217 protein-coding genes, 5 tRNA genes and 2 pseudogenes (2 of these 224 only partly in view) are annotated in these 230686 nt (G+C 41.4%); 125 read left to right on the top strand and 99 right to left on the bottom strand.

Going from position 1 to position 230686, the window contains the following annotated elements:
* The 5 genes from hemE to FTT71_RS01825 form a co-directional block, all read left to right on the top strand.
* Nucleotides 1–712: the 3' portion of a uroporphyrinogen decarboxylase gene (gene hemE, locus FTT71_RS01845; RefSeq protein ID WP_104853196.1), read on the top strand. 359 nt of this gene lie to the left of the window's left edge; 712 of the gene's 1071 nt are visible here — the last part of the coding sequence; its start codon lies off the left edge, out of view; it ends in the stop codon at nucleotides 710–712.
* Between the two features lie 72 nt (nucleotides 713–784).
* Entirely contained in the window at nucleotides 785–1606 is an 822-nt protein-coding gene (locus FTT71_RS01840) for a DUF817 family protein (protein WP_154320930.1), read from the top strand.
* Between the two features lie 237 nt (nucleotides 1607–1843).
* A complete protein-coding gene (locus FTT71_RS01835; RefSeq protein ID WP_104853198.1) occupies nucleotides 1844–2314 on the top strand; it encodes a DUF3015 family protein in 471 nt (156 codons plus the stop codon).
* Nucleotides 2315–2407: 93 nt separating this feature from the next.
* Nucleotides 2408–4357: a DUF4105 domain-containing protein gene (locus tag FTT71_RS01830; RefSeq protein ID WP_179990135.1), complete on the top strand. Its 1950-nt coding sequence runs from the start codon at nucleotides 2408–2410 to the stop codon at nucleotides 4355–4357.
* Nucleotides 4358–4462: 105 nt separating this feature from the next.
* Nucleotides 4463–5818, top strand: a complete 1356-nt coding sequence (locus FTT71_RS01825; protein WP_104853199.1) for a diguanylate cyclase — start codon at nucleotides 4463–4465, stop codon at nucleotides 5816–5818.
* 98 nt (nucleotides 5819–5916) lie between these two features.
* Here FTT71_RS01825 and folE read toward each other — a convergent pair whose 3' ends face one another.
* The 5 genes from folE to FTT71_RS01800 all read right to left on the bottom strand — a co-directional run bounded on the left by folE (nucleotide 5917) and on the right by FTT71_RS01800 (nucleotide 9741).
* Nucleotides 5917–6465, bottom strand: coding sequence for a GTP cyclohydrolase I FolE (gene folE, locus FTT71_RS01820; protein WP_171458226.1), 549 nt, complete (start codon nucleotides 6463–6465; stop codon nucleotides 5917–5919).
* Nucleotides 6466–6558: 93 nt separating this feature from the next.
* A complete protein-coding gene (locus FTT71_RS01815; RefSeq protein WP_180160672.1) occupies nucleotides 6559–7248 on the bottom strand; it encodes a Smr/MutS family protein in 690 nt (229 codons plus the stop codon).
* A 16-nt stretch (nucleotides 7249–7264) separates the two neighbouring features.
* On the bottom strand, nucleotides 7265–8071 hold the full coding sequence (gene trpC / locus FTT71_RS01810) for an indole-3-glycerol phosphate synthase TrpC (RefSeq protein WP_104853201.1): 807 nt from the start codon (nucleotides 8069–8071) through the stop codon (nucleotides 7265–7267).
* A gap of 21 nt (nucleotides 8072–8092) precedes the next feature.
* Complete coding sequence (trpD, locus tag FTT71_RS01805) at nucleotides 8093–9139, bottom strand: anthranilate phosphoribosyltransferase (RefSeq protein WP_104853302.1); 1047 nt, start codon at nucleotides 9137–9139, stop codon at nucleotides 8093–8095.
* 17 nt (nucleotides 9140–9156) lie between these two features.
* Entirely contained in the window at nucleotides 9157–9741 is a 585-nt protein-coding gene (locus FTT71_RS01800; protein ID WP_004971915.1) for an aminodeoxychorismate/anthranilate synthase component II, read from the bottom strand.
* Nucleotides 9742–10616: 875 nt separating this feature from the next.
* Here FTT71_RS01800 and glnA point away from each other — a divergent pair.
* The 4 genes from glnA (at nucleotide 10617) to FTT71_RS01780 (ending at nucleotide 14077) form a co-directional block, all read left to right on the top strand.
* Entirely contained in the window at nucleotides 10617–12032 is a 1416-nt protein-coding gene (gene glnA, locus FTT71_RS01795) for a type I glutamate--ammonia ligase (RefSeq protein WP_171287402.1), read from the top strand.
* 207 nt (nucleotides 12033–12239) lie between these two features.
* Entirely contained in the window at nucleotides 12240–12728 is a 489-nt protein-coding gene (locus FTT71_RS01790; protein WP_004971911.1) for a chorismate lyase, read from the top strand.
* Nucleotides 12729–12742: 14 nt separating this feature from the next.
* Nucleotides 12743–13621, top strand: coding sequence for a 4-hydroxybenzoate octaprenyltransferase (ubiA, locus tag FTT71_RS01785; RefSeq protein WP_131261595.1), 879 nt, complete (start codon nucleotides 12743–12745; stop codon nucleotides 13619–13621).
* A gap of 198 nt (nucleotides 13622–13819) precedes the next feature.
* On the top strand, nucleotides 13820–14077 hold the full coding sequence (locus FTT71_RS01780; RefSeq protein WP_096900950.1) for a hypothetical protein: 258 nt from the start codon (nucleotides 13820–13822) through the stop codon (nucleotides 14075–14077).
* A 16-nt stretch (nucleotides 14078–14093) separates the two neighbouring features.
* Here the strand turns inward: FTT71_RS01780 and FTT71_RS01775 are convergent, their stop codons facing one another.
* The 7 genes from FTT71_RS01775 to FTT71_RS01745 all read right to left on the bottom strand — a co-directional run bounded on the left by FTT71_RS01775 (nucleotide 14094) and on the right by FTT71_RS01745 (nucleotide 17199).
* Nucleotides 14094–14537 (bottom strand): DUF2726 domain-containing protein, encoded by a 444-nt coding sequence (locus tag FTT71_RS01775; protein ID WP_004971902.1) that lies wholly within the window; start codon nucleotides 14535–14537, stop codon nucleotides 14094–14096.
* Nucleotides 14538–14615: 78 nt separating this feature from the next.
* Nucleotides 14616–14691 (bottom strand) — tRNA-Asn (locus tag FTT71_RS01770).
* Nucleotides 14692–14808: 117 nt separating this feature from the next.
* The gene (locus FTT71_RS01765; RefSeq protein WP_004971899.1) at nucleotides 14809–15111 is read right to left on the bottom strand and encodes a hypothetical protein; all 303 of its coding nucleotides are present in this window, start codon (nucleotides 15109–15111) and stop codon (nucleotides 14809–14811) included.
* A 217-nt stretch (nucleotides 15112–15328) separates the two neighbouring features.
* Nucleotides 15329–15404, bottom strand: a tRNA-Asn gene (locus tag FTT71_RS01760).
* A gap of 6 nt (nucleotides 15405–15410) precedes the next feature.
* Nucleotides 15411–15486 (bottom strand) — tRNA-Asn (locus FTT71_RS01755).
* 146 nt (nucleotides 15487–15632) lie between these two features.
* A complete protein-coding gene (locus tag FTT71_RS01750) occupies nucleotides 15633–16259 on the bottom strand; it encodes a superoxide dismutase (protein ID WP_026438302.1) in 627 nt (208 codons plus the stop codon).
* Nucleotides 16260–16440: 181 nt separating this feature from the next.
* Nucleotides 16441–17199, bottom strand: coding sequence for a Nif3-like dinuclear metal center hexameric protein (locus FTT71_RS01745; protein WP_004971895.1), 759 nt, complete (start codon nucleotides 17197–17199; stop codon nucleotides 16441–16443).
* A gap of 167 nt (nucleotides 17200–17366) precedes the next feature.
* Between FTT71_RS01745 and FTT71_RS01740 the strand changes: the two genes are divergently transcribed.
* Complete coding sequence (locus FTT71_RS01740; RefSeq protein ID WP_004971893.1) at nucleotides 17367–18545, top strand: trypsin-like peptidase domain-containing protein; 1179 nt, start codon at nucleotides 17367–17369, stop codon at nucleotides 18543–18545.
* Nucleotides 18546–18895: 350 nt separating this feature from the next.
* Here the strand turns inward: FTT71_RS01740 and FTT71_RS01735 are convergent, their stop codons facing one another.
* The 3 genes from FTT71_RS01735 to FTT71_RS01725 all read right to left on the bottom strand — a co-directional run bounded on the left by FTT71_RS01735 (nucleotide 18896) and on the right by FTT71_RS01725 (nucleotide 22901).
* On the bottom strand, nucleotides 18896–19882 hold the full coding sequence (locus tag FTT71_RS01735) for a Tim44 domain-containing protein (protein WP_004971891.1): 987 nt from the start codon (nucleotides 19880–19882) through the stop codon (nucleotides 18896–18898).
* Between the two features lie 115 nt (nucleotides 19883–19997).
* Nucleotides 19998–21389, bottom strand: coding sequence for a DNA repair protein RadA (gene radA, locus FTT71_RS01730; RefSeq protein ID WP_104853204.1), 1392 nt, complete (start codon nucleotides 21387–21389; stop codon nucleotides 19998–20000).
* A 156-nt stretch (nucleotides 21390–21545) separates the two neighbouring features.
* Nucleotides 21546–22901 carry a sodium:alanine symporter family protein gene (locus FTT71_RS01725; RefSeq protein ID WP_096900947.1) on the bottom strand — a complete coding sequence of 452 codons (1356 nt, stop codon included), beginning with the start codon at nucleotides 22899–22901 and terminating at the stop codon, nucleotides 21546–21548.
* Nucleotides 22902–23260: 359 nt separating this feature from the next.
* Here FTT71_RS01725 and FTT71_RS01720 point away from each other — a divergent pair, with 359 nt between their 5' ends.
* The 10 genes from FTT71_RS01720 (at nucleotide 23261) to FTT71_RS01675 (ending at nucleotide 34086) form a co-directional block, all read left to right on the top strand.
* Nucleotides 23261–23500, top strand: coding sequence for a lipoprotein (locus FTT71_RS01720; RefSeq protein ID WP_004971884.1), 240 nt, complete (start codon nucleotides 23261–23263; stop codon nucleotides 23498–23500).
* Nucleotides 23501–23525: 25 nt separating this feature from the next.
* Nucleotides 23526–24770, top strand: coding sequence for a diaminopimelate decarboxylase (gene lysA, locus FTT71_RS01715; RefSeq protein WP_004971882.1), 1245 nt, complete (start codon nucleotides 23526–23528; stop codon nucleotides 24768–24770).
* A gap of 12 nt (nucleotides 24771–24782) precedes the next feature.
* The gene (dapF, locus tag FTT71_RS01710) at nucleotides 24783–25628 is read left to right on the top strand and encodes a diaminopimelate epimerase (RefSeq protein WP_004971880.1); all 846 of its coding nucleotides are present in this window, start codon (nucleotides 24783–24785) and stop codon (nucleotides 25626–25628) included.
* A 131-nt stretch (nucleotides 25629–25759) separates the two neighbouring features.
* Nucleotides 25760–26398: an alpha/beta fold hydrolase gene (locus FTT71_RS01705; RefSeq protein WP_096900946.1), complete on the top strand. Its 639-nt coding sequence runs from the start codon at nucleotides 25760–25762 to the stop codon at nucleotides 26396–26398.
* A complete protein-coding gene (gene xerA / locus FTT71_RS01700) occupies nucleotides 26398–27312 on the top strand; it encodes a site-specific tyrosine recombinase/integron integrase (RefSeq protein ID WP_004971874.1) in 915 nt (304 codons plus the stop codon). The genes FTT71_RS01705 and xerA overlap by 1 nt, the downstream gene beginning before the upstream one ends.
* A 282-nt stretch (nucleotides 27313–27594) precedes the next feature.
* Nucleotides 27595–27966, top strand: coding sequence for a hypothetical protein (locus tag FTT71_RS01695; RefSeq protein WP_096901040.1), 372 nt, complete (start codon nucleotides 27595–27597; stop codon nucleotides 27964–27966).
* Between the two features lie 546 nt (nucleotides 27967–28512).
* On the top strand, nucleotides 28513–29262 hold the full coding sequence (locus tag FTT71_RS01690; protein WP_004971869.1) for an electron transfer flavoprotein subunit beta/FixA family protein: 750 nt from the start codon (nucleotides 28513–28515) through the stop codon (nucleotides 29260–29262).
* An 18-nt stretch (nucleotides 29263–29280) separates the two neighbouring features.
* Entirely contained in the window at nucleotides 29281–30213 is a 933-nt protein-coding gene (locus FTT71_RS01685; protein WP_004971866.1) for an electron transfer flavoprotein subunit alpha/FixB family protein, read from the top strand.
* Between the two features lie 403 nt (nucleotides 30214–30616).
* Nucleotides 30617–33592 (top strand): DNA gyrase subunit A, encoded by a 2976-nt coding sequence (gyrA, locus tag FTT71_RS01680; protein WP_180160671.1) that lies wholly within the window; start codon nucleotides 30617–30619, stop codon nucleotides 33590–33592.
* A 68-nt stretch (nucleotides 33593–33660) separates the two neighbouring features.
* On the top strand, nucleotides 33661–34086 hold the full coding sequence (locus FTT71_RS01675; protein ID WP_180160670.1) for a DUF3887 domain-containing protein: 426 nt from the start codon (nucleotides 33661–33663) through the stop codon (nucleotides 34084–34086).
* A 27-nt stretch (nucleotides 34087–34113) separates the two neighbouring features.
* Here FTT71_RS01675 and FTT71_RS01670 read toward each other — a convergent pair whose 3' ends face one another.
* From FTT71_RS01670 to FTT71_RS01640, 7 genes are all read right to left on the bottom strand, one after another.
* Nucleotides 34114–35214 (bottom strand): ABC transporter permease, encoded by a 1101-nt coding sequence (locus FTT71_RS01670; protein WP_096901141.1) that lies wholly within the window; start codon nucleotides 35212–35214, stop codon nucleotides 34114–34116.
* Nucleotides 35211–36341 carry an ABC transporter permease gene (locus tag FTT71_RS01665; protein ID WP_004971855.1) on the bottom strand — a complete coding sequence of 377 codons (1131 nt, stop codon included), beginning with the start codon at nucleotides 36339–36341 and terminating at the stop codon, nucleotides 35211–35213. Before FTT71_RS01665 ends, FTT71_RS01670 begins: the two co-directional genes overlap by 4 nt.
* Complete coding sequence (locus tag FTT71_RS01660) at nucleotides 36341–37471, bottom strand: HlyD family secretion protein (protein ID WP_180160669.1); 1131 nt, start codon at nucleotides 37469–37471, stop codon at nucleotides 36341–36343. The genes FTT71_RS01665 and FTT71_RS01660 overlap by 1 nt, the downstream gene beginning before the upstream one ends.
* Nucleotides 37472–37482: 11 nt before the next feature.
* Nucleotides 37483–38964, bottom strand: a complete 1482-nt coding sequence (locus FTT71_RS01655; protein WP_168370507.1) for a TolC family protein — start codon at nucleotides 38962–38964, stop codon at nucleotides 37483–37485.
* Between the two features lie 397 nt (nucleotides 38965–39361).
* Nucleotides 39362–40175, bottom strand: a protein-coding gene (locus tag FTT71_RS01650) for an IS5 family transposase (protein ID WP_178318858.1) whose coding sequence is annotated in 2 segments (ribosomal slippage) — nucleotides 39362–39787 and nucleotides 39789–40175 — 813 coding nt in all. Because the reading frame shifts where the segments join, the coding sequence is not laid out codon by codon here.
* Nucleotides 40165–40479: a hypothetical protein gene (locus tag FTT71_RS01645; RefSeq protein ID WP_035310653.1), complete on the bottom strand. Its 315-nt coding sequence runs from the start codon at nucleotides 40477–40479 to the stop codon at nucleotides 40165–40167. Before FTT71_RS01645 ends, FTT71_RS01650 begins: the two co-directional genes overlap by 11 nt.
* A gap of 255 nt (nucleotides 40480–40734) precedes the next feature.
* The gene (locus FTT71_RS01640; RefSeq protein WP_004971845.1) at nucleotides 40735–41178 is read right to left on the bottom strand and encodes a hypothetical protein; all 444 of its coding nucleotides are present in this window, start codon (nucleotides 41176–41178) and stop codon (nucleotides 40735–40737) included.
* A gap of 255 nt (nucleotides 41179–41433) precedes the next feature.
* Here FTT71_RS01640 and serC point away from each other — a divergent pair, with 255 nt between their 5' ends.
* A complete protein-coding gene (gene serC, locus FTT71_RS01635) occupies nucleotides 41434–42513 on the top strand; it encodes a 3-phosphoserine/phosphohydroxythreonine transaminase (RefSeq protein WP_004971842.1) in 1080 nt (359 codons plus the stop codon).
* A gap of 96 nt (nucleotides 42514–42609) precedes the next feature.
* Here the strand turns inward: serC and FTT71_RS01630 are convergent, their stop codons facing one another.
* Nucleotides 42610–42750 (bottom strand): hypothetical protein, encoded by a 141-nt coding sequence (locus FTT71_RS01630; RefSeq protein WP_004971840.1) that lies wholly within the window; start codon nucleotides 42748–42750, stop codon nucleotides 42610–42612.
* Between the two features lie 489 nt (nucleotides 42751–43239).
* Nucleotides 43240–44172: a hypothetical protein gene (locus FTT71_RS01625; RefSeq protein WP_019837949.1), complete on the bottom strand. Its 933-nt coding sequence runs from the start codon at nucleotides 44170–44172 to the stop codon at nucleotides 43240–43242.
* Nucleotides 44173–44411: 239 nt separating this feature from the next.
* On the opposite strand from FTT71_RS01625, the gene FTT71_RS01620 reads away from it, so the two are divergent.
* Both FTT71_RS01620 and FTT71_RS01615 read left to right on the top strand, forming a co-directional pair.
* Nucleotides 44412–44879 (top strand): YaiI/YqxD family protein, encoded by a 468-nt coding sequence (locus FTT71_RS01620; RefSeq protein WP_004971836.1) that lies wholly within the window; start codon nucleotides 44412–44414, stop codon nucleotides 44877–44879.
* Nucleotides 44880–44891: 12 nt separating this feature from the next.
* Complete coding sequence (locus tag FTT71_RS01615) at nucleotides 44892–45803, top strand: DMT family transporter (RefSeq protein ID WP_179989282.1); 912 nt, start codon at nucleotides 44892–44894, stop codon at nucleotides 45801–45803.
* Between the two features lie 76 nt (nucleotides 45804–45879).
* Here FTT71_RS01615 and FTT71_RS01610 read toward each other — a convergent pair whose 3' ends face one another.
* A complete protein-coding gene (locus FTT71_RS01610) occupies nucleotides 45880–46443 on the bottom strand; it encodes a PilZ domain-containing protein (RefSeq protein WP_004971830.1) in 564 nt (187 codons plus the stop codon).
* A gap of 25 nt (nucleotides 46444–46468) precedes the next feature.
* On the opposite strand from FTT71_RS01610, the gene FTT71_RS01605 reads away from it, so the two are divergent.
* Together FTT71_RS01605 and lolD are read left to right on the top strand one after the other, a co-directional pair.
* Nucleotides 46469–47704, top strand: a complete 1236-nt coding sequence (locus FTT71_RS01605; RefSeq protein ID WP_104853304.1) for a lipoprotein-releasing ABC transporter permease subunit — start codon at nucleotides 46469–46471, stop codon at nucleotides 47702–47704.
* Nucleotides 47697–48380 (top strand): lipoprotein-releasing ABC transporter ATP-binding protein LolD, encoded by a 684-nt coding sequence (gene lolD, locus FTT71_RS01600; protein WP_180008355.1) that lies wholly within the window; start codon nucleotides 47697–47699, stop codon nucleotides 48378–48380. Before FTT71_RS01605 ends, lolD begins: the two co-directional genes overlap by 8 nt.
* Here the strand turns inward: lolD and FTT71_RS01595 are convergent.
* The gene (locus FTT71_RS01595) at nucleotides 48377–48604 is read right to left on the bottom strand and encodes a hypothetical protein (protein ID WP_180043280.1); all 228 of its coding nucleotides are present in this window, start codon (nucleotides 48602–48604) and stop codon (nucleotides 48377–48379) included. The two genes, lolD and FTT71_RS01595, sit on opposite strands and share 4 nt — an antisense overlap.
* Between FTT71_RS01595 and FTT71_RS01590 the strand changes: the two genes are divergently transcribed.
* Nucleotides 48513–50948: a DNA internalization-related competence protein ComEC/Rec2 gene (locus tag FTT71_RS01590; protein WP_180160668.1), complete on the top strand. Its 2436-nt coding sequence runs from the start codon at nucleotides 48513–48515 to the stop codon at nucleotides 50946–50948. The genes FTT71_RS01595 and FTT71_RS01590 overlap by 92 nt on opposite strands.
* Here FTT71_RS01590 and FTT71_RS01585 read toward each other — a convergent pair.
* Nucleotides 50905–51894, bottom strand: a complete 990-nt coding sequence (locus FTT71_RS01585; RefSeq protein WP_168541743.1) for a lysophospholipid acyltransferase family protein — start codon at nucleotides 51892–51894, stop codon at nucleotides 50905–50907. The genes FTT71_RS01590 and FTT71_RS01585 overlap by 44 nt on opposite strands.
* Before the next feature lie 127 nt (nucleotides 51895–52021).
* Between FTT71_RS01585 and sppA the strand changes: the two genes are divergently transcribed.
* Nucleotides 52022–53044, top strand: a complete 1023-nt coding sequence (gene sppA / locus FTT71_RS01580; protein WP_180160667.1) for a signal peptide peptidase SppA — start codon at nucleotides 52022–52024, stop codon at nucleotides 53042–53044.
* Entirely contained in the window at nucleotides 53041–53859 is an 819-nt protein-coding gene (locus FTT71_RS01575; RefSeq protein WP_004971819.1) for an alpha/beta fold hydrolase, read from the top strand. The genes sppA and FTT71_RS01575 overlap by 4 nt, the downstream gene beginning before the upstream one ends.
* A gap of 89 nt (nucleotides 53860–53948) precedes the next feature.
* On the opposite strand, the gene purN is transcribed toward FTT71_RS01575, so the two are convergent.
* On the bottom strand, nucleotides 53949–54578 hold the full coding sequence (gene purN, locus FTT71_RS01570) for a phosphoribosylglycinamide formyltransferase (RefSeq protein WP_104853305.1): 630 nt from the start codon (nucleotides 54576–54578) through the stop codon (nucleotides 53949–53951).
* Between the two features lie 10 nt (nucleotides 54579–54588).
* On the bottom strand, nucleotides 54589–55659 hold the full coding sequence (gene purM, locus FTT71_RS01565) for a phosphoribosylformylglycinamidine cyclo-ligase (RefSeq protein ID WP_104853216.1): 1071 nt from the start codon (nucleotides 55657–55659) through the stop codon (nucleotides 54589–54591).
* Between the two features lie 134 nt (nucleotides 55660–55793).
* Between purM and cxpE the strand changes: the two genes are divergently transcribed.
* The 4 genes from cxpE to FTT71_RS01545 all read left to right on the top strand — a co-directional run bounded on the left by cxpE (nucleotide 55794) and on the right by FTT71_RS01545 (nucleotide 62145).
* Nucleotides 55794–57014 (top strand): chloramphenicol efflux transporter CxpE, encoded by a 1221-nt coding sequence (gene cxpE, locus FTT71_RS01560; RefSeq protein ID WP_167845886.1) that lies wholly within the window; start codon nucleotides 55794–55796, stop codon nucleotides 57012–57014.
* A 14-nt stretch (nucleotides 57015–57028) separates the two neighbouring features.
* Complete coding sequence (gene hda, locus FTT71_RS01555; RefSeq protein WP_004971812.1) at nucleotides 57029–57733, top strand: DnaA regulatory inactivator Hda; 705 nt, start codon at nucleotides 57029–57031, stop codon at nucleotides 57731–57733.
* Nucleotides 57734–57855: 122 nt separating this feature from the next.
* A complete protein-coding gene (gene rbtA, locus FTT71_RS01550) occupies nucleotides 57856–59673 on the top strand; it encodes a rhombotarget A (RefSeq protein ID WP_167845887.1) in 1818 nt (605 codons plus the stop codon).
* A 57-nt stretch (nucleotides 59674–59730) separates the two neighbouring features.
* Nucleotides 59731–62145 (top strand): CSLREA domain-containing protein, encoded by a 2415-nt coding sequence (locus FTT71_RS01545; RefSeq protein WP_228153770.1) that lies wholly within the window; start codon nucleotides 59731–59733, stop codon nucleotides 62143–62145.
* Nucleotides 62146–62245: 100 nt separating this feature from the next.
* On the opposite strand, the gene FTT71_RS01540 is transcribed toward FTT71_RS01545, so the two are convergent.
* The 5 genes from FTT71_RS01540 to FTT71_RS01520 all read right to left on the bottom strand — a co-directional run bounded on the left by FTT71_RS01540 (nucleotide 62246) and on the right by FTT71_RS01520 (nucleotide 65526).
* A complete protein-coding gene (locus tag FTT71_RS01540) occupies nucleotides 62246–62647 on the bottom strand; it encodes a DUF3106 domain-containing protein (protein ID WP_004971806.1) in 402 nt (133 codons plus the stop codon).
* Nucleotides 62637–62957: a hypothetical protein gene (locus FTT71_RS01535; protein WP_004971804.1), complete on the bottom strand. Its 321-nt coding sequence runs from the start codon at nucleotides 62955–62957 to the stop codon at nucleotides 62637–62639. Before FTT71_RS01535 ends, FTT71_RS01540 begins: the two co-directional genes overlap by 11 nt.
* The gene (locus tag FTT71_RS01530; protein WP_180043365.1) at nucleotides 62954–63568 is read right to left on the bottom strand and encodes an RNA polymerase sigma factor; all 615 of its coding nucleotides are present in this window, start codon (nucleotides 63566–63568) and stop codon (nucleotides 62954–62956) included. The genes FTT71_RS01535 and FTT71_RS01530 overlap by 4 nt, the downstream gene beginning before the upstream one ends.
* Before the next feature lie 156 nt (nucleotides 63569–63724).
* A complete protein-coding gene (locus FTT71_RS01525) occupies nucleotides 63725–64501 on the bottom strand; it encodes an RNA methyltransferase (protein ID WP_004971802.1) in 777 nt (258 codons plus the stop codon).
* A 50-nt stretch (nucleotides 64502–64551) separates the two neighbouring features.
* Complete coding sequence (locus tag FTT71_RS01520; RefSeq protein WP_096901127.1) at nucleotides 64552–65526, bottom strand: class 1 fructose-bisphosphatase; 975 nt, start codon at nucleotides 65524–65526, stop codon at nucleotides 64552–64554.
* Nucleotides 65527–65703: 177 nt separating this feature from the next.
* Between FTT71_RS01520 and FTT71_RS01515 the strand changes: the two genes are divergently transcribed.
* Complete coding sequence (locus FTT71_RS01515) at nucleotides 65704–65889, top strand: NF038105 family protein (protein WP_004971800.1); 186 nt, start codon at nucleotides 65704–65706, stop codon at nucleotides 65887–65889.
* Nucleotides 65890–66045: 156 nt separating this feature from the next.
* Here FTT71_RS01515 and pal read toward each other — a convergent pair whose 3' ends face one another.
* From pal to ybgC, 6 genes are all read right to left on the bottom strand, one after another.
* Nucleotides 66046–66615: a peptidoglycan-associated lipoprotein Pal gene (gene pal, locus FTT71_RS01510; RefSeq protein ID WP_004971799.1), complete on the bottom strand. Its 570-nt coding sequence runs from the start codon at nucleotides 66613–66615 to the stop codon at nucleotides 66046–66048.
* A gap of 70 nt (nucleotides 66616–66685) precedes the next feature.
* Complete coding sequence (tolB, locus tag FTT71_RS01505; protein WP_026438303.1) at nucleotides 66686–67969, bottom strand: Tol-Pal system beta propeller repeat protein TolB; 1284 nt, start codon at nucleotides 67967–67969, stop codon at nucleotides 66686–66688.
* Between the two features lie 193 nt (nucleotides 67970–68162).
* Nucleotides 68163–69350: a cell envelope integrity protein TolA gene (tolA, locus tag FTT71_RS01500; RefSeq protein ID WP_180043336.1), complete on the bottom strand. Its 1188-nt coding sequence runs from the start codon at nucleotides 69348–69350 to the stop codon at nucleotides 68163–68165.
* Between the two features lie 3 nt (nucleotides 69351–69353).
* Complete coding sequence (tolR, locus tag FTT71_RS01495; RefSeq protein ID WP_070154130.1) at nucleotides 69354–69803, bottom strand: protein TolR; 450 nt, start codon at nucleotides 69801–69803, stop codon at nucleotides 69354–69356.
* On the bottom strand, nucleotides 69803–70501 hold the full coding sequence (gene tolQ, locus FTT71_RS01490) for a protein TolQ (protein ID WP_104851739.1): 699 nt from the start codon (nucleotides 70499–70501) through the stop codon (nucleotides 69803–69805). Before tolQ ends, tolR begins: the two co-directional genes overlap by 1 nt.
* Nucleotides 70502–70528: 27 nt before the next feature.
* Nucleotides 70529–70936 (bottom strand): tol-pal system-associated acyl-CoA thioesterase, encoded by a 408-nt coding sequence (ybgC, locus tag FTT71_RS01485; RefSeq protein WP_004971791.1) that lies wholly within the window; start codon nucleotides 70934–70936, stop codon nucleotides 70529–70531.
* Nucleotides 70937–71164: 228 nt separating this feature from the next.
* Between ybgC and FTT71_RS01480 the strand changes: the two genes are divergently transcribed.
* A complete protein-coding gene (locus FTT71_RS01480; protein ID WP_004971789.1) occupies nucleotides 71165–71743 on the top strand; it encodes a hypothetical protein in 579 nt (192 codons plus the stop codon).
* An 82-nt stretch (nucleotides 71744–71825) separates the two neighbouring features.
* On the opposite strand, the gene ruvB is transcribed toward FTT71_RS01480, so the two are convergent.
* From ruvB to FTT71_RS01465, 3 genes are all read right to left on the bottom strand, one after another.
* Nucleotides 71826–72833, bottom strand: a complete 1008-nt coding sequence (gene ruvB / locus FTT71_RS01475; protein WP_004971787.1) for a Holliday junction branch migration DNA helicase RuvB — start codon at nucleotides 72831–72833, stop codon at nucleotides 71826–71828.
* Nucleotides 72834–73075: 242 nt separating this feature from the next.
* Entirely contained in the window at nucleotides 73076–73678 is a 603-nt protein-coding gene (gene ruvA / locus FTT71_RS01470) for a Holliday junction branch migration protein RuvA (RefSeq protein WP_179993882.1), read from the bottom strand.
* A 129-nt stretch (nucleotides 73679–73807) separates the two neighbouring features.
* Nucleotides 73808–75148, bottom strand: coding sequence for a deoxyguanosinetriphosphate triphosphohydrolase (locus FTT71_RS01465; RefSeq protein ID WP_104851741.1), 1341 nt, complete (start codon nucleotides 75146–75148; stop codon nucleotides 73808–73810).
* 261 nt (nucleotides 75149–75409) lie between these two features.
* Here FTT71_RS01465 and FTT71_RS01460 point away from each other — a divergent pair, with 261 nt between their 5' ends.
* The gene (locus tag FTT71_RS01460; protein WP_104851742.1) at nucleotides 75410–75727 is read left to right on the top strand and encodes a YqfO family protein; all 318 of its coding nucleotides are present in this window, start codon (nucleotides 75410–75412) and stop codon (nucleotides 75725–75727) included.
* A gap of 541 nt (nucleotides 75728–76268) precedes the next feature.
* On the opposite strand, the gene FTT71_RS01455 is transcribed toward FTT71_RS01460, so the two are convergent.
* Nucleotides 76269–77045 carry a nitroreductase family protein gene (locus FTT71_RS01455; protein WP_096901117.1) on the bottom strand — a complete coding sequence of 259 codons (777 nt, stop codon included), beginning with the start codon at nucleotides 77043–77045 and terminating at the stop codon, nucleotides 76269–76271.
* Between the two features lie 149 nt (nucleotides 77046–77194).
* On the bottom strand, nucleotides 77195–77995 hold the full coding sequence (locus FTT71_RS01450; protein WP_167845895.1) for an enoyl-CoA hydratase-related protein: 801 nt from the start codon (nucleotides 77993–77995) through the stop codon (nucleotides 77195–77197).
* A gap of 411 nt (nucleotides 77996–78406) precedes the next feature.
* Here FTT71_RS01450 and FTT71_RS01445 point away from each other — a divergent pair, with 411 nt between their 5' ends.
* On the top strand, nucleotides 78407–78979 hold the full coding sequence (locus FTT71_RS01445) for a nicotinate-nicotinamide nucleotide adenylyltransferase (protein ID WP_096901115.1): 573 nt from the start codon (nucleotides 78407–78409) through the stop codon (nucleotides 78977–78979).
* 78 nt (nucleotides 78980–79057) lie between these two features.
* Here the strand turns inward: FTT71_RS01445 and FTT71_RS01440 are convergent, their stop codons facing one another.
* The 5 genes from FTT71_RS01440 to dapD all read right to left on the bottom strand — a co-directional run bounded on the left by FTT71_RS01440 (nucleotide 79058) and on the right by dapD (nucleotide 82378).
* Nucleotides 79058–79516: a peroxiredoxin gene (locus tag FTT71_RS01440; protein WP_096901114.1), complete on the bottom strand. Its 459-nt coding sequence runs from the start codon at nucleotides 79514–79516 to the stop codon at nucleotides 79058–79060.
* Nucleotides 79517–79586: 70 nt separating this feature from the next.
* Nucleotides 79587–79991 carry a hypothetical protein gene (locus tag FTT71_RS01435; protein WP_004971768.1) on the bottom strand — a complete coding sequence of 135 codons (405 nt, stop codon included), beginning with the start codon at nucleotides 79989–79991 and terminating at the stop codon, nucleotides 79587–79589.
* 13 nt (nucleotides 79992–80004) lie between these two features.
* A complete protein-coding gene (gene queC / locus FTT71_RS01430; RefSeq protein WP_136144778.1) occupies nucleotides 80005–80676 on the bottom strand; it encodes a 7-cyano-7-deazaguanine synthase QueC in 672 nt (223 codons plus the stop codon).
* A gap of 89 nt (nucleotides 80677–80765) precedes the next feature.
* Nucleotides 80766–81476 carry a 7-carboxy-7-deazaguanine synthase QueE gene (queE, locus tag FTT71_RS01425; RefSeq protein ID WP_180060803.1) on the bottom strand — a complete coding sequence of 237 codons (711 nt, stop codon included), beginning with the start codon at nucleotides 81474–81476 and terminating at the stop codon, nucleotides 80766–80768.
* 80 nt (nucleotides 81477–81556) lie between these two features.
* Nucleotides 81557–82378, bottom strand: a complete 822-nt coding sequence (dapD, locus tag FTT71_RS01420; RefSeq protein WP_131261166.1) for a 2,3,4,5-tetrahydropyridine-2,6-dicarboxylate N-succinyltransferase — start codon at nucleotides 82376–82378, stop codon at nucleotides 81557–81559.
* Nucleotides 82379–82680: 302 nt separating this feature from the next.
* Between dapD and carO the strand changes: the two genes are divergently transcribed.
* Nucleotides 82681–83412 (top strand): ornithine uptake porin CarO type 4, encoded by a 732-nt coding sequence (gene carO / locus FTT71_RS01415; RefSeq protein WP_180060804.1) that lies wholly within the window; start codon nucleotides 82681–82683, stop codon nucleotides 83410–83412.
* A 54-nt stretch (nucleotides 83413–83466) separates the two neighbouring features.
* Here carO and FTT71_RS01410 read toward each other — a convergent pair whose 3' ends face one another.
* From FTT71_RS01410 to FTT71_RS01380, 7 genes are all read right to left on the bottom strand, one after another.
* A complete protein-coding gene (locus FTT71_RS01410) occupies nucleotides 83467–84663 on the bottom strand; it encodes an outer membrane protein transport protein (protein WP_180060805.1) in 1197 nt (398 codons plus the stop codon).
* A gap of 187 nt (nucleotides 84664–84850) precedes the next feature.
* Nucleotides 84851–85774 (bottom strand): CysB family HTH-type transcriptional regulator, encoded by a 924-nt coding sequence (locus FTT71_RS01405; protein ID WP_180160666.1) that lies wholly within the window; start codon nucleotides 85772–85774, stop codon nucleotides 84851–84853.
* Between the two features lie 52 nt (nucleotides 85775–85826).
* On the bottom strand, nucleotides 85827–86888 hold the full coding sequence (locus FTT71_RS01400) for a sulfate/molybdate ABC transporter ATP-binding protein (protein WP_179990088.1): 1062 nt from the start codon (nucleotides 86886–86888) through the stop codon (nucleotides 85827–85829).
* 11 nt (nucleotides 86889–86899) lie between these two features.
* A complete protein-coding gene (cysW, locus tag FTT71_RS01395) occupies nucleotides 86900–87793 on the bottom strand; it encodes a sulfate ABC transporter permease subunit CysW (protein WP_104851751.1) in 894 nt (297 codons plus the stop codon).
* Complete coding sequence (gene cysT, locus FTT71_RS01390; RefSeq protein WP_180061936.1) at nucleotides 87790–88623, bottom strand: sulfate ABC transporter permease subunit CysT; 834 nt, start codon at nucleotides 88621–88623, stop codon at nucleotides 87790–87792. The genes cysW and cysT overlap by 4 nt, the downstream gene beginning before the upstream one ends.
* A gap of 87 nt (nucleotides 88624–88710) precedes the next feature.
* Nucleotides 88711–89316 carry an alpha/beta hydrolase gene (locus tag FTT71_RS01385; RefSeq protein ID WP_096901106.1) on the bottom strand — a complete coding sequence of 202 codons (606 nt, stop codon included), beginning with the start codon at nucleotides 89314–89316 and terminating at the stop codon, nucleotides 88711–88713.
* 319 nt (nucleotides 89317–89635) lie between these two features.
* The gene (locus FTT71_RS01380) at nucleotides 89636–90643 is read right to left on the bottom strand and encodes a sulfate ABC transporter substrate-binding protein (RefSeq protein WP_178318838.1); all 1008 of its coding nucleotides are present in this window, start codon (nucleotides 90641–90643) and stop codon (nucleotides 89636–89638) included.
* A 160-nt stretch (nucleotides 90644–90803) separates the two neighbouring features.
* Here FTT71_RS01380 and pabC point away from each other — a divergent pair, with 160 nt between their 5' ends.
* The 5 genes from pabC (at nucleotide 90804) to mtlD (ending at nucleotide 96158) form a co-directional block, all read left to right on the top strand.
* Nucleotides 90804–91637: an aminodeoxychorismate lyase gene (gene pabC / locus FTT71_RS01375; RefSeq protein ID WP_154320893.1), complete on the top strand. Its 834-nt coding sequence runs from the start codon at nucleotides 90804–90806 to the stop codon at nucleotides 91635–91637.
* On the top strand, nucleotides 91630–92694 hold the full coding sequence (gene mltG / locus FTT71_RS01370; RefSeq protein ID WP_131261158.1) for an endolytic transglycosylase MltG: 1065 nt from the start codon (nucleotides 91630–91632) through the stop codon (nucleotides 92692–92694). The genes pabC and mltG overlap by 8 nt, the downstream gene beginning before the upstream one ends.
* A gap of 2 nt (nucleotides 92695–92696) precedes the next feature.
* Nucleotides 92697–93305: a dTMP kinase gene (gene tmk / locus FTT71_RS01365; RefSeq protein ID WP_131261157.1), complete on the top strand. Its 609-nt coding sequence runs from the start codon at nucleotides 92697–92699 to the stop codon at nucleotides 93303–93305.
* Nucleotides 93306–93423: 118 nt separating this feature from the next.
* Nucleotides 93424–93834 carry a PaaI family thioesterase gene (locus FTT71_RS01360; protein WP_096901103.1) on the top strand — a complete coding sequence of 137 codons (411 nt, stop codon included), beginning with the start codon at nucleotides 93424–93426 and terminating at the stop codon, nucleotides 93832–93834.
* Nucleotides 93835–94028: 194 nt separating this feature from the next.
* Nucleotides 94029–96158 (top strand): bifunctional mannitol-1-phosphate dehydrogenase/phosphatase, encoded by a 2130-nt coding sequence (gene mtlD, locus FTT71_RS01355; RefSeq protein WP_131261156.1) that lies wholly within the window; start codon nucleotides 94029–94031, stop codon nucleotides 96156–96158.
* Between the two features lie 178 nt (nucleotides 96159–96336).
* Here mtlD and nadB read toward each other — a convergent pair whose 3' ends face one another.
* Nucleotides 96337–97971 carry an L-aspartate oxidase gene (nadB, locus tag FTT71_RS01350; RefSeq protein ID WP_154320890.1) on the bottom strand — a complete coding sequence of 545 codons (1635 nt, stop codon included), beginning with the start codon at nucleotides 97969–97971 and terminating at the stop codon, nucleotides 96337–96339.
* A gap of 331 nt (nucleotides 97972–98302) precedes the next feature.
* Between nadB and FTT71_RS01345 the strand changes: the two genes are divergently transcribed.
* The 11 genes from FTT71_RS01345 (at nucleotide 98303) to FTT71_RS01295 (ending at nucleotide 107753) form a co-directional block, all read left to right on the top strand.
* Entirely contained in the window at nucleotides 98303–99685 is a 1383-nt protein-coding gene (locus FTT71_RS01345; RefSeq protein ID WP_131261155.1) for a Do family serine endopeptidase, read from the top strand.
* Between the two features lie 167 nt (nucleotides 99686–99852).
* Nucleotides 99853–100308: a thioesterase family protein gene (locus FTT71_RS01340; RefSeq protein WP_004971726.1), complete on the top strand. Its 456-nt coding sequence runs from the start codon at nucleotides 99853–99855 to the stop codon at nucleotides 100306–100308.
* Between the two features lie 309 nt (nucleotides 100309–100617).
* Nucleotides 100618–102435 (top strand): translation elongation factor 4, encoded by a 1818-nt coding sequence (lepA, locus tag FTT71_RS01335; RefSeq protein WP_004971725.1) that lies wholly within the window; start codon nucleotides 100618–100620, stop codon nucleotides 102433–102435.
* A gap of 21 nt (nucleotides 102436–102456) precedes the next feature.
* The gene (lepB, locus tag FTT71_RS01330; protein ID WP_004971724.1) at nucleotides 102457–103284 is read left to right on the top strand and encodes a signal peptidase I; all 828 of its coding nucleotides are present in this window, start codon (nucleotides 102457–102459) and stop codon (nucleotides 103282–103284) included.
* A 24-nt stretch (nucleotides 103285–103308) separates the two neighbouring features.
* Nucleotides 103309–103680: a DUF4845 domain-containing protein gene (locus FTT71_RS01325; RefSeq protein WP_004971723.1), complete on the top strand. Its 372-nt coding sequence runs from the start codon at nucleotides 103309–103311 to the stop codon at nucleotides 103678–103680.
* Nucleotides 103652–104353: a ribonuclease III gene (gene rnc / locus FTT71_RS01320; RefSeq protein ID WP_004971722.1), complete on the top strand. Its 702-nt coding sequence runs from the start codon at nucleotides 103652–103654 to the stop codon at nucleotides 104351–104353. The genes FTT71_RS01325 and rnc overlap by 29 nt, the downstream gene beginning before the upstream one ends.
* On the top strand, nucleotides 104350–105378 hold the full coding sequence (gene era / locus FTT71_RS01315; protein WP_218618915.1) for a GTPase Era: 1029 nt from the start codon (nucleotides 104350–104352) through the stop codon (nucleotides 105376–105378). Before rnc ends, era begins: the two co-directional genes overlap by 4 nt.
* 22 nt (nucleotides 105379–105400) lie before the next feature.
* On the top strand, nucleotides 105401–105595 hold the full coding sequence (locus tag FTT71_RS01310; RefSeq protein WP_154320888.1) for an NF038104 family lipoprotein: 195 nt from the start codon (nucleotides 105401–105403) through the stop codon (nucleotides 105593–105595).
* Between the two features lie 14 nt (nucleotides 105596–105609).
* Complete coding sequence (locus tag FTT71_RS01305; RefSeq protein WP_180060816.1) at nucleotides 105610–106323, top strand: DNA repair protein RecO; 714 nt, start codon at nucleotides 105610–105612, stop codon at nucleotides 106321–106323.
* Between the two features lie 11 nt (nucleotides 106324–106334).
* Nucleotides 106335–107060 (top strand): pyridoxine 5'-phosphate synthase, encoded by a 726-nt coding sequence (gene pdxJ, locus FTT71_RS01300; RefSeq protein WP_026438307.1) that lies wholly within the window; start codon nucleotides 106335–106337, stop codon nucleotides 107058–107060.
* A 39-nt stretch (nucleotides 107061–107099) separates the two neighbouring features.
* The gene (locus tag FTT71_RS01295; protein WP_004971715.1) at nucleotides 107100–107753 is read left to right on the top strand and encodes a tRNA-(ms[2]io[6]A)-hydroxylase; all 654 of its coding nucleotides are present in this window, start codon (nucleotides 107100–107102) and stop codon (nucleotides 107751–107753) included.
* A 281-nt stretch (nucleotides 107754–108034) separates the two neighbouring features.
* Here FTT71_RS01295 and FTT71_RS01290 read toward each other — a convergent pair.
* Nucleotides 108035–108110, bottom strand: a tRNA-Asn gene (locus FTT71_RS01290).
* Nucleotides 108111–108360: 250 nt separating this feature from the next.
* On the opposite strand from FTT71_RS01290, the gene FTT71_RS01285 reads away from it, so the two are divergent.
* Together FTT71_RS01285 and FTT71_RS01280 are read left to right on the top strand one after the other, a co-directional pair.
* A complete protein-coding gene (locus FTT71_RS01285) occupies nucleotides 108361–108819 on the top strand; it encodes a hypothetical protein (protein WP_179990066.1) in 459 nt (152 codons plus the stop codon).
* A 124-nt stretch (nucleotides 108820–108943) separates the two neighbouring features.
* The gene (locus tag FTT71_RS01280) at nucleotides 108944–109771 is read left to right on the top strand and encodes a DMT family transporter (RefSeq protein WP_180051606.1); all 828 of its coding nucleotides are present in this window, start codon (nucleotides 108944–108946) and stop codon (nucleotides 109769–109771) included.
* A gap of 195 nt (nucleotides 109772–109966) precedes the next feature.
* Here the strand turns inward: FTT71_RS01280 and FTT71_RS01275 are convergent, their stop codons facing one another.
* Nucleotides 109967–111202 (bottom strand): pyridoxal phosphate-dependent aminotransferase, encoded by a 1236-nt coding sequence (locus FTT71_RS01275; RefSeq protein WP_004971708.1) that lies wholly within the window; start codon nucleotides 111200–111202, stop codon nucleotides 109967–109969.
* Between the two features lie 218 nt (nucleotides 111203–111420).
* Between FTT71_RS01275 and FTT71_RS01270 the strand changes: the two genes are divergently transcribed.
* Complete coding sequence (locus tag FTT71_RS01270) at nucleotides 111421–111600, top strand: hypothetical protein (protein WP_004971707.1); 180 nt, start codon at nucleotides 111421–111423, stop codon at nucleotides 111598–111600.
* Nucleotides 111601–111657: 57 nt separating this feature from the next.
* On the opposite strand, the gene FTT71_RS01265 is transcribed toward FTT71_RS01270, so the two are convergent.
* Nucleotides 111658–112446, bottom strand: a complete 789-nt coding sequence (locus FTT71_RS01265; RefSeq protein ID WP_004971705.1) for a hypothetical protein — start codon at nucleotides 112444–112446, stop codon at nucleotides 111658–111660.
* A 252-nt stretch (nucleotides 112447–112698) separates the two neighbouring features.
* Here FTT71_RS01265 and uvrB point away from each other — a divergent pair, with 252 nt between their 5' ends.
* The 5 genes from uvrB (at nucleotide 112699) to FTT71_RS01240 (ending at nucleotide 118900) form a co-directional block, all read left to right on the top strand.
* Nucleotides 112699–114726, top strand: a complete 2028-nt coding sequence (uvrB, locus tag FTT71_RS01260; protein WP_104851763.1) for an excinuclease ABC subunit UvrB — start codon at nucleotides 112699–112701, stop codon at nucleotides 114724–114726.
* A gap of 170 nt (nucleotides 114727–114896) precedes the next feature.
* On the top strand, nucleotides 114897–115496 hold the full coding sequence (locus tag FTT71_RS01255) for a lipocalin family protein (RefSeq protein WP_004971700.1): 600 nt from the start codon (nucleotides 114897–114899) through the stop codon (nucleotides 115494–115496).
* 177 nt (nucleotides 115497–115673) lie between these two features.
* Complete coding sequence (rarD, locus tag FTT71_RS01250) at nucleotides 115674–116597, top strand: EamA family transporter RarD (protein ID WP_154320882.1); 924 nt, start codon at nucleotides 115674–115676, stop codon at nucleotides 116595–116597.
* Nucleotides 116598–116862: 265 nt separating this feature from the next.
* A complete protein-coding gene (locus FTT71_RS01245; protein WP_004971695.1) occupies nucleotides 116863–118320 on the top strand; it encodes a glyceraldehyde-3-phosphate dehydrogenase in 1458 nt (485 codons plus the stop codon).
* 217 nt (nucleotides 118321–118537) lie between these two features.
* Nucleotides 118538–118900 (top strand): helix-turn-helix domain-containing protein, encoded by a 363-nt coding sequence (locus FTT71_RS01240; RefSeq protein WP_004971692.1) that lies wholly within the window; start codon nucleotides 118538–118540, stop codon nucleotides 118898–118900.
* 64 nt (nucleotides 118901–118964) lie between these two features.
* Here FTT71_RS01240 and FTT71_RS01235 read toward each other — a convergent pair whose 3' ends face one another.
* Nucleotides 118965–120161: an MFS transporter gene (locus FTT71_RS01235; RefSeq protein WP_180160665.1), complete on the bottom strand. Its 1197-nt coding sequence runs from the start codon at nucleotides 120159–120161 to the stop codon at nucleotides 118965–118967.
* A 216-nt stretch (nucleotides 120162–120377) separates the two neighbouring features.
* Between FTT71_RS01235 and cgtA the strand changes: the two genes are divergently transcribed.
* A complete protein-coding gene (gene cgtA / locus FTT71_RS01230) occupies nucleotides 120378–121592 on the top strand; it encodes an Obg family GTPase CgtA (RefSeq protein WP_180160664.1) in 1215 nt (404 codons plus the stop codon).
* Nucleotides 121593–121619: 27 nt separating this feature from the next.
* Nucleotides 121620–122753 carry a glutamate 5-kinase gene (proB, locus tag FTT71_RS01225; protein ID WP_004971685.1) on the top strand — a complete coding sequence of 378 codons (1134 nt, stop codon included), beginning with the start codon at nucleotides 121620–121622 and terminating at the stop codon, nucleotides 122751–122753.
* 101 nt (nucleotides 122754–122854) lie between these two features.
* Here proB and FTT71_RS01220 read toward each other — a convergent pair whose 3' ends face one another.
* Complete coding sequence (locus FTT71_RS01220; RefSeq protein ID WP_096901090.1) at nucleotides 122855–123559, bottom strand: SIMPL domain-containing protein; 705 nt, start codon at nucleotides 123557–123559, stop codon at nucleotides 122855–122857.
* Between the two features lie 494 nt (nucleotides 123560–124053).
* On the opposite strand from FTT71_RS01220, the gene FTT71_RS01215 reads away from it, so the two are divergent.
* The 9 genes from FTT71_RS01215 to FTT71_RS01175 all read left to right on the top strand — a co-directional run bounded on the left by FTT71_RS01215 (nucleotide 124054) and on the right by FTT71_RS01175 (nucleotide 134847).
* The gene (locus tag FTT71_RS01215; RefSeq protein WP_004971681.1) at nucleotides 124054–125427 is read left to right on the top strand and encodes a diaminobutyrate--2-oxoglutarate transaminase; all 1374 of its coding nucleotides are present in this window, start codon (nucleotides 124054–124056) and stop codon (nucleotides 125425–125427) included.
* A 4-nt stretch (nucleotides 125428–125431) separates the two neighbouring features.
* Nucleotides 125432–126964 (top strand): aspartate aminotransferase family protein, encoded by a 1533-nt coding sequence (locus tag FTT71_RS01210; RefSeq protein ID WP_004971679.1) that lies wholly within the window; start codon nucleotides 125432–125434, stop codon nucleotides 126962–126964.
* A 475-nt stretch (nucleotides 126965–127439) separates the two neighbouring features.
* Entirely contained in the window at nucleotides 127440–128462 is a 1023-nt protein-coding gene (locus tag FTT71_RS01205) for a substrate-binding domain-containing protein (RefSeq protein WP_096901088.1), read from the top strand.
* Nucleotides 128463–128562: 100 nt separating this feature from the next.
* The gene (gene pstC, locus FTT71_RS01200; protein ID WP_004971674.1) at nucleotides 128563–129942 is read left to right on the top strand and encodes a phosphate ABC transporter permease subunit PstC; all 1380 of its coding nucleotides are present in this window, start codon (nucleotides 128563–128565) and stop codon (nucleotides 129940–129942) included.
* Nucleotides 129942–131330, top strand: a complete 1389-nt coding sequence (gene pstA / locus FTT71_RS01195; protein ID WP_167845916.1) for a phosphate ABC transporter permease PstA — start codon at nucleotides 129942–129944, stop codon at nucleotides 131328–131330. The genes pstC and pstA overlap by 1 nt, the downstream gene beginning before the upstream one ends.
* A gap of 15 nt (nucleotides 131331–131345) precedes the next feature.
* Complete coding sequence (gene pstB / locus FTT71_RS01190; RefSeq protein ID WP_154320875.1) at nucleotides 131346–132272, top strand: phosphate ABC transporter ATP-binding protein PstB; 927 nt, start codon at nucleotides 131346–131348, stop codon at nucleotides 132270–132272.
* 95 nt (nucleotides 132273–132367) lie between these two features.
* Complete coding sequence (locus FTT71_RS01185; protein WP_004971669.1) at nucleotides 132368–133012, top strand: hypothetical protein; 645 nt, start codon at nucleotides 132368–132370, stop codon at nucleotides 133010–133012.
* A gap of 73 nt (nucleotides 133013–133085) precedes the next feature.
* Nucleotides 133086–134048, top strand: coding sequence for a protease SohB (gene sohB, locus FTT71_RS01180; RefSeq protein WP_004971667.1), 963 nt, complete (start codon nucleotides 133086–133088; stop codon nucleotides 134046–134048).
* Between the two features lie 172 nt (nucleotides 134049–134220).
* Nucleotides 134221–134847 (top strand): cytochrome b/b6 domain-containing protein, encoded by a 627-nt coding sequence (locus tag FTT71_RS01175; RefSeq protein WP_180160663.1) that lies wholly within the window; start codon nucleotides 134221–134223, stop codon nucleotides 134845–134847.
* A gap of 30 nt (nucleotides 134848–134877) precedes the next feature.
* Here the strand turns inward: FTT71_RS01175 and FTT71_RS01170 are convergent, their stop codons facing one another.
* The 5 genes from FTT71_RS01170 to FTT71_RS01150 form a co-directional block, all read right to left on the bottom strand.
* Nucleotides 134878–135498: a DUF2238 domain-containing protein gene (locus FTT71_RS01170; protein ID WP_180160662.1), complete on the bottom strand. Its 621-nt coding sequence runs from the start codon at nucleotides 135496–135498 to the stop codon at nucleotides 134878–134880.
* A 90-nt stretch (nucleotides 135499–135588) separates the two neighbouring features.
* Nucleotides 135589–136977 carry an adenylosuccinate lyase gene (purB, locus tag FTT71_RS01165; protein WP_180160661.1) on the bottom strand — a complete coding sequence of 463 codons (1389 nt, stop codon included), beginning with the start codon at nucleotides 136975–136977 and terminating at the stop codon, nucleotides 135589–135591.
* Nucleotides 136978–137032: 55 nt separating this feature from the next.
* The gene (gene hflD, locus FTT71_RS01160; protein WP_004971659.1) at nucleotides 137033–137764 is read right to left on the bottom strand and encodes a high frequency lysogenization protein HflD; all 732 of its coding nucleotides are present in this window, start codon (nucleotides 137762–137764) and stop codon (nucleotides 137033–137035) included.
* Nucleotides 137765–137776: 12 nt separating this feature from the next.
* Nucleotides 137777–138910, bottom strand: a complete 1134-nt coding sequence (gene mnmA, locus FTT71_RS01155; RefSeq protein WP_004971657.1) for a tRNA 2-thiouridine(34) synthase MnmA — start codon at nucleotides 138908–138910, stop codon at nucleotides 137777–137779.
* 4 nt (nucleotides 138911–138914) lie between these two features.
* Nucleotides 138915–139400: an NUDIX hydrolase gene (locus FTT71_RS01150; protein ID WP_096901080.1), complete on the bottom strand. Its 486-nt coding sequence runs from the start codon at nucleotides 139398–139400 to the stop codon at nucleotides 138915–138917.
* A gap of 133 nt (nucleotides 139401–139533) precedes the next feature.
* On the opposite strand from FTT71_RS01150, the gene FTT71_RS01145 reads away from it, so the two are divergent.
* Nucleotides 139534–139740: a DNA-binding protein gene (locus tag FTT71_RS01145; protein WP_104851773.1), complete on the top strand. Its 207-nt coding sequence runs from the start codon at nucleotides 139534–139536 to the stop codon at nucleotides 139738–139740.
* A 42-nt stretch (nucleotides 139741–139782) separates the two neighbouring features.
* Here FTT71_RS01145 and FTT71_RS01140 read toward each other — a convergent pair whose 3' ends face one another.
* The 4 genes from FTT71_RS01140 to FTT71_RS01125 all read right to left on the bottom strand — a co-directional run bounded on the left by FTT71_RS01140 (nucleotide 139783) and on the right by FTT71_RS01125 (nucleotide 142767).
* A complete protein-coding gene (locus FTT71_RS01140; RefSeq protein ID WP_004971648.1) occupies nucleotides 139783–140313 on the bottom strand; it encodes a gamma carbonic anhydrase family protein in 531 nt (176 codons plus the stop codon).
* Between the two features lie 106 nt (nucleotides 140314–140419).
* A complete protein-coding gene (dacC, locus tag FTT71_RS01135) occupies nucleotides 140420–141568 on the bottom strand; it encodes a D-alanyl-D-alanine carboxypeptidase PBP5/6 (RefSeq protein ID WP_004971646.1) in 1149 nt (382 codons plus the stop codon).
* A gap of 117 nt (nucleotides 141569–141685) precedes the next feature.
* A complete protein-coding gene (locus FTT71_RS01130; RefSeq protein ID WP_004971644.1) occupies nucleotides 141686–142078 on the bottom strand; it encodes an MCR_0457 family protein in 393 nt (130 codons plus the stop codon).
* Nucleotides 142079–142395: 317 nt separating this feature from the next.
* Complete coding sequence (locus FTT71_RS01125; protein ID WP_026438310.1) at nucleotides 142396–142767, bottom strand: MCR_0457 family protein; 372 nt, start codon at nucleotides 142765–142767, stop codon at nucleotides 142396–142398.
* 211 nt (nucleotides 142768–142978) lie between these two features.
* Between FTT71_RS01125 and surE the strand changes: the two genes are divergently transcribed.
* The 3 genes from surE to FTT71_RS01110 all read left to right on the top strand — a co-directional run bounded on the left by surE (nucleotide 142979) and on the right by FTT71_RS01110 (nucleotide 145714).
* Nucleotides 142979–143755, top strand: a complete 777-nt coding sequence (gene surE, locus FTT71_RS01120; protein WP_179993900.1) for a 5'/3'-nucleotidase SurE — start codon at nucleotides 142979–142981, stop codon at nucleotides 143753–143755.
* Between the two features lie 106 nt (nucleotides 143756–143861).
* On the top strand, nucleotides 143862–144689 hold the full coding sequence (locus FTT71_RS01115; RefSeq protein WP_096901076.1) for a peptidoglycan DD-metalloendopeptidase family protein: 828 nt from the start codon (nucleotides 143862–143864) through the stop codon (nucleotides 144687–144689).
* A 95-nt stretch (nucleotides 144690–144784) separates the two neighbouring features.
* Complete coding sequence (locus FTT71_RS01110; protein WP_180160660.1) at nucleotides 144785–145714, top strand: LysR family transcriptional regulator; 930 nt, start codon at nucleotides 144785–144787, stop codon at nucleotides 145712–145714.
* An 82-nt stretch (nucleotides 145715–145796) separates the two neighbouring features.
* On the opposite strand, the gene FTT71_RS01105 is transcribed toward FTT71_RS01110, so the two are convergent.
* Nucleotides 145797–147008: an aspartate aminotransferase family protein gene (locus FTT71_RS01105; RefSeq protein ID WP_131261143.1), complete on the bottom strand. Its 1212-nt coding sequence runs from the start codon at nucleotides 147006–147008 to the stop codon at nucleotides 145797–145799.
* 161 nt (nucleotides 147009–147169) lie between these two features.
* Here FTT71_RS01105 and grxD point away from each other — a divergent pair, with 161 nt between their 5' ends.
* Nucleotides 147170–147511, top strand: a complete 342-nt coding sequence (grxD, locus tag FTT71_RS01100; protein ID WP_019837647.1) for a Grx4 family monothiol glutaredoxin — start codon at nucleotides 147170–147172, stop codon at nucleotides 147509–147511.
* 123 nt (nucleotides 147512–147634) lie between these two features.
* On the opposite strand, the gene FTT71_RS01095 is transcribed toward grxD, so the two are convergent.
* Nucleotides 147635–150328, bottom strand: a complete 2694-nt coding sequence (locus FTT71_RS01095) for an ATP-binding protein (protein ID WP_180160659.1) — start codon at nucleotides 150326–150328, stop codon at nucleotides 147635–147637.
* Between the two features lie 194 nt (nucleotides 150329–150522).
* On the opposite strand from FTT71_RS01095, the gene FTT71_RS01090 reads away from it, so the two are divergent.
* From FTT71_RS01090 to rpmE, 4 genes are all read left to right on the top strand, one after another.
* The gene (locus FTT71_RS01090; protein ID WP_096901072.1) at nucleotides 150523–152721 is read left to right on the top strand and encodes an MFS transporter; all 2199 of its coding nucleotides are present in this window, start codon (nucleotides 150523–150525) and stop codon (nucleotides 152719–152721) included.
* Between the two features lies 1 nt (nucleotide 152722).
* A complete protein-coding gene (gloA, locus tag FTT71_RS01085) occupies nucleotides 152723–153124 on the top strand; it encodes a lactoylglutathione lyase (RefSeq protein WP_213064880.1) in 402 nt (133 codons plus the stop codon).
* Nucleotides 153125–153287: 163 nt separating this feature from the next.
* Nucleotides 153288–154286 (top strand): bile acid:sodium symporter family protein, encoded by a 999-nt coding sequence (locus FTT71_RS01080; RefSeq protein WP_171525018.1) that lies wholly within the window; start codon nucleotides 153288–153290, stop codon nucleotides 154284–154286.
* 203 nt (nucleotides 154287–154489) lie between these two features.
* Complete coding sequence (gene rpmE / locus FTT71_RS01075; RefSeq protein ID WP_004971624.1) at nucleotides 154490–154714, top strand: 50S ribosomal protein L31; 225 nt, start codon at nucleotides 154490–154492, stop codon at nucleotides 154712–154714.
* Between the two features lie 86 nt (nucleotides 154715–154800).
* On the opposite strand, the gene FTT71_RS01070 is transcribed toward rpmE, so the two are convergent.
* The 3 genes from FTT71_RS01070 to epmB are packed head-to-tail and all read right to left on the bottom strand — an operon-like array spanning nucleotide 154801 to nucleotide 159682.
* Nucleotides 154801–156924: an EAL domain-containing protein gene (locus FTT71_RS01070; protein ID WP_154320867.1), complete on the bottom strand. Its 2124-nt coding sequence runs from the start codon at nucleotides 156922–156924 to the stop codon at nucleotides 154801–154803.
* Nucleotides 156906–158651 (bottom strand): GTPase, encoded by a 1746-nt coding sequence (locus FTT71_RS01065; protein ID WP_096901069.1) that lies wholly within the window; start codon nucleotides 158649–158651, stop codon nucleotides 156906–156908. Before FTT71_RS01065 ends, FTT71_RS01070 begins: the two co-directional genes overlap by 19 nt.
* Before the next feature lie 14 nt (nucleotides 158652–158665).
* Nucleotides 158666–159682, bottom strand: a complete 1017-nt coding sequence (gene epmB / locus FTT71_RS01060; RefSeq protein ID WP_096901068.1) for an EF-P beta-lysylation protein EpmB — start codon at nucleotides 159680–159682, stop codon at nucleotides 158666–158668.
* Nucleotides 159683–159994: 312 nt separating this feature from the next.
* Here epmB and efp point away from each other — a divergent pair, with 312 nt between their 5' ends.
* The 11 genes and pseudogenes from efp to FTT71_RS01005 all read left to right on the top strand — a co-directional run bounded on the left by efp (nucleotide 159995) and on the right by FTT71_RS01005 (nucleotide 171287).
* Nucleotides 159995–160564 carry an elongation factor P gene (gene efp / locus FTT71_RS01055; RefSeq protein ID WP_004971615.1) on the top strand — a complete coding sequence of 190 codons (570 nt, stop codon included), beginning with the start codon at nucleotides 159995–159997 and terminating at the stop codon, nucleotides 160562–160564.
* A 266-nt stretch (nucleotides 160565–160830) separates the two neighbouring features.
* Entirely contained in the window at nucleotides 160831–162930 is a 2100-nt protein-coding gene (locus FTT71_RS01050) for a carbon starvation CstA family protein (RefSeq protein ID WP_004971612.1), read from the top strand.
* Between the two features lie 10 nt (nucleotides 162931–162940).
* Complete coding sequence (locus tag FTT71_RS01045; protein WP_004971610.1) at nucleotides 162941–163246, top strand: YbdD/YjiX family protein; 306 nt, start codon at nucleotides 162941–162943, stop codon at nucleotides 163244–163246.
* Between the two features lie 157 nt (nucleotides 163247–163403).
* Nucleotides 163404–164363, top strand: coding sequence for a MoxR family ATPase (locus FTT71_RS01040; protein WP_096901148.1), 960 nt, complete (start codon nucleotides 163404–163406; stop codon nucleotides 164361–164363).
* Nucleotides 164364–164370: 7 nt separating this feature from the next.
* The gene (locus tag FTT71_RS01035; protein WP_179988350.1) at nucleotides 164371–165279 is read left to right on the top strand and encodes a DUF58 domain-containing protein; all 909 of its coding nucleotides are present in this window, start codon (nucleotides 164371–164373) and stop codon (nucleotides 165277–165279) included.
* A 5-nt stretch (nucleotides 165280–165284) separates the two neighbouring features.
* Entirely contained in the window at nucleotides 165285–167312 is a 2028-nt protein-coding gene (locus FTT71_RS01030) for a DUF3488 and transglutaminase-like domain-containing protein (protein ID WP_180160658.1), read from the top strand.
* Nucleotides 167313–167344: 32 nt separating this feature from the next.
* Nucleotides 167345–167421: transfer RNA gene (locus FTT71_RS01025), tRNA-Val, on the top strand.
* A gap of 204 nt (nucleotides 167422–167625) precedes the next feature.
* Nucleotides 167626–168150, top strand: a pseudogene (locus FTT71_RS01020) (ABC transporter permease); the annotation flags it as partial.
* Nucleotides 168151–168266: 116 nt separating this feature from the next.
* On the top strand, nucleotides 168267–168446 hold the full coding sequence (locus tag FTT71_RS01015; RefSeq protein WP_180064512.1) for a hypothetical protein: 180 nt from the start codon (nucleotides 168267–168269) through the stop codon (nucleotides 168444–168446).
* A gap of 417 nt (nucleotides 168447–168863) precedes the next feature.
* A complete protein-coding gene (locus FTT71_RS01010) occupies nucleotides 168864–170186 on the top strand; it encodes an NCS2 family permease (RefSeq protein ID WP_179988410.1) in 1323 nt (440 codons plus the stop codon).
* 99 nt (nucleotides 170187–170285) lie between these two features.
* On the top strand, nucleotides 170286–171287 hold the full coding sequence (locus tag FTT71_RS01005; RefSeq protein ID WP_096901064.1) for an adenosine deaminase: 1002 nt from the start codon (nucleotides 170286–170288) through the stop codon (nucleotides 171285–171287).
* Between the two features lie 105 nt (nucleotides 171288–171392).
* On the opposite strand, the pseudogene FTT71_RS01000 reads toward FTT71_RS01005, so the two are convergent.
* Nucleotides 171393–171828, bottom strand: a pseudogene (locus FTT71_RS01000) (cytochrome b).
* Nucleotides 171829–172210: 382 nt separating this feature from the next.
* Here FTT71_RS01000 and FTT71_RS00995 point away from each other — a divergent pair.
* Nucleotides 172211–172597, top strand: a complete 387-nt coding sequence (locus tag FTT71_RS00995) for a hypothetical protein (protein ID WP_004971594.1) — start codon at nucleotides 172211–172213, stop codon at nucleotides 172595–172597.
* A 93-nt stretch (nucleotides 172598–172690) separates the two neighbouring features.
* Nucleotides 172691–173272, top strand: coding sequence for a ribonuclease HII (rnhB, locus tag FTT71_RS00990; RefSeq protein WP_004971591.1), 582 nt, complete (start codon nucleotides 172691–172693; stop codon nucleotides 173270–173272).
* Between the two features lie 156 nt (nucleotides 173273–173428).
* On the opposite strand, the gene csrA is transcribed toward rnhB, so the two are convergent.
* The 3 genes from csrA to alaS all read right to left on the bottom strand — a co-directional run bounded on the left by csrA (nucleotide 173429) and on the right by alaS (nucleotide 177973).
* Nucleotides 173429–173683 (bottom strand): carbon storage regulator CsrA, encoded by a 255-nt coding sequence (gene csrA / locus FTT71_RS00985; RefSeq protein ID WP_004971589.1) that lies wholly within the window; start codon nucleotides 173681–173683, stop codon nucleotides 173429–173431.
* 250 nt (nucleotides 173684–173933) lie between these two features.
* Nucleotides 173934–175214, bottom strand: coding sequence for an aspartate kinase (locus FTT71_RS00980; protein WP_004971586.1), 1281 nt, complete (start codon nucleotides 175212–175214; stop codon nucleotides 173934–173936).
* A gap of 65 nt (nucleotides 175215–175279) precedes the next feature.
* The gene (gene alaS / locus FTT71_RS00975; protein WP_179989323.1) at nucleotides 175280–177973 is read right to left on the bottom strand and encodes an alanine--tRNA ligase; all 2694 of its coding nucleotides are present in this window, start codon (nucleotides 177971–177973) and stop codon (nucleotides 175280–175282) included.
* 462 nt (nucleotides 177974–178435) lie between these two features.
* On the opposite strand from alaS, the gene FTT71_RS00970 reads away from it, so the two are divergent.
* From FTT71_RS00970 to FTT71_RS00945, 6 genes are all read left to right on the top strand, one after another.
* On the top strand, nucleotides 178436–179470 hold the full coding sequence (locus FTT71_RS00970) for a type I glyceraldehyde-3-phosphate dehydrogenase (RefSeq protein ID WP_096901062.1): 1035 nt from the start codon (nucleotides 178436–178438) through the stop codon (nucleotides 179468–179470).
* Nucleotides 179471–179605: 135 nt separating this feature from the next.
* Entirely contained in the window at nucleotides 179606–179920 is a 315-nt protein-coding gene (locus FTT71_RS00965; protein WP_004971580.1) for a hypothetical protein, read from the top strand.
* 165 nt (nucleotides 179921–180085) lie between these two features.
* The gene (locus FTT71_RS00960) at nucleotides 180086–181252 is read left to right on the top strand and encodes an ATP phosphoribosyltransferase regulatory subunit (protein ID WP_096901061.1); all 1167 of its coding nucleotides are present in this window, start codon (nucleotides 180086–180088) and stop codon (nucleotides 181250–181252) included.
* A gap of 69 nt (nucleotides 181253–181321) precedes the next feature.
* Nucleotides 181322–182641, top strand: a complete 1320-nt coding sequence (locus FTT71_RS00955; protein WP_004971574.1) for an adenylosuccinate synthase — start codon at nucleotides 181322–181324, stop codon at nucleotides 182639–182641.
* Nucleotides 182642–182879: 238 nt separating this feature from the next.
* Nucleotides 182880–183188, top strand: coding sequence for a hypothetical protein (locus FTT71_RS00950; protein ID WP_168542510.1), 309 nt, complete (start codon nucleotides 182880–182882; stop codon nucleotides 183186–183188).
* A gap of 156 nt (nucleotides 183189–183344) precedes the next feature.
* On the top strand, nucleotides 183345–184127 hold the full coding sequence (locus FTT71_RS00945) for a M48 family metallopeptidase (protein ID WP_004971571.1): 783 nt from the start codon (nucleotides 183345–183347) through the stop codon (nucleotides 184125–184127).
* Between the two features lie 169 nt (nucleotides 184128–184296).
* Here FTT71_RS00945 and FTT71_RS00940 read toward each other — a convergent pair whose 3' ends face one another.
* Both FTT71_RS00940 and crp read right to left on the bottom strand, forming a co-directional pair.
* Entirely contained in the window at nucleotides 184297–185346 is a 1050-nt protein-coding gene (locus tag FTT71_RS00940; protein ID WP_179989325.1) for an NADP(H)-dependent aldo-keto reductase, read from the bottom strand.
* A gap of 204 nt (nucleotides 185347–185550) precedes the next feature.
* Complete coding sequence (crp, locus tag FTT71_RS00935) at nucleotides 185551–186255, bottom strand: cAMP-activated global transcriptional regulator CRP (RefSeq protein WP_167845925.1); 705 nt, start codon at nucleotides 186253–186255, stop codon at nucleotides 185551–185553.
* A gap of 148 nt (nucleotides 186256–186403) precedes the next feature.
* On the opposite strand from crp, the gene FTT71_RS00930 reads away from it, so the two are divergent.
* The 3 genes from FTT71_RS00930 to FTT71_RS00920 all read left to right on the top strand — a co-directional run bounded on the left by FTT71_RS00930 (nucleotide 186404) and on the right by FTT71_RS00920 (nucleotide 191230).
* Entirely contained in the window at nucleotides 186404–186826 is a 423-nt protein-coding gene (locus FTT71_RS00930) for an OsmC family protein (RefSeq protein ID WP_004971563.1), read from the top strand.
* A 312-nt stretch (nucleotides 186827–187138) separates the two neighbouring features.
* The gene (gene clpB, locus FTT71_RS00925; protein ID WP_004971561.1) at nucleotides 187139–189718 is read left to right on the top strand and encodes an ATP-dependent chaperone ClpB; all 2580 of its coding nucleotides are present in this window, start codon (nucleotides 187139–187141) and stop codon (nucleotides 189716–189718) included.
* A gap of 228 nt (nucleotides 189719–189946) precedes the next feature.
* Nucleotides 189947–191230: a DUF945 family protein gene (locus FTT71_RS00920; protein ID WP_180160657.1), complete on the top strand. Its 1284-nt coding sequence runs from the start codon at nucleotides 189947–189949 to the stop codon at nucleotides 191228–191230.
* Between the two features lie 73 nt (nucleotides 191231–191303).
* Here FTT71_RS00920 and rlmKL read toward each other — a convergent pair whose 3' ends face one another.
* Nucleotides 191304–193508 (bottom strand): bifunctional 23S rRNA (guanine(2069)-N(7))-methyltransferase RlmK/23S rRNA (guanine(2445)-N(2))-methyltransferase RlmL, encoded by a 2205-nt coding sequence (gene rlmKL, locus FTT71_RS00915; protein WP_004971555.1) that lies wholly within the window; start codon nucleotides 193506–193508, stop codon nucleotides 191304–191306.
* A gap of 327 nt (nucleotides 193509–193835) precedes the next feature.
* Here rlmKL and FTT71_RS00910 point away from each other — a divergent pair, with 327 nt between their 5' ends.
* The 4 genes from FTT71_RS00910 (at nucleotide 193836) to FTT71_RS00895 (ending at nucleotide 198509) form a co-directional block, all read left to right on the top strand.
* Nucleotides 193836–194225 carry a hypothetical protein gene (locus FTT71_RS00910; RefSeq protein ID WP_104851793.1) on the top strand — a complete coding sequence of 130 codons (390 nt, stop codon included), beginning with the start codon at nucleotides 193836–193838 and terminating at the stop codon, nucleotides 194223–194225.
* A 305-nt stretch (nucleotides 194226–194530) separates the two neighbouring features.
* Nucleotides 194531–195547 (top strand): aspartate carbamoyltransferase catalytic subunit, encoded by a 1017-nt coding sequence (locus FTT71_RS00905; RefSeq protein WP_004971550.1) that lies wholly within the window; start codon nucleotides 194531–194533, stop codon nucleotides 195545–195547.
* A 10-nt stretch (nucleotides 195548–195557) separates the two neighbouring features.
* Nucleotides 195558–196793, top strand: coding sequence for a dihydroorotase (locus FTT71_RS00900; RefSeq protein WP_004971548.1), 1236 nt, complete (start codon nucleotides 195558–195560; stop codon nucleotides 196791–196793).
* A gap of 231 nt (nucleotides 196794–197024) precedes the next feature.
* Nucleotides 197025–198509 (top strand): OmpA family protein, encoded by a 1485-nt coding sequence (locus tag FTT71_RS00895; RefSeq protein WP_180059811.1) that lies wholly within the window; start codon nucleotides 197025–197027, stop codon nucleotides 198507–198509.
* A gap of 294 nt (nucleotides 198510–198803) precedes the next feature.
* On the opposite strand, the gene FTT71_RS00890 is transcribed toward FTT71_RS00895, so the two are convergent.
* The 7 genes from FTT71_RS00890 to FTT71_RS00860 all read right to left on the bottom strand — a co-directional run bounded on the left by FTT71_RS00890 (nucleotide 198804) and on the right by FTT71_RS00860 (nucleotide 206775).
* Nucleotides 198804–199442, bottom strand: a complete 639-nt coding sequence (locus FTT71_RS00890; protein ID WP_004971544.1) for a CoA transferase subunit B — start codon at nucleotides 199440–199442, stop codon at nucleotides 198804–198806.
* 3 nt (nucleotides 199443–199445) lie between these two features.
* Nucleotides 199446–200150 (bottom strand): CoA transferase subunit A, encoded by a 705-nt coding sequence (locus tag FTT71_RS00885; protein ID WP_004971542.1) that lies wholly within the window; start codon nucleotides 200148–200150, stop codon nucleotides 199446–199448.
* A gap of 99 nt (nucleotides 200151–200249) precedes the next feature.
* A complete protein-coding gene (locus tag FTT71_RS00880; RefSeq protein ID WP_096901054.1) occupies nucleotides 200250–201152 on the bottom strand; it encodes a hydroxymethylglutaryl-CoA lyase in 903 nt (300 codons plus the stop codon).
* The gene (locus FTT71_RS00875; RefSeq protein WP_131261350.1) at nucleotides 201149–203143 is read right to left on the bottom strand and encodes an acetyl/propionyl/methylcrotonyl-CoA carboxylase subunit alpha; all 1995 of its coding nucleotides are present in this window, start codon (nucleotides 203141–203143) and stop codon (nucleotides 201149–201151) included. The genes FTT71_RS00880 and FTT71_RS00875 overlap by 4 nt, the downstream gene beginning before the upstream one ends.
* Nucleotides 203144–203158: 15 nt before the next feature.
* Nucleotides 203159–203956 (bottom strand): enoyl-CoA hydratase/isomerase family protein, encoded by a 798-nt coding sequence (locus FTT71_RS00870; RefSeq protein WP_131261349.1) that lies wholly within the window; start codon nucleotides 203954–203956, stop codon nucleotides 203159–203161.
* Between the two features lie 11 nt (nucleotides 203957–203967).
* Nucleotides 203968–205569 (bottom strand): carboxyl transferase domain-containing protein, encoded by a 1602-nt coding sequence (locus FTT71_RS00865; protein ID WP_131261348.1) that lies wholly within the window; start codon nucleotides 205567–205569, stop codon nucleotides 203968–203970.
* A gap of 33 nt (nucleotides 205570–205602) precedes the next feature.
* Nucleotides 205603–206775, bottom strand: a complete 1173-nt coding sequence (locus tag FTT71_RS00860) for an isovaleryl-CoA dehydrogenase (protein WP_004971528.1) — start codon at nucleotides 206773–206775, stop codon at nucleotides 205603–205605.
* Between the two features lie 148 nt (nucleotides 206776–206923).
* Between FTT71_RS00860 and FTT71_RS00855 the strand changes: the two genes are divergently transcribed.
* The 6 genes from FTT71_RS00855 (at nucleotide 206924) to FTT71_RS00830 (ending at nucleotide 213014) form a co-directional block, all read left to right on the top strand.
* Entirely contained in the window at nucleotides 206924–207550 is a 627-nt protein-coding gene (locus FTT71_RS00855) for a TetR/AcrR family transcriptional regulator (protein ID WP_004971526.1), read from the top strand.
* Between the two features lie 83 nt (nucleotides 207551–207633).
* Nucleotides 207634–209322, top strand: coding sequence for an AMP-binding protein (locus FTT71_RS00850; protein WP_180043296.1), 1689 nt, complete (start codon nucleotides 207634–207636; stop codon nucleotides 209320–209322).
* Nucleotides 209323–209513: 191 nt separating this feature from the next.
* Nucleotides 209514–210506, top strand: a complete 993-nt coding sequence (gene bioB, locus FTT71_RS00845) for a biotin synthase BioB (protein ID WP_180160656.1) — start codon at nucleotides 209514–209516, stop codon at nucleotides 210504–210506.
* 60 nt (nucleotides 210507–210566) lie between these two features.
* Nucleotides 210567–211253, top strand: coding sequence for a class I SAM-dependent methyltransferase (locus tag FTT71_RS00840; RefSeq protein ID WP_004971520.1), 687 nt, complete (start codon nucleotides 210567–210569; stop codon nucleotides 211251–211253).
* An 82-nt stretch (nucleotides 211254–211335) separates the two neighbouring features.
* Nucleotides 211336–212133, top strand: coding sequence for a thioesterase family protein (locus tag FTT71_RS00835; RefSeq protein WP_104851802.1), 798 nt, complete (start codon nucleotides 211336–211338; stop codon nucleotides 212131–212133).
* A gap of 104 nt (nucleotides 212134–212237) precedes the next feature.
* A complete protein-coding gene (locus FTT71_RS00830; RefSeq protein ID WP_096902536.1) occupies nucleotides 212238–213014 on the top strand; it encodes a Rossmann-like and DUF2520 domain-containing protein in 777 nt (258 codons plus the stop codon).
* A 69-nt stretch (nucleotides 213015–213083) separates the two neighbouring features.
* Here FTT71_RS00830 and trmB read toward each other — a convergent pair whose 3' ends face one another.
* Nucleotides 213084–213800 (bottom strand): tRNA (guanosine(46)-N7)-methyltransferase TrmB, encoded by a 717-nt coding sequence (gene trmB, locus FTT71_RS00825; RefSeq protein WP_004971514.1) that lies wholly within the window; start codon nucleotides 213798–213800, stop codon nucleotides 213084–213086.
* A gap of 185 nt (nucleotides 213801–213985) precedes the next feature.
* Complete coding sequence (locus FTT71_RS00820) at nucleotides 213986–215437, bottom strand: SulP family inorganic anion transporter (protein WP_180160655.1); 1452 nt, start codon at nucleotides 215435–215437, stop codon at nucleotides 213986–213988.
* A 218-nt stretch (nucleotides 215438–215655) separates the two neighbouring features.
* Between FTT71_RS00820 and FTT71_RS00815 the strand changes: the two genes are divergently transcribed.
* Nucleotides 215656–216267 carry a glutathione binding-like protein gene (locus tag FTT71_RS00815; protein ID WP_096902535.1) on the top strand — a complete coding sequence of 204 codons (612 nt, stop codon included), beginning with the start codon at nucleotides 215656–215658 and terminating at the stop codon, nucleotides 216265–216267.
* 99 nt (nucleotides 216268–216366) lie between these two features.
* Here FTT71_RS00815 and FTT71_RS00810 read toward each other — a convergent pair whose 3' ends face one another.
* From FTT71_RS00810 to FTT71_RS00790, 5 genes are all read right to left on the bottom strand, one after another.
* Nucleotides 216367–217149, bottom strand: a complete 783-nt coding sequence (locus tag FTT71_RS00810) for a thiazole synthase (protein WP_004971502.1) — start codon at nucleotides 217147–217149, stop codon at nucleotides 216367–216369.
* Nucleotides 217150–217162: 13 nt separating this feature from the next.
* Nucleotides 217163–217360, bottom strand: a complete 198-nt coding sequence (gene thiS, locus FTT71_RS00805) for a sulfur carrier protein ThiS (RefSeq protein WP_104851805.1) — start codon at nucleotides 217358–217360, stop codon at nucleotides 217163–217165.
* A gap of 42 nt (nucleotides 217361–217402) precedes the next feature.
* Entirely contained in the window at nucleotides 217403–217768 is a 366-nt protein-coding gene (locus tag FTT71_RS00800) for a DUF423 domain-containing protein (RefSeq protein WP_096902534.1), read from the bottom strand.
* A gap of 170 nt (nucleotides 217769–217938) precedes the next feature.
* The gene (rpoH, locus tag FTT71_RS00795; RefSeq protein WP_004971496.1) at nucleotides 217939–218808 is read right to left on the bottom strand and encodes an RNA polymerase sigma factor RpoH; all 870 of its coding nucleotides are present in this window, start codon (nucleotides 218806–218808) and stop codon (nucleotides 217939–217941) included.
* 162 nt (nucleotides 218809–218970) lie between these two features.
* Nucleotides 218971–219228: a sulfurtransferase TusA family protein gene (locus FTT71_RS00790; RefSeq protein WP_179994075.1), complete on the bottom strand. Its 258-nt coding sequence runs from the start codon at nucleotides 219226–219228 to the stop codon at nucleotides 218971–218973.
* A 477-nt stretch (nucleotides 219229–219705) separates the two neighbouring features.
* Between FTT71_RS00790 and FTT71_RS00785 the strand changes: the two genes are divergently transcribed.
* Both FTT71_RS00785 and rhlB read left to right on the top strand, forming a co-directional pair.
* A complete protein-coding gene (locus FTT71_RS00785; RefSeq protein WP_004648643.1) occupies nucleotides 219706–219918 on the top strand; it encodes a cold-shock protein in 213 nt (70 codons plus the stop codon).
* A 110-nt stretch (nucleotides 219919–220028) separates the two neighbouring features.
* Entirely contained in the window at nucleotides 220029–221180 is a 1152-nt protein-coding gene (gene rhlB, locus FTT71_RS00780) for an ATP-dependent RNA helicase RhlB (RefSeq protein WP_004971493.1), read from the top strand.
* Between the two features lie 109 nt (nucleotides 221181–221289).
* Here rhlB and FTT71_RS00775 read toward each other — a convergent pair whose 3' ends face one another.
* Complete coding sequence (locus FTT71_RS00775; protein ID WP_004971490.1) at nucleotides 221290–221667, bottom strand: hypothetical protein; 378 nt, start codon at nucleotides 221665–221667, stop codon at nucleotides 221290–221292.
* A 380-nt stretch (nucleotides 221668–222047) separates the two neighbouring features.
* Between FTT71_RS00775 and FTT71_RS00770 the strand changes: the two genes are divergently transcribed.
* The 9 genes from FTT71_RS00770 to FTT71_RS00730 form a co-directional block, all read left to right on the top strand.
* A complete protein-coding gene (locus tag FTT71_RS00770) occupies nucleotides 222048–222623 on the top strand; it encodes a nitroreductase (protein ID WP_104851808.1) in 576 nt (191 codons plus the stop codon).
* 27 nt (nucleotides 222624–222650) lie between these two features.
* On the top strand, nucleotides 222651–223724 hold the full coding sequence (locus FTT71_RS00765; RefSeq protein ID WP_178318507.1) for an NAD(P)H-dependent glycerol-3-phosphate dehydrogenase: 1074 nt from the start codon (nucleotides 222651–222653) through the stop codon (nucleotides 223722–223724).
* A 154-nt stretch (nucleotides 223725–223878) separates the two neighbouring features.
* A complete protein-coding gene (locus FTT71_RS00760) occupies nucleotides 223879–224334 on the top strand; it encodes a histidine phosphatase family protein (RefSeq protein ID WP_004971483.1) in 456 nt (151 codons plus the stop codon).
* Nucleotides 224335–224380: 46 nt separating this feature from the next.
* Entirely contained in the window at nucleotides 224381–225520 is a 1140-nt protein-coding gene (gene gspL, locus FTT71_RS00755; protein ID WP_179989334.1) for a type II secretion system protein GspL, read from the top strand.
* Complete coding sequence (gene gspM, locus FTT71_RS00750; protein ID WP_179988424.1) at nucleotides 225520–225999, top strand: type II secretion system protein GspM; 480 nt, start codon at nucleotides 225520–225522, stop codon at nucleotides 225997–225999. The genes gspL and gspM overlap by 1 nt, the downstream gene beginning before the upstream one ends.
* A gap of 111 nt (nucleotides 226000–226110) precedes the next feature.
* On the top strand, nucleotides 226111–227112 hold the full coding sequence (locus FTT71_RS00745) for a quinone-dependent dihydroorotate dehydrogenase (protein ID WP_179989335.1): 1002 nt from the start codon (nucleotides 226111–226113) through the stop codon (nucleotides 227110–227112).
* Nucleotides 227113–227115: 3 nt separating this feature from the next.
* A complete protein-coding gene (locus tag FTT71_RS00740; RefSeq protein ID WP_004971476.1) occupies nucleotides 227116–227697 on the top strand; it encodes a CvpA family protein in 582 nt (193 codons plus the stop codon).
* A gap of 25 nt (nucleotides 227698–227722) precedes the next feature.
* Nucleotides 227723–229261 carry an amidophosphoribosyltransferase gene (purF, locus tag FTT71_RS00735; RefSeq protein ID WP_096902526.1) on the top strand — a complete coding sequence of 513 codons (1539 nt, stop codon included), beginning with the start codon at nucleotides 227723–227725 and terminating at the stop codon, nucleotides 229259–229261.
* A 96-nt stretch (nucleotides 229262–229357) separates the two neighbouring features.
* Nucleotides 229358–230686, top strand: the 5' portion of a protein-coding gene (locus FTT71_RS00730; protein WP_180160654.1) for a M48 family metallopeptidase. Its footprint extends 561 nt past the window's final position; only the first 1329 of its 1890 coding nucleotides appear in the window; its start codon is at nucleotides 229358–229360; its stop codon lies off the right edge, out of view.

Here is a 230686-nt window from a genome sequence, read left to right as displayed (position 1 = left end):
CTTAGACTATGTCATGAATGCAGTATCGACCATTCGTTCTGCTTTGGGCGGACAAGTGCCTTTAATTGGTTTTTCAGGTAGTCCATGGACTTTGGCAACGTATATGGTTGAAGGTGGTTCAAGCAAAGATTTCCGTTTCACCAAAAACATGATGTACGCACAGCCTGAAGTTTTACATGCACTATTAGACTGTCTGGCCGATGCAGTGACCGAATACTTAAATGCACAAATTGATGCAGGTGCACAGGCAGTACAAATTTTTGACAGTTGGGGCGGTGCATTGGCCCATCGTGAATATCTTGAATTTTCACTCCACTATATGCAGAAAATTGTGTCAGGTCTGCAACGTGAAAAAGATGGACGTAAAATCCCTGTTATTTTATTTACCAAAGGTGGCGGTCAATGGCTGGAGCCAATGATTGCAACAGGTGCAGATGCTTTTGGTCTGGACTGGACAACACCGTTAAATGTCGCACGTCAAACGGTGAGTGGTCGTGCCGCATTGCAAGGTAACTTAGACCCAGCCACTTTGTACGGTTCACCTGAAGCAATTGCCAAAGCAACACGTGCGATGCTAGATGATGCCTATGCCAATGGTGAAAAAACAGGTTATGTAGCCAACTTAGGGCATGGTATTACCCAGTGGGTAGACCCTGAACGTCCTAAAGTATTTATCGACACGGTTCATGAATACAGTGCCAAATATCTATAATCGCACAATGATATAGATGGATCATTTGTAGATGTATCGGTGTAATCTCAGCTTCAGTCAGGTTGTCACATCATGTGGATAACATGGCTAAAGTCAGGAGTTGAGTTTTCGACTAAGGCAGCTTCGGCTGCCTTATTTGGAATTTTATTGCTGATTGCATTTGCCCTGACTGCTTCAATGGGCAGTCAGGAATATTTCGGATTTTTCCGTTACGACTATTTATTATTCTATGCCTTAATTATTCAAGTTTGTCTTTTATATTTAAAACTGGAATCTTGGGCAGAAGCCAAAGTCATCGCTTTGTTTCATATTTTAGCGATGATCATGGAAATTTTTTTAACTCATCCACAAATTGCATCGTGGCAATATCCTCAACCTGCTGTCTTTAAAATTATGACCGTACCGCTTTTTGCAGGCTTTATGTATTCTGCAGTTGGCAGTTTCTTTGCGCGTTCTTTGCGTTTGTATCGGGTATCTTTACGGAATTTGCCGACTTTTAGCAATATGATGGCCTTGGCAGTGTTGTCGTACATCAACTTCATGAGCAAGTTTTTTATCCCCGATATTCGTTATGGCTTGTTTGCGTGGAGCGTTGTGATTTTCTGGAAAACCAAAATTCGTTTTCAATTACAACGGTCTCAATTACAACTGCCAATGTTGCCTGTATTGATGCTTTTGGCTTTTATTATTTGGGTCGCAGAAAACATTAGCACCTTTTATCAAATATGGTTGTATCCAAGTCAGGTCGATGCGTGGCACATGGTCGGCTGGGGCAAACTCGGTTCTTGGTATTTATTGCTGTTACTGAGTCTGGTTCTGGTCATGAAAATTTTGGGTTATCGCGATGCAGAAGGGCAGTGGACACTGAAAACTGAGGATCAACAGCAGCTGTAAATCTAAATGCTATCTTCAACACTAAAATCTATTTTCAAATTTAAGACCAATCTTTAAGCTAAAAACCAATCGACGCTACAAAAATGCACAAAAATAATGCCTGATTTTGTGATAAATGTTTTGCCTTCTGAGTGACATCTCGCTATCTTAAAATAGTGTAATAAAAATTACACATAGCAATAAAGAATAACGATTCGAAGCATAATTTTTCGAATAATAAATCTCTGGAGTAAGGCGATGATTAAAAAATTAGCATTGGCTGCTGTCTTGGCAGTGGGTTCTACAGCAGCATTTGCAGACCGTGATGCAGGTTGTGGTATCGGTTCTCAAGTTTGGGCAGGTCAGTCTGGCAAAGTTGCAAAAATTTTAGCAGCAACTACAAACGGTATTTTTGCAAACCAATTGTTTGGTATCACATTTGGTACTTTAGGTTGTAGCGGTACAGGTACAGTAACTGCACAAGTTGTGACATTTACCAATGAAAATGCTGAAACATTGGCACGCGATATGGCAGTTGGTGAAGGCGAAAGCTTGAACGTATTGGCTGAATTATTAAGCATTAAAGCAGAAGATAAAGCACATTTCTTTGCGGTTTCTAAGCAAAACTTTGCATCTATTTATTCTGCAGAAAACCAGACTTCTTTAGAAGTATTGGCATCTTTACAGAGCGTGATGGCGAATGATGACGTTTTAAAAGCATACGTTTAAGTTTGAATAAAGCCCTGCATTATTCGCAGGGCTTTTTTATAGCACAAGAATACGTTTAAGCCTGAATATGTATATAAAATTTATAAAATGTCCATGAAATCCATTATTTTAAGTAGTTTAGTTTTTTTATCTCCTACGGTTTTTGCGTTATCTCCTGAAATATCTCCAATACAGATTCAGCCACTTACAGCCACTTCTACAGTACAAAATACAAATAAATTAGCAATATCTTCCGCACATTATGTGCAAAAAGCCAAAGACCTACACTTGGCAGAACAGGTGACTTGGCAGCGTTTAATGTATGCGCAGCAAGGCAAAAGTGAAGTGCAATATGCAGGCTATTTTGTGTCGGAACAAGGCGGAAGCAATTTAAACCAAGAGTTACTTCGCAATGTGCAGGCATTATTTGAAACAGCGCCTGCCAATCAATCGGTGCAGTGTAAATTTCCTGCACGTAGCCGCTGGTTAATTGAACAATTACAAATTCCTCAACAAGATTTGGCACAGGTGCAATGTCCTGAATTGGACGAATGGATTGGACAAATTAAACCTTATAAAGCAGTGCTGATTTATGCCACAGACTTTATGGGCAATCCAAGTTCTATGTTTGGGCATACTTTATTGCGCTTAGACCCAAAAGATCAAAAACAACTGAATTTAATTTCTTATGCTGTCAATTATGCAGCAACGGTAACGGGCAGCGAAGGTTGGTCTTATGCATGGAAAGGACTTACAGGGCAATATCCGGGTGAATATTCACTGATGCCGTATTACCGCAAAGTAAAAGAATATGGCGATTTAGAAAGCCGAGATTTGTGGGAATATGAACTGGCACTGAATGAGCAGGAAACCACATTTTTAGTGCAGCACATTTGGGAAATGAAGCATGTGCAATTTCCGTATTATTTTATCAGTGATAATTGTGCCTATCGCTTATTGGGTTTAATGGATTTGGTGCGCCCTGAGCTGAATTTACAGCAGCAGTTTAGAGTCGCATCTATTCCAATTGAAACACTAAAAGCTGTAGAGCAGGAAAATTTAGTGGCAGATGTTGTCTATCGTCCTGCTTTGGAAACTCAGTTATTGGCGCAAGCTAGACAACATGGCACAGCGTTGGCAAAAACTGCCCATCAAGTGGCCGAAGCAGAACCTGAAAATGTGGCGGCAGTTTTGCAAAATCACAGCCAAATCGATCAAGCTAAAATTCTGGAAATGGCTTATGACGATTTGTATCTGAAACTGATTGGACGCAAAATTGAAGCCAAAATTGCACAACCGCGACTGAGACAAATTTTAAGTTTAAGAAGTCAGATCAATTTAGAAAAACAACGTCAGGATGTCGCACGCCCTCAGGTCGATCCTGTGCAGGGGCATCATGCACGAAGCTTTGCTGTGCGTACTGGCGAGGTGCAAGGCGAGCATTTTGTAGAGTTGAGTCATCGACAGGCTTACCATGACTTACTTGATCCGCAAGGTGGTTTTCGTACAGGGACGCAACTCAACTTTTTAGAAGCTTCTGTGCAATATCGTGAAGACCGCTTAAAACTGAATCAGTTAGATTTACTCTCGGTGAACTCTTATAACCCAATGACCGCATTTAAAACACCACTTAGTTGGGGCTTTAATTTGGGTTGGCAGCAAGAAGCCCTGAATTCGCACGGGGCTTTTAGCGAAACGGAACAGCATGGTGTTTTAAGTTTAAAAACACAGTTTGGTTATAGCGTGGCTAATCAAGCGCGTGAACATTTGTGTTATGTGCAAATTCAAAATCATGTGCAAGCGGGTAAGGCTTTAGACAAAGGCTGGCGTGTTGGAATTGGCCCAACACTGGGTTGTCAAAATATTTGGTCAGCACGCATGAATAGTTTGGTTCAGCTTGAATTACCGTATTGGGAAGATCGTCACCAATGGCAATTTAAGCTGAACAGCCAGTTGCAATATGTACTCAACCCGCAGCATGTGTTGCGATTGGGTTGGGAATATCAACAACAGGACAAACAGGACTGGAACAAGACCAGTTTAGGCTATGTGCATTTTTTTTAAAGAGCTGTTGAATTTATACTGAATTGTAAAAAACCAGCTAAACAAGTTGAGTTGCTGGTGAAACCCGTTAAAATTTAGCAGTTTCTTTTGGCTGGGTTGTTGTGGATGTATCAAGAGTGTACGCATGAGCTTGCAGAGCAATGGAAGTCAATTTGCGAGCAATTTAAGCCAGAAGATTTGCAAGCGACATTCCAGTTTATTCAAGCACATGCAGAAGATTTTGTGATCGAGTTCTATCAGCAAATGTTGCTTGAAGAACATGCGACAGAATTTTTGTCTGCAGAGATGGTGAAGAATCGCTTAAAAAACTCTTTATATCAGTGGCTAATTTCCAGTTTTGAAGTTCCGTTTCAACACAATTATAACGAGATTGTAGAAAAGCAATTTAAAGTGGGCGATGTGCATGCACGTGTACAAATTCCATCTTGGCTGATTATTCGTGGTGTGCGCGTTATTATAAAAAAGGCTTTTGAGTTTTTTGCAACAGAAGCCAATAGCAACTTAAATCAGTTTAATTATTTAAGCCAAATTTTATGCTTTGCCACAGAAATTATGTGCCGATCTTATGAAATGAAGGTCGAAGTACATAATGATATGAAACATACCTATCGCTTATTTTCTGCCATGCAAGATGTTGCCGTGCACAAAGATCGACAACGCGGAACTTTGCTGGATTGGGAAAATGAACTGATGTTTCAGGTGGTGTCCGATCACACCAAAATGACGCAACCGATTTTATCTAAAACAGAATTTGGTTTATGGTTTATTCATAAAGCGGCTTATGCATTTTCAAGTTCGGAACAAGTACAAACTATTACTGAATTTATTTATCAGGTGGATGAATTAATTCAGAAAATTGGTCAATGTGAAAGTCAGGCACAGGCAATTGAAATGATTCAATCCATTCGTGCCAAGAATCGTGAAATTTTGCATTTAGTCGATCAAATTTTTCAGGTGTCTGAATATATCAATTCAGGCAATGATGCCTTAACTCAACTGCTCAACCGCCGTTATTTAAATACCATCGTGTCCCGTGAAATTAATTTTTCACGAAAAAATAATTCGCCTTTAACATTGTTGGCGATAGATGCCGATCATTTTAAATCAATCAATGACCGTTATGGACATGCAGCAGGAGATGATGCATTACAGTTTTTAGCTGATGTGATTTTGCAATATGCAAAAGGCAGTGACTATGCCTTCCGAATTGGCGGCGAAGAATTTTTACTGTTACAGATTGATACCACCATTGATCGTGCCTTGGTAGTCGCTGAAAATATTCGTAAACGTGTCGAAAAAGCCACATTAAAAACATCAACAGGTGAAGAATTTAACTTTACCATTAGTATAGGTGTGCATGAATATGATGGGCATCCAGACTATCAACGTTTTTTTGAAGAAGTGGATAAAGCCTTGTATATGGCAAAAAATAATGGACGCAACAATGTGTCTGTAGGTTGAATCTGAAGATGTATCAAGCTAATTTTTTAATCTAAAACCCAAAAATCCCGAACATAAATTTCGGGATTTTTTATTTGATTGAGGAACTTAGCCACAATTTAAAAACTCTCAGGCACCGCACTTAAAAATTCACGACGGGCTTCTTTATCTGTTTTAAAGTCACCTACAAAAGATACGGTACGTGTGGTCGATTCCTGTTTGCCTACACCGCGCATCATCATGCACATATGGGCTGAATCAATTACTACTGCCACACCACGTGCTTGGGTCACTTCAGCCACAGCTTCCGCAATTTGTTGAGTCAGATTTTCCTGAATTTGCAAACGACGTGCAAACATTTCGGTAATACGGGCAAATTTAGACAAGCCTAAAACATTACCTTCAGGTAAATAGGCGATATGCACGCGACCATAAAATGGCAATAAATGATGTTCACACAGTGAGTAGAACTCAATATTTTTCACCAAGACCATTTCACGGTTGTCGGATGGAAATACGGCATTATTGGTCACTTCGGCTAAGGTTTGGCTATAGCCCGAAGTTAAATACGAAAAAGCTTTAGCAGCACGCATCGGCGTATCTTTTAGACCTGGACGATTAAGATCTTCACCAACGGCGGTTAGGATGTTTGCGTAGGATTGCTGCATAGACATAAGACGTGTTCACTTACACTGATATTGAACAAGGTCGGCATTGTAACAGAAAACTATTGCAATGCCTTGTTTAAAAGATGAAACCGATTACTGTTTAAACTTTGGGTTCTTTTCGCTGCGTTTAAGCAACACTAAAACTGCACCAGTGCCACCTTGTTTTTCAGGCGCACTCACAAAAGCCAAAACATCACGATGCTGACGCAGCCAGCCATTTACATAAGTTTTTAAAATGGCTTCAGGGCCTTTGCCATGCACAATTTTAATCACGTTCTGGTTTTCATCTTTAGCCATTTGAATGATTTGCAAAACGGCTACCCGCGCTTCTTCTACCGTACAACCGTGCAAATCAACAGCTTCAAACCAGCGTAAGTTGCCTGCTTTTAAATCTTCAAAGACTTTATGTTGCAAAGTTGCAATGCGATAGCTCAGCGAAGCTTGGCTGCCCACAGGGTTAAGCATGGCTTGCGTATCGGACAGCAAGGTATCATCGGTTTCCATAGGGCCTATGGCTGCTGCACGTTTGGCCAGCGTTTGGGCATCTGGTTTTTTCTTGGCAGTGTGTTCGATTTTTGCAATATTGCCTGCGTCCATTTTTTGAACGCCTTGCATTTGCTGACGAAACAATGCGAGATCATCTTCCTGTTGTTGCTCAGGCGTCTGAACTTTGGGTTCAGACGGCTTGGCAATGCTTGAAGTATGAGGCTGAGTGATTTGCTTTTTAAAAGATTTTAGTAAATTGTAATGTTCTTTAGAAAGCGAAGAATCATGTTTACTCATGGTATTTCAAATTGGATTATAGATTTTCAGGCTGACCAAACAGTGCCGTAAAGGCATGGTCAGGACGTGCTTGTTTCATAAAACTTTCACCGACCAAGAAACTGTGAATCTCATGGTCTTGCATCATGCGGACATCTTCTGGTGTGGCGATACCACTTTCAGTGACCAATAAACGCGCAGGCGGCAACAAGTTTTTTAAACGCAATGAGGTGTTTAAATCGACTTCAAAGGTTTTTAAATTTCGGTTATTGACCCCTAAAATACAACGCTCTGAAAGATTCAAAGCACGTTCCAATTCATTTTCATCATGCACTTCAACCAACACATCTAAGTGATGTTCAAAAGCCGTTTCCGACATTTCTTCCAACTGTTGGTCAGATAAGCAAGACACAATCAATAACACACAGTCTGCATGTAAGGCACGTGCTTCCACCACACCATACGGATCAATCAAGAAATCTTTACGCAGAGCAGGCAAGTTACAGTGTGAACGGGCAATCTGAATATTTTCATCTGCACCCTGAAAGAAATCGACATCAGTCAGCACAGATAAACAGGCTGCGCCTGCGGCTTCATATTGCTGTGCAATTTCGGCAGGGTCAAAGTTTTCACGAATAATGCCTTTAGATGGTGATGCTTTTTTAATTTCCGCAATCACCGCTGGGCGTTTGTTATGCAAGGCTTGTGCAAAGCCACGTGCAGGTGTTGCTGCACGTGCCAATTGTTCTAGGTCTGCATAACTGCGTTGTTTTAAACGCTCGGCAAACTCTTCTTTTTTACGTTCTACAATTTTACCTAAAATGGTATTGCTAATATCCACCATGATGCACCTTCCTGATTTGCTTTATGCTTCGTACTGTTTGAGCGTTTTGGTAAATTCAGACAACACGCCCATTTTTTCCAAAGCTTGTCCACCATAAATAATGTCATGTGCCAAAGCGACACCTTGTTTGTAACTTGTAGTTAGACCCGAAACATAGATACCCGCACCCGCATTGAGTGCAATCATATTGGCCGCTTTTTCGCCTTTGTCTGATTTGTTTTTGCCTAAAGCATCTTTAATCAAACTCAAGCTTTCAGCAGAGTTTTCTACAATCAGTCCTGTTAAAGTTTGAGATTCAATTCCCACGCTTTCAGGGGTAAGTTCCCATTCGGTAATTTCACCATCTTTGAGTTCTGCAACATAAGTGCTCGAAGCAAGGCTAATTTCATCTAAACCATCTTTAGAATGCACCACCATGACATGCTCAGCACCGAGCTGTTTCATCACTTCTGCAATCGGGCGGCATAATTCATTGCTAAACACCCCAATGACAAAACGCTTTACACCCGCAGGGTTAGTCAATGGCCCAAGCAAGTTGAAAATACTGCGAATACCCAACTCTTTACGCGGGGTAACCGCATATTTCATGGCTTTGTGATGATTCGGTGCAAACAAGAAACCTACGCCCATTTCACGAATACAGCGTTCAGTTTGTTGCATGTTTAAGTCAAGATTAATGCCTGCTTGCTCAAGTAAGTCAGATGAGCCTGATTTGGTTGAAACCCCACGGTTACCGTGTTTGGCAATGGTTGCACCTGCAGCTGCAATGACAAAGGAAGAGGCGGTAGATACGTTAAATAGGTTTTGACCATCGCCACCTGTACCAACAATATCTACGAGAAAAGGAATATCGCTGACATCAATTTTGATGGCAAATTCACGCATTACACGTGCAGCAGCAGTAATTTCATCAATGCTTTCGCCTTTTAAGCGTAAGCCCATCATCAATGCACCAATTTGAGCGTCTGTTGCTTCGCCCGACATAATCGCGCGCATCACATCTTCCATTTGAGGCTGAGTCAGGTGAATTTGTTTTGTAATATGGTTGAGTGCTTGTTGAATATTCATGTGATTTGACTCGCTCATTATGCGTAAATTTCCAAAAAGTTTTTAAAGATTTGATGACCGTGTTGGCTCAGGATCGATTCGGGGTGAAATTGCACGCCTTCAACAGGCAAAGTTTTGTGCTTCACGCCCATAATTTCTTCCATCGAACCATCTGCTTCTTTGGTCCAGCATGTCACTTCCAGACAATCTGGCAAGGTTGCTTGATCAATCACCAAAGAGTGGTAACGGGTTGCAGAAAATGGTGAAGGCAGATTGCTAAAAATACCTGTGTTGCTGTGGTACATATCCGATAAACGACCATGCATCACGGTTTTAGCGCGCACAATGTTTCCACCAAAGGCTTGTCCGATACTTTGGTGTCCTAAACACACACCCAGTAACGGAATTTTGCCTGCAAAATGCTGAATTGCAGGAATAGAAATCCCTGCTTCAGATGGAGAACAAGGGCCTGGGCCAATCACCAAATACTTGGGTTGCCATCGCTCAATATCTTCTAATGTCACGGCATCATTACGAACGACTTTTACTTCCTGATTTAACTCGCCAAAATACTGGACGATGTTGTAGGTAAAAGAGTCATAGTTGTCGATCATTAAAAGCATGAGCTAACCTATTGAAAATTGAACACTTTAAGTGCTAAAGAGTCTGAGATAATTTGCTTTATTCCTGCGCCTATAACGAGAAAGGACTTTATTTTTCTTGTCGAAAAGAAGGTGGAATAAGGAAGCGCTTATCATCATAGCAAAAAATAAGCATTTTCTGCGGACTATTTATATGATAATCCCTGTTAAAGCTTATCAGCGCATTCACCAATTTATAGATTTTCAAAGCTTGCTGCGCAATGTTCAGGTTTGATCTGAAAGAAATGAACACATGATCAAACAGGGTCATTCACCAGTCATATTTCAGCTTCACACTTATAGATAACGTAAAAAATGCGCTAAAAAGTAGCATCATGGCGCATGTTATTAGCGGTTCACGTCAGGTAGTTTGAGTGCAGCGTTTCGATAGAAAATACAAATCTGCAGTATAGATATTTTCAATCAGTTTGATCGAAAATAATACAGGTTTAGGATTTTTAAACGATCTTATTATTTTTGCTCAATAAAAAATAAAGTGTTGTTTAAGATTGGTCGGATAATTTGCATTGCTTAATACAACCATGGCACAGCAAAATGCTTGCATAGATACTGTTTGAGCTATTTTTTGATCTACAATTCAACAGAAATAAAACATAAATGCACTAAAATGGTGCTATGTTTTGCAGTTTTAAATCAAATCAAATGAACAGTGTTTGAATATGGTGCAAATCGTATTTCTGACAGTATAATAGAGACAAAGTAATTTTTTTAAATGATGTATTCTCATACGGAATTCATGGTTTTAGCTTTGCTTTTAAAAGTTGGTACGCTAATTGCTTAATAACTGCCAACTACTAACACGCACTTTCGGGTGCAACAAAAAACATCGGAGCAAAATGAGCATGGCGAACAAGGTCCTTCAACTCATCCAAGAAAGTGGTGCAAAATGGGTCGATTTCCGCTTTACAGATACTAAGGGTAAAGAGCAGCACGTAACTTATCCTGCAGACAGTATCGATGAAGATACCTTTGAAGACGGTAAAATGTTTGATGGTTCTTCAATTGAAGGCTGGAAAGGAATCGAAGCATCAGACATGATCTTACGCCCAGATGCCAACACAGGTTTTATTGACCCGTTCTTTGCAGAACCAACAGTGGTTGTAACGTGTGATGTTATCGAACCATCGACAGGTCAAGGCTATGACCGCGATCCACGCTCTATTGCTCGCCGTGCTGAAGAATATTTAAAATCGACAGGTATTGGTGATACTGCTTTCTTTGGCCCAGAACCAGAATTCTTTGTATTTGACGAAGTAAAATGGGACATCGATATGTCTGGCGCGCGCCACACATTAATCGCTGAAGAAGCTGCATGGTCTACAGGTAAAGACTACGAAGCTGGTAACTCAGGTCACCGTCCACGTGTGAAAGGCGGTTATTTCCCAGTACCACCAGTAGATTCTTCTCAAGATATGCGTGCAGATATGTGTGCAAAAATTGAAGAAATCATGGGGCCTGGTCGTGTAGAAGTACATCACCATGAAGTTGCATCTTGCCAGTTAGAAATTGGTGTGAGCTTCAATACTATGGTGCGTAAGGCTGACGAAGTGCAACAGTTCAAATATGCAGTTTGGAACGTTGCGCATCAATATGCAAAAACTGCAACCTTTATGCCTAAACCAATGGTAGGCGATAACGGTTCAGGTATGCACGTACACATGTCTATCTCTAAAGATGGCAAAAACTTATTCGCAGGCGATGAATACGCAGGTTTGTCAGAAATGGCGTTGTACTTCATTGGCGGTATTATCAAACATGCCCGCTCTTTGAACGCGTTGACTAACCCATCGACCAACTCATATAAGCGTTTAGTACCGCACTTTGAAGCACCAATTATGTTGGCTTACTCAGCGCGTAACCGTTCTGCATCTATTCGTATTCCTTACGTGTCTAGCCCGAAAGGCAAACGTATTGAAGCGCGTTTCCCTGATCCAATGATGAACCCGTACTTAGGTTTTGCGGCATTGTTGATGGCGGGTCTTGACGGTATTCAAAACAAGATTCACCCAGGTGAAGCTGCAGATAAAAACTTGTATGACCTTCCGCCTGAAGAAGAAGCAAAAATCCCAACTGTGGCACACAACCTAGAAATGGCGCTTGATGCTTTGAAAGAAGATCACGACTATTTATTAAAAGGTGGTGTATTCACCAAAGACATGCTTGATGCTTATATCGAGTTGAAAACTGAAGATGTACGTCGTTTGAACACGACCACTCACCCAGTTGAATTTGATATGTACTACAGCTTGTAATACATCAAAAATCTTAAATTTGAAAAACCCGCTTCGGCGGGTTTTTTGTTTTAGATGGTGCAATCATGGTTTTGAATTGGCATGGATTTTATCAAAATATAAGAATTCGCTTAATTTTTTTGGATAATTGCAGGGAATTGCGCCATCGGTCACAAAACTTTGCCTAAATTTGGGCTACACTAGGCTATCTTGTTAAGGTGGCGGAACATGCGAACACAGCCTATTTTTCCCAAGCAGGCAAATCTGCCTTCTGAATTAAAAACATGGCTATATGCAGCAGGTTCTTTGACCCAACAACTGACTCAGCTCGCAGGCGGACAATTTAAAGTTGAACCACTGCAGCAATCTTTTCAGCGTTTAAATTTACAAGATGCCCAGTGGATGCAAATGCCACATTGGCACACTTCATGGGTGCGTGAAAGCTATTTATATGGGTGTGATGAACAGCCATGGGTCAAAGCCAAAAGTATTTTTCCGATTCTAAGTTTGCAAAGCAAAGCCCGTTTATTTCAGCATATTGGCAATAAACCCATTGGCTGGTTTTTATTTCAGCGTACCAATCCGTTGTGTCAAAGGCGTGTGGTTTTGCTCGATGAAGGCTGGACACGACAGAGTTGCTATACTTGGCATGGCTGTAAATTTATTGTGCAAGAAACTTTTTTACCGCGTTTTGAGCAATTTATTCAACAACATTAAGATACGAGATTGGTATGGCATTGGCACAGCAGATCACGTGGCGTGAGCGTTTAGAAGCATATTATTATTTGTGTCGTTTCGATAAACCGATTGGCACAGAACTGGTGTTTTGGCCAACCATGTGGGCCTTGTGGATTGCTAATCAGGGCATGCCGTCTATCGGGATATTAATCCCTATGATTCTGGGCACAATTTTTATGCGCGCTGCAGGCTGTGCCATTAATGACTTTGCTGACCGTAAGGTGGATGGTCATGTGGAGCGTACCAAAACACGTCCTTTAGCCACGGGTGTGATTAGTGCCAAAGAAGCCATTTATGTATTCTTGGGTTTGGTTGCACTTAGCGCAGCCATGTTGTTGTTCTTACCGATTGAAACTTTTTATTGGTCATTTGGGGCATTATTTTTAGCGTTTATTTATCCGTTTATGAAACGCTACACTCATTTGCCGCAAGTGTTCTTGGGAGCTGCATTTTCATGGTCTATCCCGATGGCTTATACCGCTGTAGGTGCAACGCCTGATCTTACTTGTTGGTTATTGTATTTTGGCAATTTGGCGTGGACTGTGGCTTATGACACCCAATATGCAATTACTGACCGTGAATATGATTTGAAAATTGGGGTGAAATCTACCGCAATTTTATTTGGTCGCTATGACATTCAGATTATTTCATTGTTGCAAGCGGGCAGTGTGCTTTTGATTGGTACGGCATTGTGGTTAGAAAATTTATTGATTCCGTTTGGTTTAGCGGCGTTATTGGTGGTGGTTGCAGACTTTATATATCAATGGAGTAAAACTAAAGATAAAGATCCGCAACGTTGTTTTTGGGCATTTCGTCATAACCGTTGGGTAGGGCTGATTATTTTTTCAGGAATCGTATTGGCTTTAATGTAAATATTTCTGTGCGATAAAAAACTGAGCAAAGCATCTGATGGTAGTTTGGTCAGGTGCTTTTTTATTCGATCGCTGATCAATTTTTGCTGTTAAAAATTAAACTGAGCATTAGAACGTGCGTACTTATGCACAAAGCACAATCAGCATTATTCTGATATATTGAGCTTCATTTTGATGCGTTTGAAATAGGAATATATGATGTCACAGTCTGAGCAGCAAAGTCCTGAAAAAAAGCCAAGTCTAAAAAAGATGATTATCTTGGCAAGCTTAGGTTTGTTGATTCCTATCTTTTTGGTCAGCATGGCATTTTTAGCAGTCAATAGTGATGCCAAAAATCAGGAAAAATATAAACAACAGCAGGCAGAAATTATTGCGCGTATTGAAGCGCGTGAAGCTGCAGCACAGCAAGCGAAGCAGGCGGGTCAGACACAAGCTGCTTCAGAAGCTACACCTTAATATCGAGTTGATGATCTCAACTCAAATCTGATTGTAGTTGTCTGATACTTGGAATCTCGGTGTATCGGACAACGCGATAACCTGCCTCGTGAAACATTGCATCCCGTTCTGCATCTTCCTGTTCTTTGCCAATATGTGAGGGGTCATCTAACTCTATAATTGCAATGACCTGCATTTCTGCATTTAAGATCACAAAATCAGTCACTTTACGATTAAACAGCGCACGAATTTTATAGTGGTTGTTGGTGATTAATGCGCTAAACGCCACTTGTGCCAAGATGTGATGCTCAGGAAAAGCTTGTTTTAAACGCATAAACATTCTGCGTTCAAAAGCAGTCATCATCGGTTTAGGATAAAAGTTTTTCTTGGGGAAAAATAATTGCTTAAAAATTAAGATAAACAGGGCAAGGCTAGCCAAGCTGCCAATAAGCAAGAAAGTCGATTGACTGGATTCAAACATAGATGATGCGGTGTCGTTAGACCCTAAACAGCAGGAATAAAAAACCCACGTCATAATGCGTGGGTTTTTTAAGAATTTTGGCTCTCCCACCTGGGCTCGAACCAGGGACCTGCGGATTAACAGTCCGTCGCTCTACCGACTGAGCTATGGGAGAATCTGACACGCATTCTATGTGGGTATCTGTTTTTGGTCAAGCTGGAATTGAAAAAAAACCGTAATTATAGATTAACTGCTTTAAAAATAATCATCTAGCTTTGTTTCAACGCAGTTTTTAGAGTGCTTGAATGGCTTTTATATAATCTTCGCGTGTCTGTGGTGGGTTGGTTTTACGACATAAGTTAATTAATTGCAGCATCTCTTGCTGAGTCATTTCTGTTTTCACTTGGCTTTGAATTTGTTTTAAGGTGGCTTGTTGTTGTGCGTTCAGATCACGACTGCATTGATACAGACGTTCATACATGAGTGTCGCAGCAGTTTTATTGCTTTCAGATTTTTGCGTACATTGAAAAATTGCAAAAATCACCACAATCAGAATTGTCCAAAAAATCAGGGATTTTAACCAAGGCGCTTGCATGGGCTTTCAAGTTTTATTGTTGTTGATGAACCTAAGTTAGCGAAAAAATAGAGTCATCACAAGAGGGGATAGCCCGATCTTCACTGTATGGTTTTAATTTTGATTTAAGGGGAGAGTGAGGCCTGTTCCATTCGTTTAGAACATCATATCCACTATAAAAACAATAAAAATTGCAAAAAAAAATCCCACGTCATACTGCGTGGGATTTTTAGAATCTTGGCTCTCCCACCTGGGCTCGAACCAGGGACCTGCGGATTAACAGTCCGTCGCTCTACCGACTGAGCTATGGGAGAATAGATTGGCTCTCCAACCTGGGCTCGAACCAGGGACCTGCGGATTAACAGTCCGTCGCTCTACCGACTGAGCTATTGGAGAATCTGTGGGGCATTTTAGGGATGAAAGTTTAAGTCGTCAACACGTTCATCATCAGAAATGTATTGTTTGCTTTATAAATATTCATTTCATCTGCAAAAATAAAAAAACTGCCCATAAAGAGCAGTTTTTCTACAGAAAAATAGAAATTATTTTTCTACACCAGCATCTTGACCTGCGTATTTCGCATTTGCGTAATCCCAGTTTACAAGGCTTTCTAAGAAAGTTTTGATGTAAACAGGACGTGCATTACGGAAGTCGATGTAGTAAGCGTGTTCCCAAACGTCAATCGTCAATACTGCAACTTTGCCGTGCGCCATTGGTGTGTCAGCATTTGAAGTTTTCATAATAGAAAGTTTGCCATTCACTTCGTCAGCTACTAACCAAGCCCAACCTGAACCGAATTGAGTTGTTGCAGCAGCAGCAAATTCTTCAGCAAATTTTTCGTAAGAACCGAAAGCTTCATCAATTTTAGCAGCCAAAGCACCAGTAGCTTTACCACCACCGTTTTTCGCCATACAGTTCCAGTAGAACGTGTGGTTCCAAACTTGCGCTGCGTTGTTGAATACACCAGCTTTAGCTGCATCGCCTGCAGTTGCTTTGATGATTTCGTCTAAAGTTTTACCTTCAAGCTCCGTACCCGCGATCAAGTTGTTCAGGTTCACAACATAAGTGTTGTGGTGTTTGTCGTGGTGGAATTCTAAAGTTTCTTTGCTGATGTGTGGAGCAAGATCTTCGTAACCGTATGGTAAAGCCGGTAAAGTAATGGTTGTCATGTTTTCAATTCCTTGCATTTTGCTGGGTTTTAACATTAAGTGGCTCTATTGTAATAGATTTCGAGATCAAATTGCGCATTAGGTATAAATAACCATACAGAATAAGACTCGAATGTATACATCTAAAGACTATGTTAAACACAGATGTCATTTGAGTGAAATCGTTGGGTGAAACGGTGTATTAAATTGGGTTATTTAATTCAAAATAACTATACTCAATATTAAACTGTTCTGAAATAGCTTTTGCGAGTCGTTGTACACCATAGCGCTCAGTCGCGTGATGTCCGCAGGCATAATAATGCACGCCTAGTTCTTTGGCTTCATAATAGGTGCGTTCACTGACTTCGCCCGAAATAAAGGCATCACAACCTTGTTCTGCCGCTTTGCCAATAAAATCTTGTGCTGCACCCGTGCAGAACCCTACTTTTTGAATCTGACTTTTTTCGGCAGGAAGATGAATGGTTTTAAAGCCTAAACGCGCTGTGAGATAGTCACGAAATTCGGTTGCGCTCATGGCTTGCTTTAAAAAACCAATATTACCAATAGGATGACGTTCACTCGGGTCTAGGGCTTGCAAATTTTCTAATGCCAAACATTCAGCAATGGCAGCATTATTGCCTAGACTTGGGTGTGAATCGAGCGGTAAGTGATAACCCACCAAAGAAATATCATGCTGGATTAAACTTTTGATGCGTTTACCGCGCATGCCTGTAATTGGGTAAGGTTCGCCTTTCCAAAAATAGCCATGATGTACCAACAGTAAGTCTGCATTTTGGGCAATAGCAGCATCAATAGCCTCTTGAGAGGCAGTCACTGCACATAAAATTTTTTGAACTTCAGACTTACCTTCAATTTGTAAACCGTTGGGCGCGTAATCTTTAAATTCATGTGTATTTAAAGTTTGATCACACCATTGAATAATTTCTTTTAATTGCGCCATAACTCTCTCAAATTGCACATATTTAGCCAATATCAAAACATATTTTGTATTGTAACTAAAGCAAGACAAAACTCTTGGGCTTTTTTATGTTTCTATTTGTGTTTCGTTTTACAATAGCTCATTCAATGACTTAATCATCAAAAAAAATTTACTTAGAGGTACAAAACGTGCGCCGGACCTTTACCTGGTTACCTTGGGTGTTACTCATTCTGGTTATTATTGGCTTTGTGACTTGGCAACAACTGCAAAAACCGAAAGCGCCTGTGGCTGCCGATGGGGTCAAAATGCCTGCCGAGAAAGTTGAACCATTAATTGATACAACACGGACAGGTGGGGTGGTGTCGTATAGCGCTGCGGTTAAAGTGGCAGCGCCTGCGGTGGTAAATATTTTTACCACACAAAAAGTGAAACAAATGGATCATCCATTGTTAAATGACCCTGCATTTCGTGAATTTTTTGGCAATCAGTTACCCGATCAATTTAAGCAAGGCCCAAATGAAAACAGTTTGGGGTCTGGGGTCATTGTTCGTCCAGATGGTTATATTTTAACGAATAATCATGTGATCGCGCAGGCTGAACAAATTGTCGTGGCTTTGCACGATGGACGCCGTGCGGTTGCAAAAGTTGTTGGAACTGACCCAGACACAGACTTAGCGGTCATTAAAATTGATCTAGAAAAACTGCCTGTATTGCCATTTAAACTGAGTGGCAATGAAGTGGGCGATGTCGTACTTGCGATTGGTAACCCATTTGGTGTGGGACAAACCGTGACTCAAGGGATTATTTCTGCGACAGGACGTTCTGACTTGGGTATTAATACCTATGAAGATTTCATTCAAACCGATGCAGCAATTAATCCAGGTAACTCAGGTGGTGCATTGATTGATGTGGCAGGGAATTTGATTGGGGTAAATACGGCAATTTTCTCGCAATCAGGTGGTTCATTGGGCATCGGCTTTGCAATTCCTGCACAAGTCTGTCAGCAGGTTTTAAACTCGATTTTAAAAGATGGACGTGTGGTTCGTGGTTGGTTAGGTATTAGTTTGTTGCCTGTGCAACAAGACAACATTTTAGAACCTGCACAAGGCGGTGTAGTGGTTGCTGATGTACTGCGCGGTGGCCCTGCAGCAGAAGCAGGTTTAAAACGTGGTGACAAAATTTTAAAAGTGAATGATGAAGCGATTACTTCAACCTCGCATTTAATTAATTATGTTGCTGCACAAGCACCGCATACGACGGTGACTGTTTCAGTTGAACGTGGTGAAGAAGCCTTAGATTTGGAAGTCGCAGTCGGTGAGCGCAAAGTTCAAAATACCGATAAGCAATTTATTCCATTGCCTGAATAATGGATTTAACAGTAACAATTTAGCCTTGCCCGTTTGCAGGGCTTTTTTGTTGGCTAAGTAAATGGAGATCGACTGGAAATAACCAAAGTGATACGGATAACGTGATTTGATTTATCTCTGGGTAGATACAAAGAGAAGGTGGGCTAAATAAACTGTATTGATGAATGATGATACTTTTTGATAGATCTAATCAATCGAGGGTTTGGTTTTGTGTGGCAAGTGTGGATGTATTCGGTGTTGATGTCTTAGAAGATTTAAACGTGCTGTTTAAACATGATGGGTCTCAACTTAGATAAAGAAAGGCATAAAAAACAGCAACCGAAGTCGCTGTTTTTCTAGATCCATTGAAATTATTGCTCTTGCTGAATACCTGCCACTAACCAGTCTTGATTAGAGCCTGCAGGTTTTACAAAGTGCCAAATTTCTGTAAATGGTTGCGGTAAGCTGTTCAGGTCTTCGCTGACTGTACCTGTAAAGCGTACACTTATGACATATTGACCATTTTCAGTTGCAGAATCGACCACCATGGCATTCAAGTTAGAAAACTCTGCTACATCTTGGTCTTGGTTTGCCATAATGTCCTGATACATCGACTGATATAAATCAGGAGTTAAATAACGCTGAATTTCTGCGATATTACTGGCTGTGTTCATAGACTGAATATGGTTAAAACGCTGACGCGCTACACGTAAAAAGGTTGCAGGCTCTGAACCATCAGGCAATTGATTGCCACTGTTGGTATAAGCTGCACCAAATGGCGCGTTATTATTGGCAGCTTGACCAAAAGGCGCTTGGGTAGAAGCGGCAGAACCCCCAACAGATTGACCAAAAATATTGGTATTGTCGTTACGTGGCGCTGCAGCAGGTGGTGTTTGCGCAAACGGTGCCTGATTGGCACCGCTATTTGGCGCATACGGATTAGGCGTTAGTTTTTTTTTTGCGCCCATCTTACGGAAAATGAAGAAGGCAACAGCAGCAGCGAGTAAAATCCAAATCCAGCTTGGAATACCGCCTTTTTCCTCTTGAGCTTCGGCAGCACTTGCAGCTTGATCATCGGCCAAGGCATTGGCAGCAACCGCACCAATTGCCGCACCTGCAACACCTGCAGCAACCATACCACCTACGCCTGGACCAGATTTTTGCTGTGCTGGTGCAGTTGTTGGTTGTTGTGCTGGCGTTGTTTGACGAGGTTGTTGGTAAGACTGAGTTGGAGCAGCCGAACGACTCATGCCATGGCTTTTACCGCCACCTGCACGTTTTGCTTCTGCTGCTAACGGAGCTACCAATAAAGTCGCTGTGAGCATTGCTGCGATCAAACCACGCTGTCGAACTTCCATCAAATTTTCCTATATTAAAATAAAGTTAAGCTGTGTATTTATGCAGGCATTTGCTGCGAATTTCAATATAAATATGATATTTTTTCTTGAAACTGAAAAAATATCATCCAAGGATTTAACCTAAGTTTTCACTTAAATTCATGGCTTCAGTTAAGGCTTCATGCAAACGCGCCACCGCAATAATTTGCACACCTGCAATGGCTTTTTGTGGGGCATTGCCACGCGGCACAATAATATATTTAAATCCGTGTTTAATAGCTTCTTTTAAGCGTTCCTGACCATTTGGTACTGGGCGGATTTCACCCGATAAACCGACCTCACCAAATACTGCCAATTGTTGTGGCAGGGCTTTGCCACGCAAGCTAGAAGCACAGGCAAGTAGTACAGCAAGGTCTGAACCTGTTTCGGTAATTTTTAAGCCGCCGACCACATTCACATACACATCTTGCCCTGAAGTTTGTACGCCGCCATGCCGATGCATCACCGCCAATAGCATATTCAGACGGTTTTGTTCCAGACCTAAAGCCACACGTCTAGGCTGACCATGTGCATCATCCACCAAAGCTTGTACTTCAACTAAAAGTGGTCGCGTTCCTTCGCGGCTAATCATGACAATAGAACCTGGAATTGCCTCATCATAACGGCTCAAAAATATCGCAGATGGATTGGCAACCTCGCGTAAGCCTTTATCGGTCATGCCAAAAACGCCCAGTTCATTCACTGCACCGAAACGGTTTTTGACTGCTCGAATCATACGGTAGCGTGAGTCTGACTGTCCTTCAAAATACAAGACGCAATCGACCATGTGTTCAAGGACGCGCGGCCCCGCTAAAGCCCCTTCTTTGGTCACATGACCGACAATAAACAGCGCAGTGCCACTATTTTTAGCAAAACGAGTCAGCAAGGCAGCTGATTCACGAATTTGTGAAACACCACCTGGAGCAGACTGCAACGTTTCGGTATATAAAGTTTGAATCGAGTCCAGAATGGCTACCGCAGGGCGTTCATGCGCCAAAACTTCACAAATCCGTTCGACACAGGTTTCTGCCATGACTTTCAGTTGATCGGTGGGTAAGTCTAAGCGTTGAGCGCGTAACGCCACTTGCGAAAGAGATTCCTCACCTGTGATATATAAAGCGGTGTTATTGGCAGCCGCCATGTGAGTCGCAGTTTGTAGCAAAATGGTCGATTTCCCGATACCAGGATCTCCACCAATCAGTACCACAGAGCCCGTAACCAAACCGCCACCCAAAACACGGTCAAATTCCCCAATGCCTGTTGTTAAACGGGTTTCGTGCGATACAGACACTTTATTAAGCGTGGTAATGGCGGCCGCTTGTCCTGCATAGCCACCGCCCATTTTAGGTTGGGCACGATGCGTCACCGCAGGGGCAATACTGACCTCATGAAGTGAGTTCCATTCCCCACATTCTGAACATTGACCTGCCCATTTAGGATGATCTGCACCACATTGTTCACAGCGATAGACACTTTTTACTTTTGCCATAACCCAGTCATTGCATCAATTAAAAACTGACTACAGCATACAGAGGAATGTTCGCGAAATGAATGTTATCTGGATTTTTCATGGAAAATCATACAACCACGTGGGTGATTGTATGATTTATGATTTGAACGGAATAATTCAATGAATTGGGCTTATTTAATACAACTCGCCAGATTTGCGCTTCGCAATAAAGTCTTTGGATTCTTTGGCAATCACACCAGACAGTAACAACAAGGCAATTAAGTTTGGTACAGCCATTAAACCATTAAAGGTATCGGCAAATAACCAGACTAAATCTAGGGTGGCGATGGTGCCAATGAACACTGAAGCAATATAAATTAAGCGGTAAATCAACACGTATTTTTCGCCGAATAAATAAGTACAGCATTTTTCACCATAATAGCTCCAACCGAGAATGGTGGAATAGGCGAAGAAGATGATCCCGAAAGTGACGACCCAACCACCAAAGCCTGGCAATAACTGGTCAAAAACCTGTGTGGTGAGTACAGCACCTGTTGCACCACCAAAGCTATTACCTGCCATAATGAAGCCCATTACCAAAACAATCCCCGTGATGCTACAGACAATAATGGTATCAATGAAGGTACCTGTCATAGACACTAAACCTTGACGCGCAGGGTGGTCGGTTTTTGCAGCCGCAGCAGCAATTGGGGCAGAACCCATCCCTGCTTCGTTGGAGAATACGCCACGTGCAACCCCGTAACGAATTACTGCACCAATTGCACCGCCCGCAACTGCTTCACCAGTAAAGGCATCACGGAAAATTAGCTCAAATGCAGGCACGACAAGGTGTAAATTATTCAGGATAATAATTAAACCGCCTGTAACATACAGAATGGCCATAATCGGAACAATCACCGAAGATGCTTTGGAAATCGAGCTAATTCCGCCCAAAATCACCAATGCAGAAAATACGGTAATTACCACGCCAGTAATCCAAGTTTCTACACCTAAGCTATTTTCAACTGCTAAAGCTACGGTGTTGGATTGTACTGAACTACCAATTCCAAACGAGGCGACTGTGCCAAAAAAGGCAAAGATAATCGCGAGCCATTTCCATTTTAGTCCGCGTTCAATGTAGTACATTGGGCCGCCTGACATTTGCCCTTTTTCGTTTTTAATACGGTATTTAACCGCCAAAACACCTTCACCATATTTGGTCGCCATACCAAACAGGGCAGTCATCCACATCCAAAACACTGCACCCGGGCCACCGAGGACGCAAGCCGTTGCAACACCTGCAATATTTCCCGTACCAATGGTGGCAGAGAGTGCAGTCATCAGTGATGCGAAATGTGAAATATCGCCCGGTTCTTTTTGCGCTTTGTCGTGTTTGCAAAAGACTTGTTTAAAAGCCAGTGGCAGCATGCGGAATTGCCAGAACAATAAGCGGAAGGTGAGGAAGACGCCCGTTCCCACAATGAGAACCAGCATGTATGGACCCCAGACCCAACCGCTTAGGGTTTCCATCATCGATTGTAAATTTTGCATAAATTTCTTCTTATAAACGCAGTGTATAAATGCTTAGTTTGTGACTGTAGTTGAACAGTTGTAAAAATTAAGCAAGTGATATGCCAGTCTTTAAAACTTCCTGTTAAAAGAACTTGGTTTTAAGCACGTTATATTTTTTGCATAGTTTTTAGATTTTGACAATTGATGCCTTGAAATAAAATTGACTTTATCTGTGTCAGAAGTCGCAATTTTTCAGACCTGATAAGGTCAATCTATGCCAGCAGAATAGTAAGTAAGCTAGAATTTTTACTAAGCTCAATATAATCTCTCTGCATTAGCACTTTGGTCGCGGCAGTGATCGCGTTATACTTCATCGAAAATATTTTATAGGTGGTCAGATGCGTACCGTCATTTGCTGCATGAGTGTTTTGCTTACAACAGTGGTTTTGGTCGGTTGTGGTCAGTCAGGTACATTACAGTTACCCAATGACCCAAATTACGACAAACGCGCAAAATATTTGTTATATCCAGATGCTGCGCCTAAACGTGCAACGCAATCGGCAACATCGTCAGACACAGCCGTACCTGTGCAACAGCAGTTTGCTGCACCTGCTGCATCTACATCGACTACACCTTAACGCTTTCTAGATAAAGGATACATTCATGAGTTTTACCCGCATTCAAGGGGTTTTGCACGCCGAGCAATGTTCGCTACAACAACTCGCACAGCAATTTGGCACACCACTCTATGTTTATTCAAAAGCGACTTTTGAAAAGCATTATTTAGATATGGATCGTGCTTTCCACTTTATCGATCATCAAATTTGTTTTGCGGTAAAGTCAAACTCGAATCTTGCGGTATTGAATGTATTGGCTAAGTTGGGTGCAGGTTTTGATATTGTGACAGGCGGTGAATTGGCGCGTGTTCTCAAAGCAGGTGGTGATGCATCGAAAATTGTTTTTTCAGGTTTAGGTAAAACTGAAGCCGATATTCAAAAAGCGTTGGAAGTTGGGATTGCCTGCTTTAACGTAGAATCGCATGCAGAATTAGACCGTATTCAAAAAGTTGCGGCAAGCATGAATGTCAAAGCACCAATTTCATTACGGGTTAACCCAGATGTCGATGCCAAAACCCATCCTTATATTTCTACAGGCTTAAAAGAAAACAAGTTCGGGATTCCGTCTGATTCGGTATATAGCACTTATGAATATGCGGCTTCTTTAGCAAACTTAGATATCGTTGGAATTGACTGTCACATCGGTTCACAATTGACCGAAACACAACCGTTTGTCGATGCTTTAGATCGCGTGATTGTGATGATTGATACCTTAAAAGAAATGGGTATTCAGCTAAAACACATTGATATTGGCGGTGGTTTAGGGGTGACTTATAAAGATGAAACTCCACCAACGGTTGAAGAATATGCCAATGCTTTACGTCCCGCTTTAGAAAAGTTAGGTCTTAAAGTGTATATGGAACCGGGTCGTAGTATCTCTGCCAATGCGGGCGTGCTGCTAACAAAAGTTGATTTACTCAAACCGACCAATCATCGTAACTTTGCGATTATTGACGCTGCCATGAATGACTTAATCCGTCCTGCGTTATATGAAGCATGGATGGACATTCAGCCCGTAACCCCACGTACTGATGTTGAAACGCTAGAGTGGGATGTGGTTGGTGCAATTTGTGAAACAGGTGATTTCTTGGGTAAAGAACGTCAGCTTGCGATCAAAGAAAATGATGTTTTAGCTGTAATGGGTGCGGGCGCATACGGTTTTGTGATGAGTTCTAACTACAACAGCCGTGGTCGTGCAGCTGAAGTCATGGTCGATGCAGATCAAGCACATTTAATTCGTGAACGTGAAAGCATTGAATCGCTGTGGGAAAGAGAGCGTTTATTGCCATAAGGGGAATTCGAGATGTTATTAGAATTTACCAAAATGCATGGTCTGGGCAATGACTTCATGGTGGTTGATCTCATCAGCCAGCGTGCGTATTTGGATGCGCTGACTATTCAACGCCTTGCAGACCGCCACTTCGGGATTGGCTTTGACCAACTCCTGATTGTGGAACCGCCCGATTTACCAAATGTCGATTTTAAATATCGCATTTTCAATGCCGATGGTTCTGAAGTGGAGCAGTGCGGCAATGGTGTGCGTTGTTTTGCACGTTTTGTGCATGAACGTCAGCTTACGACCAAAACCAAAATCAAGGTGCAAACCAAGGCAGGCATTGTAGAGCCTGAATTGGGGCAAAACGGTTGGGTGCGGGTGAATATGGGCTATCCAAAATTCTTGCCGCATGAGATTCCATTCATTGCCGATGAGCCTGATAACTTATATGACATTGCGCTGAAAGATGGTGCTGCATTGACCATTGATGTGGTGAACATAGGCAATCCTCATGCTGTGACCATTGTGCCTGATGTATTGACTGCCGATGTTGCAGGTATTGGCCCACAAGTGGAATCACACGAGCGTTTTCCACAGCGCGTCAATGCAGGTTTTATGCAAATCATTGACGAAAAACATGCGCGTTTGCGTGTGTTTGAACGTGGCGTAGGTGAAACCTTGGCTTGTGGTACAGGTGCATGTGCTGCAGCCGTTTCGGGTATGCGCCGTGGCTTATTGTCTAATTCAGTTGAAATTGAACTGGCAGGTGGTAAGTTGCAAATCGAATGGCGTGAAGGCGATGTGGTGTGGATGACAGGGCCAACTGCTAATGTCTATCACGGTCGTTTGGATTTAAATTATTTTCAGGGCTGATGTTTCGTTCTAACATGAACAGCTCTTATCTTACTTAAAAGCACTTTTCAAAACGAATGGTGCTTTTTTGTATCTTGCAGCACGGATTAGGTATGCTGTACTGAATGTCACTCTAAAAACTTCTACTCATTATGCCGCAACTGATTTTTTTACCTGGCGCTTCAGGCAATACCGCATTTTTTCATCCGCTAATCGAAAAAATTGAAAAATTGCCGTGGCAGAATGCTGTAAAAATTGTGGCTTATCCTGAATTTAATCATCAACCTGCACATTCACAGGTACATGATTTTGCAAGTTTGCAGGCTTATGTGTTGGCGAATATCCCAGATGATTGCATTATCATTGCACAGTCGATGGGTGGTATTTTTGCAGTTGCTGCCGCGTTGCAATATCCAGAAAAAGTCAAAGGATTAGTATTGGTTGCAACATCTGGTGGCATGGATTTAAGCAGTTTTCAGGTGCAAGATTGGCGACAAGACTATCAAGCAAGTGATTTAAATTATCCTGACTGGTTTGTAGAGGCAAAGGCCGATTACACGGTAGACTTTGCTAAAATCAACATGCCTATTTTGTTGTTATGGGGTGATCAAGACCCGATAAGTCCACTGGCGGTAGGTGAGTTTTTACAACAACAATTTCCACAAGCCGTATTAAAAATTGTGCATGATGGTGATCATTTGTTTTTAGAAACACATGCAGATCAGGCGGCTGAACACATTGCTGCTTATTTATCTCAGTTTGCCGCAGTTCAGCAATCGGAGCGTGACTAATGTACGATCCGCAGCAACTATTAAAGATGTGGCTCAAAGAACGAGAAATACAACAGCAGTCACCGCATACGTTAAAAGCCTACGCACGCGATTTAAACGATTTTTTTAGCTTTTGTGAGCAACAACAACTTGCCTTATATGATGTAGAGGCTGCAGATTTGCGCCATTATTTAGCGCAAAAAGTAGAACAGCAACAGTTAAATAGCAGCAGTTTACAGCGCATGTTGTCAGCGATTCGTCAGTTTATGAAATGGGCCGAGCAAGGGCAGTATTTACAATTTAATCCAATTGATAATTTTCAGCTAAAACGTCAGCCACGACCTTTGCCAGGTTTGATTGATATTGAAACGATTCATCAAATTTTGGATCAGCCTGAACCTGAAACTGAAGTACAACAACAAATGTGGCGACGCGATAAAGCGATTTTAGAATTGCTCTATTCGAGTGGTTTGCGCCTAGCAGAGGTACAAAGTTTACGTATCCGCGATTTAGATTTTAACCGTCAATTGCTGCGCATTACGGGTAAAGGCAATAAAACCCGTATAGTGCCTTTTGGTCGCAAAGCCAAAGATGCGGTGATGCAATGGCTGCAGATTTACCCTTTATGGCAGGGCGATTTTGTACCCGATGCAGCATTGTTTATTACTCAAAAAGGTGAACCTTTAAAAGCACGCCAAATTGAAAATCGGGTGAAGTTTCAGGCGCAGCGTGCGGGCGTTAATGTCGATTTGCATCCGCACTTATTGCGACATTGTTTTGCAAGTCACATGCTGTCGAATAGTGGGGATATACGTGCAGTCCAAGAAATGCTTGGGCATAGCAATTTAAGCACCACGCAAATTTATACCCATGTCGATTTTGATCAGTTAGCGCGAGTTTATGATCAGGCACATCCACGTGCGAGTAAAAAGTAAAGCTTTACCTAAAGTCGGCATTATTTTTGCAAGTTAAAATATAGCTATTTCATACTGCAAATATTTTTCTCACAGTCAGTTGTAAAGCCTTTGTGCTGTACTTAATACTTTAAGTAAAAGCGCTTTCACCAAGATGTCATTGCAACTATTGTAGAATAATAAAAAAGTGCGTTATGCAGTATAAAGAAGCAGAAAGAGTGGGTCACACGAATAATAGACATGGATGACATTATTTTTTGTTCCACTGCATAACACTTTGGATATCAAATGATAGGCAAAACCATGATTTCGAATCTTCAAGAAAAATATGAACAATTAAGCCCAAGCCAAAAAGAAATTTTTGCAGGTTATGGCTTGCGTCAAGTGAAACATTTTGTCGAAATAAGCTTGCCGATGATCGAGCAAGAACTACCTGCCGATTGTTTGGTGCAGGGTATTAATGCTGAAGGTAAAATGCAGGCGATTCATCCGCAAACGCAACAAAGCTATTTATGGATTTCAGATCAGCAGTGGCAAGCACGCCCAAATGCAAGCAGTAAAATAGATGTAAAAGAAGATTTTATTGCAGTTTGGGAAATTTTTAATTTACAGGCCTATGAATTGATAGATTTAAGTCATATCCACCGTGACTTTTTAGAAACTCAGCAAGTTTAAGCTGAGTTTTTTTATGTCCTTTATCTGGGAGGTGGCGTGGTGAAAGCGCATAAATATCCATCAAAATAAAACAGATTGTTTATTTCATACCCAATAAACTGCTGAATACAGTTTTGTGAACCAGCAGTCACATTTTAAAAGAGCATTTATATCTGAAAAAATACTGCAAAAAATAAAGTTTTCTATCTTTAATGACAGTCAGATTATGGGGTTTTATGTAAGGAACTTTGCTTAAATTGTAGGCGGAACTCAATTTGAATTGCATTTCAATCAATCTTGTTGATGAGGGAAATAAATAAAAAACATAATATAAATCAAAGCTTAAAATTGCTTATATAATCGTCGCTTGGTTTGTTAATTTTTAGAAATAAAAAAGTATGAACGCATCGTTCAGTTAATTTTCGGCATTTTTAGCCTTGTTTAGACAATTCTGACTTGACCGAAATGCCGATCACATAGCAAGATAGGACACCTAAAAAATTTAAAGCGAAGAGTTATTATTAACTTTTCTCAATATTTACTTTTGCTAAAACAGCCGAGGATTACATGAAGGCTCTTGTTGCTGTAAAACGTGTGGTAGATGCCAACGTTAAAGTTCGCGTTAAGCCGGATAATAGTGGAGTTGACCTAACTAACGTTAAGATGTCAATTAACCCATTCTGTGAAATCGCAGTGGAAGAAGCGGTTCGTTTAAAAGAAAAAGGAACTGTTTCAGAAATCGTAGTGGTATCCATTGGTCCTAAAGAAGCGCAGGAACAAATTCGTTCTGCAATGGCGCTTGGTGCAGACCGTGGTATTTTGGTTGAAACAGCCGATGAGATTGGTGCACTTGAAGTGGCTAAAATCTTAAAAGGTGTTGTTGAACAAGAACAACCACAACTTATTTTATTGGGTAAGCAAGCTATTGATGACGACTCTAACCAAGTTGGTCAAATGCTAGGCGCTTTACTTGGTGCAGGTCAGGGTACTTTTGCTTCAGAAGTAAAAGTAGATGGCGACAAAGTTCAGGTAACACGTGAAATTGACGGTGGTTTACAAACTGTTGAGCTTGCACTTCCTGCAATCATCACCACTGACTTACGTTTGAATGAGCCACGTTATGCGGCACTTCCAAACATCATGAAAGCACGTAAAAAACCGCTAGACACCAAATCTCCTGCAGATTATGGCGTTGCAACAGGTTCTAAGCTGAAAACTGTAAAAGTTGAAGCACCTGCTGAGCGTAAAGCGGGCGTACAAGTGAAATCTGTAGACGAACTTGTAGATAAATTGAAAAACGAAGCGAAAGTGATCTAATACAGAAGGATAAAAATCATGAGTATTTTAGTTATCGCTGAGCACGACAATAAAGCACTAAATGGTGCAACATTAAACGTTGTTGCTGCAGCTCAAAAAATCGGTGGTGATATCACTGTATTGGTTGCGGGTTCTGGTGCACAAGCAGTTGCAGACCAAGCAGCTAAAGTTGCAGGCGTAAGCAAAGTATTACTTGCTGACGATGCGGCTTATGCAAACCAATTGGCTGAAAACGTAGCAAAACTTGTTGCAGAATTAGGCAAAGGTTATAGCCATATCCTTGCTGCTTCTACAACAACAGGTAAAAACATTTTACCGCGTGCAGCTGCGCTTCTTGATGTCAGCATGATCACAGACATCGTCGCTGTAGATTCTGCAAAGACATTCAAGCGTCCAATTTATGCAGGTAACGCGATTGCAACTGTAGAATCTTCAGAGGCGATTGTGGTGGGTACTGTACGTGGTACAGCATTTGACCCAGTGGCTGCAGAAGGTGGTTCGGCTGCGGTTGAAGCTGCTACTGTGACAGGTGATGCTGGTATTTCTAAGTTCGTCTCTGAAGAAATTGTGAAATCAGAGCGTCCAGAATTAACTGCAGCACGTATTGTAGTTTCTGGTGGTCGTGGTGTAGGTTCTGGTGAGAACTATCACAAAGTACTTGATCCATTAGCAGACAAACTTGGTGCAGCACAAGGTGCTTCACGTGCAGCAGTAGATGCAGGCTTCGTACCAAACGACATGCAAGTAGGTCAAACAGGTAAAATCGTTGCACCTGATTTGTATATCGCTGTAGGTATCTCTGGTGCGATTCAGCACTTGGCAGGTATGAAAGACTCTAAAGTGATCGTTGCGATCAACAAAGACGAAGAAGCACCAATTAATGCAGTAGCAGACTACTGGTTAGTGGGTGATTTGAACACTGTTGTTCCAGAGTTAGTATCTAAAATCTAATTACTGAACACAGTCAAAAACGCCTCTATGTGAATAGCATAGGGGCGTTTTTTATTGTCTTTTTTAATTTAGATGCAGTGATTGGTTTTAAGTACATTATGTGAACTTAGCGTATATGTGGGTACATATCGAGCAAGTATATGTTGAAGATATTTTGACGTGACTCTTAAAAATATGAAGCACTTTTGTTTCTTGGGTGTGAATATTTTTTTGCCTAAAAAATCACCGTTAAATTTAAGTAAATTAACAAGATTAAGATCATCTCTAAAGCACAAAAACACAGGCGTATATGCTATAATTTTTCGCTAGTTTTTATTTTTAGCCTGCATTTCAGGCTAATCATTTGCAAGTTTTACGACATATAAAATGCAAGCAAAATTTGTTTGCAGAATAAGGAGTATGCATGAGCGTATCGGAAATTAGACCGATTGCCATTGAGGATGAACTCAAGCACTCGTATTTAGACTATGCGATGAGCGTGATTGTGTCACGTGCGCTGCCAGATGTACGAGATGGTCTAAAACCTGTGCATCGTCGTGTGCTATTCGCAATGCACGAATTGGGCAATGACTACAACAAAGCTTACAAAAAGTCTGCCCGTGTAGTCGGTGACGTCATCGGTAAATATCACCCTCACGGTGATTATGCAGTTTACGAAACAATTGTTCGTATGGCGCAAGATTTCAGTTTGCGTTATCAATTGGTCGATGGTCAGGGTAACTTCGGTTCGATTGATGGCGATAGTGCAGCAGCCATGCGTTATACCGAAGTCCGTATGCGCAAACTTACTCATGAACTGTTGGCCGATTTAGAAAAGGACACTGTCGATTGGGAAGATAACTACGACGGCTCTGAGCGTATTCCTCAAGTGATGCCTACTCGTATTCCAAACCTATTGGTCAATGGTGCTGCAGGTATTGCTGTAGGTATGGCGACCAATATGGCACCGCACAACATGACTGAAGTGGTGCATGCATGTTTGGCTTATGCAGACAACCCAAATATTTCAATTGAAGGGTTGATGGAACATATCACAGGTCCAGACTTCCCTACAGGCGGTATTATTTACGGTAAATCAGGCATTGTTGATGCTTACCGTACAGGTAAAGGCCGTTTGCATATTCGTGGTAAGTACCATTTTGAAGAAGATCAAAAATCTGGTCGTACCACCATCGTCTTTACTGAAATCCCTTATCAGGTCAACAAAGCCAAAACCATTGAGCGTATTGCTGAACTGGTGAAAGAGAAGAAACTCGAAGGTATTTCAGAATTACGTGATGAGTCTGATAAAGAAGGGATGCGTATTGCAATTGATCTGAAGCGTGGTGAAAACGCTGAAGTGATTGTGAATAACCTGTTCTTAAATACGCAGTTAGAAAACTCATTCAGCATCAACATGGTCTGCCTAGACAATGGTCAGCCAAAATTGATGAACCTGAAAGATATTATTGCGGCATTTATTCGTCACCGCCAAGAAGTAGTAACCCGCCGTACCATGTTCGAGTTGCGTAAAGCGCGTGAACGTGGACACATCTTAGAAGGCTTAACCGTTGCGTTGGCCAATATTGATGCCATCATCGAAACGATTAAATCTTCTGCCAACCCAGCCGAAGCGCGTGAGCGTTTACAGGCAGGCGAGTGGGCAGCAGGTGGTGTAGTTGCGTTATTGGAAAAAGCAGGTTCAGTTTCTGTACGTCCAGATGAAATTGAAGGCGAAGACCCTAACCGCCCGTTTGGTTTAGATGGTCAGGTCTATCGTTTATCACCTGCGCAAGTGACTGCAATTTTAGAATTACGTCTGCATCGTTTAACAGGTCTGGAACAAGACAAATTACATGCAGAATATTCTGAAATTTTGGCACAGATTGCTGAATTGACCGCAATTTTGAATGACTTTAATTTGTTGATGGGTGTGATTCGTGAAGAATTGGCACAGGTTTTACAACAGTATGGTGATGCGCGCCGTACTGAAATTGTAGAATCACGCATTGATTTCTCTCGTGAAGATTTAATCCCTGAAGAACAAGTGGTACTGACTGTTTCTCAAACAGGTTATGCGAAAACTCAGCCATTGTCTGATTATGCTGCGCAGCGTCGTGGTGGTCGTGGTAAATCTGCAACGTCAATGAAAGAAGACGATTATGTGCAGCATTTAATTGTGACTTCTAATCACGCAACGGTGCTGTGCTTTACTGATGTGGGTAAAGTTTACCGTCTGAAAGTGTTTGAAGTGCCGCAAGCATCGCGTGGTGCGAAAGGTCGTCCAATGGTGAACTTGTTGCCGTTAGATGCGAACGAAACCATCACCGCGATTTTACCTGTCATTGATGCACCGAAGAAATTTACCGAGCGTTTGGCAGACTTCCGTAGCTATGTGAAAGCCAATGCGGCACATCTGCAAACTAACGCGATCATTGCCGCTCAATATGCAGAATTAGAAGCTGCCTTTACTGAATTAGCAGATGGTGATGATTTATCTGACGCATTACGTGTGCAATTGAAACAATTGGGTGTAGAGCTTTCTGCAACCGATTTAGATGATGAGATTATTGCGGAATTTGCATCACAAGCAGAAGCCTTGCGTAAAAACTTTTATGTCTTTATGGCAACGGCATCAGGTACAGTGAAACGTGTTGAATTGGAACAATTCAGTAACGTACGTTCGAATGGTTTACGTGCCATTGAATTGAATGAAGAAGACACTTTAATTGGTGTTGCAATTACCGATGGCGAACAGCAAATTATGTTGTTCTCCAATGAAGGTAAAGCGATTCGTTTTGCTGAAACCGATGTACGTTCAATGGGTCGTGCGGCCAAAGGCGTACGTGGTATGCGTGTCAGCTTCGGTTCAGCACAAGTTGAAGATGTAGAAGATGTAGAAGTCGATGGCGATGATGAAGACAGTTCAGATTCAGCACTCATCAGCCGTATCGTATCGCTAGTCGTAGTACCAGAAACAGGCGAAGTTTTGTGTGCTTCGGCGAATGGTTATGGTAAGCGTACACCTGTAGACGACTTCCCAACCAAAAAACGTGGTGGTAAAGGTGTGATTGCCATTAAGACCTCTGAACGTAATGGTGAATTGGTCGGTGCAGTTGCTATTGATGAAAGCAAAGAACTGATGCTGATTTCTGATGGCGGTACATTAGTGCGTACTCGCGCTTCTGAAGTGGCGCAAACAGGTCGTAATGCACAAGGTGTACGTTTAATCCGCTTGGGTGAAAACGAAACACTGGTGGGTGTAGAAGCGATTGAAGCTGTTGAAGAAGACGAGTTTGTTGAAGCGATTGAAGGTGCAGAATCTTTAGTGGCTGAAACGGATGCAGTTGCTGAAACTGAGCAAGTGGAAAAAGACGGTGAAAATTCAGTAGAAGAATAAGTTTTTTACTGATAAAAAGGGCGCTTCGGCGTCCTTTTTTATAAACGTTGACTGCATAAGGGTAAGCGATGAAAACCAAATTAATGTTGTTGGCAGCAGCGGTTGCATTGAATGGCTGTAATTCAATGGACAATATTCCAGATCCGAGTCCTGAACAGGAAAAGGCGGCACAGCTAGCCTATGAGGATTTGCGTGATGGGAAGTATGACGAGTTTTTGGATCAGTTAGAGCCGCAGTTGCAAACCCAGTTTAAGGACAATGAAAAGCTGATGAAACGCTTTTCACGTTCAATTCCTCAAGGTGAATACAAGTCTAAGACTTTAATGACCAAAGAGATTGAAGAAGCAACCAATCAGCTTGGGCAATATAAGGTCAGCTATGAAATTGCCTATCCGGAAAATCTGGTTCAGTATGATGTTAGTTTTGACAAGCCGAATGGTAGCAACAAGATTCGTAATTTCAATATTCAAGTCTTTGGCGAATCGGGTAAATAAGTGGAATAGGAGCATTGCTATAATGCTCTATCTGCTTTGATGACCAGAAATTAAACGTCGATAAGCCAAAAAAAAGCACAAGCTACCGATCATTCCAAGATAGAGCAATTTAGGCAAGATCAGTGTTGTAGGCACACCCATCTGATTGAGTTGAATAAACATCTGCACAATTTGGGTAGAGGGCAGGATTTCGCCAACGACTTGCATCCAGGTGGGCATGGCAGCATGCGGCCAGGCCGCACCAGATAAAAAGAACAGTGGAATAGAAGTGAATACAATGACATGCCCCGCACGTTCCGGCAGATCCAGAAAACTAGCAAATAAGCAGGTCATGCCAATTATCGTGTAAATAAAAACCGCAACAGCCAGCAGCATCCCGAGCAGGTTGCCACCGCGCGGATAATCAAATAGCCAGAAGCTAAAGCCGAATAAATAGAAACATCCCAGACAACCAATGGTGAAGACCGCTAAACACATCCCAATCAATGCATTTGTGTTTAATTCTATTTTTCTTTCCCGATATACCAAAATCAGCATACTCAAACCCAAAAGAATGGTTTGGTGGATAATTAAAGGTGCAACCGCAGGAAAGACATAGCTGCCATAGCCGGACAGCGGATTAAATAAAGGAATTTGATGCACAGAAAGGGCAGGTGAAAAATCCGAGACCTTGCCAAAGCGTTCAGTATAATCTGCCAAAGTTTGCTCAACTGATGTGGCTAAGCCCAGACCAATTTGTTTGGTTACTAAAAAGTTGGCTGTACTTAAATACAGGCCAATGCCACCTGTTTCACCATGCCTTAAGCTTTGCGATAAATTGTCTGGCAGAAGTAAAATACCATCGGCTTTTTGTGATTCCACCCATTGTTTGGCCTCGGAAAAATTGCCGGTAATCGCCTCAATCTCCACATTGGGGCTTTGTGCCACTTGACCAATAATACGGGTGCTTAAGTTACTTTGTTCTTCATCGACAATAATAATCGGTAAGGCTTCAGCCTGCTGTGCCTGATAAGCGGTTGGATAAAAAAAGCTGTAAAACAAGACGGATAGAATAAGCGTGGTAAAGATCGTGCCGTGACTGACAATATCCTTAAAGCTTTGCAGATAGTAAAACCAGAGGGATTTCATTGGACTGCTCCTTTAACTATTTTTTTAAGAAACAGATAAGCCAGCAGAGCGTAAACTAGGGCATAGATCAGCAGCATGAATCCAGCTTGCAGTGAAATATGCAATGGACTACCAATCACCCATTGTTCAGTTTGTAATTTGGCATAGGGCGTAAACGGAATAATATTGGACCAGAACTGGGTGAATAGGGGCGCATTATTTAAAGGTAAAGTCACACCGGCAAAACTTAAAGATGAACCACCATAGACCGCAATGATGCCAAAAGATTTACTTAAATCTTTGGTTGCCAGAACCACTGCACTGCTTAAAAATGCATAAGCGCTATATAGCAGAAATTGTGCCGATAGAATCAGAGCGAGCGAGCCGGCAACAAACCAGCCGCGAATTTCAATCAGCCAGAACATCCAGATCCAGGTCCATAGACTAAAAATAGCCACATAGATCAGGTTCTTAGACAGCAATGCCATCCAGATGGATGAGTTGCTAATCCAGCTTGTTAAGGTCTGCCGCTTCAGTTCCTGACCGACGGAAAATGCCACACAACAACACAGCAGTAAATGCAGAATTGCCGGAATGACATAGGGTTCCAGATAGAATTCATAATTCAGCTGCGGATTATACAGCGGAGATATTTTAATATGCGGTGACGGTGCTTCGAGAGAGGGGAGTCGGTTGCCCAGATATTGCTGTCCGCTAAATTCAGCGAGTGCTTGTAGGGTACTGACCAGCATGGCCGAGGAAATGGTATTTCCAATACTGAAATAACTCTGGTTAAAAGCAATACTGATGTCAGCATCCTGGGCACGAACCAGACGTTGCTCGGCACCGCTTGGAATATGGATATAACCCCAAATTTTATTTTGATTTAACAGGCGCTCAATTTCAGCTGTTTGTTCCGACACCGTAGCAATTTTAAGAGTATGATTCAGCGCCACATGTTGATAAATGCTTTGACTCAGCGCACTCTGGTCTTGATCAATAATCGCAATCGGTAAATGATCCGATTTCCCTTGAGCAAACATGCTGCTGAATAAAATAATCACCAGTGCAGGTGCCAGCGTGACCAGACACAGATCCCATTTTTCGCTGAGCAAATAGCGCAGTTCGCGCCATATACCCGTCCACATTATCGGGTCTCTTTCAGTTTAAATAACACGCTCATCCCGACTTTCAGTTCAGAAATCGCTGGTGTGGGTACAAGATGCAGCTTAAAACTGCGCACATCATAACCGCCGGTTTGACGTGTGGTCTTAATGGTGGCAAATTCACCTTCAGCACTGATCTGTCTAATTTGAAAAGTGGCGGTTTTATCTAGGGCGGGAATATAACCTTCAATACTGCTCATTTTCTGAAATGGGGCATATTGGTCTTCACGAATATTCAGGCTCACCCACATTTGATCTTCAATCAGGCTGACCACAGGGACTGCGGTGGCTACCAGCTCCGAGACTTTGCCATAGGTTTTAGACACCGTTCCGTTTACAGGTGCTACTAATTGGGTTTCTGCTTCTAAAGCATTGGCTTCATCCAGCGCAGCCTGGGCAATATCTACTTGTGCATCGGCAGAACTTTTTTGCTGCGAGGTGCTGCCACGTTTGGCACGTGCGTATTGCTGATACGCTGCTTCTGTCATTTGCGCCGCTGATTGACTGGCTGCATACAATTCATCACGGCGCTGGCGTGAAATCACACCTTCCTTCAATAAATTTGCACCACGCTCATAAGAAACTTTGGCTAAATTTTGCTGTGCTTTCAGCGATTGCCAGTTGGCATACAGACTGGCGATATTTTCTTCCTGTGAGCCACGTTCAGCAGTCGATTGTAAGGCCAGCGCAGATTGTAAAGCCGCTGCGGCTTGCTGTTTTTTGGCCTGAATTTCCGGGCTGTTTAAGCGCACCAGTACATCGCCTTTTTTGACCCGCTGACCTTCTTCTACATAGATTTCTTCAATACGGCTTGGCACTTTGGTCGCCACCTGAACTGTTTCAGCTTCTACACGACCCTGCAATTCAAGCGGAGCCAGTTGGTAGCTTTTCCACAATCCAAAAGCGATGACTGCCAGCAGAACTGGAATCAGGGCGAGCAATAAATATTTTTTCTTTTTAGCGATTTCAGGAGCTTGTTGTTGCTCGGTCGAAGTAGTCGCGTTGTTTTCTATTTCAGTTTTTGTTTCTACCTGTTGCGCAGGCGATTTTTCTGTATCGCTGGATGAAGCCGCTTCATTCACAGGATCATTGGGTTTTTGATCTTCGTTCATGTTCGGCTCCATTAGCGAATATAGTGAGTGTTGGTATGTTGGATGTAGTTCGGAAATTCTGCAATCGAGCCATGGCTTTGTAATAGTGTGGCCAGTGACATCACATATTTGTAAGCATTCAAGGCAGTTTCGGCTCGTAGTCCGCTCAGCATATTTTGTGCATCGATGACCTGTATGGCGGTGCCCATATCTTCTTTAAAGGACAATTCTTGGATGCGTAAATTTTCCTGTGCGGCTTTCAAGTTTTGTGCCAGAAGCGCATCACTTTGCTGTGCACTGAGTGCTTCGCTATAAGATTTATAAATCAGATTTTCAATTTCCTGCTGGGTGCGTGCAGTGAGCAGTTCTGTGGCAGAGCGTTTGAGTTCGGCAGCCTGAATATTTTTGTTTTTATCGATCCCAGAAAACAGGTTATAGCGTGCGGCAACTCCGACAATCCAGTTTTCATTTTGATCCAGACTATATTCGCCAAAAGCAAAAACATTCGGTTTTTTCGCTGCTTGCTGGGCTTTCACATTGGCTTGGGCCAATTGGGTATCCAGCTGCATTTTTTGAATCAGCGCAGAGTTCTGACTAAAAGTTTTTAGCAGATGATTTAAGGCCTGTGGCTCGGTTTTATTGACAAATAAAGGCGTCGAAAGCTCAGTGATGCTACTTTCCTGAAGCAGATTATTCAGCTGGAACAGCGCAGCATTCAAATTGGCCTGCGTATTTTGCTGGCTGCGCTCGGCATTATTACGTGCCACTTCAAATTGCATACGCTGGCCTTTACTGATAAAACCTTGCTGTTCCATTTTTAAGGCATTGCGATAATGCTGCTGCATGGCATTCAGATTAAACAGCGCAGCTGCATGCAATTGCTTTTGGAGCTGCACATTAAAATAACTTTGAATCAGTTCAAAACGCTGCGTATCTTGCTGCTGTTTGTTGCTGAGCTGACTACGACCGACCTGAATATTGGCAATTTCTTTGGCACTACGGGTGAGGCCTCCAGTATATATTGGCATAATCACGGAAACAGTGGGGCGAATCACCTGATCTTCAAGGATGACATTAGACGTATCCGGAATCAGACCAACTCCGCTATGAATAGTATTGTTAAGTCCATCACGCAGTGGATCAGTAATACCTGCAGGTAGATCCACGCCATTACTGGCCTCCCACTCATTAAGCCGGCCATTCACGCCTTGAGAGAGTGAATTCTCCAGATTATTTTTAAATTGCTTTAATGGAATATCGACTTCACTGTGAAAGGCATAGGCACGAACATTCAGGTCGACACGTGGCAGACCTACGCCTTTTACTGCTTCAGCTTCAAGTTTTGAAGCCTGTTCCAGACTTTGATAGGCTTGGCTGCTATAAGAATTTTGCAACAACTGACGTTCAGCATCCTGAAAGCTGATGCTCTGTGCATGAGCAAAGCTGCCATACATCATAGATGCAAGCAGATTTAAACCCCAGACAAGCTGTCTTTTATTTTTCTTTAAGTTCATAAAGTCGCTAAACTGATATAAAGCCGGTAATGTTATCCCGCTAGTATAAATCAAAGGTTCGCAGATAGAACTAGTGTAAAGTTATAGTATTGTTTCTTGTACATTTGTCTATAAAAAGCACGCTTATGCGTCCTCTAATCTTCTTTTTTTACCTTTTCTTTTTAAATAGCGTTTTTTAGCTACTTTTTCTCTATATTCTTTTAAAAGTCTTGGATTTTTTGCGATTAATTCATCCATATTGCTTTTTCCCCCCTCGAAATTCAGGATGTTGCTCTCGCATTTTTTTACATTCACTCTTTTCTCGCCAGATTTTAAAGAATAAATAAAGCTTGCTGAAGCATCTCTACGTAAAACTTCTTCTTTAAATAAAGGGGTGGCAATAGATCTCTTGCGAAAGTTAATTTAAGAGCATCCAATTCACCATTCCAGCAATTAAATTCATTCTTAGACCAAATCGTTTCCGTCTATTTCTATGGCGTTCTGTTAATATCCGAAAATGTTTAAGTTTGCCGTTGATATGTTCAATTGTGATCCTACGCCGACTGATTTCTTGGTTGATCTGTTTTGCTATTTGGGGTAATGATAAATTGTTAGGTTTCTTGATTGGAATGAGTAACTTACTCTTAATCTGATGAAATCCTTTATAGGCTAAATCTGCCATGATATAAGGATAAATAATCATCTCCTTCAAATGCTTACGCGCAATGTTCAGATCGTGTTTTCTGCCATCTTCAATCTGTATACTTACAATTTGCTTTAATTGGGGGTTAAAAATGACCTGTGTTTTTAGCGTATGTTTCTTCTTTTTACCACTATAGAATTTTCTTTGTTTTTTTGGGACGCTCAATCTGTGACTCAGTAACATCAACGATTACATAATCCCCCTCATTAAACTTTTGATTCCTTTTCGGCAATGCGAAAATCCGTGATTGAATCAGAGCATTTTCAACTTTCTGAATCGTACGATTCACATTACTTTCAGCTAGGTTATAGTCGGCGGATAACTCAATTTGAGTTCTATAACAGCGTAAGTAATTTAAAGTTAACAACAATTGATACTCTAAACACAACGAATGAGGTCTTCCAGATTTTTTCTTGGCAAGTTCAGCATGTTGTAACACTGATACCATTTTTAAGAATAATGGACGAGGAACTCCAACAAGTCGTTTAAATTCTTCATCATTAAATCTTGTTAAATTTTCATATTTCATGAGATGAGTATAAACAATTTTTTACTTTCGCAAGAGGTCTAATATTAGTGAAAAAATAATTAGTTTTATAGCTAATCATAGATTCCAAGATATTTTGAGGTAACAAAATTACAGGTCCAACAACTTTATTAGGCCCCCAAGGAGCGTGAGGAAGTGAAAATTTTGATTTTTTCCATTCGTTATCGATTGCACAAAAGAAATGAATAGCCTCTTTTGTTTCAGTCGTTTCTATACCTAATTTTTCACATTGTTCTAATGTATATTCTGCAAAATGTTTAAAGCAAATATTAGGGTTTGTTGACAATTCGTCTATGTTTGCGGCATGAGAGATATATCTCGCAAGGTTTTTTAGCTGCTATAAGGCATGGGACAGGAAATTTAGTCATTTTAAATGACTGGCACATAACGCAATAGCAGCAAAAAATATGCTCGCCCTGAAAGGCTGTGGCTAAAACTTTCTCAGATTGCGTTATGAAACTTAGCAATAATCTCGCTATTCCTTGCGTTTCATGCCTGATCTGCTCAGTTTTAGCCTACAGCACAAGCCATTTATGAAATGTCAACAGACCCTAGTCGTTATATCTGAAATAGTGTCCGGACCTATACCATCTGCAACTAATATTAATTCTTCAAGATCTTCTAATAAGCCTGTCTGAGCTGCCTGAGAAGACTTTAAGCATGTGAGTATATATTCAACTTTAATATCGTGTGATCCTTTGCCATTTACTCCTTCTTTAGTTGCACCAATGCCAGTATATTTGGGCTCAGGAAAATGGGAGCATAATTTTCTTGCTTTAATTTCATCTTTTTCTTTAAGAGCTTCCATTAAACATTTCATAAAATTTTGCTGAGTAGTCAGAGCAGACTTGGAATGTATGTTCTCACAACGAGTTAAATAATAACTATCAATGTATAAGCGAGTATCTGTTTCCAGATTAGGGTCAAAGAAGTCAACTTCAAGTAAATTTTTATCTACCTTAAAGTGATTGAGGAATGTTGTCATTGTTTATTTTTCCTTTAATATTTATTTAAAATATCATTTAATTAGGAGTAGTGGGTGGTTTTTTTGATCAATTTGCGACAGATATTGTCGCACACATTTCAACCTCTTTTTTTGATTTAGTAAATTTATCCCTCGAATCTACATTGATTTTTTGACTCTATCTTGGCTCATAGATTGAAATAATTTTGTGCAAGACCCTGCCAGATATGGTTAAATGCCATCATTTTATTGTGTTTCACTCTGAAAGGAAAAATCATGCGCGCGTACAACTTCTGTGCTGGTCCTGCAGCATTACCGACTGCCGTACTTGAAAAAGCTCAAGCTGAAATGCTTGACTGGCATGGCAAAGGTCTTTCGATCATGGAAATGAGCCACCGTAGTGCCGACTATGTTGCCATGGCTGAAAAAGCGGAAGCAGACCTGCGCAAACTCATGAATATTCCTGAGAACTACAAAGTATTGTTCTTGCAGGGTGGTGCATCGCTACAATTCTCTGCGATTCCATTGAATTTGTTGGGTAAAAACAACAAGGCAGATTATATCCACACGGGTATTTGGTCTGAAAAAGCCTTAAAAGAAGCGCAGCGCTATGGCGATATTCATGTCGTTGAAGCGGGTATTCAGATTGAAGGTAAGCATGCCATTAGCGAACAAAGCCAATGGAACTTATCTGCCGATGCTGCCTATGTGCATTATGCAGATAACGAAACAATTGGTGGTTTGCAGTTTGCCAATATTCCAGAAACAGACAAACCGTTGGTATGTGATTTCTCATCAAGCATTTTATCTGCACCTTTAGATGTATCTAAATTTGGTCTGATTTATGCAGGTGCGCAAAAAAATATTGGCCCAGCAGGCTTAACCATTGTGATTGTACGTGAAGATTTGCTTGATCAAGCCAAGCCTGAAATTCCAAGCATTTTGAAATATTCAGCACAGGCAAAAAATGATTCCATGGTGAATACACCTGCAACTTATGCATGGTATTTGTCTGGTTTAGTGTTTGAGTGGTTATTGCAAAACGGTGGTGTAGATGCGATTCATCAAGCTAACCTAGAAAAAGCGAAATTATTATACGGTTATATCGATTCAAGCGATTTCTACGCGAATCCAATTTATAGCGCAAACCGTTCAATTATGAACGTTCCGTTTACTTTGGCTGATGCCGCACTGGAAAAACAATTCTTGCAAGAAGCTGAAGAAAACCGTTTGTTGAACTTGGCAGGTCACCGTTCTGTAGGTGGTATGCGCGCAAGTATTTATAATGCAGTGCCATTAGATGGCGTACAAGCTTTGGTTAACTTTATGGATGACTTTGCAAAACGTCACGGTTAATTGATAGTAGTAAAAAGCAAAAACCCAGCTGAATTAGCTGGGTTTTTTTTTATAGAAATAGGTGAAAAGTCATAGAGGCTTGTTGATGAGTGAAACTCAGAACACAAAATAGTGTAAGCCGTAGGCGGAGAGCAGCATGCCTAATGCAAAAAATAGGCAAGACATCGGGTCGAGCTGATAGCGTTGCTCAAGTTGATGTTCTACATGCTGTAAGTTTTCTTCTTGCACGATTTTCATAGATATTATTTTCCGATGATCTATTTATCGTTAAATATTTAAATACGGCTATATTTTTAGCATAAAAAATTGATTAAATAAAGTACTAATTTTATTTTAAATATAATATCTGCCAATAATGAATTAATTCTGTGTTGATTTTTAAAATCCGCACCACTCAAGGCTTTCAGATTATCTACGGTGCTTGGTGCAGATGTTTGGGTTTTAAAATAACTTATCCACATATTCGATTTAAAATATGGCTGATTTTGAATTTATAATAAATTTAAAGCTGTGGATAACTGCGTTTTTTTGAATTTAAAATGCTTAAATAAGCATCAATATATTCATACTATCAATAGCACGCTTTTAACAATCAAAAATTGATTATAAGCCATCAGTGAAATAAGTATTGAAAGTTCCTTCTCCCTGAGGAGAAGGCGAGGATGGGGGGATGATGAATATGAATTTATTATTTAGACAGCTACTTTGAGGTTTATTTTTAATAAACTACTGTTTTATATTGTGAATATTGGCTTGAATCCAAATATTGCCACGAATGTATTGTCCAATTTCAAAGTTTTGGTGCGCAGGATTTTTAGTTGCAAGACGAATTAAAATCGCAGGCTGATTTTCATCATGAATTAGAGTGACATCATAAACAGTATAGGCTTGATTCATGAATTCAAAACTGGTTTTACCAACAACATTGCCCTGAAACCAAGCTTCATCTTCCTGACCGATATTTTCGCCATATAAATATGCGACCATTTTAGAAAAATCCACCGTTACAGGTGCTTTGTCATCTTCGGACTTAGGTTGCCATGCGTCAATTTGTTCTTGCAGATTGGCAGGTGCAACACCATCATTGGCTGCTAAAATATCATTCAGCGCACGATGGTGTTTAATTGACGCAGGATCATCGACCACCAATTGTTCGCCTTCAGCAACAGCTTCAAGTTCATACGCCCATGCGTTTAAATGCACCCAGTAGGTTTGATCTTTTTGGTATTGTTGATGGTTGACGCTGTATAAACTGTCAAAAGCATAGACAATACTGTTGTTGCCTAAATTGAGTCGAAGCACCGCTTGAGTGTTAGATTTGCAGCTAATGATACGTTCAATTTTAGCTTCAACTTTGTAAGGACTTTCAAAGCAAGGGAAAGCCGTTTTTACAGCTTGTGGTTTGTTATTTTCAACCGCAATCACTTGTGTCAATTGAATTGCCTCTTTGCTTGGGCCTTGAATCAGCCATGTGCTTTGATCCATTTCTGCTTCTTGGCGGCATAAACCCATTGGCATAATTGGTGCATCTAGAGCCAGTCCTAACCATTTTGGAACTTCGGTGCAGGGTTCATCCGTGAGTAAATTCCAATGTTCAACATGGCTGCCGAAGTTCTGATCTTCAATGCGGATGATTTCTGGTCTATTTTGATTGTTCATAAGCACTTTGAGATGTTGGGTTCTTTTCTTTACTCTTAGATCGAGGGTTATTTCGATTTTTCAAGTCTTTGGCTGAAATTTCATGTAATGCCACTGCATTTGTACAGATTGTGGACAGCGATGCAGCAGAAACAAAATCACATCCATCTACACTTTAGCATGCAATTCTGAGCATTTTAAACATACTGCAATGTAATGAGTTTGATACACTAGTCGCATATTATTATCAGGGTTGCACAGTGCTGCCATTTAAACTTTGGGTTGATGCAGATGCATTACCTAAAATTCTAAGAGAAGTCATTTTACGTGCTTCAGATCGTTACCAACTTGAAGTCACTTTTGTTGCCAATCAATCGGTCGGGATTACGCCTTCGGTACGGATTAACTCTATTCAAGTGATGCATGGTGCCGATGCCGCCGATCAGGAAATTGTAGATCGCATGAAGGAACACGACATTGTGATCACGCAGGATATTCCACTAGCGGCACAAGTGATTGAAAAGGGCGGAATAGCGATTCATCCACGTGGTGAAATTTATACTGTTGCCAATGTGAAAGCGCGTCTGCATTTGCGTGATTTTATGGATACTTTGCGTGGTGCAGGCGTACAAACAGGTGGGCCAGCACCTATTTCAGAACGTGATAAACGTGAGTTTTCAAGTAGTCTAGATCAAACCATCCAAAAGCAAAAACGTAAAACTGCTTAATACGAGTCACGCATGCCTTCTAAAACCAATATTATGATGACCTATGCCTTATTGGTTTTCATTTGGGCAACAACGCCTTTGGCAATTGTCTGGAGTGTGTCAGATTTACACATGCTTTGGGCTTTGGTGCTACGTTTTTTCATTGCTTTGCCCTTAGCTATTATTTTATTGCTGCTGTTAAAAGTGAAATTTCCACATCATCTACAAGCGTGGCATAGTTATTTGGCAGGTTCGTTTAGTCTGATCGGTTCACAAATTTTCACCTACATTGCCACCGCTTATTTAAGCTCAGGCATTATCGCCCTGATGTTTGGTCTGACCCCCATCATAGCAGGTTTGATTGGTCGTTTTGTGTTTCAGTTGCATTTGGCACGTATTCAATGGATCGGAATGACAGTGTCCATTTTAGGGCTTGGCATCATCTGCTTTGGCGGCGAAACACAGCATGTGCATCCTCTGGGTATTGTTTTAATGCTGTTTAGTGTATTGACCTACACCATGTCTATTTTCTGGGTGAAAAAAGTTAATGCGCAAGTTGAACCTGTAGCACAGGCAACTGGCTCGATTTTGGTATCAACCATTGCGGCTTTATGTATTGTGCCGTTTATTTGGCAATATGTACCGACTAGTTTGCCGAGTCTTAAATCTATCGCAGCTTTACTTTATACCGTGATCATGGCTTCTTTGATTGCAATGTTCTGTTATTTTAAATTGGTGCAGAATATTCAGGCGACCACCTTATCTTTAACCACCGTCATGACGCCAATGATTGCTTTGTTGATTGGTGCTTTACTCAATCAAGAAGCTTTATCGGTCATGGTATTTTTGGGCGCTTTGGTTTTATTGTCAGGCTTAGTGCTGTATTTTTATCGTGATCTTAAAGCAAGTCGGGCATTGGCTCAGAAAATCAAAACACCATCCTAACGATATGCAAAGATGGCGTTATCCACGTGATTTTATATACGCGAACATGCAGAAATGATTTATTTTATTTCTTAGATTATGCTTGTTTTAAAGCAACGGCTTCTGCAAGTTTGACGCGATCTTGAGGGTGTAGAGTAATAAAATACGCCCCAGTACGATATTGTCCATTTTCTTCTTCACGGCTGTAAACCACTTGCGCGGTTGCGGCTATATGGAAAAAGTTTTCAGGATGGCTGAGCGTGACATGAATATAACTGCCCGTGTTTAATTCACGTTCACTATAAAAACTGAAACCACTTTCTGAAAAATTGACCTGTTCAGGGATAGGTAACATGCTTTGTACAATTGCATCGTATAAAGACCCTGTAATAAGGTTTAATTTTTGGTTGAATAAGGATAAGATTCGAGCAATTTGTTGATCTTTTTCAGTTAATTGTTCTAATTCGTAGTTTAATGCATGATCAAATTGATCTAATTCTGCGAGTAGTAGAAAATAACGCGGTAAAACAAAATTAGCATCGTAAGGGTCGTTCAGCGCAACATCGTCAGAAATGATCTGGTAATTGATTCTCAGGGCAGCATCAATTCGTGACATGACACGACGTTCAGACGCGACGCTTTGATGCTGTAAATTTTCCATAATGTATTACCTCGGACTTGATGGTATGTTTAAACCAATCTCGCTATATATAGGGTTGAGATATACGCGCGCTCGGCGCAGTAACCACTTTATTTCTTTTATTGCCTTAGTTTCGATGATCGGTCTAACTTTGGGTGTTGCCGTGCTCATTACCGTACTTTCGGTCATGAATGGTTTTGATCGTGAATTAAAAAATCGTGTCTTGGGCATGATACCTCAAGCCACTGTTTCATCAACACAAATTTTAACAAATTGGCCAGAACTTGCAACGAAAGTTGAGCAACATAAGCATGTTGTTGGTGCTGCACCATTTACGCAATTGCAAGGCATGTTGACTGCACAAGGGCAAGTGTCGGGCATTATGGTCACGGGAATTGAACCCGAATACGAAAAGAAAGTATCCATCATTCAAAACCACATGGTTGCAGGCAGTATCGACAATCTGAAAAAGGGTGAGTTCGGTATTGTTTTGGGCAAACAAATGACTGATGCCTTGGGTTTGGGTTTAAACGACAGCATCACCTTGGTTTTACCTGAAGCAACGCCATCCCCTGCAGGGGTTGTACCGCGTTTTAAACGCTTCAAAGTGGTTGGTATTTTTAGTATTGGTGCAGAAGTCGATTCGATGATGGGATATATCGCCCTGAATGATGCTTCGACTTTGCTGCGTTTACCCGATGGTGCGCAAGGTGTACGTTTAAAACTGGATGATATTTTTGCTGCACCACAAGTATCTCGAGATATTGTGCAAGAGCTACCTGCCAATTTTTATGCTTCGGACTGGACTTATACGCACGGCAACTTGTTTAGCGCCATTCAAATGGAAAAGGCGATGGTGAGCCTATTGTTATTCCTAATTGTTTTGGTGGCTGCATTTAATATCGTGTCTTCTTTGGTGATGGTTGTGACCGATAAAAAATCGGATATTGCGATTTTAAGAACTTTGGGTGCATCACCAAGCACGATTACCAAAATTTTTATGGTGCAAGGTACGGTCATTGGGGTTATTGGTACGGTTTCAGGTGCAATCTTGGGGATTATTTTCGCGTCTAGTATCAGTGGTTTTATTGCATGGTTGAATAATGTATTAGGGCTAAATTTATTTGATGCTTACTTTATCAACTACTTACCTTCATATTTAAGATGGCAAGATGTGGTGGTGATTGTGAGCTTGTCGTTAATTTTAAGTTTCTTGGCGACGATTTACCCTGCGTTACGTGCCGCGAAAATTCAACCAGCAGAGGCATTGCGTTATGAGTAAGATTGTTCTGGAAGCCAAGCAAGTTTCTAAACACTTTACCGATGGCAAAACCACTGTTGAAGTGATTCGTGGTCTAGATTTACAAGTTCAGCAAGGGCAGTTTGTGTCGATTGTCGGAGCGAGTGGTTCGGGCAAAAGTACCTTATTGCATGTGTTGGGTGGTTTAGACCGTCCAAGCACAGGCGAAGTATTTTTACATGGGCAGCGTTTTGACAATTTAGGCGAAGCTGAACGCGGCTATTTGCGTAATCGATACCTCGGTTTTGTTTATCAGTTTCACCATTTATTGCCTGAGTTTAGTGCGCTTGAAAATGTGGCGATGCCGTTAATGTTACGCGCAGGCACGAACTATAAAGAGGTGAAGGCACAGGCAGAGTATCTGCTTGAGCGTGTCGGTTTGTCGCATCGTTTAACCCACAAACCGGGTGAGCTTTCTGGAGGGGAACGTCAGCGTGTTGCATTGGCACGTGCGTTGGTGGCGAAACCCGCACTCATGCTTGCCGATGAGCCTACTGGAAACTTAGACCGCAAAACTGCAGTTAAAATTTTTGAATTGCTGCGTGAATTACGCAGTGAATTTAACATGGCGATGCTGATTGTGACCCATGATGAAGAACTGGCAAAATCTGCCGATACCATTCTGCACATGCAAGATGGTGTTTGGGTAGATGCTTAGGGGCATAGCTCGTAAAGCCGCTCAAAAGCGATTGCGTTTAAAATAGCAATTGCTGGAATAAGATTGTTTTGTTGAAGCCCACTTCGGTGGGCTTTATGATGCATGCCAATAAAAATAATAAGTTTAATATTCATGCTGCAATTGATGGGACTAGCTTGGGTGATTGGGATCGCCTGTGTCGGAATACGTTCTTCTTCTTTTCCAATACATTCATTGACTTCCATGCCTAGTGCAATGGTTTTACTGATTTTATGCAGTATCGTTGTGCAATACTTGTTGCAAGCTCGCTTATCTTCAATCTATTGGAAATGTTTGAATGTAGGAGTGGCAGGTGTTTTGAGTCTTGTTTTCGGTTTGATCTATGCGGATACGCAGATGCAGCAGCGTTTGCAATGGCGTGAACTACAACCTGAATTTGCTGAAGTCGTGGTTTATGTCAGACAGTTAAATCAGCTAAATGACAACAGCATTTCACAAAGGGTTGAGGTGTTAAACCGACATCCTCAAACAGTGACATGGTTAGCAACTTTAGCACAAACTCAGGTAGATCAAGAGCAAAATTTAGAACTTGGACACTATTACAAATTAAGTGGAAAAATTCGCCCTGCGCATAGTTATGCCACAGCAGGTGCATTTGATGTAGAGCGGTGGTATTTACAGCAAAATATTATGAGTGGTTTTCGGGTTGAGCAGATTCAGCCTATCTCGGCTGAACAAATTTATGCCATGGGGTTTACACAACATTGGCGTGCCCAACAGACGCTATGGGCAAAATTTCGATTATGGATTGAACAGCAGCGTTATCAAATTCGACTGTTTATTCAGCAGCAACCTTTGCATCATCAAGGTTTAATTCTTGCATTACTCACAGGAGATAAAAGCCTATTAGATGCAGAAACTGAAGCACAGTTTCAGCGTTTTGGAATTAGCCACTTATTGGCTATTTCAGGGCCACATGTGCTGATTTTTGCAGGCATGCTATGTTGGGCATTACGTCAGCTGATTAGGTATTACCGTCCGCATTGGTATTTGTGGATGCCTAAACAATACTTGCTCATGTTGCCATTTTTAAGTTGTGTATTGCTGTACACCGCCTTTGTCGGTTTTGAAATTCCTGCATTAAGAACCTTGCTGATGTGCAGTCTAGTGACAGTAATGTTAGTGCTGAAGCAGAAGCTTCAAGGCTTTGCCTTGCTGATTTATAGTGCTGCCTTATTATTATGGTTTGATCCTTTAAGTGTACTGTCTGCTGCTTTTTGGCTGTCTTACGGGGCCTGTTTTATTCTACTGCGTATTTATCAGAGCTTGAGTGCGCAACCACGTATAGAGCTGAATCGTTGGCAGCAACTGAAACATGCCAGCAAAATTCTAATCGAGTCGCAATGGAAAATTTTTATTGCCTTATTTCCTTTGGTGATTGTGTTTTTTAAACAAGTGGCGTGGATTGCACCGCTTATTAATATCATCGCAATTCCATTGATTGGTATGCTGATCGTGCCTTTAGATGTTTTGGCAGGAATTTGCTTTTTTATTTTTGAACCCTTGGCGTCAATACTGTTTCAATTGAATGATCTAGCTATGGCTTTGTTGCGCTTGATTTTTCAGGGGATGGAAACCATTTTTGCACCACAGTTGCATACTTTGTCGATGTCTGTGGTGGTATATGTCTGTCTTTGTCTAGGCTTATTTCTGCTATTTTTACCACAATCGGTATTACCTAAAACTTGGGCAATCTTGTGTTTTGTTCCGTTGGTTGTAGTAGATAGCCAGCGGCAACCATTTGAATTAACAGTACTCGATGTGGGGCAGGGACAAGCTTTATTTTTACGTTCAGGTCATTACAATATGATGATTGATGTGGGCGGTTCTTATGATGAAAGTAAGTTTAGTATTGGACAGCAAATTTTACGTCCATTTTTAGCGGTACATGGCGTCAAGCAACTGGATTTGGTGATTTTAAGCCATTTAGATCAAGACCATAGCGGTGCATTTTCTTATTTGCAAAATGAAGTCAATATTCAGCATGTCTTTGCCAATCAGACCGTAGATGTGGCAGTAAATAGCAAGTTTAATTTGTGTCAGCAAGGGCAACAGTGGTCTTTACCACATCAGGTACAGATACAAGTTTTATCTCCTAAACCGAGTCAATTACCTTATGCCGCACAGCAACAAAATGAGTTGTCATGTGTGTTGTATATTTCAGTGCCATCCGCACAGCCATATCAGCATTTTTTAGTGATGGCCGATACAGGCTGGGCAACTGAATATCAAATTTTACAGGATTATCCTGATTTAAACGTGGATGTTTTAATTTTGGGGCATCATGGCAGTAAACACAGCTCTGCTTATGATTTTTTAGCACATTTTCGGCCTAAACTGGCTGTGGCATCGGCAGGTTTTGACAATCGTTATGGGCATCCTAGCCCTATCGTTGAGCAACGTTTAGCCGATCTGAATATTCCATTCATGCATACGGCTCAGCATGGAAGTTTACGTTTTTATTTAGATGCGCCACAACGCATGCTTATACAGCCGTATCGGCAACAGAAGTTGTGGCTGCAGCGTTAACTTGATTCTGAGCTTGCATGCGCACAGCCTGAACATCAGCCAAGGCTTCATGCGCAGGCTTGTGATAAACCCCGCGTAAATCTGGATGGGCTTTGTATCGTTTATAACTCCAATGATAATGCGCAGGATAACGACGAATTAGGTCTTCAATTTCACGGTGAATAATTGCTGTACCAGCATTGGCATTACTTTCATAAATTTGTTCGTCAATCGCTTCGATATGAATATCAAAACCCTGATTTTCATTTCTCAATGCATATAAAAGTAGGGCGCTGGCTTTAGTTTTTTGAATTAGTTTGGCACTTAAGTTGCTCGATTCCAAAGGGATGCCAAAAAATGGAATCATTTCACCGCCCACATTGGGAGTATGATCAGGCAGAATCACCGTAGTACCGCCTTGTTTCAGGGCTTTAAAAATCTGACGCACGCCAGACTCATCAGTTGGAACTAAATTCGCCTGTTCACGGCTACGTGCCTGACGAACAAAGTCATCTGCAGCAGGATTTTTCACTGGCTTATACATAATGGTCATTGGGGTAAATTGTGCAATCCATGCATTCATAATTTCCCAAGTGCCAAAATGCGGCACAATCAACACCACGCCTTTTTGTTGGGCAAGTGCTTCTTGTAATAAATCTAAACCGTGTACTTGATGAATTCTTTGAATATTCTTTTGATTGCTTGAGCCCCAAATATGAAAAAACTCAAAATAAGAGGTGAGTTCGTTACGAATCGCTTGTTGGGTAACGAGTTTACGTTGCTGAACGTCTAATTCAGGAAGTGCAATTTGTAAATTCAGTTCAATGGTTTGTGAGGTTTTACTTAAACGTAGACGATTGACCAAAAAAGCCAACGATTTGGCAAAAATACGCGCAACAGACAAAGGCTGACGACTGACAAAATGCAGCAAGCGCGATAAAGACGTTGTAGGTGCAGGTTGGGTCATAATGACAGCGTCAATTGGTCAAAAGAATAAAGATGCGAAATATTATAGGAGAAAATACAGGCTTTAGACAGTTTTTGCCAATTCCGTGTATATAATGGAGCAAATTTACTATTTTTTGGATTGTTTCATGTCCGATTGGCCACCAAAACCACAAAATGAATCGCAGCAAATCCCACCACATGCACAGCAGCCAACAGGCAATGAGTGGAAACTATTAGAAAAAGCAGTTTTAGCCTCAGTTGAAGAACAACGTCGTGCACGCCGTTGGGGAATTTTCTTTAAGTTTTTAACTTTTGCCTATATTTTTTTGCTCTTGGTCATTATGGGCAAAGGCTGTAGTACCACGACGACGAATCCATCTGCCGCGAGTCCGCACATAGCGGTGGTTGATATTGTTGGAACGATTGCATCAGATAAGCAAAGTGTGAACAGCAACGACACCATTAAGTCGCTGAAAAAAGCCTATGAAAATAGCAACAGTAAAGCCGTAGTGCTGAACATCAATTCACCTGGCGGTTCACCTGTACAATCCGATGAAATTTGGCAAGAAATTCAATATCTGAAAAAACAGCATCAGGATAAAAAACTGTATGCTGTCATTGGCGATACTGGTGCCTCAGGTGCCTATTATATTGCCTCTGCTGCCGATGAAATTATTGTCAATCCATCTAGTTTGGTGGGTTCAATTGGTGTAATTATGCCAAATTACGGCCTGAGTGGTTTAATGCAAAAAATGGGTGTGGAAGATCGCACTATGACTTCGGGTGAAAATAAAGCCTTGTTGTCGATGACGCAACCTGTCGATCCTGCACAGAAAAAGCATGTGCAAGCAGTATTGGATAATGTGCATGGTCATTTTATTCAAGCGGTGAAAAATGGACGTGGTGCGAAACTGAAATCACAAGATCCTGCGATTTTCTCAGGTCTGTTCTGGACAGGTGAGCAAGCCGTGACTTTAGGCATTGCCGATAAGATTGGCAGTTTAAATAGCCTGAAGCGTGATTTAAACCTAGATAAAACAGTGAACTATACCATTGAACATAGTCCTTTAGACTCTGTGTTGGGTCGTATGGGTGCAGCAGTGGGAGAGGGCTTTGCCACTTCTTTATCTCAACATATTCAGACTGAGCAAAACGCGAAATTACAATGAAACCACTGATTCATTTTGCGCATGCCAATGGCGTGCCATCGAAGGTTTATCAAAAACTGTTTGATTTACTTAAAGATGATTACGATGTGATTTACGTCCCTTTGTTGGGGCCAGATAAGCGTTATCCGATTGATAATCATTGGCAAAGCTTAACCCAACAAGTGATTGATAGTGTTGTACGTCAAGCTCAGGGACGTAAAGTGATTGCGTTGGGGCATTCTTTAGGTGCAGTGTTGTCGTTTCAAGCCTCTTTACAACGCCCTGAATTATTTGAACAAGTGATCATGCTTGATCCACCTTTAATTATGGGTAAAGCATCGGTGTTTTTACATTTTGCCAAAATGTTTAAGCTTAAAGCAGTAGATCAACTGTCGCCTGCATCTTTGTCTTTGCGCCGTCGTGATCATTGGGAAAGTCGTGAGCAAGCAGCAGACTTATTGCGTCCGAAAGGTTTTTATCAAGATTTCGATGCCGATTGTTTTCAGGCTTATATCGAGCATGCTTTGACTGATGACCATGTGCGAGGCGGAGTACAATTGACCATTCCAAAAATGGACGAGGTCAATATTTTTAGAACCAATCCATCACTGTGGTGGTTACCGCAAGCAAAACTGCAAGTGCCGACAGAATTGGTGATTGCAAAAAAAGGGCCGTTCTTAAAAGCAGGTTTCCCACAAATTACCGCCAAGAAATTCAACATTGCTTATCAGGTGGTTGAAGGTGGACATATGTTCCCTTTAGAAAAACCTGAAGCGACGGTGCAGTTGATTAAAGATTTGATTCAAGCACAGCAGAGTAAAGCTGCTTCTGTTTAATTCAGTCTGAACCAAATACGAACCATAAAAAACGCCTGATCAACAGGCGTTTTTTCGTATATATCAAAAGCTACATACTTAAAGAATATTTAAAAATTGCAAAACTGCACAGGTTGTTGTATCAGTTGTTGGCGATACATCACACCTTGCGCAGTGTGCTGAATGGTTCCGTTACAAATCCATTCAACCACTTGCGGATAAATCAAATGCTCCAACACATGCACACGGTTCGCCAAGCTTTCGGCATCATCGTGGATGTTTACTTGCAACACACCTTGTGCCAGTGCTTGACCTGCATCTAATTCAGCAGTGACATAATGCACGGTACAACCATGTAAAGTATCGCCTGTATTGAGTACACGTTGATGGGTGTGCATGCCTTTATAATGCGGCAAGAGTGAAGGATGAATGTTGAGCATTTTACCTTCCCAAGCGTGCACAAATTTGGCACTTAAAATACGCATAAAGCCCGCAAGCACCACCAAATCAACATCCCATGCAAGTAATTGTTGATGCATGACATCATCAAATAATTCACGACTCGGATATTGTTTGTGCTCAATCACTGCAGTTTGAATCCCTGCTTGTTGAGCGCGTTGTAAAGCATAAGCATCAGGCTTATTGGAAATAACCCCAACAATTTGCCCTGAAAGATTGGCATCTATCAGGGCTTGTAAGTTACTTCCGCTGCCTGAAACGAGGACAGCTATTTTGATCATCTGAGTCAAATCACGCAAAAATTACGCGAATTTTTTCATCTGCGCCTTCAACGGATTCGGCGTTGTCTTGAATATGACCCATCACCCAAGCTTTTTCGCCAAGGCTGTTGAGAAGTTCAACTGTTTTGTCTGCATCGTTGGCATCTACAACAACAACCATACCTACACCACAGTTAAAGGTGCGATACATTTCAAACTGTTCTACACCGCCTTCACGTTGTAACAATTTGAACAGTTCTGGCCATTCCCAAGATGATTCGTCAATCACTGCTTGCGCACCATTTGGCAATACACGTGGTAAGTTACCTGGTAAACCGCCACCCGTAATGTGCGCCATAGCATGCACATCAACTTGTTTGCACAGTTCAAGCATTGATTTGACATAAATGCGTGTTGGTTCCATGGCAACGTCAGCCAGTGGACGACCATCAACCAGTTGAGTTAAATCAACATTTTTTACGTCTAAAATTTTACGAAGTAAAGAGTAACCGTTTGAGTGTGCACCTGAAGAAGCGACACCAATCAGAACGTCACCAGCTTTTACTTTAGAGCCATCAATAATTTTGCTTTGCTCAACCACGCCCACACAGAAGCCTGCAAGATCGTAATCTTCACCTTCATACATGCCTGGCATTTCAGCAGTTTCACCACCTACAAGCGCACAGCCTGCAAGCTCACAGCCTTTACCAATTCCTGTAACAACATTGGCTGCAACGTCTACATTTAAGTGACCTGTTGCATAGTAGTCTAAGAAGAATAAAGGTTCAGCACCGCACACCAGTAAGTCATTTACACACATTGCCACCAAATCTTGACCAATTGTGTCATGGCGGTTTAGGTTCAACGCTAAACGTAATTTAGTTCCTACACCATCTGTGCCAGATACGAGCACAGGTTCTTCATAACCTTTCGGAATTTTACAAAGTGCGCCAAAGCCGCCTAATCCACCCATCACTTCAGGACGAGTCGTGCGCTTAGCGACAGATTTGATACGATCGACTAACGCGTCGCCCGCTTCAATATCGACACCAGCATCTTTATAGCTTAAACCAGTGGTTGGGTTAGAAGTTGAGTTGCTCATAATGAAGTCTCCGCATTCGCGGGGCGATTATACCTGAATATACGAAACTCTTATGTTATTTATGCGCTAAAATGCTATCTTTATTCAAATATTTTAACTTCTATAACGAATAAACTGAAAAAAGGCGAATTTCTATGGTCGATCGTACCTTGCGTCGCATTTTTATCCTGTCTGGGATAGTTCTGCTCCTTTGGGTGCTGTACTTATTAAAACCGGTTGTCATTCCTTTTGTTGTTGCATTTTTCATGGCTTATTTATTTAGCCCATTGGTTGAACAATTTTGCAAAGTCGGTTTGCCACGTTGGCTATCTATCAGTTTGGTTTTTATTGGGATTGGCATCGCGCTGACTTTGGCAGTTTGGTACATCATTCCTTTGGTTTGGAAGCAGTTGATGATTGCGCGTGACAGTATTCCTGTCGGTATTAACTGGATCAATTCGACCTTCTTGCCGTGGGTGTCTTCGACTTTTCATATTGAAGAAATGGAAATTGATACCTCGCACATGAGCAGCATCGTCATGGATTATGTGCAAACCAATTATAGTGCCGATAGTATTCAGGCCATGTTATTGAGTGTTGCACAGTCTGGTCTGAATTTTATTCAAATTGGTGGTACCGTAGTGCTGATTCCAATTATTGCTTTCTATTTTCTACTCGACTGGCAGCGTATGCTCGACAGCCTGCGTCGCTTAATTCCGCGTCCTTATGAGCAAAGCACTTTAGCTGTGGTGCAAGAATGTCACAGTGTATTAGGTGCTTTCGTTAAAGGTCAGTTTTTGGTGATGATCTTGTTGGGCGTCGTTTATGCGACTGGATTGCAACTGATTGGTTTAGAAGTCGGTTTGATTATTGGGATGGTTGCGGGACTTGCTAGTATTATTCCGTATTTAGGTTTCGCTGTAGGGATTGTTGCAGCCATTATTGCCACTTTCCTACAATTTGGCATTGACTGGATGCAATTGGTTTTAGTCCTTGTGGTCTTTATGATTGGACAGGCGGTGGAAGGCTATATTCTACAACCGTTTTTATTGGGTGATAAAATCGGGCTTTCGCCAGTCGCGGTGGTGTTTGCTGTTTTAGCAGGTGCACAACTGGCTGGATTCATGGGTATGTTGATTGCTTTACCAGTAGCAGCAGTGATTGTGGTTTTACTGCGTCATTTACGTGATTTTTACGAAAAAAGTTATTTGTATGGGCAACCTGTGGTGGTGTCGGAAGATGGTGCATCGGGTGACATCAGCATTGATACAGCACAAGTTCATATTGATATTGAGCTTGATCCTCAGTCAGCAAATTCACTGCAACAGACTGAAAAATCAAGTAAGATAAAGCCCTCAGATCAGCAAAACTCCTAGGTGATTACAATTCTATGCGTCAACTGCAGTTAGATATCGAGCCTCAATTAGATGCACGGATCAGTGATTTTTCTGGTCCGGGTTGGGGGCATGTGATTGATGCAGTTCGACAGCTTCATGCAGGATTGGTCAATCGCTTTTATGTCTATGGTGGTGCGGGCACAGGCAAAAGTCATTTATTGTCTGCAATTTGCGATTCCTATTTAGAAATTGGCAAATCAGCTATTAAAGTATCCTTACTTGAATTATTGGATGCCCCAACAGAAGCAATTACCTCTTTAGACCGTTATGATTTGGTTGCTTTAGACGATATTGAAGCGATTAGTGGTGTACCACATTGGCAACGTGCGGTGTTTCACTTAATCAATTACAGCAATGAGGTTGGTGGTCAGTTGGTGTTTTCATCACGTTTTGCACCGATTGAATTAAAGCTTGAATTGCCCGATTTGCAATCACGTTTGACGCAGGCAGTGAGTGTTAAAGTGCCTTCAGGCAGTTTGTATGCAGACCGACAAGCTTTAGTGAGTTCCGTGTTAGAGCGTCGCGGGATTATCATCGACCCACAAATTATTGATTATTTGTTGTTACATGGCCCACAGCAGACCTCGATTTTGCTGCAAAGCCTTGAACAGTTGGTGCAATTACTTAAAGGAGAGAAAACGAAATTAAGTGGAGCAAACCTGCGTCAGATTTATGCTTTAATTGACGAATATCGGTAAAAATTAAAATTACTTGAGAATTTGCGCAAGCTATGCCAAATTATTCGGAAAATAATTCGAAGTTGCAGGGAATTTGCAACTAAAGAAGAAAAAAAACAAAGAAAATTACAAGGAGTACGCTTATGCTCAAGCAGAGCATCGGCATTGGTATGCTGTTTATCGCAGGTCATGCATATAGTAGTAATATCATTGTCACCACCACTGCTGACACCAAAGCAGATGATCAACAATGTTCTTTGCGTGAAGCCATTGAGTATATTAATTTAGGCATGCCCGAAGAAGGCTATTTGGGCTGTGGCGGCAAAAATGCCTCAAGTGTGATTTTATTAGAAAAGAAAGCCGTCTATCAAATTGATACTCAACTTAAAATTACAGAAAACCTTGAAATTAAAACCACCTATGACAGTAGTCTGAATGATAAAACTGCCCCAGGTTTGAATAATGCCACGATTCAGATGCGCGGCAATGAGCGAATTTTCCACATTGAAGATAGCAAGGATCGTTTCTTAAAAGTTTCTTTAAAAGAATTAACTTTACAGGGCTGCGGTGAGGAACGCTGTCGTCAGCAACAAGGTGGTCTGATTTATAATAATGAACATTTAATTTTAGACTATGTGAAACTGAGTCAGGGTGTAGCCAATCAAGGTGGGGCAATTTATAACCTCGCACAAATGACTGACGAGAAGATCCCTGCAGGTTTTATTGAGATCAAAAATAGCTTGCTTGAAGCTAACCAAGCGCAGGAAGGTGGCGTCATTTATACGCAATTCCCACGCTTTGTGATTACAACTTCAGTATTTAAAGGCAACAAAACCATATCAGTTGCTTCAGCCAATCTCTATTCTGCAGCAAGTTTGGCAGATGAAGAAATCAAAGCCTTTCCTAGTATGGGGAATATGATCGTGAGCAGTACTTTTACTGCAAATGAAGGCTATGTCATGAATGTGCTGGATGATATTGGTGTCAATAACATTAGCTTGATTGGTAACAGCCGTGGTGTGTATCTCAACGCACCTTTGGGTAAAGCCTATATTGCCAATAGTGTGATTTTGGGTAATCCACATCCTGTGAGTGTGAATACTGCAGCAAACTGTGTGCAAGCAGGTTCAGATGCAACAAGATTGCAAAATAATTTAGTCGGCGCAGGCTGTGGAGCAGGCGATAGCAACTATCCAAATACGCTATGGACTGCAAATTCGGTGCTTGCAGGTAATCTGCTTGAAGGTGCATGCCAAACCCTCAGTCAAGATAAAACGGCACTCTTTTGTCCATATCAAGTTCCTGAAAACTCATTCTTGGGCTTTATGCGCCCACGCGTATTGCTCAATTATAACAGCCTGAAAGATTCTGTGGTGTTGAATCAGGGGCAATTACAACTGGGGGATAATACGGTAGTCGGTTGTGCTGCTTCAGATCAGCGCGGTAAAAACCGTCAGTCAGATATTACCTTATGTGACCGTGGTGCAATAGAGGTGATGGTTCCTGAAACTATGGGGCTTATAGGTCAAGATATTTTGGCGGGTCAAATTGCTAAAATGTCGGTGAGTGATTTGTTGGGTGATAGTGATTTGGTGCCTAAAGAATTTTGTGATCAAGTCTATCCAAACAATCCGACAGGCCAAGCATGGCAAGCAGGTTGTGTGCAAATTGAGCAACTCGATACACGTTCTAAAGGAAAATTGACCGTAGATGAGTTGGGGAATTTGGTATATACCCCAGATTCTGCTTGGCATGGTGCAGATGTTTTTAAAATTAAATTAGTCACCAGTACCACACGTTTTAACAGCACAACACCTTATATGGAAGTGAAAGTCCAAGTTATTCAAGAACATGAAAATCGTATGGAAAGCGATAAAATAAAAGTTTCTGGCGGTGCATGGAGCGCTTACGGATTAATGGCTTTATTGGGCTTGTTGGGTTTACGCCGTAGAAAAGCATAAAGGATGAATATGAAAAATAATAAAAAAACACTATTAGGGATAATGGTGCTGTCTGCTATGTCGCTTATGGCAGCAGATAATCGTGTGATTCAGGTCACGACCTTTGAAGATCAAAATGGTGAAGACTTAAGCAAATGTTCATTACGTGAAGCGTTAGTTGCGGCCAAGCAGAATATTGCGTTCGGTGGATGTAGCGCAGGCAATACCAACCGTGGTGCAACCGATATGATTCAGTTGCAGGCTGGGGAATATATCTTAAACTCAGAATTACGCCCGCAATCTATGGTGCGTATTTATGGGGCGACAGCGGTCGACTATAACCAAGTAGATCCAATTACACATCGTTATCCTTCAATTGCACCGTTAAAAACCACTATTAATGCACATGGCAATAGCCGCATTATCAATACTTCAGATACCCAAGCCAGCGTGGCGCTATACGATGTCATTCTAAAAAATGGGAATGCCCATGGTGGTGGTAATGCAAACCCTGCAGATGCAGGCAAGGGTGGTGCATTATTTGTGGCAGGCCCATTAGCTGCGAACAATGTCGAAATTCAAAATTCGCATGCAGAACAAGGTGGTGCAATTTACGTTGTTGCTCATCAAGCGGAGCGTCAAGTCAATTTAGAAAATGCTTATATCCATGCGAACCAAGCCAAAGTAGGTAGTGTGTTGGCAATGGATTGTAGTGCCAACTTGGTCAATACACGCTCTATGGTGAAAATTGACCGCAGCAGTATTGTGAAAAATGGTGCTGCAAATAGTCTTAGTACTTTTGATCTTTGCGGCCAACCAGATCTTGCGTTGACTGCCAGTACGATTGCACAAAACCAAGCTGATACCAGCAAAGGTCATATCTTTAACTTAAGTAATGCAGAAAATCATCCGCTTAGCACTTTGTCACAGGTGTATTTGCAAAGTAATACCATTGTTGAAAATAAAGCATTGAGTACTTTGTTTTATGACAATTATCCACGTATTGTCCTCTCTTTTAATATGTTGGCCTTTAACCAAGGTAAATCTTGTCGTTATGCATTCCCTGCGAGCTTAGAGCAGGCGCGCAACATCAACACAATTCGCAATGCCTTATTCGCAATGGGATCAGCGACAGAGCAAGGCGAGTGTGATTTGCCTGAAACAGCAAATAGTTCTTATGATGGTGCTAAAAATTTGGATTTGACAGGGCTTAGCTTTGATCAAGTATTGCAGCCCTTGCAAGAACCATCTGCTTATAATTTATTCCTGCCGTTGTATTATCCAAAACTTGGTTCAGACCCTGCGAAAGATTTGATTGATGTAAACAGCATGGGGTGTAGTGATTATGAACAACGTGGTTTAGCGCGGGTGAGTAATGCAACTTTAACTTTAAATCCTGATGCAAAAAATACCTGTGAAATTGGCTCTGTAGAAGTGATGCGCTTAAATGCAGCCGATATTCAAAGCTTGCGTAATGTCTCTTATGAAAGTTTATTTGCCAATTATCAGCAACAAATTGACCGTATTCAGTCTGCGATAGATCAAAGTAAAGATGCTGCATCTTCGGTCGTTTCTCAATCGCGTACTGATTTGAAAACGATGCAGGATTTGTTGGCGAATACCAAAGCTAAGCAGCAATATCGTGCCATTTATGTTGATCCATTTGCGATGGCATTAAAGCAAGATGAACCAACTGCAGATGGGAAATTTGTTCAGTTAAGACAGCTTAATTCTGACAACTTTAGCATTAGCACTGAAGTATTGGGGATTGGTGCAATTTCGGGTTCAGGTACCACATTTAGTACCGATAAATTGACCCAAGATCCACTATTCAAATGTGAATGGGATGCACAGTTGCAACGGATTGTGATGTATCGACTGAATGATAAAGTCACAGAAGCAACCGATTCAGCGTATTGTAAATACACCATTACCTCAAAATTGGACAGTAATTTGCATTCTTCGGGCTTACTTGAAGGTAAATTTAGCAATATTGCCCCAATTGCAAAAGATGATCGTGTACGACTTGAATATGGTACAGACCTCAAAGTGAGTTTTAATCCATTGCTGAATGATAGCGATGCAGGCGATGGTTCTATCAGCACTTTGAAAGAAAATACCAATAAGCCTGCATTCTATAAAGATAGTACAGGACAAGAACTGGCAATTCGTTTTACACAAGTACCTTCAGGTGTGGTACTTACGGCAGATCGTCAAGCACCTTGTCCTGGGGATTATGCACGTGAAATTTGTTATGGTGGCAATATTCAGGTTCAAGTACGAAATAGCTTTAGCCCATTTGATTATGAGCTGAAATACACGATTTTCGATCATGAACTGGAATTATCGCCTGAAGCGACCATTACTTTAGAAAATACAGCGAAAAATACCAATTATGAAGCCAGTGGTGGCGGTGGGGGAAGCTTAGGTTTCTGGGGTATGTTTGGTTTAATCGGATTGGCGTTCTATCGTCAACGTCCAAGAAAATCGTAATCTACCGACTCTTTATTGCAAAAGCCTCATCTGTTTTACACGATGAGGCTTTTGTTATTGGTGACTTCAAGTACTTTCTATTATCCATGAACAGATAAAATTAGTGACTCATTGCAGGCTGCTGATATTTAAGAATGTATTCCTGACGAATTAAAGGTCGTTGTTCAGGTGTTGCTTGTTGCAAGCGTTGTCCTAATTCACGACGTTCTTGCGTGCTCATTTTTTGCCAAGTTTCACGCATTTTTTGTTTTTCGCTATCAGGCAGTTGAGTAAACCAATCCATCCGCTGCTGTAAAGCTACGCTTTTTTCTGCAGGAATTTCTTTTAAGTTTTGATAGCGCTTAATTAAGGCCAATTGTTCTTCTTCAGAAAGAGTTTCCCAGGTTTCTGAAATTTGCGTATCTGCATCTTTGGAAAAAATCCAAAAACGCTCAAACCCTGCAAAACTGGTTTGTAAAAAACTGAGCGCACAACACGCAATCACAATTCGTTTAGCTGCCATGTGGAACTTTGTCCTCACCCAACACCATTAACATTTCTAAATCTTCCACCATTTGTGGAGAAAGTTTAGGAACAGATACAGCTTGATTCTGCGGCTGTGTGGTCATTTCCATTGAATTTGGCAAGACCACAAAACCTGCAATTGCCGCAGCCAATGCAAAACCTGACATTTTCCAAAGCCCATAGCGCGATGTTTTCTTGTCTTGAATATTGTCCAAGACATGATTCATGACCGCGGCTTTGTCTTGATGGTGGCGAGCCAATCCATCAAGTTTAGATGTCACTTGTTTTAAGAAATCATCTTGTTTCATTCTGATGATCCTCCCAGATACGGATTCATATGTGCCAAACTGTTGCGTAAAGCTTGAATAGCACGGTGATAATGCGTTTTTACACTGCCTTCAGTGCAGTTCATAATTTGTGCGGTGGTTTGCGTATCAAAACCTTCCCAAGCACGTAACATAAAAGCTTGTTGTTGCCGCACAGGAAGCCCCGCAATTGCTGCCTGAATTTCTTCTACAGTCACAGCTTGATCTAAAAACTCTGCAGGATTGAGTGCTTGCTCATCGACAATATCAAGTTGTTCAACATCGTCATCATCTAAACTGATTTTTTTGAACCATGAAAACGGTTGAGCGCGGCGAGCTTCTTTACGACGCCAATCTTGTAATTTGTTATTTAAAATGGTGTAAAACAGGGGATACCATTCCTCTGTGGCTTTGTCAGCATAAGATTTATGCAAGGAAATAAAGGCTTCTTGCACCAAATCCATAGCAATGCCGTGCTGTCCTTGCGTTGCACTTTCCATCATCACTAAGGCACGCCCCGTTACTTCTTGCATAAAATTCTTCAGACGTTGCTCAGCCGTACTCTTAAGAGCACTCAAATTTTCCGAGTGTGACGACTTCGGGTTTAAATCCATAGAGATGGAAAATCCTGTCATTGGATACCCACGATTATTTTTAACATCATATTTTTATAACGCTAAAAACAATGGTTTGGTTGACATTGCAAGTTATTATTTTCAGTCTAATCTATTTTTTTTGCAGGGCTAGTCTTTTTAAAATAAATTAACCATTTACAGACGTTGGCGTACCATTTCAAAGAAACAGATTGAGCCTGCAATTGCCACATTCAAAGATTCCTGTCCACCTGGTTGTGGAATACTTACCGCTTCTGCATGCTGTAAGGCATAATCGGACACACCTTGACCTTCATTGCCTAGAATCCAGACGCAAGCCTTACGCAGATTTTTGGAATAGAGACTTTCTGCATGGTGTGAACTGGTCACATATACAGGAATCTGAAATTGTGCTAAGACATCTTCGAGTTCAATATTTTCAAAGGTATGCAAGCTAAAGTGTGCGCCCATGCCTGCACGTAACACCCGTGGCGACCAAAGTGAGGCAGAGCCTTTGGTACAAATAATTTGTTCAATACCTGCTGCTGCTGCAGAGCGCAATAAGGTGCCGACATTACCCGGATCTTGCACATTTTCTAAAATCAGTGTGTCTGCTTTAAAGTCTAAAGCTTGGCTTGAACTTGGCACGTCGACAATGGCTAAACAGGCAAGGGAAGTGCCTAAAGTGCTTAAATCTTTATATAAAGATTCGCCAATGACAAAGACCACGCCTGTGTATTTAGCCAAAATACGCTCATAGTCAGGATGGCTTAGTGCATGTTCGGTGGTAAAAATCGAATTGATTTTTTTATTTTCATGTAACCACGCCAGACACAAATGTGTACCTTCAAGTACCGTTTGTCCCTGTTTTTTGCGATAGTTATTTTGTTCAATTAAACCACGTAAGTGTTTAATTTTCGGGTTATCTTTTGATTCTAAAAAAATCGTAGGCATGCGATAAAATCCACAGCAGTCAGCGAATGGCCGACTGCTGTTGTTAAAAATTATTGATGGTAGCTGCTGACCAAATCGACTTCATTTTTTGAGCCAATGATGACAGGCACACGTTGATGTAGGTCTGTGGGTTGGATGTCTAAAATACGCACACGACCTGTGGTTGCCGCACCGCCTGCTTGTTCCATGAGCATACTCATTGGATTGGCTTCATACATTAAACGTAAACGACCTGCTTTTTTCGGGTCTTTTAAGTCGTATGGATACATGAAAACCCCGCTACGGCAAAGGATACGGTGAATATCGCCTACCATACATGCAACCCAACGCATGTTAAAGTCTTTTTCGCGTGGCCCAGTTTTACCAGCCAAAAGCTCATCAATATAGCGTTTTACAGGTGCTTCCCAATGGCGTTGGTTTGAAGCATTGATCGCGTATTCTTTTGTATCGGCAGCAACTTGAATGTTGTCTGCAGTCACCAAAAACTCTTGGCTTTCTGGGTCAAAGGTAAAGAATACCACGCCTGCACCAACAGTGAGCGCCATCATGGTAGATGGGCCATACAGGACATAACCTGCAGCAACTTGTTGTGTACCTGCTTGCATAAAGTCTGCAGCTTGGGTCACGGCATGTTTTGCAGGTAAAATTGAGAAAATAGTACCCACACACATATTGATGTCGATGTTGCTTGAACCATCCAGTGGGTCAAATAACACTAAATATTGACCATTTTCCTGAGCAGGAGTGAATTCGTCTAATTCTTCCGACGCCAAACCACCCACATTAGGATGTTTTTGTAACGCATCAATTAAATAATCATTTGAAATAACATCTAATTTCTTTTGTTCTTCGCCTTGTACGTTTTCATTTTGCGCACTGCCTAATACGCCCGCCAACGCACCTTTTTGTAATGTTTGGTCAATTGTTTTGCAAGTATTGGCTATAGTTTCAATTACTTGAGCAAGTTCGGGTGTTAAATTTCCAGTTTGTTGTTGTAGAAATTGGGAAAGGGTGCGGTATGACATGACTGGAAAACTCCGAATGACTGCAAAAATGAGGATAACAATATGCTGCAATAGTTTAGATGAGAACGCGTTAAAAGAAAAATTAAACTCGACTATTTGCTGTGATTTTACCCTTGCAAGTCCTGCAGAAAGTGCTATGTTGATGTGAAGGATTTAATTTGAGATAGGAGCACAGATATGACAACGTTAAAGTTTGATGCGACTCCAACGCCAAGCGAAGGGATTAGTTTAGACGATATTTCTGAGGACAAGATGAAAGCCGCTTGGAAAGATTACGAGTCTAAACCTGAATATAAAAAGTTTAACAAGCATGATTTGATTGAATCTATGCAAACTGCAAAAGCTGATGCCGAGTCGGAATAACTGAAGCAAAGCTGTATTTCTGCACTTATCTGTTAGTTTTTAAAATATTCGTTTGCCCAGTTTTTTATGTCATAAAAAAGCGCCCTTGTAATAAAGAGCGCTTTTTTCGTATTGGGGAAACACGTTCTAAACGAGTTTTTCCCAAACAGCAAATTATTATTTCAATAATGGTGGAACAGCTTCGTAGTTAATTTCTACGCGACGGTTTTCTTTCCATGCATTTTCATCATGTCCAGGGTTGACTGGCATTTCTTTACCATAGCTCACTGCTTCAAGCTGACCTGCGTTAACGCCGCTGGTGATTAAGAAGCTCTCAACCGCTTTGGCACGACGCTCGCCTAAAGCCATGTTGTATTCGCGTGTACCGCGTTCATCGGTATGACCTGTAAGCGCTACTTTAGAGTTGGCATTCGCCATTAGAAACTGTGCATGTGCTTGTAGGGTCTGGTAATCATCATTAGATAATTCGCTGCTGTCGTAGTCAAAATGCACCACGCGCTTTGCCAAGAAAGCTTTGTTGGCTTCGGTTACACCTTTGGCAGATGCACCTGCAAGGTTTTGTGCATTTAAAGCTGCATCTTCACTCAAACCTTGGGTGTTGACTGTAGTTGCACCACTTGGTGTTTGACCTGCTTGTGAGTCAGTCGTTGGTTTGCGGTTTGCACAACCTGTCATCACTAAAGCCGATGCCAAAACAGGGAGTACCAATAATTTAACTGCGTTCATCCTCATCTCCATGAAGCTTGATTTTTGGTTTTAAAACAGAACTGAAAAGTGTTTACCTTGCGGGTACTCATTATTTTGGTGCCCACGCAGGTTCACGCACTTCACCTTGTTCACTAGGTAAGTTCATGCGGAAGCGACCGTCTAAAGACATAATTGACAATAAGCCACGTGCGCCTTCGCGCGTTGCATACACCACCATTTGCCCATTTGGTGAGAAGCTTGGCGACTCATCCAAACTGGTTGGGGTTAAAATATTGGTGATATTGGTGTTGATGTCTTGAATTGCGACTTTGTAATTACTGCCACTTGGGCGATGCACCAATGCCAGTTTACGACCATCGGCACTGAGCGTACCACGTGCGTTAAATGCACCGCGGAAGGTTAGGCGTTTGCTGCTGCCTGTGGCAAAGTCATAACGATAAATTTGTGCGGAACCACCACGATCTGAAGTGTAAATAAATGATTTACCATCTGGTGCATAACGTGCTTCGGTATCAATCGCACTGTCATTGGTCATGCGTCGCAGTTCACGGGTGCTTAAATTCATTTGATAAATTTCTGGATTGCCATGCATGGATGCGGTAAACAACATACTTTGACCATCTGGTGAGAAGCTTGGAGCACCATTTAAACCACGGAAACTGGCTAATTTTTCACGCTGACCTGTCGCCAAATCTTGCACATAAATAGCAGGGCGTTTGGTTTCAAACGACACATAGGCAATTTTTTTGGCATCTGGTGTCCATGCAGGCGATAAAATAGGATCACGCGAAGTCAAAATGGTTTTAGGCTGTTCACCATCAGTATCGGCAATTTGCAGGGTATAGCGTTGTTCAGGTGTTGCAGGGTTGCGCAGTACATAAGCAATGCGTCCGCTAAAGTCACCTTTAATGCCCGTGAGTGCTTCATAAATGGCATCACTGATCATGTGTGCAGCAGAACGTACGCGTGACGCAGGCACGCTTAATAATTCATTCAATAAGTATTGCTGTTTTTGCACATCATAAAGTTGGTAATGAACTTCATAACCGCCTTCTGCAGTGGCTTTGACATTTCCCGTCACCACATAAGGTACACCTGCGGCTTGCCATGCAGCTGCATTTGGATTGTTCATGCTTGCAGTTGCAGCAAGGTTTTTAGATGAACTGGTGAATTTGCCTGAACGGTTTAAATCGTTTTCTACAATAGGATAAATACTTTGATCATTGCCAAACGGCACAATCGCAATTTTAGGTGCTTCTTCTGGTGCTTTGGCAATTTCTAAATGCAGTTGTGCAAAAGATTGTGTGCTTAAAACTGGGCTAAGCGCAGTTAAAATAGCAAGACAAAGTAGGTGTTTACGCGTTGTTTCCATCATTCGCTATTTTCTCAAATCAACATAACTTTTTTGGATGTAATTGTGGTACATAATGGCATGCTTTGGTAGGAATGAAAGCATGAATTTATAATAAAACTGTTATAACACTGTGAAAATTTAAATTTATTTATACTCGTAAATATTTTGAGAAGGAGTTAGCCAAATAGATGTTATTCGGCTAACTGGTAACTTATTGCGCTGTAAAGGTAGAGGTGAAGCTACGTGCTTCGCGTCGTGCATCTGGGTCTGATGGCATCGGATAAGGTGCGGCAGCACGAACAGCAGCTTCTACACTGGCTTTCATGTCAGGGTCGCTAGAATTAACCACGACAGACTGAACTGCGCCACTGTCACTTAAAGTCACGCGGGCAGTTGCACGTTGACCCGAAGAACCAGCTGGGGTATCCCACGCTCGTCTGATTTTATTTTCGAAATCGCGTTTAGCAGTGGATGCAATGCGTCGTACTTCAGCCTTTTTCTGAGCAGCTTCTTCTGCAGCTTGTTTGGCAGCTGAGGCTTTGGCTTCAGTATCGGCACGTGCCTTCGCTTCGGCATCAGCTTTGGCTTTTGCATCTGCGTCAGCCTTACGTTTTGCGTCGGCATCAGCTTTGGCTTTTGCATCTGCAGCAGCTTTACGTTTTGCGTCGGCATCAGCTTTGGCTTTTGCATCTGCTGCAGCTTTACGTTTTGCATCGGCATCTGCTTTGGCTTTTGCATCTGCGTCAGCTTTACGTTTTGCCTCAGCATCTGCCTTGGCTTTTGCATCTGCTTCAGCTTTGCGTTTTGCTGCTGCATTGGCTTCGAGTTGACGTCTTTCTGCCGCTTCTGCTTTTTTCAGGGCTTCGGCTTCTTTACGACGTACAGCATCTGCTTCAGCACGTGCTTTGGCATCGGCTTGAGCTTTTGCTTTGGCGTCAGCTTCTCGTTGAGCACGTTCTTCGGCGCGTGCTTGTTGAGCTTTTAAGCGTTCAGCTTCTAGTTTTTGTCGCTCTGCAATTTGTTTGGCTTCAGCAGCTTGTCGTTCTGCACGTGCTTGAGCCTCTGCTGCTTGTGCAGTTTTTTGTGTATCAACTTGAGGAGCGGGTGGCGTAGGAGCCGCTGCAGGTGTTGGAATGACAGGGGCAGGTTCAAGAGCAGGCTCGGCTGTTTGAGTAATTTGCTCTGCTACATTTTCATGTGTGGTTTCAGCAGATTTAGTTTCTAATAAGGGTTTTAAATCTTCTGGTTTTATTAATACCGTTTTAATGGGTTTAGGCGGCTCAGGTGCTTTACTCATGCCCAAATAAAGCAAGCCAACCACTGCGATAAGGTGGACACCTACGGTGAACCCAATCGCGATGGCTTTTTGTTGAAAAGGTGGCTTTTTAAAATCTTTCATAAATTACTTTAAAGGCTCGGTCAGCAATCCAACTTGGGTTAAACCCGCATCTTGTAAGTCAGACATTAACGCAATCACATCACCATAAGGGCGTGTATTATGACCGCGAATAACAACCTGAAACTCTTTGTTTTCAGCTTTGGCTTGAATTTGAGCATCGGTCAAAATTTGTTTCAGTTGGGCTAATTCCAAAGGTTCGGCTTTGTGTTCTTTGTATTCTAAAAAATATTGCCCATCTTTATTTAAAGTCACCAAAGCAGGGGCATCTTTCGATTCAATTGGATTACCATTGGCTTGAGGTAAATCGACTTGAATCCCACTGGTAATCATCGGTGCAGTAACCATAAAAATCACCAATAACACCAACATGACATCAATATAGGGCACTACATTCATGTCACTTTTGAGTGGTTTCTTAATGCGCTCGAAGCGTCCTGAGCGTTGAATGGCCATTAGTCGTGATCCTTAGTATTGCCTAAAGATTGACGTTGTAATAAAGCCACCATTTCTTCGGCAAATAAAGCACGATCAGAATAAATCGCTTCGCCTTTGGCGGTGTAATGGTTAAAGGCAAGTACCGCAGGAATGGCGGCAAATAAACCAATGGCTGTGGCAATGAGGGCTTCGGCAATCCCTGGTGCGACTGTTGCCAATGTGACTTGATCGACATCTGCCAGTCCAATAAAGGCATTCATAATGCCCCAGACGGTACCAAATAAACCAACGTATGGCGCAACCGAACCAATGCTGGCTAATGCACCTAAGCCTTGTTCAAGTTGAGCTTGGTCGCGGCTTAAACCGACACGTAAAATACGTTCTGTGCCTTCAATGGTTTGTGTTGCAGGCGCTTGGCGCTTTTTGAGTTTTAAAAACTCACCTAAGCCTTGATAGAAAATATCTTCCAAACCGACACGTTTTGAATTGAGCTGTGCGTTGTTGTAAAGCGTATTTAATTCTGCACCAGACCAGAAGATTTTTTGGAAATGCTGATCATCTGCCTGTGCTTTTTTATAGCTCATGTGTAACTTGGCAATCAGATACCAACTGTATAATGATGCTAAAAGCAGCGAGAGCATTACCAGCTGAACAACAGGACTTGCTTGTAAAATAAGATCTGATACTTGAAGAGATGATTCGAGTTGTGTTGCCATAGTTACTACATGTGCCAATTCATTTTTTTAATCTTGTCCTAATTCTTTCAGAATAAGGCTACGAATTTCATCTGGCAGACGACGTGGTTTCATATCTGAACCAAGACAGGCCAATTCAACCTCGCCAGATGCAAGCATGATTTCACCACGATAAATATTTTGTTGCAATACAAATGATGACGCTTTACACGAAACTACACTTGCTGTAACAGTAATTAGGTCATCCATTAAGATTGGACGTGAATATTTCACGTTAATTTTATGCACGACAAAGTTGTAATCTTGTTGATGCCAATAATGATCAACACCCGATGCACGAAGCCATTCGGTACGGGTACGTTCCATAAAGCGAATATGGTTGGCGTGGTAAACAATGCCGCCTGCATCAGTATCTTCCATATAGATACGAATTTTAAATTCAAATTTATTCGCCATGATGATGTTCCGCTTCAATGTTGCAAAGTTGTTTGATAAGCAATACTTATAGCTTACGCCGTGTCTGTGAAATTGACGTGAATCGGGGCTATAAGTCAAGCTGTGTATAGCGTGGCAGTTTATCATTCTCAACGCTTCGTCCAATGGCACAAGATTTCAAACATGCTTTTAAGTTAAAATTAGCTGCCTGCCTGATACATGCAGATGATCCACCCCAATGAGCAGCACATGAGCCGTTTAGTTAAATTTTTTGTGGTAATTGCCATATTGTATTTGTTGTGGATGACGCTGTTCCAGCCAGATGGAGGAATTGCGGATAGCACAACCTATCAGTCATCGCAGCAAGTGCATCAATTTAAAGACTATACCATTCAAGCTTTGGAAACCTATGAAGGTGAGTTTCGGGTATTGTCACGTGAAAATTATAATTTTGGACGTGAAGCCGAACTTAGCCCTGTCGATTTTGCTTTGGGATGGGGCGAAATGGCCAAGCCTGAAGTGTATAAACAGTTGTCTATTCGTCAAAGCAACCGTTGGTATCATTGGCGTTATGAACAAGCACCACCGATTCCTGTGCAAGAGATTGCAAGTTTGAGCGCTAATACGCATTTAATTCCTGCCACACCCGCGATTGCGACACAGTTAAAACAGATTGATGAAGATGATTTGATTTATTTGAAAGGTAAATTGGTTGAAGTTACTGCCGCAGATGGGTGGCAGTGGCGCAGTTCTTTAAGCCGTCATGATACAGGGGCGGGCGCGTGTGAATTAATGCTTGTTGAAGATGTGCGTATTATTGAAAATTAGGGTCTATCTACAGACCCAATTGACCTAAATATTTAATAGCTTAAAGGGAGATAGCTCCCTTCAAGCTATTTTTTCCTTTGAGCTATTTTTCTTTTGGCTCTGGCGGTGTCATCCCAAATTGTAAATACGCCATATTGGTCGCAATACGCCCGCGAGCGGTTCGCATTACATAACCTTGTTGAATTAGGTATGGTTCAATTACATCTTCCAAAGTGCCAGAGTCTTCAGCCATAGCAGCGGCCAAAGCTTCCACACCTGCAGGCCCACCATCAAAACGCTCTAATAACATTGATAAATAACGACGGTCTAAGGTATCTAAACCATCTTTATCGACATTCAGCATATCTAGCGCACGTTGTGCCATCTCTTGCGTGACTTCACCTGTGCCTTTGACCTGCGCATAGTCACGAACGCGACGCAATAATCGGTTGGCAATACGTGGTGTACCGCGCGAACGACGAGCGACTTCATTGGCTCCTGCATCGGTCATTGGCACATCCATTAAACTCGCCGAGCGTTTGACAATATGGGTCAAATCTTCAACCGAATAAAATTCCAAACGCTGCACAATACCAAAACGGTCACGTAACGGTGAGGTGAGTAAGCCTGCACGTGTGGTAGCGGCGACAAGGGTAAATGGTGGCAAGTCCAGTTTAATGGAGCGTGCTGCAGGCCCTTCACCAATCATGATGTCCAGTTGATAATCTTCCATCGCTGGATACAAAATCTCTTCAATCACAGGTGAAAGACGATGGATTTCATCAATAAATAACACATCGCCTTCTTCAAGATTGGTCAGCATGGCGGCTAAATCACCTGCGCGTTCCAAGACAGGCCCTGAAGTGGATTTAAGATTGCCGCCCATTTCACGGGCAATAATATTGGCGAGTGTGGTTTTACCTAAACCTGGTGGTCCAAAAATCAGGGTGTGGTCCAGTGCTTCTGCGCGTCCACGGGCTGCACCAATGAAAATTTCCATTTGTTCACGCACTACAGGTTGCCCAATATAGTCATCGAGTGAAGTGGGGCGAATGGCGCGATCAATTTGATCTTCGGGTTTTTCAGAACCACTGATTAGACGGTCTTGCATATCGTGTTAACTAATCTCTTGAGCTGGGCATTTTGATGCTGCATGCACAGCCTCAAAGTATGAGTTGCGTTTAAATGCCTTTGCGAAGGCATGATTTTACTTTTGAAAGATCAAAAGTAACAAAAATCTTATGTTGAGTTGAGGGTATATCCCTATACCCCAACTCAACGGGCGACATCCATGTCGCCAGTCATGTATCCAATATTGGAAAGATGAACTTACGCTAGGTTTGTTGGCATCTTTTATTTATTCATCGACTTTAATGCTGCACGGATAATATCACTGGCTTCAGTAAAATCGGCCTTAACTGCATTAATCAGTTTTTGTGCTTCGGCAGGTTTATAACCTAAAGACTGTAAAGCGGCTTCGGCTTCGGCAACAGCAGAATTGCCCGTAAAATGGATTTGAGTCGCAGTGGAATTGCTGCTGCTGACTTCGTTGGACATGGCTTTAAAGCGATCACGCAATTCAATCATCAGGCGTTCAGCGGTTTTTTTGCCCACACCTGGCACTTTAATCAGGGTGTTAATATCTTCATGTTCTACGGTGTGAATCAGTAACTCGACACTCAAGGTCGATAAAATACCCAGTGCCATTTTCGGGCCGACACCATTGACTTTGAGTAAGGTACGGAAAATGGTTTTTTCTTGGGCTTCTAAAAAGCCATATAACAATTGAGCATCTTCACGCACAGCTAAATGCGTCCACAGGGTAATTTTCTGCCCCTTTTGTAACTGGCAAAATGTGGTGAGTGGCGTGTCAATTTCATAGCCCACACCATTTACATTCAGCAACACGGTTGGTGCTTCTAAAGCCAATACTTCGCCAATAAGACATCCGATCATATTTGTGGTTCACTGATTAATTTAAAATAAGTTGCTGTTCGCATAGTAGAGCGCATTTTCACAAAAGGCAAAATCTGCGCTTAAATCCTACTTCTATTTAGATACAAGTATTGATATGCAAATTACTCATTATAGCAAGCCGACCTTATTGCCTTGTAATTCTTGCGATAAGTTATAGGCTTGGTGATCTGAAAACTTAGAGATAATATCCAAGACTTGCATAATATTGTCATAGTGATTATGCGCAAAATCTGCCCCTGAGCGTTGCAAGATTGACATTAAACGCTGCTCTTTAAAACTTAGGGTTTTATGTGGCGTGGTGAGTGGAATAAACGCATCCAAAATGTTTTGTAAACTTTGATGCGCAATAATTTCCAGCCCTGCCTTTTGTGGATGCTCGAAAATTTTCTCACGGGCTAAGTCTTTGGCGCGATTAATACCAATTTCAATATCTGCCGAGCAATATTGTAAAAGACTGCCTTTGAGCTGTCCCATCAGAATTTCCAAATGGTGTTTGGCAAATGCTGTAGTGACTTCATCGACCAAACGCTTCATGACCCGACCACGCAAAGCGGCAATTTTTTGTTGCCATGTGGTACGTGCCATCGCCAGTTCTGCTGGAATACCGTAGTCACCAATCAAGTTTAAAAAGATCGGTTCAACTTCTTCATAGCTGAGCATGTTTAAGATAATGCCATCTTCCAAATCAATTAAGGCATAGCAAATATCATCTGCTGCTTCCAATAAATATGTCAGTGGATGACGGCAATAGTGATAATCGCCCAATTGAATCAGACCAAGCTGTTCTGCAATTTGTTTGAGAATTTCTTTTTCGGCTTGGTAACAACCAAACTTATCACGTTGATTGGCAGGGCGGTTGCCTTGTTCGGCAATGGTTTTGGAGAGCCATGGATATTTTAAATAAGCGCCTAAAGTGGCATAGGTTAAACGCATGCCGCCATCATTTGGATGATAGTCAATTTTGGTGAGTAGACGTAAACCTTGTGCATTGCCTTCAAACTGACGGACATCAGCTTCTTCTTCATCGCTGAGTTTGGCGAGGAAATTGCCGTGTGAAGCATCATCAAACCATTCACGAATGGCATATTCGCCTGCATGCCCGAAAGGTGGATTACCAATATCATGTGCCAAGCAAGCAGCTTGAATAATCGCACCGACATCGGCAGGGGAAATCCACATAGGCAAGTGATCTTTAATTTTTTCTGCAGCCAACATTCCCAATGAACGTCCAATACAAGACACTTCTAAAGAATGGGTTAGGCGAGTGTGAATGCCATCGTGTTGAGTCAGTGGATGGACTTGGGTTTTACGGTTTAGCTGTCTAAAACTTTGCGAAAAAATAATACGGTCATAATCTTTATGAAAAGGGCTGCGCGCCTGTTCTGTACTTTGTTTTTTACTACCAATTCGAACTGTGGAAAGCAGTTCTAACCAACGCATTTGAGTCATTTATCATTATTCACTATGTGCTTGTTTTGCATCATGCCAAAAAAATGACAAAAGCTCTAGGGGCGTGCGACATGGCTTGTCTTTTTAAATCTAAAATCATACAAAATGGGGGATAAGTTTGTGGCGAAGCGTACTTTAAATTTTTTGGGAATTGTATAAATTGAGGATTGGATGATGCGTATAGGTTGCCAAAATAGCAACGATGCCCAATTTTTTATGCTAATTTCTAATTAATTGTGAAATGGATAGCGAAGTTTAAATATGCTCAAACTGATTTACTATGTGCCTGAATCTCATCTTGAAGAAACTAAACTGGCGGTTTTTGCAGCGGGTGCAGGTGGAATTGGCAATTATGAACATTGTGCATGGCAGGTTTTAGGCACAGGGCAATTTAAGCCTGTCAAAGGAGCAAATCCGTTTATTGGTGAGTTAGATGCTTTGGAACACGTTGCCGAATGGCGCGTGGAAACCATTGTACCTGAGCAAAATGCTCAGGCAGTCGCAAAAGCACTCAAGGCAAGCCATCCTTACGAAGAGCCTGCCTTTGAGTTTATGCAACTTTTAGATATTAATTTTTAAAGACTTAAATACCAATTTTTAAAGAAAAATAGAATTGCACTATCACTCATATATGGATTGGGGCAAATATAAGTTGCGTAGATAGAGTTTACTTTTCACGGGCGAAAAGTAACAAAAGCCCTCTGTTAGACTGATGGTACGTCCTGTACCACAGTCTAACGGGCGACATCCTTGTCGCCTTGTCACGAGTCGAAATGTGGCTAGGTTTTAAAAGTACAGTTGAAATATTAGGGTCAGTTGACACTTCATCTATGTTTGCGACGTGAGAGATATATCTCGCAAGGTTTTTTTAGCTGCTATAAGGCATGGGGCAGGAAATTTAGTTATTCTAAATGACTGACTCATAACGCAATAGCAGCAAAAAATATGCTCGTCCCCTTGCGCAGCAAACAAAGCAGCGCTTTGTTCTTGCTCATGTGGCTAAAACTTTCTCAGATTACGTTATGAAACTTGGCAATAGTCTCGCTATTCCTTGCGTTTCATGCCTAATCTGCTCAGTTTTAGCCTACAGCGCAAGCCATTTATGAAATGTTAACAGCCCCTAGACTTTCTGAATAAACAGGTCACGGTCAAAACGGTATTGCGGGAAAAAGACACCATCTTCGGCACGTTCACCTGCAGCAATCACCATCACTGGAAATTGTTGATCATTCAGTTTTAAGAGTTTGCGTACCATCGGCTCATCAAAACCTTCCATCATGCAGCTATCAAAACCGTGTGCGCGAAGGGCCAAGACCATATTTTCACAGGCGAGTGCTGTAGTTTTACTTGCCCAAAGTTTGGCATCTGCAGGGTTAAATGCAGTCACAGGTAATTGTTTATCTAAACTACGTGCAATTTTGAAAGCGACTTTCTTAAAGTTACCTACTGCGTTTAAGTAGCCAGTCATGTAGTTATAAGGAATAAACTTGTAATATTTTTTGACTGCAGCAGGTGCTTCAGGAAAAGGGAACTCGCTGATATTCTTTTTTGCCATTTCATCAACACGGTCTGTACGTGCAATACACACGATTAGCTCTGCTGCAGTACGAGCAGCGAGTTGTCCTAAGCAGGCTTTAACCAGTTGTTTTTTCTTGGCAGGATTTTGCACCACGACAAAAGTCCACGGTTGTAAATTAGATGAGTTTGGTGCCAATAAAGCCATATCTAAACAATCATCCAATACTTCCGCAGGAATGGCTTTGTCGGTAAATTTACGCACCGAACGACGGCTTTGAATGACTTTTTTAAAGTTTTCTACATCAATATCTTGTGGTGCAGGTTCAAAATAACGTTCTTTTTTTTCAGCTTTAACATCGGCTGGATTTGGATTAGACATTACAATTTTCCTCAATTTTTTAATGATTGACAGCTCATTGCAGAATATGGGGGCGAATAAAGAAAAAACCACATTCAGCCAAGATGAATGTGGTTTAAAACGTCTAGTTTACTTGAAATGAGTTTAATCGCATTTCAGTTAAACAACGTTTAATTAAATTGGCTGAAATCAGGTTTACGTTTTTGCATAAAGGCCTGCACCGCTTCCATCATTTCTGCTGAGCCGACACGTTGCATAAAAATCTCTGCTTCATGGTCAATCCACGCCACAATTTCATTGACATTATGTTTCATGAGGGCTTTAGATTGTTTGAGTGAAGCCAATGGCAAAGCCGCCAATTGCGCTGCTTTTTGTTGTGCTGTTGCATAGACATCGGTTTCAATACTATTAACTAGATTTGCCGATAATGCCGTTTCGCTATTGAATTTCTGCGCAGTCAACAACAGTTCAGCCGCTTTGTGATAGCCAGCTTGCTCTACCAAAAGCTTGCTTGATGCGCCTTCTGGCGATAAGCCCAAGCTCACAAATGGAATCTGGAATAGGGCAGTATTGTCGCTATACACCAAATCCGCATGCAATAAAATGGTGACACCAATGCCAATCGCCACCCCACGTACAGCTACAATTAGCGGTTTAGAAAACTTGGCAGCAGATTTTAATAGGATGAACGGAGGACCTTCGGCAGCAGGCAATTGCCCTTTAAGTGCAGCAGACTTCATAAAGTCTTGCATGTCATTGCCTGCGCTAAAGTCTGCATCTGCACCACGTAAAATGACACAACGCACTTCATTGGCTTGATCTGCCTCATCTAAGGCTTGTGCAATCCATAAATATAATTCACCATACAGCGCGTTTTTTGCTTCTGGGCGATTGATGGCTAAAGTCAGTACACCATGCTCTAAATTCGCATTCAAATGTGGATGGGGTTGTTGAATACAGCTCAGTGTCATCGTACTATCCTTGCTTTGATTGGTTTGAATTTATGGCTCATTATGTCGCAAATTCGCAGCGCTGGCACAACTCATGAGTTCATAAAAAGTTAGTGAATGATGAGATTTGCGTTCCTAATTCAATGTGAAATTTATTTAGAATTTGGGGTTGTTCATTTAAAAAATGAATAAGCAAGGCGGAATCTTAACGTCTATTAATTCTATTTTAGGATTAACCTTCGGTTCGACCTACTTTTGTTTTGGCAAAAGTAGGCAAAACCATTTGTCATCCACGAAACCTGCCCAATTATTGTTTTTGATTTATTATCTTGCAAAAACAATAATGAGTTGATACCACGCAGGTTGTGGATGACATTTCCGCGTATCAGATAGCATCATGTTGTTATCAAAATTAGGATTGGCGTATTTATTATGCAATATACGTTTGATTATTTGGTTTTCATTGGCCGCTTTCAGCCATTTCATTTGGCGCATTTGCAAACCATTCAAATTGCGTTAGCACGTAGTCATTATGTGATTTTGGCATTAGGTTCTGCACAAAATGAGCGCAATTTAAAAAATCCGTTTTTAGCCAAAGAACGTGAGCAGATGATTTTGTCTAACTTTTCACCTGAGATGCAAGAACGGATTAAGTTTGTGCATGTCGTAGATGTCTACAATGATGAAAAATGGCAAAAACTAGTCAAATCTTTAGTCGGTGAATTGATTCAACCGCAAGATCGTGTTGGTTTAATTGGGCATTTTAAAGATGACTCGTCTTATTATTTAAAGTTTTTCCCTGAATGGGAGATGGTAGAATTAGACAGCTTGCAAGATGCCATGTCTGCTACGCCTGCACGTGAGGCTTATTATCGTGGGGAAATACAGCCTAATTTTTTCCCGCAAGGCACAATTGATTTCTTAACCGCATTTCAAAACACGGAAATTTATCGTCAATTACAAGACAAATACCAGCAGCAGGACAGCAGTAATTTGACGGAGTAATCCAGTTTTTAAATGAAAAAGGATGATTGAAAAAGCTTTCAATCATCCAGAACATTGTGTTTTTTTAGAGGCTGAAAATTAAGCCTGTAAAGCGGTTAAATCCGCAAGCACTTGCTCGGCATGTCCTGCAGCTTTGACTTTACGATATTCTTTCAGTAATTGACCTTGATGGAAAATAAAAGTAGAGCGTTCAATGCCCATAACTTTTTTGCCATACATATTTTTTTCTTTAATCACATCAAACAACTGACACAATACTTCTTCTTTATCGCTAATCAAGTTGATGCCTAAAGATTGTTTTTCGGTAAAGTTTTGATGGGCTTTGACTGAGTCGCGCGAAATGCCAATGATGGTGGTATTAAGCGCATCAAATTGTGGCTTTAGCGCAGTAAAATCGACAGCTTGTGTGGTGCAGCCTGGGGTAGAGTCTTTCGGGTAAAAATACACCACTAACCAATCTGTACCAAGTTCGGTTAAATTGACTTCGCCTGTGGTTGCAGGAAAAGCTTGATTTGGTAATTGAATTGTCGTGCTCATATTTTTCTCCAAAATCATGCACATAAAAAACTAGCCACATAAAGTGGCTAGTTGAAATTGTTAAGAAAAATTATTTTTTCTCAGCCGCTTTCATTGCTTCTTCAGTTAAGGTTTTTAATTTACCTGTAAGCTGAGGACCAAAACAAGTTTGCAAATCTTTATTTTGCTTTTGTACAAAAGCTAAAGTCGCAGGGCTCTTTTTCTGGTTAATTGCGCTTTGAATTTCCCATTTTTGAGCGTTGGTTAATTTACCATCTGCTTCTACTGCACAAGTACAATATTTGCTTACTTCAGCTGTAGTCAGTTTTTTGCCTTTTGCAGTTTCTTCTTTACAAACATTAATTAAAGCTGCTTTTACATTGGTGCTTTTATATGCTTGTTGCAACTTGTCATTATTTGCGTGTGTCGTTGTTGCGAATAATGCAGCAACAGACATAATCGCAGAAACTATAATGTTTGATTTTAAATTTTTCATACACTTTACCTTGTTATGACGGTATATAACGCGTTGGGTCTGCAACACCGGCATCGGCAAAACCTTGTTTGCGTAAGCGACAGCTGTCACATTTACCACAAGCACGTCCTTGGTCATCTGCTTGGTAGCAAGAAACCGTTTGACTATAGTCTACGCCATGTTCAATACCTAAGCGAATAATATTTGCTTTGGATAAATGTAACAAAGGTGTCTCAAATTTTAACGGTTTGCCTTCTACGCCAACTTTGGTTGCCAAGCGTGCCATATTGGCAAAAGCATCAATAAATTCAGGACGACAGTCAGGATAGCCCGAATAATCTACCGCATTAATACCAATCACAATTGCTTCTGCATCAAAAACTTCGGCAGCTGCCAAAGCATAAGACAGGAAGATGGTATTACGCGCAGGCACATAAGTCACAGGAATACCTTCTTGCTCATGATCAGGTACTTCAATGCTGTGATCGGTCAGGGCAGAACCGCCCAAGTTGCCTAAATCAATATTAATCACACGATGCTCAATGCCTGCATTTTTAGTCAAGGCACGTGCAGCATCTAGCTCTGTAGTCGAGCGTTGACCATACATAAAACTAAGTGCAATACATTCATAACGCGCTTGTGCCCATGCCAAACACGTGGTTGAGTCTAATCCACCAGATAACAATACAATGGCACGAGGGCGCATAATTGAACTCCAAATTTTAAAATATAGCGATAGAACTTGAGCAAAAGTGTGAAGATTGACGTCAATACGAATGGGGATTCGTGAGGAGATTAACGACCTGTTTCATCATTCCAAAGCAATTTATGTAATTGCAATTGGAAACGAACAGGGAGATGGTCGGCTAAAATCCACTGTGCCAAATCACGTGCAAGTTGTGGCAAGGCGACTGCACCTTTTTCGACAGCAAATGCAGGGGAGAACCACACTGTATCGACTTTTTTATGCAACTGATATTGCTCAACTTGCTGCTTCGCCCAAAGATAATCGTCATGATTGCAAATCACAAATTTGATTTGATCATGTGGGTTTAAAAAATCTAAATTTGATAATAAGTTGCGTGACATTTCACCCGATGCAGGGGTTTTTAAATCCAGCACCTTCGACACACGGTTATCCACTTTAGAAATATCTAAAGCTCCACTGGTTTCCAAAGACACTTCACAACCTAAATCTGCCAAGCGTTGCATGAGTGGCAGTGCATTCGGTTGAGCCAGAGGTTCACCGCCCGTCACACATACATACGGTGTTTTAAATTCTAGCGTGGTTTGGATGATGTCATCTAAAGATTGACGTTCGCCACCTTCAAAAGAATAAGTGGTATCACAGTAATGGCAACGCAATGGACAACCCGTTAAACGAACAAACACGGTTGGCAAGCCCGATGTATTGGCTTCGCCCTGCAATGAATAGAAAATCTCCGTGATGCGTAAACCCGCAGACGGATCAGAAACAGGAATAGCGGAAGATCGGAGGGTATTCATAAAATTCATCACAGTATGTAAAAAAACAAAAATCCCTACGGTCATTGCTGGCCGTAGAGATGGAGAAAACTAAAAAAAGTTTAGTCTTCGCGTAATAAGTCGTTCAAACTGGTTTTTGCACGGGTTTTCGCATCTACTTTCTTCACAATGATAGCAGCATACAAGCTATAAGTGCCACATTTAGAAGGCAGGTTGCCAGAAACTACCACCGAACCTGCAGGTACACGACCATAATGGATTTCGCCAGTTTCACGGTCATAAATTTTGGTCGATTGACCAATATAAACGCCCATAGAAATGACAGAACCTTCTTCCACAATCACGCCTTCAACAATTTCAGAACGTGCGCCAATGAAGCAGTTGTCTTCAATAATAGTTGGGTTTGCTTGAAGTGGCTCAAGTACACCACCAATACCTACACCACCCGATAAATGCACGTTTTTACCAATTTGTGCACATGAACCTACAGTTGCCCATGTATCAACCATGGTGCCTTCATCTACATAAGCGCCAATATTGACATAAGATGGCATTAACACCACATTTTTGGCTTGGAATGAACCTTTACGTGCAACTGCTGGCGGTACAACACGCACACCTGCTTGTTTGAATTGCTCGTCAGTCCAACCTGTAAATTTCGTGTCTACTTTGTCGTAGAAACGCAAATCGCAAGATTCAATTGGCTTGTTATCATTGAGTTTAAAAGATAACAAAACTGCCTTTTTTAACCATTGGTGAACGATCCACTCACCATTAATTTTTTCAGCAACGCGTAATGTGCCGTTATCTAAACCTGCAATTGCTTGTTCAACTGCCTGACGAATTTCAGAGGGACAATCTGCAGCGCTGAAATTAGCGCGGTCTTCAAATGCTTGTTCAATGATTGTTGAAAGCTGAGACATCGATGTTCTTACCAGAAAAAAATTTTCCAAAGATTTTACACTATATTGAGTGAGGAATAGATAAAAATTGGAACAGATTGGAATTTATCCTTAGTAAGATAAACAAGTTAAGTTGCGCGCTAAATTGTTGAAGTTTTGAAAATAAATGCTTTTGCAATAAACAATAAGAATAAATTTGTATCAAAAGATAACATAAACCTAGCAAATCTTGCATAAATACTGAGCGCAATAAGCTTTATAGTTTTCACATGAAAAACGAACGAATGAAAATTCAAAAAAGCTTTAGTTTGAGGAGAAACACAATGAAAACTTTACATACATTTTTAGCCGCTTCGGTATTGGCAGCAGTTGCAGGTTCTGCAATGGCAGATACAGCTGTGGTAAAAGATGGCTATGCGTTTGATCGTAACCAATTAATTCCAACAGGTGTACGTGCTGAAGTAGGTACAACAGGTTATGGCGGTGCCTTACTTTGGACTGCAAACCCGTATGTGGGCTTAGCGCTGGGTTATAACGGTGGCGATATTTCTTGGTCGGATGACTTATCTATTAATGGTACTAAGTACGATATGGATATGGACAATAACTTGACCTATTTGAACGCTGAAATTCGTCCATGGGGTACAAGTACAAATCGTTGGGCTCAAGGTTTATATGTTGCTGCTGGTGTAGGCTATGTCGATTCTGAGTATGACCTGAAGAAGCGCTCAAGTGATGGTACGATTAAAGTAAATGGCAATAACTATAACTTTAATGGTGAAGTTTCAGGGAAAATGGATTATGAAAATAATATTGCTCCCTATGTAGGTCTAGGTTTAGCGCCTAAGATCAATGAAAACTGGGGTGTATTTGGTGAAGTTGGTGCGTACTATACAGGCAACCCATCTGTAAACTTGACGTCGAAAGGTAACTTTGTAAACGTGAATGGCGCTGATTTTGACAGAGATTTAGCTGCTGAAGAAAACAAAATCCGTAACGATGATAAATATGAGTGGATGCCAGTTGCAAAATTGGGTGTAAGTTACCACTGGTAATATCTATTAGCTTGAGCTAAACCAAAAAACGAGCTTCGGCTCGTTTTTTGTGTCTTAAAAGCGATGTGCTAATTTCAAGTGATAAACCCAAGCCTCACGTTGTTCGAGTGAAGAAAAACTTGAAATTTGAGTGATCAATGACTGTGGTTGTACCGTGTCTGGCTTGGTAAAGTGCAAATAATGCAGACCTGCAATCATAAACGTTTTGGGGTTAAAGTGATAAACTGCGCCCGTACCAACACCAACATAACCATCTACAGGGTTTAAACTTGAGGCAGGATTACCTGCACCAGAATCCCATAATCCTTCCACCGCAGTGATCCACTTGGGTGACCATTGATGGGCAAAACCCAAACGCGTAGACCATTGATTCTTTTGATAATCAATCAGGTTGAACTGATTACCTAGTCCTTCAGATTGCAGAATTGCTGCAAATTGAGTGGGTTGAATTTTAAAATATTGCCAATTGACCCATCGCAATGATCCGTACAGAAAATTTTGTGCAGGTAAACCGGTGTGAAAATCTAAATTCACCGATTCAGGGGTCTGAATTTCAGTTGCTTGTTGTGGTGCAATCTCTAAAGGAAATCCCCAAATACTTTCGCTTGCATTGGTACTGTGCTTGATTTTAGAGCGATAAGTAATTGCTGTATTAAATGCATATTCAGGAATTTGGTAGCTTACACCTGCCAACCAACCCCACGCATGGTCTTTGGGGAAATTTACGTGATAATCAAAAAAGGTATAGTCAACTTGAGTACCAATTTTCAGATCACCTGAAAATGACTGGTAACTTAGACCTGTAAAGAGGTTCCAATGTTGTGTGGGTTGATAGCCAATGAGTGCTGTAATATTTCTTGAGTCAAACTTAATATCTGCATTTTCTATAGGTAAGGGTTCACCTGAAAGAATAGGACTATAGTGATAATCCACATCAACAAAATAAGGTTGGTCAAATAATAACGCCACAGAAATTTGTGGATGTGGTTGTAATTTTAATGCAGCTTGGATGAAGTGTTGATTATTGACTAAATTGCCTGTTGAAAAATCTTGAACGCCTAATTCGGCAATATTTTGTTGATGCTGTACCTGACCTGAAATATTGGTATCCACGTGTAGCAAAGCGACTTCCGCATAATTTCCTTTTTCAAATAATGCATGTACCGATTGACCGCTACGTTCTAAAGCGGCAGCAGAGGCATAACCTAGCGGCAGGACACACAGCAATCCAACAAAAATGTGAAATTTCATGTTACGTCCTTAGTCTAAATTATAGAATTGTGTTTAAAATCAAATTACGCTTTTTATTGTTGATTATATTTTATTCATGTTTCTGATAAATTAAAATCATTATTTTGATTATTTCTAGGCATTTAGATCAGCAAGAATTTTGCCAGAGAATTAAAAGAGAGCCTGGGCTCTCTTATGCATTATTGTTTTATTCTTCAGGATAGGCGATACGTTTTAAAGCTTTAATATCGGCATTCGGTGCACATAAAGAAATAAACTCATAGCCGTAACCACGTAGTAAGTGTCCTTTGCGAACCGCAATCCACGTGGTGTTTACCCCAAAAATATCGGTCTGGATTTGTTTTAGGCGGTAATCACGTTCTGCATCGTATGCCACATTGTTCACCACACCTACGCCCATGCCCAATTCAACATAGGTCTTAATAACATCGGCATCAAGTGCAGACATGACGATATTGACATCAATTCCTGCATCGGTAAATGCTTTGTCAATTTTAGAACGTCCCGTAAAGCCGCCGTGATAAGTGATGATTGGATATTCTGCCAAATCGGTCAGGCTAATCTCAGTTTCACTGGCTAAAGGATGATCTTGTGGGGTAATAATGCTGTGACACCAGTCATAATAAGGCACACTTGCTAAGTTCTCTTCAGTGGTTAGAGATTCAGTTGCAATACCAATATCGGCTTCACCTTGCAGCAGCATTTCGGCAATTTCTACAGGGCTGGCTTGTTGCAAAATCAAATGTACTTTAGGGAATTCTTTTTTAAACAAATTCACAATAGGCGGCAGCACATAACGCGCTTGGGTATGTGTAGTCGCAATGGTGAGCGTGCCTTCATCGACTTTATTAAAGTCATCGGCAAGGCGTTTAATGTTATCTGCATCAACCAACATGCGTTCGACAATACTCAGCAAAGCTTGTCCTGGCTCGGTTAAACCTAATAGACGTTTGCCTTTGCGCACAAAAAGCTGCACACCAAGTTCATCTTCAAGGTCTTTAATGTGCTTACTCACGCCCGATTGAGAAGTGTATAGTGCCGCAGACGCTTCGGTTAAATTAAAGTTTTGCCGAACGGTTTCTCTAATAATTCTAAGTTGTTGGAAGTTCATAGTGGTGCAACCCTAAAAAGGATGGAGCGGGTTAGGCTCCATCTTGATGTCCTTATGCGACTTGATTTTCAAATAAATGTAAAGTGGTTACACTTAACCAAACCGTTTGATTTGGGCGGAATTGGTGCAGTTTCGCTTCATCTGCAGTGAGTGCAATTTCAATTAAATTCCCTTGGCGATCTTGCAATTCTGCAACTACTTTACCAGCAATCCAAACCTCACGTAAGAAGGTCGCTTGAATGGTATTTTCCTGTGGTTGGGCATGAATATGCAACTCATCTGGACGCGCAAATGCAATCACTTTGCCTTGTGGTGCATTTGGTTGATTGAGAAGTTGTACGCGATCTTCACCAATTTGCACAACCCCTTGATGATGTTGTCCTTCAAAACGGTTGGCTTGACCTAAGAAGTCAAATACAAACGGAGTTGCAGGCTGTTCATACACTTCACGCGGTGAACCAATTTGTTCGACATTACCTTTGTTCATGACAATAATTTGATCGGCAACTTCGAGTGCTTCTTCCTGATCGTGGGTCACGAAAATTGAAGTGATGTGTAATTCATCATGCAAAGTTCTTAACCAACGACGTAATTCTTTACGCACTTTGGCATCAAGCGCACCAAAAGGTTCATCCAATAACAATACGCGTGGTTCTACCGCTAAGGCACGTGCCAAAGCAATACGTTGACGTTGTCCACCCGATAATTGTGCAGGATAACGGTCTGCTAAAAAGCTTAACTGTACCAAGTCGAGTAAACGCATAACACGCTTTTTAATCTCGGCTTCTGAAGGTCGGGTTGCACGTGGACGTACCCGTAAACCAAATGCGATATTGTCAAATACGGTCATGTGGCGGAATAGGGCATAGTGTTGGAAAACGAATCCAACTTGACGTTCGCGCACATGCACATCGGTTGCATCCTGACCCTCTAATATCACTTGCCCACGATCTGCCGACTCTAATCCTGCAATAATACGCAACAAGGTGGTTTTACCACAGCCTGAAGGCCCAAGCAGCGCCACCAGTTGGCCATCTGGAAAATCGAGGGAGATGTCTTTAAGTGCATGGAATGCACCAAAATTTTTTTCAATATTTTTAACTTGAATACTCATGCGGTCATTCCTTAAGAAACAGTTGAATCTTCATTGCGTTGGTTTTGCTTTTCTTGGCGAATTTCAACCCAAGTTTTTAAAATCAGGGTCACAATCGCGAGAAGTGCCAAGAGAGAGGACACCGCAAACGCAGCACTAAAGGTATATTCGTTATAGAGAATTTCGACGTGCAGCGGTAGGGTGTTGGTTTCTCCGCGAATATGCCCCGATACCACAGATACCGCGCCAAACTCACCCATTGCGCGGGCATTACACAGAATCACGCCGTAAATTAACCCCCATTTTATGTTTGGCAAAGTGACTTTCCAGAAGGTCTGCCAACCCGATGCACCTAATACAATCGCAGCTTCTTCTTCCTCTGTGCCTTGCGCTTCCATTAAAGGAATCAATTCACGCGCCACAAAAGGTACAGTAATGAAGATGGTGGCAATCACAATTGCAGGCACGGCATATAAAACTTTGATGTCGTGTTCCATCAACCAGCCGCCCATCCAGCCTTGTGTGCCAAAAATCAGGACTAACATTAAACCTGCAATCACAGGAGAAACTGAAAAAGGCATATCAATTAAGGTGGTGAGAATTGACTTGCCACGGAAATTGAATTTCGCCACTGACCACGCTGCGGCAATACCAAATATCACGTTTAAAGGCACGGCAATGGCTGCAGTGAGTAAGGTTAATTTCACTGCTGATAAAGTGTCAGGATGCACCAATGCTTGGGCATAGACACCAATGCCTTGTTTAAACGCTTCGACAAAAACCAAAATCAGCGGCAAAATCAGACAGCTTAAGAAGAAAATGAAGGCAATTGCAATCAGGGTATAGCGTACCCAAGTCGGTTCACGTGTTGCATCGCGTGATTGTAGTTTTTCAGCCAAAGCATTGCTGTTGGTATTTAAACTCATCGTGCAGCTCTCCCTGTGCGACGACTTGCCCATGCTTGTAATAAGTTAATTAAGAACAGCATGACAAAAGAAATCAGCAACATCACCACAGCAATTGTGGTTGCACCTGCGTAGTCATATTCTTCTAAACGAGAAATAATCATTAAGGGTGCAATTTCAGTTTTAAATGGTTGGTTACCTGCAATGAAAATCACCGAGCCATATTCACCCACGCCACGCGCAAATGCGAGGGCAAAACCTGTAATCAGTGCAGGCAATAAAATAGGGAAAATCACTTTGGTGACAATTTGAAAGCGGTTAGCCCCTAGCGCAGATGCTGCTTCTTCCAACTCGGTTTCTAATTCACTGAGTACGGGTTGCACGGTACGCACAACAAATGGAATACCAATAAAAATCAGGGCAAGGGTAATCCCGATAGGGGTATACGCGACTTTAATGCCTAATGGTTCTAAATATTGTCCAATCCAGCCAGTCGGTGCGTATAAAGAAGTTAAGGCAATACCCGCAACTGCAGTAGGCAATGCAAAAGGTAAATCAACCAAAGAATCTATAATACGTTTGCCTGGAAAGCTGTATCGTACCAAACACCATGCCAATAATAAGCCGAAGACGACATTAATAAAGGCTGCAATGAGCGCAGCGCTAAAACTGAGTTGCAAAGATTTTTGGATACGTTCTGAACTTAAAATTTCCCATAAACCATCCCAACCGATACCCAGCGATTTAATAAATACAGCCGATAAGGGAATAAGAACAATTAAGGATAAATACGCTAGGGTAAAGCCTAGAGAAAGACCAAATCCTGGCAGCACTTTGGATCGCTGCGACATGATGACTCCTCAAAAGAGAGAATGAGTGTTTGAAAACAAACAGATAAAAGTAAAAGATAAATTCGGCACAAGCATAATTTGCGAAGATTAAATTGCAAATTTGAATAAATACTTGTTGTTATCAGAAATACTGATATGTGATTGCATATTTTCTGCAATCAAATAATCATAAATTTCAGGAAATGCCCCAAAGCCTGATGCAACATTAATATGACCCACTTGTCCTAAATTAATCGGTGTTAATTGCCATGCTTGGGCAAGTGCCTGTGCATCTGCAAAACTTAGCCATGGGTCATTTTCACTGATCAATAAGCGTGTCGGTACAGCCAATTTAAGTTGCTGAAAATAAGCCGAATAATTGCTTTGGCTGTGTTGTGCAAAACCAGATTCACCAAAACGGGCAGGGTTAGCAGGTGCAACCAAAACCACATTTTTAATTTTCGCCTGCAATTTAGGTTGCTGTGCTAAGGCTGCCACTGTGGTCAGACAACCAAAGCTGTGCGCCACAATTTGAATATCGTTCTGAATCGGGGCAACTGTTTTGACAAATTCAGCAACCCAGTTCTGTAAAATTGGGCTATTCCAGTCTGACTGTTGTACACGCGAGCAAGACATGAGTTGTCGTTGTAACCAAGATTGCCAGTGCGCATATTCACTGCCACCTACACCTGGAACAATTACGGTATGAATCATGTCGATGCTCCTTCGCATATTTCAGCCTGAAATAATGATCTGAATAACGCTTGAATATGAATTGAACCCATCATTTTCAGCTTTGGCTGTGATCACTTGGATTCAAAACTCAGTAAGATAATGCTGTAAAATTCATGTTTTAAATAATCTGCAACAAGGATAACTAGAGTTTCTATGCAAAAAAAATAATTAAAAATGAATTTTATATGAATAAAAGAGATATATGTGAATCAGGTAAAAATGCGTTTGTGAAAACACCCGCATTTTTCAATTTGGGTGTTTTCAGCTAGAGCTTTGGTATGATTTACCTTTCGGAGTATTATTTGGTTTGGTTGGCTTTGATAATCTGATCGAAAATGCCATCATTTTCAAAGTGTTGCTTCTGAACTTTGCTCCATCCACCAAACTCTTGATCAATAGTCACCAACTTCAATGGTTTAAATTGCGACTTATATTGTGCCAACACCGTAGCATTACGTGGTCGGTAATAATTCTTCGCAGCAATGTTTTGACCCGCAGGCGAATAGAGATAGTTTAAATAGGCTTTGGCTAAGTGTTGATTGCCATCTTTTTGCACATTTTTCTCTACAATCGCCACAGGCGGTTCAGCCAAAATAGATAGAGAAGGCGTGATGATCTCAAATTTACCCGGTTGTTCACGCACGGCTAAATAGGCTTCATTTTCCCAAGCTAACAAAACATCACCAATGCCACGTTCTGCAAAAGTGGTGGTTGAGCCACGTGCGCCTGAATCCAATACTTTGGTTTGTTTATAAATTTGGCGAACAAACTCTTGCGCTTTAGCATCATTGCCCGCAGGTTGATGTTTTGCCCATGCCCACGCTGCCAAATAGTTCCAGCGTGCACCGCCAGATGTTTTTGGATTTGGAGTAATGATTTCCACACCAGGTTTGACCAAATCGCCCCAATCTCGAATACCTTTCGGGTTGCCTTTACGCACTAAAAATACAATTGTGGATGTATAAGGGGTCGAGTTGTGCGGAAATTTCTTTTGCCAGTCTTTAGGTAATAGACCGCGTTTGGCAATTTCATCAATATCGGCAGCCAGTGCCAAAGTCACGACATCGGCACCTAGACCATCAATCACCGCACGTGCCTGTTTGCCCGAACCGCCATGTGATTGTTTAAAGTTAATGTTTTGCCCGGTGGCTTTTTTCCAGTACGCACCGAAATCTTTGTTAAAGTTATCGTATAATTCACGGGTTGGATCGTAGGAAACATTCAGAAAGTCTTTTGCAGAAACGCTCAAGGTTGTTGCCGAAAGTACTGCCGCCAGTAGTCCAATTTTCAGTTTTGTAAAGTTCATGTTTGACCTCAGGTATTAAATCTGTTGTTGAATGAGGCAAGCATATCGGTAGTCTATTTGCTGAAAAAATAATTTAAAATGCGGTGAATATCAGTAAATGATAAATATAAATTTCTTCATTGTTTTCTATATTTAGAGATAAATAACGAGTACTTCTTCCATGCAGTGTTATAAAAATGCCAAGCCTACCGAGCAGATTCATGTGTTAGATCGCGCGTTTCATTATGGTGATGGATGCTTTAGCACTGCACGTATTCGCCAAAATCAAATTGAATTACTTGACCGCCATTTGGCGCGTTTGCAATATGCTAATCGCCAACTTTCTTTAAATGCCAATCTTGAGTTAATCACTGAAACGCTGACACTTTTAAAGCAGGCGCATGGTGAATTAAACGGTACTTTAAAGATTGTTTTAAGTCGTGGTGTGGGGCAGCGAGGTTACAGTTTGCCTGATCATCCTGCCGATGTTTGGGTGTTTTTCTATCCACAAGTACAAGCGGCTTTAGATACGGCATATCATTATGACATCATTCAAAGTGGCATCTTGGCACAAGCGATTGGACTAAGCATGCCGAATTTAGTTGGGCTGAAAAGTCTAAACCGACTTGAACAGGTATTGCTCAAACAAGAAGCCGATCAAAAAGGCTGGACAGAAGCTTTGGTTACTGATGTACAGGGCAGTGTGGTTGAAGGTGTGAGTAGTAATTGTTTCATTCGTATAAACAATACATGGATTACCCCGCAACTTGGTTATAATGGCGTGCACGGTGTCATGCGGGCAGAAATTTTATCGCGCATGCAACAACAGAATTTGCATTGTGAACAGCGTGATGTTCATGTTTCGGAAATTGCGCAGATTCAAAGTCTGTTTTTCTGTAATGCCTTAACGCCCATGAAAATTGTCAGCCATTTAGGGCAGCAGGTTTTAGATGTGCAGCCGTGTGTGGAACTATTTAAGCAACTTCAACTGAATCAGATTCATTCTTATGTCTAAGCGTCCATCAAAATCTAAAAAGAAAACCAAACCTATATGGTCTAAGCGTGCTATTCAGGGTGCGCTTATTTTTGTACTCGGACTGTTTTTGGTCATTGGCATGATCTTATGGTCAAGCTTATTTAAAGATTATCCTGTTGAAGGCAAAAAACAATTATTGGCGATTAATGATGGTGATACCTATTCACGCTTTATTGATCGTTTGGCAGAACAAGATCATGTGAATTTTCCAATTGTTTTAAAGCTCTATCAACGAGTGATGATTCACGACAGCATGAAAAAAGGCGTGTATGAAGTCCGTCAGGGCATGAGTGTGCGTCAGGTTATGGAAATGATCGCCAATGCTGAAAATGCACAAATGAACCGTATTTTGGTGATCGAAGGCACGACTTTTAAACAATTGATTGATGCGTTAAAGAAAGATGAGTTGGTCACCAAAGAAGTGTCGCATTTGCCGTATGATCAAATGCTAAAAGCTTTAAATATTCCTTTTACACATCCCGAAGGTTTATTTGCGCCGAATACTTATTTCTTTGCCAAAGGTGAAACTGACCGTAAAATATTAACCGATTTATATCAGCGTCAAATGAAATCATTGGATGATGCTTGGAATAATCGTGCAGCAGATTTGCCCTATAAAAATAAATATGAAGCTTTAATCATGGCATCTATTATTGAAAAAGAAACCAATGTTGATGCTGAATTAGAGCAGGTTTCGGGTGTGTTTGTACGTCGTTTAAAACTGGGGATGCGTTTACAGACTGACCCAACCGTGATTTATGGTATGGGTGACCGTTATCAGGGCAATATCACCCGTCAGGATTTACGCACTCCAACGCCATACAACACCTATACCATGAGTGGCTTAACGCCAACACCAATTGCTTTGCCAAGTCAAAAAGCCATTGAAGCGGCTATGCATCCAGACCAATCTGACAATATTTATTTTGTCGCGACAGGTAACGGTGGGCATAAATTTAGCACCAATTTGCAAGATCATAACCGTGCCGTACAGGAATATTTAAACGTACTACGCACGAAAAAATCAGGGGAATAAGCATGTTTATCAGTTTTGAAGGTACTGAAGGGGTAGGCAAAACTACACTTATTCGCCGTATTCATGATTATTTTACTGCACAAGGTCAGTCGGTGGTTTTAACCCGTGAACCGGGTGGAACCCCTATGGCAGAGCAAATTCGTGCTTTGTTGCTCGAGGTCAACCATGAAGAAAAAATGTGTTCAGACACTGAGTTATTGTTGATGTATGCAGCGCGTGCACAGCATTTAGATCGGGTGATTTTACCTGCGTTGGCTGCAGGAAAAACTGTACTGTGTGACCGTTTTAGTGATGCGAGTTTTGCTTATCAGTGTGCAGGACGTGGTTTGAGTGAAAGCAAGTTGCAGACTTTAAATAATAACTTTGTGGCACGTATGCCTGACTTAACTTTCTGGCTGGATGCACCGATTGAACTGGGTATGACCCGTGCACGGGCACGTGGTGAACTTGATCGTTTTGAACAAGAGAAAGCAACTTTCTTTGAGAAAGTAAGAGGTGGCTATCAAACTTTGTGGGAGCGACACCCTGAGCGAGTGAAGCGCTTAGATGCAACACAAAGCCCCGATCAAGTATTTGCACAGGCGATGCACTATTTGCAAGCTAAGGCATAACAAACAAAGGTATAACAAGCCAATGGGTCATGGTTATGCATTTGATTGAATGGAAAAATCTTCTATAGTGGAAATGCTTTAGAAGATTTTTTTATTTAAATAATAGCGAATAGTAAATATGACCAAAGACGAAATTATTGAATTTTTAAAAGTTGAGTTTCCGCAAAGTTTGGAAAAATGTGAAATTGTGTCCATCACGCCACGTGGGGCATTGGTGAATTATCACATCGATGAACGTGATTTACGCCCAGGTGGTACGGTATCAGGGCCGACTATGATGACTGTTGCAGACTATGCACTTTATATCGCCATTTTAGGGGAGTTGGGTTTGGTGGCTTTGGCGGTGACCAGTAATTTAAACATCAACTTTTTACGCAAGCCCGCAGCAGGGCGTAATTTACGTGGTGAATGTCGCTTAATGAAAGTAGGGAAAAACCTCGTGGTCGGTGAGGTTTGGGTATATTCCGAAGGTGTAGATGATGCCGTGGCGCATGTCACAGGGACGTATTCGATTCCACAGATTGGCTGAGAATAAAGTCAGCTTTATCTTAATTTTAGTTACTTATATTTACCATGTGGTTACATATGTACACATACTACATGAAAATCAGGGTTTGATTGGTTAAAAAATAATCACAAATATTTCATTTTATGTTTTTCATATAGATCAAATCTGCTTTTGTCTAAGCTAGCAACCCGTAAGTGATAAAACAAGGGAGCTAAATGCTTAAATTTAAGAACAATATTGTTCATGGAGCAATCTTTGATATGGATGGAACAATGTTTGATACTGAACGATTACGGTTTCAAACATTGAAGCAGGCATCTCAGGAGCTCATTGGCGTTGAATTTTCAGACGTATACCTCATGCAATGTTTGGGTTTGAGTGCAAAGAGCGCTGAACAACTGGCGCAAGCAGAATATGGTGCAGACATTCCTTACCGTGAGATCCGTCAGCGTGCTGATGAACTAGAACTAGAAAGTGTGCGCAATTTTGGTGTGCCCATTAAAAAAGGTTTGTTGCAGGTATTAGAGCGGTTACGAAAGTCTGGCTTGAGAATGGCGGTTGCTACGTCTAGTCGTCGTGCCATTGCCGAAGAATATTTGATTAATGCCAATGTCTATAAGTTTTTTGATGTATTAGTTTGTGGCGATGAGGTGCAACAGGGCAAGCCACATCCTGAAATTTTTATAACAGCCGCACAAAAAATTAATCTAGAACCCAGCGAATGTTTCATGCTGGAAGATTCTGAAAATGGAATCAAATCTGCACATGCAGCGGGTGGCATAACCATACTATTTCGGGATATAAAAAAACCTAATGCTAATATGTTGTCACTCACGCAGCATTATTACGCAAGTATGCAAGCTTATTTAGATGACTTAAATCAAGTTATTCCTGTATTGGAAATGCCGAGTTTACAAGAGGCCTTCCCGCAAACTTTAAATCAGTTGAGTGTGGGGATTCATGGTTTTGGTGCAATAGGTGGGGGCTATTTGGCCCAAATTTTATCGCACTGGGATGGCTATACCCGTCCTAAACGTATTTATGCTTCTACACGGAATACCTTATATCGTTCTGCAGTAAACGCCTTTGGAACGTATTCAATTCGTTATGGACAATGTTCTTATGATGAACGAATTGAAAATATGCACATCATTGATGCGGAGAACTTGCAGCAGATGCAGCAAATGTATGTGGAGTCGAGCCTAATTGCATTATGTTTGCCTGAACATGCTTTACAGCAAGAGGCTAAAGTAATTGCGCAGGGCTTATATGCCCGTTTTATAGCGCAATTTGAACTCCATCAGCCTTTAACTATTTTGGTAATTTTAAATAAAGTTGGGGCAAAACAGCTCTTGATGACGCATATTCATCAGGCGTTAGAGGCGTTGTTGGATCCCGATACGGCAGCCAAAATTATGGCGCAGCATTATTTTTGCGATACTGTCGTAAATAGAATGGTCTCTAAATTAAGCGATCAAAACTTATATCGCCAATTACGCATCAAGTATAATATTTTTAAGCAATTTCAGTTGGATGACGAAGCAGAGCCAATTGAAATTGAAGACAATACTCGATTGCAGCCTGAGCAAGAGCGTCAAGCCACCTTATATGTAGAAGATTTAAGACGCAATTTTCAGCCCAGTCACATTTTGCAAAGTATGGATTTAATTTTATTTCATGCTGAAAGTGACATGCCTATTTATGTGGAAAATGCCAGTCCATTATTGCAACACATGCGTCAAATGATTTTGGTAGATGATATTGCCGAAATCCAACTCATTAAAAATCGTTTATGGAATGGTGTACATGCCATGATGGCTTGGTTATCCAGTTTAATAGGGCATAACAGTATTGGTGTCGCAATGGCAGACCCATTGGTTGCAGATTTTACCCGCGCTGTTTCGGCACAAGTAGCGTTGGGATTAGCTGCACAGTTGCCGCATCGTCAGCAAAACTTAAAGCATCTGGCACAGAGCTTTCTGGACTCATGTGAACATGCCTATAAAGACCCGTGTCAGCGTGTGGCACGTGACCCTTTGCGTAAACTCTCAGCCAATGAACGGGTGATGGGTGCTTTGATTTATCATCTGCAGCATGATTTAGCTGCAAATTATGTGCAGAAAGGAGTGGTGTTGGGCTATCTGTATGCAATTAAAATGCAGCAGTTGGGGGCTCAAGCAGCATTACAGCATTTGTCAAAACAATTGCAAAATGCGCCTATAGACGAACAGACACGGCAGCAATTGCAGTACATAATTAGCCACCAATTACAGCAACTATTGGCTGGTCAAGTTCGCTTAGAAGCATTTATTCAAGATGGTACTCAAGTTGCAGCCGTAATCTAAAACTCAACTTGATGAATTCTTGGGGGGAGGTTTAGTAAGTTAACGTCATCATATTCAAAATGATAAAATATCGAATCGTGTTATGGAACACGATTCGGTGCTTTCTTGCATTAGAATTCAAATGCACTTTATTCACAGATACTTTTATGCAAATGCTGTTGTGTAACAAGCAATCAGATCACTCATTCACCAATGGAGTTTCCACTTGGAAATTTGGTGGAATGAGCACAGTTTTACGCAATTCAGGCGCAAGCTCTGGATAATCTAGCGTGAAGTGTAAACCACGTGATTCTTTGCGTTGCATGGCACAGCGCACAATCATTTCAGAAACCAGAACCAAATTACGCAGCTCAATCAAGTTTTTACTGACTTGATAGTCCTGATAATACTCGGTGATTTCACGTTTTAGCATTTCAATACGGTGTAAGGCACGCTCTAAACGCTTAGTGGTGCGTACAATGCCGACATAGTTCCACATGGTTGCACGTAGCTCATCCCAGTTTTGTAAAATCACCACATCTTCGTCAGGGTTCGTCACTTGCGAATCATCCCAAGCAGGAACTTCAGGCGAGCTATAATCTGCAGTGTAATGGGCTTCAATATGTTTGGCGGCAGCCATTCCATAGACAAAACATTCTAAAAGAGAGTTACTTGCCATACGGTTAGCGCCATGCAAACCTGTATAAGAAGTTTCACCAATCGCATATAAACCTGCAATATCGGTTTGACTATGTTCATCCACCATTACTCCGCCACAAGTGTAGTGGGCAGCAGGTACAACAGGAATCATATCGGTAGTGATATCAATGCCCAATTCCAGTAAACGTGCATACAGCGTTGGGAAGTGTTCTTTCACAAATTCTGCAGGTTTATGGGTGATGTCTAACCACACATGACGAATACCTAAGCGTTTGATTTCATAGTCAATCGCACGTGCTACAATGTCACGTGGCGCCAATTCTGCACGCTCATCAAAACGCAGCATAAAACGCTCACCATCGGGTAAACGCAAATATGCACCTTCACCACGCATGGCTTCAGTAATTAAAAACGAACGTGCTTGGGGATGATACAAACAGGTCGGGTGGAATTGATTAAACTCCATATTTGCCACACGGCAACCTGCACGGTATGCCATGGCCATACCATCACCTGTGGCAATGTCTGGGTTAGATGTATATAGATAGGCTTTCATTGCACCACCGCAGGCAAGTGCGGTAAACGGAGCAAGGAAGCTATGCACTTTTTGTGTTTTTTCATCTAGTGCATATAAGCCTAAAGTGCGATTGCTTTCATTTAAACCTAATTTTTGCGAGGTAATTAGGTCAATCGCAATAAAATTTTCAAAAATGGTGATGTTTTGCTGTTCTTGGACACGTTGTACTAAAGTGGTCGAAATTGCGCGTCCTGTTGCATCGGCTGCATGAATAATACGTCGCTGTGAGTGACCGCCTTCACGGGTTAAGTGCAACTGTTCTTGTTCATCTAAAGTAAATTGAACACCTTGTCTCAGCAGAAAATCTACCGAAGGTTTGCCGCCTTCTACGGTTTGTTTGACGGCATCCATTTCACATAAATGCGCACCTGCAATCATAGTGTCATCTATGTGTTGTTCAATTGAATCTGTTTCATCAAGCACTGCCGCGACACCGCCTTGCGCATAGAAGGTGCTGGCTTCAGTGAGGGTAGATTTCGCCAAAACGGCAATATTGAAATGCTGGGGTAATGAGAGCGCTAAACTCAAACCTGCACCACCACTTCCCACAATAATCACATCAAATTGATGTGTTGTGTTTAAATTAGGCATGTCCATCAGCTAATTTGAAAAAAGTTGGATAATGACACCCCTTTTTACAGAAAAAGGCAAGTGCGAAGTGGATTTGAATAATGAAAAAAAAGAATAAACTGGCAACTTTTATGGAATATCCCACTTTTATTGTGATTCGATTCCACGCTTTTCATTTATAGCACTTTGGCGCATCATTTTTGATGGGTCAAATATAAGATGCTATCTCAGCTATCCTCCACAGTGCCTGCCAAACCGTAATTGAAAAAGATTCAACATTTTATTACGCAAAAGCCTATTATTTTGTGCTAAATAAGGTGAGTTCAAAGTCATAATTATTATTGAGTGAATGCTATTTATGAAAAATCGCAACTTAAAAAAAGGTTTATATGCGGCTGTTTTTACTATGGCAACTGTGCAGACTCAAGCAGCACCACCAGTAGACTTTTCTAATTTGGTTGAGCAGGTTAGTCCTGCGGTGGTGAGTGTCAATGTTGTCAAAAAAATGAGTCAGGAAGAACTCTTACAACAACAAGTTCCAGAAATTTTACGCCGTTTTTTTGGCAATCAAGTGATTATTCCTCAACAGCAAATTCCACAAGAAAAAACAGGTTACGGCAGTGCCTTTTTTATCAGTAAAGATGGATACCTTTTAACCAATCACCACGTTGTTGAAGATGCTTCTAAAGTTACCATTGTACTGAATGACCGCCGTGAACTTGATGCAACTGTCGTGGGTAGTGATGAACGTACCGATGTCGCGTTATTAAAAGTGCAGGGCAGCAGTTATCCAGAACTGCGTACAGGCAATGTCGATCAATTACGTGTAGGTGAGCCTGTACTTGCGATTGGTTCACCATTTGGCTTTGACTATTCTGCATCGGCAGGAATCGTGAGTGCCAAAATGCGTAATATGATGGGTGAAACTTCAGTGCCATTTATTCAGACCGATGTGGCGCTTAACCCAGGTAACTCAGGCGGGCCACTATTTAACCAGCGCGGTGAAGTGGTCGGCGTGAACTCCCGTATTTTTAGTGGTACGGGTGGTTATATGGGCTTGTCATTCTCCATTCCTATTGATGTTGCCATGGATGTTGCCGATCAGTTAAAGCGTAACGGTAAAGTGACTCGTTCTTATTTAGGGGTGAGTTTGCAAGATATTGACCGCAATTTGGCAGAATCTTATAAACTCAGTAAGCCTGAAGGTTCATTAATTACTCAAGTTGCACCAAACTCACCTGCGGCACGTGCAGGTTTGCGCGCGGGCGATGTGATTCTTAAATACAACGGCACACCTATTTCCAGAACGTCTGAATTGTTGAACTATTTAAACCGTTCAGTGCCAAATCAAAGTATTCAGCTTGAAGTATTACGCGATGATAAACGCCGTAATATTACCGCTACGGTGAGCACAGCACCTGACGACACGCCTGCCAAAAACAACCCTGATACCGCAGCCAAAGGCCCTGTTTTAGGGGTGTCGATTCGTGATTTAAGCGTTGCAGAACAACGCCAATTAGATATTAAAGGCGGTGTGTTGATTCAGGAAGTGCGTCGTGGTGGTTCGGCAGCTCAGGCACGTATTATGCCAGGTGATGTGATTGTGCAACTGAATAACACCACCATCCAAAATGCCAACCAATTTGTTGAAACAGTATCTACCTTGAAACAAGGTACAATTGCGCGTGTGGTGATTATCCGTCAAGGGCAACGTGCGATTATTGGCATGCGTATTCAATAAGTTGATGTGGCATAAAATCGTAAATCTATCTAAAATTTAGAATCTTGCTAAACTTTAAATAGCCACTTATTTTAAGGAAGTCGCTCTTGAATTAGGGCGACTTTTTTATGTAACTCGGTATTTTTGTTAGACTAGACCGACATCGCCGTTTTAGTTAAAAGGATGACATGAGCAGCATATTTGATTTAAAAATCACCGTACAGCCAGAACATATTGATATTTTAGGGCATGTAAATAATGTGGTGTATGTGCAGTGGATGCAGGATGTAGCATCGGCACATATCGAAACATTAGGTTTAGGGGTGCTGGAATACTTAAAACTAAAACATGCGATGGTGGCGGTGGAACATCATGTGCAATATCGTAAAGCGGCACTCGAAGGTGAGGAGCTGATTTTGCGTACATGGTTAAGTGATTTGAATGCGTTGTATTCATTCCGCCAATATGCGTTTTATCGCCCTCAAGATAAAAGTCTGCTGTTTATGGGCAATACACAATGGGCTTGTGTGGAAATTGCTACAGGTCGTCCAAAACGCATGTCACCGACATTTACGCAAGCCTATCAACCCCTTGCTGCTGATGTGAATCCGTTGGATTTTAGTGAGTATGATTCATTAAGATGAGTTGAAGCACCAAGTGTAGCGTCATTGAAAGTTGCTGCATGTTATTGCTGTCGATGTTGTTAAAGAGGGTATTCACCTGTTTCAAATAGCATGAAGTATTCTTCAATTCTCACTTTAATTACGACACACATCTCTGCATAAAAAGCCTGAAACTCTCGAATAAAAAGAAAAACGCGTGAGGCTGCAAAAGGAAGTCATTATTATGGATACATTGAAAAATCCATCTGCTATAATCCTTCGCAATTTCTATTCGGCTTTTGCTCTGCATGAATTTTGAGGTGCAGAGCGTGTTATTTTTCAAGGTAACCCATGGCGCAAGCTAAAAAAACTGTTGATATTAAAAACATCCGTAACTTTTCGATCATTGCCCATATTGACCATGGTAAATCGACTCTAGCAGATCGTTTCATTCAAACCTGTGGTGGTTTACAAGATCGTGAGATGCAAGCTCAGGTGTTGGATTCTATGGAGCTTGAGCGTGAGCGTGGGATTACCATTAAAGCCACCTCAGTGACTTTATACTACAACCATCCAAATGGTCAGGAATACCAGTTAAACTTCATTGACACCCCAGGACACGTTGACTTTTCCTATGAAGTATCACGTTCTTTGGCAGCTTGTGAAGGTGCGCTATTGGTAGTCGATGCGGCACAAGGGGTAGAAGCGCAATCAGTTGCAAACTGCTATACCGCAATTGAGCAAGGCTTAGAAGTTTTACCTGTACTGAATAAAATTGATTTACCGCAGGCAGAACCTGAGCGCGTGATTCATGAAATTGAAGAAATTATTGGTATCGAAGCGCAAGATGCACCCACCTGTTCGGCTAAAACAGGTTTAGGCATCGACAATGTATTAGAAACCTTGGTGAATGTCATTCCTGCACCACAAGGTGATCGTGATGCGCCATTGCAAGCCTTAATTATTGACTCATGGTTTGATAACTATTTGGGCGTTGTGTCGCTGGTACGTATCAAGCAAGGTCGCGTGCGTAAAGGCGATAAAATGTTGATGAAATCGACAGGTCAAACGCACATTATTACCTCAGTTGGTATTTTTAATCCAAAACATACCGAAACAGGTATTTTGGAAGCAGGTGAAGTTGGCTTTGTTATTGCGGGTATTAAAGATATTTTTGGTGCGCCAGTGGGTGATACCATCACACTCGCAACTACACCAGAAGTAGAAACCTTACCAGGCTTTAAAAAAGTTAAGCCGCAGGTTTATGCAGGTTTATTCCCAATTGATGCCAGCGACTTTGAACCGTTCCGTGAAGCCTTGCACAAACTACAAATTAACGACTCAGCTTTGTTCTTTGAACCTGAAAGTTCAGATGCTTTAGGCTTTGGTTTCCGTTGTGGTTTCTTGGGCATGTTGCACATGGAAATCGTACAAGAGCGTTTAGAGCGTGAGTACGATTTAGACCTAATTTCATCAGCTCCAACGGTTATTTATGAAGCTGTGATGAAAAATGGCGAAACGGTTTATATCGACAGTCCATCTAAAATGCCTGATGGTTCAACTGTAGAAGATTTGCGTGAACCGATTGCGGAATGTCATATTTTAGTGCCGCAAGAATACTTGGGTAACGTCATGACCCTATGTATTGAGCGTCGTGGTGTGCAAAAAGACATGAAATTCTTGGGTAACCAAGTGTCTATTACTTTTGAAATTCCAATGGCAGAAGTCGTGATGGATTTCTTTGATAAATTGAAGTCATGTTCACGTGGTTTTGCATCGTTAGATTATAACTTTGTGCGTTTTGAAAGTTCATCTTTGGTTAAAGTGGATGTACTGATTAACGGTGAAAAAGTTGATGCCTTAGCGATGATTTGTCACCGTCAGGATGCACGTCACCGTGGTATTGCCTTGGTTGAAAAAATGAAAGACTTGATTCCGCGTCAAATGTTTGATGTGGCTATTCAGGCTGCCATTGGTGCACAAATTATTGCGCGCTCAACCGTGAAAGCGATGCGTAAAAACGTACTTGCGAAGTGTTATGGCGGTGACGTTTCTCGTAAGAAGAAACTACTTGCCAAGCAAAAAGAAGGTAAGAAACGTATGAAGCAAGTGGGAAGTGTTGAAATCCCGCAAGAAGCTTTCTTAGCTGTACTTAAAGTCGAACGCTAAAATTATAAGGATAATAAACCCATGGATTTTGATTTTAATTTGATTCTCGTTCCTGCCACATTATTTTTTATTGCGGTGTGGCTGCTCGATAAATTTGTATTTAAGCAAAGAGCAACGAAAGGGCGAGGCAATGAAAACTTCATTATCACATGGGCTTATGATTTTTGGCCTGTTTTGGCAGTGGTGATGGTACTGCGTTCATTCCTGTATGAACCATTTAATATTCCGTCAGATTCTATGGTGCCAACCTTAGAAACGGGCGATTTTATTTTGGTGAACAAGTTTGAATATGGCGTGCGTTTGCCAATTATTAACAGCAAAATTATAGATGTGGGTTCGCCTGAGCGTGGCGAAGTTGCGGTGTTCCGTTATCCACCACAACCAAGCATTAGTTATATTAAGCGTATTGTCGGTTTACCAGGCGATCATATTGTTTATGATCATGGTCAGCTGAGCATTAATGGCGAGAAAGTAACGAAAACCCCAATCCAGTTTAGCCGTGAAAAAGACAGTCTAGATACACCTACTTCAATTTACCATCAGGAAACTTTAGGGGCGCATACATTTACCATGCGCGAGCTTGAAGGTGTAAACGTGGCGCGTCAGGCACCATTCCTGAACTATGTAGACAATGGTAAATATTCAGCAGAAAATGGTTTATATTGGGAAGTCAAAGTACCTGAAGGTCATTACTTCGCGATGGGGGATAACCGCGATCAAAGTGCTGACAGTCGTTTTTGGGGTTTTGTACCAGAGGAAAACCTAACAGGTCGTGCATTCTATGTGTGGATGCATAAAGAGCCTGGGTTTAATTTGCCGTCATTTAGTCGTAACGGCAAAATTGATTAATACAGCAGATTAGGAAAATAAAAAATGCGTCATCAACAAGGGGCATCCTATATTGCAATTTTAATTGCAATTATTGGTTTTGCATTTATGGCAAAAGTGGCAATTGCGGTTTGGGGACCATATTTCGATGATCGAATGTTGGACAATCAAATTGAAGAGCAATTGTTGAATGGGCCAAAAAACCTATCACCACAAAAGTTTATTGGTGAAATGGACAAGCGTTTAAGCATGAACAACATTCGCGATATTAAATTTGCAGATGTAGCTCAAGTGACCAACGTAGATGGTTTAGAAGTGAAAAAAGAATATGAAATAAGAAAACCTTTCTTATTGAATATTGATATTGTAATGAAGTTCGAGAAAAGTTTTGATCAAAGCTCAGTCCAAGCTAAATGAGACCCGTCTAGCCAGCCGAATCGGTTATCAGTTTAAGCAACCTGAATTGCTTAAACTGGCTTTGACTCACCGCTCGGTGAGTCATAAACACAATTACGAACGTCTGGAATTTCTAGGCGATTCGTTATTGGGAATGATTGTTGCCAATTATTTATATGTGGCTTATCCACATGAAAATGAAGGGCGTTTAACGCGCATGCGGGCAACACTGGTACGTCAGGAAGCCTTAGGCAAAATTGCCAATGATTTAAAGCTCAGCCAAAATTTAATTCTCAGTACGGGAGAATTGAAATCTGGCGGTCATCATCGTGAGTCTATACTGGCAGATACCGTAGAAGCGATTATTGGCGCTATTTATGTCGATAGCGGTGATTTGAATTTGCTGCAAACGATTGTGCTAAAATGGTACAGCCCTTATTTAGATCATATTGAGCCAACTGATCAACTCAAAGACCCTAAATCACGCTTACAAGAGTATTTACAAGCACGTAAAAAACCTCTCCCGGTTTACGAGGTTGTAGATATTCAGGGCGATGCACCGAATCAGCATTTCATTGTGGAATGCCGAGTCGATAGCTTACCTGTAATGAAGGGTGAAGGTTCAAGCCGTCGCTTTGCCGAGCAGGCAGTTGCGGCAGATATTTTAAAATTCTTGGAGCAAAAGTCTGAATGACCATCCATTCCGATCACGTAGATGCTGATCACGAGTCGAATAACGACGCCAATGACCTAATTAACCAATTCTTTAGCGGTCAGGGAACTGAAATTCCATCTGATTTCCGCAGTGGTTTTGTTGCGATTGTTGGTCGCCCGAATGTGGGTAAATCGACCCTCATGAACCACTTATTGGGTCAAAAACTATCCATTACTTCACGTAAACCGCAAACCACACGTCACAAAATTGTGGGAATTGATTCACGTGAAAAATCTCAGGCTGTGTTTGTAGACACACCAGGGATGCATAAAAAAGAAGTCCGTGCCATCAACAAAATGATGAACCGTGCTGCATCATCTGCTTTGCGTGATGTGAACTTGGTTTTGTTTGTGGTGGATGCACAAAAATGGACGCAAAATGATGAGTTAGTCCTAGAAAAGCTGAAAAATGCAGAAATGCCAGTGATTCTAGTGATTAACAAACTCGACACTTTTGAGAATAAAAATCAGGCTTTGCCGATTATTCAAGAACGTGCCAAGTTAATGAACTTTGCCGAAATTGTACCTGTATCGGCATTGCGCGGCGCGAACCTAGATCATTTGCGTGACACGATTGAACGCTATTTGCCATTCCAGCCACCGTTGTACTCGCTAGATCAAATCACAGACCGTTCAGAACGTTTCTTGGCATCTGAAATTATCCGTGAAAAGATCATGCGCCAATTGGGCGAAGAACTGCCTTACGATTTAACCGTGCAAATCGAATCATTTAAAACTGAAGATGCGGTTTTAAATGAAAAAACGGGTCGTATGAAAGCGCCATGTACCTATATTGATGCCACTATTTTTGTAGATCGCCCAGGTCAAAAAGCCATTGTGATTGGTGAAAAAGGCGCGAAGCTGAAAAAAATTGGTATGGATGCACGGGTCGACATGGAAAAAATGTTCGAGCAAAAAATCATGTTAACGCTTTGGGTGAAAGTCAAAGGTGGTTGGTCTGATGACGAACGTGCATTAAAAAGCTTAGGATATAGTGATATCTAAGTTTGACGAAAAGGGAACTGTGATGATGAAAGTGTTGGCCATTGTGGCATGTATGTTTGTCTTGCAAGGTTGTATTCACAAAGTTGTGACAGTTCCCGTAAAAGTCGCCTACAAAACCACAAAAGGTGTGGTGAAAGGCACTGCTGCTGTAGTTGGTGCTGTCATTCCAGATGGTGATGACGAAGAAAAATCCAAACAAGAATCCTCTAAAGAATAGGATTAATTGACGCAATCATGCGTAATGAAATCTTGCATGGTTATTTAATCCATCATCGAAAATACCGCGAACGTAGCCATATTGTGCATTTGTTTACCCGCGAACATGGGCGGGTCGATGGTATTTTAAGACAAATGCCACCGCCACAATATCAACCGATTCGCATACAAGCTTCGGGAAAATCAGACCTTAAAAATTTCACTAAGCTGGAAATTGTCAATCAACCCGTTTTTTTCTTTGGTGATGCATTTTTTTCAGGCTTTTATTTAAATGAAATTGTGTTGCGCTTGTGTTCTACCGAAGTGGAAATGCCTGAAACTTTTGTGCAATATCACCAGACTTTGGCGCATTTACAACATTTATCTAGTCAAGAAAATCCTAATCTATTTTTAAGACAAATTTTACGTCAGTTTGAACATGCATTATTGGAAGAATTAGGCTATGCGATTGATTTTTCAGTCGATGCGAACCAAGAGCCGATTCAGCCCAATCTACATTATCATTTTCAACTGAATGATGGTTTTATCCCTACTACACAAGCTTCACGAGCCAATTTGCTTGGCGCACAGATCCTCAGTATGTGCGACTATGAAAAAGGTAGGGATTTTAACCCAGAGCAGTTACAATTACTGTCTCGGCTGTATCGACAAATGATTAGTTCACTGTTGGGTGATCGACCTTTAAAAAGTCGCCAATTGTGGATTCAGAATTCTCAAACCCAAGCGTAATGTAGGAACCTATTATGGCTTTACTCGGTGTCAATATTGACCATGTGGCAACTTTAAGACAAGCGCGTGGCACGAACTATCCAGACCCTGTGAAGGCCGCATTAGTTTGTGAACAGGCGGGTGCAGAGGGGATTACTTTGCATTTGCGTGAAGACCGTCGTCATATTCAGGATGATGATGTGCGTCGTATGCGTCCGTTGCTAAAAACTCGTATGAATTTGGAAATGGCAGTTACTGAAGAAATGATCGAGTTTGCCAAAGAAATTCGTCCACAGCATGTATGTTTGGTACCTGAGCGCCGTGAAGAAGTAACCACTGAAGGTGGTTTGGATGTAGTAGGCAATTTTGCAGCAGTTAAGGCCGCTACTCAGGAATTAACAGCAATTGGCTGTGATGTGTCACTGTTTATTGATGCAGATCTTGCACAAATTGATGCGGCCGTTGCATGTGGTGCACCGACCATTGAAATTCATACAGGCGCGTATGCCAATGCAGAAAATGAAGCTGCACAGCAAGCCGAATTGACCCGTATTGTTCAGGGCGTAGAATATGCAGCTAGCCGTGGCTTAGTGATTAATGCAGGGCATGGCTTGAACTTGGACAATGTAGGTGCAATTGCCGCTATTCAACACATCCATGAGTTAAATATTGGTCATGCTTTAATTGGTGATGCTGTATTTGTCGGCTTGGAACAGGCTGTTAAACGCATGAAAGCTGCGATTGATGCAGCGCGTTAATCTGCATATTTAAAATTGAAAGATAAAATTTGAAACGTTATGTCCAGCATAAATTATGATGAATTGATGCAGCCTGTGATAGCATTTTTAGGCTGCGAAACACCCAAAGAATGGTTGAACGAAGCATTAAATAATTTAGATATTTTGATGCAAGATCATGCTAACTGTGAGAAAAAAGCAGCAGGCACAGCCATGAATCTGATGTTTCGTTACAGCTTTTTTACCGATTTGCAGGTCAAACTGGCACAGTTGGTACGCGAAGAAATGCTGCATTATGAGCAGGTGCTAGAGTTCATGGCAAAGCGTGGGCAAATGTGGCAGGGTTTAAGTGCAGGGCGTTATGCAGGCGGTTTACGTAAAGAAATCCGTACCTATGAACCTGAAGCACTAATTGATGTTTTGGTGATAGGTGCCTTTGTAGAAGCACGTTCATGCGAGCGGTTTTATGCGCTTGCGCCATTGGTAGATGAAGAATTAGGTAAGTATTACCGTTATTTACTGAAATCAGAATCACGGCATTATGAAGATTATTTGGCACTGGCTTTGGATGTAGCAAAAACAGCAAAACTGAAAAACCCTGAAGAAGATATTCAGGGGCGAATTCAGCATATACGTGAAGTGGAAAAGAATCTTATTTTAAGTCCAGATGATCTGTTCCGTTTTCATAGTGGTGTGCCTGTGCAAGCCGCTTAAAACTTGTAGATGATCTAAGATAGAAAACGGAACTTCGGTTCCGTTTTTTTATCAATCAAGTTATTGCTTAGGTATTTTGATTGTGGATTGTTGCCTAAGTCACTTAGAAATGATCAAGGCTAAGATTAGGAATTACATTAAGCTGAATTGCCCAAAACAGTTACATTCATCTTTTTGAACGATTAAGGCATGAATCGCTGCTTGGTTATTTACAGACCACATCATCCATAAATTTTAGGCAATAAAAAACCCAAGTCGTTATGCTTGGGCTTTTTAGAATTTGGCTCTCCCACCTGGGCTCGAACCAGGGACCTGCGGATTAACAGTCCGTCGCTCTACCGACTGAGCTATGGGAGAATCTGAATGCGATTATAAGCAGATTTAAGCAAGGGTCAAGCATAAATTGTCATGTTTCTTTCATTTTGACTTTATATGCTTTTTATTTGAACAAAAAACAAAATTTTATTAAAAAATCACCCACAAGACTTGCGTTACACAAAATCGGTTGTTAGTCTGAGTGACAGAACAAAGCGTTTAAGTAGCATCTTAAACAGTGTGGATTTAACCCAACTTGCCAGCACTAAAATGGCTAAATCGGAGTAAGCGAATGAATACGCTCAGCATTTCTGACATTTTTTCTCAATTTTCTTATTATCAAGAACATTATCTTTCTATCTTGTCTACGCCTGAACAATACTACACTGCTGTAGAAGGCGCGTTTATTCATGTCTGGCCTTTGGCACCTCAAGATTTGTATTTGGGCGATTTATTGCAGTTGTGGTTTAGTGAAAAATGGCTCATTCAATCGACCTGCCAATTGCTTTCAGACCATCCAGACAACGGCACAAAAAAACCATTGCAGCGTGATCATGATTTGTATTTGTACCAACTGGCGGGCAGCGCGCTTTCGGGGAGTAACCGTTCACGCGTGTGGTCTGTGTCTGAACAAAAACAATTGCGTGTAGAATTAGACTTTACTTTTCGCTATTTATGTGAATATAAAGGAACATCTCAACCTACAGTGTCTAAATCAGAACTGATTACTGCGTTGAAAAACAGTGTTTAATCTATGATGATTGATCATTGCCAGCCAAATAGATTTGCATTGAATCGAGTTAAATGACTCGCACCAAAATAGTGTTATAAACTGCGATAAAAATTTGCGAACAGCTTGAAAAGGATATTCAGCCGTGTGGATTAAAATATGCATTGCCATGCTCGCATTTGCTGCAAATTCTTTGCTGTGTCGTTTGGCATTGGCTGAACAGCAAATTGACCCTATGAGTTTTAGTTTGCTCAGGGTTGGCAGTGGGGCAGTGTGCTTAGGCATATTCTATGCTGTTTTGCAGGTTCAACAACCAATTCAATTCCAATGGAAATCTGCATTAAGCCTTGCTGTATATCTACTCGGTTTTTCGTTGGCATATTTGCATATAGATGCAGGCATTGGTGCATTGATTCTATTTGGCGCAGTGCAAATCACCATGATCAGTTATGCAATTTTGCATGGTGAGCGCATGACTTTGCCGCGCTGGGTCGGGTTAGGCTGTGCTGTATTGGGGATGGGCTTGTTGCTATTGCCTGAAGCCAGTACGCCAACGTTCAAATATGCGCTGATGATGTTACTGGCAGGTATTGCATGGGGTTTTTATAGCATTACTGCAAAGACGATGCAGCATGCTTTAACTAATACTCTGTCTAATTTCATTCTGGCGACTCCGCTTGTTGCTGTATTTTTTCTTTGGTATTTACCCGAAAGTTTTATCACTTGGCAGGGGGTGGTTTTGGCGGTCTTGTCGGGTGCATTGGCTTCGGCTGGAGCGTATGTGTTGTGGTACAGCATTGTGAAAAAAATTGATCACATTACCGCAAGTACTGTGCAACTTTCTGTGCCGTGTTTGGCGATTTTAGGCGGTGTAATTTTTCTAGGCGAACAACTCACCCTGTTGAAGGTCGTGGCAACCTTGATTGTGTTATGTGGTATTTTGATGGTGATTTTAACTAAACCACGTGTATAAAACCGTTTAGATTGCAGCGGGTTTGGTCTTTTATTGAATTTCTTATATCTATCAAGAAATGATTGTGAGGCTTTTTTAATGCGTTGTTTGTGATCTCTCTCCTCAGAAAGAAGGGGAAATAGTGAGTGAAAAAACGTAATTAAAACAAAAACCCACGATTCAATCGTGGGTTTTGTTCATCTAAACAGGTTTAGATTATTTGGCAGCTTTTTCAGCTTCGATTGAAGCAATCGCTTCATCTACACCTTCAATTGATTCTGCTGCTTTTTTGATACGTGCAAGCGCATCTACAAGCACTTCGTCTGCAGTTGCATAAGAAATACGCATGAAACCGCCTAAACCGAACGCATCACCAGGAACAACGGCAACACCAGTTTCTTCCAATAACCAAGCAGAGAATTCTGTGCAAGATTTTAAGCCTTTCGCACGAATCAATGGTTTGATGTTTGCATACGCATAGAATGCGCCATCTGCAGGTAAGCAAGAAATACCTTTGATGTCATTCAAACCATTTACAACTAAGTCGTGACGGCGTTTGAATGCTTCAACCATTGGCTCAAGTACGTCTTGTGGGCCGTTCAATGCAGCTTCTGCAGCAACTTGCGAAATAGAAGTTGGGTTAGAAGTCGATTGAGATTGAATTTTCTTCATCGCACCAATTAGTTTAGCAGGGCCCGCTGCATAGCCAATACGCCAGCCAGTCATTGCATAAGCTTTAGACACACCGTTTAATACGATTGTGCGGTCATAAAGGTCTGGTGCAACTGTCGCGATGTTATAGAACTCATCATCCCAACGGATTGGTTCATACATATCGTCAGATGCAATGAATACTTCAGGGTATTTACGTAGTACAGCAGCCAAAGCTTCTAATTCAGCTTTGGTGTAGATCATACCTGTAGGGTTAGATGGGCTGTTTAACACCACTAAACGTGTTTTGTCAGTGATCGCAGCTTCTAATTGTTCAGGCGTGATTTTGAAACGTTGTTCTTCACCACATTCCACAATGACTGGCACGCCTTCAGCAATAATCACCATATCTGGATAGCTTACCCAGAACGGTGCAGGGATAATCACTTCATCACCCTTGTTTAACAAAGCCAACGCCAAGTTAAAGAATGATTGCTTACCACCACAAGACACCAAAATTTGGTTCGCTTGGTAGTCAAGATTATTGTCACGTTTTAATTTTGCGATAATGGCTTTTTTAAGACCAGGCGTACCGTCAACAGCAGTATATTTTGTAAAACCGTTATTAATTGCTGCAATAGCTGCATCTTTGATGTGTTGTGGTGTATCGAAATCCGGTTCACCTGCACCCAAACCAATAACGTTATGACCCGCAGCTTTAAGTTCAGCGGCTTTATTGGTTACTGCAAGTGTTGGGGACGGTTTGATGGCATTGACACGATCAGAGAGACGTACGTCCACGGCATATTCCTTCTTATAGGGATAAAAAAATAAAAAGCATATTATCTTAGCCTAAATTCGATGTCTGCGTCGTTTAAAATTGCATCAAATTAATAAAAAATCACCAAATTAGACCAATTTCCTATGAAATCGTGATTAAAACTGCTGTGAGGTGGAAGTTTCTCGCATCGGGCGGCAAAAAACTTTAAAATAGTCCAAATTTTATAAGAGTGATGGTCATGAGTAAGCAGCAGCCTACTTCAAAAAAACCATTGGTGAATCTCCCATTCCCAATGCCAAACACAGCGCAGGATAATGATCAGGCGGTACATAATTCGGTGCGTCCTAAACCTGAGCAATATGCGGATAAGACTTGGCCACCGCCACGTGGTACTCGTCGTTCGATGGGTAAGCGCTAAAAAAAATGCCACAATTACGTGGCATTTTTTATTGATGGGGATTTAAAAGTATTGAAATTAACGAACATGCTTACGCGCTTTGTTGGCAGGTTTTGGCGGCGAGATTTCACGTACGCCATGCCATACATCGCTAAAATCTTGCTCGTTGATATTATACAATTCCAATAAAGCCAAAATCGCTGCACCAAATAGCATTGGGCCTTCTGAATTATTTTGGAACTCGAATACCTTACCATTTAAGTTGTGCAAAATATCCTGAATTTCAAAGACCCGATCACGCCCATTGCTGTCAGTTGGGTACATTTGTGTATTCAATATGATTTTAGCCAAGGCTTTTTCATTATCGCTCAATGCCAAGACTTCAATTAATTCATCGGTGGCAGGGGTAAAAATCACAGAATCACGGTAAATGGTGTGTAGTAATTTTTGCGTTAGTTTAGGCAATGCTTTTTCGACAAAAGGACGAAACGACGCAGGAAAAATCACATTATGGGCAATGCCTTTAAACATAGGGGCAATTTCTTCAACCGTATAACCTGCAATACCACAACCAATTGAAGTTAAAAAATACTTCATTTTAGGATGGTTTTTGGCATAGATTTTAAAGTCATCCACATAGTGCTGAATTTGCGATAGTGGCATTTGTTGTAAATGTTCATTCATGGTTGGAATGGCAAAACTTTGTCCTGCCCAACCGCGCCCGACGCCTTCAACGGCACCAAAAAATTCTTTGGCTGTTCGTGCTGCACCACCTGCATGTTGTCCTGCCATGTTACTGCCAAATACGAAAACAGTATCTTCAGGGAGGCTTTTGATAATTGATTCGTCGTGATATTGGTAAGTCATGAATGTGTGCTTTTATGGTTGTCGTCCTGAAATTTCATGTTGCCTTTGAATAGCCAGTGGGTCAAGTCTTAAAGCAGTTTCCCCGTGCTCAATTTAGTCGTAGCACATCTTCGTTCTAACAGCGTCCAATACAGAATTAAAACCGAGCAATGGCTTTGTAGCTACGCAACATCGCCACAACATATTCGGATGTCCTGAGTGTAGGCAAATCTGCTAAAATATTAGGTCGCATCAAACCTGAGAGCTGCATTTGTGAGTGATAAGCAACCTTTCGATTTAGTCACCAACTATCAACCTGCGGGTGACCAACCACAAGCCATTGAAAAATTGGTTCAAGGGATAGAACAGGGCTATCATGATCAGCTATTACTTGGGGTTACAGGCTCAGGTAAGACTTATACCATGGCCAATGTGATTGCCAGAACACAGCGTCCGACCATTGTCATGGCACATAACAAAACGCTGGCAGCGCAGTTGTATGGTGAGTTTAAAGCGTTCTTTCCGAACAACGCAGTCGAATATTTTGTCAGTTATTATGACTATTATCAGCCTGAAGCCTATGTACCATCTTCCGATACTTTTATTGAAAAAGATGCGGCTATTAATGATCATATTGACCAAATGCGACTCTCGGCCACACGTGCTTTGCTAGAGCGTCGTGATGCCATTATTGTCGCATCGGTATCTGCAATTTACGGTTTGGGTGACCCCAATGCTTATATGAGCATGTTGCTGCATGTGGTGCAAGGTGATCGGGTGAATCGTGATGATTTGATCCGTCGTTTGGTGGAAATGCAATATAGCCGTAATGAGCTAGAGTTTTTGCGCGGTACTTACCGTATTCGTGGTGAAATTTTAGATATTTTCCCTGCTGAATCTGATCAGCATGCTATTCGCATAGAATTATTTGATGATGAAGTCGATTCGATTCGTTGGTTTGATCCATTAACAGGCAAATTGGTGCGTAAAGTGCCGCGCGTGACTATTTATCCTAAAAGTCACTATGTTACGCCTAAGGATAATTTGGAACGTGCGATTGGTACCATTAAAGAAGAACTAAAAGAGCGTTTGGTGTTTTTTCGCGAACATGACAAATTGCTAGAAGCGCAGCGCATAGAACAACGTACCCGCTATGATTTAGAAATGATGCAGCAATTGGGCTATACCAACGGCATCGAAAACTATTCACGACATTTGTCTGGACGACCTGCAGGCGAAGCACCGCCCACTTTGTTTGATTATGTACCTGATGATGCCTTGCTGATTATTGATGAATCGCACGTGACCGTTCCGCAAATTGGCGCGATGTATAAAGGTGACCGATCACGTAAAGAAAACTTGGTGAATTATGGTTTCCGTTTACCTAGTGCGTTAGACAACCGTCCAATGAAATTTGAAGAATGGGAGCGCATCGTCCCATCCACAATTTATGTGAGCGCTACACCTGCACAATATGAGTTGGAAAAATCGCAACAAATTGTAGAGCAAGTGGTGCGTCCAACAGGATTGATTGACCCAGAAATTGAAATTCGTCCTGTGTTAACGCAGGTGGATGATGTGCTGTCTGAAATCAATTTGCGTAAAGAATTGAATGAGCGGGTGTTGGTCACCACTTTAACCAAACGCATGGCTGAAGATTTGACCTCGTATTTAAAAGAATACGGCATTCAAGTGGCTTATTTACACTCTGATATTGATACCGTAGAACGCGTCAAAATTATTCACGAATTACGTACAGGCGTGCATGATGTCTTGGTTGGCATTAACCTGTTACGAGAAGGTTTAGACATGCCTGAAGTGTCTTTAGTGGCAATTTTAGATGCCGACAAAGAAGGCTTTTTACGTTCAGAACGTTCGTTGATTCAAACCATTGGACGTGCAGCACGTAACTTGAAAGGTAAAGCAATTTTATATGCAGATCGCATTACCGATTCAATGCAAAAGGCGATAGATGAAACAGAGCGTCGTCGTGCCAAACAAATTGAATTTAATGAATTGCACGGCATTACTCCACGTAGTGCAGTGCGTCAGGTGATTAAAGAAATCGACACAGGTGAAGTGCTGAACGATGAGCAAATTGATGAAAAAATCAATGCACAAAGCCGTGCTTTAAGTGACGATGAACAGCACATTTTGGCTGATCCTAAACTGTATGCCAAACATATTGCCAAACTTGAAAAAGAGATGTTGAAAGCATCTAAAGAACTGCAATTTGAACAAGCGGCTCGTTTACGTGATGAAATTTTGCGTTTAAAAGCGCAAATGTTGCAATCTGGCTAAATTGGGGCGAATTGCACTGTCAGTGTAAGTGCGAGTTTGCATACTAAACTTGCTATGTAAAATTTGAGTTGCAAAAATTACATATCCATACAGTAAATTGAAATGCTTGCGGTTATTTTTGAAGAAGATAAACAAAATTGACTGAACATTAGAGTTTAGAGGTTGGGACAATGGCTAAAAAACTTCCGTTTGCAGGTGCGCGACTTGCCAAAATTGCCCTTGGTGGTGTGGTGCTGATTGGTTTGGGTGCTGCGACTATGGCATATTCCAAAACCAATGAACCGATGAAAACGGTAGAAAAAGTCGAATTAGATAAATATTTAGGCGTTTGGTATGAGGTTGCAAGAAAGCCTTTATATTTCCAAAACAAATGCGGTTCAAATGTAACAGCAGCATATACATTGAATGAAAATGGCAATGTGCAGGTGGATAACCGTTGTATTGCAAAAGATGGCAAACAAATGCGTGCTTTGGGCGAAGCTTTTGTACAAAATGCGCCTTTTAACAGCAAACTCAAAGTTAGCTTTTTACCTGAAGTCATTCGTTGGTTGCCTGTAGGGCGTGGTGATTATTGGGTGTTAAAGCTAGATGATGACTATCAAACTGCCTTGGTGGGTGAACCACGCCGTAAATATTTATGGGTACTTTCACGTACGCCGCATCCTGATCAGGCTGTCGTGACTGAATATCTGAACTATGCCAAATCACTCGGTTATGACTTAAGTGATGTGATTTATACCAGACATACGCAAACTAAAAAGTCAGACTAAGTTGCAGCAGCTCCAGAGCTACTTATAGATATAAGCAGACAAACGTATGCAGACCAATTGACCACGCAAAAGCTGCGTGGTTTTTTATATCCTGTCATTTTAAATTTTGAACATTCGATCAATCTCTAAAACAACGTATATATGAGTATAATGCCGACTGATATAGGGGAGAGTCGGATGTATAAAGGCATTGCACTATCGGTTTTAGCATCGGTCACTTTTGGGGTGCTGTATTTTTATACCCAATTACTCAAACCTTTAGACAGCGAAGAAACTTTTGCGTGGCGTATGTTGGCAACTTTGCCATTCCTAACTTTGTTTATGTGGTGGTCGGGAGATTTAAAACATATTTCCGCGATTTTTCAGCGGCTCAAACAACAACCACAATTCATACTTTGGCTGATTTTTAGTTCTTTTTTATGCACTACGCAATTGTGGTTATTTTTGTGGGGGCCGATTAACGGGCGTGGTTTGCAGGTTTCTTTGGGTTATTTCTTATTGCCTTTGATCATGGTTTTGCTTGGCTGTGTGCTATATAAAGAAAAGTTATCGACTTGGCAGATGGCAGCAGTTGCCTTAGCCGTGCTAGGTGTCAGTCATGAAATCTGGCGCATTGGCACGGTGGCGTGGGAAACCTTATATGTGGCATTTGCCTATCCTTTATATTTCTTTTTACGTCGGGTCTTTCAAACCGATCACTTGGGCGGGTTTTGGTGGGATTTACTGCTAGTTATTCCTGTCGCGGTATATTTAGGCTTTTATTATAGTGACAGTGTAAATGTCATCGCAGCTTTTCCATATTTAATTTGGTCGGTACTTGGATTGGGCTTTTTAAGTGCATTGGGACTTGGCAGTTATATTTTGGCCAGCCGCCATTTGCCTTTTGTGATTTTTGGTTTACTGAGTTATTTAGAACCTGTGCTGTTGGCTTTTGTGTCTATGTTGTTAGGTGAACGAGTTGAAGCAGGGGAATGGCTGACTTATATCCCAATTTGGTTGGCAGTTGCATTATTGGTGGTTGAAGGGTGTTTGCATTTAAGAAAACAAAAAATGAATCAGCAAGATTTACAGCAGAAGATTCAACAGTCATCTGGACAATAAAAGCCGTCGCTGTGGTGAGATATTCAAATTTCCAAGAGGATAATCGAGTTTGGCATCATCCTCTTTTTCTTCTAAAAAATTGAACTTTTGTTGAAAAAACTAAAATCACAAAAATAATTACAACTATTTTATGAATTTATAGTGAATATATAGGAAAATAGTCGGGTCAGTACCAGCTTTTGATTCAATCTTGACGACAATTCCATTACAATTATCGGGTTTTGAAATTCATGCCTAGATATACAATTAATTAGAGGACGTATCTGTGAGCAAAGAGACTATCATCGCCCTACACGCAGAGCACCAAGGTCGCTGGAAAAACCGTGAAGAAATCGCGGAACGTATGATTGCTTTACTCGGTCAGTTGTACCGTGAAAAAAATATCATGGTTTCAGTTTTTGGTCGTTCTTTAGTTAACCGTTCTGTGATTCAAATTTTGAAAGCACACCGTCGTACTCGTATGATGGACGTAGAACTTTCAGTTGTTCACACTTTCCCATTGCTTGAAGCTTTGGCAAAAGTAGACAACATCGGTTCAGCAGAAATCGACTTAGGTAAACTTGCTGTTGAATATAAAGAAAAAGGCGGCGATGTAAATGCATTTGTTGCAGACGCTGTGAAATCTTTAGCGGGCAATCCAACAACTGTAGAAAGCAAAGATGTTGTACTTTACGGTTTTGGTCGTATTGGTCGTATCCTTGCGCGTTTAATCATTGGTCAATCTGGTCTTGGCCGTGGCTTAAACCTTAAAGCAATTGTGGTACGTAAATCATCTGATGGTGATTTAGAAAAACGTGCGTCTTTATTGCGTCGCGACTCTATTCATGGTCCATTTGCAGGCACTATTTCTGTAGATGAAGAAAATGAAGCAATTATCGCAAATGGTAACTTCATTAAAGTGATCTATGCGTCTAACCCATCTGAAGTAGACTATACGGCTTATGGCATCAACAATGCATTGGTGATTGACAACACAGGTAAATGGCGTGATGCAGAAGGTCTTGCACAACACCTTCAATGCCCAGGCGCTGCACGCGTAATTTTAACTGCACCTGGTAAAGGTGACATGAAAAACGTGGTTTACGGTGTTAACCAAGCTGACATTCTTGATGAAGATACCATCATTTCTGCGGCAAGCTGTACAACAAACGCGATTACACCAACTTTAAAAGTGTTGCATGACAAGTACACCGTTGTGAATGGTCACGTTGAAACTGTTCACTCATTCACTAACGACCAAAACTTGATTGATAACTATCACAAGGCAGATCGTCGTGGTCGTGCAGCAACATTAAACATGGTTATTACCGAAACAGGTGCAGCAAAAGCAGTGGCGAAAGCATTGCCTGCATTACAAGGTAAATTAACAGGTAACTCTGTACGTGTTCCAACGCCAAACGTATCACTTGCAATCTTGAACTTAACGCTTGAGAAAGAAGTAGATCGCGAAGAAGTGAACGAATACATTCGTCAAATTTCAATTCACTCTAATCTTCAAGGTCAAATTGGTTATACCAACTCGACTGAAGTGGTTTCAAGTGACTTCATTGGTTCGCGTACTGCAGGTGTATTTGATGCGCAAGCAACCATTACTTCAGGCAACCGTTTAACTGCTTACGTTTGGTATGACAACGAAGTGGGTTATAGCTGCCAAGTATTGCGTATTGCTGAACAAATGGGCGGCGTAAGCTATCCTAAAGTTCCTGCTGAAACAAATGCATAATTTGTAGATACAGAATTTAAAATCAAAAAGAGCTTCAAATGAAGCTCTTTTTTTTGCATTTATTTCATTCTTAAATATAAGGATGAGTGTTGAAATTTCCACCTAATACGCTATCCTAAACTTACCAAAATAAAGTCTATGCTAAAAAGTAAGTAGATTTGATTTTGCTTTCAAGCTTTCAAAGCCTGAACAATAGAAATAACAGAAGGATACCGTTATGCAATATGCAACCAGTCACTTACTCGGGCAAGTCCTTGCTAAAGATTGTCCATCACGGATTCGTTTAGAACATTTAGCCAATAAATGGTCAATGTTGGTGTTGCATTGTTTAAGCGAAGGTTTGCACCGCTTTAGTGAGCTAAGACAGCGCATTGAAGGGGTGAGTGAAAAAATGCTGGCGCAAACCCTGAAAACTCTTGAGCAAGATGGGTTAATTTTACGTACAGTTTACCCAACGGTGCCGCCTAAAGTGGAATATCAACTCACTTTTGAAGGCTCACAAATTGCAGCAAGAGTGAATCAACTGATTGAGTATTTAGAACAGCATTTGCCTGAAACTTCACAGCAATCTTCTCACTAATGGATTACTCATCTTTTAGGGAAGTCGCTGTAGATGTTCCTACTCCAAAGCACATTCTGGATGATTAAATAGTGCGTCGATGTGAAAAATCATAACGATCAATCAGCAAAATCCCGATGGCAAATACCAAAATACTGACAACACAACCCATCCAGCCCCGGTGTTGCCATGCGTAGACCGCCGTCAGTGAACCAAGTGCTGCACCTGAAAAATAAATAGTCATATATACCGCATTAATGCGGGAACGTGCGGTGGCATCAATTCGGTACACCAAGTTTTGATTCAATACGTGAAAAGCAGTTAGACCAAAATAACTCATCAATACGCCAACGGCATAAGCCACAATATTCTGCTGTGCAAAAAAGAGTGGAATGCAAGAAAACAACATCAAGCCAATACATAATATTGCGACAAAATTCTCACGACCTTTGCCGACCGTTTTACCCGACCAACTTGACGAGAAAATTCCAATCACACCCAATAAACCAAAAAGCCCAATTTGAAAATCACTAAAATAATAAGGCGGATTGGCTAAAACAAAAGTCATGGAAGTAAAAACCAAGGACAAAATGGCAAAGCCCAAAGCGCCCGCGCACGCTCTACGAATTAAATGTGGTTGGGTTATAGCCAACTGAATTAAAGAACGATAAATGCCTGCCACAGTCAAATTTTTATTGGCAGCTGTAGAGGGAAGTTTTGTCCACATTAAGCCTGCAAAAAGTAGGGTGATGATGCCGCTGCTGAAATAGACAGCTTCCCAAGACCAATAGGTTGATACAAATCCTGCAAAAGTGCGCGATAAAATAATCCCCATTACCAAGCCACTCATCAATTTGCCGACAATGGCAGCACTCGATTCAGGTGGACTGATGCTAGATGCAAATGGAATAAGCACTTGTGCAGAAATCGCACCAAAAGTGGCACATACGGTAAAGAAATACAGCATGGCTAAATTGCTGCTAAAAGACAGCAAAATTTGCGAACACGCAGCAAAAACCATCAGACTGACAATCAATTTACGCTTATTTAGCAAGTCACCTAAAGGCACGAGTAACATTAAACCTAGTCCATAGCCTATTTGTGCCAAAACCACAGCAAAGCCTGCCTGACTGGTGCTAATTCCTAAACTTTTTTCAATTGAATAAATTAAAGGCTGATTAAAATATGCCGATCCCGCACACAAGCCACAGGCGGTTGCTATGAGTAAAATAAATTTAGGCGATAAAGCAGGCGTGGTTGTGGTGGCAACAGCATTAGACATGGCGGCAGAAAGCAAACAAGGGTTAAAGCACTATAAGAACTTAGATGAGGAAGGAGAAATAAGAAAAAACGATCATATCATTGCTAAAAGAAATGAGTGTTTTGAACAATCAAGGATAAAAAGCATCTACGCATACGATTGCATAAATATAATTCGAGAAATTCTCTAAAATATGGCAGAATATACGGCTTTTAAAGTTTTTAGAGGATTGGCAAGATGCGCTTTGTTGATGAAGCAGTCATTACCGTAGAGGCTGGCGACGGTGGCAATGGCGTAGCCAGTTTTCGCCGAGAGAAATTTGTACCATTTGGTGGGCCAGATGGCGGTGATGGTGGTCGTGGCGGCAGTATTTTTATTCAAGCCGACGACAACGCAAGCACCCTTGTAGATTATCGTTATACCCGTAAATTTCGCGCTGAACGTGGTAAAAACGGTTCGGGCGCAAACTGTGCAGGTCGTGGTGGTGAATCTGTCGTTTTGACCGTTCCAGTGGGCACAACCATTGTTGATACAGACTCTGGCGATATTATTGCAGATTTAGTCGAAAGCGGTCAGAAAGTATTGGTCGCTCAAGGCGGTGATGGTGGTTTAGGGAATACTCACTTTAAATCATCTACCAACCGTACACCGCGTAAATTCACGCATGGTACGAAAGGTGAGTTTCGTGAAATCCGTCTGGAGTTGAAAGTCCTTGCCGATGTAGGCTTGCTAGGCATGCCAAACGCGGGTAAATCGACCTTTATTCGTGCCGTGTCTGCGGCAAAACCAAAAGTTGCTGACTATCCATTTACCACCATGGTGCCAAATTTAGGCGTGGTGGATGCAGATCGTCATCGTTCTTTTGTCATGGCAGATATTCCAGGACTAATTGAAGGTGCAGCAGAAGGCGCAGGTTTGGGGATTCGCTTCCTGAAACACTTGGCGCGTACTCGTATTTTACTGCACATTGTGGATGTTCAACCTATTGATGGTTCTGATCCTGCGTACAATGCCAAAGCAATTCTGCAAGAGTTGGAAAAATTCTCTCCAACTTTGGCAAAGTTACCAATCGTGTTGGTGTTGAATAAACTTGATCAACTTCCTGAAGATTCACGTGAAGAATGGTGTAAATACATTCTTGAAGAATTGCAGTGGGATGGTCCTGTGTTCAAAACTTCAGGCTTAATGTCTGAAGGTACACAGCAAGTGGTGTATTACTTGATGGATCAAATTGAGCAACAACGTGAACGCGAAGTTGAAGATCCTGAGTACGCAGCAGAAATGAAAGCATTCCGTGATCAGCTGGAAGCTGAAACACGTGAACAAACCATTGCCGCGAAAGAAGCGTATCGTGAGATGCGCCGTCAGCAACGTCTTGCAGGTATGTTGGGCGATGACGACGAAGACGATGATGGTGAAGATGGCGAAGTAGAAGTGTACTACGTACGCTAAGCGCTACAAAAAGTGACTGAGGACAAGATGATAGAAGTGGTAGATGGGCAACGTCAGCTCAAGGGTTGTAAACGAATCGTTGTTAAAATCGGATCATCTTTACTCACAGCCAATGGGCAAGGTTTAGATTTGGATGCAATCTCGCATTGGGCGGGACAAATTGCAGATCTACACAATGCTGGACACGAAATTATTTTAGTGTCATCGGGAGCTGTGGCTGAAGGTATGGTGCGAATGAAACTTGAGCATCGACCCACCGATCTACCCAGTCTTCAGGCATGCGCTGCCATTGGTCAAATGGGCTTGATTCAAACTTGGTCAAGTGTGCTGGAAAAACACCAGATTCAAACTGCACAAGTCCTATTAACCCATGATGATTTGGCAGATCGTCGTCGTTATTTAAACTCGTGCGATGCATTGCAAAACCTGATTGAATGGCGCGTGATACCAGTCATTAATGAAAATGACACAGTGTCTACTGACGAAATTCGCTTTGGTGATAACGACACTTTGGCTGCGATGGTGGCAGGGCAGGTACATGCAGATTTGTTGATTATTTTGACCGATCAGCAAGGCATGTTTGACTCCGACCCACGTTCTAATCCAAACGCAAAACTGTTCCATACTGTACGTGCTTTGGATGAAAGTCTGTTTGATATGGCGGGTGGTGGCGGCAAGTTTGGGCGCGGTGGCATGCTGACCAAAGTCCGTGCAGCGCGTTTGGCGGCTAAATCGGGTTGTCCAACTTTAATTGCCAGTGGTGAAAGTGACAATGTGCTTGCGCGTTTAATGGCGGGCGAAATGTTGGGTACACTGTTCATTACTGACAATGACCGTATTGCAGCGCATCAACAGTGGTTGGCGGCACATTTACAAACGGCAGGACGTTTGGTGATTGATGATGGCGCAGTCAAAGCCATTAAAGAAAATCATCGCAGTTTATTGCCTGTGGGTGTAAAAGCGGTAGAAGGGCATTTTGAACGTGGCGATGTGGTGGAGTGTGTAGATACACAAGGTCATCGTGTCGCTGTGGGACGTGTTAATTTTAGTTCACGTTCTGCAGATTTGGTCAAAGGCTTGGCTTCTGACAAAGTGCATCAGGTGTTAGGCGAGGCACGTTCGTTGGAGATGATCCATCGCAATCACATAGCGATTTATTGATGATGCTGTAAGTTATCATTCAATTGAAGTTATTAAAAAACCCGCTTGGAATATCTAAGCGGGTTTTTTATTACTTAAACAACGCATGTCATGCTTCAAGTTTATTTAAACTGAATCGTTCCATTTGCATTGACTGTAATTTTAGATTCACCTGCTGCCATATCTTGATCAGCTACAGCCGTTTCTGCGACAGCAAATTTAGCCATACTCGCGCGCATAACAGGTTGCGGAAAATAAGAATTGGTGTTTAGGTTCAAATTAACCAAGTTATAGCCCGATTTATTCCAAGCCTGACTTAACATTTGCGCACGTTGTTGAAAGTTTTTAGACGCTTCGACCATCAACTCGTTTTCAACTTTTTTGCGTTGTGCATCCGACACGCTAAAATTAATTGATTGGGTCTGAAAGTTTTGTTGTAGCTCACTCACCAACTGGCTTGCGGCTTTAAAATCGGTGCTTTGCACACGTACTTCTGCACGACCACGCCATTCTTTTAACTTACGACTGTCATTGTCGTAAATTGGATAGGTGGTTTGTGAGCCCGTTTCAACTTTCACTTGTGGATACTTACGTGCAGTTGCAATGGCTTGGCTCATTAACTGGTTAATTTGTGATGCAAGTTCAGCAGGCTGTTTGTGACTTTTTTCAATATATAACACAGCGTGCATTTGATCATTTGAAACTTCGCGTGTAGCTTCGGCTTGAACATTGACGATATTGTAATTTAAAGATTCATTTTGTTGGGCAAAAGCAGTGCTTGCAGCACCAACAGCCAACAGGGTAGCAGCGAGAGAAAGTAAGCGCATATTTTGACCTATTATTCAGGGGATCAGGATTTATGAAAAGCGTTTGAATTGATTTAAATAGTAACTTTGCTTTGTGAGGATTTTTAGTTGAATTTGTGGTGGCTTTGTAAAATATGCGTTAAAAATTGCAGCAAAAAAGCATTTATAAAATTCAATAAAAATAATGATCTATACTATTTTGAAAATAAATGCTGCATGACTTGAGAGATTGTGCAAAAAAACGTATAAAGGAAGTGGAAAGAGTTAAATTTTCTTTCCTTTGTCACAATGTAAGATGATAATTCAATCGAATCATCTGCAAGATATGTTTTTTCGATGAAATTAGGCAATATTTGGGTTAAACCTGTTTATTTTCTAGAAAAATTAGGTATTATCCCGCTTCCTAGTCTTGAAGAACAAAACTCTATCTCGCTAGATCAAAAAAGCACCGAGTCAAAGGACCGCAAGTCACCAGACTTATTTCTTTCAACCCATATCAGAGATGGTAATTCGATATGAGCGTTACTTCTGTAAACCCTGCCAACCATTCCACAAACGAATACTACTTGACTCGCCAAAGTCAGATGGAATCGAATGTGCGTAGTTATCCTCGTAAATTACCGTTAGCGATAGCGAAAGCACTGGGTTGTTGGGTTACCGATGTTGAAGGTACTGAGTACCTAGATTGTTTGGCTGGGGCAGGAACCTTGGCATTGGGCCATAACCATCCTGCGGTGGTTCAAAGCATCCAAGACACTTTAGCGAGTGGTTTGCCATTACATACCCTAGATTTAACGACACCTTTGAAAGATGCTTTTACTGAAGCGTTACTTTCACACATGCCTGGTGGTCAAGAAGAATACTGCTTGCAGTTCTGTGGTCCTACAGGTGCAGATGGCACAGAAGCGGCAATCAAACTTGCAAAAACCTATACAGGTCGTAGCTCAGTCATCAGCTTCTCAGGTGGCTATCATGGTATGACTCATGGTTCATTGGCGATGACAGGTAACTTGTCTGCAAAAAACGCAGTCAATGGTTTAATGCCTGGTGTTCAATTTATGCCATATCCGCATGAATACCGCTGCCCACTTGGTATTGGCGGTGAAGCGGGTGTAGATGCTTTAACGTATTATTTTGAAAACTTCATTGAAGATGTAGAAAGCGGTGTAACTAAGCCTGCAGCTGTGATTCTTGAAGCAATTCAAGGTGAAGGCGGTGTAGTAACTGCACCAATTAAATGGTTGAAAAAAATCCGCGAAGTGACTGAAAAGCACAACATCGTTTTAATTTTAGACGAAGTTCAAGCGGGCTTTGCACGTTCAGGCAAAATGTTTGCATTTGAACATGCAGGTATTGAGCCAGACGTGATTGTAATGTCTAAAGCTGTTGGTGGTGGTTTGCCATTGGCTGTACTTGCAATTAAACGTAAGTTTGACGCATGGCAGCCTGCAGGTCACACGGGTACTTTCCGTGGTAACCAATTGGCAATGGGTACTGGTCTTGTGGTGCTTAAAACCATTAAAGAACAAAACCTTGCACAAAATGCGCAAGAGCGTGGTGAGTTCTTACAAGCTGAATTGAAAAAATTAGCTGTTGAATTCCCATGTATTGGTAACGTGCGTGGTCGCGGTTTAATGATTGGTATCGAAATTGTAGATGAACGCCAAGAAAAAGACCGTTTAGGTGCTTATCCAGCAGACTCTCAATTGGCTGCTGCTGTTCAAGCTGCATGTTTTGACAACAAATTGTTGCTTGAGAAAGGTGGTCGTGGTGGTACGGTAATCCGTTTACTTTGTCCACTCATCATTACTCAAGAAGAGTGTGTAGAAGTCATCGCTCGCTTCAAGAAAGCAGTTGCTGAAGCGTTAGTCGCAGTTCGAGGCGCATAAGTTTATGGTAGATTTTGCAGAACATCGTAAAGCGTTACTCTGCAATGATGCTCAATCCATTGCTGACTACAGTGCAGCAATGGAACAAGCGACTCAAGCAGTCGCGGCATGGTTGCAAAATGACAAAATGTACACAGGCGGCAGCATTAAAGAATTGCGTGAAGCAATTTCTTTCCAGCCTGCAAAACAAGGTTTGGGTGTACAAAAGTCATTGGAACGCATGGTTGAGCTTTTCTTAAACAAAAGTTTAAAAGTTCATCATCCACATTCTTTGGCACATTTGCATTGTCCAACTATGGTGGCAAGCCAAATTGCAGAAGTTCTCATTAACGCAACCAACCAATCTATGGACTCTTGGGATCAAAGCCCTGCAGGTTCATTGATGGAAGTACAACTAATTGACTGGTTACGTCAAAAAGTTGGCTATGGTGCAGGTCAAGCGGGCGTGTTCACTTCAGGTGGTACGCAGTCTAACTTGATGGGTGTGTTATTGGCGCGTGATGCGTGTATTGCAAAGAACTGGAAAGATGAAAACGGTAATCCGTGGTCTGTTCAGCGCGATGGTATTCCAAGCGATGCAATGCGTAATGTGAAAGTCATTTGTTCTGAAAATGCACACTTCTCTGTGCAAAAGAACATGGCGATGATGGGTATGGGCTTCCAATCGGTTGTTACTGTACCTGTTAATGAAAATGCACAAATGGACGTGGTTGCACTTGAGCAAACCATGGCGCATTTAAAATCTGAAGGTAAGATCGTTGCGTGTGTGGTTGCGACTGCAGGTACAACCGATGCAGGCGCGATTGATCCGCTTAAAAAGATTCGTGACATCACTAATCAATATGGCGCGTGGATGCACATTGACGCAGCTTGGGGTGGTGCATTAATTCTTTCTAACAGTCATCGTGACATGCTTGATGGTATTGAGCTGTCTGATTCTGTGACACTGGATTTCCATAAGCATTACTTCCAAACTATTTCGTGCGGTGCGTTCTTACTGAAAGATGAAGCGAACTATCGTTTCATGCACTATGAAGCAGAATATTTGAACTCTGCTTATGATGAAGAACATGGCGTACCAAACTTGGTGTCTAAGTCATTGCAAACAACGCGTCGTTTTGATGCGTTGAAACTTTGGATGACGATTGAAGCATTAGGTGAAGAGCTTTACGGTTCTATGATTGATCATGGTGTGAAGCTAACCCGTGACGTTGCTGATTATATTAAAGCGACTGCAGGTTTAGAATTGTTGGTTGAACCACAATTTGCTTCAGTGTTGTTCCGTGTTGTGCCTGAAGGTTATCCTGCAGAGTTCTTGGATAGCTTGAACCAAAACGTGGCAGATGAATTATTTGCACGTGGTGAGGCCAATATTGGTGTAACTAAAGTCGGTAATGTTCAATCATTGAAGATGACGACTTTAAGTCCAGTGGCAACACTTGAAAACGTGAAAAACTTGTTAGGCCTAGTATTGGCAGAAGCAGATCGCATTAAAGATGCGATTGTCGCGGGTACTTATACGCCACCAATCGACTAATGCTTTCATTATTCAGATTGTTATGAAATACAACAAAAGAAGTCACTACGGTGGCTTTTTTTGTGTCTGATTAAAAATATTGCAGTGAAGTGTTGTACCGTTCTTGCTTGAATTTTGTGATGGATTGGGTGTTTTGGGCTCAAATAATGCACTGCGGATGTCATAAAAATTACGCAATTGGCGAATAAACCATCAATTTTGGTAGAAAAAACCATAAATAATGATGACATTGGCATGAATTATTACAATTTGAAATTTAAATACTGAAAAAAAATAAGCACTCTAGTGTTTTATTAGTTATTGATTTTAAATCATTTAAAAATTATTTCAGATACGAAAAGCAAATATAACCAAAGCGTAACAAAGCTGTAACATGGTTGTCATATTATAAAACCACAATGCAGTTATCGAAATAAGTACAAAACTTAATAACAAGTGACGTACTCCGAACTTGCATACTATGAGAGAGAACAGAATGCGCTTTACTAACATCGCCATTGCTTTAGCCGTATCTGCAGCAGCTGTAACAACTGCTAACGCAGCTCGTGACACCATCCAAATCGCGGGTTCTTCAACCGTTCTACCATACGCAAGTATTGTAGCAGAAGAATTTGGTAATACTTTCCCACAATTCAAAACTCCAGTTGTTGGTTCAGGCGGTTCTTCAGGTGGTTTGAAGCAGTTCTGTACAGGTGTGGGTGATAACACAATCGACATCGCGAACTCATCTCGTAAAATTAAAGATTCAGAATTAGCTGCTTGTAAAAAAGCAGGCGTAAACCAAGTTTTAGAAATTAAAATTGGTTACGACGGTATCGTATTTGCTTCTAACGCAAACAAAGCGGCTTACAAATTAAAGCCTTACCATGTATATGCAGCAATTGCAGCTCAATTACCATCTAAAGGTAAAATGGTTGCTAACCCATATACACGTTGGAACCAAATTGACAAAACACTTCCAAACGAGCCTATTACACTTGTAATTCCAGCGTCTAACCACGGTACACGTGAAGTGTTCCAAGAGAAAATGGTTGATGCAGGCTGTGAAGCTTATGCTGCAATCAAAGCATTAGACAAAGATGCGCAAAAGAAAGCGTGTACTACTTTCCGTAAGGATGGTCGTGTAATCGAAATCGCGGGTGACTACACAGAAACACTGGCACGTTTGAAAACTTCTCCAAGCGCAGTAGGTGTATTCGGCTTAGGTTTCTATGACCAAAACCGTGACCGTTTACGTGTTGCAACTGTAAACAACGTAGCGCCATCTGAAAACACAATTTTAAATGGTTCTTACCCTGTATCACGTCCATTGTTCTTCTACGTGAAAGGTGAGCACCTTAAATCAATCAAAGGTTTACCGCAATTTACTGAATACTTCTTGAGCAAGAAAGTATCTGGTAAAGGTTCTAAATTAGACAAAGCAGGTTTGATCTCTATGTCTGACAAAGAGCGTGCACAAGTTCTTGCTAACTTCAAAGCTGGTAAAGCGGTTAAGTAATTTGAGTTAAAGCAGCTGATGGCAGGGAACAACCTGCCATCGGCTTTTTGCTAAGAAATGTTTTTTCAAAAACACAAATTGAAAAAACAGTGGAGAATACATGAATCTGCTACTCATAGGTGTGTTATTGGCGATTATCGCCGTAGCCTATCAAATCGGGTTAAGCAAGAGCCGTAACCTAGCAGGTAAGGGAAATAACTCTGCAATGTTACATTCACGCCCAGGATATTATGGCGCGTTGGTAGCATTATGGTGTGGTATTCCTGCTTTTTTAATTTTGATTGTTTGGAACTTGGTTGAACCAAGTATTCTAGAGCAAGTGGTAATTAATAATGTGCCAGCGCACATTGCTGCAAGCCTAGACCCTGCAAGTACAAGTGTTTTGGTTGATCGCGTACAAGCCATTGCATCTGGTTTTGGTGTAAGTGATACACCTGCTGCATACGAAGTTGCAGCGGCAGAGCAATTAGCGAAAATTGAAACCATTGGTTCTTATGCCAAACTTGCGGTGGTGATCTGTGCGGCCTTATTTGGTTTGCTGTGGGCAAAGAAACGTGTTTCACAACAATTCCGCGCACGTAACCAAGTTGAAAAAATCATCAACATTTCTTTGGCATTATGTTCTGGTGTTGCGATTCTAACTACGGTTGGTATTGTGATGTCCATGTTCAGTGAAGCGATGCGATTCTTTAGTTTCGTTAGCCCACTGGATTTCTTCTTTGGTACAGTCTGGAACCCTGGTTTTAGCACCTCGGGTAGTGCAGATGGCAGTTATGGTTTACTTCCATTACTGTGGGGCACATTGATGGTGAGTGGTATTGCTTTATTAGTTGCAGTACCTATTGGTTTAATGATCGCCATTTACCTTGCAGAATATGCATCGCCTAAATTCCGTGCATGGGCAAAGCCGACCATTGAAGTTTTAGCAGGTATTCCGACCATTGTGTACGGTGTATTTGCCATGATGATCATCGGCCCGTTCCTTAAAACTGCGGGTGCAATCATTGGACTAGATATTAATGCCACGAGTGCATTAACCGCTGGTTTAGTGATGGGCATCATGATTATTCCTTTTGTATCTTCATTGTCTGATGACATTATTACGCAAGTGCCGCGTGCGCTGCGTGATGGTTCTTTAGGCTTGGGTGCAACCAAATCTGAAACCATTCGTCGCGTGGTGATGCCAGCTGCATTACCAGGGGTGATTGGTGCATTCTTACTTGCTGCGTCACGTGCAATTGGCGAAACCATGATTGTGGTGTTGGCTGCAGGTAATAGTCCTTTACTACACGCAAACCCATTAGAAGCGGTATCTACGGTTACGATTACGATTGTGAACCAATTAACAGGTGATACAGATTTCGCAAGTCCGCAGGCATTGGTTGCTTTCGCACTTGGTTTGACCCTGTTCGTGATTACCTTAGGTTTGAACATTGTTGCACTATACATCGTGCGTAAATATCGTGAGCAATACGACTAATGAGTACTTCAAATACATCGTCTTTGGATCAGTTAGATCCACAAGCTGCTGCCGAATTACGTGAACAACGTAAAAAAACCATCGCCAGTTCATTGGGTAAGCGTCATCGTAAGGAAAAAACCTTCCGCTTGATGGGTTTCTCGGCAGTTATTGCAGGTTTATTCTTTGTCGTATTGTTATTCGGCAGTATCTTATCTAAAGGTTTGCCTGCGTTCTGGCAAAGCAGCATGAGCCTTCCAATTTACTTCGATCCAGCGATTGTCAATGCAGGTCCAAAACCTAAGGCGATTGCAGGTGAGTCACCAGCACAATACGAAGACCGTATGATTGCGTGGCAAACCGAAATGGGTATGGTCGATTGGGATGCTTTAATTGTGAATGGTATTGTAGCGAAAGACAAAGCGCTAGAAGCTAAGCGTGATGATCTTGGTTACTTATATACCAGTTCTGAAGCATACCGTCTTCGTGACATGGTCTTGGCAGATCCTTCTTTAATTGGCCAAACCAAAGAAGTGAAAGTGCTTGCAGATGCCAACGTCGATGTATGGCTAGAAGGCAAGATTGACCGCAGCTTACCAGATGAGCAGCAACAATTAAGCCCTGAAGTACGTCAATTGGCAGATCAGCTCGAATCACAAGGTATTATTGAAAGTACTTTCAATACCAATATTTTTGTTAGCCCAGACTCACGTAGTTCTCCAGCGACTTCTGGTTTGGCAGGTGCATTCATGGGTTCATTATTCATGATGCTGATTGTGATCTTTATTTCGATTCCAATTGGTGTTGCATCAGCAATTTACTTAGAAGAATTTGCGCCAAAAAATGCGATTACTGATATTATTGAAGTGAACATCAATAACTTGGCCGCTGTACCTTCTATTGTATTTGGTTTGTTGGGTGCTGCGATCTTTATTGGTTGGATGCATTTACCATTGTCTGCACCATTGGTCGGTGGTTTGGTACTGAGTTTAATGACTTTACCAACCGTGATTATTACCACGCGTGCATCATTAAAAGCAGTGCCACCGTCTATTCGTCAAGCTGCTTTAGGTTTGGGTGCTTCTCGTTTACAAACTGTGTTCCACCACGTACTCCCACTTGCATTGCCGGGTATTTTAACGGGTGCAATTATTGGTGTCGCACAAGCTTTAGGTGAAACCGCACCATTGTTATTAATTGGTATGAGTGCTTTCGTTGCCAGTGTACCAGCAACTCCACTTGATCAATCTACTGCGTTACCTGTGCAAATTTTCTTATGGCAGGGTAATGAATTGCGTAACTTCTTCGAGGGACGTACCGCTGCAGCCATTATCGTACTACTTGCGCTAATGATTGGCTTAAACAGCCTTGCAATTTGGTTACGTAAGAAGTTTGAAGTACGCTGGTAATTGAGGGCAGAGAATATGAATACTGTAGTAAGCACAGAAAAACCGAATTCCTTAGAACAGGATAAGCAAGTGAATCCACAACAAAGCCAATTTACATCTACCGATGTAGAACAGAAGCAATCATCGACTTCGTTTGTTTCACAATTTGATACGCAAACTTCAAGCAAAAAAGAAGCGAAATCTTCAAATGTAAAGTTAAGCACCAATGACGTGCATGTGTATTATGGTGAGTCTGAAGCCATCAAAGGTATTGATTTAAATATCTATGAAAATGAAGTGATTGCATTTATTGGTCCATCGGGTTGTGGTAAATCGACTTTCTTGCGTACTTTAAACCGTATGAACGACACGATTGATAGCTGTCGTGTGACGGGTAAAGTAATGTTGGATAACCAAGATATTTACGATCCGAACTTAGACGTGGTGTTATTGCGTGCACAAGTGGGCATGGTGTTCCAGAAACCAAACCCATTCCCAAAATCAATTTTTGAAAACGTAGCCTATGGCCCTAAACTGCATGGTTTAGCACGTGATAAGTACGATTTAGAAGAAATTGTAGAAAACAGCTTGCGTAAAGCAGGTTTGTGGGATGAAGTGAAAGATCGTTTGAATCAACCAGGCACAGGTCTTTCTGGTGGTCAGCAACAACGTCTTTGTATTGCGCGTACCATTGCGGTAAGTCCAGAAGTAATTTTGATGGATGAACCATGTTCGGCACTTGACCCAATTGCAACGGCAAAAGTAGAAGAGCTAATTTCTGAACTTTCTACTCAATATACGATTGCGATTGTAACGCACTCAATGCAACAGGCAGCGCGTGTATCTGACCGTACCGCATACTTCCATTTAGGTGATTTGATTGAAGTGAATGCAACTGAAAAAGTATTTACTCAGCCAGACCATCAATTAACAGAAGCATATATTACAGGTCGTTTTGGTTAATCTGCTTAAGTCCTGAAAGCTATTAAAACAGAATCTTAGGATTCTGTTTTTTTGTTATAGTATTGATTGTTTTGTACGCGCAGCGAAAATAAAAAATGCAGTTTCCTTCACAAGAAGAACGACAACAGGCAAAACCAGCACGCCAAGCCACGAAAAAAATAATCGATGCCTTGTTTGGATTTCAACATAGTGCAGAGACGATAGCAGCACTTTTGGTTTTGCTGAGTATTTTATTGGCAACGTTTTTTAACCATGATGGGTGGTTTCCAACTTCTCAAAGCCCCAATATGAGCAATTATCATCGTTGGTTGTATGATCAATTTGTGATAGTTTCAGGTGTGATAGTGCTTGTTGTTTATTTTAGGGTACAGCAGCAAGCAAGTGATCCCCATTTTCGGCAGGCTTGGCGAGACTATATTGATGCCAATGCTAAATTTAAGTTTTATCGCTATGTAAAAGCACAACAAAAAAATAAGTTACCGTTCTTGCACAGTGCAGTAGGTGAATTTCTTTGCGTAATGTGTTTCTGCGTAGGTTTAGTGTGTTTCTATTCAATGCTTACACCTTCAGATCATGAGCGTAGAGGTAGTTTTCTACTGTTTGGTTGGTGGCCGATCAACGCACTTATTATTGGGATTTGCTATCAGGGGCAAATTTGGTTTGCTGTACGTTTAATGGCTGTTCGGCAGATTTCTAAACGATATTTACGATTGATTCAAAAAGAAGCTGCTTTAAGATAGAAAAAGTATTGAAAAAGTCTAAATTGACCTAATGTAGTCCTAATAAACCGAATTAAATTGAGAACTCATTTTTATGTTATTTCATTTACCTAAACTACCTGCCGAAATTCGGATTAGTCATTTGAATGCGCGAATTAATGAACAACGAAAAAAAATTGCGCAAACCACGGCATCTAAACTCGAGCTATTACAACTTTCACAACAAATGGCACGTGAAGCGCGCGCCCGTAAAAAGAACAATCAAAAAATTTATGTGTTGGATTTTAAAGGTGATACTGCTGCGTCTGCTGTAGAGCAATTGCGTGAAGAAATCACCCTAATTTTGGCAACGGCCAAAGCTGGACGTGACCGTGTTGTGGTACGTTTGGAAAGTCCAGGCGGTATGGTGCATGGTTATGGGCTTGCAGCTGCACAATTGGTACGTTTGCGTGATGCAGGTTTCCATCTCACGATTTGCGTCGATAAAGTCGCGGCAAGTGGTGGCTATATGATGGCATGTATTGGTTCAGAAATTGTGTCAGCGCCATTTGCGATTTTGGGTTCTATTGGCGTAGTGGCACAAGTGCCTAACTTTAATCGCTTGCTCAAAGAAAAAAATATAGATTTTGAGATGTACACAGCAGGTCAATACAAACGCACTGTGACCATGTTTGGTGAAAATACCGAAGAAGGCAAGGCTAAGTTTGAAGAAGAATTGCAACAAACTCATGTACTATTTAAACACTTTGTCGAAAAATACCGTCCACAACTGAATGTTGAAAAAGTGGCAACAGGTGAGCATTGGTATGGTCAGGATGCACTGGATTTAAACTTGGTAGATAAGTTACAAACCTCAGATGAATACTTACTAAGTTTGTTGCCACAGCATGATATTTATGTGATTCAAACCCGTAAAAAGCCAACTTTGGGTGAAAAACTGGGTTTGCAAGCTGCACAAATGGCAGACAGTTTGATTCCTGCAGTGATGAATAAACTGGTTGATAGCCTAAGCAAAGCCAACAGCAGTTTGTTGCAAATCCGTGATCCTAAACTGTAATAGTGATGATCTAACTTCTAAAATTTATCTAAAAATTGCGCTCAATTGAGCGCAATTTTTTTATTCACTTTTATTCAAAAATATAGGGTCTTTGATTTAAGCATCTTAATTTTCAATTCAGCTTGATGTTATATCTTTGTGATAAGAACAAAACCACCTTGATAGATTGAATATGCAAACAAATAGTGTGCCCGCGAAGCAATCAACATCTACAGATTTAATGATTCGCTTTTTGCATGTGGTGATGCAGCTAAGTTTTACAGGGGCTTATTTAACAGGTGATGCGGAAGAATGGCATCAGTTACATATGGCTTTTGGCTATACGTTGGGGATTAGTTTAGCTTTACGAATTTTGTGGCAGGTGTTGAGTATGTTGAACAGCACACAGCCAACAGGAATTTCTAAACGTTTAGGCATGATTCAACAATTTGTAAAACGCTATTGGAAACAGCCTCAGCAGTTTTTTTCATTGCAGTTTTTAAAGTCAAGTAGTTCTAGTGCATTTCAATTCAGTATTTTGTTGATTTGGTTGGCATTGCCTTTAACTGTGTTGGCTGGATTTTTCACCGATTATACCCAGAGTCATACCTTAAAAGAGGTGCATGAATTTGCTGCAAATTTATTCTTGGCTGCAGTATTGGTGCATTTAGCGAGCCTAACTTTAAGCAGCGTATTGTTTAAAAAATGGCTTGCCAAAACCATGTTTTGGGGTTCAGGTAAACCTGCAGTATTAACGGTGTTGATCTGGATGATTTCAGTCGCAAGTTTAGCTGGCTTCTGGTGGTGGTATTGGCAATAAATTTGGATTTAGTACGAAAGAGGCATCCTGTTAGGGTTTCTTGATCAAGTAGAAGCATCCCATCAGCATTGCCCCTATCGTTGCTAAAAGCATATCCATGTGTGCATCCCAAATATCACCTTGCTGACCATTATAATTTTCAGCATCTTCAGGCGATAAGCCAAGCGCAATGAGCCATTCCACCCATTCATAAATCAAACTGCTTGCCATGACAAATTGAATGACTAAAAGATATAAAACGATCGGTTTGTTTTTTGGAAACCAGACTTCAAACAAGCGCAATAAAACAGGGTAGAGCAAAATACCATAAGCCAAATGCACAAAGCGGTCATACATATTGCGTGACCAGCCCATGCTTTGATCTAAATTAAAGCCAAAGCTGTGCAAAATCCAATCATTATAGGGCACATAAGAATACAGATAATGTGCCCCGACAATGTGAATCAGTAAAAATATTAAATACAGCACAAAACTGGAAAAGCTCAGTCCTACTTTTTTAAAGGCAATCAGCAAACCAGCCATCATAAAAACTGTGCCTGCCTGATGCAGTAAATATGACTCAAATTCCAGTGGTTGAATACTGGCAGCAAACATGGCGAGTACGACCAAACCTAAAGCGCAGTAATGTTTAATGAGGAATTGATTTTCCATGTGGATTTTGATTTGGGAGATTTATTTTATTCTAATAAAAATGCGAAGCCGAAGCTTCGCATTTTTGTATTCGGGTTATTGCTATACAAACTAGATTTTAGAAATAAGATCAGCAACTTGTTTAGCTTGTTCAGCAGCATTACCTATATAAGTTGCAGGAGTCATTTCCGCTAAACGTGCACGGTCTGCTGCAGGAACGCCTTCTAACTCGTTACCATTTACAAAATCGACCATCATGTCACGTGTCATGGCTTGACCACGAGTCAGGGCTTTTAGTTTTTCGTATGGTTTTTCGATGTTATAACGACGCATAACGGTTTGAATTGGTTCAGCCAATACCTCTTGTGCATTGTCTAAATCTTCAAGAATACGCTGTGCATTCAATTCAAGTTTACCAATACCTTTAGAGCAGGCTTCAAATGCGATCAAGCTTTGTGCAAAACCAACACCCATGTTACGTAGAACAGTCGAGTCAGTTAAGTCACGCTGCCAGCGAGAAATTGGTAATTTTTCACCCAAGTGTGCCAAGACTGCGTTAGCAATGCCTAAGTTACCTTCAGAGTTTTCAAAGTCAATTGGGTTAACTTTATGTGGCATGGTTGAAGAACCAACTTCGCCTTCTTTAAGTTTTTGCTTGAAGAAACCAAGTGAGATATAACCCCAAACGTCACGGTTGAAGTCGATTAGAATAGTGTTGAAACGACGTAATGCATCAAACAATTCTGCCATGTAATCGTGTGGCTCGATTTGTGTGGTATATGGGTTAAATGTTAAGCCTAAAGACTCAACAAATGCTTGAGAATGTGCAGGCCAGTTGATTTCTGGGTAAGCAGAAAGGTGAGCGTTGTAGTTACCTACTGCACCATTGATTTTGCCCAAAAGCTCAACTTGTTTGAACTGTTTGATTTGACGAGCAAGACGATATGCCACGTTTGCCATTTCTTTACCCAAAGTTGTTGGGCTTGCAGTTTGACCGTGAGTACGTGACAACATTGGTTGATCTGCGTGTTTTTCTGCCAATGCAACAATCGAATCAATGATTTGCTGCATCGCTGCAACCAATACTTCACGACCATTTTTAAGCATTAAAGCATGTGACAAGTTGTTGATGTCTTCTGAAGTACAAGCAAAGTGAATGAACTCACCTGCATTTTTTAACTCATCAATGTTGGCAATTTTTTCTTTTAAGAAATATTCAACTGCTTTTACGTCATGGTTGGTGGTGCGTTCAATTTCTTTAATGCGGTTGGCATCATCTTCAGAGAAATCTGCAACAATTGCATCTAATGCAGCATTCGTTGCAGCACTGAAAGCAGGTACTTCGGTAATTTCAGGACGATTGGCAAGCGCTTGTAACCAACGCACTTCAACAGTCACACGAGCATGGATTAAACCAAACTCAGAGAGGAAAGGGCGGAGTGCATCACATTTGCTTGCATAGCGCCCATCTAATGGAGAAAGTGCGGTTAAAGCGTTCATATCGATTCCTTAAACTTTGGAATTAAACCTAAAACAAAAGCGTGTTCAGCATGGTTTAAACCACCTGATACTGTAAACGCGCCAGATCTTGAATATCACGTAATAATTTACGTTTGCTAAATACCATGCCCCATGAACTGCCACCAAGTTGACGCCAAAGGTGTGCCATTTGTAAGCCTGTAAAAAGCGAAGCTCGAATTCGGTTGGTATGTGCAGAATCCTTAAATGCTTCTGCATTGCCACGTACCATAATGCGCGGGTTAATTTGTCCCGCAGTATCGACATAAGTTTGGGCTAAATTGGCAATAATACTGGGATGCAAATAGTTATGATCAAAAAATGAAAGTTGTTTTAAGATTTTTTGCTGTGACTGCTCAATAATTTCGACGTATTTAGGATTGCTATACACTTTCTTTTCTAATTGTAAGAGTGCCATCGCATACGACATGGGTAGTTTGGTATTGGATAGTTTAGGTAAACGCGATTTAGGAGCAGTATTAAAAGGTTGGTTGATGCTGCTTTCTAGCGTTTTTAAACCCAAAGAAATATCGGCCAAATGATTAAAAAAATCCAAAGTTTGCGAACTGTGGTTGCTACTTGGACGGATATTTAAACTGGCTTTAATCAATTGCTCAAAATAAAAGTTACCGCTTTCACCAATACTTTGTCTGCCTGTGAGTGCAGTCATGTGCGTGAGCTGGGTGGCTTGAAACACACCCGCTAACGCCAAGGCACGATTTTGGCGAACATTCAGAGTTGGTGACTGTTGAAACGGTAACTCTGTCATCCAAAACAATCCTTAAATAAAATCGGGTTTAGGTGCATTGGTATGGTGAATCACACCACCACCTAAACACACTTCGCCTGAATAGAATACGACACTTTGACCAGGAGTGACTGCACGTTGTGGCTCATCAAATTCCACACGTACACCGCCAGGCATGCTGTCATCATTGAAAATTACACAGTCCTGATCATCTTGGCGATAGCGAGTGCGACAAGTACAACGGAAGCCTGACGCTGGAATTTCTTGTTCACCTGCCACCCAATCAATTGCTTCGCTCCATAAAATAGTGCTTTGCATGAGTGGATGTTCATGACCTTGACCAATCACTAAACGATTGTTTTCAATATCTTTATGCAGGACAAACCATGCACCTTCAGCAACACCTTTTAAGCCGCCAATACCAATCCCGCCACGCTGACCGAGCGTATAGTACATTAAGCCGTGATGTTCACCAACCTCTTTGCCATCGTCTAAAACAATTTTTCCAGCTTGAGCAGGCAAATATTGTTTTAAGAAATCATTAAAGCGACGTTCACCAATAAAGCAAATCCCTGTCGAGTCTTTTTTCTTGGCAGTGACTAAATCTAGTTCTTCGGCAATTTTTCGGACTTGCGGCTTTTCAATTTCGCCCACAGGGAACAAGGTTTTATTGATTTCACGACCATGCACTGCATGTAAGAAATAGGTTTGATCTTTATTTTTATCTAAACCACGTAACAGTGGAGCGTATGCTTCACCTTTGGAGTTGTACTGCGTTCCACCACGACGAGCGTAGTGACCTGTGGCGATAAAATCTGCGCCTAAATTCATGGCGTGATCTAAAAAGGCACGGAACTTAATTTCTTTATTGCATAAAATATCTGGGTTTGGCGTGCGTCCTGCGGCATATTCGGCAAGAAAATGCTCAAAAACCCGATCCCAATATTCCATCGCAAAGTTGGCTGTATGCAACTTAATGCCTAGCTTGTCGCACACCGCTTGCGCATCGGCAAGATCTTCCATCGCGGTGCAATATTCAGTGCCGTCATCTTCTTCCCAGTTTTTCATGAAAAGCCCTTCAACCTGATAACCTTGTTGAAGTAGAAGTGCAGCAGAAACAGATGAATCTACACCACCTGACATACCGACGATGACACGTTGTTGCATAGGATTAGGCATCCAAACTAGAAATAAGGGGAGAATTTTGGTGCTCGTAAATGAGCGATAAAGGATAAGATTGACCACTGAGCGCATCTTGAACCGCTTTCAGTACCAACGGACTTCGGGCACGTGCTGATTCAGCCAGTTCGTCTGCAGACATCCATACTGTACCAATAATATCGGGATCGAGCTGGGCTTGCGCATCATGTTGCAGCGATTCGGCTAGAAAGCAGAAGCGATAATAGGTGCGGTCAGGAAACATAGGCGGAGTATAGCTATAAATACCGAGTAAGGCATTAATTTTCACCCGATGCCCAGTTTCTTCCATGGTTTCACGTATTGCTGCTTCAATTAAGCTTTCGCCAGCTTCAACATGCCCTGCAGGCTGATTAAACACGCTATGCGTCACACCTTCTGTATGTTCTTCAACAAACAGGAATTTTCCGTTTTTTTCGATAACGGTGGCGACAGTAACGTGAGCAGTCCAAGCGGTCATTGAAAAGCACCATGGGGTAAAACGCATATTCTACAAAATTTAGGGGGATGTGGCTATGTTGAAAGGGGATTTCTTTAAAACTGTAAATGTAGGTTTGTGTAGTTGTGGGAAGATGTGAGGGGTACTTTGTTCTTTGATTCATTTGGTGATGCTGGATGTGATCTCATTTGCGCTAGGTGTTGTTGCCAAAGTCAAAGCTATTGCACAAATAGAAAAAGAGGCAGATATTGACCGTAAAGCTTTGTATAAAACTCTAAGTCAAGATTCAGCCTCTCGATTTGATAAGATTAATCATGTCATTCATACACTGAGTTTAAAATTAACGGTGCAGAACGTGTAATCCCTCAAATTACAACAATCAAAAAGAACTTTGAGGGGTGGATTATTGATAATTCCCCGCCACTTTTACATAGTGCCGTGCAGAATAAGGCAAAAACTCTTTTTCCTTGTCGGTTAAAGGACGAACTTTTTGCACAGGGCTACCCACGTACAAATAGCCACTTTCCAAACGCTTACGCGGTGGCACTAAAGACCCTGCGCCAATCATTACATCATCTTCAATAATGACATCATCCAAAACAATTGTGTTGATGCCCAATAACACCCGATTGCCAATGGTGCAGCCGTGTAAGGTCACACCATGTCCAACTGTGACATCTTCGCCAATAATCAGCGGTGAACCTTCAGGTTTGTCGGCTTTTTTATGGCTAACATGCAGCATGGCATGATCTTGCACATTGGAATTTTGACCAATCCGAATATGGTTAACATCACCACGAATCACGGCAAATGGCCAAACCGATACATTTGCGGCCAAATGCACATCACCAATCACCACCGACAATTCATCTACATAACAGCTTGCGTCAATTTTTGGGGTTTGCTCTAAATAAGCACGCACATTTTTTTTCATGATGGACAAATCTTTAGCTTATAAATTTAGGATTGAGGACAGTATAAAATAAAAAAGCACACATGCGGGCATGTGTGCTTTGCGCTTTAGTCTAAGCTTATGAATCTTAGAATAAGTTGCTAAAGAATTGTTTGATATGGTCTAGCATACGTGCAAAGAAACCCGCTTCTTCCACTTCCTGCAACGCCACCAATGGTTTTTCAGCAATCACTTTACCATCTAAGGTTGCGACATATTTACCAATCACTTGACCTTTTTTCAAAGGAGCAGTCAATTTAGGTTGAACCACCAATTGAGTTTTAATTTGGTTGGCTTTGCCTTTTGGCATGGTCACGTTAAAGTTTTCTGGCAAACCAATTTGTGCTTCTTTGCTTTTACCGTACCATACTTTTGCTTTAGCTAAGACTTGGTTGGCAGGCTGTACACGTACAGTTTCGTAGTTTGCATAACCCCAAGCTAACAATTCACGAGTTTGAGTTGCACGAGCTTGCATGGTTGGCGCACCAAAAATCACCGAAATTAAACGCATTGGGCCACGTTTAGATGAAGTGGTTAAGCAGTAACCCGCTTCGTTGGTATGACCTGTTTTTAAACCATCCACGCTTGGGTCGGTATATAACAGGGCATTACGGTTGCCTTGTTTAATTCCATTAAAAGAAAACTCTTTTTCAGAATAAATTGGGTAGTATTTTGAGCTGTCATGGATGATGTGCTGCGCTAAAGTCGCCATATCTTTTGCGGTAGAAAAGTGACCTTCAGCAGGCATACCCGTAGAGTTCATAAACTGGGTATTGCTCATGCCAATACGTTTGGCTTCTTCATTCATCATGTGAACGAATGTGCCTTCATTACCTGCAATGTGCTCTGCCATGGCTTTAGATGCATCGTTGCCCGATTGCACGATAATTCCGCGTAGCATTTCAAGTACGGTTGCTGTGCCATTTAAAGGAACATACATACATGATTCTGTGCTGCTGCCACGACACCATGCAGACTCATTCATGCGGACTTGTTCATCTTCCGTGAGTTCGCCTTTTAATAACTTTTGTTCAATGATGAAACTAGTCATCATTTTGGTCATTGAGGCAGGGGCGAGTTTTTCGTTTTCATTTTTTGAAGCTAAAATTTGTCCCGTCTCATAATCCATCAAAACGTATGATTTGTTATTGAGTTCTGGTGGTGTAGCTAAGACAGTTGCTGCATAAGAAAAGCTTGGTAATAGTAATAATGCAGCAAGGGCGCTTTTTGGGGTCATTCTAAGAGGTTCCAATACTTGAGGTATGCACAAAAGAGCTAGCATTTTAGGGCAAAGCTCAGCCGACTTCTATGGGAGAAATCGGCTTATTGATAAAAGTATTGTAACCAAATTGTATTATCTGCTATATGCTGTCAATTCTTGGCAAATTGCTTGGTTTTTGGCTGTTCCAGCAGCTTTGGCATCGGCACGGGCTTCTTTTAAAATTGGCTGGAAGCTTTTTTGTTTGCTGAGTTTACTTAAGGCAGTAACAGCGTCTTTTTCTTTAGGCATATATTCTTGGGCAAGTTTTGTATAACCCTGATGAAATTGATCTTGTTCTTTGACTAGTGAAGGGCAAACTTCAGATAACACATAAATAGCGGCTAATTCTTGCTGAGTCACTTGTTGTAATGGCGTCACTTCAATATTTTCTTCTTGCGCAATTGCGGCTTGACTTAAACCCAAACTGAGCGCAACTGCGCCAAAAAAATGAACTGCACGTGAATTTTTTAAGCCAGAAAATTGCATATCAAGTACCTTAAATATTGTTTGAACTGAATCTACCGATTCATTTAAGTGCTTATAAGATGAATCATTTATTTGCGAATTGAAAGAGTGAAAATGTATTAAAGCTGTGTGATCTGAGCGCAAATCATGTATAAAAAGTGAAGATTAAAGTCTGAAATTTGAAAATCAGTGGCTTGATATAAAGCGTAAAATAATAGTGGAAAAATACCAGATATAAAAACTAAGCATAAAATTTAAGGCAAACTTTGAAAGTTTGCCTTAAAGGGTGAGTATGCAAAATTATTTACAGGCTCAAAATAGTATTTAAATCATGTGATTTAAAGTGCTAATTCTAAAGCTTCCTGACACACTACTTTTTGCTCTTCTTTGGCTGTATCTTTTGCTGCTTCACGCGCTTCAGCTAAAACGGATTGATATTCTGCGTCGGCTTGTAGTTTGGCAAGCGTCATGTTCGATTCTGAATAATCTTGTAGATAAGTTTGAATCAGTGCTTGAATATTGGCATCTAATTTTGCATTTTTTCCAATCAGTGCAGGGCACATTTCAGTCATGACTTGTGCCGCTGCAACATCTTCTTTCACAATCGTATTGGCTTCTGCTGCAGTCAAATCTTCTGCAATTACAGACTGCGTTAATACAGCAGCAAAACCTAGACCCAATAAACGACGAAATGACAAAGCTAAAATCATGAGAATCACATATATTTTTGGATGGATGTTAAGCGCTAAATATATATAATCTTTTGTATATTTCAATGAAATGTGCTGATCAGTCATTTTGTTGTCGTGTGCTTATTAAATGTGCTTAGGCATGAATCAGGCACAAACAAGTTTAAGATTGAACCGACGTTGCTATATTTTAGTATATAACCTTTATATTTGTTTTATCTGAGATTTTTCTGTGAATATTTTGATAGCCAATGATGATGGCGTGTTTGCACCTGGTATCCAAGCTTTGGCGAAAGCCTTAAAACCTTTGGGTCGCGTGGTGATTGTTGCACCCGAAAGTGAACGCAGTGGTTTTTCGAGTGCGCTGACTTTAGACCGACCATTACGTCCTGTGCAAATTGCTGAAGATGTCTGGGCAGTGAATGGTACACCTGCAGACTGTGTCTATTTGTCGATGAATGGATTGTTCGATTTCGAATTTGATTTGGTGGTCAGCGGCATTAACAGCGGTGCAAATCTAGGGGATGATGTACTGTACTCAGGCACAGTCGGTGCGGCATTTGAAGGACGTTTGATGAAACAGCCTGCGATTGCGGTATCACTTGCAGGGCATAATGTACGTGCTTATCAGCATCCGCAAGATTATATGCAGGCAGCGCAGTGGGTACATGACTTTATTGCTCAAGGTTTACCAAGTTTACCTGCACGACATATTATTAATGTGAATATTCCAGATGTGCCAGTGTTGCAGGGCACAAAAATTACCTATCAAGGACAGCGTACCCAATCTAAGCCAATTACTAGTCAGGTCGATCCACGAGGGCGTCAAGTGTATTGGATTGGTTTGTCGGGCGAGGCAGTGGCTGCACCGAAAAAAGGCTTAACTGAAATTGAGTCTGATTTTTTTGCGGTAGCAAATGGCTATGTCAGCGTGACACCAATTCAGATGGATGCCACCAATTATGACGTTTTGCAATCATTGCACAGTCAATTTTCCCAAATTGGCTAACTAATGTTATAACTTTGTGAAAAAGTAGCTTGTAAGCCTCATTACAAGGACTTTTTTGCTACTCTTAGCGCAATAGAAAATATTTAGAATTTGTAGAGAGGAAAGAATGCCTGTGGTGTTTCAGTATCGTTTATTTAGCACACCAACAGCATTGTTGAAAACCTTAGTGTTATCAAGTGCTGTTGTGGCTACCGTCGTGTTGAGTGGTTGTGCCTCTAAACCTCAAGTGAATAATTCTGCGCGTTATGCAACAGCGCCGAATTTTTATACTGTGCGTTCGGGTGATACTTTAAGTGGTATCGCTGCACGTTATGGTTTGAGCTATCTCAGCATTGCAGAAATGAATGATATTGCACCGCCGTATCGTATTTATGTCGGGCAGTCGATTCGTTTGAAAGCGGGCAATGCACCACGTACAACAAGCACTCGCCCTGTAACACAGGCTGCACCAATTCAACGTCAAACAGTCACATTACCAACGACACCTGTGACACCTGCACCGGTAACATCGACTACAACCACGACCACTAGCTCAACCACACCAAGTACACCTGTGCGTAGCAGCACATTGCGCTGGGTGAAACCATCACAAGGTGCTGTGATTGCACAGTTTAATTTGGCAAGTAATATCAAAGGAATTCGTTACGGTGGCAATGTGGGCGATCCAATTTATGCCGCAGCAGATGGGCAGGTGGTTTATGCTGCAGATGGATTAAAAGAATATGGGAACTTGATTTTAATCAAGCACATTGATGGTTATATCACCGCCTATGCACATAACAGTAAGATGAATGTGAGCAGTGGTCAAAATGTCACAGCGGGTCAAAAGATTGCTGAAATGGGTTCTTCTGGTGCAACACGTACCATGTTGGAGTTTCAGGTACGTCTAGATGGCAAGCCAATCAATCCAACTAATGTTTTACCAATAAATTAAATATCACGAATACAAAGCATAAATTTCACCGTATAATACAATAAGTTGCTTTTATCGATAGATGAGGGCAACGATTATAATTTCAGAGGGAATTTATGTTAGATCAACTTCGAGCAATGGGTGTATTTGCTTGTGTTGTTGAAAAAAGCTCGTTTAGCGGTGCAGCACGTGATTTAGGGATCACCACCAGCGCCGTCAGTCAGCAAATCCGTTCACTAGAACAAGATATGGAAGTCACGCTTCTGCATCGTTCTACTAGAAAACTGAGTTTGACTGAAGCAGGACAAGCTTTTTTCCACAGTTGTCAAGAAATGCTCGCCGCTGCTGAGCGTGGTAAAATACGCATTAATGAGTTAAGAGATGATTTGGTCGGTGATTTAAGAATTGCCACCACTCCAGAATTAGCCGCGAACCATGTGATTCCCGCTCTTTCACATTGGATGTCGGCCCATCGTGGTTTATCTATCCATCTAGAAACCGACAATCAATACATTGACCTGATTGATGGTCGCATTGATATTGCGCTGCGTATGAGTCCAAAAATTGAAGATCAAAACCAGCATGTGATTCCTATTGCACTTATTGACCAAGTTTTAGTCGCATCACCTAGTTATTTAAATCAAACCGCGCCCATTTCACGTCCTGAAGATTTAAAACATCACGAGTTAATTCCATTAACCATTATGAAGAATTTTCAGCAACTCAATTTTAAGCATATCAGCACTGCTGAAAATGTGGATGTAGAGTTGGGCTCGCGTCTATCGACCAATAATGTGTTGGTGTCTAAATCTTTGTGTATGCAAGGGCATGGGCTTGCGCGAATTTTGCATTTGGATATTCAAAAAGATTTGCTTAATGGCAGTTTGGTTGAAATTTTGCCTGAGTGGAAATTACCCGCATTTACCTTGTATGCAATCATTTCCAAACATGAGCAACAACCGATGAAAGTACATCGTTGTTTGGAAGCCTTAAAACAATATTTTTCTCAATTGCCGGGTGGGCGAGTGTTTCAAGAAGCATCTTAATTGAATGTTGATAATATACTGATCGACCATTTAGTTAGCAAAAAGCCGCAGTTCAAACTGCGGCTTTTTGTTAGGGATTTATTTAAGCCAAGAATTTTTTAATCATTGCTACAAGGCGTTCAATCAATTGATCTGCCTGGGCTTGAGTAATATTTAATGTTGGCAATAAACGCACCACAGAACCTGCAGTTACGTTAATAATCATTTTGTATTCATCGCGGGCAATATCGACCAACTCTGCACATGGTTTTGGTAATTCAATACCAATCATCAAGCCAAAACCACGCACGCTTACATTTTGGTCTGCGAGTTGTTGACGCAATTGTTCCACAATGTAGCCACCCATTTTTGCTGCATTTTCTACCAAGTTTTCTTTCTGGATGGTGTCAATAACAGTGTAAACCACGCGTGAACCTAACGCAGTACCACTGTAGGTTGAGCCATGATTACCAGCAGTAAGAACGCCCACACCACGACCTTGAGTCATGACTGCACCAATTGGGAAGCCATTGCCCAAACCTTTCGCTGTAGTCAATACATCAGGCACAATATTGGTGTGCTGATAAGCAAAGAATTTACCTGTACGACCATTTCCTGTTTGTACTTCATCCAGCATCATCAGCCAGTTGTGTTGATTACAAATACGGCGGATGTCTTCTAGGTAGCTAAAGCCTTGTGGTGCAGTATTCACACCGCCTTCACCCTGAATCGGCTCGACTAAAATAGCCACAATATCAGGATGCTGAATCGCAGCTTCTTCAATGGCTTCGACATCACCAAAAGGCACACGAATAAAGCCTTCAACCAAAGGTGCAAAACCTTCCTGAACTTTTTTATTGCCAGTTGCAGACAGGGTAGCCAAAGTACGACCGTGGAAAGAGTGATCTGCAACAATAATTTTAGGATTGGCTACGCCTTGCATATGACCGAATTTACGTGCAATTTTAATTGCACCTTCGTTAGACTCTGCGCCACTGTTTGAAAAAAACACTTCTTCCATGCCAGCAACTTGCGCCAATTTTTGTGCAGCAGCAGTCTGCCACGGCACTTCAAACAAGTTACTGGTGTGAATTAAGGTAGCCGCCTGATCTGCAATGGCTTCGGTAATTGCAGGGTGTGCGTGACCTAAACCACATACGGCAATGCCTGTAAGTGCATCTAAATATTCTGTGCCATCTTCAGTATAAAGATAAGAACCTCGACCGCGGACAAAGCTGATCGGCTGACGGCCAAATACAGGCATCAAATGTGATGGTTGATCAGTTTGCACAGGAGCAAGGGTAATGTTATTCATGACTAACTCTTATCTGTTAGGTTGGAGGGAAAAACTTATATAAGCAAAATCTACTGCAGATGAAAAGCCTAATTGTAAATAAAATTGGATTTATTGCTTTAGACGTACTGTTTTGCTCGGTTTTGGGTATAATGCCACACAGATGAGTTGAGGATTTACCAATGACTGAACAAGTACGCGATACCGAAGCGTTAATTCGTGAACAAATTGCTAAACATGCTGTTCTTCTTTACATGAAAGGCACACCACAATTTCCACAATGCGGTTTTTCTGCGCGCGCAGTAGAAGCACTCAGTCAAATTGGTCGTCCTTTTGCTTATGTGAATATTTTAGAAAATCAGGATATTCGTACCACTTTGCCAAAAATTGCCAACTGGCCAACTTTCCCACAATTGTGGATTAACGGTGAGTTGATTGGTGGTAGCGATATTATGTTGGATATGTTCCAGAAAGGTGAGTTAAAGCCTTTAGTTGAGCAATACAGCCCAGCACCTGAAGCTTAAAGTATTGGACTTGGGTCACACTAGACCAAAGTCATCCATACAAAAAAGTTGATATAAAAAAAGCGCCTTGGCGCTTTTTTTATATCTGGAATTCACTTGAATAGCTGATTTGAATCACTGCACTTAGTTTACCGTAGTACTTTCAGTTGCAAGTTCAGCAGTTTCAGCCGACTCAGCAGTGACTTCATCAGAAGTTGCCGCATCAGATGGTTCAGCCGATTTCTGTTTTTTCTTGGCTTTTTGCGCTTTGTCCTTTTTCTCTGGGTCTTTTTTGTCCTTTTCTTTCTTGGACTTTTTCTTTTTCTTTGGCTCTTCTTCAATTTCAGCACCATCTTCAATGGCTTGCCAATACTCAAGTTGTTCCATCACTGCAGCGTAAATTGAACCTTTACTGTAACGTCCTTTTTTAGTGAGTTTACCCACAGGACGCGCCATTAAAATTTCTAAGGCTTGGTCAATGGTATCAATGGCGTGAATGTGGAACTGACCTTGTTCTACCGCTTCAATCACATCTTTACGCAACATAAGGTGCTGCATATTTTGACGTGGAATAATCACGCCTTGCTTGCCAGTTAAACCTTGCAGTTTGCAGGCATCAAAGAAACCTTCAATTTTTGCATTCACGCCACCAATTGGCTGTACTTGACCGAGTTGGTTCATGGAGCCTGTAATGGCCCAAGATTGGTCAATAGGTAGTTGGCTGATTGCAGAAATCAAAGCAGAAAGCTCTGCCACTGTTGCACTGTCACCATCAACCTGACCATAACTTTGCTCAAAGGCAAGGGCAGCAGAAAAATGTAAAATTTGCTCACGGCCAAAATGTGCTTTGAGGAAACTGGCCATCAACAACACGCCTTTGGCATGTAAAGAACCGCCAAGTTCAACACTGCGTTCAATATCTAAAATATCGCCGCCGCCTTGATAGACTGAGGCGGTTAAGCGCGAAGGTAAGCCAAACTCGACATCGGCATAGTGAATGACCGACAGGGCATTAATTTGCCCTAAACGATGTCCGCGAGTTTCTATTAACTGCGTACCGCGTGATAAATCTTGCCAGTACAGTTCTCTTAAATAGCCTAAGCGATATTTGCGATGATCCAGTGCGGTATTGATATGCTGTTCGGAAACCGTTTTATCGCCCGCCTGTGCCGCATGGTGATGCGATTCACGAATTAAATCCCCCAAGGTGAGGGCATGTAAGGAGAGTGAGCTTTGATCTTCAGCTTGACGACTTGAGTCAGTAAGTAAAGCTGCCAAAGCAGAACGGTCAAATGGTAATAATTTGTCAGATTGCACATAGTCGGCAATCAGCTGCATATATGCCTGCTCGTTTTCGTCATTACGTTGTAATGTATCGGTAAAGTCGGCACGGATTTTAAACACGCTGCCAAGTTCGGGTTCTAGCTCTAAAATTTCATAATAAATTTCAGGCTCTGCCAGTAAAATCACTTTAATATTTAGTGGAATGGCTTGTGGTTCAATTGAAATGCTGCCTGTTAAAGTTAGCATGTGTTCCAAAGATGAAAGTTTCAATTGCCCCGATTTTAAAGCGCGTTTCAGTCCTTGCCATGCATAAGGCTGTTCCAGTAACTGCTCTGCTTCGAGCATCAAAAAGCCGCCATTGGCTTTATGTAAGCTACCTGCACGAATTAAGGTGAAGTCAGTGGTAATGGTGCCGTTTTGCGTGAGTTGTTCTACATGCCCCAATAAATTGTAATGGGTTGGAAAATCTTCAAAAATAACAGGTACACCGCTGTTGGGTTTGTGCGTCACAATAATATTGGCTTGGTAGCGCGCAGGAATACGGCTAAAGGTGCCAGGACGGAAATCATCTTCTTCCTGTTCTAAAACAAACTCGACATTATTAATAATATCTTCGGCATAGTATTGTAAATATTCAGTCAAACCTTCGACACTAGGATATTTATTGTGAATAATATCAATGCGTGGCATTACCACTTGTTTGGCAATATCACGGTTCAGGTCTTGTACTTTGTCACGTGCGTCATCTTCTAAATCGCCTAAATGCAAACCCAAACGCTCCAGTTTTTTATTCATATAACGAATATTGGACGCAATTTCTGCACGGGTTTTGCTGTCCAAGGCGTTAATATCTTCCTTAGACATTTCCTGCATTTTGTCATTTTTCAGATGCACGGGTACAAAGCAATGTTCATCTTCCTGCGCAATCAGTTTTAAATCGAGTTCTTCACCTTCACTGGTCAGCTCAATTAAGGCTTGTTGCTGTTCATCACCCGCTTGCTGACGAATCATTTCAATGCGGTTGTGATAGGTTTCTGCGGTAAAGCGACGTTCGAGTTGCTTTAAAATAGTTTGCCAAGTTTGATGTAACAAACTTTGAAATTTAGGCGCTTGACCTGCAGGCAGTTGCAAGGCAATCGGTTGGCGCGGGTGTTTGAAATTATTGACATAAACCCAGTCATTCGGTGTGGGCATGCTCTTGGCATGTTGCTGCAGCAAACGCTTGACCATGGTACGTTTGCCCAATCCCGCCGTACCCACTGCAAAAATATTGTAGCCAGAATATGGCAGGGAAATACCTGCTTCCACCGAAGCGCGTGCCCGATCTTGTCCTAAAAAATTATTCAGCGGTTTAATGCGTCGGGTCGAAGCGGGAATGTTATCGTAATTTGGAATATGGGTTAGTTGTGTTGCTTTGAGTCGTGTATTTTCTAAAGTCGTTTGTATTTCGCTTTGTTCAAAGGCAGAGCTGAGAAGCGGTTGTTGTTCATCTTGCGCTGCTGTTGTTGTGTTGGTTGTCATTGATGGGGTGATTTGATCAAGTCTTTGGGTCACTGTAGAAATCCAAAACGAAATATTGCAGTTAGAAGTTTAAAGGTATACAGGTTTAAGCGGAAAATTCAAGCTAAGCCGTAATTTTTACTACAAAATGACAAGGCTGTTGTGGATAATTTCATAAATACTGTTGAAACAGAAGCTATTCCGCGATTGAATAACAACAATTTGACTTGATAGAAAATAATAATCGAATGACCACACAACAGACTGGGCAAACTTCAGCACAAAATACAGGGTGGAAAGCTGCATTTACGGCATTTTTAGACCGTCGTGCGCTGATCATGCTGTTTTTGGGCTTCTCTGCAGGTATTCCAATTTTACTGATTTTTTCCAGTCTATCTTTGTGGTTGGGCGAAGCAGGCATTGACAAAAGTGCGGTCACTTTCTTTAGTTGGGCTGCCTTGGGTTATTCCTTTAAATTTGTCTGGGCACCATTAATTGATGAATTACCCGTACCCTATTTAACCAAAAAACTAGGGCGACGTCGGGCATGGCTGCTCATTGCTCAATGTTTAATAGTCTGTGCAATTGCAGTCATGGCATTTTCTGACCCAGCTTTGGGGCAGGCACATTTATATCAAATGGCATTGGGTGCAGTATTACTAGGCTTTTCTGCAGCCACGCAAGACATTGTGATTGATGCTTACCGTATCGAATTGGCTGAAACTCAAATGCAAACCGTGTTGGCATCGACTTATAACGCGGGCTATCGCATTGGGATGATTGTTGCAGGGGCAGGTGCTTTATTTTTGGCTGCATCTTTAGGTACTGCTAAAGGCAACTATATTTATAGTGCATGGAAAATTACTTATTTGGCGATGGCTGCGGTGATGCTGATTGGCATTATCACGACTTTGGTGATTCGTGAACCGCAAGTGAATCGGGTCAGCAAACATTATCAACGACGCGACTATTTTCGTCTGGTTACGGTGTTTTTTGTTGCGGTATTCAGTTTTGTATTGTGCTACGTCTTTTCGGGTAATTTTACCGAAGCCTTAAAACAACAATTCCAACTCAAAGATGCATTTTTATTATTTTCTATAGAAGCTTTACGTTTTATTGCATCGGGTGCGGCTGCTGTAGGCATGGGCACAATTTTGGTCAAATTGGGCGCAGTCAATAAACAGATGGCATTTGAAACATGGGTGCATCCTGTTGCAGATTTCTTTAAACGCTACGGCATGAAACTGGCACTGGTGTTATTACTCTTGATTGGTTTTTATCGAGTTTCAGACATTATTGCAGGTGTAATTTCCAATGTGTTCTATCAGGATTTGAACTTTAGCAAAGAACAAATTGCCGAAGCGGTTAAGGTTTATGGGGTCATTTTCAGTTTAGTGGGTGGCTTCTTGGGCGGTTTACTGGCACAGCGTATGAACATTATGAAATTAATGTTTGTTGGCGCGGTGTTGGCATCATCCACCAATCTTATTTTTATTGGTCTGGTGAAGTCAGGACAGCAACTGAGCGATGTGCAAGTTTCTGTGGGGCAGCAACAATATCAAACCCAGGCCGATGAAGTTGGATATTGGAAAGTGGCTGTGCCTAGTCAGGTTTTAGCAACACAGGATGAAATTCAGGTACGTGCGCAATACCAAACGGGCGATACGCCGTCACGTTTAGTGTCGATGCCGTATTTGCACCAAACTGAGATTGAAACTGCACAACTCCAGTTTTTACCACTGACTTCGGATAATCGTATTAGCGAAAATGAAGCCAGCAACAGTATTGTCGTACGTGGGCAATATGCAGGGCCTGCCTTAACCGAACAGCAAAAAATTGTACTGCAGCTAGATGGTCAAAATTTTGATGCAAAACTAGATGCACAAGGAATTTTTACGGCAGCGATTGCAGGGCAGCTTTTGGCAGACTCACCAAGTAAACAACTGCAAGCTGTATTATTAAATGGACAGCAAACTGTACAACAACACAGCCAAACCTATCAGGTCGATTTAAACACACATGAAGGCAATGCTTTGGATGTAGATATACAACCTTTGCCGATCGTTCAATCATCTTCAAACAATATGGTTGAAATTCAGGGCAAGGTGATTAAGCCATATAGCACAGCATGGTTATATTTTGCGATTATTGTCGATAACTTGGCTTCAGGTTTAGCGGGCGCGGCTTTTATCGCATTTTTATCCAGTTTAACCAGTGTGTCATTTACTGCTGTGCAATATGCAATTTTTAGCTCACTCATGACCTTGACTCCTAAGATTTTAGGTGGTTATTCAGGTACTATAGTGACCAATATTGGTTATCCAAACTTTTTCCTCATGACCACATTAATTGGAATCCCTATTTTAATTTTAGTGGTGTGGGTGGCGAAATTGTTACGTGACCATCAACACATACAAGCAAAACCGATTGAACAAAAGGATGAATGACATGCGCATGCTGCATACCATGTTACGTGTAGGTAATTTAGAGCAATCATTAAAATTTTATACAGAAGTTTTAGGCATGACTTTGCTGCGTAAGCGTGATTATGAAGAAGGTCGTTTTACCCTTGCTTTTGTAGGCTATGGCGATGAAGAAAATCACACCGTTTTAGAGTTGACGCATAACTGGGATACAGACAGCTATGATTTGGGCAATGGCTATGGTCATATCGCAATTGCGGTAGAAGATGCCTACAAAGCATGTGAAGAAATTAAAGCGCGTGGTGGCAATGTGGTACGTGAAGCAGGGCCAATGAAAGGTGGCGTGACTGTCATTGCTTTTGTTGAAGACCCAGATGGTTATAAAGTTGAATTGATTCAGCAAGATCAGAACGCACGTAATAACTAAGTCTTCATCAGTGAAGCAGTAAAAACCAAACCTTTATGGCGCAATAAACTGAATGTTGTTCAGTATTCATTTTGAAAATATTGAACATCGCCCAGTAATATATCTTTATCAAAAGGTAAAAATTACTGGGCTTTTTTAGAACAGTAAAAAGAATATACAGGATGTGTTTATGTTGAAGTTATTGGCATTGGATCGCTTTACCATTCTTTTGTTTGTGATGGTCATCCTCGCCAGTGTCGTGCCTGTGTCAGGGCAAGCAGCCGAAATTTTTAGTGTGATTACGACAGTTGCCATTGCAATCTTATTCTTTTTGCATGGGGCGAAATTATCACGTGAAGCTGTCATTCAGGGCATGATGCATTGGAAATTGCATGCGTTGGTATTTACTTTTACCTTTGCGTTATTCCCAATTTTAGGTTTGCTGGCAAAGCCAATTTTAGTGCCAATGCTTGGGCAGGAGCTGTATTGGGGCTTTTTGTTCATGTGCTTTTTGCCTTCAACCGTGCAATCTTCAATTGCCTTTACGTCAGTGGCAAAAGGCAATGTTGCCAGCGCAGTCTGCAGTGCGTCATTCTCTAATTTAATTGGGATGTTTATTACTCCAGTTTTAGTAGGCATCTTTATTTTAGGGCAGTCTGAACACGGTTTTGACCCGACAAATTCGATTATTCAAATTACTTTATTGTTATTGGTGCCATTTATTTTGGGGCAGTTATTACGTCCTTATGTTTTTCCTCAGATGTTGAAATTACCAAAGCTGGTCAAGGTATTTGATCAGGGTTCGATTTTGATGGTGGTTTATGGTGCATTTAGTGGGGCAGTGGTAGCAGGATTGTGGCATCAAGTTAGTGGTATGACTTTATTGCTGTTGATTATTGCTTGTTCCGTGTTATTGACCCTTGTGATGTGGTTGGCGTGGGTTGTGCCGCAATGGTTGGGTTTTGCACGTGAAGACCAAATTGCCGCATTTTTTTGTAGCTCCAAAAAAACCTTAGCCAGTGGTGTACCGATGGCGCAAATTTTATTTATTGGGCAGCCGTTGGGGATGATTGTTTTACCGATCATGATTTTCCATCAAATTCAGTTGATGGTGTGCGGTGTGATAGCCAATTATCTCGAAAAGCAGCCTGATTCGACTGAACCTCAGGAATTAAATTCCTAAGAATAATTAGCTTTAAAATATTTTATTCCGTATAATATTGCCCAACTTGTTGTGCTTAGCTCTGACGGTATCCGTCTCGGTGGGCCAAAAGAATGGTCTGTTGTGGTGTTGGTCTGCTTTTAAAGCATGTCCTCATTTTTTTAATGAGAGTGACCAATTGCGATGACAGCTTAAGCCTTCTTAAATCTTAGGAGTAATCGACGATGCGCGCCGATATTCACCCAAAATATGAAAAATTAGTTGCAACTTGTTCTTGCGGTAACGTAATCGAAACTCGTTCAGCAGTTGGTAAAGAAACTCTTTATCTTGACGTATGTTCTGCATGCCACCCGTTCTACACTGGTAAGCAAAAGAACGTTGACACTGGCGGTCGTATCGACAAGTTCAAACAACGTTTTGCTGGTATGTCACGTTCTATCAAACGTTAATATCCAGTACGAAAAAAACGGGCAATTGCCCGTTTTTTTGTGCCTTAAATTTTAGGGTCTACAAATAGACCCTAATGCACAAGACCTTATTGGTCTTGCACATCAATTAAATGATCGAGTTTTTTCTGGAAATAATCACCCTGAATAAAGCGCGCATCGACATTCCACGCATTCGCAAACAGGTTCATATCATTTAAGTCACGCAATAGCACTTCTACAGGTTTAATTTCACTATAAATGCTCAATTGTTCCTGTAATTCTTGCGTCGAGTCATCAGCAGCCAGTTTTTCAGTCAGTGCACTGTGCAAGGTCAAGTAGTGAATATCGACTTGTTTCAAGATAGATTCACTATAAATCGAATGACCAAAATCACGCAGAGAAATTTCAGCGCCGTGCTGACGTAATAAACTGATTTGTTTCTGCGCATCACCTAAGTTTTGGCTGATGTCTTCTTCAGAGAATTGCAAAATTAATGGATGGCTGAGGCGGCTACCAATAATCGTTATCAGTTTAGACACAAACTCAGGGAAGCTGCGGTCTTGTAATAAAACAAATTTGTTTAAATTGATAATCAGCTTCGCTTCAGGATATTGGGTGATGAAGTTGTGCAATTGTTTACAAGCTTCGACCAAAATCCAACGATCCAGTTTAATGGATAATTCTGGGTCTTCAGCCAAATCTATTAAGCCTGTCAGTGATTTCCATTCACTATTGAAAATAAAGCCACTAGTTACTTCATAGGTATATAAATTGGTGTCTTGCTTATCATAAAGTTGTTGATACTTCAGATGAATTTCACCACGATCAAGACTTTGACGTATCGCTGCAATAATCGCAGATTCACTATACGATTGTGGTACAGCTGCAGCAGATTCAATTACATTTAAGTTAGATTCACCAAAGGACAAGTCTAAGGTTAAACCTGAGTTATGTTGTTCTTGCTGTTGTGGTAATGCGTTGGCAAAACCTTGGCTAATCAGTTGCTCAAAACTGCTTTCATTTTGAATGTCTGGAGTGAATGGCACATAACCAATACGCAAATTAAGTGGGTAAGTATGTTGATCTACCGTAAGTAATTGCGGTTTCGTGAGTGAATTTAAGCCAATCAGTTTCGATTCTAAAATTGCAGGCGATTCTGCTTGGAACAAACCAACCACTAAACCATTACTCACATTAAATAATGGTACATTGGTCTGTTCTTTTAAAAAATTTTGAATGTTGGTAAAGTAATTTTTTGTGGTTTGCCAGTCGGCTTGGAAAATTGATTCAGGACAGTTCGCCAAAGAAAATACCACCAAAGCATTGGCACTAGAAGGCTGTTTGGCTAAAGTGCGATTTACCAATTGGTATGTGCTTGGTTTTGCCGCTGCTTTGTCTGCTGTCGTTTGAGCAGGGGATGTATTTTGCGCCGTATTTTCAATATCTATGGTGATTTGTATGGCGTCGTCAGCTGCTCCAATAAATTCAATTTTGAGTGGGTTTTGTTTTGCTAATAGCGGGTTTTGGCTATGAATATCAAAACGGCCGTGTTCAAATTGTCCTTGACTGACTTTCTTAAAGCGGAATTTAAAATCTGTAATATCTTGCGGTTGCAATAAATCCAATAATGGCAAGCCAATAAGGTCATCTTCACTTTTTAAACCAAATAGCTGTAAATATTCAGCATTGGCTTGTGCATGAATTCCTTCCTGAATAATGGCTACTGCTTTGCTACTGTCTTCGACCAACGCCTGAGCTTGTGATTGCGCATTTTCCAGTTCAGTCATAAGTTGTTCTTGTGACTGCTGTAAGCGACTAAAAGACAGTGCGCGAATTAAGCCAAAATAGAAGCGTTCGGGGTAATCTAAATTGATAATGTCATAGATGCCTTTGCGCACATAACTGGTGTATTGCGTGGCATCGTAATCGTCTGGTTTGAGCAAAAGTAGCGGTAAATTTGGTTGCTGTGATGCACGAATTAAAGTGAGTGCCTGATCGACTTTTAGGTCATAAGCACGACCAAAGATCACCAAATCCCAAGTTAAATGTAATTGTTTTTCAAAGTTTTTAATGTCATCTAATAGATAAGCCTGAACACGGTGCTCATTTGCAGTGAGTTGTTCACAAATTTGATTAAAACGTATTTGGTTGTCATCGATTATGAGTAAACGTGTTTCGGTACGTTTGAGCTTTTTAGACAATAATGGATTTCTCACTTTAATGCTTCCCATAAATCGTGATTTTTAACTTCATTCACTTGTTTCTGAATAAAACCATCAAGTAAAGGCTGTTGTTGGTCATTCAACAACTCAAAATCAAAGCGCATAAAGCTTTGGGTAATCAATAACGGCTTAATTAAGAACACTTTTAGTTCTTCTTCACCTAAACGTAGCTGTACGGTTTGTTTGTCACGTAATAATTGCAGACTTGGCAAAATCAATGAGGTATTGACTTCATTGACCTGCGTACTTTGTACCAATAATGCTGGATGATAATGTCCTGTATGCCGATCTGTTTTAACAAAAACAGCACAAGGGTAAATATCTTGGGTTAAAATTTCCAAGCCAAGTTCTAAGCTTTTTTCAGCAGATTGTTTAATCCAGCGAATGACACCACCACGCCACGGACTTTGGCTATTTTCCTGAACCAGAATAAATTCACCTGTTTTAAGGTTTTTCGGTGTTTCACCCGTCCATTTAATACGATAGCCATTGACACTAATATCTAAAACATCGGCATTGTAAATTTGTTTGGCTTCACGGTCTAAGGTTTTAACAGCGCTAATATCTACCGTAGAGTTGGTATGCATGGCATTGATAAACTGGCTTTCATTCTGGAATTGGTAGTTATCGCCCAAAGCCAGCGTTTCATTGAAGTTTTTACCATTAGACAGATAAAAATGTGCCACAGTCAAACCAAAGCAAATTTTAATCCGTGCCGAATATTCATAACGCTCATGCACACGTTCTGCTGTATTGGTCAAAATATTGTGCAAGTGGAAATGCAAAGCAGGGGTTAAGAATAGCTTTTCATTGCGTGATAAATGTTCACCTTTACGACCTTGAGCTTCATTTAAATGATCGAGTAGGGGTTGAGTTGCAATAAAAATATTGGCATGAAAACCTTGGCTTTGGTGCGTATTGTAAATAGGTGGATGATCTTTGCTTGCATCGACCACATAACGTGAAAGCGTCGTTTCTTTGGGTAAAACTTGAATCAGTTTTGCCCAATCAAAGCTACAGAGATATAAGCCTTGAATTTCTGCAGGTCGAATTTGATGGGTATTGAAAATTTCCAATAAAATCAGCTGTGCATAGGCTTGAGCAATATTAATCAGTTGATGTTGTGTGCCTTGTAACTGATTAATATTATTTAAATAATAATGTTGTTGAATGGCTGTATCTAAAAGTTGGTGTGCAATTAACCACTGATTTGGCAAGGCGTGGCTATAAAGCATGTGTTGTTGATAGCGCAGTAGAGCTAATTGTTGTAAAGCATAATAGCTAGATAGAACTCGTGCAGTTTGTAAGTTCTTTTTTAAATTAAAGGCAAATAAAGAAAATTTTTGTTGGGTGAGTTGTTGGTGGCTACGTCGGGAAATATTAATATAGACTTTGGCGAAATGACTGCGTAATAACAGCGCGAGTTCAATAATATGATCGTTGCGGTCATTACTAATCAAAGCCTGGTTGAAAAAATGCTTTTCCAGACTGGTAAGCACATTTTCAAGTGTCGGATGAATAGCTTGAATTAAGTCAAAACGTAATGTTTCCTGACATTTCAGTTCTGAAATTTCTAAAAGTGCATTAAATAGAGCTTGGGAAGAATCACCCAATTGTAAAATGGATAAATCCGCTGCCCATGCCTGAATGCTTTTAACCGTATTTTGACAAAAACTCAATTGCTCCAGCTTTAGTTCGCTGGGAACTAGAAAAAGATCTGAAGTATTCATATTCATGATTGTTATTTAACTCAATAAGTTGAAACCCCAAAAAGCGGTGTCTTGTTTTTTTCGCCCGCAATTTCCCTAACGAGTTTAGGAACTAAATAGCCGGGTAAGTTCGCTAAAAGCTCTTTATAGATGTGATCAATGTCTTGCGGCATTAAATCAAAATGATGCGCTCCTTTTACTTTATCTAACACGTGTAAATAGTAAGGCATCACCCCTGCATCAAAAAGACGATAGCTTAAATCGACCAAGACCTGAGCAGAATTATTGACCCCATTTAATAAGACTGCTTGATTCAGAACGGTGATGTTTTGTTCGACTAACTTGGCAAGTTGCGAACAGGTAAAGTCATCTAATTCTGATGCGTGGTTCGAGTGTACCACTAGAATAATACGCAGCCTACTATTTTTTAGTAAGGAAATCAGCGATTCATCGACACGGTTGGGAATAACAATCGGAACTCGTGAATGAATTCTCAAAAATTTTATTTGCGGAATAGACGCCAATCGCTCAATCCAGATATTTAATTTACGATTTGACAAAGTGAGCGGGTCGCCACCACTTAAAATCACTTCATTAATATCGGGCTGACTTTCAATGTAATTACGGATATTGTCCCAGTCTTCAGTTTTTGGCAGATTTTCCTGATAAGGAAAGTGCCTGCGGAAACAATAACGACAATGTACTGCGCAAGCACCAGTCAAGGTCAGCAAAAAGCGTGATTTATATTTGTGTAAGACTCCAGGTTGTTGATTGGCTTGTTCCTCACCCAAAGGGTCGGTCACAAATCCAGGATGATCTTCCAGTTCTAAATGATGCGGCAGAACCTGTAACAGTAAAGGATCGAGTGGATTGCCTTTTTGCATTTTGGCCACAAATGCACGCGGGATACGCAATTTAAACTGATTGGATGCCAGTAAAGCACCTGACAGCAACTGCTGTTCAGACAGCTCTAAAATATTTAACAATTCGCGTGGGTCGGTGATCAAGTCACTGAGTTGAGATTGCCAGTTTTGTTCTTGGTACAGGTAGTTGATCATGCCAGAAAAGATTTAAATATGAGGTGAAAGGAACCAAGTACACATCTATTTAGCGTAGATGAATTCTTTGTTCATTGAGCGTGAATGCCGCGAATGATTAATCGCTTTGAATCAGAATCATTACAAAACAGCTGATTTTACTGATATCTTGAGGTGATCGGTAGTGGATTTTCATTGCTTCGTTATGGCTTGCTCATTTACAATACGTCCGATGAAAAAAGATGTTGCAAGATGGCGAGCATCGCAAAGCTGCGTTGGTCATTTGCTTTGTAACATAAATAGTTAAGTTAGTCAGTTTGGAGTGTGCCAGTCATGGCCTATTATTCTACGAATGATTTCAAGTCAGGCCTTAAGGTTATGCTTGATGGTAACCCATGTTCAATCATGGAAAATGAATATGTAAAGCCAGGTAAAGGTCAAGCGTTTAACCGCGTAAAACTTCGTAACCTTCGTTCTGGTAAAGTTTTAGAAAAAACATTTAAGTCTGGTGATTCACTAGAAGCAGCTGACATTGTAGAAGTAGAAATGGAATACCTCTACAACGATGGCGAAATGTGGAACTTCATGGATCCTGTATCTTTTGAGCAAATTGCTGCTGACAAAACCGCAATGGGCGATGCTGCAAAATGGTTAAAAGATGATTCAAACGAAAAATGTACCATTATGTTGTTTAACGGTGTGCCTTTAACTGTAAACGCACCAAACTTCGTGGTATTAAAAATTGTCGAAACTGATCCGGGTGTACGTGGCGATACTTCTGGTGGTGGCGGTAAACCAGCGAAATTAGAAACAGGTGCAGTGGTACGTGTTCCTTTATTCGTACAGCAAGAAGAAAGCGTTCGTGTAGATACACGTACAGGTGAATACCTAGAACGCGCATAATGATTTATTGATAAATCATAAGTAAAAGAGGGGGATGATTCGCGTCATCGCCCTTTTTTGTTGATTTGATTATGTGGTAAAAGAATAGGTGAAAAGTATAGGAAACTGTTGGTGCTCCATTTAAGTGTACGGTAGCGCACACTATGGATGTAAGGGCAGCAGACATCAAAATAAAAGGAGCAGGATCAACCAAGGATTTAGGAAATAAAGCTACATCTCGACAATAAAAGTAACACTTAAAAAATGTAACAAGAAGAGAGATTGACATGGAAACAGTTCAACCGAAGTCTGGTCTGACTTCAAAAATTATATGGCTTTTGGTCGCTATATTGGGTGCAGTATCTTTTGGGATATTGGCAGTCAGTAGAGGCGAACACGTCAATGCAGTCTGGTTAGTTTTAGCTGCGGTCTGTGTCTATAGCATTGCATACCGCTTCTACAGTTTATTTATTGCCACCAAAGTATTTGAGTTAAATGAGCGACGCTTAACGCCCGCACATCGTTTGGCTGACGGTTTAGATTATGTGCCCACCAATAAAAGTGTGTTATTTGGTCACCACTTTGCCGCGATTGCAGGTGCAGGCCCTTTAGTTGGGCCTATTCTTGCAGCACAAATGGGTTATTTACCCGGCACGATCTGGCTTTTAGTCGGGGTGGTGTTGGCAGGTGCAGTCCAAGACTTTTTGGTTTTGTTTATTTCTACACGTCGTGATGGGCGTTCTTTGGGAGAAATGGCAAAACAAGAGTTGGGTTCATTTGCTGGTGTGATTGTCATGCTGGGTGCGCTGGGCGTGATGGTGATTATTCTTGCCGTACTCGCTTTGGTTGTCGTGAAAGCTTTAACCAATAGTCCGTGGGGCGTATTTAGTATTGCAGCCACCATCCCAATTGCGATTTTCATGGGCATTTATATGCGTTTTATTCGCCCGGGGAAAATTGCTGAGGTTTCCATTATTGGTTTTGTCCTGATGATGATGGGTATTATTTATGGTGAAAATGTTGCACAGCATCCATTCTGGGGGCCTTTATTTACTTTAAGTGGCACAGAATTAACGTGGTGTTTAATTGCCTACGGTTTTATTGCTTCAGTTTTGCCAGTGTGGTTGTTATTGGCGCCACGTGATTATTTATCGACGTTCTTAAAAATTGGTGTTATAGCGGGTTTGGCTGTCGGGATTGTGTTTGCAATGCCTGAAATGAAGATGCCTGCGGTGACCCATTTTATTGATGGTACAGGGCCAGTATTTGCGGGTTCATTGTTCCCATTCTTATTTATTACCATTGCCTGCGGTGCGATTTCAGGTTTCCACGCCTTAGTGTCTTCAGGTACGACGCCAAAACTAGTCAATAACGAAAAAGACATTCGGATGATTGGTTATGGCGGCATGTTGATGGAGTCTTTCGTGGCAATCATGGCAATGATTTGTGCCACGGTGCTAGACCCAGGCGTGTACTTTGCCATTAATGCACCCACTGCAGTTTTAGGTACAACGGTGGAAAGTGCAGCAGAAGCGGTACGAAATTTAGGCTTTGTAGTGACTCCTGAGGCTTTAACCATTTTGGCAAAAGAAGTCGGTGAAAGCTCGATTCTGTCACGTACGGGTGGTGCGCCAACGTTTGCAATTGGTATGGCACATATCATCACCGAGATTTTTAATAACCGCTCAATGATGGCATTCTGGTATCACTTTGCCATTTTATTTGAAGCCTTATTTATTTTAACTGCAGTAGATGCAGGCACACGTGCTTGCCGTTTTATGGTGCAAGATACTGTAGGTATTGTTATTCCTGCAGTGAAAAACTCACATAACTTCTTTGGTAACTTGCTTGGCACAGCAGTTGCGGTGGCTGGTTGGGGCTTCTTCGTCTATCAAGGCGTGGTCGATCCTTTAGGCGGTATTAATAGCTTATGGCCTCTATTTGGTATTGGTAACCAAATTTTGGCAGCGATGGCGCTCATTTTAGGTACAGTGATTCTGTTTAAAATGAAAAAAGAAAAATATGTTTGGGTGACGATTATCCCTACAGTTTTCTTGTTCATTACTTCAATGACTGCAGGTTGGCAAAAGATTTTCCACGACAATCCCAAAATTGGTTTCTTGGCGCAAGCAGATCGTTTCAATGCTGCAATTCAACGCAATGAAATTTTAGCACCTGCAAAAACAGTGACTGAAATGCAAACCATTGTCATGTCCAATCAAATTAATGCCGTGTTATGTGGTTTCTTTATGATTGTGGCATTTGTGATGTTGTTCGCTGCCATTGGGGTGATTCGTCGTGCCTTGGCAAGTCCAACACCAACTGTACATGAAGCTGAAGCGATTTATCGTGATCCTGAAACGATTCAGCCGAATAGTGGTCATTAGGAGTGAGCACATGATTAAGCTTAAATTTGCCCAACAGAGTAAAACGGTGATTTACAACATCATTAAAATGACCATCATGTCGCAAAAGGATTTGATTCTGAATCCGAAAAACTGGTCGCGTATCGCTACTTTATGGCAGCGTTTGCAACAAAGTTTTCGTTTAATGGTCGGTGTACCCGATTATCAGAATTATTTGGAACACATGCGTAAGCATCATCCAGATTTAGAAGCCATGGATCCGAAGACTTTTTATCGCTACTGTGTCGATGCGCGTTATCCATCGGCAAAAGGTGGTTTGAAAAAGTGTCCGTGTTAATCCCGTATCACGATGGAAACGTATAGAGATACGAGCTGTTTAAAACTTACTTTTTTAGGCAGTTTAGAATATCTCGAGGATTTCTTTGGAAATTTAGCAAAACGGTGTATGTTTAAACATGCGCCGTTTTTTATTGGGGATAAGGGGATTTACTGTGATTTGGGGTACAGAAAAAGTTCAAAAACAACAACTGACGCAAGCGCAGCAACAGCTCAATGCACAGATTGAATCTTATGCTGGAAAAATTCAGGCTTTTTTGACTGAAATTAATACCATTATTTTAGATAAAGAACAGCAGACCAAATTGGCGTTAAGTTGTTTGTTGGCGGGCGGGCATGTGCTTTTTGAAGATTTACCCGGATTAGGTAAAACGACTTTATCGAGTGCCTTATCGCACTTGGCGGGTCTGCAATTTCAGCGTATTCAGTTTACCAATGACATGCTGGCCAGTGATGTGATTGGCGTGAATATGTTTAATCAAAAAGAACATCAATTTGAGTTTAAGCAAGGCCCTATTTTTACCCAAATTTTATTGGCAGATGAAATTAACCGTTGTTCGCCTAAAACCCAAAGTGCCTTGTTGGAAGCGATGGAAGAAGGCGCGGTTACGGTGGATGGTGTGCGTTATAGCTTGCCGCAACCTTTTTGGGTGATTGCCACACAAAATCCACTGTTTCAAAGTGGTACTTATGCGCTGCCAGAATCACAGCTTGATCGTTTTTTAATGCGTCTGTCTTTGGGTTATCCATCGCGTTTTGCTGAAAAAATGTTGCTGCAACAAAACTCCAGACATGCGCTGATTGCCAGTTTGGCCCATATTTTTACTGAAACAGAAATTTTAAATTTACAGCAATTGGTCACGGAAATTTATGTGTCAGATACCGCGCTAGATTACTTACTCGACTTAGCCACAGAAACCCGTAAAGCGCGTCACGGATTATCTACCCGTGGTGTTTTGGCATTGAAAAAAGCAGCACAAGCACATGCTCTAATTGAGCAACGTAGTTTTGTCACTGCCGATGATATTCAAGCGGTATTTGTGGCAGTTGCTGCACATCGTATTGGATTGAGTGAGGCAGAAACTTTGTATGTGATGCAACAGGTTAAAGTGAGTTAGTACACGCATGTTTAAGCAGGCATGGCAAAACTGGATCAAGACACGTTTTAAATTTGATCGACACAGGGCCTTAAAACAAAAAGATATTTTGGTTTTTATTTACCAACAGGGCTATCTGTATTTAGTGCTGATTTTGATCACGTTTATTGCAGGCGTGAATTATGGCAATAACCTGATTTTAGGCTTTTGCTTTTTGATCAGTGCCATTTTATGTATCAGTTTTTATTTGACCTTTAAGCAGCTGCATGAATTAGAGATTGAAATTGTGACCACCGAAGTTGGGCAAGTAGGTGAAGTATTGCAATTACAATTGCATTTCAAACAAGAGGTCGCGCAGGCACGCTATTTATGGATTAAAGCCGATCATCAATTAGAAAAGGTTCTTATTCAAGACACTCAGCAGCAGTATGTGTTGACATTTTTTGCAGCGCAACGTGGGCAGTTTCATTATCCTTATTTACACATTTATTCGGTTTATCCTTTTGGCTTGGTACGTGCGTGGACTTATTTGAATTTGTCACGTACCGCGTGGGTGGCACCCAAAGCCGCCATGTATAGCGCAGAGAATAAACAGCATCAACACAGCTTTCAACCCGATTTAGACGAGTTTCGTGAGCTGCGTGATTTTCAATTGGGCGATTCCTTACAAGCCGTGTCGTGGAAGCAAGCGGCACGCGGTCAGGGCTTATATGTGAAAGTTTTTGAACAATATCAGGATCAACAGAGTATCGACATTCACTATGAACACATGCCTGCACCGACCCACGAAGAAAAACTAAGTTTGATGATGGGCTTAGTTGAACAATGTGAACAACAACAGTTGAATTATGCGATGTTTTTGCCGCATGCGACCCTTGAAAAAGGCGTAGGCGAGCGACAGTTGAAACAGGCAAAAATTCTTTTGGCACAGGCTTGATGATCATGCACAATTCGATTCAGCAATCTATTCTGCTTAGCCTGATCTTAATTTTGGCTGCTCACATGCTGTTTAGCCCTGTGGCATTGAGTGTCATTTTCGGACTCATGTTGTTGCTGTTGTATCTTCACTATAAAAACAAGACAGCGCGTATTTCTAAAGTTTGGACTTATGGATTGACCTGTTGTGCCTTAGCCAGCATTTATTTGAGTTATAAAAGCCTGATTGGTGTAGAGGCAGGGGTTGCCTTATTAAGCACCTTTTTGTTTGCCAAAGCTTTAGAAAGTCATACTCAGCGCGACCTGATTATTTTATTTAATTTTGCGCTTTTTGTGAGCGCCAGTTCATTTTTATACAGCCAGAGCATGTGGATGACCGTGTTGGTCATTCTATGTTTAATCAGTTGTTTAATTGGGTTATATCGGATTCAAAAAAGTGCATTTTCAGATTATGCGTCGCGTCATTCGAGCAGGCAAGATGCAAAGCATGACCTTAAAAATGTCGCCAAGTTTATCGCATACGCTTTGCCATTCTTTTTATTATTGTTTTTATTCTTTCCACGTTTACCGCCATTGTGGCATGTACCTATTCCTGATGCCAAAGGCGTGACAGGTATTAGTGACACGATGTCACCGGGCGATATTGCCGAATTATCACAATCTTCTGCTTTGGCATTTCGTATTGTGGGGAATATGCAGCAACTGCCGCCACGTTCAAAACTATATTGGCGGGCGATGGTACTTGATCAATATGATGGTCGCACATGGACAAGCAATTTTAGCAATCAACAACCCGTTCAGGCAGCACAATTACAGCTAGAGCAAGTCGATTTTCAGTATCAATATATTGCAGCAGATCCACGTGTACAGTGGATTATGGCGCTGGAAAAATCTGTACCGAATCAACACGGCTATGTGTTACGCCGTGATTGGAGTATGGTGCCACAGCGTCAAAATGGTCGGATTCAACCGATTGCTTTGCAGTGGGTTGGGGAATCTGCACGTATTCAAGGGGATGATGCACAGAACGAGCGTTATCGACGCTTTAGCCAGCGTTTAAATGTTCAGGTACAGACGCAATCTGACCCAAAAGCTCAGCAATTTGCCCTGCAGATGTTTGCTCAAAGTCAGCAACAACCTGAACGCTACGTGCAGAATGTATTGCAGTGGTATCGCAATAATGGCTTTAGTTATACCTTAAAACCTGGAATGCTCGGACAAAACCGAGTCGATGAATTCTTGTTTCAGAGTAAGCAAGGTTTTTGTGAACATTATGCCTCAAGTTTTGCCTTATTGATGCGTTATGTCGGGATTCCAGCGCGTGTAGTCGTGGGCTATCAGGGTGGGGAACTTGCACCCGATGGACAAAGCTGGGAAGTACGACAGCAAGATGCACATGCTTGGACAGAAGTGTTGCTCAATCAACAATGGGTACGCATAGACCCGACAGCCATCATTGCACCTCAACGTATAGATGATGGTATGCAAAACCTAATGGCAGATGATCGGGCCGTTTTGGGTGCTGAGACACAAATGTGGCAATACCAACATTCTAGTTTTATTCGTTCTTTACGGGTGTGGAGTGATTATGCAAGTTATCAATGGCAAAGCAAGGTCGTGGGTTATGATGCCGAGTCACAGCGTCACTGGTTTGGACGCTTAGGGCTGCACTCAAACTATGTTTTGGCAGCGGTGTTGGTTTCAAGTATTCTCATGATCTTAGCAGGGTATTTTGGCTGGATTTTTTGGAAAAAACGTCAGCAAGGTTCTCGCATAAATCGTGCCTTAGACAAATTTTCTAAAAGATTGCCCGCTCAGTTGCAAAAACAGGATGCAGAAACAGTGAGTGTGTGGATGCAGCGTTTAGCAGCGCAGGTAGATGCAAATGAACAAGAGGCATTTAAGCGTTTAGGCGTGTGCTATCAACAATATTCTTATGCGCCTGAACATGACCGTGTTTCAGAGCAGGTGTTTTTTGATTTGCTTAAAACTTGCTCGGATGTGTTGAAAAAACACAGAAAGGACTTGTCTTAAAAATCAAAACTGAATATGATGCGAAGCACTTTAGGCGTATAGCTCAGTTGGTTAGAGCGCTACGTTGACATCGTAGAGGTCTCCAGTTCGAGTCTGGATATGCCTACCAATACATTAAAATTATATGTTGTTACATAACTTCATATAAGTAATAAAGCTCTGAATTATAACGATTTAGGGCTTTTTTATTGCTTTTCTTAAAGATACATAAATTCGCTTATAGTTTAAAAATATGTACACAGTGGTGTACACATGTAAGTTTTCGGCTTATTTTGCACTAGAGCTTTGAAGCCTCTTTCCACATTTCATTTGTGCACTGATTCGTGAGCGAGAACATGGCACCATTGAGCATTTAATGGTTATGCCAGTCACGGTTTTTGAAATTATGCTGGCAAAGGTTTTATCGATGAGCCTTGTGGTGCTTTTAGCAGCTTTTTTAGGCTTAAAAGTAGTGGTGCAGGGGGCATTGCAGGTACCCATAGAAGGAAGTTTGTTGTTGTTTTTCTTTGGAGCCTTGCTGACCTTATTTGCAACAACCTCAATGGGTATATACATGGCAACCGTGTCTAAATCGATGCCGCAATTTGGTTTGCTGATGATGCTTATTTTGATTCCCTTGCAAATGCTGTCTGGGGCAAGTACACCAAGAGAAATCATTCAAAATATCATGCTGATTGCACCGACAACGCATTTTGTAACATTGGCTCAAGCAGTTTTATACCGAAATGCAGGATTGGATGTGGTCTGGCCTTCGTTTCTATGGCTAATCGCAATTGCAACAATTTTTTTCGATGTATCTTGGAAACGCTTTAAAAATACCATCCATACAATGGCTTAATGTGATGAATTAAGTTTGATGGTTGAAGCAAAAATTTTGATTAAGGTGTATTAAAAGTTACACTAGGCATAATTTTTGCTAATATGTATGAAAATTGTTCAATAAAAGTAAATGACATGAAACACATTCTTGTACCAGTTTTGGTGGTGTTGGTCGTTTTATTAGGTTATCTCGTTTACTTGGAAGAGGAAACGCGAAAGCAGACAGAACTGAACCAAGTTTTGACTGAATCTGCAAATTTATCGCTAGAAAAAACAGAAGCGGCTACACCACAGATTTTGCAAGTCACAGAATAAGCGTAGAAATCTCTAACATGTTGTGTGGTAATTGCTTTATTCATCACACTTTTGTGTGCTTCACTTTATCGTAAAATTTTATCTTTAATTCAAAAAACTAGAATTTTTAAAAAATCCCTATGGTATAATTTGCCAATTGAAACTGCTTCATCACAACTCAAAGGCATTACTTTTGAGAGTGACTGAAGTAAAAAAAGATGAACAAAGCTGCATAAAATTTATGCGGCTTTTTTATTTAGCATTCCGAATTTTTGATTTTGATAAAATCAAATGCTTGATTGTGAATTAAGTTTATCTTTTTCATGTAATTTTACATGCTCATTGGGCAAATCCATTGCCGCAACTGACACAGGCTTTTAAGTGCTGACTTAAAATTGTGTCATGCTGCAAATTCAGTTTATTTACAGGGGCTAGGTCATGACGACTCCTAATCCATCCTCAGCGGGAATGCTTGAGCGCTTATTCAAATTAAGTGAAAACAAGACCACATTCCGTACCGAGATTTTGGCGGGTGTAACCACATTCTTAACCATGTGTTACATCATTATTGTCAATCCGATGATTTTATCTGAAACAGGAATGGATCATGGAGCTGTCTTTGTCGCCACCTGTTTAGCCGCAGCTATTGGCTGCTTGGTGATGGGAATTGTTGCCAATTACCCAATCGCACTCGCACCAGGCATGGGGCTAAACGCCTATTTCACTTACTCGGTTTGTTTAGGCATGGGTGTGCCTTGGCAAACGGCTTTGGCTGCAGTTTTTGTATCAGGGATTATTTTCATTGCCATTAGCATGTTTAAAATCCGTGAAGCCATTGTTAATGCCATTCCCATGTCATTAAAATTAGCCATAGGCGGTGGTATTGGTTTATTCCTTGCTTTAATCGCGCTTAAAAATGCTGGTGTTATTGTCGATAATCCTGCGACTTTGGTGGGCTTAGGTGACTTAAAACAACCCACTGTACTTTTAGCGCTATTGGGGTTTTTAATGGTGGTGGTGATGCATCACTTTAAAGTGCGTGGTGCAATTATCATCAGTATTTTGGTGCTAACTGCGATTTCAACAGCTTTAGGTTTAAGTGAATTTAAAGGAGTGGTTGGTGAAATTCCATCTATTGCACCTACTTTTATGCAAATGGACTTTGAAGGTCTATTTACAGCAAGTTTAATTGGTGTAATTTTCGTATTTTTCTTGGTCGATTTATTTGACTCCACAGGCACTTTAGTGGGTGTTTCACACCGCGCAGGCTTATTACAAGATGGCAAATTACCTCGTTTGAAAAAAGCGCTTTTTGCCGATTCTTCTGCAATTGTTGCAGGTGCGGCATTGGGTACATCTTCAACAACGCCGTATATTGAATCATCTGCAGGTGTTGCAGCGGGTGGTCGTACAGGCTTAACCGCAGTGATTGTTGGCTTGTTGTTTATTGCCTGTTTGTTCTTGGCACCACTTGCGCAATCGGTACCAGGTTTTGCGACTGCACCTGCCTTGTTATTTGTGGGTGTGTTGATGATTCAAGGCATTGTGCATATTGATTGGGATGACATCACCGAAGCCGTGCCTGCATTCTTAACAGTCGTGTTCATGCCATTTACTTATTCTATTGCCGATGGCATCGCTATGGGCTTTATTAGCTATGCGCTGATTAAACTACTCACTGGCAAAGCCAAGTCTGTACCTTATATGGTGTGGATTATTGCTGCACTTTGGGCATTAAAATTTGCCATGTTTGGCGGTTAATATTCTTAAACTGAAAAGGGGTGTAAACTCAGTTTGCACCCTTTTTTATTTTGATCAATTTTTTAATATTCTCCCATAAAATAGCAAAAAGGACAGAACATGAATCAACTTGAGCTAATCTGTGCATTACCTAAAGCAGAATTGCATGTGCATATTGAAGGTACTTTTGAACCTGAATTGATGTTTGCCATTGCGCAGCGCAACCAAATAGACATCCCTTATCAGTCCGTAGAAGAAGTCAAACAAGCATATAACTTTCATAACTTGCAGTCTTTTTTAGATATTTATTATGCAGGCGCACAAGTGTTGGTGCATGAGCAAGATTTTTACGATTTGGCTTGGGCATATTTTGAAAAATGTGTTGAAGACCGTGTGGTACATACCGAAATGTTTTTTGATCCGCAAACCCATACCGAGCGTGGTGTGGCATTTGCAACCGTGATTAATGGCTTACAACGTGCTTGTGATGATGCGCAAACAAAATTAGGCATCAGTTCAAATTTAATTATGTGTTTCTTGCGTCATTTAAGCGAAGATGCAGCATTTGCCACACTTGAACAGGCTTTGCCTTATAAAGATCAAATTATCGCAGTGGGTTTGGACTCAAGCGAAGTTGGACATCCACCTTCAAAGTTTGAACGTGTCTTTGCCAAAGCACGTGAAGCAGGCTTTTTAGTCGTGGCACATGCAGGCGAAGAAGGGCCAGCCGAATATGTTTGGGAAGCATTAGATTTACTGAAAGTAAACCGTATTGATCATGGTGTGCGTTCTGAAGAAGATCCTGTATTAATGCAACGTCTAATTGCAGAGAAAATGCCGCTCACGGTCTGTCCATTGAGTAATTTAAAGCTATGCGTAGTGGATGATATGGCACAGCACAACATCCGCCGTTTATTGCAGCAGGGTGTTAAAGTGACAGTTAATTCAGATGATCCATCTTATTTTGGTGGTTATATGAATGATAACTTTGTTGCTATTAGCCAAGCTTTAGATTTAAGCAATGCTGAATTAAAACAATTGGCGGTTAATTCTTTTGAAGCTTCATTTATTTCGGCTGAAGAAAAGCAAAAATGGATTGAGCAAATTCAAGCATTGGGATGAGTTAAACTGAATTTAGATTAGCTTAGACTACAAAAAAGCAGCTTAATTTAAGCTGCTTTTTTGTGGGAGAACGATTTGAATCGCTTTAAACTCAAGCTTTAAAAATTATTTACCTTGTTGCGTCATACTACGCAATACATCGTCTTTATCTATAAAGTGATGTTTAAGTGCTGCAAGCATATGCCCAACCACCATTGCCCCTGCAAACCATGACAAATAAGTATGCACAGGTTTAACAATTGCTAATAGTTCGGGGTTCTTATCCACCAAGGCTGGAATTTCAAATAAATACAACACAGGCACAGGTTTACCCACGCTCCAGCTAAACAAACAGCCCGTGATTGGAATCGCAATCAGCATAAAATACAGACCTAGATGTCCTAAATGCGCTAGTGTTTTCATCAACGGTGACATGCTGTCAGGCAGTTGTGGCGCAGGGTGGGTGTAACGCCAAAATAAGCGAATCACCAATAAAAATAATCGCCATGAGCCAATGTAAAACTTGTGCGGTACGGGTGTAATATGAAGTGGAACTGTTCATGTTGTATTTCAGGCGAATAGTGTGCTTGCATGCTAAACAACAGCATGTAGCGAAAAAAGTATCCACCTGCAACGGAGTGTTGAAAATCTGCGACGCTGCAAAAAAATAGCGTTCTTGAGGGAACGAGCATATTTTTTGCTGCTATTGCGTTATGAGTCAGTCATTTAGAATGACTAATTTCCTGCCTCATGCTTTATATCGGCTAAAAAACGTTGCGAGATATATCTCTCATGTCGCAAACATAGAAGAATTATCAACAGCCTCTAGCCTAAGCACTTGAATGTAGAAATTGCAAAAAGCTATTCCTTCGCCAAACAAGTTTAGGCACAATAGCGGCATTGTTTCACCCAAATGACTTGAATATTAAATACAGGAAATATCCATGAAAAAACTACTCGCTGTATTGGCACCTATCGCTTTGGTTTTATCTGCATGTACCACCACTACAGGTACTACTACAGGAACGACAACTGCACCGACAGCAACTCAACAATTGGGTATGGCGGCGATTAAAATTGCAATTAATGCCAAGTGTGTGACTGAATTAAACAACATTCCTGCATGGCACACTGCGACACGTGTTATGACACCAACGCAAAAGCAAAATGTTCAAGCGGAAATTTGTGGTTGTGTCAGTGAAAAAGCACCACAAAACGTGACTGCAGTAGATTTAGCCACTGCAGCAATTGACCCTGCTGCACGTGCAACGATTGTGAGCAATGCAGTATCAAGAACCATTAATGCATGTGTGGCAGAAGCAGTAAGATAAGTTTACTGATTCTGTAAAATTAAAGATGGTGCGTGTTGATTCGCATCGTAAGATAGGCTGAAGATTTCAGCCTATTTTTTCTGGAAAAAGATGATGAAAATTGCAGGTGTAGATGAAGCAGGGCGTGGGCCTTTAGTGGGTTCTGTTGTCGCTGCGGCAGTTATTTTAGATCCGAATAACCCGATTGAAGGTTTAAATGATTCTAAAAAACTGACAGAAAAAAAGCGTGAAAAGTTATTTGTTGAAATTCAGGAAAAGGCTTTGGCTTGGGCAATTGCAGAAGCATCTGCAGCCGAAATTGATGAACTGAATATTTTGCAAGCGTCGTTATTGGCGATGCGTCGTGCGGTGGAAGCCTTATCTATTCAACCTGAGCATGTCTTAGTCGATGGCAATAAAATTCCGCAGGGTTTAGCGATGTCTTGTGATGCCGTTGTTGGGGGAGATGCATTACATGCAGAGATTTCGGCAGCCAGTATTTTAGCTAAAGTGGCGCGTGACCGTGAAATGGTATTGCTTGATCAAGCATTTCCACAATTTGGTTTTGCCAAACATAAAGGTTATCCAACCAAAGCACATTTTGAAGCCATTGCACAGCATGGCGTGATTGCGGCACATCGACGTAGTTTTGCACCTGTGCGTAAAGCTTTAGAATTAATGGAAAACTCACAGTAATTTTCATGCAAAACTTGTGCTGAGTTGCCTGTAAAATAGTCTTTACATGCTTCGAATCAGCGAGCAACTCTGAAATGATGCGAGTTTTTAAAAAGCATTCAGCAGAAAAATTTAAAGCGGCAAATGAGCCGCTTTATATTCAATTACCTTAATCGTTTAACGATTAAAGTCATTTTGCGAGTAGTTATCTTCTTCAAATGAAGGTTGATAATCTTGATCTAAATGTTGCAAATGCTCATGCATGGCACGCTCGTGTTGAATACGTTGATAGATTTCTTCACGATGAACCGATACTTCTTTCGGGGCATTTACACCAATACGAACTTGGTTACCTTTGACACCAAGCACAGTCACGCTGACTTGGTCCCCAATCATTAATGTTTCTCCGACACGTCGGGTCAGAATCAGCATGTTTATCTCCTTGCAAAATGCTAAACCTGCATTGATTTTTAAAGCAATTTAAAAGTCACAACCAAATAAAAACCAGTAAATTTTAACGGAACGTATCATTATTTATTTTATAAGATACAGCGCTGCCAAAATTTATGAAAGCATGTTGCTCAATATAACAGAGCCACTATAAAAAAAACTATAGTGGCTCTATTTTTTTGTACTTTTTCGCAAAATTTGTCAGACAATTACATTTTCTGACAGGGGCGTATTAAGCGCGTGCGCTAGACTCACCGCTTTCACGATCTAGACCAAATACAGTGTGTAAAGTACGTACTGCAAGCTCTAAATAGTTTTCTTCAATAATGACTGAAATTTTAATTTCAGAAGTAGAAATCATTAGAATGTTGATGCCTTCATCTGCAAGTGCAGTAAACATTTTGCTTGCAACACCTGCGTGTGAACGCATACCTACACCTACGATAGATACTTTCACGATGTCACCACGTGTAGCGACTTCACGTGCACCAATTTCTTTGGCAGTTGCTTCAAGAATTGATTTTGCTTTGGCAAGTTCGCCACGGTTTACAGTAAAAGTAAAGTCGGTAGTACCATCTTCTTCTACGTTTTGGATGATCATGTCAACTTCAACATTGGCAGCGCCAATAGGTGACAAGATTTTAGATGCAATACCTGGCTCATCAGGCACACCTAAAATAGTTAATTTTGCTTCGTCACGGTTAAACGCGATACCTGAGATGATAGGTTGTTCCATGTTGTCTTCCAATTCAGTAGTAATGAGTGTGCCGACATTTTGTTTAAAATCTTCGTCGAATGCGCCATCATTGTCATTATCAAAACTTGATAATACACGTAAAGGTACTTGGTATTTACCTGCAAATTCAACCGCACGAATTTGCAATACTTTAGAACCTAAAGAAGCCATTTCTAGCATTTCTTCAAAAGAAATACGATCTACTTTTTTGGCTTTTGGTGCAACGCGTGGGTCTGTGGTGTAAACGCCATCTACGTCAGTGTAAATTTGACATTCATCGGCTTTCAATGCAGCAGCAAGTGCAACGCCAGAAGTATCAGAACCGCCACGACCTAAAGTCGTGGTGTTACCTTCAGCATCAAACCCTTGGAAACCAGCAACCACAATCACACGGCCTGCGTCTAGGTTTTCAGTTAACACGTCAGTATTAATCGCTTCAATACGTGCTTTGGTAAATGCGCTGTCAGTTTGAATACCAACTTGGCGACCAGTTAGTGATTTTGCTGCAACGCCAATAGAATTCAGCGCCATCGCTAACATCGAAATCGTCACCTGTTCGCCTGTAGACACCATTTGGTCTAATTCACGCGGATCAGGGGTTTCGGTAATGGCTTTCGCGAGAGCGAGTAGGCGATTGGTTTCGCCACTCATGGCAGAAACGACAACCACTACTTTGTGGCCATGATCATGCCAGCGCTTCACACGACGAGCAACATTTAAAATGCGCTCGGGAGTACCCATTGAGGTACCGCCATATTTTTGAACGATTAGTGCCATAGTTGTTCCATATAAGCCATGACCCCGAATTTACCTGCTCAGGGTCAGTTACACAAAAAGTGAGATTATTTTGCCGCAAGCCAAGCAGTTAAACCTGCCATCACCGTTGCAAAGTTCTCGTTAAGTGGCGCGCCACCTTGTGCCAAATCAGGTTTACCACCACCTTTACCACCTAGTTCTGTAGCCAAGTGTTTGATGATGTCTCCTGCTTTAATCGTAGCAGTAAAGTCTGGTGCAACAGAAGCGATTAAGCTGACTTTATCGCCTTCTACACCTGCAAGTACAATCACTGCTTGGTCGAGTTTGGATTTTACACCGTCGTGCAAATTACGCAGTGATTTTGCATCCATATTTTGTACAGTGGTAATGAGCGTGGTACGTCCAGCAAGTTCTTGTACTTGACTTAAAAGTTCAGCTGCTTGGAAGTGCGCTAATTTTTGATTGAGCTGTTCAATCTGCTTTTGAAGGCTAGATGCTGTATCGACCAATGTATTCACTTTTTCTAAAGTTTGGTCTTTTTGTGCTTTCAACAAAGCATTGATGCTGTTGATATCGCGTTCAGTTTTTTGAACGGCTTCAACGGCTTTGCTGCCTGTAATTGCTTCAATACGACGTACACCAGCTGCAACACCACCTTCAGAGATGATTTTGAACAGACCAATATCACCTGTACGTTTCACGTGAATACCGCCACAAAGTTCAATGGAGAAGTTTTTATCTTCAATGATTGAACCCATAGAAAGTACGCGAACTTCATCGCCATACTTTTCACCAAATAGCATCATTGCGCCTTTGGCTTTGGCTGCTTCAATATCCAGTAATTCAGTAGAAACTGCGGTATTGGCAATGACTTCTGCATTTACCAAACGCTCAATTTCTTGCAATTGTTCAAATGACACAGGTTGGTCATTGGCAAAGTCAAAACGTAAAATATCAGAAGCAACCAACGAACCTTTTTGCTGTACGTGTGCACCTAAAACTTGACGTAGGGCAGCGTGCAATAAGTGTGTTGCAGAGTGGTTGCGTGCAGTAGCTTCGCGGATGTCTGCTTTTACAATCGCTTCCACCGCTTGCGCAGCTTTTAAACTGCCCATGGTAACAATACCTTGATGAACAAAAGCACCGCCAGATTTTTTGGTGTCTTGAACTTCAAAAATACCTGTTTCGTTTTTGAATAGACCTGTATCACCAATCTGACCACCGCTTTCTGCATAGAACGGGGTTTGATTGAGTACGATTAAAGCTTCATCGCCTTCAACTACTTCATCGACTTGTTCGCCATCTTTATAAATAGCCACAATTTGACCCTGACCAGTCGTTGCGTCATAGCCATCAAATTGAGTTTCACCTTCAACTTTTACAATTGAGTTGTAGTCAACGGCAAATTTACCTGCATCGCGTGCACGTTGACGTTGCGCTGCCATTTCAACTTCAAAGCCTGCTTCGTCAATGGTCAAGTCGCGTTCACGTGCAATATCTGCCGTTAAATCTGTTGGGAAGCCGTAAGTGTCATATAGTTTAAATACCACTTCACCAGGAATGACCGAGCCTTTAAGCTGTGCCAATTCACCTTCAAGCAATTTCAAACCTTGCTCAAGCGTTTTGGCAAATTGTTCTTCTTCTTTTAGAAGTTGCGCTTCAATACGCGCTTGATTTGCTGCAAGTTCAGGATAAGCTTGACCCATTACTTCAATTAAAGGCTGAAGCATTTTGTGGAAGAATGAACCTGTTGCGCCAAGCTTGTTGCCGTGACGTACTGCACGACGAATAATACGACGCAATACATAACCACGACCTTCATTCGATGGATTCACGCCATCGGCAATTAGGAAGCAGCAAGAACGAGCGTGGTCAGCAACTACTTTGAGTGAAGCAGGGTAGTCTACAGGCTTGCCAGTTTGCTGTGCAGTTACTTCAAGAGCAGTCGTGTCTAAACCAATAATCTGTGCTGCATTTTTGAGTAAGTGCTGGAACAGATCAATTTCGTAGTTAGAGTTGACGTGTTGCAATACTGCAGAAATACGCTCCAAGCCCATGCCTGTATCTACAGACGGTGCTGGAAGTGGGTGTAATACACCATCTGCAGTGCGGTTGAACTGCATGAATACGTTGTTCCAAATTTCAATGAAACGGTCGCCATCTTCTTCAGGTGTGCCTGGTAAGCCACCCCAGATATGATCGCCATGATCATAGAAAATTTCAGAACACGGACCGCAAGGACCTGTATCACCCATTGCCCAGAAGTTGTCTGAAGCATATTGGCCGCCTTTGTTATCGCCAATACGGATAATACGAGAAGCATCTAAACCAATTTCTTTGTTCCAGATGTCAAATGCTTCATCATCGGTGTGGTAAACCGTGGCATATAAACGGTCTTTTGGTAGCGCTAACCATTGTTCACTGGTTAAAAATTCCCAAGCAAATTTAATTGCATCACGTTTGAAATAATCACCAAACGAGAAGTTACCTAACATTTCAAAGAAAGTATGGTGACGTGCGGTATAACCCACATTGTCTAAATCGTTATGTTTACCGCCTGCACGCACACATTTTTGTGACGATACAGCACGTACATAATCACGTTTTTCTAACCCAAGGAAACAGTCTTTAAACTGGTTCATACCTGCATTGGTAAATAACAGGGTTGGGTCATTGGCGGGTACTAGAGAACTCGATGCGACACGTGTATGCCCTTGCGATTCAAAGTAACGCAAAAATGCTTCACGAATTTCAGCTGATGTCATAAAACGAGTACTCACAACCAAGTCACTCCATAAATTCCGATTTGGCTAAACGCAAGACAGTCTGACAAAAATAATTCTTTTGCTGTCATGCAGGCTTAAAATTTTAAAAACGCCAAATTATAACGGAAAAAGCCATTATCACCAATCATTTTAGTGTGAATAGATGACAATTCTGACGCAAACTTGGTTGCGATTACGCAGAATAAATCTTTGCAATAGAAGATGATGAACATTTACATTCAAAATAAGCGTTTACTGTAGGTCACGGAGTATGCCGAACTGCCATAAAGTAGAATACAAAATTTAAGAAAACGTAAATGTAAGCTAGAAAGTCAAAGCTGATATTTTTGATTTGCCGAATTAAACAACAAATTGCGTGAAAATTCGCAGAATTGATCTGATTTTTTTCAGTAAGGCCTCAAAATCTATTAACATAGTCTGTGCTTAAATTTTGATTTCATTATGAAAGGATCGGTCATGCAACGAGTGGCAATCAATGGCTTTGGTAGAATCGGGCGCAATGTGCTGCGGGCTTGGTTTGAAAATCCCAAAGACTTTCATTTTGAAATCGTCGCCATAAATGACATTGCCGATGTAGAAACCTTGGTTCATTTATTTAAATATGACAGTACCCATGGTCGTTTTAAAGGACAGGTGGAAATTAGCCTCGAAAATGAACAGATTTTTTTGAATATTTCTGCAGGTTTGGCGCAATTAAAAGTTCAGGTGTTGAATCAGGCTCAACCTGCGCAATTACCGTGGCAAGCCTTAAATGTTGATGTGGTATTGGAATGTACAGGGTTGTTCCGTTCCCGCGAGGCGGCAACGCAGCATATTACTGCGGGCGCCAAACGTGTAATTATTGGTGCTGCACCATTCGATACTGTAGATGCTGCGATTGTTTATGGTGTGAATCATCATGAAGTCAAAAGTACCGACCAAATTATTTCCAGCGTATCTTGTACCACGCAGGCTTTAGTACCATTAGTTAAAATCATTGATGATGCTTTCGGAATTGATACCGCATTAATGACTGAAATTCATGCAGTCACAGCCGATCAAACTGTATTGGATCAAGCACACCGTGATTTACGTCGTGCGCGTGCATCAGGGCAAAATATTATTCCTACAACTTCATCTGCCTTGGGTGCATTAAAACAAGTCATGCCAAAAATGGCAGATCGGATTGATGGTTACTCGATTCGTGTACCGACCATTAATGTTGCAGCTATTGATTTAACTTTTATTTCTCAGTCACCAATTACGGTGCACAAATTGAATCAGGTGTTGTGTGCTTCGGCAGCGCATGATTATGCCGAAATTATGCAAGTGACCGATGAGCCTTTGGTATCGAGCGACTTTAACCATTCACCTTATTCTTTAATTGTCGATTTAAGTCAAACCATGGTCGTGGGTCATCAAGCCAAAGTTTTTGCGTGGTATGACAACGAGTGGGGTTATGCCAACCGTTTACTAGATTTGTGTGAATCTTTTAGTCAACGGGCGGTGTAAGCGGCTACTTTTTAAGACATATACAAAGTGTAAAAAGCATGTAATAGTGATGAAAGATTTTATAATTCGTATTCACAGTTAATTCACTGATTGATATAACAAAGTTTGCATAGAAAATTTGAATAGAGTAGTGGCATGATGATTATTTTATTGTGGGGATTTATTTTTTTGCTGGCACTTGCTGTCATTTTTCTGATTTGGTTGCAATTTAAAAATCAGGCAGACAGCAGCAGCGACGTGCAGCATCAACAGCAAGTCGAGCAAAAAGTATTACATTTAGAAGAGCATCTAAAAAAGACGTTGGAGATTATGCAAGATTTGGCTAAAAAGATGCAGGTTCAGCAAGATGCGCTAGATAAAACCGTGCAAAAAACCGCACAGCTTGAAATGCAAAATGCTGAGTTGGTCAGTTTATTGGCAAAGGCGGTGAAATCAAATCAGGACTTTTAAATGATGGCTTTGAAAGATGTGGTGTATTCATATTTTTTTACCGCATATTTCAGAAAAAGTCAGGTGCATGAGCAAAAGTATCATGCTAAACTAGGAGAAATCGGGTGTGCTCCCGATTTTTTTATGCGGATTCGTTCCGCGCAAACAAGAATTTAGGTTTACAACATGCCCATTTCAGAGACATGGTTATTACCTGATGGTGTAGCTGATGTATTACCAGAACAAGCGCAAGTGATTGAAAGCTTGCGTCGTAAGTCACTGGATTTCCTCGCATCTCGAGGTTATCAGTTGGTGTACACGCCATTCATAGAATACATTGAATCTCTATCTTCTCTTTCAGAATCGAATCAAGATTTAGACCTTGCCACATTTAAAGTGATCGACCAACTTTCAGGTCGTTTGCTGGGTGTTCGTGCCGATATGACACCACAAGTGGCGCGTATTGATGCGCATGTACATCCTGTAGATGGCATTGCACGTTACTGCTATGCAGGTACGGTTTTACATACCAAACCACAAGGTTTTAATACCACACGTGCACCATTGCAATTGGGTGCAGAGTTATTTGGTTCAGACAGCATTGATGCCGATGTAGAAATGGTTGATCTGATGCTCAGCTTGCTAAAAGAGGCAGGTTTGGCAGAAGGTGTGCATTTAGACTTGGGTCATGTCGGCTTGTTCCGTAGCTTGGTTAAACAAGCAGAATTAAGCAAAGCCACTGAACGTCAATTGTCAGATTTATATCAGCGTAAAGCATTGCCTGAATTGGCAGAATTTACCCAAGATTTAAATTTCGGTTCAGATTTTTATGCTTTAGGTCGCTATGCCAGTGATTTAACTGCTTTGCAGGCTCATTTAAGTGCTGATGTGTTGGAAAATACCGAATTTAAGCAAGCGTTTGAAGCCGTGAAAGCAACACAAGCTGAAATTCAGGCACGTTGGCCAAACTTGCATATTGGTATTGATGTGGTTGAGCTGCGTTCTTATCACTATCACACAGGTTTAATGTATGCAGTGTATGCGCCAAATCGTGCTGCACCATTGGCACAAGGCGGTCGTTATGATGGCATTGGTCAGCATTTCGGACGTGCGCGCCCTGCAACAGGTTTCTCTTGTGACTTGTTTGTATTAAGTGCAGGTCGTTTTGAATCATCGTCTGTTGTTGTTGCGCCTAAAGGCTCACAACCTGATTTAATCGCGGCTATCCAAAACACACGTGCGCAAGGCTTTAGTGTAATTCAATTGTTGGGTAATGATGATTTAAACTCGGTTCCATACGCAACGCACCAATTGGTTCTTGCAAATGGTGAGTGGACAGTCGAAAAAATTTAATCGCCAAGGCATGTTTCATGTTACAGGTCTTGGTTTTCAATTTTAACAGCATGATGTAATGAGGCTATTATGGGCAAGAATGTTGTGGTACTTGGTACCCAATGGGGCGACGAAGGTAAAGGTAAGATCGTCGACCTGCTCACAGATCAGGCGGCGGCAGTCGTTCGTTATCAAGGCGGACACAACGCAGGCCATACTCTCGTGGTTGGTGGTAAGAAAACTGTATTACACCTCATTCCATCAGGTATTTTACGTGAAAACGTACTGTGCTTAATTGGTAATGGTGTAGTACTTTCTCCTGAAGCACTCATTAAAGAAATGGGTATTTTGGAACAAGAAGGCGTGCCAGTGAAAGAGCGTTTACGTATTTCACCAAACTGTCCGCTTATTTTGCCGAACCACATTGCACTTGACCAAGCACGTGAGAAAAAACGTGGTAATGCCAAAATTGGTACAACAGGTCGTGGTATTGGCCCAGCTTATGAAGACAAGGTTGCACGTCGTGCGATTCGTGTTGCTGACTTGGTTCGTGGCGGTGAAGCACTACGCGCTCAATTGACTGAATTATTGGACTATCACAACTTCCAATTGACACAATACTACGGTGTTGAAGCAGTTCAGTTAGATGAAGTTTTAGCGCTATGTGACCAATGGCGTGAAGTGATTGCACCATTAGTGGTTGATGTAACGACTGAAATTCATAATTACCGTAAAAACGGTGACAACATTATGTTTGAAGGTGCGCAAGGTTCATTACTTGATGTTGACCACGGTACTTATCCGTATGTGACTTCATCGAATACAACTGCGGGCGGTGTAAGCTCTGGTTCAGGCTTAGGTCCATTACATTTAGACTACGTTTTGGGGATTACCAAAGCTTATACCACACGTGTAGGTGCAGGCCCATTCCCAACTGAGTTGGTGTATGACGCAGCAAATGACGTAGGTGATGCGATTGGTAAACACTTAGGTACTGTGGGTCACGAGTTCGGTGCTTCTACAGGTCGTCAACGTCGTTGTGGTTGGTTTGATGCCGAAATTTTACGTCGTTCAGTCGATGTAAACTCACTGTCTGGTATCTGCTTGACCAAGTTAGACGTATTGGACGGTTTAGAAGAAATCAAAATCTGCGTAGGTTATGAAAATACCGATTCAGGTTGTGTAGGTTCTTCTGATGCGCTTGCATACGAAAACTTAAAGCCAATTTATGAAACAATGCCAGGTTGGTCTGAATCAACTGTGGGTGCGACCAGTGTAGAACAATTGCCTGAAAATGCAGTGAACTACATCAAACGTCTTGAGCAGTTAATTGAATGTCCAATCGACATTATTTCTACAGGTCCAGACCGCGCAGAAACTATCGTATTACGTCATCCATTTGATGCTTAAGTCGTTGTGATTTAGCATAGCATTTAAGCTCTGATGATGTATTCAGCCCTGTCTAAATGATGGGGCTTTTTATTGCTGTTGTTTCAGTTTCAATAGCGACTCATTTTTGGAAACATTATAGATGATGCTGAGTGAGTTGTTTTTTCAAGACTAAAGTTGCAGATGACTGGCGCTGTGCAGAGCAGGGTGGCTTGTTACAATGGCTTTAGAAAATTAAATTTAATTAAGGTTATGCAGGATGCATAAAAATATTACCAGTACGATTTTTTATTCTTTATTGTTTGCGATGGGCGGCGCACCGACCATTGCCATGATGCTGATTTTATCGCAAAAGCATGATCCGAATATTATGTACCAGGCATTTATTGGTTTAAGCGTTATTTTTGCCTGTATTTTGGTGCCACTGATTCTGATTCAAAATGCTTACCTACTCTACAAACGCAAAAATCCAGAAATGGAAGAAAAAGTAGAAGTAGTGTCTAAAATTTACTTGGGTTTAAATATTTTCTGTTTAGTATTTTGGTTGTGTTATCAATTTCTTTACTAGGGTAGTGATTGATCGCTCAAACATACAATCTGTACACAGCTTAGGCGTTGTTTACATAAATGATATGTTTATGAAGTGATTATAGATTTAAAGCCTTGAATTGATTTCATATAATTGATTGGTATGAAGATAGCTCGCAAGGCGGAGATTATTATAATGAACAAAAAACTGATGTTAAGTTTATGTGCCGCAGGCGCAATCACAGTTTCAGGGTGTACGACTGTTGCAGACATGGCGGGTGCAGATACTGCGACCTTAAATGCAACTGCTACCAAAAGCTATAATGAAATGGTGCAAGACGCACGCAATAAAAATCAGTTAGACACAAGCTCCACCACGTATAAACGTATCAATACTGTGTTTCAGCGTTTGATCCCACATGCCAATCAAATGAACCAAACAGGTCAGCCTTTCCAGTGGCAATTGGCGGTACTTAAGTCTGATCAAGTTAATGCTTTTGTCGCACCTGGTGGTAAAGTGGTGTTCTACACTGGTATTGTGAATAAACTGAATTTAACTGATGCTGAAATTGCCGCAATTATGGGGCATGAAATGGTGCATGCTTTAGAAGAACACGCGAAAAGTAAAATTGGTGCACAGGCTTTAACCAATATTGCCTTGAACGTAGGTTTAAGTGCGGCAGGCAATAACGTTGGTCAATTGGGTGCAGCAGCAGCGCAATTGGGTACCCAAATTGGGATTGGCTTGCCATATTCACGTAATTTGGAAAGTCGTGCCGATCAGGGTGGTTTAATGCTGATGGCGCGTGCAGGTTATAACCCACAAGCTGCAATTACCCTTTGGGAAAAAATGAACAAGCTTGAAGGTGGCGGCGGTGCGTCCTTCTTATCGACTCACCCATCGAACAGTCAGCGTATTGAAGCAATGCGTAAAAACTTGCCAGCAGCACAAGCGCTATATAACCAAAGTCGTCGTTAAGATGACCTCAGCCAGTTCAACTGGTTAAGATAAAACACAAAAAAGATGCGCATGGTTTTATGCGCATCTTTTTTTATGAAGACTTTTTGACTTTAAACAGCATAAAAATGATGAGTTATTGCTGAGTTCATATTTTTAATTTCATTTTAAAGCAGTGCTTAAAATAAAATTAGGGCGCTGGATTGGGTTGTTGACGATGAATGGCTTCAATGCCTTGTAAAATTTCATCTGATAAGGTGATGTCAAAGGCATCAATATTTTCTTTGAGTTGCGCCATATTCGTCGCGCCAATAATGGTACTTGTCACAAAAAATTGCTGCTTGATAAATGCCAGCGCCAGTTGCGTCAAACTCAAGCCGTGTTGTTCTGCAAGTTGGGCGTATTGCTCGGTTGCCCATTCGCTTTGTGGATTACTGTAACGGCTAAAACGTGAATATAGCGTGACACGTGCATTGGCAGGGCGTGCGCCATGACGGAATTTACCAGTTAAATAACCAAAAGCCAAAGGTGAGTAGGCGAGTAGTCCAACACCTTCATAATGGGCGATTTCAGACATGCCAATTTCATAAGTACGATTCAGCAGGTTATATGGATTTTGTACGCTGACAAATTTACTTAATCCTAATTGTTCTGCTAAGTGTAAAAACTTCATGGTGCCCCAAGGGGTTTCATTCGACAGACCTATATAGCGAATCCGTCCTTTTTGAATTTCTTGTTGCAACGCGGTTAAGGTTTCAGCAAGGTCGGTTACTTCTTGCGTATTTTGTGCTTCTTGGTTGCCATAACCAAGTTTGCCAAAAAAGTTGGTTGGGCGTTGTGGCCAGTGCAGTTGGTATAAGTCGATATAGTCGGTTTGCAGGCGTTTTAAATTGCCATCCAGTGCAGAATGAATATCCTCTGCGTTAAAGCGGGTTTTGCCGTCTCGAATATGACTGCCGCCTTGCGAAGGGCCTGCAATTTTAGAGGCTAAAAATAATTTGTCACGTCCGCCACGTTGCTGTAACCAATTGCCAATGATGGTTTCGGTTGCACCTTGAGTTTCTACTTTTGGTGGTACGGGATACATTTCTGCGGTATCCCAAAAATATAAGCCTCGTTCTAGCGCATAATCGAGTTGTTGAAAGGCTTCTTGCTGGGTATTTTGTTCACCAAATGTCATGGTGCCTAAACAGATTTCTGGAACTAGAATGCCTGTTTTTGCCAAAGGTCTAAATTGCATCTTAGCATCTCGCTTAACATTGTCTTTATGAAGTCATGTCCTAAGAGGCTAAACCATTTTGAGCCGCTTGTGGCAGTTAAAATTGCTGATGCTTTGTAATGGTCGTAAGAATTATATTTTTATAGTTGAAAATGGCTATAAGTTATATACAGGCAATAAAAAAGCAAATCCGAAGATTTGCTTTTTGCTTAGCATGTGGATGGCTTATTCGTCATCAAAGTCGCCATCAGTGGCTTCATTTTGCTCCAAAGAAGCATCAAAAATCAGAATGGCTTTACCATCAGTTTCAATCATGCCTTGCTCTTCAAGCGTTTTCAGTACACGACCAACCATTTCACGTGAACAACCAACAATACGGCCAATTTCCTGACGTGTAATACGAATCTGACGACCATTTGGTAAAATCATAGCTTCTGGCTGTGCAGAAAGGTCAATCAAACAACGTGCAATACGACCAGACACATCTATAAAGGCAAGGTCAGTTACCTTACGTGTAGTATTTTTTAAACGACGTACCAGCTGTGCAAAAACGGCATAGCTTAAGTCAGGATATTGTTTGCTGAGTTCGTGGAAGTTTTCATAAGTAATTTCTGCAATTTCACAGACATCACGAGTACGAACTTCTGCAGTACGTTGTGGATTCGATTCAAACAGACCCATTTCCCCAAAAAAGTCGCCTGGATTCAAATATGCCACAACAATTTCGCGATCATCATCTTCGCGAAGAATAATTGATACTGAACCTTTTAAAATCAAATATAACGATTTAGATTCAGTCCCTGCATCAACAATAGTTGTCCGTTTTGGATAACGGTTGATGTATGCACGTTTTAATAATGCTTTGACTGAGTCAGGCAGTTGTCCAGGGGACAATGCATCAGTGCTCAGCTGTGAAAAGTTTGAAGTCATGCTAACGGTTCCGAAAATGGATAAATAATAGATCGCACAAGACCTAGTCTGAACTTGTCACACAGTAGAGATGAAATTCCTTATCAACTCAAGTTATGTTAGTGTACAAATACCCGTGTCAATTTATAGTTTTTTTTAGGTAGTTGCAATGCAAACAAGTGTTCAGTGGTTAGAGAACGTTGCTTTTGAAGCCAAATCAGAAAGTGGTCATTCTGTAGTGATGGATGGATCTGCAGAATATGGCGGTGAAAACCGTGGTCCACGTCCTATGGAGTTAATCTTAATGGGACTTGGTGGTTGTGCTTCATTCGATATTGTGACTATTTTAAAGAAATCACGCCAAGAAGTGACGCATGTTGAATGTCAGTTAAAAGCAGAACGTGCCGATAGCATCCCTGCCGTGTTCACCAAAATTCATTTGCATTTTGTGGTCAAAGGCAAGGCTGTCAAGGAAAAGCAGGTTGCGAAGGCGGTTGAACTTTCAGCAGAAAAGTACTGTTCTGCCAGTAAAATGCTATCTGATGGTGGTGTTGAAATTAGCCATGATTTTGAAATTATTGAACAAGATTAAGCGTTGACTGATAGGTCATACAATGGTTGGTATATTTGCCAATCATTGTAACTAAATATTTCTATTTGCATGAATAATAATCAGAAGCCTTTAATTTGTTGATATACAAGTGTATGTCAATAATTCAACTCACTATAAAAAAATTACCAGATTAAACTTGAAATTTACTTTAATCAGTCCAATATTATAATTGAAATCTAACCGTTAATTTTAATTAAGATTTTGAAAAATATATAAAAAATTTAATTGAAATTTACGCCTGCGTTCCCATATATCCATCAAGTACACAATTTGTTGTGAGGAATAACAAGAATGCGTTTTGAAAAGTTTACCAACCGCCTACAGCAAGCTTTATCCGATGCCCAATCTCTCGCGATAGGGAAAGATCATACTGCCATTGAAGGCATTCACTTATTGGCGACTTTGCTCGAAGAAGCTTCCAATGTCAGTTTATTACAACAAGCAGGCGCAAACCTACGTGATTTGCAAAGCAAATTACAGCAAGCGATTGCTGATGCACCGACTTTGGCCAATCCAACAGGCGATATCAACTTAAGTCCAGATGCGGTTAAAGCCTTGAATTTGGCTGACAGTTTTGCCCAAAAAGCAGGTGATGAGTTCTTGTCAACCGATTGGTTGATGCTGGGTTTGACCGAAGTGGGCGCGACCAAAACACTACTGAACAGTGTAGGCGTGACCTCAGATAGTTTGCGTAGCGTGATTGACAAAATTAGAGGGGATGAAAAAGTCATGAGCAATAATCACGAAGATCAACGTGACTCACTCAATAAATATACCATCGATTTAACCGAACGTGCGTTGGCGGGCAAGCTAGACCCTGTAATTGGTCGTGATGATGAAATTCGCCGTACCGTTCAGGTGTTGTCACGCCGTACCAAAAACAACCCAGTACTCATTGGTGAACCTGGTGTGGGTAAAACTGCGATTGTTGAAGGTTTGGCGCAGCGTATTGTAAATGGTGAAGTGCCAGAAAGCTTAAAAGGTAAACGTGTTTTATCTTTAGATTTGGGCTCATTGTTGGCAGGTGCGAAATATCGCGGTGAGTTTGAAGAACGCCTAAAAGCGGTCTTAAAAGACTTGGCGAAACAAGAAGGTGAAGTCATCTTATTTATTGATGAATTACACACACTTGTGGGTGCAGGTAAAGGCGATGGTGCCATGGATGCAGGCAATATGTTGAAACCTGCATTGGCGCGTGGCGAATTGCGCTGCGTCGGTGCCACTACTTTAGATGAGTATCGTCAATATATTGAAAAAGATGCGGCTTTAGAGCGTCGTTTCCAAAAAGTATTGGTCGATGAGCCAAGTGTAGAAGACACCATTGCAATTTTACGAGGTCTGAAAGAACGCTACGAAGTGCACCACGGGGTTAAAATTTTAGATTCGGCGATTATTGCCGCCGCTAAAATGTCGCACCGTTATATCACTGACCGTCAACTTCCCGACAAGGCAATTGATTTGGTGGATGAGGCAGCGTCACGGATTAAAATGGAGCTAGATTCTAAGCCTGAAGCCTTAGATAAATTAGAGCGCCGTTTAATTCAATTAAAACTGCAACTTGAAGCCGTGAAGAAAGATGAAGATGCAGGCAGCCGTGCTGAAGTTGCACATCTGGAAAAACAAATTATTGAAGTTCAAAATGAATACAATGATTTGGAAGAAGTTTGGAAAGCGGAAAAAACCTTGGTTGAAGGCACTAAGCAAATTCAGACTCAGCTTGATCAGGCACGTATGGCATTGCAAAAAGCGCAGCGTGAAAATGACTTGGCGGAAATGTCACGTTTACAATACGGTGTGATTCCTGAGTTGGAAAAACAACTGGCACAAGATGAGTTGGTTGAAGAGAAAGAAGAACCAAAATTATTGCGTAACAAAGTTACGGACAATGAAATTGCTGAAGTCGTGAGTGCTGCAACGGGCATTCCTGTATCGAAAATGCTGCAGGGTGAACGTGAAAAATTGCTACACATGGAAGATTTCTTGCATAACCGTGTGGTGGGGCAAGATGAAGCTGTGGTGGCGGTGTCGAATGCGGTACGTCGTTCACGCGCAGGTTTGTCTGATCCTAACCGTCCAAGTGGTTCGTTCCTGTTCCTTGGCCCAACAGGGGTAGGTAAAACAGAATTGACCAAAGCGTTAGCGAACTTCTTGTTTGACAGCGATGACGCCATGATTCGGATTGATATGTCTGAATTTATGGAAAAACACTCGGTCAGCCGTTTGGTCGGTGCGCCTCCAGGCTATGTCGGTTATGAAGAAGGTGGTGTATTAACCGAAGCAGTACGTCGTAAACCGTACAGTGTGGTGCTGTTTGATGAGGTGGAAAAAGCCCATCCAGACGTATTTAACATCTTGTTGCAGGTGTTGGATGATGGACGCCTAACCGACTCGCAAGGTCGCGTGGTGGACTTTAAGAACACTGTAATTGTGATGACTTCTAACTTGGGTTCACACGAAGTACGTGAATTGGGTGACAATCCAACACGTGAAGAAGTGCGTACCGTGGTCATGGCCGCAGTTTCACAACATTTCCGCCCTGAGTTTATTAACCGTATTGATGAGTTGGTGGTGTTCCATTCACTGGAAAAAGCACAAATTCGTGGCATTGCCGATATTCAATTGGATCGTTTACGTGCGCGTTTAAGCGAACGCGACTTGAGCTTGTCGATAGACGATACTGCATTTGATCAATTGATTGAAGCAGGTTTTGACCCAGTCTACGGTGCGCGTCCATTGAAACGTGCAATTCAGCAACAAGTGGAAAACACATTGGCGCAAAAAATACTCGCAGGTGACTTTGTTGCGGGTGATACGATTTTAATTAAAGCTGAAAATGGTCATTTGCTGTTTGAAAAAATGAAACTCAGCTAATTGGCTATGTGTAAGCAACTTTTAAGAAACCCAGCTTCGGCTGGGTTTTTTATGACTGACAATTTAGGTCACATAAGTGAAATTTTTGGTAAAAAATGACAGCTATTTTTAATATTTTGTGATGAATATTGTATTTAAGTGATTTATTTGCAAAACAATTATCTTTTTTAAAGAAGATTAATTATAATTTATTGTTCAATAAGAATAGATAAATTCTGAGCAGAATCTATGTCAAAAATAGTATGGGGTGGAATGGGGGTTGCAGTGTTGGCAGGAGCTGTCACTGCAGGAAATTTATATGCAGATAAGAGCCTGCGTGAGCATTATCAACAAAATTTAAATCCTGTACCCAATGTTAGTGTGCAATATACGGACTACGACATGGGGACTTTAACAGGTACTGCCAAATGGAAAATGACCATTATTGCAGACCCATGTAATGCTAAAGAAAAACTGGTGTTTCACGGACAAGATCAAATTCAGCGGACATGGAAAGGTTACCAAATTGATTCTAAAATGAATCTGGAACAAGGGCAGGGACAATTTTCCGAGTTCTTTCAGCAGCCTCTAAATGTGACAACGCAAGTGAATTGGTTGGGTGTATCGACCACGAAATTGAGCATACCTGCTATAGAGAAAAAAGAAGCAGGACTTGAAGCTAAATTTTCTCCTATGCAGATTGAGTTTCAGGCGAAACAAAGTCAGGGGCAGCAGAAAATTGTAAATATGAGTTTTGATGTGCCTCAATTGACGGTGCTGGATCAATTTGGACATCTTCAAGTAAAAGGCATGCAGTTTAAAACCAATCAGGCTTTGAATGTGCAGTCTTTAGAGCCGGGCTATTTCCAATTCAGTATTGCAGAAATGCAGCGTCAAGACCCAAAAGCAGTGGGTTCAGGCAAAATGAAAGACTTCAGTTGGCGTATGGATACTCAACTGCATGAGCGCACGGTAGATATTCAATCGAAATTTAAAATTGCCGAGTTAGGTTTAAATAATGTGCCTGCCATGCAAGACCTGCAAGTGAATTGGGATGTTAAAAACTTGCAGCGCAGTAAAATGCAGACGTTTCTTGATATTGTGCAAAAACAAAACAACTCATGCCTAGAAGCGGAAAACTTTGAGAAAGAAGTTCAACAAGCCTTGTTGGCTGTGATTAATGAGGGCTTTCAGTTCGAATCCAAGAAGAATCAGTTGAAATTAGGCACAGGCAGTATTCGGGCAGATTTGGTTGGTAAAGTGATGCCAGGGCATCAAACCACTGTAGAAGGCTTAGCGAAAATGTTCCCAAGTTTGCTAGAAGTGCAAACCGATGTGAGTTTTAACAAGCAAGTGGTCAAAACCATTATGAATAATTATATGAATGCTGCAGGTAAAAGCATGTCTGATCAAGAGTTGGAACAGATACTCAGTGCGATGCAAAGCAATCAGCAAATTCAACGTGATGGTGATGAATTTAAACTGTCGATGCATTATCAATATGGTGAAAAGAAGTTTTTAACTGGTCAATAATCTAGATACTGATCTACGATACAACAAAGCCTGTTCAAATGAACAGGCTTTGTTGTATTGCCATATCGTTTATTTAAACAGGCGGGTGCTGAATTTTCCAAGCACGGTGGATTTTGGTGTTGCGTTTGAAATCTTGCCCAATGGTTTCATGGCTAATTTCCTGCACATCAAACATGGCTTCAATTTCTTCATCCATTTCAAAACCACGGTAGTTGTTGGAGAAGTACAGCGTTCCGCCTGTGGTTAAGCGGTTCATGGCACGCTTAATTAAAGAAACGTGGTCGCGTTGTACGTCAAATGTTCCGTAGAACTTTTTAGAGTTTGAGAAAGTTGGTGGGTCAATAAAGATCAGATCATATTGTTCATGACCTTCTTTGAGCCATTCAAAACAATCACTGGCAAAGAATTGATGTTGTTCATCGGCATGGTCTACCGTTAAACCATTCAATACAAAGTTTTCTTTAGACCAATTCAAATAAGTATTGGATAAATCGACGCTGGTGGTACTTGCTGCACCGCCAAGCGCGGCATGTAAACTTGCAGTTGAGGTATAACTGTATAAATTCAGGAAGTGCTTGCCACGTGCTTCTTTGGCAATACGTAAACGCATTTGACGATGGTCAAGGAACAAGCCTGTATCTAGGTAGTCGGTGAGGTTAACCAAAATTTTAGCCTGACCTTCTTGCACAATAAAACGCTTCGAGGCGGTACTTTGTTTGGTGTACTGGTTTTTACCTTCCTGACGGGCACGGGTTTTAATAAATACCGCATCGCGCCCTAAACCTGTCACGGCACGAATGGCTTGTAAGGCAAGGTTAAAACGCTTTTTGGCTTTTTCAGGATCAATTTTTTTCGGCGGCGCATATTCCTGCACGTGCAAACGGTCGCCGTATAAATCGACTGCGACATTAAAGTCAGGTAAGTCTGCATCGTATAAACGCAGGCAATGCACATTTTCTTTCACCGCCCATTTTTTCAGGCTCTGCATGTTTTTTTGCAAACGGTTGGTGAAATCTTCTGCGCCTTCAATGGGTTCAAACTGTTGCGGTTGCCAATCTGCTAAGAATGGGCGTGCGAATGTTGCAGGTTTGATCGTACCAAAACGGACATAAATTGGCAGTTTACCGTTCATCAAACGTAAAATTTGCGGGTCATTGAAAGCCAACACATCGGCTTGTTCAACTTGGGCTGCAATGACGGCTGCTTTTTGATTTGGGAAATGCTTTTGCAAGAGGGCAGACAGACCCAAATATAAGGCACGGTTCGAGGCTTTATCGCCCAAACGCTCACCATAAGGTGGGTTGGTTACAATAAAGGCCTTTTTACCTTCGGCTTGAAAGTCGGGCCAGTCAGCCAAAGTACGTTCTTCAATTTGAATCTGATCGAGCAGACTTTCAAAACCTGCCGCAATAATATTTTGCTTGGTGGCTTTGACTGCTTCCCAGTCGGCATCGAAAGCATAAAATTTTGGCAATGGTTGTTGTAATGCAGTTTGATGGCGTTCAGCCGCTTCTGCTTTAATGCTCATCCATAATTCATGGTCGTGACCTTGCCAACCGTTAAAACCGAAACGACGTACCAAACCCGGTGCACGGTCAGTCAGCATCATCAATGCTTCAATAATAAACGTACCCGAACCACACATTGGGTCTAAAATAATGTCGGGTTGAATTTGTTGTAATTGACCTTTTTGCAGAATCGCTGCGGCAAGGTTTTCTTTAATTGGGGCATCGGTCATAAAACGACGATAGCCGCGTTTATGCAGTGAATCGCCAGATAAATCTAGGCAGTATGTATGTTCTTTTTTACCTGCCAACACGTATAAGGTAATTTCAGGCTGTTTGATGTCAATGCTTGGACGTTTGCCCACTGCATCCATAAATGAATCGACCACACCATCTTTAACGCGCAAGGTCGCAAATTGGCTGTTCACTTTAATGTCACGCTCTATATGCAAACGCACTGCAAAAGTACTTTGTGGCGCAAAAATCAGTGACCAGTCAAAGCTCAGCGCACCTTCATAAAGCTCTTCGGCTACATCGCGCGCGTCGTGACTAAATTCAATTTCGTGTGTGTGAATTGGTGTAAGGACACGTGAGGCTAAACGTGACCACATGCAGACACGATAGGCATTTTCGAGTGTGCCTTTGAAAATTAAACGACCCGGTAAACGTTCGATATTTTGAATACCTAAACCTTGCATTTCTTCTTGCAATAAGGTTTCAAGTCCATCTGCACAGGTGACCCAATATGTAGAAAGACGGGGTTTCGAATTCATGAAAATTTCCAAAAGCAATTCAGCAATCGGCTATTTTACCGTATTTTGTGCTAGAAAACTTAGTGATTTAGCGTGAATCGTGCAGAATTTTAAAGGTCTAGGTTTGAAGAGCTTCAGGGCATTTTTTACTGTTTTTTTCTAAAAAGGCAATGAGGATGTAATGACATCTCTAAAAAATTTTGAGTGATTGTATTGCGGAAAAATAAAAACCTGAATATTCACATGATTGGTATGTATTTTGCTCATACATTGTTGTGATGGTGAACATTTTGCAGATGAGCATCAAACACTGCAAAACAACAATGAAGCGATAAGGGGAATATTTAAATGACCACGGCTACTTTAAACACGGCACAGGCTTTAACAGCAAATAACGAGATTTTTTCAGTTGCCACTTTAATTTATACGCGATTAAGACGGGTCAGTGGACGTGTGATTGATGTCATGTATCTGGTTGAAAATTCAGACTATGCACGTGCTGTGCTGCAATTGGCGCTCGCTACACACGATGAGGAATTGTGCCGTTATGCGCTGCGCTTAAACAGTATATTGGCTAACTTAATGGATGCTGATGCAGAAATAACGTCGCCACAGACTGAAGCGCAGCAATTAGATGCAGTAGAAAATATAGAAAATATAGATGACTTGACTGAACCTACAGCTGAAGAAATTTATCGGGCGCAGGTGTCCCATCATTATATAGGGGCACTGCGTTAAACGGTGAATTGTACAGACTATGCCTACATAGCCTGAAGGTTGCGTAGGCAGTTGTAGGCGAAGATTGACCCACCAGATGTTCATCAAGCTCATATCAAGATGATTGGCTAGCAGAGCAGTTAAATATAAATGCCATCCTTTCACATCGCTTTGTAGAGTATTAAGCATGAAAGAAAGTGTAGATGAGTCTGCATGACTTAATTTTTAAAATCATAAGTTTCTTTTGACTAAATCATGCCAAGTTACACTGCTTTGCCAAATCAATTTCTGTATAATGCGTTAACTTAACGTATAAGGAATCTCTCATGCATTTGGCGGCATTGCATACTCCGAGCCAGATTCAATTGAATAAAGATGGGCATTTAAAACACTTTTTAACCATCGAAGGTCTTTCCAAAGAAACCCTCACCCAAATTCTGGACACAGCACAGTCCTTTTTCAATGAACAAAACCAACTGATCACCAATAATTTGCTCGAAGGGCGCACGGTGATGAATTTGTTCTTCGAAAACTCTACTCGTACCCGCACCACATTTGAAGCCGCAGCCAAGCGTCTTTCTGCCAATGTACTCAATATTGATATTGCCCGTTCAAGTACCTCTAAAGGTGAAACTTTGCGTGACACTTTGTGGAACTTAGAGGCGATGGCTGCTGACATTTTTGTGGTGCGTCATTCATCTTCAGGTGCAGCACATTTTATTGCTAAAACGGTTTGCCCAAAGGTTGCCATTATTAATGCGGGTGATGGCCGTCATGCACATCCAACGCAAGCGATGTTGGATATGCTGACCATTCGCCGTGAAACCCAACGACCTTATGAAGAATTAAGTGTTGCGATTATTGGTGATATCAAACATTCACGCGTGGCGCGTTCCGATGTGGCTGCCTTGCAAACACTGGGCTGTAAAGACATTCGCGTGATTGCACCGAACACCTTGTTGCCCTACGGTTTTGATGAATATGGCGCAGGCGTGCGTTTATTTAACAAAATGGAAGAAGGCATTAAAGATTGCGACGTGATTATCACCCTGCGTATTCAAAATGAACGTATTGATTCGCCAGCACTTGCCTCACAAGCCGAATTCTACAAAATGTACGGTTTAAACAAAGAGCGTTTGGCGCTTGCAAAACCAAACTGTATTGTGATGCATCCTGGTCCAATGAACCGTGGTGTCGAAATTGATTCAAGCATTGCCGATGGGCCTCAATCGGTGATTTTAAATCAAGTAACCAACGGTATTGCGGTACGTATGGCGGTATTGGCCTTGGCGATGCAAGGTCAATTGCAAGAACAAGGTTTGATTGACGCGATTGCGGTATAAGGAAAAAGTCATGGCGATTGTAAAAATTGAAAATGTACGTGTGCTTGACCCAATCCAGCAAATTGACCGCGTACAAACGGTATATCTTGAAAATGGCAAGTTGGTTGCAGAAAGTGCAGATATTAGCGAAAGCATAGATGCCCAAGGTCAATGGCTCATGCCAACTATGGTCGATTTATGCGCACGTTTACGTGAACCTGGTCAGCAACAACATGGCACGCTCAAATCTGAAGGCAAGGCCGCACGTGAAAACGGAATTCTGCACTTATTTACGCCACCCGATTCTAAACCAATCGTGCAAGACAACGGTGCACTCATTCATGGTTTGGTCGAAAAAGCCATGTTGGATGGTGGCATTTATTTAGAAGTGATTGGTGCACAAACTCAAGGTTTAAACGGCAAGCAGCCTGCCAATATGGCGGGACTGAAAAAAGGCGGCTGTAGTGCAGTGTCCAATGCCAATGCACCTTTTGAAGATGATGATGTCGTGATTCGCACACTGGAATATGCTGCAGGTTTGGACATGACCGTGGTGTTCTATGCCGAAGAACCGCAAATTGCTAAAGATGGCTGTGTGCATGAAGGTTTTATTGCATCGCGTCAGGGCTTGCCTATGATTCCAACTTTGGCAGAAACCGTAGCGATTGCCAAATATTTGCTGATGATTGAAGCCACAGGTGTACGTGCGCATTTTGGCTTATTGTCTTGTGGTGCATCAGTTGAATTGATTCAACAAGCTAAAGCCAAAGGTTTGCCTGTCACTTGCGATGTGGCGATGCATCAACTGCATTTAACCGATCAAATTATTGATGGTTTTAACTCGTTAGCGCATGTACGTCCGCCACTGCGCTCAGAGCAAGACAAAGCATTACTGCGTCAAGGTGTAAAAGATGGTGTGATTGATGCGATTTGTACTCATCATGAGCCGTTAAATAGCTCTGCAAAAATGGCACCATTTGCAGATACTTTGTCAGGTTTTACTGCATTTGATACTTATATTCCATTTGGGATTCAACTGATTCAGGAAGGTCTGTTCAGTCCATTGGAATGGGTAGAAAAAGTGACACTTGCACCTGCGCGTGTGGCAAAAATGCAAAGTCGTTGGGAACAGGAAGCGGGTTGGGTCTTGGTTGATCCAGAAGTGGAATGGACACTGAACAAAGAAACGATTGTGTCACAAGGCAAAAATACGCCTTTGATTAATCAAGTTGTAAAAGGCAAAGCAGTACGCGTCTTTACTGCTTAATATGCTCTGATTGATATTTTATTTTCAAGTTTAAATAAGAGTCAGCTTCGGCTGGCTTTTTTATTGAATTTTAACAATCCCCAAATAGAAAATCGAAGAAGAGACTCTACATTCCGTTGACTCAAATTTCACAACAAAATCAAAACACCACAATTTATTACATTTGTTTAAATTTTAAGCATATACACTAAAAAACAACTTGAAAACAAAGACAAAAAAGAGGGCATATATATGCAAACAGATTTTATAGACTTGCTCAAACAAAGTGTGTCATCCATTGTATTGGAAGGGGAAACCCAGCATTTGCTTGAAAAAAATCAGGCATTAAATAGTTTTTATCCCATTTTATTGTCTATTTTAAATTCACGACCTGAACTGATTGACAATCTGCTGCGACAACTGAATCCACGTGTGGGCGATGTATTTGGTTCAAATCTATCTTTAAAACAGCAGTTTTTAGATTTGGTCAGCGGCACAGCACCGCAAACCGAAATTGAAAACACCCTGAATCGTTCAATTGCACCAAGTTTAAACTTTTTGGAAAATCAGGCAGGTTCATCTGACCCAGTTGCAATTCAGCATTTACTGCAAAACAATTTAGATTCAATTCAGGCGGCTTTACCGCAGTGGGCAACAGCATTATTGGCTGCTTTGGGGGTAAATAATGCTGCGGGCCAAACCGTACATCAAGCACCTGAAGTCATTGTGACTGAGCCCGTAGAAGAACGCCGTTCGTGGTTATTGCCAATTTTAGCTTTAATTATTTTAATTGGTTTATTGGCATTTTTATTCCGTGCATGTAGTGACCGCAACCAAGCGCCTGCAACCACACAGACCCAAGTGGCAGCCAATCAGGCTGCAATGTTGCAAGTCAGTACAGGCAGTGATGGTAATTTGGTGACCTGTCAAATTTTGCTGAATAATCCAAGCTATATGGAAATTCTGCAGAATGAAGTGAAGCAAATTTTCAATCATCCAACAGGTTGTGGTGCAGAAAATTTTGCCAACTATCATTCGGAATTTATTGATCAGGACGTGATTCCAAGCGTTTTAAAAATGCTGAAAGGTGTACCGAATGTCAATTTAAACTGGGTGGGTAATCAACTGTCTATTCAAGCCGCGAACCCTGCCGATGCAGAGCGTTTAGCCAGTCAAATTCGTCCATTGGCTAAAAACATGACCGTAGTGACTCAGCAACCTGCAGAAACTACAGTAACCGATGTTAATCAGGCTGTAACCAGCAGTATTAGCAATGCAGAGCAGGCTTTGGCTGCAATTAACCCTGACAATATTCAAGCTTTGGATGTTGCGACGGCACTCAATATGCAAATCATTAATTTTGATTCTGCATCGACTGAAATTCCAGCAGCCAATAAGTCTATTTTAGATCAGGCTGCGGTATTGATGCAGCGCGCGCCACAAGTGCAATTAACCGTGAAAGGGCATACCGATGCCGTAGGTGATGCCAATGCCAACAAAACTTTGTCACAACAACGTGCGCAAGCAGTGGTCGATTATTTAGTATCACGTGGTGTAAATCCGGGTCAATTGCAAGCCATTGGTTTTGGTTCAGAGCAGCCGATTACAGCAAATGCAACCCCAGAGGGTCAGTTTAAAAACCGCCGGATTGAGTTTGAAGTCTTGAATGTAGATACAGGCACAGTGCGTAGTGTGGAAGATGCAGGCGTGGTAGAGCAAAAGACGCCTCAATCTTAAACAGGTTTATTTTCTTGTAAGATTAAACTTGTATTGAGCCTTCACTTTGCAAAGTGAAGGCTTTTTTTATTGCAGATCAGTGCCGAAGTATCGTGCAAATATCGAAATTGAAAGTAATTTTTGAATGCTCTTTGGTTTGAGGAATAGTTTTATAAATTAGTGATTTGTTGAGTAGATTGAATAAGTTGAGTGGGAAAGTATGAAAGTCAAAACAAACCCTCTCCCTTGTATTAAGTTTTAAAGCAGTGCATCAAAACTTGCAAAGGAGAGGGTTATTCACTCGAGATAAATTCATCAAGCTGCGACTTTTTGTAAGGCAACACCTGTGACTTTTTGAATTTCATCAAAACTGACATCGGGTGCAAGTTCAATCAACTTTACGCCTTGTGGAGTAATATCAAGCACGCCTAAGTCGGTAATGATACGATGCACCACCGCTTTACCTGTGAGTGGCAAACTGCACTGCGATACAATTTTAGGCGTACCATCTTTGGCACAATGTTCCATCAGCACTACAACTTTTTGTACGCCTGCAACCAAATCCATTGCACCGCCCATACCTTTAACTTTCTTGCCGGGAATCATCCAGTTGGCAAGATCGCCTTGTTCAGAAACTTCCATTGCCCCTAAAATAGCGATATTGACATGCCCGCCACGAATCATGGCAAAGGAATCTGCGCTAGAGAAAAAAGCCGCACCTTTACGCGCTGTCACAGTTTGTTTACCTGCATTGATCAGGTCGGCATCTACAGTTTCGGCAGTTGGGAACTCACCAATGCCAAGCAAGCCATTTTCGGACTGTAACCAGACATTGATATGTTCAGGAATATAATTGGCGACCAGTGTGGGTAAGCCAATGCCTAAATTGACATAAAAACCATCTTCTAATTCTTGTGCAGCGCGCTGCGCCATTTGATTACGCGTCCAAGCCATGTCTTAAGCCTCCGCCTTTAAAGTCATTTGTTCAATCCGTTTTTCTGGGCTTGCATTGAGGACAATGCGGTTCACATAAATACCAGCTAAGTGGATTTCGTCGGGGTCTAAATCGCCAATTTCAACGATTTGTTCAACTTCGGCAATGGTGATTTTGCCTGCCATAGCACAAACAGGATTAAAGTTTTGTGCTGTTTTACGGAAAATAAGATTACCCGCTTTATCTGCTTTGTAGGCTTTGACCAAAGCGACATCTGCAGTCAAAGATTCTTCTAAAATATAATCTTTGCCGTTAAATTCACGGACTTCTTTGCCTTCTGCAATGACAGTGCCTACACCTGTTGGGGTGAAAAATGCAGGAATACCCGCACCGCCTGCGCGTAATTTTTCTGCCAGTGTGCCTTGCGGGGTAAGTTCAACTTCCAGTTCACCGCTTAAAAACTGGCGTTCAAATTCTTTATTTTCGCCGACATAAGATGAAATCATTTTTTTAATTTGTTTGGTTTCAAGCAATAAGCCTAAACCAAAACCATCGACCCCTGCGTTGTTGGAAATACAAGTCAGCTGTTTCACACCTGTATCTTTTAACGCAGCAATCAAGGCTTCAGGAATACCGCATAAACCAAAACCACCCACCGCCAAGGTATGCCCATCTTGAACCACGCCATTTAATGCAGCTTGTGCGCTGTCATATACTTTATTGGACATTTGTCACCTCTTTATTCTCTGCACGGCATTCACTTGCCATGTTGTGTTGTTGCCATCCTTATTGCTTATGTTCCAATGCTATTGAGGATGAAATGGGTTTTAAGCACAAACCTTTTGCCAGTAGGCATTGGCATAGTGAGATGGATTATCACGCTGTAAGATATTGCTGATGTTGCGACTGGCTTGCATCAGCGGCTCTAACCGCACACCTGTTTCAAAACCCATCTTGGACAGTAAATAGTACAAGTCTTCGGTAGACACATTGCCCGATGCACCTTTGGCATACGGACAGCCACCCAAACCAGCAATGGATGAATCAAATACACGAATGCCTTGTAAGAGCGATTGATAAATATTGGCAATCGCCATGCCGTAAGTATTGTGAAAATGACCTGCTAAAACTTTGGCATCGACCTCTGCCAAACATGCATCCCAGACTTTTTGCACACGGTCAGGGGTTGCTGTACCAATGGTTTCACCCAAAGACACTTCATAGCAGCCCATGTCCAATAATTGCTGTGTGACTTTTGCGACTTGTTTCGGGTCAATTGCGCCTTCATAAGGACAGTCCACCATACAAGATACATAACCACGCACGCGAATGTTGTGCGCTTTGGCTTGACGCATGACATCGCTAAATTTTTCCAAACTTTCTTCAATTGAACAGTTGATATTTTTTCGGGTAAAGCTTTCAGAAGCGGCGGTAAACACGGCAACTTCTTTGCAACCCACCGCCAAAGCCGACTCAAAACCTTTTGAGTTTGGGGTCAGTAAACTGAATTGAATGTTTGGGTTTTGTGGCAGGCTGGCAAACAGCACATCGCTGTCTGCCATTTGCGGTACCCATTTGGCCGATACGCAAGAACCGACCTCAATGCTGCTTAAACCTGTTTGCATTAAATCCAAAATCAGGTTTTTACGGTCTGCCAAAGTGAGTGGCGTTTTCTCATTTTGCAGACCATCTCGTGGGCCAACCTCTACAATTTTGACAAATTCAGTCATGCAACTTCCTCCGTCAAGGCTTCAAATTCAACCAGTTCATCGCCTGCTTTGACCTGATCGCCCGCTTGAAAGTACGAACTTGCCACAATGCCATCGAAAGGCGCACGAATTGAATATTCAATTTTCATGGCTTCCAGTGTCATCAGTACATCATCTTTTTTCACACGGGCATTGGCTGCCACCAAAACTTGGGTGATTACACCCGGCATTGGTGCAGTCAGATTGTTGGCATTGTCTTGTTGATCATCGCTGTTAATGTTTGCTTGTACATAGCTAAACACATGACGCTGACCGTTTTGGAACAGGGTGATGCCTTGCGCATGTTGGTTAAATGCCAGTTTTTGCTGCTGACCATTGATACAAACCTGTAGACGATGTGCATCCAAAAGCTCGCCTTGAACGCTCAGCGTTTGCCCATTGTAGTGAGCCTCAAAACCAGAAGTGCATGGTTTTAACTGGATTTTGAGTGTTTGGTCATTGCACTGTAATTGCACTATGTGGGCGCTTTGCTGATTTAAGCGCCAGAAGTGGTCTTTTTGCCAAACCGCGTTGTTTGCCGCTTTGTTGTTTTGAATACGAGAAAGTACATCAATTAACGCAGCTGCAACGACAGTTTCTGTAGCGACTTCAGGTTTTGCGTTAAGTAAAAATGCTTCCTCACGTTGAATAAGCCCTGTATCCAAATTGGCATGTTTAAAGGAATCACACAGCACCAAACGATCCAAGAATGCAATGTTGTTGCCTAAACCATCGACGTGGAACTGACCTAAAGCATGGTGCATTTGCGTTAATGCTGCTTCACGGTTTTTACCCCAAACAATCAGTTTGGCAATCATTGGGTCGTAGTAGGTGCTGATTTCATCACCTTCGACAATCCCGCTATCGACACGTACGGCATCATTTTGCTCTGGATAATGCAGATAGCTGATTTGACCAATGGCAGGAATAAAGCCTTTTTCTGGTTCTTCGGCATACACACGCGCTTCAAGGGCATGACCATGAATTTGCAATTCATGTTGCTGTTTTGGCAATGGCTCACCAAAAGCAACTCGCAATTGCCACTCAACCAAGTCTTGCCCTGTAATCATTTCTGTGACGGGGTGTTCGACCTGCAAGCGGGTATTCATTTCCATGAAATAAGCAGTACCGTCTTGCTCGACAATAAACTCTACCGTACCTGCGCCCACGTAATTTACAGCACGTGCGGCATCAATTGCGGCTTGGCGCATAGTTTCGAGTTTATCTTCTGGCATTTTTGGTGCAGGTGCTTCTTCAAGCACTTTTTGGTGGCGACGTTGTACCGAGCAATCACGTTCAAACAAATGCACGTAGTTGCCGTGAGTATCGCCAAAAACCTGTACTTCAATATGACGTGGTTGAATCACATAGCGTTCAATCAGCACATCTTCATTACCAAAGCTAGAACGTGCTTCACTTTTACATGAAGCGAGTGAGCTGAGAAAGTCTTCACTGCGTTCTACTAAACGCATGCCTTTACCGCCACCGCCTGCACTGGCTTTAATGAGCACAGGATAACCAATGCTGTCGGCTTGTTGCTTTAAAAATGCCGCATCTTGATTGCTGCCGTGGTAGCCCGGAGTTAGTGGCACACCTGCTTTTTCCATCAAGGCTTTAGAGGTTGCTTTTAGACCCATCGCCAAAATGGCTTCAACTGGCGGGCCAATAAAAACAATATTGTTGTCTTTACAGGCAAGTGCGAATTGGTCATTTTCAGATAAGAAACCATAACCCGGGTGAATCGCTTGTGCACCTGTGCTTTTGGCTGCCTGAATAATACGTTCAACTTGCAAATAACTTTGTGCCGCAGGCGATTCACCAATATAAATGGCTTCGTCTGCCAGTTTAACGTGTTGTGATTGCGCATCGGCATCTGAATACACCGCGACAGTCGCAATCCCAAGTTTTTTTGCGGTACGAATTACACGGCAGGCAATTTCACCACGGTTGGCAATTAAAATCTTTTCAAACATCGTGCGATCCTTCTTTTATTCTGCCGTGGTCTTGATCCAAGCCGGGCTTTGTTTATTTAAAAAAGCATTTAAGCCATTTTTCGCCTCAGTTCCTTGGCGAACATGTGCAATATGCTGTGCAGTTTGTTGGAGTAAATCTTCGGTCAAAACTTGATGATTAACCATCTGAATCAGTTGTTTAGAAGCATGTTGCGCTTCTGGGCCACCAAGCAATAAGGCTTGCACAATTTCATCAATTTTGCTGTCTAAGTCTTCGGCTGAAGTGACTTCATGCGCTAAACCAATTTGCTGTGCCTGTTCTGCAGAAATACGCTCTGCCGTTAAAAAGTAACGTGATGCCTGACGTGCGCCAATCGCACGAATGACGTAAGGGCTAATGGTAGATGGTGCTAAACCTAAACGTACTTCAGAGGTCGCAAACTTGGCATCGGTGCTGGCAACGCAAATATCACAGGCAGCTGCCAAACCCATACCACCACCAAAGGCAATACCATGCACACGGGCAATAGTCGGTTGTTTTAACGTCGCTAAACTTTGCAGCATTTTTGCCAGTTTTAGGGCATCGGCTTGATTTTCTGCTGTAGAAGCTTGACCTGCCTGTTTCATCCAGTTCAAATCTGCACCTGCAGAAAAGCTTTTGCCGCGTCCTGCCAAAATCACCACTCGAATATCATCACGGCTATTCAGTGTCTGAAAGCAGGCGTGTAATTCTTCAATCACCTCTGTATTGAAAGCGTTATGCAATTCCGCACGATTAATCCAAACCGTAGCCACTTGGTTGTTCTGTTCGAGCTGTAAAAACTGATAATCCATTTTGTCACCTCTTACATGCGGAACACGCCAAATTTGGTCGGTTGGATGGGTGCATTGAGGGCAGCGGCTAAACTTAATGCCAAAACTTCACGCGACTGTGCTGGATCAATCACACCATCATCCCATAAGCGTGCAGACGCATAATATGGATGACCCTGACGCTCGTATTGCTCACGAATTGGCTGTTTGAACTGATCTTCTTCTTCTGCAGACCAGCTACCACCTTTGGCTTCAATCTGATCACGCTTTAAGGTAGACAATACGCTCGATGCTTGTTCGCCACCCATCACTGAAATACGTGAGTTTGGCCATGTCCACATAAAACGTGGTGAATAAGCACGACCACACATCCCGTAGTTACCTGCACCAAAAGAACCGCCAATCACCAAAGTCAGTTTAGGCACATTGGCTGTGGCAACCGCCATCACCAGTTTGGCACCATTTTTGGCAATGCCTTCATTTTCATATTGGCGTCCAACCATGAAGCCTGTGATATTTTGAATAAATAACAGGGGAATGTTGCGTTGGGTGCATAGTTCAATAAAGTGTGCGCCTTTTTGTGCCGACTCGGAAAATAAAATACCGTTGTTGGCAATAATCCCGACAGGCATACCATATAGTTTGGCAAAACCTGTAATTAATGTGGTGCCAAAGCGCGCTTTAAATTCATCAAAACGTGAACCATCGACAATACGGGCAATCACTTCACGTACATCAAACGGTTTACGCGCGTCAGTCGGAACAATGCCATACAGTTCAGAGGCATCGAATAATGGTGCTTCTATATGCTCAGGCTGCGGGTTTGGCTTTTTATTTAAATTGGCAACGATGTTGCGGGCAATTGCCAAGGCATGTTCATCATTTTCTGCCAAATGATCGGCTACACCTGAAAGGCGAGTGTGTACATCGCCACCACCCAAGTCTTCGCTGCTAACCACTTCACCTGTTGCGGCTTTAACCAGCGGTGGGCCGCCCAAGAAAATTGTCCCCTGATTACGCACAATGATGGTTTCATCTGACATGGCAGGGACATACGCACCGCCTGCGGTACAACTTCCCATCACAACGGCAATTTGGGCAATGCCCATGCTCGACATACGCGCTTGGTTATAGAAAATGCGTCCGAAATGATCACGGTCTGGAAAGACTTCATCTTGTAGCGGCAAATATGCACCGCCAGAATCGACCAAATAAATACAAGTCAGGTGATTCTGTTCGGCAATTTCCTGTGCGCGTAAATGCTTTTTCACAGTCAGTGGATAGTACGTTCCACCTTTTACTGTGGCATCGTTGGCAATGATCATGCAGGTCACGCCATTCACTTGACCGACACCCGCCACTACACCCGCAGCAGGGACATCATCCTGATAGACCTGATAAGCGGCCAACTGACCAATTTCAATAAATGCAGTACCCGGATCGATCAGGTGGTCAATCCGTTCACGTGGCAGTAATTTGCCACGGTCTAAATGTTTTTGGCGTGCAGTTTCGCCACCACCCAAAGCAATTTTTTGGACTTTTTCTCTGAGGTCATCGACTAGGCTTTGCATCGCAGCTTGGTTGTTTTTAAACTCGTCGCTGCGAATATTAATTTTGCTCTGTAATTGATTCATGCCAACATCCTTGTCTATTCTTGTGATTTATTTTTAGGCAGTTTCGTTAAACAATTCACGGCCAATCAACATACGGCGAATTTCTGAAGTACCCGCACCAATTTCATAGAGTTTGGCATCACGCCATAAACGTCCTGCAGAGAACTCATTGATATAGCCATTACCGCCCAAGGTTTGAATGGTTTCACCTGCCATCCATGTGGCTTTTTCGGCAGCGTATAAAATGGCACTGGCTGCATCTTTACGTAAACTACGGCTGTGTTCAGCTTTGTCACATTCTGCGCCAACGGCATAGACCAGTGCTTTACATGCCAACCAAGTCGAATACATATCGGCAATTTTGCCTTGCATAAGCTGGAATTCACCCAATGCCTGACCAAACTGTTTACGCTCATGAATATAAGGAATCACGGTATCCATGCAGGCATCCATAATGCCTAGCGGCCCTGCACTTAAAACTGCACGTTCATAGTCCAGTCCACTCATTAGTACTTTTGTACCATTGCCCACACCGCCCAAGACGTTTTCTTTTGGTACTTCAACATTGTCAAAGAACAATGGATAGGTATTTGAGCCGCGCATCCCGAGTTTGTCTAAATGGCTGCCGTGGCTAAAACCTGACATGGTTTTTTCAATTAAGAAAGCAGTCATACCTTTGGCGCCTGCCTGTAAGTCAGTTTTGGCATACACCACCAAAACATCGGCATCACCGCCATTGGTAATCCACATTTTTGAGCCGTTGAGCAAGTAATGATCGCCTTTATCTTCAGCTTTCAGTTTCATGCTAACCACGTCTGAGCCTGCATTTGGTTCAGACATTGCCAAAGCGCCGACGTAATCGCCTGAAATCAGTTTTGGTAAATAGCGTTGCTTCTGTTCTTCTGTCCCATTTCGCTTAATTTGGTTCACACATAGGTTAGAATGAGCACCGTAAGACAAACCAATGGATGCTGATGCACGAGAAATTTCTTGCATGGCAATGATGTGAGCTAAATAGCCTAAGTTAGTGCCGCCGTATTCTTCACTCACGGTTAAGCCAAGTAAGCCCATATCGCCAAATTTTTTCCAAAGCTGGGCAGGGAATTCGTTATCACGATCAACCTGTTGAGCAATGGGTGCAATTTCCTTTGCACAAAAAGCAGCGATTGAATCGCGCAGGGCGATTAAGGTTTCATCTAAGCCGAAGTCTAAGCTTTGTAAAATCATGTGTTCATCCATCCTGTGGTTATATTTGTTGTCCCTAAAACAAGCATTGTTGTTGTGCTTAGGTTCTAACATACATCGAAAATTTAAAAAAGTGAACTAAAATTCACAAAATGATTTACAATTCATTTTATCTGGTTGAGAATAAGATATGAGTTATAAAAGATCATCATTGATGCAGGAACGTATGGAACAAAATCGCATGGCGATTTTAGATTCTGCTCGTGAACTTATTGCTCATGGGGGCTTTAAAGAAGCGTCTATCCAAGCCATTGCAGAACGCGCAGGCGTATCTACAGGTTTGGTGTATCGCTACTTTGAAAATAAAAGTCAAATTTTGATTGAAGTTTTATCGGATGCGATTCGTCGTGAGGTCGAAATTTTGGACCACATTGCGAAGTCAGATTTAAGTGCAAAACAAAAATTGCAAAAATCTGTCACCACTTTTGTGAAGCGTGCGATGAACAGCCCTCAATTGGCGTATTCGTTAATGTTCGAGCCTGTAGACCCAGAAATGGAACATGAGCGTTTTCGCAGTAAACAACTGATCAAACAGAGCATCAAGGAAATTTTGGCTGAAGGAAAAGTCAATGGTGAGTTTGATTTTGAAGATTTGAACACTGCTGCTTTAGGTGTGGTTGGCTCCATGACCTTTGTAGTGATTGAACCTTTAAACCCGTCTCGCAATGTGATGTTTGATCAAAATTATAAAGATTACTTTGTCAAACAAATTGCCGACTTTTGTGTAAATGCAGTGCGAAAACAGCAGGGAGGGTAGTAAAAACAACGCACAAAACAGGCAAAAAGTAATCGTCGTCATAATGGAAAACAGAATTACAAAGAATCAAGGAGATCGATTCAATGACACAAGTACGGTTAAGTTATGCCTATGGCACCAGTAATCAGCCTTTGTTAGGCATGACCATTGGTGAAAAGTTTGATCAGGCTTGCCAGCAATATGCAGATCAGGATGCTTTGGTAAGCGTGCATCAAAATGTGCGTCTGACCTATAAGCAACTACAGCAACAGGTCAATGCCTTTGCCTGTAGTTTGTTAAAACTCGGTTTTAAAAAAGGTGACCGCCTTGCCATTTGGTCTCCGAATTGTGTGGAATGGACGATCACTCAATTCGCAGCCTTTAAGGCAGGGGTGATTTTGGTGAATTTAAACCCAGCCTATAAAAGCAATGAACTGGAATTTGTGCTCAACAAAGTTTCCTGTAAAGGTTTGGTAATTGCATCGCAGTTTAAAAGTACCAACTATCAGGACATCTTAACGAAAATTGCCCCAGAGCTGTGTCAGGCAGACAATAAAGTCCTCAACGCCAAGCGTTTACCGCATTTAAAGCATGTGATTAAAATTGATGATCAAGCACATACAGGAATGCATCGTTTTCAGGATTTATTGACAGCTCCAACCACACACATGCTGAAAAAACTGCAACACATTGCTAGTGAGTTGCAGTTCGATGAAACCATTAATATTCAATTTACCTCAGGCACGACGGGCAATCCGAAAGGCACTATGCTGACCCACAACAACATTTTAAATAATGGTTACTTTGTAGGAGAAGCAATTCATTTAAGTCCACAAGACCGTGTTTGTATTTCCGTGCCGCTGTTTCACTGCTTTGGTATGGTGATGGGTAATTTAGCTTGTATCACACATGGTTCAACCATGGTCTATCCATCGGCAGTGTTTAACCCGCTCGATACCTTAAAAGCCATTCAGCAAGAAAAATGTACAGCTGCTTACGGCGTACCGACCATGTTTATTGCCATTTTAGAGCATGAACAGTTTGATGAATTTGATTTATCTAGCTTGCGTACAGGCATCATGGCAGGCAGTCCGTGTCCGCAAGAAATTATGCAACGCGTCATCGACCGTATGCACATGGCGCAAATCACCATTTGTTATGGCATGACCGAAACAGCGCCTGTGAGCGCACAAAGTTCGACTGAAGATTCGGTGGAGCGTCGAGTCAGTACGGTGGGGCGTGTACATCCACATCTGGAAGTAAAAATTGTCGATGAAGAAGGCAAAGTCGTGCCGCGCGGACAGTTAGGAGAATTGTGTGTGCGTGGTTATTCAGTCATGCTGGGTTACTGGGATGAACATGACAAAACCCAAGAAGTCATTGATGTTGCACGTTGGATGCACACAGGCGACATTGCAGAAATGGATGATGAAGGCTTTGTAAAAATCAAAGGTCGCATTAAAGATGTGGTGATTCGTGGCGGTGAAAACCTGTTCCCGAAAGAAATTGAAGATTTCTTATATACTCACGATGCGGTCTGCGATGTGCAAGTAATTGGCGTGCCAGATCATCGTTATGGTGAAGAACTATGTGCCTGTATTATTTTGCATGAACACCATGAATGTACCGAAGAGGTAATTCGCCAATACTGTGCAGAACACATTTCACACAATAAAGTCCCACGTTATGTGCGCTTCTTTAGTGAATTTCCAATGACCGCTTCAGGCAAGGCACAGAAATTTAAATTACGTGAATTTATGCGTGAAGAATTAAATTTAAAGGAAATTGCTTAAGGCATTATTTCAGCTATTTACTGCTGCAAGATCGACCTTTTAATTTTGTCAGCACACACCCTTTATTTCTCACGCAGAGATAAAGGGATACTCTATACAGGAATAATCACACTAAAAATATATCGCATGCTCGGCTTAATAAAAGATGGCACAAGTTTAAGCATGATGCGTGATAATCAAGGATGAAAATAATGACCGTACGCAATGATTGGACTCGAGAAGAAATTCAGCAGTTATATGAACAACCTTTTCTGGATTTAGTCTTTGAAGCACAGCGTGTGCATCGCCAACATTTTGCTGCCAATACCGTACAAGTCAGTACCTTATTGTCTATTAAAACAGGCAAATGCCCTGAGGACTGCAAATATTGCTCGCAATCTGCGCATTATGATTCACAGCTTGAAGCTGAAAAACGTATTGCAGTTGATAAAGTCATTCAGGAAGCCAAAGAAGCTTTAGCATCAGGTTCTTCACGTTTTTGTATGGGCGCTGCTTGGCGTAATCCGCATGAACGCGATATGCCCTATGTTCTGGAAATGGTGCGTGAAGTCAAAGCTCTGGGCTTAGAAACTTGCATGACTTTAGGGATGTTAAACCAATCGCAGGCAGAACGCTTAAAAGATGCAGGCTTAGATTATTACAACCATAACCTAGACACATCGCGTGAGTATTATCCTAATGTGATTAGTACCCGCTATTTTGATGATCGCTTAAACACTTTGGATATTGTGCGTCAAACAGGTATGAAAGTATGTAGTGGCGGTATTGTCGGTTTAGGTGAAGATACCCAAGACCGTATTGGTTTATTACATGAATTAGCGACTTTACCGTTACATCCTGAATCTGTGCCGATCAATATGTTAGTTCCGATTGAAGGTACACCATTGGCTGAAGTAGAAAAACTGGATGTGATTGAGTGGATTCGTACCATTGCAGTTGCACGTATTATCATGCCAAACAGCTATATTCGTTTATCTGCAGGGCGTGAATCATTATCTGATTCAGATCAGGCGTTGGCATTTATGGCAGGTGCGAACTCGTTATTCTCAGGTGAAAAGCTTTTGACCACACCAAACGCAGGCGAAGGCAAAGACAAACAATTGTTCCAAAAATTAGGCTTAGTGCCTGAACGTGCCAAGCCAACCGTTTCGGAATTGTCGGTAGATGCAATGGCTGTGGCTTAAGCAGATCTTGAAAAAGACTCAGATATTTAATGTCAGTAAATTAAAGAAGAATCATGTGATATGGCAAAAGATTTTCACAGTGCAACTGTGGTTGCAGGCTATGACAGTCATATTCGGAAACTCATTCCCGGATATGAATTGGTACATCAACACATCAATGCAATTTTAAGTAGTCATTTGCCCGAAACAGCACAAGTTTTAGTGGTGGGGTGTGGCACAGGCTATGAGTTGCAGTATTTACTGCAGCAACATCCACAGTGGCAATTTACGGCCATCGACCCATCTTTAAGCATGTTACAGCAGGCAGAAAAAAACATTCAGTCTGTGGCAGGGCATGAGCGAGTACGTTTTATACAGGCAGATACCCACCAATTTGCCCAACAAGCGCAGGTTGAAAATTTGCAGTTTGATGCGGCATTGGCGATTTTGGTGGCGCATTTTGTGCCAGTCGCAGAAAAAACATTATTTTTTCAAGATATTTACCAAACATTAAAACCTACAGCGATTTTATTAAGCTATGATCTGATGCAGCAGACTGAAAATATAGAACTGCGCTGGATGCAGAATTTGGCTTTGGATTGTGGTTTAACTACGACTCAAGCGGAAAAAATGCTTGCACGACTGGCCGATGATTTTCATTTAATTATGGCAGATGCGCAGGCAGCATTGCTTACTCAAGTGGGTTTTCGTCAGTGTAAAACATATTGTCAACTTATGAATTATTATGGTTTTTTTGCAGAGAAATAGTTGATAAATAACATTATTTAGTCAGTAATCTTTGTAGTAAAAGTATCCGCACAAGAAAAGTTAGATCAGGGAAAGAGAAAAAATGTCAGCATATTACACTTTACTCAAACGTGAACAACATGCCGATGGTGGCTGTACTGCGCACTATCGTTGCAACATTCATGCACAAGGCGCGTGGAATCCGCATGAACAACACATGGCACCTGCAACGGGTATTTTGTGTGCAGAACTTGAGCAATTTATGCCGCGTGATGATATGCGAATTGGTCGGGTCGGTTTAGATATTTTTGGCTTAATTGCCTTTGGTGAATTTAGTATCACCACCCGTATGATTCGACCGGGTAAAACCATTGAGCTGATTGAAGCGGAAATGTGTGCTGAAGGAAAAACCTGTATTGTGGCGCGTGCATGGAAAATGAAAACCTCAGATACACGCGCAATTGCAGGATTGGAAGATTTACCGATAGAAAACCCTGAATATTTGCCCGATTGGGATGGCATGCGTTGTTGGCCGGGCGGCTATATTCAAAGCATTGAAACCCGTGCGCATTTAGATCGTCGTGCAGGTAAGGGCATCGTTTGGTTAAGAAACCAATTGGATATGGTTGAAAATCAAAGCACATCTAGTTTTGTGCGTTTATTGGGGATGGTGGATACCGCCAATGGCGTAGTGCCACGTTTAGACCCGAATGCGGGTTGGGGTTTTCCAAATTTAGATTTGCAAATGCATTTACACCGTTTACCGCAAGGCGAATGGCTAGGCTTGGAAGTAACACAACAATATGGTGAAGATGGTATTGGCTTAACGAGTGCAGTTTTGCATGATACTCAAGGGCCATTTGGACGTAGTGAGCAGATTTTAACTTTGCGTCAATTCTAAATCTATTCGATATCAAACAAAAAACATCAGGACGAATTGCTTCGTCCTTTTTTTATTGGCATGCTGTGTGCAGATTATTTCATCTTATTTTATCTGAAAATATTATGCGAATTAGTTTGATTGGTGCAGGGCGCGTTGCACATCATTTGGCTCATGTTTTAAACGCACAGCATCAAATTGTGCAAATTTATAGCCGTAGTCTGGACAAGGCGCAGCATTTGGCTGCGCAGGTTGGCGCAGAAGCGATTGCTGAAGTAGAAAAACTTCATTCAGATCTAGATTTAGTGATTATTGCAGTGAGTGATCAGGGCATTGCACAGGTGATTCAGGAAGTTCATCGTGATTTAAATCATGTGTTGATTGTGCATACCTCAGGCAGTACTAAATTAGATGTATTGCAACAGCATCATGTACGTTCAGGGGTATTTTATCCCTTGCAAACCTTTAGTTTAGAGCGTGAAATTGATTGGTCAGAAACGCCTTTATTTATAGAAGCTGCATTTGCTGAAGATCAGCAGCTTTTAATGACTTTGGCAAATAGCCTAAGCAAAAGGGTTTATGCCTATACTTCAGCACAGCGTTTGAGTTTGCATTTGGCTGCGGTATTTGCCTGTAATTTTAGTAATTATTGTTATGACATGGCCAAGCAAGTGGTCGATGCTCAGAAAGTAGATTTCAGTCTGCTGTATCCTCTTATTTTGGAAACTGCGCATAAAGCGACCCAGAATGATCCGCGTCAAATGCAAACAGGGCCTGCCATGCGGGGTGATCACAATATTTTAAAAATGCATCAGGACTTATTGGTAGCAGGGCAGCAACATGCACTTGCCGAAGTTTATGCGCTAATGAGCCAACAGATTTTAACGCGGCATCAATCTTAGTCATTTGATACGATAACACGAGTTCAAATAAAAAATGCTTCCTTGTGGAAGCATTTTTTCTAGCAGAAATTAGTTAATTTTCTTGAAGATAAAATCATTAATCTTATGACCTGCTTCAATTCCGCGGCGTTCAAACTTAGTTTGTGGACGCCATTCAGGGCGAGGGTAGCTATTGCCTTTACCCGCCAAGTTTTCTAAACGTGGACGGTTGTCCAATACATCCAGCATCCATTCTGCATATGGTTCCCAGTCGGTTGCTGCATGGAACGTACCACCTAACACTAATTTTTGCTCTACCAATTCCATGCGTTCATGAGCAACAAAACGGCGTTTGAAGTGACGTTTTTTCTGCCATGGGTCTGGGAAATATAACTGCACCGTATCAATGCTATTGTCTGGCATTTCACGCAGTACTTGAATCGCATCGGCATCTAAGACACGTAAGTTGCTTAAACCTGCTGTACCTGCTTCATAAACGCACTGTGCAATGCCTGGAATATGGACTTCAATCCCGACAAAGTTACGTTCAGGATTGGCCTGCGCCATAAGTACCAAAGAACGCCCCATCCCAAAACCAATTTCTACTGTAAGCGGGCGTTCAGGGTGTTCAAAATGTTGACGTAAATCGCCAACAGGATATTCCAAAATTAAGTCGCCGTATTGTTCCAAGGCGCTACGTTGTGACGTATTCAATGGTGAAGAACGGCGCATGAACGTTACAATTTCACGATGCTCGTTGAGGTTGTCCAGCTCGACAACGTGCTGGTCTAATTGATCGTTCGACATAATTTTGGCAAATCTAATAAATTCGAATGCGGTATTTTAAGTCCTGAGCCATTGAAGTCAAATTTTTTCGCTCTTTTTCGCAGCGCCGTGCAAGATTGAGATACATCTGCATCTTTTGAGCATAAAAAATGCCGAATCATTAAGATTCAGCATTTAACATCATCAACGGTATTTTAATACAATAATTACGAATGGGTACTGTATTGATCAATTAAGGTATGACTGGCCTCATTCAATCCAATAATATGCACTTTAATTTGTTGGGCTTTAAATTTGTTCACCACGCTATTCAGCATATTTACAGAGGTAATATCCCAAATATGCGCATGCGTTAAGTCGATGGTGACATTGCTAATATCTTCTGAAAAATCAAAAAACTGATAAAACTTTTCTGAACTGCTAAAGAAAATTTGCCCTGAAATCACATATTGGCGGGTATGTTCGCCTAATAAAAATGAGCTGACTTTAACTTCACTTTCCAGTTTATTCACCAAAAATAAAGCAGAAAGCAGTACGCCAACAAAAACACCCAAAGCAAGGTTATGGGTAACTAACACCACAATGACCACAGCTAACATGACTATATTGCTTTGTTTCGGATGCTTTTTAAAATTACGGATGGAATCCCAGTTAAAAGTCGTGAATGACACCATAATCATAATCGCAACCAAGGCTGCTATAGGAATATATGCCAACCAATCTTTGAGAAAAACCACCAAGCACAGCAAAAATACGCCTGCTGTAAGTGTAGATAGCCGTGTACGCGCCCCAGAACTGACGTTGATAATAGATTGCCCAATCATGGCACAGCCTGCCATACCGCCCATAAAGCCACTCACAATATTGGCATAACCCTGACCACGACATTCCTGATGCCGATCTGCTTCTGTGCCTGTGGCTTCATTGACAATCGTAGTGGTCATCATGGTTTCGAGTAAACCGACTGTGGCTAAGGTCATGGCATAAGGAAAAATAATAAATAAAGTTTCAAAATTCAGTGGAATGTCAGGCACTAGAAAAATAGGCAGTGTATCGGGAAATTGTCCCAAATCGCTTACGGTACGCATATCTGCACCAAGTAATAAAGCAACCACACTCAGCACAATAATGCAGACCAAAGGCGAGGGAATGCTTTTACCAATTTTAGGAATGTATGGAAACAGATAGACTACCGCTAAACCTAATCCTACAAATAAATAGCCTAAGCCATCCATTTTCGATAATTCAGGCAGTTGCGCCACAAAAATTAAAATCGCCAAGGCATTTACAAAGCCATAAACTACCGATTGCGAAACAAAACGCATCAGTTTGGCAACTTTAAAATAGCCTGCTATAACCTGAATCAGCCCTGTGAGTACTGTTGCAGCCAATAAATATTGCAAACCATGTTCTTTGACGAGGGTAATCATCAGTAATGCCATAGCGCCTGTCGCGGCAGAAATCATGGCAGTACGCCCACCAAAAAAAGCAATCGTGACCGCAATACAGAACGATGCATATAAGCCGACTTGCGGATCGACGCCTGCTATAGCCGAAAAGGCAATTGATTCAGGAATTAATGCCAAACCTACCACTAAACCTGCCAAAACATCGGTGCGGATATTGGAAAACCATTCTTCTTTTTTCAGGCTAATCACAATCTCAATTTCATGAAACTTTAAAGGGCTGTATGTTAAAACATCTAGAGATAAAAAAGCAGGCAAAACAGACTTGAAAAAGCCTGTCTTTTGCAGGATAGTCAAAGCGTAAGGGCTTTTTAAGACATTTTCGCTTTTTTGCAATTTATAGGTTCAATCACTTGCAAGTTTGTGACAAGCGATTTACAACAGAGATAGTTATATAACAAGGATCAAATATGAAGCTTTATTATTCACCTGGCGCATGCTCTTTGGCAGCACATATTATTTTAAATGAAGTGAATGTCGATTTTGATATTGAGCGTGTAGATTTAAAAACCCATAAAACAGAAAAGGGTGCCGATTATTATGAAATTAACCCTAAAGGTTATGTACCTGCTTTAGAAATTAACCCAGGTTTAATTTTGACGGAAAACGTAGCGCTATTGCCATTTTTAGCGCAGCAAGACCCTAAACAGGATTTAATTCCGCCATCTGGTTTGGGTCGTGCTAAAGTTTTGGAATGGTTGGGTTATCTCAACTCTGAATTACATGACGCTTACGCAGTATTTTTTGGTGCGCCTTTAGATGCAGAAGCCAAAGAAAAAGCCTATGCAGAAATTGATCGTTTGTTGACTTATATTGATCAAGCGATTGCTTCATCAGACCATGAATATTTGGTGGATGATAACTTTGGTCCAGCCGATGCGTATTTGTTTGTTATCACTAATTGGTCAAACTATATTGAGCATGATTTAACTCCGTATAGCCATGTGGTTGAAATCCGTAATAAAGTTGCTGCGCGTCAGTCGGTACAAATTGCTATGCGTGATGAAGGCTTGATTCCTTAATCGGCTTTTACTTGCCAGAATCAGATAATAAAAAAGACGTTGAGTTAACACTTAACGTCTTTTTATTTGAGTTGTCGGACTTGGAAAAGACCCTAATGATTATTTAAAGAAATAACCCGTTTCAGGTGAGCTGGCATTCGCCATACGCTTACGTGGCATACGTCCTGCCAAATAAGCTTCACGTCCTGCTTCTACTGCTTTACGCATCGCAGATGCCATTAGCACTGGGTTTTGTGCTGCTGCAATTGCAGTATTCATCAGCACACCATCGCAACCTAATTCCATTGCAATCGCAGCATCACTGGCAGTACCCACACCTGCATCTACCAATACAGGTACTTTGGCATTTTCTTTAATAATCGAAATGGTATGCGGGTTAAGAATACCTAAGCCTGAACCAATTAAACTACCTAATGGCATAATTGCCACGCAGCCCATACTTTCCAATTCTTGCGCCACAATCGGGTCATCGGAAGTGTAGACCATGATCTCAAAACCATCGTCAATTAGCGTGCGTGCAGCTTTTAAAGTTTCGGTGATATTTGGGTAAAGGGTTTTTTCATCGCCCAAAACTTCCAGTTTGACAAGGTTGTGACCATCTAGCAATTCACGCGCCAGCATGCAGGTGCGCACGGCACTGTTGGCATCAAAACATCCTGCTGTATTTGGCAAAATGGTGTATTTTTCTGGTGGAATTACGGAAAGTAAGTTTGGCTGATCTGGATGTTGCCCAATGTTTACACGACGAATGGCAACCGTGACAATTTCTGCGCCACTGGCTTGAATCGCCAAATCTGTTTCGGTTAAATCTTTATATTTGCCCGTACCCACCAATAAACGTGAATTAAAGGTACGTGAACCAATTTTAAAGGTATCTTGCATGGGTGCTCCGAGTTTAGCCGCCACCAACGGCATGAATAATTTCAATGCGGTCTTGATCGCAAATAGGGGTTTCGGCAAGTTTACTTTTGGCAATAATTTTTTCGTTTTGCTCCACAGCAAAACGTTTGCCTTCTAAATCTAATGCCTGAATCAGTTGTAACAGGGTCGTGTGAGAGGTCTGTTGTGTTTCGCCATTCAGATAAATTTGCATGACCGAGAATCCATCTTCAAAATTACAAAATACAATTGAGCTTTATTTGGCATATTTCATGGCTTGCCATGCTAAGGTCAGCCAACCAGCAATCATGAGCGCACCACCAATTGGGGTAATCATGCCCAAACCGCGTACAATGTCCAATGCCATGATATAAAGTGAACCGCAGAAAAATAAAATACCCAGTTGGATTAGAATAAAACTGGCTTTAATGGGAAGTTGTGGAATCACTTTAGCCAATATGCCCAATGCTAAAAGTCCAAGGGCATGATAGAAAAAATAATCTGTTGCAGTTTGCCACCAAAGCAATTGCGCTTCAGTTGCACGGGCCTTTAAGCCATGTGCACCAAATGCACCGAGCATGACTGCTATAGCTAAATTCAGGGCAGAAATTGCAATCCACATACGCAAATTGACCTATTTAATTTTGCGCTTAACCTTAGCACATTTTTAGGGGCGGGAAAATCTGAGATTTGCCTGCCTGTATGTAGCTGTACCAATTAAAGACAATAAAAAAGGGCAGTTTGCCCAATTTTATTTTTCGATGTGTCTGCATCAATTTGGAGAATGTCAGTTTAGTTTGATGACATCGCCACTTTAATTTTTTCCATGGCATTTTTTTCGAGCTGACGAATACGTTCTGCCGAAACATTATATTCTGCTGCCAATTCATGCAGGGTCGATTTATCATCATCTAACCAGCGACGCTGCAAAATGTTACGTGAACGATCATCCAACTGCTCCATGGCTTCATGTAGGGCAGAAGTGCTTTGTTCTTCGTAGTCTTCGTTTTCGACCAAACGTGCAGGGTCGTAACGGTTATCTTCCAAATACAATGCAGGTGCAACATAAGTTGAACCTTCATCGTCATCATCGCCCTGTGCTTCAAAAGCTGCGTCATAAGCGGTTAAACGACCTTCCATTTCCAAGACTTGTTCTGCAGTTACATTTAAGTCATTGGCAATAGATTGTGCTTCTTCAAGCGTCAGTTTTTTGCTAGATTTTTTGAGGCTACGCAAATTAAAGAACAATTTACGCTGCGCCTTGGTGGTGGCAATTTTAACAATACGCCAGTTACGAATCACATATTCGTGAATTTCAGCTTTAATCCAGTGCACGGCAAATGACACCAAACGCACGCCCATATTCGGGTCAAAGCGTTTCACGGCTTTCATTAAGCCCAAGTTGCCTTCCTGAATTAAATCGCCCTGCGGTAAACCATAGCCCGCATAACTTCGTGCAATATGCACCACAAAACGTAAATGCGACATGACCAACATTTTGGCCGCGTCTAAATCTTGATCGTAATAATAACGCTCGGCTAACTCTTTTTCTTGTTCAGCCGTTAAAATAGGAATTTGGTTAACAGTACTAATATAAGCCCCGAGGTTTACCCCTGGTGCAGATAATGACAGGGGCATCAACTGATTGCTGCTGTCACTCATGAGATCTCCTTATAGGATTAGGTAGGTAAAATAACCGATGTCTTTATCTTAATGCCAATATTCTACTTAAATAAGTAAAATTGGTGTAGATATGTAAATCTTTATAGCAATAAGCGGCGAATATTAAGTCATTAAAACAAATGAACAATCAAATAGATGCACTTATTGCGATGATTTTGGCTTGGCAACATCAATCACATAATGAAACTCTGTTGCCGAAATCTGGCTTGCTTCACAGCTGTATTGATGTAACTGACAATAACGCGCCACATCTTGCTGGCTGTGCGGATCAGATGACTTCAATAAAAACCGTGCAGAATCTGATTGTTTAAGGGCACGTTTTAGCATCAATAAAGGCATAGGACAAGGTTGTCCCATGGCATCAATCACTATGATAGGTTGTTCAGCATCACACAGCATTGAAGTAAAAATTCGCCTTAAAAAACAGAATGATCATACTAGCAAATTCGCTCACAAATCCCAAATAAATTTCATCTGAAGCATCGGGGCTATTCATTGCGCGGCTTACTGCGCATAAGGGCAAGAGAATTGGCTTATTTTGTGAGATATTTGCAATAAAATTTATAGATCAAAATTGTGCTAAGTCACTTAACAGAAATAAAAATTTTCCATTTGTTCAAATCGTTTCAAACTGAACAAGATAAATCAAAAAAAATCTATTAATTGTCATAAACCCGTGTTAAGCTCGATGCGTATTTAGGATTTTAGATAGACAATCGTTGTTTGTCGCCCTATTACAAATGGATGTAACCGGGATTTTGTTAATAGTTATACAGAATGATTACAAGCTTAGAAATAAAAATATTTTTAAACTTTGTTTGCTCTGCTGTTTGCAACACCGGGTGGTCCTTCTTTTTAATCAATGAGGATTAACTTATGACAGCTCGTGAACAAGGCGTAGTTAAATGGTTCAACGACACTAAAGGCTTTGGCTTTATCCAACGCAATGGCGGCGACGATGTATTCGTTCACTTCCGTGCGATCCAAGGTGATGGCCACCGTTCACTTCGTGACGGCCAACGTGTTGAATTCAGCGTAGTAAAAGGCCAAAAAGGCTTCCAAGCTGAAGAAGTACAGCCACTAGACTAATCACTCGATTATTCTAAAAAAACGCTCCAATCCTGATTGGGGCGTTTTTTATTTGTATTTCTGTTTATAATAGGTCAGTTTTTTGTCTGTATAAGTTCGAGCACATATTTATGTCATCTGGTTTTGAAACCTTAAATTTACATCCGCAATTGAAACAGGCTATTGATGCTTTGGGTTTCAAGGAAATGACGCCAATTCAGCAAAAGGTTTTAAAATTTACTTTGGCTGGACATGATGCCATTGGTCGTGCGCAAACAGGTACAGGAAAAACTGCTGCCTTTTTAATTAGTGTCATCAACGATTTATTGAATAACCCAATTCAAGGGCAGCGTTATCGTGGTGAACCACGTGCATTGGTTTTAGCGCCTACGCGTGAATTGGCTTTGCAAATCGAAAGTGATGCAAAAGACTTAACCAAATTTACCGACTTAAATGTGGTGACTTTGTTGGGTGGTGTAGATTTTGATAAGCAAAAGTCACAACTCAATAAAAACTTTGTCGATATTATTGTTGCGACACCAGGGCGCTTGATTGATTTTGTAGAACAAAAAGAAGTTTGGCTAGATCAGATTGAGTTTTTAGTGATTGATGAAGCAGACCGCTTGCTGGATATGGGCTTTATTCCATCGGTAAAACGTATTGTGCGTTATTCACCGCGTAAGGAACAGCGTCAGACGTTAATGTTCTCGGCAACTTTTAGTTATGATGTGTTGAACTTGGCTCAACAGTGGTTATTTGAACCTGTTACAGTCGAAATTGAACCTGAAAAGAAAACCAATGCCGATGTTGAGCAACGGGTATATATGGTTGCCAAAACCGATAAATACAAATTGCTTGAAGAAATTTTACGTGATGAGCCGATTGAAAAAGTCATGATTTTTGCCAATCGGCGTGATCAGGTGCGTAAGCTTTATGATCATTTAAAGCGTGATGGCTATAAAGTGGTGATGTTGTCAGGTGAAATTGCCCAAGACAAACGCTTAAAAATGCTGGATCAGTTTAAAAATGGCAAACATAACATCATGATTGCAACAGACGTTGCAGGGCGTGGTATTCATGTCGATGGTGTTTCGCATGTGGTGAATTTCACTTTGCCTGAACAGTCAGATGATTATGTGCACCGTATTGGTCGTACAGGTCGTGCAGGTACACGTGGTGTGAGTATTAGCTTCTTGTCGGAAGATGATGCGTTCTATTTACCAGAAATTGAAAAAGCCATTGGTCAAAAATTGCCATTAACACGTTTAGATGGTTATTGCTAATTACTCATTTAAGCTATTTTTTAGTTTAAATCCTGCTGTTCTTAGTTTAAAAGTCGCTCTCAGTGGAGCGACTTTTTTGTATTTGCTTCTTATGTCGTGCTGTAATAATTTACTTTGCCTGACATCTAAAGGTCAGCACAGTTTGATAATCATCATCACGGGCAATATCAGTATTACGTCCCGCAATTGTACCTAAAACAGTTGCTGCCGCCTGAATCATTTGTCCCGTTTGCTCATCGACTACACCTTTGAGTGCGCCGTTATAAGATGTTTTTTCATCAACCAAGACTGGAGCGGCACGAGTACCACAGGTTTTATTGGCAGCTGTAATTGCATTATTTTTGGCAATAATATTACTTTTACCTAAACCTGTGACTTCATATAGGTTGTTTTCTTTTTGAATGGCAAGAGAATTATTTGGCGTGGTGGCACATGCGGTTAAAAGTGCAAAAACGGCAAGGCTAGAAAAGGCGACTATTTTTTTCATATCTACCTCGGGGCTAAAACGCTGTAGCGCGTATTGTTTGTTGATGATATTTCAATTCAAATGTGTAGAGATTGAAAATAACAATTTGATCTAGTTGAACATAATTTGGATGGTTTTAGATGTAGACACTGTATAGGCTGTGTTGATAATTCGTCATTCATTTATACACATCAAACCCAATCCATAATGTATTTTCATGCTCTTAAACTATAGATGAATGCGTCAAAGCATCATTGTTTAGATGTGCTGAGCAGGTTCATCTTAAAAGTGCAGACATATAGACCCTAATCAGAATCTTGCAAATAAGCATACGGAAATAGCGCAATTTTTTGAGTTTATGCTAATCTTAACCGAGCTTTTTGAAATAGTTATATAAGTCAATGACGGATACAGCGGTAGAAATCGTTCATCAAAATATTCATCAACGTCAGTCTACGGGGCAGTTAGTTGAACCTGCACCAAATACTGAGCAGCTAGAAATGGCTTTTCAGGCAGCTTTAACCGCACCAGATCATCATCGTTTAAAACCTACGCGCTTTGTGGTGATTACTGCCGAGCAACGTGCAGCATTTGGTGAGTTACTTTCTCAAGCCTTGGCAGACATGGGCGAAACCGATGCGGTTCAGTTGGAGCGAGTGAAACAGCATCCATTTCGTGCGCCACTTTTAGTATTGGCGTTAACACAATTTCAGGATCATCCAAAAGTGCCATGTTTTGAGCAGACTTTAAGTACAGGTGCTGCGGTACAGAACTTTTTATTGTCTTTGCAGGCGCAGGGTTTTGCCAGTATGTGGCGCAGTGGTGCAGTCGTTGAGTCAAACTTGCTGAAACAAGCTTTAAACTTAAATGCAGATGATTTAATTTCAGGCATTATTTATGTGGGAACAGCAGCCAAAGCCATTCCTGCCCGCACTGAGTTGAATACGCAAGCTTATGTTCGTTATTGGAACGCATAAGTCTTTATTTTTTAGGATATAACAATAATGTCAGAATTAAATTTTACCGATTTGGTTGAACCTGTTGCAGTAGATCGAAAAACTGCGTTACGTATTACAGTATTGGGTGGTGGCAGTTTTGGTACAGCAATGGCCAATACAGCAGTGCGTAATGGCTGCGACACGATGATTTGGATTCGTGATGAAGCAACTGCCAAAGAAATTAATGAAACGCATATTAATCGACGTTATTTGCCAGATTTTCAGTTGGAGCAGGGTTTAAGAGCCGTTTCAGATTTGGAAACTGCAGTTCGTGACCGTGACATTATTTTAGTGGCTATTCCAAGTCATTCTTTCCGTGATGTGTTGCGTCAAATTAAACCTTTTATTAGTGCGCAAGCAGTGGTGTCTTTAACCAAGGGTATTGAAGCCAAAACCTTTAGTTTTATGAGCGATATTATCCGCGAAGAATTGCCTGAAGTGCCGTATGGCGTATTGTCTGGCCCAAACCTTGCTAAAGAAATTGTGGCGGGGCAGCCTGCAGGTACGGTCATTGCCAGTCATTCTGAATTGGTGCGTTATGCAGTGCAGCAAGCTTTACACAGTGCATTATTCCGTGTTTTTGCCAGCGATGATGTGAATGGTGTGGAATTAGGCGGTGCGCTAAAAAATATTTATGCTGTGGCAATGGGCATGGCAGCCGCTTATAACGTGGGTGAAAATACTAAGAGTATGATTTTAACCCGCGCTTTGGCAGAAATGAGTCGTTTTGCGGTTAAGCTTGGTGCAAATCCATTGACCTTCTTAGGGTTGTCTGGTGTCGGTGACTTATTTGCAACGTGTAGCAGTCCATTGAGTCGTAACTATCAAGTGGGTTATGCATTGGGCAAAGGCAAAACTTTGGAACAAGCCACAGAAGAATTGGGGCAAACAGCCGAAGGGATTAATACCATCGTGCAAGTGCGGGCGCGCTCGAATGAATTAGATGTGTATATGCCAATTACTTGTGCGCTTTATGAAGTGATTTTTGAAGGTGCGCCGCCTATGAATATTGCACTGTCTTTAATGAAAAATGGACATCGCAGTGATGTGGAATTTGTCTTGCCGCATCATCAAGTTTAGTTTTACATCCATAAAACTGCGCCACAGTAGGTAAAAACTTGCGTGGAATATGACAGTTTGGTGAACTGAATTGTCATATTCTCAGGTTATACTGAGCGCATAATTTGAGTTAAATTGACACAACTTAATGTGTATCATCCTATAGGGAAATTCTATGCAACTGACTCTTGTTCGTCATGGTGAAGCCGCTCCTGCGATTATGGGCAATGATCATCAGCGTCCATTGACTGAGCGTGGTCATATACAAGCACAAGAAACGGCAGATTATTTAAAAAATATCATTCAGCCCGATGTGTTTGTAGTCAGTCCTTTACTGCGTGCACAAGAAACTTTGGCACATTTGCAGCAATATTTTAAAGATGTGCCTGTGGTGGTCTGCAATACCATTAAACCTGAAGATGATGCAAAAGTTGCTGTGGAATGGTTGTCACAATTGCCGTATGAGTCAATTGCAGTGGTGTGTCACATGAATGTAGTGGCGCACATGGCAGAGATTTTGACTTCAGAATCATTCCATCCCTATCATTTGGCAGAAGCACGGATTTATGAGCAGGCAGTAATTGCTGCGGGGCTTTCAACCCAAATCAAAAGTTTTATTCCAAACGCATAAAATAAATGTATAAAGTTAAATATAATTCAACGGTAGAACGATAATAATGCTGTATTTATGGATGCCAGAAGCCAATGGGGTTTGGCAATGGTCAAATGGGGAATACTGGACAGAGGCAGATAGTCTTGATGCCTTGATTCAGGCATTGCAGGCTTTTCAAGGAAAAGATGCTGTGGTGTTTTTCCCAAGCCGTGATGTGCAAATCATGCAACAAACTTTGCCTAAAGCTCAATATAAACAATTGGGTACCGATGGCGTGAAGTATTTATTAGAAGAATATACCGTATTGCCAATTGATGCGATGCAGGTGGTTCATCATTTTCAGCCACCTGAGCAAATAACCGTGCTGGGAGTTGCCAAGCATAGTATTGAAACCTATTTGCATGTATTAAGTTTGTTGCCAGTTAAAATCAGTGCATTGTTACCTGATTTTTTAATTTTGCCGCAACCTGAACCAGGGCAAACGGTGATTGGAAATATTTGCGGACGCTTGTTGGTACGTGAAAGTGAATTTTTAGGTTATTCAGTTGATGATCTGGCACTTTATCTAGATTATCAAACTGCAGAACGAAACTATAAAATCACCAACTTTAGTGCAGAACAAATGCAAAGTATTGAAGCATTTGCAACACAAGAACAATTAGAAAGCTTTCATTATGTAGTACCTGCATTAGTGAAAGCCAAACAGCATCCATTCAATATGCTGCCAAAATCCAAGCAAGACACGGGTGTTTCAGGTTATTGGAAAGCCTGTGCAGCAGTATTTCTTGGGATTTTAATTGTACAGTTTAGCTATGATGCACTGCGTTGGAGCAAACTTAAAAAAGTAGCAGATCAAACAGCGGTTCAAGCCATAGAACAATATCAATATTGGTTTGGTGCAAATAGTCGTATTACCGAACAAAATATTCAAAGCCAGTTTGAAAGTCAGGTACGCATGAGTAAAAATGCAGATACTCAAGCGCTGCAATTGCTCAGTCGTGTTGGCCCTGTGTTGATGCAAAATCAAATTGTGGCTAATCGTGTGAGTTTTGATGCCAATATGTTGAACATGGAATTGAATGCTAATTCGGCAGCGACCTTGCAAGCGCTCACTCAGCAATTGAATCAGCAGGGTTTTAAGGTCGAGCTGGGTAATATTCAGCCGAGCGCGTCAGGTGCAGTAGGATTGGTGAAAATACAATAATGAAAGCCATGGAAAAAATGTCGACTTGGTTCGATCAACGTATTGAACTGGTGCAAGATTATTTAGATCGTTTAAATACACGTGAGCGTGTTTTGGTGGTGTTTACCACAATCTTTGTGATCGTTGCTGCGGTGGGTTCTGCATTGTGGTATATGCATGCCGCAGCCGAAAAACAGCAAAAACGGGTGAATGATCTTAAAGATTTGGTGGTGGTGATGCAAAGTCATGCAGTCACAATGAAACCAGCTAATGATGCTCAACTCAGTGCAGCCGATAAAATTCAGCGTGTGGCTCAGCAACAAGGCTTATCGGTTGCTTCGCAGCAAAGTGGTGACAAGATGCAACTTGTAGCGAGTCATGTCAATTATGCCGTGTTGGCAAATTTTTTAACCCAATTAGCGCAAATGGGTTTAAGTATTGAAAAAATGGAATTAATTTCTGAAGCAGGGCAGATTAAATTAACAGCGACAGTCCAGTAAAGGTTAAAAATAAAGTCCGAAACTCGGAAAATAAACCCATGTCAAGCATAGCGTTTTGACTGGGCTAAGCCTATAATATGGCGACTTAGAAAGCAGTAGACTTTTGCAGATATGTTGTATTCTCTAGCCCGCCCGTTGTTATTTTCTTTAGCACCAGAGCGTGCACATGAGCTGACACTATCACTATTGAAATCGAGCCATAAAATGGGCTTGATGCGTCAAAAGACTGTAGCGAAACCTGTGACGTGTATGGGAATTGAATTCCCTAATCCAGTAGGTTTGGCAGCAGGTCTAGACAAAAATGGTGCGTATATTGATGCCTTGGCTGGTTTAGGCTTTGGGTTTATTGAAATTGGTACCATTACGCCACGTCCTCAAGTGGGCAATCCGCATCCACGTTTATTCCGCATTCCGCAGGCCAAAGCCATTATTAACCGTATGGGTTTTAATAATGATGGGGTCGATCAGCTGATTGAAAACGTCAAAGCGGCAAAATTTAAAGGCATTTTGGGGATTAATATTGGTAAAAATGCCGATACGCCAGTTGAAAATGCAGTAGATGATTATCTGATTTGTTTAGAAAAAGTCTATAACTATGCCTCTTATATCACCGTAAACATTTCATCACCGAATACCAAAAACTTGCGCAGTTTGCAAAGTGGTGATGCGCTGACTGAGTTATTGCAAACCCTCAAACAGCGTCAGTTGGAGTTAGCCGAAGAACATCAACATTATGTGCCGTTGGTATTAAAAGTTGCTCCAGATCTAGACCCTGAAGATATTCAGTTTATTGCCAAACAATTATTGCAATTCAAAATTGATGGTCTGATTGTGACCAATACCACTTTGTCGCGCGAAGGTGTAGAAAACTTGCCGCATGGCGATGAAGCAGGTGGTTTATCGGGTGCGCCTGTGTTTGAAAAAAGTACTGCATGTTTGGCAGCATTTTCAGCAGCACTGAAAGGTGAAATTCCTTTAATTGGTGTAGGTGGCATTTTGTCGGGCGAACAAGCGGTTGCCAAAAAAAATGCAGGTGCAAGCTTGGTTCAGGTGTATAGTGGTTTAATCTATGCAGGTCCTGAGCTGGTTCAAGATTGTGTGAACGCCTTATAACTTATGAATACCATTGATATCGTTATTCTGATTCTCTTGCTTATTGGAGGGTTGAACGGTTTGCGACAAGGATTTATTAAAGCCTTTGCGAACTTGGTAGGATGGATTTTTGCCCTAATTGTTGCGGCAAAATATGCAGTTGTCCTAGCACCTTCGATGACAGCACTCAGTAGCGATCCTGTGGTACAAAAAATTGCAGCCTTTGCATTTATTGTCTTGGTGATTGTGGTACTGACCTGGATTGTAACCGCTGTTTTAAATGGTGTTTTAAAGAGCTTGAAACTTGGCCCATTAAATCGTTTGGCAGGCGGTGCATTTGGTACCTTGAAAGGCTTACTCATTGTTCTTATTACCATTCAAGGCATTGGTCCTTGGGTCGAAAGCTCGCCTTATTGGAAACAGTCTAAATTTGTGCAAACTTTATTGCCGTATGCACCGTGGGCAACAGAACTGTCCAAAGACGCTGCCAATGAGGCTTTACAGCACATCAAGTCGAAAGATGCCGCGCCATCTTCCGACATCGCATCTGACGCAAAAGAAAATCGCTCTGGCGCAGATGGCTCAACGAATAATCCTTTTTATTAATCCCTAGCTGGTCTGCGAGGTTGCTATGTGTGGAGTTGTTGGTATAGCTGGTAAATCACCTGTTAACCAAATGTTGTTTGATGCATTAACGATGTTACAACATCGTGGACAGGATGCAGCTGGGATCGTAACTTGCCACAATGGGCGTTTGTTCTTGCGTAAAGATAACGGTATGGTGCGTGATGTATTCCATACGCGTCACATGCGTGCGTTGCAAGGTAATTATGGTATTGGGCATGTGCGTTATCCAACTGCAGGTTCATCAAGCAGTGCTGAAGCGCAGCCATTTTATGTGAACTCGCCGTACGGGATTACTTTGGCACACAATGGCAATTTGACCAATGCCGAAGAAATTCACGAAGATCTGTTTAAAACAGATTTACGTCACATGAACACCGATTCTGACTCAGAAGTGTTATTGAACGTATTTGCACATGAATTGCAAAAACGTGGCAAATTAAACCCAACTTCAGAAGATATTTTTCATGTGATCAGCCGTGTGCATGAGCGTTGTAAGGGTGCTTATGGCGTTGTTGCTATGATTACAGGTCAAGGCTTGGTTGGCTTCCGTGATCCAAATGGTATCCGTCCATTGATTTACGGTTCACGTGAAACTGAACAGGGCATGGAATATATTATTGCATCAGAATCAGTTGCAATTACCGCACTTGGCTTTAAAGTTGAGCGTGATATTGCGCCAGGCGAAGCGATTTTTATTAATGATGCAGGTGAATTGTTTACCCAGCAATGTGCAGCTAAACCTGAATATCGCCCATGTATTTTTGAATATGTATATTTTGCTCGTCCAGATGCGACGATTGATGGTATTTCAGTGTACAAAGCGCGTTTGAAAATGGGCGAAAAACTGGCGCATAAAATTACCCAAGAGTGGGGCGAGCAACACGATATTGATGTCGTTATTCCAATTCCAGATACATCACGTACATCAGCTTTAGAATTGGCAAATACTTTAGGGGTTAAATTCCGTGAAGGTTTTATGAAAAACCGCTATATCGGACGTACCTTTATTATGCCAGGTCAGCAATTGCGTAAAAAATCAGTGCGCCAAAAACTGAACCCTGTAGAGCTTGAGTTTAAAGGCAAAAATGTACTGTTGGTGGATGACTCGATTGTCCGTGGTACGACCTGTAACGAAATTATTCAAATGGCACGTGATGCTGGGGCGAAAAAAGTATTCTTTGCTTCTGCAGCGCCAATGGTGAAATATCCAAACGTGTATGGTATTGATATGCCAGCCAAAGATGAATTAATCGCGTCTAACCGTAATGTCGAAGAAATTCGTGAAATTATTGGTGCAGACCGTTTAATTTTCCAAGATTTAGAAGATTTAAAACAAGCCGTTCGTACCCATAAAGTACCGCATTTAACTGAATTCGATTGTTCAGTATTTGATGGCGTGTATGTAGCTGGCGGAATTGACGAAGCTTATCTGAATGATCTTGAGCAAAAGCGCAACGACTTGGCTAAAAAAGGCAAAGATGGTTATATTGATGTCAATATTGATGCTGCGTCAGTAGACTTAACTGGTGTAAAAGAGAGTTAATTCTTTTTCTGATCAGCTCAGTGAGAAAAGCGGGAAATTCCCGCTTTTTTCATTTATGATGGTGGCTCAAATACAATGTAATTCAGGATGTTTACATTGAGGTCTGTGAGTAGTTACTTGATTAAAAACAAAAATATGATTTGGTCTGCAATTTTATGTTTGGTTGCAGTCGCTTTGACCCTGTTTATCTTAAACACAGTTTTGGGTCTGTTGGTCTATTATGTCGATTCAAGCCAATCCATCTATTGGCACAGTCTAAGTCCATACTGGATTACGGTCTTGGTGTTGATTATGACTGTATCCGTTATTTTGGAATTTTACGTTTTTCGCTCAGGCGGTCATTCTTTGGCAAAACAATTGGGTGCGCGTCGTTTAACCCAGTTCGAAAGTACCCCAGAAGAAAGTACCGCACTTAAACTGACCGAACAATTGGCCGATACCTTTCAAATCCCAGCGCCTACTGTATATGTATTGCCCGATGAAATTGGGGTAAATGCCCTCACTGCAGGCTTTAGTCATAAAGATATTGTGATTATTTTGACTTGGGGTGCTTTGCAAAACTTGGATGAGCAAGAGCTTTATGGACTACTCAGCCATGAGTTTAACCATATTTTAAGTGGTGAAACCATTGATAATACCAAGCTTAAAATCCTCTACAGTAGCCTAACCACGTTTAGTAAGTGGGGCAGTAGCATCGCCAAACTTGGCTTTGGACAACATCGTGATGCACCGCCACATAAGTTAGCGACTTTTTTTGTTGCTATAGGTGGTGGTATCTGGTTGTTTGGTAGCTTGGGCGTGTTGATTACCCGCTTAATTAAATATATTAGTCTAAGCGGACGTACCTTTAAAAATGATTTAAAAACCAAACGTTTGATTCAAAATAATGCCAATATTCAAACTTTGCTGCGAATTTATGTGCATCATGCAGGGTCGCAAATTCATAGTGAATATTCAGAATCTATTTCCCACATGTGCTTTGCTAACTCGCTCAGTCCGCAAAGCTGGATGAACATTCATCCAAGTATTGAAGCCCGTATTTTTGAGCTTGATCCAACCTTGGTACAAGACTTACAACTCGAAAATTTGAAGCGTTTACGCAATCAGCCTTTGTTTAGCCTATTTCGCTCGTTAGAAGAAATGAATGCTGAATATTATGCGCCGTGGAGCTCGCCGCAACCTTTGCCTTTGCTGCGCTTGTCGCCGATTAGCTTTGCAATTAATGATGCAATTAAGCCACTCAAGCCTGAAATTCGCAATAACATGCCGCGTCCAGAGCTAATTCAGCGTGCCTTACAAACGGCAACGGGTTCGCGTGAGGTGATTGTCGCTATTTTGATGATTCGCCAATATCGTGAATTTATTCCTGCTGAAGCAGAAGTGAGTCGTGCAATTGTAGATGCTTTATTACATTTGGATGGGCGA

Origin of the sequence: Acinetobacter sp. YH01004, from assembly GCF_013420455.1 — a bacterium.
GTDB lineage: Bacteria > Pseudomonadota > Gammaproteobacteria > Pseudomonadales > Moraxellaceae > Acinetobacter > Acinetobacter towneri.
This window is presented reverse-complemented; position numbering and strand designations above follow the sequence as displayed.

Bases quoted from the DNA above. Each gene is read 5' to 3' on its own strand.
- FTT71_RS01840 (WP_154320930.1), top strand. From the start codon at position 785: ATGTGGATAACATGGCTAAAGTCAGGAGTTGAGTTTTCGACTAAGGCA.
- FTT71_RS01835 (WP_104853198.1), top strand. From the start codon at position 1,844: ATGATTAAAAAATTAGCATTGGCTGCTGTCTTGGCAGTGGGTTCTACA.
- FTT71_RS01830 (WP_179990135.1), top strand. From the start codon at position 2,408: ATGAAATCCATTATTTTAAGTAGTTTAGTTTTTTTATCTCCTACGGTT.
- FTT71_RS01825 (WP_104853199.1), top strand. From the start codon at position 4,463: ATGTATCAAGAGTGTACGCATGAGCTTGCAGAGCAATGGAAGTCAATT.
- folE (WP_171458226.1), bottom strand. From the start codon at position 6,465: ATGCAGCAATCCTACGCAAACATCCTAACCGCCGTTGGTGAAGATCTT.
- FTT71_RS01815 (WP_180160672.1), bottom strand. From the start codon at position 7,248: ATGAGTAAACATGATTCTTCGCTTTCTAAAGAACATTACAATTTACTA.
- trpC (WP_104853201.1), bottom strand. From the start codon at position 8,071: ATGGTGGATATTAGCAATACCATTTTAGGTAAAATTGTAGAACGTAAA.
- trpD (WP_104853302.1), bottom strand. From the start codon at position 9,139: ATGAATATTCAACAAGCACTCAACCATATTACAAAACAAATTCACCTG.
- FTT71_RS01800 (WP_004971915.1), bottom strand. From the start codon at position 9,741: ATGCTTTTAATGATCGACAACTATGACTCTTTTACCTACAACATCGTC.
- glnA (WP_171287402.1), top strand. From the start codon at position 10,617: ATGAGCATGGCGAACAAGGTCCTTCAACTCATCCAAGAAAGTGGTGCA.
- FTT71_RS01790 (WP_004971911.1), top strand. From the start codon at position 12,240: ATGCGAACACAGCCTATTTTTCCCAAGCAGGCAAATCTGCCTTCTGAA.
- ubiA (WP_131261595.1), top strand. From the start codon at position 12,743: ATGGCATTGGCACAGCAGATCACGTGGCGTGAGCGTTTAGAAGCATAT.
- FTT71_RS01780 (WP_096900950.1), top strand. From the start codon at position 13,820: ATGTCACAGTCTGAGCAGCAAAGTCCTGAAAAAAAGCCAAGTCTAAAA.
- FTT71_RS01775 (WP_004971902.1), bottom strand. From the start codon at position 14,537: ATGTTTGAATCCAGTCAATCGACTTTCTTGCTTATTGGCAGCTTGGCT.
- FTT71_RS01765 (WP_004971899.1), bottom strand. From the start codon at position 15,111: ATGCAAGCGCCTTGGTTAAAATCCCTGATTTTTTGGACAATTCTGATT.
- FTT71_RS01750 (WP_026438302.1), bottom strand. From the start codon at position 16,259: ATGACAACCATTACTTTACCGGCTTTACCATACGGTTACGAAGATCTT.
- FTT71_RS01745 (WP_004971895.1), bottom strand. From the start codon at position 17,199: ATGGCGCAATTAAAAGAAATTATTCAATGGTGTGATCAAACTTTAAAT.
- FTT71_RS01735 (WP_004971891.1), bottom strand. From the start codon at position 19,882: ATGGAAGTTCGACAGCGTGGTTTGATCGCAGCAATGCTCACAGCGACT.
- radA (WP_104853204.1), bottom strand. From the start codon at position 21,389: ATGGCAAAAGTAAAAAGTGTCTATCGCTGTGAACAATGTGGTGCAGAT.
- FTT71_RS01725 (WP_096900947.1), bottom strand. From the start codon at position 22,901: ATGCAAAATTTACAATCGATGATGGAAACCCTAAGCGGTTGGGTCTGG.
- FTT71_RS01720 (WP_004971884.1), top strand. From the start codon at position 23,261: ATGCGTACCGTCATTTGCTGCATGAGTGTTTTGCTTACAACAGTGGTT.
- lysA (WP_004971882.1), top strand. From the start codon at position 23,526: ATGAGTTTTACCCGCATTCAAGGGGTTTTGCACGCCGAGCAATGTTCG.
- dapF (WP_004971880.1), top strand. From the start codon at position 24,783: ATGTTATTAGAATTTACCAAAATGCATGGTCTGGGCAATGACTTCATG.
- FTT71_RS01705 (WP_096900946.1), top strand. From the start codon at position 25,760: ATGCCGCAACTGATTTTTTTACCTGGCGCTTCAGGCAATACCGCATTT.
- xerA (WP_004971874.1), top strand. From the start codon at position 26,398: ATGTACGATCCGCAGCAACTATTAAAGATGTGGCTCAAAGAACGAGAA.
- FTT71_RS01695 (WP_096901040.1), top strand. From the start codon at position 27,595: ATGATTTCGAATCTTCAAGAAAAATATGAACAATTAAGCCCAAGCCAA.
- FTT71_RS01690 (WP_004971869.1), top strand. From the start codon at position 28,513: ATGAAGGCTCTTGTTGCTGTAAAACGTGTGGTAGATGCCAACGTTAAA.
- FTT71_RS01685 (WP_004971866.1), top strand. From the start codon at position 29,281: ATGAGTATTTTAGTTATCGCTGAGCACGACAATAAAGCACTAAATGGT.
- gyrA (WP_180160671.1), top strand. From the start codon at position 30,617: ATGAGCGTATCGGAAATTAGACCGATTGCCATTGAGGATGAACTCAAG.
- FTT71_RS01675 (WP_180160670.1), top strand. From the start codon at position 33,661: ATGAAAACCAAATTAATGTTGTTGGCAGCAGCGGTTGCATTGAATGGC.
- FTT71_RS01670 (WP_096901141.1), bottom strand. From the start codon at position 35,214: ATGAAATCCCTCTGGTTTTACTATCTGCAAAGCTTTAAGGATATTGTC.
- FTT71_RS01665 (WP_004971855.1), bottom strand. From the start codon at position 36,341: ATGTGGACGGGTATATGGCGCGAACTGCGCTATTTGCTCAGCGAAAAA.
- FTT71_RS01660 (WP_180160669.1), bottom strand. From the start codon at position 37,471: ATGAACGAAGATCAAAAACCCAATGATCCTGTGAATGAAGCGGCTTCA.
- FTT71_RS01655 (WP_168370507.1), bottom strand. From the start codon at position 38,964: ATGAACTTAAAGAAAAATAAAAGACAGCTTGTCTGGGGTTTAAATCTG.
- FTT71_RS01640 (WP_004971845.1), bottom strand. From the start codon at position 41,178: ATGACAACATTCCTCAATCACTTTAAGGTAGATAAAAATTTACTTGAA.
- serC (WP_004971842.1), top strand. From the start codon at position 41,434: ATGCGCGCGTACAACTTCTGTGCTGGTCCTGCAGCATTACCGACTGCC.
- FTT71_RS01630 (WP_004971840.1), bottom strand. From the start codon at position 42,750: ATGAAAATCGTGCAAGAAGAAAACTTACAGCATGTAGAACATCAACTT.
- FTT71_RS01625 (WP_019837949.1), bottom strand. From the start codon at position 44,172: ATGAACAATCAAAATAGACCAGAAATCATCCGCATTGAAGATCAGAAC.
- FTT71_RS01615 (WP_179989282.1), top strand. From the start codon at position 44,892: ATGCCTTCTAAAACCAATATTATGATGACCTATGCCTTATTGGTTTTC.
- FTT71_RS01610 (WP_004971830.1), bottom strand. From the start codon at position 46,443: ATGGAAAATTTACAGCATCAAAGCGTCGCGTCTGAACGTCGTGTCATG.
- FTT71_RS01605 (WP_104853304.1), top strand. From the start codon at position 46,469: ATGTTTAAACCAATCTCGCTATATATAGGGTTGAGATATACGCGCGCT.
- lolD (WP_180008355.1), top strand. From the start codon at position 47,697: ATGAGTAAGATTGTTCTGGAAGCCAAGCAAGTTTCTAAACACTTTACC.
- FTT71_RS01590 (WP_180160668.1), top strand. From the start codon at position 48,513: ATGCTGCAATTGATGGGACTAGCTTGGGTGATTGGGATCGCCTGTGTC.
- FTT71_RS01595 (WP_180043280.1), bottom strand. From the start codon at position 48,604: ATGGAAGTCAATGAATGTATTGGAAAAGAAGAAGAACGTATTCCGACA.
- FTT71_RS01585 (WP_168541743.1), bottom strand. From the start codon at position 51,894: ATGACCCAACCTGCACCTACAACGTCTTTATCGCGCTTGCTGCATTTT.
- sppA (WP_180160667.1), top strand. From the start codon at position 52,022: ATGTCCGATTGGCCACCAAAACCACAAAATGAATCGCAGCAAATCCCA.
- FTT71_RS01575 (WP_004971819.1), top strand. From the start codon at position 53,041: ATGAAACCACTGATTCATTTTGCGCATGCCAATGGCGTGCCATCGAAG.
- purN (WP_104853305.1), bottom strand. From the start codon at position 54,578: ATGATCAAAATAGCTGTCCTCGTTTCAGGCAGCGGAAGTAACTTACAA.
- purM (WP_104853216.1), bottom strand. From the start codon at position 55,659: ATGAGCAACTCAACTTCTAACCCAACCACTGGTTTAAGCTATAAAGAT.
- cxpE (WP_167845886.1), top strand. From the start codon at position 55,794: ATGGTCGATCGTACCTTGCGTCGCATTTTTATCCTGTCTGGGATAGTT.
- hda (WP_004971812.1), top strand. From the start codon at position 57,029: ATGCGTCAACTGCAGTTAGATATCGAGCCTCAATTAGATGCACGGATC.
- rbtA (WP_167845887.1), top strand. From the start codon at position 57,856: ATGCTCAAGCAGAGCATCGGCATTGGTATGCTGTTTATCGCAGGTCAT.
- FTT71_RS01545 (WP_228153770.1), top strand. From the start codon at position 59,731: ATGTCGCTTATGGCAGCAGATAATCGTGTGATTCAGGTCACGACCTTT.
- FTT71_RS01540 (WP_004971806.1), bottom strand. From the start codon at position 62,647: ATGGCAGCTAAACGAATTGTGATTGCGTGTTGTGCGCTCAGTTTTTTA.
- FTT71_RS01535 (WP_004971804.1), bottom strand. From the start codon at position 62,957: ATGAAACAAGATGATTTCTTAAAACAAGTGACATCTAAACTTGATGGA.
- FTT71_RS01530 (WP_180043365.1), bottom strand. From the start codon at position 63,568: ATGGATTTAAACCCGAAGTCGTCACACTCGGAAAATTTGAGTGCTCTT.
- FTT71_RS01525 (WP_004971802.1), bottom strand. From the start codon at position 64,501: ATGCCTACGATTTTTTTAGAATCAAAAGATAACCCGAAAATTAAACAC.
- FTT71_RS01520 (WP_096901127.1), bottom strand. From the start codon at position 65,526: ATGTCATACCGCACCCTTTCCCAATTTCTACAACAACAAACTGGAAAT.
- FTT71_RS01515 (WP_004971800.1), top strand. From the start codon at position 65,704: ATGACAACGTTAAAGTTTGATGCGACTCCAACGCCAAGCGAAGGGATT.
- pal (WP_004971799.1), bottom strand. From the start codon at position 66,615: ATGAACGCAGTTAAATTATTGGTACTCCCTGTTTTGGCATCGGCTTTA.
- tolB (WP_026438303.1), bottom strand. From the start codon at position 67,969: ATGGAAACAACGCGTAAACACCTACTTTGTCTTGCTATTTTAACTGCG.
- tolA (WP_180043336.1), bottom strand. From the start codon at position 69,350: ATGAAAGATTTTAAAAAGCCACCTTTTCAACAAAAAGCCATCGCGATT.
- tolR (WP_070154130.1), bottom strand. From the start codon at position 69,803: ATGGCCATTCAACGCTCAGGACGCTTCGAGCGCATTAAGAAACCACTC.
- tolQ (WP_104851739.1), bottom strand. From the start codon at position 70,501: ATGGCAACACAACTCGAATCATCTCTTCAAGTATCAGATCTTATTTTA.
- ybgC (WP_004971791.1), bottom strand. From the start codon at position 70,936: ATGGCGAATAAATTTGAATTTAAAATTCGTATCTATATGGAAGATACT.
- FTT71_RS01480 (WP_004971789.1), top strand. From the start codon at position 71,165: ATGAGCCGTTTAGTTAAATTTTTTGTGGTAATTGCCATATTGTATTTG.
- ruvB (WP_004971787.1), bottom strand. From the start codon at position 72,833: ATGCAAGACCGTCTAATCAGTGGTTCTGAAAAACCCGAAGATCAAATT.
- ruvA (WP_179993882.1), bottom strand. From the start codon at position 73,678: ATGATCGGATGTCTTATTGGCGAAGTATTGGCTTTAGAAGCACCAACC.
- FTT71_RS01465 (WP_104851741.1), bottom strand. From the start codon at position 75,148: ATGACTCAAATGCGTTGGTTAGAACTGCTTTCCACAGTTCGAATTGGT.
- FTT71_RS01460 (WP_104851742.1), top strand. From the start codon at position 75,410: ATGCTCAAACTGATTTACTATGTGCCTGAATCTCATCTTGAAGAAACT.
- FTT71_RS01455 (WP_096901117.1), bottom strand. From the start codon at position 77,045: ATGTCTAATCCAAATCCAGCCGATGTTAAAGCTGAAAAAAAAGAACGT.
- FTT71_RS01450 (WP_167845895.1), bottom strand. From the start codon at position 77,995: ATGACACTGAGCTGTATTCAACAACCCCATCCACATTTGAATGCGAAT.
- FTT71_RS01445 (WP_096901115.1), top strand. From the start codon at position 78,407: ATGCAATATACGTTTGATTATTTGGTTTTCATTGGCCGCTTTCAGCCA.
- FTT71_RS01440 (WP_096901114.1), bottom strand. From the start codon at position 79,516: ATGAGCACGACAATTCAATTACCAAATCAAGCTTTTCCTGCAACCACA.
- FTT71_RS01435 (WP_004971768.1), bottom strand. From the start codon at position 79,991: ATGAAAAATTTAAAATCAAACATTATAGTTTCTGCGATTATGTCTGTT.
- queC (WP_136144778.1), bottom strand. From the start codon at position 80,676: ATGCGCCCTCGTGCCATTGTATTGTTATCTGGTGGATTAGACTCAACC.
- queE (WP_180060803.1), bottom strand. From the start codon at position 81,476: ATGAATACCCTCCGATCTTCCGCTATTCCTGTTTCTGATCCGTCTGCG.
- dapD (WP_131261166.1), bottom strand. From the start codon at position 82,378: ATGTCTCAGCTTTCAACAATCATTGAACAAGCATTTGAAGACCGCGCT.
- carO (WP_180060804.1), top strand. From the start codon at position 82,681: ATGAAAACTTTACATACATTTTTAGCCGCTTCGGTATTGGCAGCAGTT.
- FTT71_RS01410 (WP_180060805.1), bottom strand. From the start codon at position 84,663: ATGAAATTTCACATTTTTGTTGGATTGCTGTGTGTCCTGCCGCTAGGT.
- FTT71_RS01405 (WP_180160666.1), bottom strand. From the start codon at position 85,774: ATGAACTTCCAACAACTTAGAATTATTAGAGAAACCGTTCGGCAAAAC.
- FTT71_RS01400 (WP_179990088.1), bottom strand. From the start codon at position 86,888: ATGAGTATTCAAGTTAAAAATATTGAAAAAAATTTTGGTGCATTCCAT.
- cysW (WP_104851751.1), bottom strand. From the start codon at position 87,793: ATGAGTTTAAATACCAACAGCAATGCTTTGGCTGAAAAACTACAATCA.
- cysT (WP_180061936.1), bottom strand. From the start codon at position 88,623: ATGTCGCAGCGATCCAAAGTGCTGCCAGGATTTGGTCTTTCTCTAGGC.
- FTT71_RS01385 (WP_096901106.1), bottom strand. From the start codon at position 89,316: ATGATTCATACCGTAATTGTTCCAGGTGTAGGTGGCAGTGAATATGCG.
- FTT71_RS01380 (WP_178318838.1), bottom strand. From the start codon at position 90,643: ATGAACTTTACAAAACTGAAAATTGGACTACTGGCGGCAGTACTTTCG.
- pabC (WP_154320893.1), top strand. From the start codon at position 90,804: ATGCAGTGTTATAAAAATGCCAAGCCTACCGAGCAGATTCATGTGTTA.
- mltG (WP_131261158.1), top strand. From the start codon at position 91,630: ATGTCTAAGCGTCCATCAAAATCTAAAAAGAAAACCAAACCTATATGG.
- tmk (WP_131261157.1), top strand. From the start codon at position 92,697: ATGTTTATCAGTTTTGAAGGTACTGAAGGGGTAGGCAAAACTACACTT.
- FTT71_RS01360 (WP_096901103.1), top strand. From the start codon at position 93,424: ATGACCAAAGACGAAATTATTGAATTTTTAAAAGTTGAGTTTCCGCAA.
- mtlD (WP_131261156.1), top strand. From the start codon at position 94,029: ATGCTTAAATTTAAGAACAATATTGTTCATGGAGCAATCTTTGATATG.
- nadB (WP_154320890.1), bottom strand. From the start codon at position 97,971: ATGGACATGCCTAATTTAAACACAACACATCAATTTGATGTGATTATT.
- FTT71_RS01345 (WP_131261155.1), top strand. From the start codon at position 98,303: ATGAAAAATCGCAACTTAAAAAAAGGTTTATATGCGGCTGTTTTTACT.
- FTT71_RS01340 (WP_004971726.1), top strand. From the start codon at position 99,853: ATGAGCAGCATATTTGATTTAAAAATCACCGTACAGCCAGAACATATT.
- lepA (WP_004971725.1), top strand. From the start codon at position 100,618: ATGGCGCAAGCTAAAAAAACTGTTGATATTAAAAACATCCGTAACTTT.
- lepB (WP_004971724.1), top strand. From the start codon at position 102,457: ATGGATTTTGATTTTAATTTGATTCTCGTTCCTGCCACATTATTTTTT.
- FTT71_RS01325 (WP_004971723.1), top strand. From the start codon at position 103,309: ATGCGTCATCAACAAGGGGCATCCTATATTGCAATTTTAATTGCAATT.
- era (WP_218618915.1), top strand. From the start codon at position 104,350: ATGACCATCCATTCCGATCACGTAGATGCTGATCACGAGTCGAATAAC.
- FTT71_RS01310 (WP_154320888.1), top strand. From the start codon at position 105,401: ATGATGAAAGTGTTGGCCATTGTGGCATGTATGTTTGTCTTGCAAGGT.
- FTT71_RS01295 (WP_004971715.1), top strand. From the start codon at position 107,100: ATGTCCAGCATAAATTATGATGAATTGATGCAGCCTGTGATAGCATTT.
- FTT71_RS01285 (WP_179990066.1), top strand. From the start codon at position 108,361: ATGAATACGCTCAGCATTTCTGACATTTTTTCTCAATTTTCTTATTAT.
- FTT71_RS01270 (WP_004971707.1), top strand. From the start codon at position 111,421: ATGAGTAAGCAGCAGCCTACTTCAAAAAAACCATTGGTGAATCTCCCA.
- FTT71_RS01265 (WP_004971705.1), bottom strand. From the start codon at position 112,446: ATGACTTACCAATATCACGACGAATCAATTATCAAAAGCCTCCCTGAA.
- FTT71_RS01255 (WP_004971700.1), top strand. From the start codon at position 114,897: ATGGCTAAAAAACTTCCGTTTGCAGGTGCGCGACTTGCCAAAATTGCC.
- rarD (WP_154320882.1), top strand. From the start codon at position 115,674: ATGTATAAAGGCATTGCACTATCGGTTTTAGCATCGGTCACTTTTGGG.
- FTT71_RS01240 (WP_004971692.1), top strand. From the start codon at position 118,538: ATGCAATATGCAACCAGTCACTTACTCGGGCAAGTCCTTGCTAAAGAT.
- FTT71_RS01235 (WP_180160665.1), bottom strand. From the start codon at position 120,161: ATGTCTAATGCTGTTGCCACCACAACCACGCCTGCTTTATCGCCTAAA.
- cgtA (WP_180160664.1), top strand. From the start codon at position 120,378: ATGCGCTTTGTTGATGAAGCAGTCATTACCGTAGAGGCTGGCGACGGT.
- proB (WP_004971685.1), top strand. From the start codon at position 121,620: ATGATAGAAGTGGTAGATGGGCAACGTCAGCTCAAGGGTTGTAAACGA.
- FTT71_RS01220 (WP_096901090.1), bottom strand. From the start codon at position 123,559: ATGCGCTTACTTTCTCTCGCTGCTACCCTGTTGGCTGTTGGTGCTGCA.
- FTT71_RS01215 (WP_004971681.1), top strand. From the start codon at position 124,054: ATGAGCGTTACTTCTGTAAACCCTGCCAACCATTCCACAAACGAATAC.
- FTT71_RS01210 (WP_004971679.1), top strand. From the start codon at position 125,432: ATGGTAGATTTTGCAGAACATCGTAAAGCGTTACTCTGCAATGATGCT.
- FTT71_RS01205 (WP_096901088.1), top strand. From the start codon at position 127,440: ATGCGCTTTACTAACATCGCCATTGCTTTAGCCGTATCTGCAGCAGCT.
- pstC (WP_004971674.1), top strand. From the start codon at position 128,563: ATGAATCTGCTACTCATAGGTGTGTTATTGGCGATTATCGCCGTAGCC.
- pstA (WP_167845916.1), top strand. From the start codon at position 129,942: ATGAGTACTTCAAATACATCGTCTTTGGATCAGTTAGATCCACAAGCT.
- pstB (WP_154320875.1), top strand. From the start codon at position 131,346: ATGAATACTGTAGTAAGCACAGAAAAACCGAATTCCTTAGAACAGGAT.
- FTT71_RS01185 (WP_004971669.1), top strand. From the start codon at position 132,368: ATGCAGTTTCCTTCACAAGAAGAACGACAACAGGCAAAACCAGCACGC.
- sohB (WP_004971667.1), top strand. From the start codon at position 133,086: ATGTTATTTCATTTACCTAAACTACCTGCCGAAATTCGGATTAGTCAT.
- FTT71_RS01175 (WP_180160663.1), top strand. From the start codon at position 134,221: ATGCAAACAAATAGTGTGCCCGCGAAGCAATCAACATCTACAGATTTA.
- FTT71_RS01170 (WP_180160662.1), bottom strand. From the start codon at position 135,498: ATGGAAAATCAATTCCTCATTAAACATTACTGCGCTTTAGGTTTGGTC.
- purB (WP_180160661.1), bottom strand. From the start codon at position 136,977: ATGAACGCTTTAACCGCACTTTCTCCATTAGATGGGCGCTATGCAAGC.
- hflD (WP_004971659.1), bottom strand. From the start codon at position 137,764: ATGACAGAGTTACCGTTTCAACAGTCACCAACTCTGAATGTTCGCCAA.
- mnmA (WP_004971657.1), bottom strand. From the start codon at position 138,910: ATGCAACAACGTGTCATCGTCGGTATGTCAGGTGGTGTAGATTCATCT.
- FTT71_RS01150 (WP_096901080.1), bottom strand. From the start codon at position 139,400: ATGACCGCTTGGACTGCTCACGTTACTGTCGCCACCGTTATCGAAAAA.
- FTT71_RS01140 (WP_004971648.1), bottom strand. From the start codon at position 140,313: ATGAAAAAAAATGTGCGTGCTTATTTAGAGCAAACCCCAAAAATTGAC.
- dacC (WP_004971646.1), bottom strand. From the start codon at position 141,568: ATGACCCCAAAAAGCGCCCTTGCTGCATTATTACTATTACCAAGCTTT.
- FTT71_RS01130 (WP_004971644.1), bottom strand. From the start codon at position 142,078: ATGCAATTTTCTGGCTTAAAAAATTCACGTGCAGTTCATTTTTTTGGC.
- FTT71_RS01125 (WP_026438310.1), bottom strand. From the start codon at position 142,767: ATGATTTTAGCTTTGTCATTTCGTCGTTTATTGGGTCTAGGTTTTGCT.
- FTT71_RS01115 (WP_096901076.1), top strand. From the start codon at position 143,862: ATGCCTGTGGTGTTTCAGTATCGTTTATTTAGCACACCAACAGCATTG.
- FTT71_RS01110 (WP_180160660.1), top strand. From the start codon at position 144,785: ATGTTAGATCAACTTCGAGCAATGGGTGTATTTGCTTGTGTTGTTGAA.
- FTT71_RS01105 (WP_131261143.1), bottom strand. From the start codon at position 147,008: ATGAATAACATTACCCTTGCTCCTGTGCAAACTGATCAACCATCACAT.
- grxD (WP_019837647.1), top strand. From the start codon at position 147,170: ATGACTGAACAAGTACGCGATACCGAAGCGTTAATTCGTGAACAAATT.
- FTT71_RS01090 (WP_096901072.1), top strand. From the start codon at position 150,523: ATGACCACACAACAGACTGGGCAAACTTCAGCACAAAATACAGGGTGG.
- gloA (WP_213064880.1), top strand. From the start codon at position 152,723: ATGCGCATGCTGCATACCATGTTACGTGTAGGTAATTTAGAGCAATCA.
- rpmE (WP_004971624.1), top strand. From the start codon at position 154,490: ATGCGCGCCGATATTCACCCAAAATATGAAAAATTAGTTGCAACTTGT.
- FTT71_RS01070 (WP_154320867.1), bottom strand. From the start codon at position 156,924: ATGGGAAGCATTAAAGTGAGAAATCCATTATTGTCTAAAAAGCTCAAA.
- FTT71_RS01065 (WP_096901069.1), bottom strand. From the start codon at position 158,651: ATGAATATGAATACTTCAGATCTTTTTCTAGTTCCCAGCGAACTAAAG.
- epmB (WP_096901068.1), bottom strand. From the start codon at position 159,682: ATGATCAACTACCTGTACCAAGAACAAAACTGGCAATCTCAACTCAGT.
- efp (WP_004971615.1), top strand. From the start codon at position 159,995: ATGGCCTATTATTCTACGAATGATTTCAAGTCAGGCCTTAAGGTTATG.
- FTT71_RS01050 (WP_004971612.1), top strand. From the start codon at position 160,831: ATGGAAACAGTTCAACCGAAGTCTGGTCTGACTTCAAAAATTATATGG.
- FTT71_RS01045 (WP_004971610.1), top strand. From the start codon at position 162,941: ATGATTAAGCTTAAATTTGCCCAACAGAGTAAAACGGTGATTTACAAC.
- FTT71_RS01035 (WP_179988350.1), top strand. From the start codon at position 164,371: ATGTTTAAGCAGGCATGGCAAAACTGGATCAAGACACGTTTTAAATTT.
- FTT71_RS01030 (WP_180160658.1), top strand. From the start codon at position 165,285: ATGCACAATTCGATTCAGCAATCTATTCTGCTTAGCCTGATCTTAATT.
- FTT71_RS01015 (WP_180064512.1), top strand. From the start codon at position 168,267: ATGAAACACATTCTTGTACCAGTTTTGGTGGTGTTGGTCGTTTTATTA.
- FTT71_RS01010 (WP_179988410.1), top strand. From the start codon at position 168,864: ATGACGACTCCTAATCCATCCTCAGCGGGAATGCTTGAGCGCTTATTC.
- FTT71_RS01005 (WP_096901064.1), top strand. From the start codon at position 170,286: ATGAATCAACTTGAGCTAATCTGTGCATTACCTAAAGCAGAATTGCAT.
- FTT71_RS00995 (WP_004971594.1), top strand. From the start codon at position 172,211: ATGAAAAAACTACTCGCTGTATTGGCACCTATCGCTTTGGTTTTATCT.
- rnhB (WP_004971591.1), top strand. From the start codon at position 172,691: ATGAAAATTGCAGGTGTAGATGAAGCAGGGCGTGGGCCTTTAGTGGGT.
- csrA (WP_004971589.1), bottom strand. From the start codon at position 173,683: ATGCTGATTCTGACCCGACGTGTCGGAGAAACATTAATGATTGGGGAC.
- FTT71_RS00980 (WP_004971586.1), bottom strand. From the start codon at position 175,214: ATGGCACTAATCGTTCAAAAATATGGCGGTACCTCAATGGGTACTCCC.
- FTT71_RS00970 (WP_096901062.1), top strand. From the start codon at position 178,436: ATGCAACGAGTGGCAATCAATGGCTTTGGTAGAATCGGGCGCAATGTG.
- FTT71_RS00965 (WP_004971580.1), top strand. From the start codon at position 179,606: ATGATGATTATTTTATTGTGGGGATTTATTTTTTTGCTGGCACTTGCT.
- FTT71_RS00960 (WP_096901061.1), top strand. From the start codon at position 180,086: ATGCCCATTTCAGAGACATGGTTATTACCTGATGGTGTAGCTGATGTA.
- FTT71_RS00955 (WP_004971574.1), top strand. From the start codon at position 181,322: ATGGGCAAGAATGTTGTGGTACTTGGTACCCAATGGGGCGACGAAGGT.
- FTT71_RS00950 (WP_168542510.1), top strand. From the start codon at position 182,880: ATGCATAAAAATATTACCAGTACGATTTTTTATTCTTTATTGTTTGCG.
- FTT71_RS00945 (WP_004971571.1), top strand. From the start codon at position 183,345: ATGAACAAAAAACTGATGTTAAGTTTATGTGCCGCAGGCGCAATCACA.
- FTT71_RS00940 (WP_179989325.1), bottom strand. From the start codon at position 185,346: ATGCAATTTAGACCTTTGGCAAAAACAGGCATTCTAGTTCCAGAAATC.
- crp (WP_167845925.1), bottom strand. From the start codon at position 186,255: ATGACTTCAAACTTTTCACAGCTGAGCACTGATGCATTGTCCCCTGGA.
- FTT71_RS00930 (WP_004971563.1), top strand. From the start codon at position 186,404: ATGCAAACAAGTGTTCAGTGGTTAGAGAACGTTGCTTTTGAAGCCAAA.
- clpB (WP_004971561.1), top strand. From the start codon at position 187,139: ATGCGTTTTGAAAAGTTTACCAACCGCCTACAGCAAGCTTTATCCGAT.
- FTT71_RS00920 (WP_180160657.1), top strand. From the start codon at position 189,947: ATGTCAAAAATAGTATGGGGTGGAATGGGGGTTGCAGTGTTGGCAGGA.
- rlmKL (WP_004971555.1), bottom strand. From the start codon at position 193,508: ATGAATTCGAAACCCCGTCTTTCTACATATTGGGTCACCTGTGCAGAT.
- FTT71_RS00910 (WP_104851793.1), top strand. From the start codon at position 193,836: ATGACCACGGCTACTTTAAACACGGCACAGGCTTTAACAGCAAATAAC.
- FTT71_RS00905 (WP_004971550.1), top strand. From the start codon at position 194,531: ATGCATTTGGCGGCATTGCATACTCCGAGCCAGATTCAATTGAATAAA.
- FTT71_RS00900 (WP_004971548.1), top strand. From the start codon at position 195,558: ATGGCGATTGTAAAAATTGAAAATGTACGTGTGCTTGACCCAATCCAG.
- FTT71_RS00895 (WP_180059811.1), top strand. From the start codon at position 197,025: ATGCAAACAGATTTTATAGACTTGCTCAAACAAAGTGTGTCATCCATT.
- FTT71_RS00890 (WP_004971544.1), bottom strand. From the start codon at position 199,442: ATGGCTTGGACGCGTAATCAAATGGCGCAGCGCGCTGCACAAGAATTA.
- FTT71_RS00885 (WP_004971542.1), bottom strand. From the start codon at position 200,150: ATGTCCAATAAAGTATATGACAGCGCACAAGCTGCATTAAATGGCGTG.
- FTT71_RS00880 (WP_096901054.1), bottom strand. From the start codon at position 201,152: ATGACTGAATTTGTCAAAATTGTAGAGGTTGGCCCACGAGATGGTCTG.
- FTT71_RS00875 (WP_131261350.1), bottom strand. From the start codon at position 203,143: ATGTTTGAAAAGATTTTAATTGCCAACCGTGGTGAAATTGCCTGCCGT.
- FTT71_RS00870 (WP_131261349.1), bottom strand. From the start codon at position 203,956: ATGGATTATCAGTTTTTACAGCTCGAACAGAACAACCAAGTGGCTACG.
- FTT71_RS00865 (WP_131261348.1), bottom strand. From the start codon at position 205,569: ATGAATCAATTACAGAGCAAAATTAATATTCGCAGCGACGAGTTTAAA.
- FTT71_RS00860 (WP_004971528.1), bottom strand. From the start codon at position 206,775: ATGATTTTACAAAGCTTAGACTTCGGCTTAGATGAAACCTTAATCGCC.
- FTT71_RS00855 (WP_004971526.1), top strand. From the start codon at position 206,924: ATGAGTTATAAAAGATCATCATTGATGCAGGAACGTATGGAACAAAAT.
- FTT71_RS00850 (WP_180043296.1), top strand. From the start codon at position 207,634: ATGACACAAGTACGGTTAAGTTATGCCTATGGCACCAGTAATCAGCCT.
- bioB (WP_180160656.1), top strand. From the start codon at position 209,514: ATGACCGTACGCAATGATTGGACTCGAGAAGAAATTCAGCAGTTATAT.
- FTT71_RS00840 (WP_004971520.1), top strand. From the start codon at position 210,567: ATGGCAAAAGATTTTCACAGTGCAACTGTGGTTGCAGGCTATGACAGT.
- FTT71_RS00835 (WP_104851802.1), top strand. From the start codon at position 211,336: ATGTCAGCATATTACACTTTACTCAAACGTGAACAACATGCCGATGGT.
- FTT71_RS00830 (WP_096902536.1), top strand. From the start codon at position 212,238: ATGCGAATTAGTTTGATTGGTGCAGGGCGCGTTGCACATCATTTGGCT.
- trmB (WP_004971514.1), bottom strand. From the start codon at position 213,800: ATGTCGAACGATCAATTAGACCAGCACGTTGTCGAGCTGGACAACCTC.
- FTT71_RS00815 (WP_096902535.1), top strand. From the start codon at position 215,656: ATGAAGCTTTATTATTCACCTGGCGCATGCTCTTTGGCAGCACATATT.
- FTT71_RS00810 (WP_004971502.1), bottom strand. From the start codon at position 217,149: ATGCAAGATACCTTTAAAATTGGTTCACGTACCTTTAATTCACGTTTA.
- thiS (WP_104851805.1), bottom strand. From the start codon at position 217,360: ATGCAAATTTATCTGAATGGCGAAACACAACAGACCTCTCACACGACC.
- FTT71_RS00800 (WP_096902534.1), bottom strand. From the start codon at position 217,768: ATGTGGATTGCAATTTCTGCCCTGAATTTAGCTATAGCAGTCATGCTC.
- rpoH (WP_004971496.1), bottom strand. From the start codon at position 218,808: ATGAGTGACAGCAGCAATCAGTTGATGCCCCTGTCATTATCTGCACCA.
- FTT71_RS00790 (WP_179994075.1), bottom strand. From the start codon at position 219,228: ATGCTGTGTGATGCTGAACAACCTATCATAGTGATTGATGCCATGGGA.
- FTT71_RS00785 (WP_004648643.1), top strand. From the start codon at position 219,706: ATGACAGCTCGTGAACAAGGCGTAGTTAAATGGTTCAACGACACTAAA.
- rhlB (WP_004971493.1), top strand. From the start codon at position 220,029: ATGTCATCTGGTTTTGAAACCTTAAATTTACATCCGCAATTGAAACAG.
- FTT71_RS00775 (WP_004971490.1), bottom strand. From the start codon at position 221,667: ATGAAAAAAATAGTCGCCTTTTCTAGCCTTGCCGTTTTTGCACTTTTA.
- FTT71_RS00770 (WP_104851808.1), top strand. From the start codon at position 222,048: ATGACGGATACAGCGGTAGAAATCGTTCATCAAAATATTCATCAACGT.
- FTT71_RS00765 (WP_178318507.1), top strand. From the start codon at position 222,651: ATGTCAGAATTAAATTTTACCGATTTGGTTGAACCTGTTGCAGTAGAT.
- FTT71_RS00760 (WP_004971483.1), top strand. From the start codon at position 223,879: ATGCAACTGACTCTTGTTCGTCATGGTGAAGCCGCTCCTGCGATTATG.
- gspL (WP_179989334.1), top strand. From the start codon at position 224,381: ATGCTGTATTTATGGATGCCAGAAGCCAATGGGGTTTGGCAATGGTCA.
- gspM (WP_179988424.1), top strand. From the start codon at position 225,520: ATGAAAGCCATGGAAAAAATGTCGACTTGGTTCGATCAACGTATTGAA.
- FTT71_RS00745 (WP_179989335.1), top strand. From the start codon at position 226,111: ATGTTGTATTCTCTAGCCCGCCCGTTGTTATTTTCTTTAGCACCAGAG.
- FTT71_RS00740 (WP_004971476.1), top strand. From the start codon at position 227,116: ATGAATACCATTGATATCGTTATTCTGATTCTCTTGCTTATTGGAGGG.
- purF (WP_096902526.1), top strand. From the start codon at position 227,723: ATGTGTGGAGTTGTTGGTATAGCTGGTAAATCACCTGTTAACCAAATG.